Source organism: Rhodocyclus purpureus (assembly GCF_016653115.1).
In the GTDB taxonomy this organism is placed as follows: domain Bacteria; phylum Pseudomonadota; class Gammaproteobacteria; order Burkholderiales; family Rhodocyclaceae; genus Rhodocyclus; species Rhodocyclus purpureus.
Genome location: NZ_NHRX01000043.1, coordinates 1 through 162,818 on the forward strand (window position 1 = coordinate 1; position 162,818 = coordinate 162,818).

Sequence of the window (162,818 nt, forward strand, 5' to 3'; positions counted from 1 at the left end):
ATGGCGCTCGACGGGCAAATTGCGTCCTGAGCGCGGGAAATGGGGCGAAAAAGGGCTGAAAAGCACGGATTCAGGGGGAAAAATCGGAAAATTGACCGATAATTTGCTTAAAAAATAGGCAATCGCGAAATTTGCGAGGCTCACCGGCTCAGATTGGCGCTTTATTCAGCGTTTCCCTAGGGTTGCTGTCGTTCAGTGTTCATTGACCAGGCCCTTTCATTGACTACCCTCTGTTGGGGCTGGGCCTGGAATGACTTCGTATTTTTCGTGCATTTCGTGGCGAACTGCTTTTTCCACGTTCATTCCCGCGCCACGTTTCCCGGATAGCCGGGAAAATGATCGCCGCGGCACTGTCCGGCGCGAATCGCGGCGATGAAGCTGCTCATGTCGCTCACCGGCTGCGTGAACTCGGTCGCACAGCGGCCGACCGCGCCGAGCTTGTGGCAATCGCTGCCGCCGAGCGTCGGCAGGCCGAGATGCCCGGCCGCGCGCCAGGCGAGCGCGTTGTCGTTGTCGTTGTTGCCGCCGTTGTGCGTCTCGACGGCGGCGATTCCCTGCAGGTCGAGGATCCGCTCGCACAGGCTGGCGAGCCCCTGCTCGCGGAACGGATGCGCCGGGATGCAGATGCCGCCGAGCAGATTGATGCGCTCGATGACTTCCTGCAGCGGCAGGTAGTTGTCGCGCCCCCAGATGTTCCAGCCGTCGTCCTCGACGCCGAAGGCGAGCAGATGGCCACGGTGGGTGCTGATCTCGACGCCGCGCAGGACGAGGAAGCCCTCGTCACGCGCGATCGCCTCGACCGGTGCCGACGCCTCATAAGAGTAGTGCTCGGTGATGCAGACGCCGTCGAGCCCGAGCGCCCTGGCGCGCCGGATCAGGTCCAGCGGTTCGAGCCAGTTGTCGTACGAGTGCTTCGTATGACAGTGCGTGTCGATCCACATGGCCGCCGGCGCGCCTTCCTCGTTCAGGGCAGCGCGAGTTCGAGGTTCACGCTCTTCGACGGCGCGAACTTCTGCGCGGCGAAGAACTTCATCAGACCGAATTGCTCCCAGTTCACCAGCGTGTAGATCTTCTTGACGCCGGCCGCCTTCATGTTCATCACGAACTGCTCGACGATCTCGGCAGCGAGGCCGTGATGCCGGTATTCGGGCGCGACACCGATGCCGTCGATGGTCGCGGTCGGGTCGGAGATGCCGAATTCACCGAAGAACAGGTAACCCATGGCGAAGCCGACCACCTTGCCGTCGACTTCGGCGACCAGCGAGCAGTTGATGTCGGACCTGTTCCTGACGATGCTGGCGATCTTCCGCTCGAAGTACTCGCGGCGGTTCTTGCCGGTGGCGGTCTCGTCGATGGCGACGATGGCGTCGAGGTCTTCCTGCTTGAGGAGGCGCAGGCTGCGTTCTTGACTCGGCATGTTCTTTCTCCATTCAGGCGGCGCCGCGCTCGGGCGGACACCGGTGGGTGTGTGCTGTCTCTGGAAAGTGCGTCTAGAAAAGTTCGTCGTGTGCTGCGGGGCGGCCCGGGCGGACATAGACCGAGCCCCAGGCCTGGCTCTGCTGGCTGCGGTCGGCGGCGTCGAAGCAGGTGGTGCAGCCGCCGTCGGCTACGGGTTCGGCGAACAGCTCGACATGGACCTCGTAACCCATCGCGCGGTAGTTCTCGGCGACTTCCGACAGCCGCGGCTCGCCGATCGTCGTGCGCAGGATCCAGCCCTCGCCTTGCAGCCGGGAGACCGGATCGTCGTTCGCCGCAGCAGGCGCGCACGAACTGCACGAGCCCGAAGAGCACGACGACTGCGCGGCACGAGAACCACAGCCGCTGGCGGCGACGATGGGGATGCTCACTCTGCTCATGCGCTTCTCCTCACCACGAGTGCCTGATCGCACCCGGCGTGCAGGCGCTGGTACAGGGCAGGCTCGTGTAGCCGCCGGCCGGCTTGCACTCGGTGCAGTCGTAAGCCAGCGTGCGGCAGTTGGCACGCTTGACCCAGGTCACTTCGTCGTCGTAGTCGTCGGTGATCGTCTCGAACATCTCTTTCGGGCAGGCGGTCTGGCAGGCGCGGTCGGCGGCGCAATCGATGCACTTGTCGGTGTCGATGCTGATGTAGTAGTCGCCGGAGCCGTCCTTGTAACCGTAGTTGGCAATCATCTGCTCACTCCTCTTCTGTTGGGGCGCCGCCTGCCGGGGCGATCGCCCCGGCAGTGCGTGTCACTCAGGCGGCCTTCTTCGCGCCCTGCTTCTGCATCAGCGTGTGGCCGAACAGCGCGGCACCGAGCGCACCGGCGATCTGGCTGTCGATCTTGGTGTCGAGCGCCTTGATGCCGAGCAGCTTCTCGATGCGGCGGACGACGCCGGGGTTCTTGGCGATGCCGCCGGTGATGAAGAAGCCCTCCTCGACGCCGATGCGTTCGAGCAGCGAGACGACGCGCTCGGCCATCGCCTGGCAGTAGGCGGCGATTACCTTGTTCTTGGTGTAGCCGGCCTTGAGCAGTGCCAGCGCTTCCGACTTGGCGAAGACGACGCAGACCGAGGAGACGGCTTCCGGCTCTTCGTCGACCTCGAAGGAGCGCGGTCCGAGTTCGGCGATCGGGATCTGCATCAGGTCGGAGATGACTTCCATGCCGCGGCCGGTACCGGCGGCGCACTTGTCGTTCATCAGGAAGTTGGTGACCTTGCCCTTGTCGTCGCAGTGGATCGCCTTGCAGTCCTGGCCGCCCATGTCGAGGATGGTGCGCACCTGGTTGCCGCCCATGTAGTTGGCGCCGCGCGCGTGGCAGGCGATCTCGGTGATCGCCTTGTGCGCGAACGGGACATTGACGCGACCGTAGCCGGTGCCGACGACATAGTCGATGTCCTCGAGCTTCATGCCGATCTTGTCCATGATCCCCTGCAGCGCGTTCTTCGCCGAGTCGGGCGAGTTGTTGCCGGTGCGCATGCTGTTGTAGCCGTAGAGCTCGCCATCGACGACCAGCACCGCCTGCGACGACACCGAGCCAACGTCGATGCCGCAGGTGACGATGCTGCCATCACGCCAGTTCCTGCTCTCGTCGAACCAGGTGTTCTCCTGCCAGCGCCAGAATTCCTTCTTCTCGGGGGCGACTGCGGCCTTGACTTCTGCATTCATGTTGTTCGCTCCTTGGGATTCGTTCAGTGCAGGCGTTCGGCGGCGATCAGGGCGCAGCCGAGGGCGCTGATGTATTCGGGGTGTTCGGGCAGGGAGACCTGGTCGACGTCCATCGCCGTCTTCAGCGACTGGACGAAGCCTTCGTTGTGCACCATGCCGCCGATGAGGACGACTTCGCCTTCGATGCCGACGCGGCGGACCATCGCGCAGACACGGCTGGCGACGGCGTCGAGCACGGCCTTGGCGATGTCTTCCTTCGGCGTCGAGGAGTGGATCAGCGAGACGACTTCCGACTCGGCGAAGACCGTGCATTGCGCGTTCATCGGGATCGTGCGCTCGGACTTCAGGCTGGCAGCGCCGAAGTCCTTGAGCGAGAGCTGCAGCGCACGCGACATTGCCTCGGCGAACGAACCGGCGCCGGCGGCGCACTTCTCGTTGCCGGCGAAGTCGATCGCGCGGCCCTCGGCGTCGGTCTTGATGCCGCGGCCTTCCTCGGCGCCGACGTCGACCACGGTGCGTGCGTTCGGAAACATGAAGTTGGCGCCCTTGGCACCGGCGCTCATCTCGGTGATGCCTTCGCTGGCGAAGGCGACCTGCTTGCGGCCGGCGCCGGTGGCGAAGACCGCCTTGACGTCGCTGCGGCCGAGGCCGGCGGCGGCGAGCGCCTCGTCGAAGGCCTTCTCGGCGGCCTCATCGGCGTCGAGCTCACCGGGCAGCATCAGGTGGGCGTGCTTCAGCGCATAAGGCTTGTCGCCCTTGCTCTTCTCCAGCAGCACCACCTTGACGCTGCGCGAACCCATGTCGATACCAGCAGTGATCATTGTCCTCTCTCCTCTATCAAGCGGCCTTGCGACGCAGGCCGAGTTGTTCCATGAAGGCATCGACGCGCGCTTGCGTGCGCACTTCGTCGAACTCGCGTTCGTCGCCCATGTTCCCTTCGAAGGTCATCACCGGAACGCCGGCCTTGGCGATGCCGAGGCGGTTTTCCATGATCCCCAGCGACAGCCCCTCGCAACCGCGGTTGAGGTGCAGCATGACGCCATCGACCTGCCATTCCCTGACGATGCGCAGCATCATCTCGGTCTTCAGGCGCGGGTCGTAGAAGTGCTGCCACTGCGGCTTGGAGAGGTTCCAGTCGGCGTAGAGGCGCAGCGCCGTCTGCCGGTCGTTGATCTCGATGCCCTTGTGCCAGGGCAGCGTGCGCCCGCCCCAGGAGCCGTCTTCCTTGTCTTCCCAGATGCCTTCGAGGGCGAAGGTGTACAGCGAGCCGATCGAGACGGCGCCGTAGCTTTCGAGGTAGCGGAAGATCTTGAGGAAGGACCAGGGCGGCTGCGTGTCCGACATCATCCGGCAGCTCTCGTTGGGAACCGCAGCGATGCCGCGCGCGACGCGGTCCTTCACTTCCTCGTACAGCTCGTCGTAGAAGTCGGCGCACCACTGCGAGGACTTCGCCAGCGTCGCCAGCACGTAGAGCGAGTACATCGTCTTCTCGTCGAGCGGCGCCGGCTTCACCTTGTTCAGCGCGCAGATGTCGGCCCAGCGGCTGGTCGAACGCATCTCGTTCTTGACCGCCTTGATGAACAGCTCGTCGTCGAACTTGCGGCCGGTGGACTTCTCGAGGAACTCGATGCCCTCGTTCAGCTGGCCGACGACGTAGTCGAGGCGCGCATCGGTCATGTCCTTGTATGGGCCGACGCCGACATCGACGTAGAACTGCGGCACCTTCTCTTCCTTGGCGACGTGCTGGTACCACTTCGAGTGCGAGCAGCAGATCTGCGTCTGGAAGATGAAGTCGGGCTTCGGAAACTCGCCGCCGAATAGGTACTTGTTCAGATGCATGCCCCCCCAGTAGATGCGCATGTACGAACAGAGGTCACGCGCAAAGCCGTAGGCTTCGGCGGCGTCCATGCACTCCTTGGCGAACTTGCGGTCAGCCGAGACCGAAGCGGCGTAGGGTTCGCCGGTCAGCGAATGCACGTCCTCGCCGAGACCGGCAGGCAGCGCGTCGAGCGCCCAGGCCGATCCGGACCAGCGCAGGCCGCCCTTCTCCTTGGCCTTGGCGTAGTTCAGGTAGTACTGCTCGCGCAGTTCCTTGGCCTTCTTCCAGAGCTTGAGCGGCTCGGTCGGGTATTTCGCAGGTGCGTTCATGTCTTGTCTCTCTCCTTGTGCCGGTCAGAACAGTTCGTCTTCGGTCAGCGTCTCGAGGAAGGCCTCGACGCGGATGCGGAACGGGCCGATCGGGTTGGTGATGTCGAATTCGAGGAACAGCGTGGGGATGCCGTTTTCCTCCAAGTGGCGCTTGAGATCCGGGTAGTCGCCCTCGTGCGGGTCGCAGAACTTCTGTTGCAGGAAGATCGCCGCGCGCGCGTTGAACTCCTTCGCCAGGCCGAGCACGTGGTCGAAGCGCGTGTGGCTCGGGTAGTCTTTGGTCGGGCAGGCCGGGCGGTCGCAATAGCGGTCGGCGATTGCCTTGATCGGGTCGGCGTCCTTCTTCGACTCGTTCCAGAAGTAGCGCGTCCCCGAGCACTGGTCGTCGATGACGATCGTCGAACCGACCGACTCGACCATGCTCATGAAGGCGACGTCGTCGTTCTCCGAGCCGATGGTCATGAAGCGGATGCCTTCGGGACGGTTCAGCTTGCGTTTGGGCAGCGCCGCGAGGACCTTCTTCAGCGCCTCGTTGTGCTCGCGCTTGTCGACGAACTGCGCGGTCAGGCTGGCGTAGAGCGCCTCGACGCCGGTCACCTTGGGGTCGGTCTCCTTGCGGTACTCGAACAGCTCGCGCAGCAGGCGACGGTTCTCGTCGACCACCGCGATCGCCTCGTGCAGCTTCTCGTCGCTGAGCTTATTGCCGGTCAGGGTCTCGAGGAAGCTGCGGAAGCTCTGCACCTCGGCATAGTGCGCGGCGCGCGCATGGCTCGACTGCACCTCGTTCGGCATCGGCAGGTAGTAGTCCCACTGTACCGTCGGCACGTGCATGCGCCACGAATTGAACGCCTGGCGATACTGGATGCACGACTGCGTCAGCGTGACACCGTCGGCGTAGTCGAAGCGGCCGAGCAGGCCCTGCGCCAGCGAGTCGCGGCAGAACGGACAGAACATGCCGAAGATGTGCGGCTCGGTGACGTTCTGCGGCTCGTGCGCGCCGAGCACGCGCACCGGCAGCATGCCGGCGGCGATCAGCAGTTCCTCGGGCGTGTAGGTGCACATCGTCGCCACCACCTGCCCCCCTGTGCGCAGCTTCCATTCGCGTGCATACTCATGCCGCTTCTCGTACCAGTGCTTGAACTGATCAAACAAACCATCGCTCATCAGGAAATCTCCTCCTACACAGAGTCAGTCGGCGCCGGTGTTCCCCGGCGTGAAATGCAACATAGTTCTCTTGATGCATTAAAGTGCACTCTAGAGAGCATGAGGCGGCGTTTCCTTGATCCAGAGCAAGTCGCGAAAAATGATGGCGGAAAGGCGGGAGCGGGCCGGGTGCGGAGATACCTCCGTGCGACGCGCATGACGCCAGGGATACCTTGCCGTCCGGTTTCATGGTGCGCCGGGCGGACCGGGGACCGACACGCCGTCGATCGGCGCTATGGATGGAGGAGAAGCGGGTTCAGGGCAGGAGACTTTCCAAGCCGCTTCAACGAAGTCGCCCCGTCTGGGGCGAGTGCTGCATGATCCCCGCCTCGATCGCCGTGTCGATCATGGCGTTCCTTCAACGAAGTCGCCCCTTCCGAGGCGAGTGCTGCCCTGGAAGCCGAAGTCCTGCAGTTGATCCCTGCACCTTCAACGAAGTCGCCCCTTCCGGGGCGAGTGCTGCGTCGTCCGGCGCTGCCAGCAGTTCGCCGAGTTGCGCCCTTCAACGAAGTCGCCCCTTCCGGGGCGAGTGCTGCCACCGACTGGCCCCCTGAACCGATCCGGTATCCGGTCCCTTCAACGAAGTCGCCCCTTCCGAGGCGAGTGCTGCGCGACGCTCGAGGCCCGGCTCACGATGCTGGTGATCCTTCAACGAAGTCGCCCCTTCCGGGGCGAGTGCTGCGGGCGAGTACGGGCTGCGGCTGCGCGAACTGGAGCTCCTTCAACGAAGTCGCCCCTTCCGGGGCGAGTGCTGCAGCCCTCCTGCAACTCTCTCAGGTAGCTGGTTTTTTCAGACAGGATCCGCGAACCTCCGGTCGCTCGCGGCAGCACTCGGGCCTGGCACGGCGTTCGGCGTGCCAAGCCACTGATTGGCCGCGTATTTCGCATATCGCGAAACCCCCACTGCTTCGCCGTCACTTCAGGTCCGCGCACATCAGGCCGAGGCCGTAGTGCCGGCCGCGGCCGAGGACGATCGGCCCGTGCAGCGCGGTGCGGAAGCGAAGTCGCACATGGTAGAGGATGAGGTTCTTCGCTTTCCAGTCCTTGAGCCTGACTTCGCTCAACCGTGCGGCTTGGCGCAGGAACCCGGTCTTGGAAAACTCGACCTGCTCAAGCAGTCCGACATCGATTCCGGCCTCGCGGACTGCCTTGTGCAGCAGGCGGGTCATCAGACGGATGTTGCCTCCGCCATAATCGCCGGGAAGGATCAGCGGCGTGATGCTGACCCAGTCGCGGGCCGGACCTTCGAGATGGCCGAGCACCGGTTCTTCGCCAGGATCGACCGGCAGCGCGCGGGCGACGCATTCGCCGCTGGCGGCATCAATCAGACTCAAGCCGTCAGCCGGAATCGCTGCCGCCAGCTGGCCGAGCGCGTCCGCGTCGACAGCGCGAGCAACCCACAGCGCACGCCTGATCAGGCCATCGGCGTGCTGGTGGCCGACCGAGGGAACGGGAACCCAGGAGAGACGCCGCTCTGCGTCTTGTTGAGGCGCGTAGCCAGCGGCGAAATCCGACAGCGCCGGCGCTTCTCTGTCGGCGAGGCGCATAGCTGCGTGCCTCAGCATGCCGCCGACAACGACCGCGTCTTCGGGGTGAAAGCGCCGGCAGGCTGCATCATCGTCCGGTTGAAGGAGTTTGAAGGCGAGGTAGGCGCTGCGCGGCGACTGATCGCTCGGCCGGTAGGCGACGACGCGATGCAACGCCGGTGGGGTGACCGGTCTGGCGTAACCTTCTTCACCCGCGTTGAGGCGTCGCTGGAAGGCCTGAAAGCGGCGCTCCAGCGAGGCGAGCGAGCCGGCGACCGGGACGCGCAGCAGCACCTCGCCCGAGCGGCGAATGCCACCACTCGCCTGCGCTTGCCACAGCCGGTTGATCGCGTCGCTCTGCGGCGGAGTGCCGACGATCTCGCCGCGCAGTACGCACATGTCCTCGCCGACACCGAGCGTATGCACCTCTTCCGCGGCGGCGATCAGCATCAGCGCGGCGCTACGGTCGGCGGCGCAGATCGGGAAGATGTAGCGCACCGGCTGTTCGACGCGACGCAGATGGATACTGCGCATCGAAAATGCTGAATTCGGTTTGCGCGGATCGGCGTTGTTGGGGATCGAGCGGCGAAAGCGCACCACTGCCGGCTCATCACAGGCCAGGATCAGGGGTGGCAGTTGCCGTTCGAGCCAGTCGAGACCGGCCGCATCGATCCCCCGGCAGCCGGCGACGATCGCCTGTAGCAGGCGGAACGGCGATGGCGGCCATTCGATTCCGCCGTAGGTACCGGCGACGAAGCGCGCTTCGAGAACGAGGAAGTCGCTTTCTGCAGACATCACTTGCCTTTTGCCGGAGTATCTTTGGCCGGCTTGACTGGCTTTTCCTTGGCCGCTTTGGCGCTCGTCACCCGGCTGGTGTCAAACTCGGCTCGCTTTGGCTCAAGCAGATGTACGCCGAAGGCGGTCGCCGCTGCCTGCGCGATGACGAGCGCTTCGTCGTGGGTTAGCGCGAACGCTGTTTCGCTGCCGTCGCGAGCGATGAGCTTGAGTTCGACCGGCCCGGCGCCGACGAGGAGGCAGCCCTGGCGCAGGAAGCCATAGGGTGGCAGGGTGAGTGCGACGAGGCCGAGGCTGGCGATGTAACGTGCGGCGGCGCTCGCCGGCTCGCTGCCGACCTTGCAGTTCTGGCGCAGCGCGATCAGGTTGAGCGTTGCGGTACGTACGATCTCGCCATCGGCGATGACGCCGCCCAGTGCTTCGCCTGCCGGCACGGGATCGAGTCCTTCGGCAGAGTGCTTGCCTTCAAGGCCGAGATCGCGTGACCAGAACGAGCCGGTGAAGGTCGCCATCCGGCGCAGTTGGCGGACATCGCGTGCGCTGATGCTGGCGGAGAAGGCGCGCGGAATCTTCAACTGGCTGTCTTCACCGCGGCTTTCCCACAGGCCGAGCAGCAGGCTCATCGGCGATAGCTTGGCGATCTGGTCGGGGCCTTCCTTGAAGGAGCGCAGGGCGGCGCTGGCTTCGCCCGCCAGCGTCGAGAAGGCGACCGCGGCGTCGGCCAGCCGGTGCCCGAGTTCGAGCATGTCGAGCGTGCGCGATTCCTGGTTGGCGAGGCGGGCAGTGACACTCACCTCCCGCACCAGCGCGCGGTAGGGGGGCTGCAGGAAGACCTGTTCGACACGGTTGGCTTGCGACTGCACCGAGTCAACGACGCAGAGGTTGCGCTCGCCGCCGAGCGGACTGATGCAGTAGGTGGGGTTGTCGTTGCTGCCAAGATAGGTCGGCGGAAAGACTGGCGTACCCTCGCCTTCAACCGGACGCAGTTGCTGGCGGGAGACGAGCGCGACGGCATGCGGGTTGTGCAGCAGGTCGTACAGCGGATCGCTCACACGATTCGCAGATTGGCCGGACATGAGGGCTTCCTTTCGCTGAAGAGGGGTTGGGAGGTGAATACGTCTTTCATCTTGCCGCTGGCTTCGATCACGGGCCGGAACCCCTGAGCCGATTCGGGTAGCAGGCCTTTCGCCGCGACCAGTGCGAGCGTCGGCGGCAACAGTCCGCGCCAGGTGTAGTAGCCGGGAACGGCGTCGGCGGGCGGCACGAAGAAGCGTTGCAGACCGAGCGCGGCGAGGAGTTCGACCCAGGGTCGCGTGCTCTTGAAGGCGTCATCCTCGTTGAGCGAGAAGCCGGCGTCGCGCGCGGACCAGCTGGTGGCCGCGTCGAAACGGAACTTGCTGGCGTCGGCGGCGACGCGATCGCCGCCCACGGCGAAGAGCGAAGCGGGTTCGAAATCGGCCATGGCACGCAGTTTGGCGCAGGAGCGGACGACGCTTTCGAGCGTGGTGATGGCGCTGGTGCGGCCTGCGCCGAGCTTCCAACCGGAATAGTCCAGGAGGCGTTCGTCGAGCCAGTGATTGAGGGCGATGACGGAACCGTCGGCGAGGACGAGTTGCAGCGGCGGGTAACTGTCGTCTTGCGCTCGTCCGGTGGTGGCTTGCTCGTCGAGCTGGACGCGAGCACCTTGCAGCAATTGCAGGGCCTGGCCGACGCGCTCGCCATCGACACCGCCAATCACGAAATGGCCCTCCTCCCAGCCAAGTCTCGTCTCGTCGCCGCAGTGGTCGAGCAGCGACGCCAGACCGAGGGCAGCGAGGTACTCGCCGAAGTTGTGAACATCAACGGGGAGACGGAAGGCGACTTCTGTGCTGCGCGCCGGTGCGGGGAACGCATCGGCGGATGTCCGGGCTGGCGGGAGCACCAGCGGCGGCTCGCTGGCCAGCGCGGGGACAGCGCTGTGCAAGTCCTTGTCGGGGTCCGCCTCCGGGTCGTCGAGAACTTCGGCCAGGATGTCGGCAGTTTTCACCAGCGCTTCGAGGTAGCAGAGCGCCCACGGTCCGAGCTTCCGACCGAGCAAGGCGAAGCTTTCCGCGCTGGCCTTTGCCGCAGGTCGGCAGCCCGGCTTGTCGAGCGCGGCGTCGCGGAAACCGGGGCGGCTCCAGCCGTGATGCGCGGCGACGAGGTGACGTTCGAGAGGGCTCAACGAGGAGATCAGTTCGCCGCCTTCGGCAAGTGTGCCGAGTTCGTGCCGGTAGCCGTCATTGATGCGCTGATCGAAGGCAGAACGCGCTGATTTCCCGAGCAGACGGTCGGGGTCGGGATTGCCGATCGCTCTTTGCCAGCGTGGCACCGCCTTGCCGCGATCGTGCGTTGCTGCGGAGCGAATGGATGCGTTGGTGATTTCCCGCGGCAGCGCCAGTCGCTCGGCGAGACGGCGAGCGGCGCGTCCGGCGAGTTCGAGGTGTTCGTCGAGCAGCCGGTCGCGTCCGATCAGCGACGCTTGCTCGCCGCTGTCGGCGGAATGCAGGCCACGCCGCCCGAGCCAGACGCGGATCGTCCCCGACCATTGCAGGCCATCGATGCTACTCGGTGCGTCGTGGAAAACGATGTCGTGTCCGTCGGCAAGCTTTTCGAGCAGATCGTCGAGGCGGGGCGCGAGTTGGTCGCCGCAGCGCCATTGGCAGGCTTCGTCATCGCGCAGACAAGTCACGGCAAAGGACTGCACAGCTGCGCGCTCGATGCCTCCGGGGTCGGTGAATTCGGCAGAGACATCGGTGACGAGCGTGTCGGCGTAGGGCGAGGGAATGCCATGTGGGGTCGTCAGTCCGCCGGCGCTCGTCGGCAGCAGAACAGTGCTCTCCGGCCGCAGGCGGTAGAGCCAGCGGCTGATGTTCATGTCGGCGGTGAGGAAAGGGTTTTTCGCCTGGGGCAGTCCTTGTGCGTCGAGGGCGATGGCGAGAATGTCGTCACCGCTTTCGCGATAGGCCATCAGTCGCGTCAACAGGAGGCGCCGGGCTTCCTCAAGCGGCAATCTGGCCATTTCATCGGCGGCGATCGGCCAGGCATCGAGCCATGCAGCGAGGTCGCTGCCGGAGCGCGGCAGTTGCCGCCAGGCAAGGCGGATTTCGGCCCGGTCTTCGACGATGCCGTGGATGAATACCTCTGGCGCCGGGCAGCCGACTTCGTCCAGACGCAGGCTCGTCATCGCCAGCAGTTCGATGATCGCCGGCTCGAGCGCGCGCGTTGCGGGTGCCGCTTCGATCGCCTGCGGGTAGTCGGGCAAATCGCAAAGCCGGCTCAGTGCGAGCGGGCTGGCATCGATGGTGAGGGCTTTGCTAACAGTTGTCGTCGGGGTCTCGGTGAAGCCTGATGCCTTGCTGTCGACTGCGCTTGGGGTGGCTCCATCCTCATCGTCAGCCAATGGCGTTGCGGCTTGCGTCGCCAACCTGTGCAGGATTGCGAGCGCGGCCTGCGCGCGCTCACGGATGGCTGCCGGAAGGTCAGCACCGCCGGCGTGAACGACCCGGATGCTGGCTTCGTCGATGCCTCGGCGATTGATCCGTCCGGCTCGCTGGATCAGTCGGTCGAGGGTACTAAGGTCGAACAGCCCGAGATCGGCGTCGATATCCAGACCGATCTCCCCTGCTGCCGTGGCGATGAAGTAGGCGCTGCCGTCAGTGCTGCGCTCAGGTCCGGGAAGGAAGCGCCGAAATGCCTCGCTGTCGGCGAGGGCAGCCCGCTCGTAGCCACGCATCGTTCCCGTCAGCGTGACTACTCGCTCAGGGGGAATGCCCTTCTTGATCAGTCGACTGGCGATCCGCTCGGCAGAACCCGGGCTGCTGACGAAGATGGCGACGGCGCGGTTGGCATCGCGCTGTTCGAGCGCCAGCGTGCCGATCATTTCCTCGATCGCACGCAGGGGCTTGGCGGCCGGTTCCGCGGTCGCGCCGACGTCCACCAGTTCGAGGTGCTTGCACGCAGACATGCGCGCGGCGAGTGCGGCGTCGGCAGTGACATCGCAGACGAGCGGTCGCGAGCTGTTCCCGGGAGAAAGCGTCGCCGTCATCTCGATCACGCGCAGCGGCGGGCGGCCGATACGCCTTGCGTCATCCGCGGCAAGCGTTTCGACCTGGCGCAGGAGACGAGTGAAAGCCGGCGCCAAATGCGCCTCGTCATGAACGACGAGCGTGTCGCAGCCAAGCAGTCCGGCGTGAGTGGCGCTGCGCGAGCGACCGACGCCGTAGCCACGAAAGAGCAGACGGCTGCCGAGCATGTCGGGCGTCGCGAGGATGATGGCAGGCGTCGATGGATCGAGACTCCACTCGCCGCTATCGGCAAGACCACCGCGCAAGCGCGAGACGACGAGAGGCTTGCCTGTCGCAGACAGACTCGACAGCGCCTGACGGATCGGAGCGAGTTCCGGGACCGTCGTCAGCGCCAGACTGATGCGTTCGGCGAGGTTGCTGGCTTCGTCGACGAGCACACGTCGGTTGACGACATGCACCAGCCGTCGCGGCAGGGAAACAGCGGCGCCGCCCGAGCGTGCCTGTGTCGCCAGTGCCGCGACGAAAGCGGCGAGCAGCATCGTCTTGCCGGCGGCAGTCGGAACCTTGATTTGCGCCGGCACGTCACCAGCGCAGCAGCGCTCATAGGCGACCCGCTGCCAGTCGTAGGGGGCGGCCACGCCGACATTACGCAGCAGAAGCGAAAAGAAGTCCTCTTGTACGGTCATTTTCGGTTTCGGGTCTCGGCACTCGCCGAGGCGTCACGTCTGGCAGAGACAAGCACGGCAGCGAGTGGCTTTATGTAAAAGAAGTGACGTGATGCCCTTGTGTTGCGTCGTGATGGCGCTGACGATGTCGAAAGGCTATCGCCATGGTATCTAAATTCGCATGTGCTTGTCGCCTGATCGGATGAATCGGCATCACCTGTTCAACAGCTTCCATGGCTGCAGAGCGATAGCGGAATACTTCCGTGGCCACTTGATGACGATGGGCTGCATCGCTCAGCAATCAATGCAACAATGCGAGAACTGACGCCAAGTTTAGGGACGGCATAGAGAAATCCGACTCCCGCATCGAAGGAGGGACTGAGTGAGCTACCCCAAACCCTGGATGAGCTATGCGGATCAACTGAACCAGTTGATCGGGCGAGGCATGCTCGTCACTGACAGGGCTCGCGCCCTCGATTACCTGGAGCGCATCGGCTACTACCGCTTGAGTGGCTACTGGTTCGCGTTTCGCGAGCGAAGCGGACCACTCTGCCTGGTGGACGAGCATGGACGGAAGCCGAAGAAAGTGCGCGAGGAACGGGTCGCGCTGGACGCCTTCCGTGCAGGGACGACGTTTCAAAACGCCGTCGACCTCTACGTGTTCGACAAGCAGATGCGTCTGCTGGTGATGGATGCGCTGGAGCGCATCGAGGTGGCACTGCGGGTGGATGTGTCGCACACACTGGGCGAGTTCGACCGGTTCGCCTATCTCAAGCCCGAGTTGTTCCACCACGATTTCAGCACCAAGCTGGATAAGGACACTGGTGTCACCCGGCATCACGACTGGCTGGGCAAGCATGCTCAGTTGATTGGCCGATCCAAGGAGGATTTCGTGCGCCACAGCCGGACCAAGTACGGCTTTCCACTGGCGATTTGGGTAGCTTGCGAGGTGTGGGACTTTGGCACGCTATCGACGCTATTCAATGGCATGCGCGAGGCCGAGCAGGATACGATTGCAAACCAGTATGGCGTCAGCAACGGTCGCGTATTTGCGACCTGGCTGCGAAGCCTCAACTACCTGCGCAACGTCTGCGCGCATCACAGCCGCTTGTGGAACCGCAACATCGTCGATCAGCCCAAGCTGCCGTCGACCGCTGAGTTACCGTGGGTCGCTCCGTTTGAGTCGGACACGCACGCCCGAGCGCGCTGCTTTCTGCTGCTGAAGATCACCCGGCATCTGCTTAACGTGGTCAATCCTCGGTCGAGTTGGCCAGAGCGGATGAAGACGCATCTGCTGGCCTTCCCCGATCTGAGCCACCTTGGTCTGAACTTGGCGGGGATGGGCGCGCCGGCAGGTTGGGAGACCGCATGGTGAACGCAAGCAATAAAAAACCCCTCAGCAGCTTCCCCGCCGAAGCGGGGTCACCGGGAGGGGCCGTGTTATGCGAATTGTAGGCTTCGCAGCCTTGTCCGTCAATGTCCGTGGCGGTTCGTTGACGTACGACAAGGGCTGAAACGAGATGTAGTGCATACGGCCGGCGGCACGGTTGGCGTGGATGGCGATGCCGAAGGGCATGCTGCGGCCCTCGACGACGCTGCCGCCGAGCTTGCGCGAGAAGGTGACGGTGGGCTTGTCGGATTTTGGGGACAGGATATCGATCAGACTCTGCCAATCAACATCCTTTCCCTGAATTGAATGTGCTAGCGCGCTTGCATTTGCAGCCGACCGCGCGCATCCGCAGCCTTGATGGCTGCCAGAACCGCCTCGGGAGTTACGGTCACTGGTGCGTTGAAAATGGTCTCCCCGGGCGCGCAGGCCAATTCGGCAACCTGCATCAATTCCGCGTCGGTCGGATCGACCAGGCCAATCTCGGCGAGCGTGATCGGCAGGCCGACCGAAGCACAGAATGCGTAAACTGCGTCGATGGTTTCCTTTGGCCGCCTTGTCAAATGGAGCAATGCTTGCGCACCGATCGCCACCTTTTCCCCGTGCCAGAAGCGATGGGTAGGAGCGAGCGCGGTTAATCCGTTGTGAATTGCGTGCGCACCGGATAGGCCACCGCTCTCGAATCCCAGGCCGGAAAGCAGCGTGTTCGCCTCAATGATTTTCTCGACGGCGTCGTCGACATTTCCCGTGCTTGCCGTCGCTTTGGCAGCCGCGCCATAGGTCAGGAGCGTGTCATAACACAGGCGTGCCAGCGAGTGAACGGTGAGTGATCCGACACGACCGGTCATGTTGGTGGCACCTGATTTCAAACAGTCCTCTGCTTCGAAAACGGTGGAGAGCGCATCGCCCATTCCCGAGACGAGGAAGCGAACCGGAGCTTTGACGATTACGGCGCTGTCGACCAGCACAACATTCGGATTGTGCGGCAGCACGAGATAACGTTCGAATTGGCCCTCGGGCGTATAAATAACCGACAGGGCCGAGCATGGCGCATCGGTCGAAGCGAGCGTCGGAGCGATCACGACAGGCAAACCAAGTTCATAGGCGACTGCCTTGGTCGTGTCGAGTGCCTTGCCTCCGCCGATCCCGACAATCACGTTCGCAGCAGAGGCAGCGGCAGATTTCACCAGTCGTGAGATTTCTATGCCACTGCATTCACCACCAAATGGCTCCATCGTGATCTGGACATCGCTTGAACTGGTCAGTGCAGGTGCAATGAAGGAACTCACCGCCGGATCGACAACGGCAAGCGCCTTCGAGCCGAGGCGTGCAATTTCAGACGAGAGGGATGCGAAAGCTCCCGCACCTTGGACGTAGCGGCCAGGAAAGATGGAAGTTGTAATCATGATGCTCCTCCTTGCTTGGTTGCGGGATGACTGGTGCATCCAGGGCGCAGCGTGGCGCCCTTGTGGAAGCGCTGCTCTACAGCTTCTTCGCCTGCACTTCGCCCGCAGCGCCGCCGACACCGAGGCGGTAGCCGAGCGAGATGTAGTGCATGCGGCCGGCGGCACGGTTGGCGTGGATGGCGATGCCGAAGGGCACGCTGCGCCCCTCGACGACGCTGCCGCCGAGCTTGCGCGAGAAGGTGACGGTGGTCTTGTCGCCGTCCTTGCCGCTTTCGACCTTGACCCCGGCCGGCAGCGCCGCCTGAGTCTTGCCGCTCTTCCACTGCAGCAGTTCGAAGCTGCCGGCGCTGACGTACTTGCCCTTCTTCGCGTCGCCGCCGGGCATGCCGCGCATGTCCTTGTGGCAGCTCGTCCAGCAGCCCGCCAACGCGGCCTGCGGCACCTTGTCGTCGAGCAGCATGATCGCCGCCTTGAGCTCGTTGGCGGCATCGCTGCCGGCCCTGGCGTCGGCGGGCGGCGTGAAGGAAAGGCGCACGTTGAGCGTGCCCTTGTCGACGGCGGCCTGCACACTGACCGGGAAGCTCACCGTTTTCGGCATCGCCTGCGCGTCGGGTTCGTGCTTGGCCAGCCGCTTGGCCGTGTAGTCGAGCCCCTTCTTCGTTTCGTGGCAGACGATGCACGCCTGTCCGGCCTTGACGACGCTGGCGCCCGGGTGCTCGCTGCTGATCCACTCGAAGGGGGTCGCGCCGGCGTGAAAAACCGTGATGTTGCGCGCCGGGATCTTGCTCCAGTCGGGCGCGGCAAACGCGGCAGCGCTGGCGACGGCCAGCGGGAGGCTGATGGCGAGGCGGATCGTCGGTTTCATGGGGCTCCTTTCAGGTCGGGTGGACGGCAGCTGGGGCAGGCGCCGGGACGGCTTCACTCATCCTCGGGCATGTTCTCGGGCAGCTGGTGGGCGATGCCCTTGTGGCAGTCGATGCAGGTGCGCCCATCGTCGCCGATCATCCCGTGCATGGCGGCGGCGCGCGGCGTCTGCTGCTCGGCCGACATGCCGTCGACCTGGTGGCAGGCGCGGCATTCGCGCGAGTCGGTCGCCTTCATGCGCGCCCATTCGTGTTGTGCAAGCTCGAGCCGCCTGGCGGCAAACTTCTCCGGCGTGTCGATGCTGCCGGTGATCTTGCCCCACAGCTCCTTGGCCGAGACGATCTTCTTCTCCAGTTTCGGAACGAGCGGGGTCGGGATGTGACAGTCGGCGCACTCGGCACGTACGCCGGTGCGGTTGCTGTAGTGCGCCGTTTGCTTGTATTCGGCTGCCACCGTCTGCATCTCGTGGCAGGCGTTGGCGCAGAACTCGGGCGAACTGGTCACTTCGAACGCCCAGTGCGTGCCGCCGAGGAAGGCGAGGCCGGCGACGAAACCGACGACGAGCAGGGTCAGCAGCGAGTAGCGCGCGGACGGGCGCAGCAGGGTGCTCAGGAAACCGTTTTTCTCAGCGAACATGTGCGTTGCCCTCCAGGTGAAGCCCTTGCCGGCACGAGTTCGTCAGCGTCGCCGGGCCGGAAAACGGCGGACGCCGCTGGCGGGATCGCTGGCGAGGTTTGCGCCAGGGACATCATCGGCCAAAGTGGATTCGAGATAAAGTAGCTAAAAACGAAATGATTGATCCACTGACGGAGCAATGCAATTGGAACTTCTCAACGACATGGCCCTGTTCGTCGAAGTGGTAAAGGCACGCGGTTTCCGCCGCGCTGCCGAGGCCGTCGGCATCCCGAACTCGACGCTGTCGCGGCGCATCGGCGAACTGGAGAAGGCGATCGGGCTGCGCCTCCTGCGCCGGACGACACGCAAGATCGAACTGACCGAGGCCGGTCGGATCTACTTCGAGCGCTGCAAGCGCATTGTCGATGAAGCGAAGCTGGCGCACGAACAACTCGGCGAGATGCTGGAGCAGCCGAGTGGCGTGCTGCGCGCCTCCCTGCCCGTGGATTTCGCCAACACCTATCTGGCGCCACTGATCGCGGAATTCGCCTGCCGCCATCCCGGCATCAGCTTCGATCTCGACCTGACCCCGCGCCTCGTCGACCTCGTCTCCGAACCCTTCGACGTGGCCATCCGCATGGGCACCCCGCCGGACTCGACGCTGATCGCGCGCCAGCTGGCCACCCTGCCCTGCTACCTCTACGCCTCGCCGCGTTATCTCGAACGATCGGGCGAACCGGCGCACCCGCGCGACCTGGCGCGGCACGAATGCCTCGGCTACCGCCTGCCCAAGGCCCACCTGTGGACGCTGCACAATGCCGAAGAGTCGGTGGAAGTGGCCGTCGGCGGGCGCTTCCAGCTCAACAGCGTCGAATTGATCCGGCGACTGGCCTCGCTCGACCTCGGGATAGCCGTGCTGCCCGCGGAAATCGCCGCCGAGGACCTCGACCACGGGCGCCTGCGGCGAATCCTGCCTGGCTGGCAGGGGCCGCTGGTCCCTGTCTATGCAATGACCGAGACGCGCCTCTTGCCGGCGAAGACGCAACGCTTCATCGAGTTCCTGAGCGAGCGGCTCGGCGCCCCTGCGCGCGCATGAAGCTTCGTGGACAGGCCACCGATCCGACCTTGCTGCTGCCCTGTCCCCAGGATTGGCAGTCTCCGGCACGCTGCAAATGCTCACGTGCTATAACGGTAACGATGTCGAATGCATCGATTGCGATGTGCTTGACGACGCGTGAGGCTTGCTCCCGATGGCGGACGGCCAGACCTTGAGCAGGTAAGCCTGCCGCACACGCAGCCGTCCTGCCGGTTCGTCCATGTCGAACGCGCACTCGCCAAGATCGTCTTCCGTCTCGTAGAGACACCCGGAGGCCTCACCCGCTCCCGGCTCCGGGATCTACCTGGTCCGGGCCTCGTCGGTCCCGACCCGCCCCCTCTGCTGCCGCTACTTCACCGTCGCCGGACAGCACCGCTGTCGGCGGCAAAACCGGAGAAAACATCATGCAGACCAAAGCTTCGCGCTGGGAGCCCAAGGCTCTCGTCCTTGCATTGCTCGCGTTCGGGTTCGACCTCCCGGCCTCGGCCGCAGACCCGACTGCCATCCCGCCGCAACCCGACGCCCGCGCGGTTCCGGAGTTCATCGGGCGTGAGGCGACGCCGAATCCCGTCACGTCGCGGGCCATCCCGGCGAATCCGTACATGTCCACGGGCTCATGGAGTGCTCCCCACGACGACACCTACATGAGCGACACGTACTTCACGCCCGGGCCACTCGGCAAGCAACCGATGAAGGTGTTCTCGACCTTGCTTGCCGAGCAGGACGGTAACGACAGGATCATTGGCGTCGGCGGCGCCACGACCGTCGACAGCGCCGGGCGACTGGTCGTCAGCGTCATCAAGCAGAACATGACGACAGGCGTGGCGTGGTCGCGCCTCACGCTGCTGGATCCGGAAAACCTGGCGACGCTCGCCACGATGGATCTTCCAGCCAAGGTCATCCCCATCGGCGCACGCCCGACCGGCATCTACCTGTATCAGGATGCGCAGTACCGGACGGTGATCGGCACGCCTCTGCGCACCGTGTGGGTGGTGTCACACACCGCCAACAGCTTCAGCAAGGAGCGCGAGTATGACCTCAACCTGCAGACGGATACAGGCATGGGCATCCCCGCAGACGACGACATTCAAGCCCTCCAGCCCGACTTCGCCGGTCGCCTGTGGTTCACTTCGGACAAGGGCGTGGTCGGCACGCTCGATATGCAGACAGGCCAGATGCTCGGCAGCATGCAGTTGCCGGGTGAGCGCATCGTGAACGGAACTGCGGCCGACGAGGACGGCGGCGTGTACATCGCCTCGACGCGGGCCATGTACCGCTTCGACGCGGACGCGGACGGCAAGCCGGTCGTCACCTGGGCGGAGCCTTACGATGCGGGGACCCATGTGAAGGCAGGCCAGGTGGACATCGGGACGGGGACGACGCCGACCTTGATGGGCGGGGATTACGTCACCATCTCCGACAACGCCGAGCCGCAGATGAATGTCCTGGTCTACCGCCGGGCGAAAGAGGTCCAGGGGCCACGCCTGCTCTGCACGGTGCCGGTGTTCAAGCCGGGACCCAGTTCCAATGAAAACTCGCTGGTCGCCACCGACAGGTCGATCATCGTCGAGAACAACTACGGCTACAAGGACGACAAGTCGACATCAAGAGGCTCGACGACCAAGCCGGGGCTCGCGCGCATCGATGTGGATTCCACCGGCTGCCGTACCAAGTGGACCAACCGGGAAGTGAACATCCCGACCGTGGTCACCAAGATGTCGCTCGACACCGGGCTCATCTACACCTACAGCAAGCCGAAGGGGCCCGCCAATACGGACGCCTGGTACTTCACCGCGATCGACTTCGAGAGCGGCCAGATCGTCTACAAGCAGTTGGCGGGCACCGGCGGAGGCTTCAACAACGCCTATGCTGCGATCACCCTCGGCCCGGACGGGACGGCCTATGTCGGGGTGATGGGAGGCGTTGTCGCCATCCGGGACTTCCGATAGGCGCCAAGAACACAGGGGACGGGAGATCGAGCGGAAGGAAGATCTCCCGCCCAAGGAGACTTCAGCCGGCGACGAGTTTCAGCAGTTCGGCAAGGCTCTCCTCGACGCGGGCGCCCGAGGTGTTGACGCTGGCGTCGGCCTTGGCGTACATCGGCTCGCGACCGGCGAGGATGCGTTCGAGGTCCTTGATCGCCTCGCGGTTCTCCCCCATCGGCCGATGGTCGCCCTGGGCGACGACACGCGCCATGTGCTCGGTCGGCGTGGCCTTGATCCAGACCGTGTAACACGCGGTGAGCAGTTCGTCGAAGGTCGCCGGCTCGCTGACGATGCCGCCGCCGGTCGACAAGACGAAGCGCTCGTTGGCGGCGATCAGCGCCTGCAGCGTGCGCCGTTCGTAACGGCGGTAGACCGACTGGCCGTAGAGCGAGAAGATTTCCGAGAGTTTCATCCCGGCGGCGCGTTCGATCTCCTCGCCGATCTCGAAGTAAGGGACCTGAAGTTGCTGCGCGAGCAGCTTGCCGAGCGTGCTCTTGCCTGCGCCGCGCAAGCCGACCAGCGCGATGCGCTGGCGCCGCCCGCCCTTGTCGAAAGCCCCCTGCAGGATGTCGCGCGCCTCGGCCAACTGCAGCGGTGACAGGCGCGAGAGGTACTGGACGAGCAGCGTGAACTCGGGCGGATGCTCGGGCCCGACACGGACGATCTCTTCGAGCGGCAGCGCCAGCGCCTGCGCGACCTGGCGCAGGCGGATGATCGAGATGTTGCCGTCGCCGCCCTCGAGTTGCGCGAGGTAGCGCACCGACACCCCGGAATCGCTGGCGAGCATCGCCCGCGTCATTCCCCGGCGCAGGCGCAGGTCGCGTACGCGCTGTCCGAGCGCCTGCAGATAGTCGCCTTCGTCGCCCGCCGGGTCGGCAGTCGGCGCAGGCTGCGAAAGGTCCTTGTCCATGTCTTGCCCATCCTGGAAGCTGGGACGCACTATAGTGCAGCAGCGCAGGGCTGTCGACTAGTCGCCGGCACCCGACGTCTCGTGGAAGGCGCTCGCCTCGGCCAGCAGCCAGTCGCGAAACGCGCGAAAGGTCTGCGACTCGGCCTGGTGCTCCGGAAAGATCAGGTAGTAGGCCTTGTCGCTCAGGTACTGGTGCGGCATGGCGACGCAGAGCGCGCCGCTGGCGAGCTCGTCGGCGACCATCATCGGCGGCATCAGCGCAACGCCCATGTCGCACAGCGCCGCCTGCGCGAGCATGCTGAACAGGTCGAAGCGCGGCCCGGTCAGGTCGCGCGCGACCTGCATGCCGAGCGAGGCGAACCAGCTGCGCCAGGCGTAGGGTCGCGTCGACAACTGCAGCAGCGGCAGCGTCGCGATGTCCTCGGCGGTGAGCGGCGCCGGCCCGCGGCGCGCGCAGACGCGCTCGAGCAGGCGCGGGCTGCACACCGGCAGCAGCGCTTCGCGCATCAGGAAACACGCCTGCGTTCCCGGCCAGCCGCCCTTGCCGAACCAGATCGCCGCGTCGTAGTCGGTTTCGGTGAACAGGAAAGGCCGCGTCCGCGTCTCCATATTGACGAAGACATCGGGGTGCCCGGCAAGAAAGCGCGGCAGGCGCGGCAGCAACCACTTGGTCGCGAACGCGGGGACCACGGCGAGGTCGATGGTGCCGCCCTGCCCCTGCCTCGCCATCACCGACAGCGCGTCGCGTTCGACCTCGTCGAGGCGCGCGGTCACCTGCCGGCTGTAGGAAATCCCCGCCTCGGTCAGCTTGATGCCGCGCTTGCTGCGACGAAACAGCTTGACGCCGAGAAAATCCTCGAGCCCGGCGACCTGCCGGCAGATCGCGCTGTGCGTCTGCGCGAGTTCCTCGGCAGCACGCGTGAAACTCTCGTGGCGGGCCGCCGCCTCGAAGGCGATCAGCGCATTGGTCGTCGGAATCTTGCGTCGCATCTGGGTTCGCCTGAGCATGGAGCGGCTTCGGAAAGGCGGGGGCCGGACTCGGGCGTCTTCGTCCGCAAATCTTTGTTGTGCGATTTTCGCACATGCGCGTGAAAAATAGTCGTTTGTGCCGGCGCCCGCGCCCGACTACGATGGCGCCCATTGCCGGAGCGACGCCGACGGCAGCACCGGCCGCAGGCAGGAATCCGCAAGGGCCCTACCTGCATATTCCCTTCAACCACCCCCTCTCCAGCGAGAACAACGATGGCAGCGAACGAGAAGCTCTCCTTCAACTGGGAAGACCCCTACGGACTCGACGCACAACTGAGCGACGAGGAACGCATGGTGCGCGAAACCGCGCTCAACTACGCGCGCGACCGCCTGCAGCCGCGCGTGCAGCACGCCTTCCGCAATGAACACACCGACCGCGAGATCTTCAACGAGATGGGCGAACTCGGACTGCTCGGCCCGACCATCCCCGAGCAGTACGGCGGCGCCGGACTCAACTACGTTGCCTACGGCCTGATCGCGCGCGAAGTCGAGCGCGTCGACTCGGGCTACCGCTCGATGATGAGCGTGCAGTCGTCGCTGGTGATGGTGCCGATCAACGAGTTCGGCACCGAAGAACAGAAGAAGAAGTACCTGCCCAAGCTCGCCACCGGCGAATGGGTCGGCTGTTTCGGCCTGACCGAACCGAACCACGGCTCGGATCCCGGCTCGATGATCACGCGTGCGCGCAAGGTCGACGGCGGCTACCTGCTGTCGGGATCGAAGATGTGGATCACCAATTCGCCGATCGCCGACGTCTTCGTCGTCTGGGCCAAGGACGACGCCGGCGACATCCGCGGCTTCATCCTGGAAAAGGGAATGAAGGGGCTGTCGGCGCCGGCGATCCACGGCAAGGTCGGCCTGCGCGCATCGATCACCGGCGAGATCGTCATGGACGAGGTGTTCGTTCCCGACGAGCAACTGATGCCACACGTGCGCGGACTCAAGGGACCGTTCACCTGCCTCAACTCGGCACGCTACGGAATCGCCTGGGGGGCGCTCGGCGCCGCCGAGTCGTGCTTCCACACCGCGCGCCAGTACGTGCTCGACCGCAAGCAGTTCGGCCGCCCGCTCGCCGCCAACCAGCTGATCCAGAAGAAGCTCGCCGACATGCTCACCGAGATCACGCTCGGCCTGCAGGCCTGCCTGCGCCTCGGCCGGCTCAAGGACGAAGGGCGCGCGCCGGTCGAGCTGACCTCGATCGTCAAGCGCAACTCCTGCGGCAAGGCGCTGGAGATCGCGCGGATGGCACGCGACATGCTCGGCGGCAACGGCATCTCCGACGAGTTCGGCGTCATCCGCCACATGGTCAACCTGGAAGTGGTGAACACCTACGAGGGCACGCACGACGTGCACGCGCTGATCCTCGGCCGTGCGATCACCGGCATCCCGGCCTTCGCGAACTGAGGCAGCAGCAATTGCGCCGGCGACCGTCACGGTCGGCGGCGCATTTCTTCGGGTCACGGGCAAGCGCGCCGCAGGAGGACGCCGCTGCTGTCGGCAGGAGCCGACAGCCGTGCCCGCTCAGTAGGCGATGGCAGCCTTGCGGTTGGTCGCGTTGCCTTCGAGTTGCGGCGTCTGCGCGAAGCCCTTCTTCATCAGCGCGCGCACCTTGCTGATCACCTCCTTGCGCGACAGCTTGTTCTCTGTCTCGCGCATGACCTTGACGAAGTAGTAGGTGAAGGCGCCGTTGTAGCGGCCGTCGAAGTACGCATCGGCACTCGTCTGATTAGCCTTGCACCCGGTCCACAGGATGTGGTGCTGGCCGGCGACGGTTTCCCTGGCGGCCAGCTTCCCATCGTCGGCGACTTCGGGAAAGGCCGAACGGTCGAGCTTGAAACCGCGCATCGCGGCGTTTCTGTCGCCGAACTCGTGTTCCGGCGGCGCGACATAGCGCGGGCGCGGCGCATGCAGGCCGAACTCGGCGCCGCGCAGACCGCTGCCGCTGTGACAGGTGTCGAGGTAGACCTCGAGCAGCACGTTCTCGGGGAGTTGCACGAACAGGTCGTGGAACTCGTCGTCGCAGATGATGTGCGCGGGGTCCCAGGCGCCATTCCTTTCGGCGATGTCGTAGGGAACGAAGGCCTCGTCCTTCCCGTCGGGCTCGTCGCCGCTGGTGTCGTTCATCTGCGTCCCGTGCGAGGAGAGGCCGAAGACGATGTAAGAGAGGCGTCCCGCCCTGGCCTCGGCGACCATCGACTTGAGCTGGGCCATGATGTTGGCCTTGGTCGCCTGGGCGTCGGTGAGGGTGGCGATTTCGCTCGGATGGAAGCCCAGCACGTCCTCGTAGAGCGAGGCCATGTCATGGACGTCGTTGACGCAGCCGTTGAGCGTGAACTGCGGGTAGTTCGCAAACTGGTTGATGCCGACAAAAAGCGCTCGTTTCCCTGCCATTTTTCTTCTCCTTCGAAGCCGCCGCCTGAGGATCCGCGATGCTGCGGCACCCATCGCCCTGAGATTATCTTTCCATCATGGCTTCGGGGCAATGGGGATGGCATAGCGGCAAGAGATCGCCTGCCACCGGACGTGAAAAGACCCGCCTGGAGCGGGTCTTTTCACGAATCGGAACGGCAGGCCTGGTCAGGCCTGCCGGCGCCGCTCAGCGCGTGCCGAACGAGCGGCGGCCGCCGTCGCGCTGGGCCGACTGGTTATGCGACTCGCGCGAGACCGGACGCGAGTGTCCGTCGCGCGGCGCACCGCCCCAGCCGCTGCGCGGGGCGTCGCTGCGCTTGCCCCAGCCACGGCCTTCGCCGCCCTTCCAGCCGCCGGGCTTGCCGCCGGGCGCGCGCGGGCGCGGCGCCGGCTTGCGCGTCGGCTCGAAACCGGCGACGACGTCGACCGGGATCTGCTGCTGCGTGAAGCGCTCGATCTTGCGCACGGCAAACTGCTCGCCGTGATTGGCCAGAGAGACGGCCAGACCGGTGCGGCCGGCGCGGCCGGTACGGCCGATGCGGTGCACGTAGTCTTCGGCGAACTTCGGCAGGTCGTAGTTGAAGACGTGCGTGATCGTCGGAACGTCGATGCCGCGCGCGGCGACGTCGGTGGCGACCAGCACGCGCACCTGTCCGCGGCGCAGCGCGTTCAGCGTGCGGTTGCGCGCGCCCTGCTGCATGTCACCATGCAGCGCAGCGGCGGCAAAGCCGGCGATGGTCAGGCGGTCGGCGATGCTGTCGGCGTCGCGTTTGGTCGCGGTAAACACGATCGCCTGGTCAATCGAGACGTCGCGCAAGAGGTGGTCGAGCAGGCGGTTCTTGTGATCGAGGTCGTCGACGAAGTGCAGACGCTGCTCGATGTTGTCGTGGCGCGCGGCGACTGCGGTCGCCTGCACCAGCAGCGCGTCGCGCGTGATGCGGCGCGCCATCTGGCCGACGACGCCGTCGAGGGTCGCCGAAAAGAGCAGGGTCTGGCGCGAAGCCGGCGTCGCCGCGACGATGCGCTCGATGTCGTCGATGAAGCCCATGTCGAGCATGCGGTCGGCTTCGTCGAGGACCAGGGTTTCGAGCTGCGAGAAGTCGATCTTGCCCGATTCCATGTGGTCAATCAGGCGACCGGGGGTCGCGACCAGGATCTCGGGGTTGCGCGACAGGAGCTGCATCTGCTTCGGGTAGGGCATGCCGCCGAGGATGGCAACCGCGCGCACTTGGCGCTGGGTCGAGCCGTACTTTTCGGCGGCGGCAGTGACCTGCAGCGCGAGTTCGCGCGTCGGCGCCAGCACCAGCATCTTCGGCTGCGCGGCGGTGAAGCGCGGACGCTCGCCGCGGCTGCGCCGCGACTGGCGTTCCTGGTTCGGCGTGCGCTGCGGCGCGGTCGTCGTCGCCGGGGCGAGCGAGGCGAAGCGGTGCAACGCCGGCAGCAGGAAGGCGGCAGTCTTGCCCGAGCCCGTTTGCGACGAGACCATCAGGTCGCGCCCCTCGAGGGCGGCGGGGATGGCTTGCTCTTGAACGGGAGTGGGGTCGGTGTAGCCCGCGTCGGCGAGCGCCTTGAGGACGGCCGCGTGCAGGCCGAGATCGGCAAAGGTCATGTTTGCTTTCGATGGTGTGCTGAAGCTGCAAGGAGCCGACACGGACTCGGGAAGCAGCGGGTGATCAGCGAGGTGAAGGACGCCACTGCCGGAAGGTTCCGGAGCAGCGAGAAGTCGCAACGCCAACCAACGAAATGACCGAAAAGATCTCGGGGGGATTTCGGCACAAAGCTTTGTGCCGGAACGGCTGTCGGAAAGTCGACGCCAGGAGGCAGGAGGGCTGGGGGCCAGGTTCGCGATGCTTTTCCGGACGGCGTTTGACGCCGAACGAAGCCAGCTACTATACCAGCCGGCGGGCCCCGCTGTCGAACCTTATTTCTGCAAGGGCGCGAATACCTCGGTCACCAGCACGCGCTGGCCGGCAAAACTGAAGGTCGAGCGGCGCGCCCAGAAGCGCAGCTGCTCGCCTCCGAGCACTGCGGCGGCGGCAGCGAACAGCGGATGCCGATGATCGATGCAGCGGAAAGTCATCTCGCCGCGCGCGAAACCGGGATGGGAAAAGAGCAGCAAGCCGAGCGAACGGGCGCCGAGACGCGCGAGCCAGCGCTGCAGCGGCCCGCGCGGACGACAGGGCAGCACCGTGTGCGCGAAGACAAGCACGCGACCGTCGCAGCACAGCGCCACCTCGCGCACCTGCACGCGGCGGTGCGCGAGGATGCCGAGCAGTGCGGATTCGTCCCGCGTCGGTGCCGCCAGCGTCTGCCGCAGGAGGCGCAGCGAGAAGTCGCCGTGCTGCTGCAGCCGCCGGGTCAGCGAACCGCGATGCGAGAGGAAAGGCTGGCAGGCGAGCTGGTCCGGCCTGCGCACCAGCGTGGCGCGCCAGCGTCGCGCGAGCCGCTCACTCATCCTGGAGACTCAGCGCGGACTCGGCGAGCGCTCGACGCCGGCGATGCGCGCGCCGGGTGCGATGCCGCGCGCGGCGAACCAGCCGGAATTCATCTCCAGCGCAAAGCGCGCCGGCCCGGCGGCGCAGTGGCTGTTCTCGGTCTGCGGCGCCATCTCCTCGATGTTGAGGATGCGCCCCTCCTCGTCGAGGAAGGCGACCGAGAGCGGCAGCAGCGTGTTGCGCATCCACATGCAGTGGCGGGCGCGCTGCGGGAAGACGAACAGCATTCCCTGGTTGGTGGCGAGCGCGCGCCGCTGCATCAGTCCCTGCATGCGCGAGGGCTGGTCGGCGGCGACCTCGGCCTCGATGCGATGAAAGGAAGCCGAGAGTTCGAGCCGAGAAAACTCGACGGCGGTGGCCGGCAGGCTGGCGAGCGCGCCGACGGCGAGGAGGGGTGCGGCGACGGCGCGCAAGGTCTTGGTCAGCAGTGGGTTCATCGACGTTTTCCGGAGCAGGTGTTCGCAGGCGCGCTGCTTCCTGGCGCGCACCGGCATGTTCATCGTTTCTTCCCGACCGGCGGCGCCGTGCGGAAAGAGCGCCCGCGCGGGCGCACAGGCCCGGGCGCGGTGGGCGGCAGGCCCAGTTCGGCCAGGCTCACCTGCCGCCATTGACCGGGAGCAAGCCCGTCGGTCGTCGCCGCGCCGACAGCATGGCGAAACAGGCGTAGCGTCGGGAAGCCGACCGCAGCGGTCATCCGCCGCACCTGCCGGTTGCGCCCCTCGCGGATGCGCAGCTCGATCCAGGAGGTCGGTTTGTCCTTCCTGAAACGGATCGGCGGGTCGCGCGGCGGCAAGGGCGGTGCATTGATCCGCCGTGCCTCGGCCGGAAGCGTCGTCACGTCGGCGTAGCGGACGCCGGCGCGCAGCGCGGCGAGCGCAGCCTCGTCGGGGATGCCCTCGACCTCGACCCAGTAGGTCTTGGCCAGCTTGAAGCGCGGGTCGGCGATGCGCGCCTGCAGCGCGCCGTCGTCGGTGAGCAGCAGGAGTCCCTCGCTGTCAGCGTCGAGCCGACCTGCGGCATGAACACCGGGAACCGCAATGTAGCCGGCCAGCCCCTGCCAGCGACCTTCGGCAGTGAACTGGCTGAGGACGCCGTAAGGCTTGTTGAATAGGATGAGGGTCGACAAGGCAGGAAGCTTCTCTGGGCCGCAGGCGGCGTTCGCGCCGACGCGGGGACGGAATGAGTCAGGTACGGCGAGCTGCCATTGTAGCCGCAGCCTCACGAAAAACGCTGCCGTTTGCGTCGAGCGGCGTCCTTGCCCCCGACGCATACGCAAACAGGCAGGCGCGAAGGCGAGTATACTTTTGTTACATAGGTCAGCCGAAACGCGCCCCGTGCGTTACGTGGCGAAAGCAGTGCAACTGACGGCCATGTATCGGCACTTCCTGCCGCACCATTTCGTCCGCCTGGTGACGGTTTCCGGCAAGCCGTCGCAGCCCGAAGTTGCAAGCGCTTCATCCCAGGCCGGAGCCCGCCGGGTTCCGCCTCGTCAAAGCCATCTTGATGAAAACTGATCCGCATCCCCTGCCCGCCGAAGAAGACGCGCCGCACGGACATCCGCACGCGCCGATCGGCGAACCACCGCCGCTGCCCGACGCCGCGGTTCCGCTCGGCAATCAGGTCGACGGCCCTACCGTGAGTTCGGAAGAGAGCTTCTCCGATTCGCTCAAGCACCCGCTCATGGCGCCCCCCGGCGCGCAGACGCTGGCCGAACTGGCCGCCGCCGAACTGCCGGCCTCGCCGCCGGCGGCCTGGGCCGGAGCCATCGCCGAGCTGAAGGCCGGCCTTGCAGGCGGCGAGACGATCTTCGGCTGGCTGGAGACCGACCTCGACGAGCGGCTGCGCTTCGCTTCGGGAATCATCGTCCTCACCGACCGCCGCCTGCTCGCCCGGGGCGCCGACGACAGCGAGTGGCGACAGTGGCCGCTCGTCGCCGGGATGAAGCTCGTCCGCCGCGACCACGCCGGCGTCGGCAGCCTGTCGCTGTCCGACTCAGGCGGCCTGCTCATGCTCTGGCGCTACACGCTGGCCGAGGACGCCGCTGCCGGCCGCCTGATCGAGCAGTTCGGTCGCCGGCTGGCGGCGCGCCTGAGCGGGCTGCAACCGGAGCCGCCGGAGCGGGCAGTCTGTCCGCATTGCAAGAACCCGCTGCCGCCCGGAGAGGACGACTGTCCGCAGTGCAGCCGCGAGATCCACGAGGCGCCCTCCACCTGGACGCTGTTCCGCCTGTGGCGCTTCGCCAAACCGTACAAGGGCCAGTTGCTCGCCGGCTTCCTGCTGATGCTGGCCTCGACCGCGGCGACGCTGGTGCCGCCCTACCTGACCATGCCGCTGATGGACGAGGTGCTGATCCCGTTCCAGAACGGGGCGCCGATCGACACCGCCAAGGTCTACATGCTGCTCGGCGGCCTGCTCGTGGCGGCGCTGGTCGCCTGGTCGCTCGGCTGGGCGAAGACCTACATCCTGGCGCTGGTCAGCGAGCGCATCGGCGCCGACCTGCGCACGACCACCTACCAGCACCTGCAGACCCTGTCGCTCGAATACTTCGGTGGCAAGCGCACGGGCGACCTGATGTCGCGCATCGGCGCCGAGAGCGACCGCATCTGCGTCTTCCTCTCGCTCAACCTGCTCGACTTCGCCACCGACGTGCTGATGATCACGATGACCGCCGTGATCCTGTTCTCGATCAACCCGTGGCTGGCGCTGGTGACGCTGGCGCCGCTGCCGTTCATCGGCTGGCTGATCCACAACGTGCGCGACCGGCTTCGCTACGGCTTCGAGCAGGTCGACCGGGTCTGGGCCGAAGTGACCAGCGTGCTCGCCGACACCATTCCCGGCATCCGGGTGGTCAAGGCCTTCGCGCAGGAGAAGCGCGAGGTGGCGCGCTTCAAGGAAGCCAACGCGCGCAACCTGGCGGTGAACGACCGCGTGAATAAGGTCTGGTCGGTGTTCTCGCCGACGGTGACGCTGTCGACCGAGGTCGGCCTCCTGGTCGTCTGGGCCTTCGGCATCTGGCAGGTGTCGCAGAGCGCGATCACCGTCGGCGTGCTCTCGGCCTTCATCGCCTACATCGGCCGCTTCTACGCGCGGCTCGACTCGATGAGCCGCATCGTCTCGGTGACGCAGAAGGCCGCCGCCGGCGCCAAGCGCATCTTCGACATCCTCGACCATGTCTCCAGCGTCCCCGAGACGGCCAACCCGGTGCCGCTGCCGCAGCCCTTCGCCGGCAACATCGAGGTGCGTAAAGTCGGCTTCCGCTACGGCAACCGCACCGTGCTGCGCGACGTCGACCTCGACATCCGCGCCGGCGAGATGATCGGTCTCGTCGGCCACTCGGGTTCGGGCAAGAGCACGCTGGTGAACCTGATCTGCCGCTTCTACGACGCCTCCGAAGGCGCGATCCGGATCGACGGTGTCGACCTCAGGTCGCTGTCCTTCGCCGAATACCGGCGCCACATCGGCCTCGTGCTGCAGGAGCCCTTCCTCTTCTTCGGCACCATCGCCGAGAACATCGCCTACGGCAAGCCCGAGGCGACGCGCGAGGAGATCATCGCCGCCGCACGCGCAGCGCATGCGCACGAGTTCATCCTGCGCCTGCCGCATGGCTACGACTCGCTGGTCGGCGAACGCGGCCAGGCGCTCTCCGGCGGCGAGCGCCAGCGCATCTCGATCGCGCGCGCGCTGCTGATCAACCCGCGTATCCTGATCCTCGACGAGGCGACCTCGGCGGTCGACACCGAGACCGAGCTCGAGATCCAGGGCGCGCTCGACAACCTGATCCGCGGTCGCACCACGATCGCCATCGCGCACCGGCTGTCGACGCTGCGCCGCGCCGACCGCCTGGTCGTCCTCGACCGCGGCCGTGTCGTCGAGGAAGGTCCGCACGACGAGTTGATCGCACGCGAGGGTGCCTACTTCCGCCTCTACGAAGCGCAGACGAAGCAACTCGAGGAACAGGTCGCCGAAGCCGGCTGGGTGGTCACCGGCACCGACCGGCGTCGCCCCGCAGCGAAGCACGCCGCCGAATGAGCCGGCCCGCCATGGAGAATCCCAACTTGACTGCAACCGCTTTCGACCTGCACCGTGATTCCTTCGGCCAGCTGGTGTTCACCGCCGCCGACGGCGTCGAGCATGTCGGCGTCGTTCCGGTGCGCGCCTTCCCGATCAGTGCGCCGAACGGCAGCCTGTCGCTGCTCAGCGCCGAGGGCCACGAACTGGCGTGGATCGACGAACCGCAGGCGCTGCGTGAAGACCTGCGCACGCTGATCGAGGACGAACTCGCCAGCCGCGACTTCATGCCGGTGATCCTGCGCGTGAACAGCGTCTCCAGCTTCGCAACGCCGTCCACCTGGGAAATCGACACCGACCGTGGCCCGACCCGCCTGGTGCTGAAGAGCGAGGAAGAGATCCGCCGCCTGGCACCGCCGGCGCTCCTGATCGCCGACGCCCACGGCATCCACTTCCTGATCCGCGACCGCTACGCGCTCGACGCGCACAGCCGCAAGCTGCTCGACCGCTTCCTGTGAACGAGAATTTTCGTGCCGTGTCAGCCAAGGACGGGCTCCGGCGTTAATCTTGCAATCTGCGCGCAGCCCGAACCCTCCCCAGCCACTTTCACTCACCGCACCGGCCCCGCCGCCACCGACCGATACATGAAAGACATCAAGATTATCGACATCCGCCACATGCGCGGACCGAACATGTGGACCTACACGCCGGTGCTGGAAGCGCTGGTCGACATCGGCGAACTCGAAGACTGTCCGTCGAACCTGATCCCCGGCTTCTACGAGCGCCTGTCGGCAGCACTGCCTTCGCTGATCGAACACCGCTGCTCCTACGGCGAGCGTGGCGGCTTCCTGCGCCGCGTCCAGGAAGGGACCTGGCCCTGCCACATCCTCGAACACTGCACGCTCGAACTGCAGGCGCTGGCCGGGATGCCCGGCGGCTTCGGCAAGGCGCGCGAGATGTCGGACCGCGGCATCTACAAGGTGATCGTCACCTGCTGGCACGAGGTGGTCACGCGAGCGGCGCTGGCCAGCGCCCGCGAGCTGATCATGGCGATGATCGAGGATCGCCCCTTCGATACCGCCGCCGCCGTCGATAAGCTGAAGCGCCTCGCCGACCGCCACTGCCTCGGCCCGTCGACGGCAGCGATCGTCGGCGCCGCGGAAGCGCGCAAGATCCCGTCGATCCGCCTGCTGCCGGGCGGCAACCTGGTGCAGCTCGGCTACGGCGCGCGCAGCCGCCGCATCTGGACCGCCGAGACCGACCGCACCAGCGCCATCGCCGAGACGATCTCGCGCGACAAGGACCTCACCAAGACGCTGATCGCCTCCTGCGGTGTCCCGGTCCCCGAGGGCCGACTCGTGGACAGCCCCGAGGACGCCTGGGAGGCCGCGCAGGACATCGGCCTGCCGGTGGTGGTGAAACCCTACGACGGCAACCACGGTCGCGGTGTCTTCATCGAGCTGACCACGCAGGAGGAAATCGAGGCGGCGTACAAGGTCGCCCTGAGCGAAGGCAGCGGCGTCATCGTCGAGCGCTGCATCCAGGGCGCCGAACACCGCCTGCTCATCGTCGGCGGACGTCTGGTCGCCGCCAACCGCAGCGATACGGCGTCGGTGACGGGCGACGGCAAGCACACCATCGTCGAGCTGATCGCCAGCCAGATCAACTCGGACCCGCGGCGCGGAACGACCGAGGAACATCCGCTCAACCTGATCCGCATCGACTCGGCGGCGCGCATGGAGATTGCGCGCCAGGGCTTCACCCCCGAATCGGTACCGCCGGCAGGCCAGGAGGTGATGATCCAGCGCAACGGCAACCACGCCTTCGACGTCACCGACGAGGTCCATCCCGACGCCGCTGCCGCCGCATCGCTCGCCGCGCGCATCGTCGGCCTCGACATCGCCGGCATCGACCTCGTCTGCCGCGACATCTCGAAGCCGCTCGCCGAACAGGGCGGCGCCATCGTCGAAGTCAATGCCGGACCGAGCCTGCTGATGCACATCAAGCCGGCGGTCGGCAAGCCGCGCCCGGTCGGGCAGGCGATCGTCGAGGACCTCTTCCCCGCAGGTGACGACGGCCGCATCCCGGTGGTCGGCGTCACCGGCAGCCGCGGCACGACGCAGGTCGCGCGCATCGTCGCCAGCCTGCTCTCCCTGTCCGGCAAGTGGACCGCGCTCGCCTCGAGCGAGGGCATCTACCTCGACCGCCGCCTGGCCGAAGCCGGCGACCGTACCGGCTTCGAGGCGGCCAACCGCATGCTCACCAACCGCTCGGCCGAGGCCGCCGTGTTCGAGAACGGCTACGACGTGATGTTCGACCAGGGCCTCGCCTACGACCGCTGCCAGGTCGGCGTCGTCACCAACATCGACCCGCAGCAGCACATCGGCCGCTCGTACATCGAGGAACCCGAGCAGGTGTTCTCGATCCTGCGCACGCAGGTCGACGTCGTCCTGCCCACCGGGGTGGCGGTACTCAACGCCGCCGACGAACTGGTCGCCGACATGGCGCGGCTGTGCGACGGCGAGGTGATCTGGTTCGCCAGCGACGCGACGCTGCCGCGCATCGTCGAACACCGTGCGCAGGGCGGCCGTGCCGTCGTCCTCATCGACGGCGTGATCACCCTCGCCCACGGCGAGCAGACGACGCCCCTGCTCGCCGCCGCCGACGTGGCACTCCTCGCCGGCGACGCCGGGGAGACCGACAACGTGCTGGCGGCAGTCGCCGCCGGCTGGGCGCTCGACATCCCGGCCTACGTGCTGCGCACCGGCGTCGAGACCTTCGACCTGATCTAGAGAGACCCGGCGCCGCCGGCGGACGCATGGCGGCGCCCCATCGAGCCTGAGGAAGACCGTTCATGGAAGTATCCCGCATCCGCGCGCTGCGCGGCCCCAACCTGTGGAGCCGGCACACGGCGATCGAAGGCATCGTCTCGTGCAGCGACGGCGAGCTCGACATCGATCTCTTGCCGGGCTTCGAAACCCGCCTGCGCGAGCGTTTCCCCGAGATCGCACTGCTCCAGCCGACCGCCCACCAGCAGAAGGTGACGATGGCGCACGCGCTCGAATTCGCCGCACTCGGCCTGCAGGCGCAGGCCGGCTGCCCGGTCACCTTCAGCCGGACGACGGCGACGATCGAGCCGGGTATCTACCAGGTGGTCGTCGAGTACAGCGAGGAAGCGGTCGGCCGCCTCGCCTTCGACCTCGCGCTCGAACTGTGCCGCGCCGCGGCCGCCGACACGCCCTTCGACCTCGACGGCGCACTCGAACGCCTGCGCGAGCTCGACGAGGACATCCGCCTCGGGCCCTCGACCGGCTCGATCGTCTATGCGGCCGTCGCGCGCGGCATCCCCTACCGCCGCCTGACCGAAGGCAGCCTCGTCCAGTTCGGCTGGGGCAGCAAGCAGCGCCGCATCCAGGCGGCCGAGACCGACGCCAGCAGCGCCGTCGCCGAAGCGATCGCGCAGGACAAGGACCTGACCAAGATGCTGCTGCGCGCCGCCGGCGTGCCGGTGCCGCACGGTCGCCCGGTCGATGACGCCGCCGACGCCTGGGCCGCCGCGCAGGAAATCGGCGGCGCGGTCGTCGTCAAGCCGCAGGACGGCAACCAGGGCAAGGGCATATCGGTCAATCTGAAGACGCAGGAGCAGGTCGAGGCCGCGTATGCGGTCGCCGCCCGCTTCAGCGACGAGATCCTGGTCGAGCGCTACCTGCCCGGCCACGACTACCGCGCGCTGGTGGTCGGCGACAAGCTCGTCGCCGTCGCCCGCCGTGACCCGCCGCAGGTCGTCGGCGACGGCGTGCATTCGGTGCGCGAACTGGTCGAGCAGGTCAACCGCGATCCGCGCCGCAGCAGCGGCCACGCCACCTCGCTGACCAAGATCCGCTTCGACGAGATCGCGCTGGCGCGGCTCGCCGAACAGGGGCTCGACGCCGATTCGGTGCCGGCGCGCGGCGTGCGCGTGATCCTGCGCAACAACGCCAACCTGTCGACCGGCGGCAGCGCCACCGACGTCACCGACGACGTCCATCCCGAATTCGCCGCGCGCGCCGTCGCCGCCGCGCGTACCGTCGGCCTCGACATCGCCGGCATCGACATCGTCTGCGAGAACGTGCTGCAGCCGATGGAAGAACAGGGGGGCGGCATCGTCGAAGTGAACGCCGCACCGGGGCTGCGCATGCACCTGCAGCCCTCGTTCGGCAAGGGGCGCGCGGTCGGCGAGGCGATCGTCGACAGCATGTTCGCTCCCGGCGACGACGCGCGCATCCCGCTGGTCGCGGTCGCCGGCACCAACGGCAAGACCACCACCGTACGCCTGATCGCGCACCTGATGGCGCAACGCGGCTGGCGGGTCGGCCTGACCACCACCGACGGCGTCATCGTGAACGGCCGGCTGATGGATACGGGCGACTGCAGCGGGCCGAAGAGCGCGCGCAACGTGCTGCTGCACCCCGACGTCGATGCCGCGGTGTTCGAGACCGCGCGTGGCGGCGTGCTGCGCGAAGGGCTCGGCTTCGACCGCTGCGACGTCGCCGTCGTCACCAACATCGGCAAGGGCGACCACCTCGGCCTCTCGTACATCAGCACCGTCGAGGACCTGTCGGTGGTCAAGCGCGTCATCGTGCAGAACATGAAACCGGAAACCGGCGTCGCCGTGCTCAACGCCGCCGACCCGATGGTCGTGGCGATGGCCGACTCCTGCCCCGGGACGGTGACCTTCTTCGCCGCCGAGCGCACCTTGCCGGCGATGGCCAAGCATCGCGCGCAGGGCCGCCGCGTCGTCCATGTCGACGGCGACGCGATCGTCGTCGCCGAGGGGATGAGCGAGGAACGCTACCCGCTCGCGGGCATTCCGCTCACCGCCGGCGGCAGCATCCGCTTCCAGGTCGAGAACGCGATGGCGGCGATCGCCGCCGCGCGCGCGATCGGCATCGACCCCGAACTGATCCGCCAGGGTCTGGCGACTTTCGTCAGCGACGCCGCGACTGCGCCCGGACGCTTCAACGTCTTCAACTACCGCGGCGCGACGCTGATCGCCGACTACGGCCACAACCCCGACGCGATCGCGGCACTGGTCGCGGCGATCGAGACGATGCCGGCCCGGCGGCGCTCGGTGGTGATCAGCGGCGCCGGCGACCGCCGCGACGAGGACATCCGCCAGCAGACCGAGATCCTCGGCGACGCCTTCGACTCGGTCGTCCTCTACCAGGACCAGTGCCAGCGTGGGCGCGCCGATGGCGAAGTGCTGGCGCTCCTGCGCGAGGGCCTCGCCAACGCCAGGCGCACGCGCGAGGTGCAGGAGATCCGTGGCGAATTCGTCGCCATCGACACGGCGCTGGCCGCACTCGAGGCAGGCGACCTCTGCCTGATCCTGATCGACCAGGTCGAGGAAGCGCTCGCGCACATCGGCCGGCGCGTCGCCGCGGCCTGACCGCTCCGCTACGGCGATGAAGGCATCGACGCCGGGAACCGCGCTGCTTGCCGGCGCGCTCGTCGTCCTCGTCGCCGGCGGAGTCTGGCTGGCGCCGCGCCTGCACCCGGGTGCGGCGGCCGGCGACTGCGACCTCGGCGAGCGCGCCTGCGTGCAGGCGCTCGCCGACGGCGGCCAGCTCACGCTGTCGATCACGCCGCGTCCGATCCCGACGCTGGCGCCGCTGACGGTCCGCGTCGAGATCAGCGGCAGCACGCTCACCCCCACGGCCGTCGACTTCCAGGGCGTAGACATGGACATGGGCAGCAACCGCGCCCCACTCGTCGCCGACGCCACTCCCGCCACTCCCGCCACTCCCGCCACTCCCGCCAGGGGCGCCGACGGGCAGGCGGCGAGGTCCTTCAGCGGCAGCCTGCAGATCCCCGTGTGCAGCAGCGGCAGGATGCGCTGGCAGGCCAATGTCCGCTTCGCCGGTGAAGCATCGGCGCCGGCCTTCCATTTCTGGTCCGGGGCGAGCCGGCAGGGCCGGCCGAGCGCGCTGGCACAGGCGGAGGTCGCAGGCGGCGACTTCACGCTGCCGGGCGCCGACGGAGGGCGGGTGCGCCCGATCTCGCTGCACGAGTTCCGCGGCAAGGCGGTCCTCCTCTACTTCGGCTACACCTACTGCCCCGACATCTGCCCGACCTCGCTGACCCTGATCCGGGAAGCGCTCGCGCAGCTTTCATCCGAAGAGCGCCGCCGCGTGCAGGTGCTCTTCGTCAGCGTCGACCCCGCGCGCGACACGCCCGAGCACCTGCGCGACTACCTCGGCTTCTTCGCCCCCGAGATGATCGGGCTGGTCGGCGACAGGGAGGAGACCGCCCGCGTCGCGCGCGCCTGGGGTGCCTTCTACCAGGTGCAGCCGGCCGACGAAAAGGGGCGTTACAGCGTCGATCATTCGGCCTTCACCACCGTGATCGACGGCGAGGGGCGCTTCGTCGGCCGCCTGGCGCACGGCAGCCCCTCTGCCGAGATCGTCGCCGCGTTGCGCCCGCTGCTCGCCGGCACGCGCTAGAATCCCTCCAGCCCCCAACCAGCCCGTCAGGAGAATCCATGCGCTCGTACCGCAGCCTCGCCCTCTCGCTTCCCTTCGCCTTCACGCTCGCCTGCGCAGCGCCGGCACAGTCCGCCGAGCCGGTGGTCAACGTCAGCGAACCCTATGTCCGGCTGGTGCCGCCGTCGGCGCCGGCGACCGGCGCGTTCATGCTGCTTTCCAACTCGGGCAATGCCGCGCGCCAACTCGTCAGCGCCGACAGCCCTGTCGCGAAGACGGTCGAACTGCACACGCACCTGAACGAGAACGGCGTGATGAAGATGCGGCAGATCAAGGAGATCGGCATTCCGGCGCACGGCGAGACCCGGCTCAAGCCGGGCAGCTACCACGTCATGCTGATCGACCTGAAGGCGCCGCTACAGGAAGGAGACGGCGTCCCGCTGACGCTCAAGTTCGATGACGGCAGCGTGCAGAAGGTGGTCGCGCCGGTGCGCAGCATCGCCTCGACCTTGCCGGCCGCGCACGCGCCGGCGCAGATGAAGCACTGAGCGACGCCCCGCTGGCGCGGGGCAGCCTTCAGTCGCGCGGAACGCTCTCCGCGAAGCTCGGCCGCTGCATGAGCTTCTCGTAAAGCCGGCCGAGGTTCGGATGCTGGCCGCGCCAGTCGATCCCGGGAAAACGGAAGGCGAGGTAGCCGAGCGCACAGCCGACGGCCACGTCGGCGAGCGAGAAGATCGTTCCCGCGCAGAACGGCGCCTCGCCGAGTTCCTCGGACATGTATTCGAGCCCGCGCGTGAGCTTCTCCTCGTGGCGCGCGATCCACGACGGGTCCTGCAGCGCCGGCGGCCGCTTGCGCTCGAGGAAGATCGTCGCCGCGGCTTCGGCGATACCGTCGGCGAGCGCCTCCCAGCGCTTGACCTCGGTGCGCTCGCGGTGGCCTGCCGGCAGCAGGCGGTTGTTCGGCGTCAGCTGGTCGAGATGCTCGACGATCACGCGCGAGTCGAAGAGCACCGACTCGTCGTCCAAGACCAGCACCGGAATCTTGCCGAGCGGGTTGTGCTCGGCGACCCGGTTGCCCGGCACCCAGGGCGATTCGAGGACGAACTCGACCTCGATCTTCTTCTCGGCCAGGGCGACGCGCACCTTGCGCGCGAAAGGACTGGTCAGTGTTCCGATGAGCTTCATGGGCCTCCCCCTGGCTGTTCGCGGTGACGCCAATATAGCGCCAAACGGCGCGCCGTTAACGCCTGAGGCAAGGCCTTGCGCGCATGCGCAAGCGCCGCCAGGCCCCGCCCCCTGGGGTAAAATCGTGGATTAACCCGTGAAGGAAGTTTTCCATGTCCGAGAGTTCCCTGACCGCGCTGTCGCCGCTCGACGGCCGTTACGCCGCCAAGCTCGACGCCCTGCGTCCGCAGTTTTCCGAATACGGCCTGATCCGCCGCCGCCTGCAGGTCGAGATCGAATGGCTGAAGGCGCTCGCCGCCGAGCCGCACTTCGCCGAAATCCCGGCCTTCTCCGCCGCCACGCTGGCGACGCTCGACGCCCTCGTCGCCGACTTCAGCCCGGCCGACGCGGCCGAGGTGAAGGCGATCGAAGCCGTCACCAACCACGACGTCAAGGCGCTCGAATACTGGATCAAGCGCCGCCTCGCCGACAACGAGGAAGTGATGCGCGTCGGCGAGTTCATCCACTTCGCCTGCACCTCCGAAGACATAAACAACCTCTCGCACGGCCTGATGCTGAAGGCGGCGCGCGACGAGACGATGCTGCCGGCGCTCGCCCGCGTTCTCGCCAAGCTGAAGGCGCTCGCGCACGCCAACGCCGAAGTGCCGATGATGTCGCGCACGCACGGCCAGCCGGCGACGCCGACCACGCTCGGCAAGGAAATGGCCAACGTCGCCTGGCGCCTCGAACGCGCGACGGCGCGCATCGCTGCGGTCAGCCTCACCGGCAAGATCAACGGCGCCGTCGGCAACTACAACGCGCATCTGGCCGCCTACCCCGACTTCGACTGGGAGTCGTTCGCCAGGCGTTTCGTCGAGTCGCTCGGGCTCGAATTCAACCCATACACGATCCAGATCGAGCCGCACGACGCGATGGCCGAGCTGTTCGACGCCTGCGCGCGCGCCAACGCGATCCTGCTCGACCTCGACCGCGACGTCTGGGGCTACATCTCGCTCGGCTTCTTCAAGCAGCGCGTCAAGGCCGGCGAGATCGGCTCGTCGACGATGCCGCACAAGGTCAATCCGATCGACTTCGAGAACTCCGAAGGCAACCTGGGGCTGGCCAACGCCGTGCTGCGCCACCTCGCCGACAAGCTGCCGATCTCGCGCTGGCAGCGCGACCTGACCGACTCGACCGTGCTGCGCAACATGGGTGTCGCCTTCGGCTATGCGCTGCTCGGCTACGACTCGCTGGCGCGCGGGCTCGACAAGCTCGAGGTCGACGCGGAGCGCATGCACGCCGACCTCGACGCCAACTGGGAACTGCTCGCCGAGCCGATCCAGACCGTGATGCGCCGCTACGGCATCGCCAACCCCTACGAGAAGCTGAAGGAACTCACGCGCGGCCAGCGCGTCTCGCGCGAGGGCATGCAGGCCTTCGTGCGCACGCTGGAAATCCCCGAGGCCGCGCGCGCCGAACTGCTGCAGTTGACGCCGTGGGACTACACGGGCAAGGCGGCCGAACTGGCGCGGCGCATCTAACCGCGACCGCAACGCATCCACCGAAAAATCCGGCAGGGCGCAGCAGCGCCCCGCCGGGGCAAGCATCGAGCAATGAGCACTTTCCAGGCAAACCTCAAGAAGCTTCCGGGCATCTCGCACCTGGCGGCGATCGACCTCTTCGACGCGGAAGGCACGCGCGTCGCCCGCATCGAGAACAAGCCCGGCCAGGCCGGATCGCTGTCGATCTACAACCACCTGGCGCAGATCCACGGCGCGATCACGCCGGAAGCGGCCCGCCGCGGCCTCGAACTCTACGCCGAGTACGCCGACGACGCACGTACGCACCCGGGCAGCCACCCGAACATCGACCGCCTGTTCGCCGTGATCGGCGAAGGCAAATCGCTACGCATCAAACATGTTTTCGCGCCGGTCGTGTAGCATCCGTCCTTCGTTTCACCCTCAGCCAGAAGGAGAACTAATGAACAAGTTCCTGAAGACCCTGATCGCCGGAGCCACCCTCGCCGCCGTCGCCGGCACCGCCTCCGCGCAGCAGTTCAAGCCGGAAGATCAGATCCAGTGGCGCCAGTCGGCCTACCAGGTGATGGCCTGGAACATGCAGCGTATCAAGTTCAACGTCGAAGGCCAGTACAACAAGGACGAGGTGGTCAAGGCCGCCAACACCATCGCCGCGATCGCCAATTCCGGCATGGGCTCGCTCTACGGGCCGGGTACCGACAAGGGCAAGGGCTGGCACAACACTGCCGTCAAGCCGGCCTTCTTCACCAACGGCCAGAAGGTCGGTGAACTGGCGATGGCCTTCACCAAGGAAGCCAACGAGATGAGCAAGGTCGCTGCCGCCGGCGACGCCGCAGCGGCCAAGGCACAGTTCGGCAAGCTCGGCCAGACCTGCAAGGCCTGCCACGACGACTTCAAGGCGAAGGACTGAGCGAGCTTTCAGTCGCCCGCAAGACAGGAATGGCCGCGGAGCAATCCGCGGCCATTTTGCTGGAGGCTCGGGCCGTGCCCTGACGGCCCTAGGCGGGACAGGCCTTCTGCGCTGCTTCCCTGGCCTGGTAGCAGGCTTCGGGATTGTCCGGCCTGATCGAGAGTTTTTCGGCTCTGCGTTTCTCCCGCGCCGCACGGATTGCATCTCTCTCGGTAGCCCACGCAGCCTGCCGTTGCTCCAGCGTCTGCGCCTGCGCAGCTGGCTGCGCGACCGCTGGTGCGGCTGACGGTACAGCAGGCGTTGCCGCCGGCTTGGCGCTTGCCGTACCCGGCCACGGCGAACGACAGGCCTCATGCATTGTCTCCCTGGCTTGACGGCATTGCGGGCCTGGCGAAGTCGCAGCAAGCCTGTAGGCGCGCATTTTTTCCTTCGCTGCGCGTCCTGCCTCCCTCTCCTCGAACCATGCCGCACGCCGTTCCTCCGCCGTTGGCAGCGGGGCCTTGACGAACTTGTGCGCGACTGGCGCTGCCGGACTTGGCGGTGTGGGACCCTGGGCATGCGCACTGGCCGCAAAACCGGCGGCGACAGCGACGGCGATGAGTGACTCGATGACTTGCATTTGAAGCCTCCTTGATCTGTTCGGTTAGGCGCAGGCAACGATGATCGACACCCTTCCCCCAAGCTTCGCGAGAACGAGCGCGGCTCCAGTATAGTCAAAAAGCATATATCGCTGCTAGCGGCGGGATCAGGGCGTGCAGGCACAGGGCGGCATCCTCGATCGAGGAGAGTTTGCGCCAGGCAGTTCGCGCTGCCGGTGACGGCAGGGTTCCGGCAGCAGGGACTGCGCCGGACGGGCAGTCGAGGCGAAACGTTCCCGTACCCCCGGGAGCAGGCGGAAACGGTTTCAGCAGAGGGAGGGGATCAGGGCCGGCAGGCCTGCCCGGTGGCACGGAGCCTCCGGGCAACATGAGTCAGCCAGCGGTCGGAGGTGTCAGCGAGACGGGCGGCGACCGCGTCCGGGCAAGGGTCGCCGGACAGGATGGGCGAGGCGGCGCGCCCGTAGTCTTACCAGCTCGGTGCCGGCGCGCTGGGCGGCGGTGGCGGTGGTGCCGGCAGCCAGGCACCCGAGGCGCCATAGACCGCCGCAGCGGCGACGATCACGGCGACGATGAAGGCGACGATGCCGCCGCCCTTGGCCGACCCGGCCCTGGCCTCGGCGCTGCCTTCGGGAACCTCCTTGTAGCCGGTGATCATCGGCCGTACCAGGTTGTTCTTCTTCACGTGCTTGTAGAACATGATCACGCCGACGTGCAGGGCGACCGTCGCCAGCAACAACTGGAACAGGCCTTCGTGCAGTTCGCCGAGCGCGTCGCTGGCCTGCTTGCCGACCAGGTCGAAGAGCGGGCCCTGGAAGGCGATGTCGTCGTTGGCAAAGAGGCCGGTCGCCGCCTGGACGAGCACCAGCGCCAGCAGCGCGAACACTGCCAGCGCGCCGACCGGGTTGTGGCCGACGCCCTGCCAGGTCCCCTTGCGGTAGGCGGCGATCGAAGCCGCCGACGGGAAGAACTGGCCGAAGCGCGCATAGGTCGAGCCGATGAAGCCCCATACCAGCCGGAAGACGATGAGGCCGATGATCGCCAGCCCGATCTTGCCGTGCCATTCGATCGCGTTGCCGCCGACCTCGCCGGTGATGAACGCGGCGGCGACGAGCAGGAACAGCGACCAGTGGAAGACACGGGTGGGAAGGTCCCAGACCTTGATTCGAATGCTCATGATCACCTCAAACGACTGCGCCGTCGGCGTTGGCGCCTTCGATCTGGCGCTTGACCTTGACGAACTGCTCGCGCGAAACGCCGAGCCACATCACCAGCGGGCTGGCCACCAGCACCGACGAATAGATGCCGAAGCAGATGCCGATCGTCAGCGCCAGCGCGAAATTGTGCAGCGTCTCGCCGCCGAAGATCAGCATCGCCAGGACCATCATCTGCGTCGAGCCGTGCGTGATGATGGTGCGCGAGATCGTGCTCGTGATCGCGTGGTCGAGCACCTGCGGCGTCGTCAGGCCGCGCGCCTTCCTGAAGGTTTCGCGCACGCGGTCGAAGACGACCACCGACTCGTTCACCGAGTAGCCGAGCACCGCCAGCACCGCCGCCAGCACCGAGAGCGAGAACTCCCAGCCGAAGCAGGCAAAGCAGCCGAGGATGATGATCACGTCGTGCAGGTTGGCGATGATCGCCGACACCGCGAAGCGCCACTCGAAGCGGAAGGCGAGGTAGATGACGATGCCGATGACGACCAGCAGCAGCGCCATGGCGCCGTTCTCGGCGAGTTCCTTGCCGACCTGCGGACCGACGAATTCCACCCGGCGCAGGGTCGCTCCCGGCGCGCCCGCATCGAGCGCGGCCATCACCGCCTCGCCGGCCTTGGCGGTCGCCTGCTCGGCCTGCAGCGGCAGGCGGATCAGCACGTCGCGGCTCGAACCGAAGTTCTGAACCGCGACTTCGCCATAGCCTGCCTTGGCCATCGCGCCGCGCACCTTTTCGAGGTCGGCAGGCTGCGCGTAATTCACCTCGACCAGCGTGCCGCCGGTGAACTCGACCGAGAGGTTGAGCCCGTTCCAGAAGAGGAAGAAGACTGCGGCGACGAAGGTGACGAGCGAAACGATGTTGAACTTCAGCGCATGGCGCATGAAGGGAATGTCTTTACGGATGCGGAAGAATTCCATTTTTTTCGCGCTCCCTTATTTGGCCTTGTTGGCGCCGAGATTGGCCTTAAGCTGAGTGGGTCGCGCCCCCTTGGCGGCGAGGATTCCCTTCGCTGCGGGCGCCCCGGGCGCAGCGGCGCCGGCCGGCGCGGCTGCGGAGCCCGGCGCTGCTGCCTGCCAGGCCACCTGGCCGATGGCCAGCGAGTTGATCTTGCGCCGTCCGCCGTAGATCAGGTTCACCAGCGCCCGCGAGACGACCACCGCCGAGAACATCGAGGTCAGGATGCCGAGGCAATGCACCACGGCGAAGCCGCGCACCGGGCCCGAGCCGAAGATCAGCAGTGCGATGCCGGCGATCAGCGTGGTCACGTTCGAGTCGAGGATGGTCGCGAAGGCGCGCTCGTAACCGGCACTGATCGCTGCCGCCGGCGTCATCCCGTTGCGCAGTTCCTCGCGGATGCGCTCGTTGATCAGCACGTTGGCGTCGATCGCCATGCCCAGCGTCAGCGCGATGGCGGCAATGCCGGGCAGCGTCAGCGTGGCCTGCAGCATCGACAGCAGGGCGACGAGGAAGAGCAGGTTCACCGACAGCGCGACGACCGAGACGAAGCCGAACAGGGTGTAGTAGGCGATCATGAAGACAGCGATCGCGGCGAAGCCCCACAGCGTCGAGTCGAAGCCCTTCTTGATGTTGTCGGCACCGAGGCTCGGGCCGATGGTGCGTTCCTCGATGATCTCCATCGGCGCCGCCAGCGAACCGGCGCGCAGCAGCAGCGCCGTGTCGTTGGCTTCCGTCGTGCTCATGCGGCCCGAAATCTGCACGCGACCGCCGCCGATCTCGTCGCGGATCACCGGCGCGGTGACCACCTCGCCCTTACCCTTCTCGATCAGCAGGATCGCCATGCGCTTGCCGACGTTCTCGCGCGTCACTTCCTTGAAGATGCGTGCGCCGGCGGAATCGAGGGTGAGGTGCACTGCCGGTTCCTGCGTCTGGTTGTCGAAGCCGGGCTGCGCGTCGGTCAGCCGCTCGCCGGTGAGCACCACCTGCTTCTTCACCAGCAGCGGGTTGCCGCCGCGTTCGACGTAGAGTTCGCTGCCGAACGGGACCTCGCCGGCCTGCGCCGCTTCGAGCGCACCCGGCGTGTCGTCGACCATGCGGATTTCGAGGGTCGCGGTGCGGCCGAGGATGTCCTTGGCTTTCGCGGTGTCCTGCACCCCCGGCAACTGGACGACGATGCGATCGGCGCCCTGCTGCTGGATCACCGGCTCGGCGACGCCGAGCTCGTTGATCCGGTTGTGCAGCGTCGTCATGTTCTGCTTGAGCGCGTAGTCCTGCAGGCGCTTGATCGCCTCCGGACGCAGGTTGCCGACGAGTTTCAGGTCTTCACCCTGGCCCTGGTCGGCGAGCTGCAGGTCGGGCTGCGTATCGGCGAGCACCTTGCGCGCGCGCTCGCGCGTCTCGGCGTCGCGGAAGCGCAGTACGACACGCTCGCCCTCGCGCGCGATGCCGGCGTGGCGGATGTTCTTGTCGCGCATCAGCGTGCGCAGGTCGGCGCCGAGCGAGTCGAGCCGCTTGGTCTGGGCGCCCTTCATGTCCACCTGGAGCAGGAAGTGCACGCCACCGCGCAGGTCGAGGCCGAGGTACATCGGCAGCGCCCCCATGCCGGTGAGCCACTGCGGCGAGCTGGAGAGAAGGTTGAGCGCGACGACGTACTGCGCGTTCTCGGGATCGGGATTGAACTCCTTCTCAAGGAGATCCTTCGCCTTCAGCTGCGTGTCGGTGTCGTGGAAGCGCACCTTGACGCCGACCGGGTCGAGGAACAGCCCGTCGTTGCCGACGGCCGCGGCCTGCAAGGTCGATTCGACGCGGGCGAGCGTCTGCGTGTCGACCTTGAGCGTCGCCTTGGCGGAGGACACCTGGACGGCAGGAGACTCGCCGAAGAAATTCGGCAAGGTATAGAGAAGGCCGATCACCAGCGCGATGACGACTGTGGCGTATTTCCAGAGCGGATAACGGTTCATGGCCTGCGGCGGGATGGGTGGATGGAGTGATGCATTGTGAAGGGACGGGGGCGCCGAGGCCCCCGCGGGCAGAGCCGGCTTACAGGCTCTTCAGCGTGCCCTTCGGCAGCACGAGCTGCACGGCCGCCTTCTGGGCGACGACTTCGACACCCTCGGCGAGTTCGAGCGCGATGTAGGTGTCGCCGACCTTGGCGACGCGACCCGCGATGCCGCCCTGGGTCAGGACCTCGTCGCCCTTGGCCAGCGCGTCGACCATCGCCTTGTGCTCCTTGGCGCGCTTCATCTGCGGCCGGATCATCAGGAAGTAGAGGACGACGAACATCAGGACGAGCGGGATGAACTGCATCAGCCCACCGGTCGGATCGGCGGCGGCTGCGGTCTGTGCGTATGCGGAGCTGATCAGCATTTGGTCTTCCTAAGCTAAACCCATGAAAAGAAGGGCGCATTGTAGCACCCCGCCATGCGGGGGACGGCGCCCGTGGCGCGCCGCAAGGGCGCGCGAAGGCTGCGGCCGGCTGGCCTGAGGCCTACAGGCGCTGTTCGAGCCAGGCGGCGACCGAAGCCAGCGCCACCGGCAGGCGCGCCGGGTCGTTGCCGCCGGCCTGAGCCAGATCGGGACGTCCGCCGCCCTTGCCGCCGACCTGCTGGGCGACGTGGTTGACGAGATCGCCGGCACGGACACGCTTGACGAGGTCGGGGGTGACCGCGGCGATCAGCGTCACCTTGCCGTCGGAGACCGCGGCCAGCACCAGCGCCGCGCTCTTCAGTCGATCGCGCAGCTTGTCGGCGAGCTCGCGCAGGGTGACGACATCGGCGCCGTCGATCTCGGCGGCAAGCACCTGCACGCCCTTGACCGCCTGCGCCTGCGCCGCGAGCGCGTCGCCCTGGCTGGCGGCGAGCTTCGACTTCAGGCGCGCCACCTCCTTCTCCAGCGCGTGCGCGTGTTCGAGCGTCTGCGCGATCTTGGCCGACAGCTCGCCGAGCGGCGCCTTCAGCGTCGCCGCGGCGGCGTCGAGCAGCGCGCTCTGCTGCTGTGCCCAGGACAGCGCGCGCTCGCCGGTGATCGCCTCGACGCGGCGCACGCCGGCAGCGACGCCGCTCTCGCCGACGATCTTGAACAGGCCGATGTCGCCGGTGCGCGTCACGTGCGTGCCGCCGCACAGTTCCTTCGACGAACCGATGGTCAGCACGCGCACTTCGTCGCCGTACTTCTCCCCGAACAGCATCATGGCACCGGTCTGCTGCGCTGCCTCGATCGGCATCACGCGCGCCTCGGCGGCGGCGTTGATGAGGATTTCGGTGTTCACCAGGGCCTCGACGCGACGGATCTCGTCGTCCGAGAGCGGCGCATGGTGCGCGAAGTCGAAGCGGGTGCGCTCGGGATCGACCTGCGATCCCTTCTGCTGCACGTGGCTGCCGAGCACCTCGCGCAGGGCCTTGTGCATCAGGTGCGTTGCCGAGTGGTTGCGCACGGTCTGCGCGCGCGCGGCCGCGTCGACGCGGGCCGTGACGCCGTTGCCGACCGCCAGCGTCCCGGTGCGGACGATGCCGTGGTGGCCGAACACGGCGGCCTGGATCTTCTGCGTGTCCTCGACCGCGAAGATGCCATGCACCGAGCGCAGCTCGCCGCGGTCGCCGACCTGGCCGCCGGATTCGGCATAGAACGGCGTCTCGTCGAGGACGACGACGCCGAACTCGCCTTCGTGCAGTTCGTTGACCGCGACGCCGTCCTTGTACAGCGCCAGCACGTTGCCCTTGCAGTCGAGCCGCTCGTAGCCGTGGAAGGTCGTCTGCGGTCCCTCGTAGTCGAGCGCGGCGGCCATGCGGAACTTGCCGGCGGCACGCGCCTGCTCCTTCTGCCGCGACATCGCGGCGTCGAAAGCAGCCTCATCGACGGTCACGCCGCGCTCGCGGCAGATGTCGGCGGTGAGGTCGAGCGGGAAGCCGTAGGTGTCGTGCAGCTTGAAAGCTAGAGCACCCGGTAAAGTAAGCCCAGCCCAGTTACGCACTACGAACAAGGCCGAGTTTGCATCATCTTTAACTGCCAAATTCTTTACGACTGGTTCTGGCAATCCCGCATGAACATAAATGGAATGAACTAAACGCCCCCCCAGGTCGCCAGATATTTCATTTAGGTGGCAATGCGTGAGATCGTCGCGGATACGATTGAAACCAAACAAATTCCATTCGCGATGCGTCTCGGCTGCTTGTTGCGCATCCATCCCCGCATCGAGAATTTGCATTCCAGTCTCAAGCGTTTCAAAGAAGCGTTCTTCTTCCTGTTTCAGCACGTCGATGACGCGAGCCTCGCCCTTGACCAGTTCCGGGTACGCGGAACCCATCTCGGCGACGAGGTCGGGGACCATGCGGTGGAAGAAGGCCGCGCGCGCACCGAGCTTGTAGCCGTGGCGGATGGCGCGGCGGATGATGCGCCGGAGCACGTAGCCGCGGCCCTCGTTGCCGGGGATGACGCCGTCGGCGATCAGGAAGGAGCAGGCACGGATGTGGTCGGCGAGCACCTTCAGCGACGGGCTGTCCATGTCGGCAGTCTGCGTCTCGCGCGCGGCGGCCTTGATCAGCGCCTGGAAGAGGTCGATCTCGTAGTTGCTATGCACGTGCTGGAGCACGGCCGAAATGCGCTCGAGGCCCATACCGGTGTCGACCGACGGCTTCGGCAGCGGATGCATGACCCCGGCCTCGTCGCGGTTGAACTGCATGAAGACGTTGTTCCAGATCTCGATGTAGCGGTCGCCGTCCTCGTCGGGCGATCCGGGCAGCCCGCCGGGGATGTGCTCGCCGTGGTCGTAGAAGATCTCGGTGCACGGGCCGCAGGGGCCGGTGTCACCCATCATCCAGAAATTGTCGGAAGCGTAGCGCGCGCCCTTGTTGTCGCCGATGCGGATCACGCGCTCGGCCGGGACGCCCACCTCCTTGGTCCAGATATCGTAGGCCTCGTCGTCCTCCGAGTAGACCGTGATCCAAAGCCTGTCCGCGGGCAGCTTGTACACCTCGGTCAGCAACTCCCAGGCGTAGCGGATCGCGTCATGCTTGAAGTAGTCGCCGAACGAGAAGTTGCCGAGCATCTCGAAGAAGGTGTGATGCCGCGCCGTGTAGCCGACATTCTCGAGGTCGTTGTGCTTGCCGCCGGCGCGCACGCACTTCTGCGCCGTGGTCGCCCGGCTGTACGGACGCTTGTCGAAGCCGAGGAACACGTCCTTGAACTGGTTCATGCCGGCATTGGTGAACAAGAGCGTCGGGTCCGCGTGCGGCACCAGCGAACTGGAGGCGACGATCTGGTGCCCCTTGGAGGCGAAGAACTGGAGGAACTGCTCGCGGATTTCGGCGCTTTTCATCGTAGGGAGACCGGCAGGCCGGAACGGATGGGAAGCGCGCGATTCTAGCACGGGGGCGTTATAAAGCCATGAGGGGGGCAGTTACGGGGACGGTATAAAGCCACCGGGACGCCGTGCTTGATTCGTCGAACCAAGCAGGGCGTCCCCGCAAGCATAATCAGAACACGGGGCTTTCCTTCAGTGCGCGCGGCAGCACGGCGTTGCCGCGTTCGACCGCGTCGTCGAGTGCCTTCTTGGCGGGCTTGCGGTCGGCCCAGACGGCGTCGAGCTCGTCCTCGACGATGATGCGCAGCGGTTCGATCTGCGAGACGCGCAGCGAGCGCGCAGCGGTCCTGCCCTGCAACTGGCGCTGGGCGACCTTGACCGCGACCACACCTTCCCTGAGTGCGCTGCTCTTCACCGCTGCGTTCGCTGCCGGCGTCATCGGCAGGAAACCGCCCCGGGCCGTCAGCGCCACCTGCACCTCAGGCGTCAGCAGGAAGCTGACGAGCTGAGCGGCGCCCTTGTATTCGGCCGGCTTGCGTCCCGCGGCGACCCACAGCGAGGCGCCGTCGGCGAGCGTGTGCTGCGGCGCGCCGCGCACGTCGTCGTGATAGGGAAGCGTCGACACGCCGATCTCGATGCCGGGCTTGTCGTGGATGCGCGCGTAAAGCGCCGAGCTGCCGGTAAGCATGCCGCACTCGCCGTCGGCAAAGCGCTGCTCGGCCTCGTCGCGATGGCCGAAGGTGACGAAGAAACGACTCTTGTACCAGGAGCTGAGCATCGCGATGTGCTTGACCTGGACCATGCCGTTGAACACCAGACGCCCCTTGTCGTCGGCGATACCGCCGTCGTTCCAGACACTCAGGTTGTCGACATGCACCCAAGCCGGCCACGAGGTCGTGTACGGGCACTTGCTGCCGGCGTCGAACAGCTTGTCGGCGGCCTGCTGCACCTCGAACCAGGTGCGCGGCGGCGTTTCCGGGTCGAGGCCCGCGGCGCGGAACGACTCCTTGTTGATGTAAAGCACGGGGGTCGCCAGCGCCACCGGCAGCGCCACCAACCGGCCCTTGGCGTCGGCGATGCCGGCACGCAGTTCGGGCGACAGGCGCGCCGGATCGAGCGCCATCTTCTCGGCGCGCATCAGGTCGGAGACCGGCTTGAACTGGGCGCGCTGGGCGACGAAGCCCGACAGTTGCTCGCGTGTCACCAGGTTGAGGAGCTTCGGCGCCTCACCCTCGACGCGACGCAGCAGGCGCACCTGGTAATCCTTGTGCGAGGAATTGAAGCGATCGATCAGCGGCTGCAGGCGTTCGGCCTGCACCTCGTCGAGCTGATGCGCAAGTTCGACTTCAAGCGGAGCGGCAGGCGCCGCGGGCGGCTTCTGCGCAGCAGCACGCGCCGACTGCTGCGGGGCAGCCTGAACGAGGCCGGCGACGAGCAGCGCAGCGAGCAGGAAAGGGGTTCGCATCTCGACTCCTGAACGACGAAAGTCGATCATTATAGACCCGGAAAGCGGGCGCGCCCGAGCGACAGGGATGCCCGCGGTAAGCTGCGTCCATGCGTCCGGGCACCCGGACGCCGGCATCGCCTGACGATTGCACCGACGGCGAACGGCCGGGAGTGTATAATTGCTAGCTGATGTTACTGATAAAATACAAATTGGAAGGCATGGCCGATGCGGTTTGACGAACTCGGGCTGGCGCCCGAACTCCTGAAAGCCATCGCCGAGCAGGGCTACACCGAACCGACGCCGATCCAGGCGCAGGCGATCCCGCTGGTGCTCTCGGGCAAGGACCTGATGGGCGGCGCGCAGACCGGTACCGGCAAGACGGCGGCCTTCACGCTGCCCCTGCTCCAGCGCATCCTCCCCTTCGCAACCCCGAGCCCCTCGCCGGCGCGTCATCCCGTGCGCGTGCTGATCCTCGCACCGACGCGCGAACTGGCGATCCAGGTGCATGAATCGGTCGCCGCCTACTCGAAGTACGTTCCGCTGCGCAGCCTGTGCGCCTACGGCGGTGTCGACATCAAGCCGCAGATCGCCGAGATCCGCCTCGGCGTCGAGGTGCTGGTGGCCACGCCCGGCCGCCTGCTCGACCTCGTCGAACAGCGCGTGCTCAATTTCGGCAGCGTGCAGGCGCTCGTCCTCGACGAAGCCGACCGCATGCTAGACATGGGCTTCATCCCCGACATCAAGCGCATCCTCAACCTGCTGCCGCAGCAACGGCAGAGCCTGCTCTTCTCGGCGACCTTCTCCGAGGAGATCAAGAAGCTCGCCGACACCATGCTGAAGTCGCCGGTGCTGGTCGAGGTTGCCAAACGCAACACGGTCTCGGAAACGATCACGCACCGCGTGCATCCGGTCGCCGCGGTCTCCAAGCGCGCGCTGCTGATCCGCCTGCTGCGCTCTGACGAGTTCAAGCAGGTGCTGGTGTTCACGCGCACCAAGCTGGAGACGGCGCGGCTAGCGCGCGACCTGCAGAAGGCGGGAATTGCCGCCGACGCGATCCACGGCGACAAGAGCCAGCTCGAACGCCTGAAGGCGCTCGAGGCGTTCAAGAACGGCACGGCGACGGTGCTCGTCGCGACCGACGTCGCCGCACGCGGACTCGACATCGACGAACTGCCGCACGTGATCAACTACGAGTTGCCGCACACGCCCGAGGACTACGTGCACCGCATCGGCCGTACCGGCCGCGCCGGCAAGAAGGGCACCGCGGTCTCGCTGGTCGCCGCCGACGAGGTGCAGTACCTCGCCGACATCGAGAAGCTGATCAAGATCCAGGTCGAGCAGGTGCCGATCCCGGGATTCGAGCCGGAGAGCGACTGGGAATACCCGCCGAGCGGACGCAAGAAGACCGGGCTGCGCCGTCTGCCGGCGACGCCGCCAGCGGCCGCCCGCGAGGGACAGCGCCCGAGTTTCCAGCGCGAGCGCGGGCGCGCCCCGCAGCGCCAGCCGTCGACCGTCGCCGCCGACGGCTTCGACTTCAGCAAGCCCTACGAACCGCCACCGGCAAGCGAGAGCGAACAGCGCAGCCCGGCCAGCACCGGCGAAGCGCCGGCCCGCCCGCGCCGCGTTGTCGCCGCCCTGCTCGGCGGTCTCGGTCGAAAGTAAGCGCAGCGCCGGGAAGCAGCCTCAAGGAATCGTCGTGAAGTTCCTGCTCAAGCTGGCGAGTGCCATCGATGCACTGACCGAGCGCATCGGCAAGGCGGCGATCTGGCTGGTGCTGGTCGTCGTCCTCATCAGCGCCGGCAACGCGCTGATGCGCTACACGATCAACTACAGCTCGAACGCGCTGCTCGAAATCCAGTGGTATCTGTTCGGCGCGATCTTCTTTTCCTGCGCGGGCTACGCGCTGCTGCACAACGCGCACGTGCGCATCGACCTGATCGCGGGCCGCTTCTCCCGGCGCACGCAGACCTGGATCGACATCTTCGGCCTCGTCTTCTTCCTGCTGCCGATGGCCATCGTGGTCCTGGTGCTGTCGTGGCCGGTGTTCATGCAGGCGTACATGACGGGCGAAATGTCGAACAGCGCCGGCGGCCTGATCGTCTGGCCGGCACGGCTCCTGGTGCCGGCCGGCTTCTTCCTGCTCATCCTGCAGGCCATCTCCGAATTGATCAAGCGCGCAGGCTTCCTCAAGGGGCTGTGCCCCGACCCGATCGACCTCGACAAGCCGAGCGCCGAGGAGGAACTCGTCGCCGCGATCAAGGCACGCAAGGACGAGGCGCAGGAGGGAGGCGTGCGATGAGCGAGTTCATGATCGCGAACATGGCGCCGATCATGTTCATCTCGATGATCGCCTTCCTGCTGGTCGGCTTCCCGGTCGCCTTCGCGCTGGCGGCCAACGGCATCGTCTTCGGCCTCATCGGCATCGAGCTCGGCCTGCTCGGCCCGCAACTGTTCCAGGCGCTGCCGGACCGCATCTTCGGCGTCATGGCCAACGAGACGCTGCTGGCGGTCCCCTTCTTCACCTTCATGGGGCTGATCCTCGAGCGCTCGGGGATGGCCGAGGACCTGCTCGACACGATCGGGCAGCTGTTCGGGCCGATCCGCGGCGGCCTCGCCTACGCGGTGATCTTCGTCGGCGCGCTGCTCGCGGCGACCACCGGCGTCGTCGCAGCCTCGGTGATCTCGATGGGGCTCATCTCGCTGCCGATCATGCTGCGCTACGGCTACGACAAGCGGCTGGCCTCCGGCGTCATCGCCGCCTCGGGGACGCTCGCGCAGATCATCCCGCCCTCGCTGGTGCTGATCGTCATGGCCGACCAGCTCGGCAAGTCGGTCGGCGACATGTACGCCGGCGCACTGATTCCCTCGCTGCTGCTGACCGGTCTGTACGTGCTCTTCGTGCTCGGCGTCTCGATCTTCAAGCCGGCCTGGGTGCCGGCGCTGCCGCCCGAGGCGCGCCCCCTGCACGGCAGGAAGCTCGTGCTGCGCACGCTGACGACGCTGGTGCCGCCGCTGCTGCTGATCTTCCTCGTGCTCGGCACCATCTTCCTCGGCATCGCGACGCCGACCGAGGGCGGCGCCATGGGCGCTGCCGGCGCGCTGCTCCTCGCCGTCCTGCGAAGGCGGCTCGACTGGAAGCTGCTCAGGCAGGCGATGGAGAGCACGGCCAAGCTGACCACCTTCGTCGTCTTCATCCTGATCGGTGCGCGCGTATTCTCGCTCACCTTCTACGGGGTCGATGGCCACGTCTGGGTCGAGCACCTGCTCGGCGACCTGCCCGGCGGACAGATCGGCTTCCTGATCCTCGTCAACCTGATGATCTTCGTGCTGGCGTTCTTCCTCGATTACTTCGAGCTCGCCTTCATCGTCGTCCCGCTGCTGGCGCCGGTCGCCGACAAGTTGGGCATCGACCTGATCTGGTTCGGCGTGCTGCTGGCGATCAACATGCAGACCTCCTTCCTGCACCCGCCGTTCGGCTTCGCGCTCTTCTTCCTGCGCTCGGTGGCACCCCCGGCGGTGAAGAGCACCCACATCTACTGGGGAGCACTCCCCTTCGTCGGCATCCAGATCCTGATGGTCGCCATCGTCATCGCCTTCCCGCAACTGGTGACGGGCAACCTCGACAAGGCGCAGGAGGTCGACCTCGACACGATCAAGATCGAGGCACCGACCTACGAATTCGAGGCGCCACCGCCTCCGGGCGAGACCGGCGAGCCCGAAGCCCCTCCGGCGAACTGAGCCCGCCTCGAAAACACGACGGGGGCTGCGCCCCCGTCCGTGATCCTTAAGCCCTGATCAGGCTGCCGCCAGCTGCGGCCTACTTGCGGCTAAACATGATGTTCGCGTACGACCCGTCGGCGATTCGCGCCCAGGCGTTCTGGTCGTCCATGAACTTCTTGTAATCGGCATAGACCTTCTTGAACTGCGGGTTGGCGGCCGAGATGTCGGCGTACATCTGCGTCGCCGCCTTGTAGCACACCTCCATCACGTCCTTCGGGAAGGGCTTCAACTGCACGCCGGCGGCGACGAGCTGCTTCAGCGCGGCCGGGTTCTTCGCGTCGTAGCGCGCCAGCATCTCGGTGTGCGCGTCGGCCGCCGCGGCGCGGAACGCCGCCTGGTATTCCTTGGGCAACTCGGCCCATTTCTGCGCATTCACATAGGCCGAGATCTGCGGACCACCTTCCCACCAGCCCGGGTAGTAGTAGTACTTGGCGACCTTGTTGAAGCCGAGCTTGTAGTCGTCGTAAGGACCGACCCACTCGGCGGCATCGATCGTCCCCTTCTCCAACGAGGGGTAGATGTCGGCCCCCGAGATCTGCTGCGGGACGACGCCGACCTTGGCCAGGACCGCACCGGCCATGCCGGCGATGCGCATCTTCAGCCCGTTGAGGTCGGCCGCGGTCTTGATCTCCTTGCGGAACCAGCCGCCCATCTGCGCGCCGGTGTTGCCGCAGGGAAAGGCGACGATGTTCCACTTGGCGAAGAACTCGCCCATCAGCTTGGCGCCGTTGCCCTCGCGGTACCACGAATCGAGCTGGCGGTTGTTCATGCCGAACGGGATGGTCGTGTCGATGCAGAACGTGGGGTCCTTGCCGTAGTAGTAGTAGCCACAGGTATGGCCGAGCTCGACCGTGCCGTCCTTGACCGCGTCGAGCACGCCGGCGCCCGGGACGATCTCGCCGGCAGCGAAATGCTGGATCTGGAACTTGCCACCGGTGATCTCGGCGAGCCGCTTGATCAGGAACTCGCCGGTGCCGAACAGGGTGTCGAGGTTCTTCGGGAAACTGGAGGCCATGCGCCACTTGATCGTCGGCAGGTCGGCTGCGAACGCGGGAACGGCTGCACCGGCAGCGGCAAGGCCGACGCCGGCGTGCTTCAAGAAGGAACGTCTTTCCATGGATTTTCTTCTCCGGTAGGGGTGGGCAAACGACCGCCAACTAACGCAAGCAGATTACAACCAAGACGGGAGCGCGGGCAAGCTTCGCTCATGGACACGCCTTCGCTTGCCGCAGTTCCTTTCGCCGCCGGAATGGTGGACGGCGCCCGCGGGCACCTTCCCCATTTCTTAAGTCCGACTTAAGCTTCGGCCGCTACACTCCGCCGCATCATCCGAAAGGCCGCCATGAACAATTTCCTGCGAAGCTCGCTTGCCACCCTGCTCTGCCCCCTGTACCTGCTGGCCGCGCCTGCCGGCGCCGCCGACCAGGCAGCGCCGCTGCCGCTGAGCGCGCAGCAGGCGAAGGCGCTCGGCATCGAGAGCGAGACGCTCGCACGCGCCGGTGCCGGAATCGCCGCCGGGCTGCCCGCCGAGGTGCGCGTGCCGAACGAGCAACTGCGCATCGTCGCCGCCCCCCTGCCCGGAATGCTCACCGGCATCGAGGTCGCCGCCGGGCAGTCGGTGAAGAAGGGACAGGCGCTGGCCCGCATCGCCAGCCCATCGCTGCTCGGCGCCGAACGCGACTTCCTGCAGGCGGCGCAGGCGGCGCAACTGGCGGCGCAGGCGGCCCGACGCGACGAGCAGCTGTTCGCGGAAGGAATCATCGCCGAGGCGCGCGTGCAGGCGACGCGGACGAGCCACGAACAGGCCCAGGTCGCGCTCGCCGCGCGGCGCGAGGAACTGCGCCTGGCCGGCGTTTCCGATGCCGCGCTCCTGAGCCTGCAGCAGCAGCGGCGGCTGCCGAGCGAGGTGCTGATCACGGCGCCGATCGCCGGCGTCGTGCTCGAACAGTCGGTGCAGCCGGGCGAGCGGGTCGAAGCGGCAGCCGCGCTGTTCCGCATCGGCAGGCTCTCGCCCTTGTGGGTCGAGATCCAGGTGCCGGCAGCGCTCGCCGCCGAACTGCGCGAAGGGCTCGCCGTCAGCGTCCCGGTGAGCGGCGTTGCTGCGGCCAGCGGCAGCGTGATCAACGTCGGTCGCCAGATCGGCAGCGGCAGCCAGACCGTCACCGTTCGCGCGCGCCTCGACCGCGGCAGCGAGCGGCTTTCGCCGGGGCAGATGGTCGAGGCCTCGATCGACATCCCGGTCGGCGGCGGGGTCAACGCGAAGGAAGGAACCGGATTCCGCGTCCCGCAGGGGGCGCTGGCGCGCTTCGACGCCGGCGTCCATGTCTTCGTCGCCGAAGGCGAAGGCTTCCGCCCGCAGCCGGTGCAGGTGATCGGGCAGGCCGGCGATTACGTCCTCGTGCGCTCGCCCGCGCTCGACGCAAAGACGCGGATCGCGGTGAAGGGGCTGTCGTCGCTGAAGAGCGCGTGGACCGCGCAGCGCGACAAGGCAGCCGCCGAAGCCAGCGCGCGCGCGCCGGTCGCCGGCAGCGCAGGGAAGTAAGCGATGCTCGCCCGTCTGGTCCAGTTCTCGCTGTCGCAGCGCCTCTTGGCGCTGGTGCTCGCCGCGCTGCTCGTCGGCGCCGGCGTCCTCGCCTGGAACAAGCTGCCGATCGACGCCTTCCCCGACGTGTCGACGACGCAGGTGAAGATCATCATCAAGGCGCCGGGGATGACGCCGGAGGAGGTCGAGACGCGCATCACCGCGCCGATCGAGCAGGAAATGCTCGGCATCCCGAAACAGCGCATCCTGCGTGCGGTCGCCAAGTACGCGCTGACCGACGTCACCATCGACTTCGAGGACGGCACCGACATCTACTGGGCACGCCAGCAGGTCGCCGAACGCCTCGGCAACGTCTGGAAGGACCTGCCGGCGCAGGCTTCGGGGGGGCTGGCGCCGATCACGACGCCGCTCGGCGAGATGTACATGTTCACCGTCGAGGGGCCGATCTCGCTCGAAGAGAAACGCACCCTGCTCGACTGGACGATCCGCCCGCAACTGCGCACGCTGCGCGGCGTCGCCGACGTGAACAGCCTGGGCGGCCACGCGCGCGCCTTCGCGGTGAAACCCGACCCGGCGGCGCTGAACGCGCGCGGCCTGTCGCTCGACGACCTGAAGCGCGCCCTGGAGACCAACAACCGCAACGACGGTTCGGGGCGCATCGGCGAGGGCGAGGAAACGCTCCTGGTGCGCGTCGAAGGCGCGATCAGGACGCTCGACGACGTGCGCGCGATCGTCGTCAAGAGCGCGGCGTCGAGTGCCGGCGAGCGCGGCGTCGTCCGCGTCGGCGACGTCGCCACGGTCGGCATCGAGGCGATCACCCGCTACGGCGCGGTCACCCGCGACGGCCAGGGCGAAGCGGTCGAGGGGCTGGTGCTCGGCCTGCGCGGTGCCAACGCGCGTACCGTCGTCGATGCGGTGCGTACCAAGCTGGCCGAGATCGAGAAGACGCTGCCGCCTGGCGTCAGCCTGGAACCGCTCTACGACCGTGGCAACCTGGTCGAGCGCGCGGTCGGCACGGTGTCGAAGGCGCTGGTCGAGGCGATCGTCCTCGTCGTCGTCCTGCTGCTCGCCTTCCTCGGCAACCTGCGCGCTGCGCTGGTCGTCGCCGCGATCCTGCCGCTGTCGGCGCTCGGCACCTTCCTCCTGATGGACCTGTTCGGGCTGTCGGCCAACCTGATGAGTCTCGGCGGCCTGGCCATCGCCATCGGCATGCTGGTCGACGCGGCGGTGGTGATCGTCGAGAACATCGAATCGAGCCTGGCGCAGGGCGGCGCGACACGCAAGCTGCCGCTCCTGCACGTGATCTACCGCGCGGCGCGCGAGGTGGCAACGCCGGTCGCTTCGGGCATCCTGATCATCATCATCGTCTTCGTCCCGCTGCTGACGCTCGAAGGGCTCGAAGGCAAGCTGTTCATCCCGGTGGCACTGACCATCGTCTTCGCGCTCTCCTCCTCGCTCCTGCTCGCGCTGACGCTGATCCCGGTGCTCGCCTCATTCGTGATGCAACGCGGCGAACACCACGAGCCCTGGCTGATCCGCAAGCTGAACGCGCTCTACACGCCGGCACTCGACTGGTCGCTCGCGCACACGCGGCCGATGGTCGCCGGCGCGCTCGTGCTCGCGCTCGCCGCCGGCGGCGCCTACACCCTGCTCGGCAAGACCTTCCTGCCGACCATGGACGAGGGCGACATCGTCATGCAGCTGGAGAAGCTGCCTTCGGTCAACCTCGACCAGACCATCGAGATCGACAGCCGCATCCAGCGCGCGATCCTCGAGCGCGTCCCCGAGGTCAAACGCATCGTCGCCCGCTCCGGGGCCGACGAGCTCGGTCTCGACCCGATGGGGCTCAACCAGACCGACACCTTCCTCGTCCTGAAGCCGATCGCGGAGTGGCGCAATCCCGACAAGGAATGGCTCGGCGACCAGTTGCGCGAGGTGATGCAGGATTTCCCCGGCATCACGGTGAGCTTCACGCAGCCGATCGACATGCGCATCTCGGAGATGCTCACCGGCGTGCGCGGCGACGTCGCGGTCAAGGTGTTCGGTCCCGATCTGGCCGAGCTCTCGCACCTCGCCGGCGAGATCGAGGCCATCCTCAAGGCGACTCCGGGCAGCGAGGACGCCTTCACGCTCAGGAACGATGGCGTGCAGTACCTGCGCGTCGCCGTCGACCGCCTTGCCGCGGGCCGTCTCGGACTCGACGTCGACGCCCTGCAGTCCGCGCTGAAGAGCCTGGTCGAGGGGCAGCCGGTCGGGCTGATCGTCGAACCGAGACGGCGCACGCCGCTGATCGTCCGCGGCGACGGTGCCAACGGCGGCATCGAGGCCTTCAGCGCGCTGCGCGTCGCGACGCCGGCCGGCGGCACGGTGCCACTGGCGCAGGTGGCCAGGATCGAGCGCGTCGACGGGCCGGTGAAGATCGACCGCGAGAACGCACAGCGTTACGTCGTCATCCAGTCGAACGTGCGCGACCGCGATCTGGTCGGCTTCGTCGAGGAAGCGCAGCGCACGGTCGCCGAAAGACTGCCGCTGCCGGCCGGCTACCGCATCGTCTGGGGCGGCCAGTTCGAGAACCAGCAACGCGCCGCGGCCAGGCTGGCGATCGTCGTCCCGGTGGCGCTGGCGCTGATCTTCCTCCTGCTCTTCTCGACCTTCGGCTCGCTGCGCCAGGCCTCGCTGGTGCTCGCCAACATCCCGTTCGCGCTGGTCGGCGGCGTCTTCGCGCTGCTCGCCTCGGGCGAATACCTGTCGGTGCCGGCGTCGGTCGGTTTCATCGCGCTGCTCGGCATCGCGGTCCTGAACGGCGTGGTCATGCTCACCTACTTCAACCAGCTGCGCGCGCAGGGGATGGCGCTCGCCGAAGTGGTCGTCGTCGGCGCCAGACGCCGGCTGCGGCCGGTGCTGATGACCGCGTCGATCGCCGCCTTCGGCCTGGTGCCGCTGCTCTTCGCCAGCGGTCCCGGATCCGAGATCCAGCGACCGCTGGCGATCGTCGTCATCGGCGGCCTGGTCAGCTCGACCGCGCTGACCCTGCTGCTGCTGCCGCTCCTCTACCGCCGCTTCGGCGAGGCCCCCGCGACTCGATGAGTGAAACGATGAAACAACCCGACGTCTGCCTGACCCTGATCGCCTCCGTCGAAATCGAGGAAATGATCATCGACGTGCTGCTCGAACACGAGGACATCGTCCGTCGCTTTCTCACCCAGCGCATCGAAGCGCACGGCGCACGCATGGGCTACGCGAGCGTCGCCGAGCAGGTGCGCGGTCGCGCCGAGCGCGTCGAGTTCCAGGTCCTGCTCGCCAACGAGGACGTCGGCCGGATCCTGCACGCGCTGCGCGAGAACCTGCCGAGCGCCGAACTCAGCTACTGGCTGATGCCGCTGCTCGCCTACGGGAGAATCGAATGAAACGACCGAGCGCCCGACTGCGCGCCGCCACGCTGGCGATCGGCCTCGCTGCCGGCGGTGTAGTACTCGCCGCCGAACCCTGGGCTGCGGCCTCCGCCAGCCCGCTGACCACCAGCGCCGCTCCTCAGCCCGCGGCCAGCTACCCGGCCGAACTCCCTGACGCCGCGCAGGCGATCGCCGCCATCCGCCAGTCGCCGCAGGTGCAGGCGGCGCTGGCGCTGATCGACGCCGAAAGCGCGCGCCGCTCGGCCCTGGAAGCAGGCCCCCACGAATGGGCGGTCCGCCTGTCCGGCCAGCAGCGCCGCGTCGATGCGCTGGCGCCGGCCAGCTCGGCCGAACGCTACCGCGAGTGGAGCGCGTCGCTGGAGCGGGCGCTGCGCCTGCCGGGTAAGGCCGCGCTCGACGCCGAGATCGGTGCCCAGGGGGTGCGCCAGGCGCAGGTCGGCTACGCCGACGCGCTGCACGAGACGGCACGCAACCTCCTTGGCACCTGGTTCGTCTGGCTGCGCGAGGTGGAAAGCGCCCGCCAGTGGCAAAGCCAGGCCGAGCTTCTCGAACGTCAGCGCGCGGCGACGGCACGCCGGCTGGCGCTCGGCGACGGCTCGCGGCTCGAACTGATGCAGGCCGAAGCGGCAGCGGCGCAGGCACGCGCGGCGCTCGAACAGGCACAGCGGCGCAGCGCGGTCGCCGCTGCCGACCTGAAGAACCGTTTCCCGGCGCTCGTGCTGCCTGCCTCGCCCGCGGCCGGACAGCCGCAGCCGCTGGCTGGCGACCCCGCCGAGTGGCGCGCGCAGCTGCTCGAACACAACCACGAGCTGCGCCTCGCCCGTGCCGTGACGCAGCAGGCCAGGCTCCTGGCCAGGCGCAGCGACGCCGAGCGCCTTCCCGACCCGACCGTCGGCGTGCATGTCGGCTCCGACCGTGGTGGCGAGGAGCGCCTGAGCGGACTGACGCTCGGCATTCCGCTCCCCGGCGCCGCACGTTCGGCCAACGCGCGCCGCGACAGTGCGCTGTCCGCCTTCGCAGCCGAACGCGAGGCGACGACGCTGGCCAAGGTCAATGCCGAAATCGCCGCCGCCCTGGCCACTGCCGAGCGCGCCTTCGCCGGCTGGCAGAGCAGCGAAGACGCCGCGCGGCAACTGGAACAGGCAGCGGCACTGATCGCGCGCGCGCGCAGCCTCGGTGAGGCCGGACTCGGCGAGGTCCTGCTCGCGCAGCGCCAGGCCAACGAAGCACGTCTTGCCGCCAACGCCAGCCGCCTCGACGCGCTCGAAGCACGCGACCGGCTGCTCCTCGACACGCACCGCCTGTGGTCATACGCCGACGAAGACAGCGAGGATTGACCGGCCAGGCGCCGATGGCCGCATAATCGCGCCATGCGCATCCTCATTGTCGAAGACGACCCCCTGCTCGGCGACGGCCTGCAGGCCGGGCTGCGCCAGGCCGGCTTCAGCGTGGACTGGGTGCAGGACGGTCGCGCAGCCGAGCTGGCGCTCGCTGCCGAGGAGTTCTCGGCAATGGTGCTCGATCTCGGCCTGCCCGGTAAGCCCGAAGGAATGGCCCTGCTCCACGGACTGCGCGCGCGCGGCGCGACGCTGCCGACCCTGATCGTCACCGCCCGCGACACCGTCGCCGACAAGCTCGCCGGACTCGACGGCGGTGCCGACGACTACCTGGTCAAGCCCTTCGACCTCGACGAACTGGCAGCCCGCCTGCGCGCACTGATCCGGCGCAGCCACGGACGTCCGGCGGCACACCTCGAACACGGCGAGCTGAGCCTCGACCCGGCAGCGCGGCGGGTGACGCTGGCGGGAGAGGTCATCGAGCTGTCGACGCGCGAACTGGCGCTGCTCGAAGCCTTGCTCGAAAACCGCGGTCGCGTCCTGCCGCGCGCGCGCCTCGAAGGACTGATCTACGGCTGGAACGAGGAGCCGGAGAGCAACGCCGTCGAGGTGCATGTACACCACCTGCGGCGCAAGCTCGGCGTGACGCTGATCCGCACGGTACGCGGCGTCGGCTACACGATCGACCCGCTGCCATGAGCGCAACGGCTGGATCGGACCCTCCGGGCGGCTCGCGAGGAATCGGGATCGACATCGGCACGCCGGGCCGACCCGGCTACTCGCTGCGCCGCCGCCTGCTCTGGCTGCTCCTGTCGGCCATCGCTGCACTCTGGCTGCTGCTTGCCATGGCCGTCTTCCTGCGCGCGCACGACATGGCCGACGAGCTCTTCGACGAACAGATGACGCAGATGGCGAGCAGCCTGCTCGACGCCAGCGCGGCGCGTCCCGACCTGCCGGACGCCCTGCCGTCGGCACTCGCTGCCGCCAACCGGCAAGGCACGCCCGGCTTCGTCTTCCAGCTGTGGCGACGCGAGGACGGCCAGGCAGGAAGCGAGACGCTGCTGGTGCGCTCGGCGGCAGCGCCTACGACGCCGCTGGTCGACGGCGAGGGCTTCAGCGAACGCCTGTGGGGCGGCGAACTGTGGCGCTTCTTCAGCCTGCGCGACCCTGCCGGGCGCTACCAGGCGCAGGTCGGCCAGCGCCACGACCTGCGCTACGCGCTCGCCCGCGATGCCGCCGGTCGCGTGCTGATCCCGCTCATCGCCGGACTGCCGCTGCTGGCGGTGGCGATCTGGCTTGCCGTCGGCAATGCGCTCAGCCCGCTGTCGGCGGCGACCACCGCCGTCGCCGCGCGCCGACCGGAGTCGCTCGCCCCGCTCGAGCCCGGGTCGGCCCCGGCCGAGGTGCTGCCGCTGATCGACGCGCTCAACGCGCTTTTCGTGCGCATCGACCGCGCGCTCGACGGCGAACGCCAGTTCACCGCCAACGCCGCGCACGAGTTGCGCACGCCGCTGGCGGCGTTGAAAACACAGGCGCAGGTGGCCCTGCGCGCTGCCGACGACGGCCAGCGCCGGCACGCGCTAGAACGCGTCATCGCCGGCGTCGACCGGATGACGCAGCTGACCGAGCAGTTGCTGATGCTGGCGCGGCTCGACCCCGCGGCGACACCACTGCCGCAGCGAGCGCTCGACCTCGGGACGCTGACGATCGAGGTCTGCGCCCAGCTCGACGCGGCGGCGCACGCACGCGGCGTCGAACTGGCCTTCGCCGGCTCGCCGGCAGCGCCGCAACTCGTCGGCGTCGCCGAACTGCTCGCTGCGCTGGTGCGCAACCTCGTGGACAACGCGATCCGCCATGCGCAGACCAAGGTGAGCGTCGAACTGCAGCGGACGGCCGCTGGCGTCGAACTGATCATCGACGACGACGGACCAGGCATCGCCGAGGGACTGCGGCAGGACGCGCTGCGCCGCTTCGAGCGCCTCGGCGAGCGCGGCGGTGGCGGCAGCGGCCTCGGCCTGTCGATCGCCGCGCGCGTCGCCGAGTTGCACGGCGGCGAACTCACGCTCGGCGAGAGCGCGGCCGGAGGACTGCGCGCGCGCGTGGTCCTGCCGCCACGAAATGCCTGAGGCCTGAGGCGCCGGCAGATTCAGCGCACCGTCACAGCCAGGCGGACCGGAATCTGCCGCGAGCCGAAGGCACCCTTGTAGTGCTCGAAGCGGCCGGCGACGGCGGTCCCGCAATGGGGGCAGTGCCCATCGTCGGTGAGCGCGTAGTGCAGGATGTCGTACCAGTCGCGTTCGATCAACCTGGCCCGGCAACCGGGACAGAAGGTGGTGTCGCCTTCGCGGTCATGGACGTTGCCCGTATAGACGTAACGCAGGCCGGCGTCGATGCCGAGGCGGCGCGCGCGGACGAGCGTCGCGTGCGGCGTCGGCGGCACGTCGGTCATTTTCCAGTCCGGATGGAAGGCCGAGAAATGCAGCGGCACGTCGGGTCCGAGTTCCTTGGCGACCCAGGCGCAGAGTTGCTTGAGTTCGGCGTCGGAGTCGTTGTAACCGGGAATCAGCAGCGTCGTCAGTTCCAGCCAGCACGCGCTCTCGTGGCGGACCCAGAGCAAGGTGTCGAGCACGTCCTGCAGATGGCCGCCGCACAGCTTGACGTAGAAGTCGTCGGTGAAAGCCTTGAGGTCGATGTTGGCGGCATCCATCACGGCGTAGAACTCGCGACGCGCCTCGGCACGGATGTAGCCGTTGGTGACGGCGACGTTCCGGATCCCGCGCGCGCGGCAGGCGAGCGCGGTGTCGATCGCATACTCGGCGAAGATCACCGGATCGTTGTAGGTGTAGGCGACCGAGCGCGCATGGTAGCGCTTTGCGGCTGCGGCGATCTCCTCGGGGCTGGCGGCGTCCATCAGCCGGTCCATGTCGCGCGACTTGGAGATGTCCCAGTTCTGGCAGAACTTGCAGGCGAGGTTGCAGCCGGCGGTGCCGAAGGATAGCACCGAAGAACCGGGGTAGAAGTGGTTGAGCGGCTTCTTCTCGATCGGGTCGATGCAGAATCCCGAAGAGCGCCCCCAGGTGGTCAGCTGGATCGCGCCGCCGACGTTGCGGCGGACGAAGCAGGCGCCGCGCTGGCCTTCGTGCAGCTTGCAGTCGCGCGGACAGAGATCGCACTGGACGCGACCGTCTTCGAGCGTGTGCCACCAGCGACCGGGATGCGCCGACTCCGGAACCTGCGGAACGTGTTTCGCTTCCATGTCCGATCTCCTAGTGCTCGCGCCACTTGTCGACGGCGTAGCGCGCCAGCCGCAGCTCATCGCTCCACCAGCCGGCGGGTAGTCCGGCCTTGCGCTTGAGATGGGCGAGGAAGTCGGCTGCTGCGGGGAGTTGCTCCCAGACCTGTGGCAGGAAGGTCGCCCGCCGGCCGGCGCAGTCGAGGATGACGCCGTCGATCCCCGGACGCAGTTGCGCCAGCGCGTCGGCCTCGTCGCGAAACCGGATCGGCTCGCTCGGACCGAGCAGCGACACCTCGACCCGGGTCTGCGGCAGTTCGGCAGCCGTCAGCGGCGCAAAGCGCGGGTCGTGAAACGCCGCGGCGACCGCATTTTCACGGACGTCGTCGGCGAGCGGCCGCCAGGCCTGCAGGCTGCCGATGCAGCCGCGCAGCTCGCCGGCCTGGGTCAGCGTGACGAAGCTCGCACCGGGCTCGCGCAGGCGCTGCGCCAGCGCCGCAGCGATCTCGTCGTCGGCGCAGGTCGAGCGCACCAGATCGGCGATTGCCGGCTGCTGCTCCTCCGCACCGCGCAAGAGCCGCGCACTGATCGCCGCGCGCGCCAGCTGCAGGAGCATCGTTCCCAAAGCCTCATTGGCCATCGTGCGCTCCGGAAAAGGCGATGGCGGCGTAGCCGACGACGCGCAACTGGTCGCCGGCGGTATCGCCCGAGTTGCAGGCGTCGAGCAGATGCGCTGAAAGCCCGTGCCGCCGGGCAGCGATCAGGAAGCCATTCAGCGGAGTCGCGCCACAGGCCTGTTCGTGCCTGATGCCGCCGTCGAGGCTGACGATCCGCCGCAGCGTGGCCCCGTCGATGCGCCGTGCCTCGGCGTGGGGATGAAAGTGCGAGAGGTCGGAACTGACGACGATCAGCGTCTCGTCGCCCCCCCATAGCCGCTCGATCACCTCGGCCACTTCCTCGGCGCTGGCATCGCCGACCGCCAGCGGCACCAGCCGGAAACTGCCGAGGACCTGCTGCAGGAAGGGCAACTGCACCTCCAGCGAATGTTCCCAGGCGTGTGCAGAGTTGTTCGTCACCACTTGCGCGAGGTCGGCAATCGCGGTCAGCGCCTCGTCATCGACGGGAACCGTTCCGAGCGGGGTCGCGAAGGCTGTCGCCGTCGGCACCGCCAGGCCCCGTACCGGGATCCGGTGCGTCGGCCCGAGCAGGACGACGCGCTCGACGCGCGCAGCGACCGGCCGCAGTGACGCGTAGGCGCTGGCGGCCACGCCACCCGAATAGAGGTAACCGGCATGCGGGACGATCAGGGCCTTGGGCTGCAAGCCGGGCGGCGGCTGAGCGGCGGCGGCGAGCAGATCGCGTAGCTCCTGGTCGAGCATCACCGGGTCGGCCGTGTAGAAAGTGCCGGCGACCGCGGCCGGACGGACTGAGCGACTCATGGCAGGGCCTCGCGGAGAGATACGGCTGTATCCTCTCAATATAGGCCAGCAGCATTCGAGGTCAACGCAGCGAGGCTACGCTCATCCTTCCGGCACGGCAAGTGCCGCCAGCTGCTTCAGCGCTGAACCAGCAGCAGGATGACCGCAGCGAGCCAGCCGGAACACGCCAGCAGCAGGTGGCGGTCGCGCAACAGCGCCGCCGATGGATCGCCGCCGCCACCGCGGCGATGCGCGAGGAAGAGGTAGCGGAAGATGCCGTAGACGACGAAGGGAACCGTGTAGATAAGGTGGCTCGTCCCGTGCATCGCCACCGTCTCGGCGCTCACGGTGTACAGGCTGTAGCTGACGATGACGCTGGCCGCGCTGATCCCGATCATCTGGTCGAGCAGGGGCCGGTCGTAGTCGTCGAGCACCTTGCGGTGACTACCGCCGCGCCCCTCCATCGCGCCGATCTCGGCGCGCCGCTTGGCGAAGCCGAGGAAAAGCGTGAGCATCATCCCGCACAGCAGCAGCCAGTGCGAGGGGGCGATGCCGACGGCGAGCGTCCCGGCGAGGATGCGCAGCATGAAACCGGCCGAGATGATGAACACGTCGAGGATGACGACGTGCTTCCAGCCGAGCGAATAGCCGACGTTGAGCAGGGCGTAGGCGACGACGATGGCCAGCGCCAGCGGCGACACCGCCGCTGCCAGCGCCAGCGCCGAGACGATGCACGCGCCGCCGAGCAGCAGCGCCTGGGTGACGCTGACCGCGCCCGAAGCAAGCGGGCGGTGGCGCTTCTTCGGGTGCTCGCGGTCGCGCTCACGGTCGGCGAGGTCGTTGATCACATAGACCGCCGAGGCCGCCAGCGAGAACGCGGCCGCGGCGAAGAGGACGTCGCGCACCAGCGCCGGGTCGTTCCAGGCGTGGCCGAAGAGCAGCCCGACGAAGACGAAGCCGCTCTTCACCCACTGGTACGGGCGCAGGAGCTTGAGGTAGGGACCGAGGCCGCCTTGCGCTGGCTGGGTCACTGGCAAACCTCGCCGGCAAAGTGGCTCGCACAGAATTCGCACCCACGGCGCGGCAGCCAGGCCGGCGCCCGATAGAAACGATCGCGAACGCGCGCCAGGACGCCGTCGCGATAGGCGGCGTAGCTGAAACCCTCGCCGAGGACGAGGTAGTAGCGCGCGCCGTACAGCTCGAACTGGCGCAGTTCGACGCGGGCGAAATAAGGCGCATACTCGGCGAGCTGCGGCTCCTTCTTCTTCAGGATCAGCACCTTGCCGCCGTCGTGCGCACGCCAGTCGGTGAGGAAGTCATCCTGGCGCGCGTGGAAGGATCCCTCGCCGAAAACCGCGAAGGGGCGGTTCGCGTTGTAGGCCAGCGTCGCCGAGGTCGAATAGCTGTCGCTGGCGAAGAGGTGATCGTCGGCCCAGGGCTCGAGTTCGGCGAGCAGTTCGTCGGCGCGGACGGTGGGGACGATGCCGTCGTAGAGATGGGAAGAGCGCCAGGTCTCGAGCGGCAGCACGGCGATCACGGTGATCACCAGCACGTGCAGCAGCGCGAACCCGGCCGACCAGCGCGCAAGCTGCTCGAGCTTCGGCAAGGGCAGCGCGATCGCCGCGAGCACCGCCAGCAGCGGCGCGAACGACGCCAGCCAGTGCAGGCCGACCGACTTCAGCAGCGAGAGGACGCCGAGCAGCGCAAAGGGAACCAGCGTCAGCCACAGGAGCGCGCTGCCCTCGACGCTGCGTCGCGCCGCATCGCGCAGCGCCGCGCGCTGGTCCCAGAGCACGTAGAGCAGCCAGGGCGTCGCCAGGTAGGCGAGCGAGAGCAGGTATAGCGGCGGGTTCTGCCAGCCGAAACCGGCGTCCCCGTGACGGTTGAAGAAGTTGAAGAGGATGTTGACCCAGCAGTGTTCGCTGTTCCACCACAGGTTGTAGAGCGCTGCCGGCAGCGCGGCGACGACGAGCACGGCGAATCCCGTCCAGCGCAGCCGGTCGCGGCGCGCCAGCACGACGTGCGCGAGATAGGCGATGCCGAGCAGCGCCGCGAAGTACTTGCCGAGGAAGGCCGCGCCGAGCAGTAGACCGGCGAGCGCGTGCCAGGCGAGCGCACGCGCGCTCGTCGGCGCACGCAGCGCAGCGACGTAGGCGGCCACCGACAGCGCGGTGAACAGGATCACCGGCGTGTCGGTGGTGATCAGCACGTTCCACACCGACGCCGGTTGCAGCAGCACCAAGAGCGCCGCCAGCCGCGCGCGCTCGCGCCCGATCGGCTGCACGATGCGCAAGGCGGCCAGGGCAACGATCACCGGCAACAGCAGCGCCGGCAGGCGCAGCAGCCATTCCGAACGCCCCAGCGGCAGCAGCGCCGCCAGCCACCAGCCGACCATCGGCGGATGGTCGTAGTAGCCGCCGGCCGGATGTTCGCCCCAAAGGACGAAGTAGGCCTCGTCGCCGGTCATCGGCAGCAGCGCCGAGAAGGCGAGGCGGAAGGCGAACAGTCCGGCGAGCAGGGCGAGTCCGGCGAGGCCGCTGCCGAGCAAGGCGGACAGGCGGTTGCTCATCTGCGGGACGGAGCGCAGGCGCTCAGCGGCCGGCTTCGACCAGGCGGCGCTGGCGCACGCCTTCGGCGAGTATTTCCATCACGGCGAGCGAATCCTCCCAGCCGAGGCAGGCGTCGGTGATGCTCTTGCCGGCTTCCAGCGTACGGCCGGGGACGAGATCCTGGCGCCCCTCGACGATGTTCGACTCGACCATGACGCCGACGATGCGCTTGTCGCCCGCGGCGAGCTGACCGGCGACGTCCTCGGCGACGGTGACCTGCTTCCCGAACTGCTTGCTGCTGTTGGCGTGCGAGAAGTCGATCATCAGGCGTGCGGCGAGACCCGCCGCGGCGATCTCGCTGCACGCCGCCTCGACCGAGGCGGCGTCGTAGTTCGGATGCTTGCCGCCACGCAGGATGACGTGACAGTCCTCGTTGCCCGTGGTCGACACGATCGCCGAATGACCGCCCTTGGTCACCGACAGGAAATGGTGCGGCGACTGCGCGGCACGGATCGCGTCGATGGCGATGCGCACGTTGCCGTCGGTGCCGTTCTTGAAGCCGACCGGGCACGACAGTCCCGACGCCAGTTCGCGGTGCACCTGCGACTCGGTGGTGCGCGCACCGATCGCCCCCCAGGCGATCAGGTCGGCGGTGTATTGCGGCGTGATCGTGTCGAGGAACTCGGTCGCACAGGGCAGCCCCAGCTCGTTGATGTCGAGCAGCAGGCTGCGCGCCAGACGCACGCCCTCGTTGATGCGGAAGGAACCGTCGAGGCGCGGGTCGTTGATCAATCCCTTCCAGCCGATCGTCGTGCGCGGCTTCTCGAAATAGACGCGCATCACGACGTAAAGGTCGGCAGCGAAGCGCTCGGCCTCCTTGCGCAGGCGGCGCGCGTACTCGCGCGCGCTGTCGACGTCGTGGATGGAGCACGGGCCGATCACCGTCAGCAGCCGGTCGTCGGCGCCGTGCAGGATGCGGTGGATCGTCTGCCGCGCGTTGTAGGTCGTCTGCGCCGCACGCACGCCGACGGGAAATTCGCGAAAGACGTGCGCCGGCGGAACCAGTTCCTTGATTTCGCGGATGCGGACGTCGTCGGTATTGGGCTTGCTCTGCAGCATCATTGGATTCCTGGAGGCGCCGGTTGCGACCGGCCTTTAAAGGGCGGGATTTTACGCGAAAGCGCGGACCCGCGCCGCCGGCTGCGCAGTTGCAGCAGCGCGCGGCGCGGCGGTGATCAGGCGGTGCCGCCGACGGTCAGCCCGTCGATGCGCAGGGTCGGCTGGCCGACACCGACCGGAACGCTCTGCCCGTCCTTGCCGCAGGTGCCGACGCCGGGGTCGAGCGCGAGGTCGTTGCCGATCATCTTCACCTTGCGCATGGCCTCGGGTCCGGAACCGATCAGGGTCGCCCCCTTGACCGGCGCGGTGACCTTGCCGTCCTCGATCAGGTAGGCTTCCGACATCGAGAAGACGAACTTGCCGCTGGTGATGTCGACCTGGCCGCCGCCGAAGTTCACCGCGTAGATGCCCTTCTTCACCGAGCGGATGATCTCCTCGGGGCTCCTGTCGCCGGCGAGCATGTAGGTGTTGGTCATGCGCGGCAGCGGCAGGTTGGCAAACGACTCGCGGCGCGCGTTGCCGGTAGGTTGAACGCCCATCAGGCCGGCGTTGAGCCCGTCCTGCAGGTAGCCCTTGAGGATGCCGTCCTCGATCAGCACGGTGCGTTGCGTCGGCACGCCCTCGTCGTCGATGTTGAGCGAACCGCGGCGACCGGCGAGCGTCCCGTCGTCGACGACGGTGACCCCCTTGGCAGCGACGCGCTCGCCGACGCGACCGGAGAAGGCCGAACTGCCCTTGCGGTTGAAGTCGCCTTCGAGGCCGTGGCCGACCGCCTCGTGCAGCAGGATTCCAGGCCAGCCGGGGCCGAGCACGACCGGCATGACGCCGGCCGGCGCTGCTTGCGCATTGAGGTTGGTCACCGCCTGGTGCACGGCGGCGTGCGCGTAATGTTGCAGCAGGGTGTCGGTGAACATGCCGTAGTCGCTCCTGCCGCCGCCGCCCGCCGAGCCCTGCTCGCGGCGGCCGCCCTCCTCTACGATGACGTTGATCGAGACGCGTACCAACGGCCGCACGTCGGCGGCGAGCCGGCCGTCACTGCCGGCGACGAGGACCACCTCGTACTCGCCGGCGACCTGCGCCATCACCTGTACGACGCGCGGGTCGGCGGCGCGGGCGAAAGCCTCGATGCGTTCGAGCAGGCGTACCTTGCTCACCGCGTCGAGCGAGACGAGCGGATCGAGCGGCGCGTACAACTCGTGTCCGCCGCCCCGCTTCAGCGCCGGGACCCGGCGTTCCTCGCCGGCGGCAGCGATCGCGCGCACCGCGCGCGCGGCGTCGGCGAGCGCCGGCAGGCTGATCTCGTCCGAATAGGCGAAGGCGGTCTTCTCGCCGGACAGCGCGCGCACGCCGACGCCTTGGTCGATCGAGAAACTGCCGGCCTTGACAATCCCCTCGTCGAGACTCCAGGCCTCCGATCGGCTGTACTGGAAGTAGAGGTCGGCGTAATCGACGCGGCGGGTCATGATCTCGCCGAACAGGCGGGAGAGGTCCGTGGTGTCGATGCCGTGTGCCGAAAGCAAGGTTTCTTGCGCCTGGCGGAACAGCTTGTCGTGGTGTGCGGTCATGGTCGGAAGTCGTAAAAATCGTGGGCGCGGCGGTAGCCGCGGAGTGATTCGTCAGGCGGTGGCAGGCTACAGGACGCGATGGCTGAGCGCCGGCAAGCTCTGGCGCACGGCGTCGATGCGCGCCGGATCGACGCAGCCGAGCACGATTCCCGGGCCCTTCAGCTTGCGGTCGAGGATGCGGCCCCAGGGGTCGACCAACATGCTGTCGCCGTGCGTCTCGCGGCCGTTCTCGTGGCGTCCGCCCTGCGCGCTGGCGATCAGGTAGCACTGATTCTCGATCGCCCGCGCGCGCAGCAGGACTTCCCAGTGCGCGACGCCGGTCGTCTCGGTGAAGGCGGCCGGCAGCGCCAGCAGGTCTACGACACCGAGCGCGCGATAAAGCTCCGGAAAACGCAGATCGTAACAAATCGACAGCCCGACGCGGGCGAAGTCGGTGTCGAAGGCGACCGGGGTGGTGCCGGCCTCGATGCTCGCGCTTTCATCGTAGCGCTCGCTGCCCTGCGCGAAACCAAAGAGGTGTATCTTGTCGTAGCGGGCAACACGACGGCCGTCGGGCGCGTAGGCGACGCAGGCGTTGAGCACCTTGTCGGGAGCGCGCGCAGCGAGCGGGATCGAGCCGCCGACGAGCCAGATACCGTGGCGCGCCGCGGTCCCGGCGAGGAAGTCCTGGATCGGGCCGGCGCCGTCCGCCTCGCGCACGGAAAACTTGTCGCGATCCGAGAGGCCGATGATCGGGAAGTATTCGGGGAGGACGACGAGTTCGGCCCCTTGCGCAACAGCGTCGGCGACCAGGCGTCCGGCAGCGGCGAGGTTGTCGGCGACGCGCGCTGCCGAGACCATCTGCACGGCGGCGACCGTCGCCGCGCGCCGCCTCGACGGCTCAGTCGGCGACGGGGTCTGCAGGTTCGCCGGGAACTGGCTGGCGTCGGGATTCGGGTTCATGCGTGGCCTCTGGCTTGACTTCATGAGCGGGGGAAACGGGAACCTCGGCCGCCGGGGAAGTCGTCCCGGCAGGAGGGAAAGGCATTGACGGCGCCGCGCTGCGACCGAGCCGCTCGACCTTCGGATCATCCCAGGACCCGGTGACGAGATAGTCGAAACCGAACATCTGGTTGAGCGGATTCTGCAGAATCCTGTGCGCGAGCAGGGTGGCGACGCCGGCGACGGGGTTGACCAGCGCGACGCCGAGCGCGGCGGTGCCGCCGAGTTCGGGCTGGACGTTGACCCTCAGGTGCTGCGTCTCCTGCGCCAGGTCGACGTCGCCGCGCAGCACCACGTGCGCCGCCGGACCGTCGATGCGCAGCCGCTCGCTGTGCATCACCCCGGCCTGCATCGTCAGCTTGCCGGCGATGCTGTCGAAGGCAAAGCCCTCGCTGAATACGTCGCGAAAATCAAGAGTGACGCGCCGCGGCAAGGACTGCAGGCTGATCAGTCCGATCAGCTTGCCGGCGCCCGGGTCGAGCTTGAGGAACTGGCCGCGTGTAGCCTCGACGTTCATCTCGCCGGCGAGGGTCGCGTGATCGATGCTGCTCGGCGGACCTATCCAGCGTACCATGCCGTCGAGTTGCGCACTGCCGCCGCGTAGCGTCCCCGGAAAACCGAGCCGCTCGAGCAGGCGGCCGAGATCGCCGGCGGAGAGCTTGAACTCGAGCCGGGTGCGGTTGCCGCCGGCGAACTGCCACTGTCCGCTGCCGACGAGGCTGCCGGCAGGATTGGCGAGGCGAATGCGGTCGAGCCGCCAGACCCGCCCTTCGTTGCGCGCAGCCAGTTCTAGCCGGCCGAAGCGACGCGTGCCGACCGAGAAGTCTTCGGCGACGACGTCGAGCGCAGGCAGTTCCTCGACCGCCTCGGGCACGGACGCATCGGCACCCTCGGCGGGCGCCTCGAGCGCCAGCCGTTGCAGGCGCGCGCGCAAGCGGCCGCTGCCGGCACCGTCCCACTGCAGTTCGCCGCTCGCCTGCCGCGAGGCCAGCTGAATCTGCCACTGCGCACCGACCGCGTTGGCCGCAATCTCGGCATCGTTGAAGCGCTCGCCGAGGAGGCGCAGCTCCGGAGTACTCAGCGAGAAGACACTGAGCGCAGAAGCGCTGCCGGCCACCTGGCTGCGGGCGGCCCCTGTCCCTCCGCTCCCACCGTTGCCGGACTTGCCGGCAGCGAGCGCGCGACGCCAGAAATCGGCATCAAACTTGCGCATCGTCACATTCACCGCCAGCCCGCGTTCGGGCAACTGCAGGGGCCGGCCGACGGCGACGGCGCCGCGCTCGACCACGTATTCGCTGCCCTGCCGACGACGGAGGATCTGCGCGGCGAGCACGCCGGGCGCAGCACCCAGCGTGAGGCGTAACTGGTCGCGCGCCTCGCGCGCACCGCCCGGCGGCAGCGAGCTCTTCTCGAAACGCAGCGGCAGGGCGTCCCGGGCGCTCTTGTTGAACGGCTCGGGCAGGCTCGACGAGAGGCCCGCGAGGGTCGAGTCGACGACGATCTCGCTGCTGCGCTTCTTCACGCGTACCTCGCCGCGGTAGTTGATGGCGCCGGAAAGCTGGTCGAACAGCGGCAGATCGAAGCTCTTGCGCACTTGCGCCACCGCCAGCGAACCGCTGGCCGTGATCAGCACCTGTCCGTCCGCCTGGCTGCCGCCCTTGATCTGCACGGGGCCGCCGGACAGCACGCCGTCGATGGCGGGCACGGTGATCGATGCTTCGCTGAAGTCGAGGATGCCGTTGACCTGCCGCAATGGCGGCAGCGCGGCATCGACCAGCACCTCGTTGTCGATGAACTGGAACCTGCCCGTGACGCGCGCCTGATCCATCAGTGCCAGCTCGAGCGGCAGTTCGAGCGCGAGATCGAGTCTGCCGTCACCACTCGCGCGCATGTCCTCGGTGAAGCGGTCGATCTTCTCGGCGACCGGGCTCTGCTCGATGAACTTGAGAAACTCGGCAGTCGGACCGGAGACCTGGCCATTGACCTTGAGCATCGTCACCGGCGCATCGAAGTCGGGAATCACGGCACGCGTCGCCGACAGACTGGTACCGAGGATGGCCCCGCGTTCGGCCTCGACGGTCATTCCCGGCCCCGCGAAGCGCAGCTTGCCCTCGATCCCGGTGATCTTCGGCCAACCCGGCGCGTAATCGAGGGTGACGTCGTGCGCCCGCGCGGTGACGAGGAACTCGCCCTGTGCGGGATCGACGAAGGGAAAGTGCGCAAGATCACCCTTGAGCGTGAGCCGCGCGTCGCTGGCGCTGCCGGCAACGAGCGCGTCACGCAACCAGTGGCGGGCATTGGCATTGACGGCGTGCGGCATGAAGCGCCAGATGGCGCGCGCATCGGCACGGCTCAGCTCGGCGGCGAGATCGATCGTTCCCGGACCTTCGCCCGAGTAGCGATAAGTCCCGTGCGCACTGCCGGCAGCGTCGGCGCCGGCGAACTCGGCGCGCACCAGTTCGGCATCGAGGACACCGTCGCGGCGGGTCCACTTCGCCTGCGCCTCCAGCGTGTCGAGGGCGATCCCGGCTTCGGGAAAGACGCTCGGCAGGTCGAGCGTGGTCTTGCGCGCGTTCAGGCTGACGCGGCCGCCCTTCTCGTCGAGGTCGATGCTGCCCGACAGGCCCGAAAACCCCGGGAAGTAGCCCTGCGCCGAGAGTCCCAGCGCCGCGAATTGCGCGGTGACCGAGTAAGCCTGCATCGACTGCGCATCGCCGCGCCACGCCGCCTTCAGCTCGCTGACGACGCCCTGCGGCGCGTAGTCGACGAGCAGGATGCGGGAGCGCACATCGAGCGGCAGGTAGCCGGCCAGCGCCGCCAGCGCCGCGAGGTCGAGCCGGCTGGCGGTGGCGCTGCCGGACACCGCGTCGCCGTCGCCGGGCTGCCAGTCGAGCTTGAAGTCGGTCGCCGGAACGACGATGGCCGGGGCAGCCGTCGTCGCGCTCTCGCTACGCGTCGCCAGCGTGAGCTGTTTGCCGCTGAGCGAAAAACCGCGCTCGCCGAGGGCGAATCCGATCCTCCCCTGCAGGCGATCGAGGTCGAGTTCGGGCAGGTTCTTCGCCAGCCGCAGGCGCAGGTCGCGCACCGCCAGGTCGGCGGTAACACTCTGGAAGCGGCCGTCGGCGAAATCGGCCCAGGCCCGCAACGCGCCGCGCCCCTGCGGCAGCGCTACGGGATAGTCGATCCAGCGCTGCCAGACGGCGAGGTCGGCGTAGTCGATCGCGGCGTAAAGCTGCCCGCGCCACGCTTCGGCCCGTTCCAGATCGCGACCGCGGAAGTCGCCGCGGAGGTCCACCTTCGCGGCGAGCTCGGGCGGCGGCAGCGCGGTCAGCGCGAAGCGATGGCGACGACCGCTGTTGTCGAGGCCGAAATTGACGTCCTCGAGGAGCAGCGCCGGTGCGCCGCGCTGCGCGTCCTCCCAGACCAGGGTCGCGTCACGGATGCGGATGCGGCCCGGCTCGAGGATCCAGTCGGCGGCACCGGTGTCGGCCGACTGGTCGTTGAGCGGGATGCCGGCGACGAGGATGCGGCCATCCTCGTCGCGGCGCAGGTGCAAGGTCGGCTGGTCGATCGCCAGCAGGGCGAGTTGCAGGCGCGCCGTCGGCACCGTCCACCACGACAGCACCGTCTGCACGCGCGAGAAGGCGAGCGCCGGACGACCGCCGGCGTCGGCGACGCGGACGTCGAGCAGCGCGAGGTCCGGATTGACCCCGTCCCAGCTCGCCTCGATGCGCCCGATGCTGACCGAAAGCCCCAGTGCCGCGCTGACGCGGCGCTCGATGTCCGGGCGATAGTGCTCGATGTTGGGCAGGATGGCGTAGCGCAGCACCAGCACCGCGAGCACGAAGGCGAACCAGAGCAGGGTCGCCGCCGCCAGCGCGACGCGCGCGAACTTTCGCACCGCCGGCTGCTCGACCAAGGGCAGCAGGCGGTGGAAGCGGTAGTAGAGCGTCCGGCGCAGCGCTTCGGGAGCCATCAGCAGGCGCCGGAGCGGCAGGACTTTTGCCAAAGATTGCGGGGCGTCACTAGAATGGCGGAGCTTGCAGATGAGGAGCGAGGGAGGATTGTAAAGCATCGACCCGCGCTCGCTGCAGCATTGCCGCCCGGCATCGCGTCGGGCGGCGTCGCCGACCTCCGAGAATGCCATGAAAGATTCGCTTCAGCCCCCCGCCGGCGCCTGCCCCGACTGGCAGCCCGGACTCGCGCACAGCCGCTGGCTGCGCCAACTGCTGTCGGCACGTCCGGAGGTCGGTGACTGGCTGCGCGAGCACGCGCACCGGCCGGTCGACGGCGAAACCATGCGCAAGTTCCTCGCCGGTGCCGCCGGGGACGACGAGACGGCACAGCAGCGCGCGCTGCGGCAGCTGCGCCAGCGTGTGATGGCGGCGCTGGTGGTGCGCGACCTCGCCGGCGTCGCGCCGCTCGCCGAGGTCGTCGAGACGATGACGCTGCTCGCCGAAGTCACCGTCAATTTCGCGCTCGAACACGCGCACCGCGCGCTGGTGCAGCGCTTCGGCGAGCCGCTGGACAGCCAGGGCCGGCCGCAGCGCCTCCTGGTGATCGGCATGGGCAAGCTCGGCGGGCGCGAGCTGAACGTCTCGTCCGACGTCGATTTCATCTTCGTCTATCCCGAGGAAGGCAGCACCGCCGGCGGCGGCAAGGTGATCGACGCCTACGATTTCTTCAACCGCCTCGGCAAGCGCCTGATCGCCGCGCTCGGCGAGATTACCGCCGACGGACAGGTGTTCCGCGTCGACATGCGCCTGCGCCCGAACGGCGACTCCGGCCCGCTGGTCTGCTCGCTCGACGCGCTGGAGAACTACTTCGTCACGCAGGGCCGCGAGTGGGAGCGCTACGCCTGGATCAAGGCACGCATCCTCAACCAGGGCGACAACCTGCAGCCCGAGTGGGCGCAGGCGCTCGAACAGGTCGCGCGGCCGTTCATCTATCGCAAGTACCTCGACTTCGGCGCGATCAACGCGATGCGCGAGCTGCATGCGCAGATCCGCCGCGAGGTCGCGCGCAAGGACATGGCCGACCACATCAAGCTCGGCCCCGGCGGCATCCGCGAGATCGAGTTCATCGCGCAGGCCTTCCAGTTGATCCGTGGCGGTCGCGACGCCGGCCTGCGCATCCGGCCGACGCTGGCGGTGCTCGAAGCGCTCGCGCAACGCCGCCAGCTGCCGCCCGAGGGCGAACGCGAGCTGGCGACCGCCTACGAATTCCTGCGCCGGCTCGAACACCGGCTGCAGTACGTCGAGGACGCGCAGACGCACCGTCTGCCCGCAGGTGATGAGGACCGCGCGCAGCTCGCGCGCGCCATGGGCTTCGCCGACTGGCCGGCGCTCGCCGCGGAGCTCGACGCGCACCGCGCCCGCGTCGCGCAGCACTTCGAGCTGGTCTTCTCCGAACCGGAGGAAGCCGCGCACGCGCTGACCGGGCTGTGGCAGGGCAACGTCGACGAGGACTCCGCGCTCGAGGAATTCAGCGCGCTCGGCTTTCGCGACGCGAAGCGCGCCCTCGCCCGCCGCCAGCGGCTGCGCAGCAGCGTGCGCTACCAGCAGCTGCCGGCGAGCAATCGCGAACGACTCGACGCGCTCGGCCCGCGCCTGCTCGCCGCCGCCGCCGCGACGCACGCACCCGACGCGACCTGGGCGCGCGGCCTCGACCTGCTGGAGACGATCAGCGGTCGCGGTGCCTACCTGGCGCTGCTCCTGCAGTATCCGCAGGCGCTGCAGAAGGTCGCAGCCATGATCGGCAGCTCGTCGTGGGCCGCCGAGTACCTGACGCGCCACCCGATCCTGCTCGACGAACTGCTCGACCCGCGGCTCTACGACCTCGCCACCGACTGGAGCGTCTTCCGCAACGAACTGGCGCTGCGCCTCGCCGACTCGTCCGACGACCCCGAGCGCGAGATGGACGTCCTGCGCGAGATGCACCATGCCCAGGTGTTCCGCGTGCTGACGCAGGATCTCGCCGGTCTGCAGAGCATCCCGCGCATTTCCGACCACCTCTCTCAGCTCGCCGACATCGTGTTGCAGACGACGCTCGAGCTGTGCTGGAACAAGCTCGCCCGCCGCCACCGCGCGCAGCCTAAGTTCGCCGTGATCGGCTTCGGCAAGCTCGGCGGCAAGGAACTCGGTTACGGCTCCGACCTCGACCTCGTCTACCTCCACGACGACGACGAACCCGAAGCCGGCAAACTGTACGCGCGGCTGGCACAGCGCATGAACACCTGGCTGTCGAGCCGGACCGCCGCCGGCATCCTGTTCGAGACCGACACCCGCCTGCGCCCGAACGGCGAATCCGGACTTCCGGTCAGCCCGCTCGCCGCCTTCCGCGACTACGAACTGCACGACGCCTGGGTCTGGGAACACCAGGCGCTGACGCGCGCGCGCTTCTGCGCCGGCGACCCGGAACTCGGCGCGCGCTTCGAGGCGATCCGCGTCGAAATCCTGTGCCAGCCGCGCGAACTCGGGAGGCTCGGCAGCGAGGTTCTGGCGATGCGCAAGCGCATGCTCGACGCGCACGCCTCGCCCGACGCGGAGGTCTTCGATATCAAGCAGGATCGCGGCGGCATCATCGACGTCGAGTTCATCGTGCAGTACCTGGTCCTCGGTCACGCGCATGCCCACCCCGACCTCTGCCGCAACATCGGCAACATCGCGCTCTTGCGGCTGGCGGCCGAACTCGACCTGATCCCAGCCGGGCTGGCGCAGGCGGTACAGGACGCCTATCGTGAATACCGCCGGCTCCAGCACGCCATGCGCCTCGACGGCGCGCCCTCGTCGCGCATCGAACGCGATACGGTCGGCCGTCACATCGCGGCGGTGGAGGATCTGTGGCGCGTGGTGTTCACCGGCGAGCCCGGATGAGGCTGGTACGCCGGCGCGGCAAGGCGGCGGCGTCCGCCGCCGGCCGGCAAACGGGCTGAAAGGAAGACATCATGCTTGTCGGCGTCCCCAGGGAAATCAAGAACCACGAATACCGCGTCGGTCTGACGCCGGCCAGCGTGCGCGAACTGGTCGCGTACGGCCACCGGGTGCTGGTCGAGAAGGATGCCGGCGCCGCCATCGGGCTCTCGGACGCGCAGTATCTGGCCGCCGGCGCCGGGCTCGTCGACAGCGCCGAGGAAGTCTTCGCGCGCGCCGAGCTGATCGTCAAGGTCAAGGAGCCTCAGGCGCACGAATGCCGGCAGCTGCGCCCGGGACAGACGATCTTCACCTACCTGCACCTCGCCCCCGACCGCCCGCAGACGGAGCAGCTGCTCGCTGCCGGGGTCACCGCGATCGCCTACGAGACGGTCACCAACGCCGCCGGTGGCCTGCCGCTGCTGGCGCCGATGAGCGAAGTCGCGGGCCGCATGGCGATCCAGGTCGGCGCCGCCTGCCTCGAAAAATCGAAGGGCGGCGCCGGCATCCTGCTTGGCGGCGTTCCCGGTGTTGCCCCGGGCAAGGTGACGATCCTCGGCGGCGGTGTCGTCGGCTACAACGCGGCCCTTATCGCCACCGGCGTCGGCGCCGAAGTCTGCGTCGTCGACCGCTCGCTCGACCGCCTGCGCTGGCTCGACAACCGCTTCGGCGGTCGCATCAGCACCCTCCATGCGACCGGCGCAGCGATCGAGGCTGCGGTTCGTGCGGCCGACCTGATCGTCGGTGCCGTCCTCATCCCGGGCGCAGCGACGCCGACCCTGCTGCAGCGCGAGCAGCTGCAGCTACTGCGTCCCGGAACGGTGCTGGTCGACGTCGCCATCGACCAGGGCGGCTGCTTCGCGACCAGCCATCCGACGACCCACGCCGACCCGAGCTTCGTGGTCGATGGCATCGTTCACTACTGCGTCGCCAACATGCCGGGCGCGGTCGCGCGCACCTCGACCTTCGCGCTCAACAATGCCACCCTGCCCTTCGTCCTGGCACTGGCCGACCAGGGCGTGAAGGCTGCCTTGCGCGCCGATCCGCAGCTGCTCGCCGGGCTCAACATCCACGCCGGCAGGATCACCTGCGCCGCGGTCGGCGCGGCACTCGGACTGTCTGCGCTCGCCGCGCGGGAGGTGCTGGAGGCGCTGGAATGAGCCCCCGCAGCCGACCGCGCAGTAGGCGACGCTACTGACGCACCTCGCGCGTGTTGTCGGGCGGCGGGAACTCGCCGCTGCTGCGGAAGGGATTGATGTCGAGGCCGCCGCGCCGCGTGTAGCGTGCATGCACGGCCAGCGCGCGCGGGCTACAGCGGCGCTGGAGGTCGCAGTAGATGCGCTCGACGCACTGCTCGTGGAATTCGTTGTGGCCGCGGAAGGAGACGATGTAGCGCAGCAGCCCGGCGCGGTCGATCGGCCGGCCGCGGTAGCGGACGACGAGCATCGCCCAGTCCGGCTGGCCGGTCACCAGGCAGTTGGACTTGAGCAGGTGCGAGACGAGCGTCTCCTCGCGCTCCGGGCCGTCGCCGATCGTCAGCAGTTGCGGATCCGGCTGGTAGGTGGTGCAGGCGATGTCGAGATCGTCGATGAGCTCGCCCTGCGGGTAGCCGATCGCCACCTGCGGGTGGCTGCCGAGCGGCTCGACCGTCACGCGCACGGGCGCGCCGGCTGCCGCCGACAGGTCGCGCACGAGCGCCGTCTCGACCGCAGCCAGGTCGGCAAAGGGCGTCTGGTTGAACGAGTTGAGATAGAGCTTCAGCGACTTCGACTCGATCAGGTTCGGGCTGTCCGCAGGAACGCGAAAGCTGGCCAGCGCGACGATCGGCTTGCCCTTCGCGTTCAGCCAGGACAGCTCGTAGGCGTTCCAGAGATCCTCGCCGACGAAGGGCAGCGCGCCGGCGGCGATGCCGAGCTCGACACGCTTCAGCTGGCGCGGGATCGGATAGAGCAGTTCGGGCGCATAGTCGGCGCGGTACTCGGTCGGCTTGCCGAGCGGGGAGAGGATGCTGGGGTCGGTAGTCGTGCTCATCCGCGCATGTTACCGCCTCGCGCGCTGCAACGCAGCATGCGGGCGCTTGGCGGGGCCGGGCATGGCCAGCAACTCCCGCTGGCGGCGCGATCAGCCTATGATGAAGTCAACAGGGGCCGTCGCGGCCCCTGGCGTCCTGCCGGCGCGTGCAGCAGCCGATGCCTGGCGCAGGCCGCATCAACGATGAGGAAAAGATCATGTCCGCCGTTCCCGACTCGCACCGCTGGCGCTTCTTCCGCGCCGGCGGCTTCGACCAGGTCCGCCTCGACAGCGCCGACGACCTGCTCGCGCTCGAATCCCTCGACCAGAAGCTGTGGGTGGCGCTGGCCTGCCCGACGCACGGCCTCGAATTCGACCCGACGACCTTGCAACTGCTCGACGCGGACGGCGATGGCCGCATCCGCGCGCCCGACCTGATCGCCGCGCTGCACTGGTGCGGTGCGCGGCTCACCGATCCGGAACTCATCGCCCGCGGAACGCAGCCGCTGCCGCTCGCCGCGATCGCCACGCACGATGAAGAAGGCGCCCGCCTGCAGCAGGCCGCGCGCACGCTGATCGCGCGGCTCGGCAAGGACGCGGACGATGCCAGCCTCAGCGCCGAGGAGGCAGAGACCCTGGAGTCGCTGTTTGCCCGGGAAGCGTTCAACGGCGATGGCGTCATCACCGCCCTCGCCGCCGGTGACGACGAAGGCTTGAAGACGCTGATCGGCGAGATCGTCGCCGTCAGCGGCGGTCGCCGCGACCGCAGCGGCGAGCCGGGAATCGACCGGGAGCTGCTGCAGCAGTTCCACACTGCGGCGCGCGCGCTCGCCGAATGGCAGGCGCAACCCGCGGGCCAGCCGGCGATCCTGCCGCTCGGCGCGGCGACGGCCGACGCCGCCGCGACTGTCGACTGCGTCCGCGCCAAGATCGACGACTACTTCGCGCGCTGCCGTCTGTCCGCCTTCGACGCACGCGCGACGCCCTCGCTCAACGGCTCCGAGGCCGACTTCCAGGCACTCGGCGCACGCCTCCTGGCCGCCGCCGACGCGGCCGCCTTGCCGCTCGCACGCATCGCCGCCGGCCGGCCACTGCCGCTCACAGCCGGGGTCAATCCGGCGTGGGCGGCGGCCCTCGGCAAGTTCGCCAACGAGGTGGTGACGCCGCTGCTCGGTGCGCGTGACGAACTCAGCGAAACCGGGTGGCAGGCGATCGGCGAGCGCTTCGCGGCCTGGCACGCCTGGCAGGCGGCACGTCCCGCCGATGCGCTCGCCGAAAGGATCGCCGCCACGCTGTCCCCTGAGCGCATCGCCGCGATCACCGCCGGCGACGGCGAAGCGCGGCTGGCGGCGCTGATCGACGCCGACGCCGCGCGCGCCGAGGTCGCGGCCGAGCTGCTGGCCGTGCACCGGCTGGTGCTCTACGTGCGCGATCTCGCCAAGCTCGCCGAGAACTTCGTCTCCTTCCGCCGCTTCTACGCGCGGCAGGAGCCGGCGATCTTCCAGTGCGGGACGCTTTACCTCGACGAGCGCAGTTGTGAACTCTGCCTGCCGGTGCTCGACGCGGGCAAGCACGCGGCGATCGCCGCGCAGTCGGGGATCTACCTCGCCTACTGCGACTGCGTGCGCGGCGCCGAGAAGATGACGATCGCCGCGGCCTTCACCGCCGGCGACTCGGACAATCTCGCCGTCGGCCGCAACGGCGTCTTCTACGACCGCCAGGGACGCGACTGGGACGCGACGATCACGCGCATCGTCGACCAGCCGATCAGCCTGTCGCAGGCCTTCTGGTCACCTTACAAGAAACTGGCCAGGCTGCTCGCCGAACAGATGGAGAAATTCGCCGCCGCGCGTGCCAAGGCGATCGACGATTCGGCGGCGGCTGCGGCGGCCAAGGTACCCGCCGCGGCCGCCGCCCCGGAAGCCGCCAAGCCCGCGCCTTTCGACATCGGCCGCTTCGTCGGCATCTTTGCCGCGATCGGGCTGGCCATCGGCGCCATCGGCGGCGCGCTGGCCGCGCTCGTCACCGGCTTCCTCGGCCTCGCCTGGTGGCAGATGCCGCTGGCCATCGCCGGACTGCTGCTGATCGTCTCGCTGCCGGCGGTGGCGCTCGCCGCGTTCCGCCTGCGCAAGCGCAACCTCGGCCCGCTGCTCGACGCCAACGGCTGGGCGGTGAATGCGCGCGCACGCATCAACATCCCCTTCGGCGGCTCGCTGACGCAGGTGGCCAGGCTGCCGGCCGGCGCCGAGCGCTCGCTCGCCGACCCCTACGCAGAGAAAAAGCACCCCTGGTTCTTCTATCTGCTGCTCATCCTCGTGGCCGCGGCGCTGGCGGCGGTGACCGTACGCAGCCTCGGCGTCTAGCAGTGACGCAGGCGCTCGCCGGCAGCGGCGAGCGTCGCTTCCTGCTTGGCGAAGCAGAAACGCACGATGCGTTGCGCGCGTGCCGCCTCGACCTGCTCGCCGGCGTGGAAGGCCGACAGCGGGATCGCCGCGACGCCGACCTCACGCGTCAGCCAGCAGGCGAATTCGTCGTCAGGCAGATCGGCCTCGTAGCGCACGAGCTGGAAATAGCTGCCGCGGCAGGGCAGCAGTTCGAAGCGCGAGCCGACCAGTTGCGCGCGGAAGAAGTCGCGCTTCGCCTGATAGAAGGCCGCCAGCCCGAGATGGCGCGAGGGGTCGGCCATGTAGTCGGCGATCGCCAGCTGGCAAGGCGTATTGACCGTGAACACGTTGAACTGGTGCAGCTTGCGGAAGTCGCGCGTCAGTGCGGGTGGCGCCAGCACGTAGCCGATCTTCCAGCCGGTGATGTGGTAGGTCTTGCCGAAGGACGAGACGACCAGCGCACGCGCGGCGAGCTCGGGGTGGGCGACGACGCTTGCGTGCCGCGCACCGTCATAGACCATGTGCTCGTACACCTCGTCGGCGAGGACGAGGATGCCGCTGCCGCGCAGGAGCCCGGCGAGCGCGTCGAGGTCCTCGGTGCCGAGCAGCGCACCGGTCGGGTTGTGCGGCGAGTTGATGATGATCATCCGCGTGCGCGGCGTGATCAGCGAACGCACGGCATCCCAGTCCGGGCGGAAATCGGGCTGCTTGAGTTGCGCGTAGACGACCTTGCCGCCGACCGTCTCGATCGCCGGCGCGTAGCTGTCGTAGACCGGTGCGAAGACGATGACCTCGTCGCCGGGACCGACGAAGGCGGCGATCGCGGTGAAGATGGCCTGCGTGGCGCCGGCGGTGACGGTGATCTCCTCGTCGGCATCGAGGCTCACGCCGTAAAGCGCCGCCACCTTGTCGGCGATGCCGCGGCGCAGTTCGGGGGTGCCGCTCATCGGCGGGTACTGGTTGCGGCCGGCGAGCATCGCGCGGTGCGCCGCGTCGAACAGCGCGGGCTCGGCCTGAAAGTCGGGAAAGCCCTGCGACAGGTTGATCGCGCCGCATTCCGCAGCCAGCTTCGACATGACCGTGAAGATGGTCGTGCCGATCCTGTCGAGGTGCGGGCGGGAGCGGATCGGCGACGGGATGAAGGTGTTTTCTGGCATGGCGATGGCGCGCAGACGACGGGAACGATCGCGAGCTTGCCCGCGAACGCCATCGGCCGCAAGCGGAAAGCGGCACGCTGGTAGAATGCCGGCCCATGAACGTCAATAACATTCCCACCCGCACCATCCGCCCCGCCTCCGATCTCGCTGCAGATGCGCGGGCCGTCGACATCATCGACCAGACCGCGCTGCCGCACGCCTTCCGCTGGCTGCGCCTCTCATCGCTCGCCGAAGCCGCGCACGCGATCCGCAGCATGCAGGTGCGCGGCGCGCCGCTGATCGGCGTCACCGCCGCCTACGGGGTCGCGCTCTCGCTCGTCAGGCACGCCGACGACGCGACCCTGGCGCAGGCGATCGCCACCCTCGGCGCAACGCGACCGACCGCGGTCAATCTGCACTGGGCGCTCGCGCGCATGCAGGCGACGCTCTCGCCGCTGCCCGAAGCCGCGCGTGCCGCAGCCGCCTGGCAGGAAGCGGCGGCGATCGCCGAGGAAGACGTCGCGCAATGCCGCGCGATCGGCGCCCACGGCCTGGCACTGCTGCGCCCGCTCGCCGAAATGCGCGGCCGCCTGAACCTGATGACGCACTGCAACGCCGGCTGGCTGGCGACGGTCGACCACGGCACGGCGCTGTCGCCGATCTACGCCGCCTTCGACGCCGGCATCGACGTCCATGTGTGGGTGTCGGAGACGCGGCCGCGCAACCAGGGCCTGCTCACTGCCTGGGAACTCGCTCAGCACGGCGTTCCGCACACGGTGATCGCCGACAACGCCGCCGGGCTGCTGCTCGCGCGCGGCGAGGTCGACGCGGTGATCGTCGGCGCCGACCGCATCGCCGCCAACGGCGACGTCGCCAACAAGGTCGGCACCTACCTCAAGGCGCTCGCCGCGCAGGCGGCCGACGTGCCCTTCTACGTCGCCGCGCCGCGCTCGACGATCGACTTTGCCTGCGCCAGCGGCGCGGCGATCCCGATCGAGGAACGCGCAGGCGACGAGCTGCGCGTCGTCCATGGCTGCAACGAGGGTGGCCAGCCTGCCTCGGTGCGCCAGCTGCCGGCCAGCGAGGCGGTCGGCAACCCTGCCTTCGACGTGACCCCGGCGCGCTACGTCAGCGCGATCATCAGCGAGCGCGGCAGCGCCGCGGCGAGCAGCGAAGGACTGCTCGCGCTCTACCCGGAAGCGCGCCATGGCCGAGCAGACTGAGCTGCGCCGGCAGCTGATCGCCAGCGCGCAGGCGCTCTCCGCCGCCGGGCTGAACAAGGGCACCGCCGGCAACTTGAGCGTGCGCTGCGTCGAGGACGGCGTCGACGGCTACCTGATCACACCGACCGGGATGGACTATGCGACGCTCGAACCCGAGGACATCGTCTTCCTCGCGCTCGCAGACCGCGACGGCCAGGCCCCCAAGGGCCGGCGCAAGCCCTCTTCCGAATGGCGCTTCCACCGCGATGTCTATGCCGCACGGAGCGAGGCCGGCGCGATCGTGCATACGCACTCACCGTTCGCGGTGACGCTCTCCTGCCTGCGCCGCGACATCCCGCCCTTCCACTACATGATCGCGCGCTTCGGCGGCGATACGGTGCGCTGCAGCGCCTACGCCACCTTCGGCACGCAGGCGCTGTCCGACGCGGCGCTCGCCGCGCTCGTGGACCGTTCGGCCTGCCTGCTCGCCAACCACGGCATGCTGCTCTTCGGCAGCAAGCTCGAACGCGCCGTCGCCCTGGCGATCGAGCTCGAGGCACTGTGCGAGCAGTACTGGCGCGCCTGCCAGCTCGGCGCACCGGTGCTGCTCGACGCCGACGAAATGGCGGTGGTTCTCGACAAGTTTTCCACCTACGGGCAGCAATAGCGCGTTCGCGGCTGCCGCCGCTCCCACAGACCCCCCTTTCGCCGCTCCCCTTCTCTCAACCTCGCACTTCGCCGACCATTGCCATGCTGCGCATCACCGAACTCCGCCTGCCGCTCGACCACCCGCCCGAGGCCCTGCCGGCGGCGATCGCGACGCGACTGAAGCTCGCCGCCCACGAGGTCAAGGCTTTCAGCATCTTCCGCCAGAGCGTCGATGCGCGCCGCGTCGGTGCGCCGAGCTTCATCTACGCGGTCGATGTCGAAGTGAAGAACGAGGCAGCGGTGCTGCAGCGCTTCGCCGCCGACCATCGCATCGTGCCGACGCCCGACATGAGCTACCGCTTCGTCGCGCAGGCGCCGGCGGACCTCAAGGCGCAGCGACCGCTGATCGTCGGCTTCGGTCCCTGCGGCATCCTCGCCGCGCTGGTGCTGGCGCAGATGGGCTTCAAGCCGATCGTCCTCGAACGCGGCCGCGCGGTGCGCGAGCGCACGCGCGACACCTGGGGGCTGTGGCGGCAGCACAAGCTCGACCCGGAGTCGAACGTCCAGTTCGGCGAAGGTGGCGCCGGCACCTTCTCCGACGGCAAGCTCTACAGCCAGATCCGTGACCCGCAGCACCACGGGCGCAAGGTGCTCTCCGAATTCGTCAAGGCCGGCGCACCGGCGGAAATCCTCACCCTCGCCAAGCCGCACATCGGCACCTTCCGCCTGGTGTCGATGGTCGAGAACATGCGCCGCGAGATCATCGAGCTCGGCGGCGAAATCCGCTTCGAGCAGCGCGTCACCGGCCTGCTCTTCGCGGACGCCCCCGCAGACGACGGCGCCGGCCAGCGCCGCATCCGCGGCGTGCGCCTGGCGAGCGGCGAGGAGATCGAGAGCGCGCACGTTGTGCTCGCGCTCGGGCACAGCGCACGCGACACCTTTGCCATGCTGTACGAGAGCGGCGTCGCCATGCAGGCGAAGCCGTTCTCGGTCGGCTTCCGCATCGAGCACCCGCAGTCACTGATCAACGCCGCGCGCTACGGCCGCCACGCAGAGGATCCACGCCTCGGTGCCGCCGACTACAAGCTGGTCCACCACGCGAGCAACGGACGCACCGTGTACAGCTTCTGCATGTGCCCCGGCGGCCAGGTCGTCGCTGCCACCTCGGAGCCGAACTGCGTCGTCACCAACGGCATGAGCCAGTACTCGCGCGCCGAGCGCAACGCCAACGCCGGCATCGTCGTGAACGTGAATCCCGAGGACTTCGGCGGCTCGCCCGAGAATCCGCTCGCCGGCATTGCCTTCCAGCGCCAGCTCGAAGCGCACGCCTTCGAACTCGGCGGCGGCACCTACAACGCGCCGGCGCAGCGCGTCGGCGACTTCCTCGCCGGCCGTCCCTCGGCGCAACTGGGCGAGGTCGTCCCCTCGTACAAGCCCGGCGTGCGCCCGACCGACCTCGCGAGCGCGCTGCCCGACTGGGCGATCGCGGCGATCCGCGAGGCGATCCCGGCCTTCGAGAAGCAGATCAAGGGCTTCGCACTGCCCGACGCGGTGCTCACCGGCGTCGAGACGCGCACCTCGTCGCCGGTGCGCCTGCCGCGTGGCGACGACCTGCAGAGCATCAACGTGCGCGGACTCTATCCGGGCGGCGAAGGCGCCGGCTACGCGGGCGGGATCCTCTCGGCCGGCGTCGACGGCATCCGCATCGCCGAGGCGGTCGCGCTCGACCTGTTGCGCCGCGGCTGAAGCGGATACAGACGCCCGTCACCCGGGCGCCTGGTCCGCGCTCGCGCCCGCGAGCCACCGTTCAAATTCCGCCGCCGGCATCGCCCGGCCGTAGAAGTGGCCCTGTGCCTGCACGCAGCCCATCTTTTGCAGTTGCTCGACCTGCCGCGCGTCTTCGACCCCTTCGGCGATCGTCCTCAAGTTCAGACTGCGCGCCATGTGAATGATCGACTGGACGATCGCGCAGTCTTCCTCGTCTTCGAGCAGATTCATGACGAAGGAACGATCGATCTTGAGCTTGTCGAACTTGAATCGCTTCAGGTAGGAGAGACTCGAATAGCCGGTGCCGAAGTCGTCGAGCGACAACTGGATGCCGAGCGCTTTCCAGCCTGAGACGGTCTTCAGGATCGCGTCCCCGTCTTCCAGCAGGATCGACTCGGTCAGTTCCAGTTCCAGGCAGCCCGCGGCCAGCCCGCTTTCGCGCAGCGCCGCCAGCACGTCTTCTTCGACCGCTCCCTGGCGGAACTGAACCGCCGAGAGATTGACCGCCACCACCAGCGAGGTCCGGCCCGCGGCCTGCCAGGCCGCTGCCTGCCGACACGCTTCGCGCAGCACCCAGCGGCCGACGCCGACGATCAGCCCGCTTTCCTCCGCCGTGTCGATGAACGCGTCCGGCATGAGCAGTCCGGTGCCGGGCCGATTCCAGCGGACCAGGGCCTCGACACCGATCAACTCGCCGCTGCGCAGGTCGACCTGTGGCTGGTAGTGCAACTCGAACTCGTCGCGCTCCAGTGCCAGGCGCAAGGCATCGCGCGTCTGCACGAAGCTCATCAGTTCGGCGTTCATCCGCGCTTCGAAGAAACGACAACTGTTTTCCCCGGTCTTCTTGGCTTCGTGCAGTGCCAGGTGAGCGTTGCGCATCAGCGTCTCGCTGTCGGCGCCATCCTGCGGATAGACCGCGACCCCGATCGACGCCGAGGCGAACACCTGACGTCCGCCGAGCAGGAAGGGATAGGCGAGACTGGCCTGCAGGCGTTCGCAAGCCTTCGAAACCTGCATCACCAGATGACTCGATGTTTCCTCGCGCATCACGACCATGAACTCGTCGCCGGACAGGCGGCAGAGGAAGTCGTCGGCACGCAGTACCTGCGCCAGGCGCATGCCGACGTTCTTGAGCAGGAGGTCACCGACGGCATGGCCAAAGCTGTCGTTCACGAACTTGAACTTGTCGAGATCGAGATAAAGCACGGCCAGACTCGAACGGTAGCGCTCGACCGCGGCGACTTCGTGCTGCAGCCGATCCTGTGCCGCGTAGCGATTAGGCAGGCGGGTCAAGGCGTCGTGGAAGGCCAGGAAGGCGATCTGCTCGCGGTCCTTCTTCTGCGCGCTGATGTCGTTGAGCACGACATGCCTCAGATTGCGCGTGCCGACGCGGATCGCGGTGACGCTCAGCCAGCCGGGGAAACTCTCGCCGTCGGCGCGGCGATACTCCCACTCCTGCTCCAGCGCACCCCGTTCATCGATCAGCGAAAAAAGTTCGTCCATGCATTGCGCAGAATCGCGTCCGTCGGGCTGTTGCGCCGGCGAGAGCTCCGCCATGCTGCGGCCGAGCAATGCATCCAGGCTGTCGCAGCGGAACAGGGCGAGACAGGCGCGGTTGGCGGCGACGCACAAGCCCTGTTCGAAGAGCATCGTCGGCTGATTCGTTTCCTCGAAGACCTGGCGAAAACGCTCCTCGCTCTCGACCAGTCGCTCCTCGACATGGCGCAGATCGCTGATGTCGTTGATGACGGCCACCGAGTGCGTCATCTGGCCGCCCGCATCGCGAATTGCCGAGACGGCGACGTCCGCCAGGACCCAATGGCCGTCACGGTGCCGGTAGCGCTTCTCCAGCCGGTAGCCGGGGATTTCGGCCGCCTGCAGCCGCGAATACAGCGCGGCTTCGCGCTCGCGATCCGCTGCCAGGGAAAGTTTGGAAAAGTCCTCTCCGATCAAGCCCTCGGGATCTTCCTCGTAGCCGAGGATGGCGAGCAGCGCGGGATTGACCAGTTCGAGACGGCCATAGCCGTCGCGCACCGCGATTCCTGCCGGCGAGGTCGCGAAAACCGCGCGCAGGTACTCCGAGTCGGTGCGTTCCTGGGTGCGATCCTGGAGGGTCAGCAGATAGCCCTCGCGCTCGCCGCTCTCGTCGAGAATCGCCGAAGCGGCGAGCCGCAGCCAGCGCCGCCCGACTGCCGCAGTGCAGCAAAACTCGAGGTTCAGGCGTTGTGCGCCGACGAGTTCGGCCAGCCTTTCGCCGATGGCTTCGTCACCCAGGCCGGCGGCAGCAAGCAGTTGCGACAAGGACAGCGAGCGCACCGGCAGGTGCGTCAGTCCGAGCGCCCTGAGTGCCGCGTCGTTCACGAAATGAATCACCTCTTGGGGATCGGCGGCGATCACCCCGAGGTCCTCCGAGTGCTGCAGCAGCGAGTGCAGGATGTTTCGCTCGCTCAACTGCCGCCGCGCGACACGCAGCGCGCGGCCCTGCTCGGCGACCGTGCGCCGCAGGAGGCGCAGATAGACATCCTTGATGTCGCGCAACAGGTCTCGCCGGGTCAGTATCCCGATCAGGTAACCAGCCTCGTCCTCGACCACCAGGCGCCTCACCCCGTGCGCGCGCATCAGCGGCGTCACCTCGTGGGCCAAGCGGTCGGGACCGATGGTGTGGAGCGGGTGCGACATGAACGCTGAAACCGGTGTCGCGTGCAGGTCAAGGTCGAGCGCGGCGAGGCGGATGACGTCGCGTTCGCTCAGGATGCCGAGCGCCCATTTGCCTTCGGCGATGATCACCGAACTGATCCTGCGCTTGTCCATCAGCGCCAGCGCTTCGGCGATCGATACCTGCGGCAGCACCGTTGCCGGATCGCGGGTCATCAGGTCGCGCACGCTGCGTGGTCCCTGCAGTTCCTCGGCGCCGAGCGCATTGGCGAAGTCGGTCTCGGACACGACACCGTACAGGCAGCCCTGCGCATCGATCAGCACCAGATGACGCAGACCGTGCCCGGCCATCCGTGCGTAACCTTCGGCGAAAGTCATCTCTGCCGGCGCACAGATCACCTCGGCGGACATCACTTCGCGCAGCGGGGTCGCCGGCGAATAGGCGCCGCTCGCGACCAGCGTCAACGCATCGCGTTCCGTGAAGATGCCGAGCGGGCGCTCGTCGACGGCGATCGCCACCGCACTCGCGCACGCTTGCCCCATGAGCGAAACTGCCGCCGAGACCGGATCGTCCGGGGCGAGGGTCAGTCGCTTGCCGGACTCGCACAGTTCGGCAAGCGTCAGGGTGTCGAGCATTTTTGACTCCGCTGTACGAAGGGCACGACCTTCGCTAACCGCGCTATCTTACCGAGTCGACGCCGACAACGCCATGTGGATTGAATCGGGCACCATGCCCAGGCCGGCTCGCTTCACGGCGCGGCCGCCGGCCGATCGACGGGAGGCACTGCTGCGCGATTCAGGCTGCGCTCGATCCGGTCGGCGCGCACGACGCCGCTGCGCATGAAGGGATGGCGCCCGTAACCGGCGACCTCGACCTCGCCGACCAGGCGAAAATCGATGGCGCTCCTGCCCTCACGGCGCGCTTCGCGCACGACCCGCAGCACGCTGGCGAGATCGCTCACGACATCGACGACGAGCAGCGCATCGTCCCCGGCCGGGATCGTCACCGGCTCGGCCGAACGCCCGCTGGCGAAACGGCGGCCGGCGAGTTCGAGTTCGAGCGTGAGCGCGCTCACCGGCAATTCCTGCGCGTTCGGGTTGTCGACACGCAGCGCCAGCGCGAAATGCTGCTCGGCGAGATTACCCTGGCGCCATTCGATGCCGCCGAAGGAGACTGTCGGCGGCTTGAGTGAGACTGCGGCGCAGGCGGCGAGCAGGAAGGCCGCCCCCAGGGCGAGGCCGATGCGCAGAAGCTGCCTCACGACGCTGAGTCCTTCTCCTCCGGCAAACCTCCCGCAGCGGGCGGAGCCCCGGCACCGGACAGGCCTTCGAGCAGCTTCAGGACAGCGATCGAGTCTTCCTCACCGAGGCCACAGCCGACCAGCGCGTTGAAGTACTGCGCGGTCGCCGCCGACAGCGGCGCGCAGACGCCCTGCTGGTGCGCGCACTGCAGCACGATGTTGAGGTCCTTCTGGTGCATCCAGGCCTTGAAGCCGGGCTTGAAGTTGCGATCGAGCATGCGCTGGCCGTGATTTTCGAGGATGCGCGAGCCGGCCGAACCGCCGAGCAGGGCCTCACGCACGCGCGCCGTATCGACGCCGTTGCGCGCAGCGAAGTTGAGCGCCTCGGCGACGGCGAGGACGCCGACGCCGGTGACGATCTGGTTGGCCGCCTTGGCCACCTGCCCGGCGCCGGAGTCGCCGACATGGACGATGTTGCGCCCCATGCACGCGAACGCCGGCTGTGCGAACGCGAAGGCATCGGCGTCGCCGCCGACCATGATCGACAGCGATCCGGCGATGGCGCCGACCTCGCCGCCGGACACCGGCGCGTCGAGGAAGGCGATGCCGCGCTCGCCCAAGCGCGCGCCGATGTCGCGCGCGGCCGCGGGCGCGATCGTGCTCATGTCCACGGCGACCAGGGGCGCCGCGAGCGGGTCGCGCAGCGCCAGCGCATCGGCGACGCCGCCCGCACCGAGCATCACCTGCTCGACGTCGGGCGCATCGGCGACGATCGAGATGACGAGGTCGGCGCCTGCGGCGGCGCTAGCCGCGCTCGCCGCGCAGTGCGCACCGGCCTCGGCCAGCGGCGCCATCGACTCGGCGCGACGCGCCCAGACCGTGAGTTCGTGCCCGCCGCGCAGCAGGTTCAAGGCCATCGGCCGTCCCATGATGCCGAGCCCGATAAAAGCAATCTTCATGCGTGCTATCCCCCTCTCCTCTCAGCCGCGACACTCCCTCGCGTGCGGCCCGTCATTGCACCACATCGCCGGGGAACCGGAAAGAGCGAACGATGATGGGGGCAACAGGCGCCTTACTCACAGAATCCGGGCGCAAGTCTGTGGATAAGCGCTGGACAACTGGCGTATCTGCCTGTGCGCAAAGGAAAAAACGGAACTGCCCGTTTTTTGTGCAGACGGCCAGCGGCGTCTCTGGAAATTGCCGGGGGCCTGCACATTCGGGCCTGCCGGTCCTCCCACAAAAAGCGCGCGCGGCATCGGCCTCTCGTGGGAGGGCCGGAAGACCCGAACAAAGGACCTCACCGCCTCTCTCAGGCCGCAGGGTGGGGCCAGGAGCAGGACGCCAGAAGCAGCAAGGCCAACCCGAGGGTTGGCCTTGCCGTCAGTCAGCGAATAGTTCCGTCCGGTTACGGCGCCAGGAATTTCCTCTGCTGCCGCGCGGCGATGGCGGCGACGCGCTCGACCAGCTTCGTGTCGCCGACGCAGGCGATCGCGTCGATCCCGCTGGCCGCGCACAGGCCATCGACAGAGGCCTCGTCGCCATGCACGATGTTGAAGACGCCGCCGGGGAAGCCGGCTTCGGCCAACACCTCGGCCAGCGCGAAGAGCGCCGACGGCGCGTGCGGGCTCGGTTTCACCACCACCGTTGCACCGGCCGCCAGCGCGGCGAGCGCGCGCGCGAGCGGTGCGGCCAGCGGCGAATCGCGTCCGGCGACGAGCGCGAGCACCGCCGGCGCCTCGCCCGACCGGCAGTCGCTCGCGGCGGCGCGCAAGGCGGCGACGGCAGCCGCGACCTCGGCCGCGGCGGCGTCGGCAGCGAAGCCGGTCTCCTCGCCGATCAGTCCGGCGAAGTGCGCGGCATAGCCGTCGAGCGCGTCGGCGGCCGCAGCCAGCAGTTTCGACCTGGCCTCGGCCGCGAGTGGTTGCCACGCCGCCAGGGCGCGCCTTGCGGCGTCGGCGGCGGCCTGCGCTTCGCCGGCGCCGGTAAGCGGCGTGCGGCGCAGCAACTTGCCGCTCGCATCGCGAACGTCGCAGAATTCCTGCACCATGGTCAGGAAGGGGTGGCCGTCGATCCACAGCGGGAGAACCAGGGCGTCGTGACGCACGTACATTTTGTTCCTTTCTCGATGCGTGGCGTGCACGCTCAGGCGCTGGTCGTCGTCCGCCGGTTGGCCATCGTGCTTTCGATCCAGCGCTTGATGCGGTTGGCGTCGCCGATGCGCGTCAGGCTGCCCACCGAATCGAGGAGGACGATCACGACCGGCTTGTCGGCGACGCGCGCCTGCATCACCAGGCACTTGCCCGCCTCGTGGATGTAACCGGTCTTAGACAGGTGGATTTCCCAGTCGTCGCTCTTCACCAGGCGGTTGGTGTTCGTGTACCCGATCGAGCGCCGGCCGACGTCGACGTTCGATCCGGCAGTCGTCGAGAACTCGCGGATGAGCGGATAGCGCGCCGCCGCCTCGACCATCTTCGCCAGGTCGCGCGCCGTCGACACGTTCTCGCTCCTCAAGCCGGTCGGGTCGAAAAACTGGGTGTGCGTCATGCCGAGCGCCGCCGCCTTCCGGTTCATCGCCGCGACGAAGGCGTCGAGACCGCCCGGATAATGGCGCGCCAGCGCGTGCGCGGCACGGTTTTCCGAAGACATCAGCGCCAGCAGCAGGGCGTTCTCGCGCGACAGGCTAGCTCCCACCGGCAGCCGCGAGCGGCTGTTGCGCAGGGTATCGACGTCGTCCCGGGTGATCTCGATCGTCTCGCTCATGTCGGGCCGGCTGTCGAGGACGACCATCGCCGTCATCAGCTTGGTGATCGAAGCGATCGGCGCAACCACGTCGGCGTTCTTCTGATAGACCGGCTGACCGCCGCTCTGGTCGATGACCAGCGCCGCGTTGGAACGGAGGGCAAGCTGTTGCGGCGATGGCTGGCCGGCCAGCGACGACGAGGACGCCACCATCCCGGTAACGGCAGCCGCTCCGACAGCCGCCCCGACGAGGCGCGGCTGCAGGGCGGAGGCCGGCGCCGGAGCGAGACGGGCGGACGCCGTCGGCGTCGCCAGCACTTTCGTGAGCCGCTGCGTTTCCCTCTTCGGGGCCGCATACCTCAACCGCTGCGTTGCCTTCCTGGCCTGGACGCCGCGCTTGACAGCCGCCTTCACGGGTTTCTGCGCCTTCTTGCCCTGCACCTTGACCTGCGCCGCCTTCTGCTGCGTTGCCGCCTGCGCCGGAGCGATCGCGACGAGATTCACGCCAAGCAGCGACGCAGCGAGAAAGGCTGCAGCAAACTTGGACCTCATCAGCCCCTCCCGAAACAAATGCTCAAAAACAAAGTTTAGCACCCGCGGCGAGAACAAGACAATCGGAAGCAAAAGACAAGCCCGAAGAATCATATGCTTGCAGGCGCGACTTGAGACGCTGAATGAAGACCACTCGCATCGTGTCAGGCGGACGCCGCGCCGGCGACGGTGAGGGCGGTCATGTTCACGATGCGCCGTACCGTCGCCGTCGGCGTCAGGATCGCCACCGGCTTGGCGGCGCCGAGCAGGATCGGTCCGACGGTGACGTTGCCGCCGGCCGTGGTCTTGAGCAGGTTGAACGCGATGTTGGCGGCGTCGAGCGTCGGCATGACCAGCAGGTTGGCCTGGCCGCGCAGGCGCGAGTTCGGAAACGCCTGCGCGCGGATGCCCTCGTCGAGCGCGGCGTCGCCGTGCATCTCGCCCTCGACCTCGAGCTCCGGCGCGCGCTCGCCCAGCAGGCGCAGGGTCTCGCGCATCTTCAGCGAGCTCGGCGTGTCCTCGCTGCCGAAGGTCGAGTGCGACAGCAGCGCGACTTTCGGCGTCATCCCGAAACGGCGGATCTCCTCGGCGGCGAGCAGGGTCATGTCGGCGAGTTGTGCGGCGTCCGGGTCGTAATTGACGTAGGTGTCGGCGATGAACACGGTGCGCTCGGGCAGCAGCAGGAGGTTCATCGCGTAGTAGTTGTCCACCCCATCGCGCAGGCCGATGACGTTGCGCACGTACTCGCGGTGGATGTGATGGCGGCCGAAGGTGCCGCAGACCAGTCCGTCGGCGTGGCCGAGGCGGACCATCAGCGAGCCGTACAGCGTCGCCCGCCTGCGGATCTCGCGCTTGGCGTAATCGACCGAAACGCCCTTGCGTTCCATCAGCCGGTGGTACTCGCGCCAGTATTCCTCGAAATGCTGTGTGTAGAAGTCGCAGTCGTCGCCGTGGACCACCTTGAAGTCGACGCCCGGGCGCAGGCGCAGGCCGGCGGCGTCGATCTTGCGCTGCATCTCGTCGGCGCGGCCGATCAGCATCGGCTGCGCGATGCCTTCCTCGAGCAGCACCTGCACCGCGCGCAGCACGCGCTCGTCCTCGCCCTCGGCGAAGACGATCCGCTTGGGCGCCAGCCGCCCCTGCGCGAACACCGGCTTCATGATCAGGCCGGAGTGGTAGACGAAGGCGTTGAGGCTCTGCCGGTAGGCGTCGAAGTCCTTGATCGGCCGCGTCGCCACCCCCGAGGCCATCGCCGCCTCGGCGACCGCCGGCGCGATCTTGACGATCAGGCGCGGGTCGAACGGACGCGGGATCAGGTACTCGGGGCCGAACGCGGAGGTCTTCTCGCCGTAGGCCGAGGCGACGATGTCCGACTGCTCGGCGCGCGCCAGTTCGGCGATCGCCTTCACCGCGGCGAGCTTCATCTCCTCGGTGATCGTCGTCGCGCCGACGTCGAGCGCGCCACGGAAGATGAACGGGAAGCAGAGGACGTTGTTGACCTGGTTCGGGTAGTCGGAACGACCGGTGGCGATGATCGCGTCGTCGCGCACCGCGCGCACTTCGGCTGGCAGGATTTCCGGGGTCGGGTTGGCCAGCGCGAGGATCAGCGGGCGCTCGGCCATCTTCGCGACCATCTCCTTCTTCAGCACGCCGCCGGCGGACAGCCCGAGGAAGACGTCGGCGCCCTCGATCACCTCGGCCAGCGTGCGCGCGTCGGTCTTCTTGGCGTAGCGCGCCTTGATCGGTTCCATTTCCTCGACGCGCCCCTCATAGACGAGGCCATGGATGTCGGTGACCCAGATGTTCTCGACCGGGATGCCGAGCATGACCAGGAGGTCGAGGCAGGCGAGCGCGGCGGCACCGGCGCCCGAGGTGACCAGCTTGATCTGTTTCAGATCCTTGCCGAGGTAGGAGAGGCCGTTCAGGATCGCCGCGCCGACAACGATCGCGGTGCCGTGCTGGTCGTCGTGGAAGACCGGGATCTTCATCCGCTCGCGCAGCTTCCGCTCGACGTAGAAGCACTCGGGCGCCTTGATGTCCTCGAGGTTGATGCCGCCGAAGGTGGGTTCGAGCGAGGCAATGATGTCAACCAGACGATCCGGGTCCTTCTCCTCGATCTCGAGGTCGAAGACGTCGATCCCGGCGAACTTCTTGAACAGCACGCCCTTGCCTTCCATCACCGGCTTGGCGGCGAGCGGGCCGATGTTGCCGAGTCCGAGCACCGCGGTGCCGTTGGTGATGACGCCGACCAGGTTGGCGCGTGCCGTCAGCGTGCTCGCCTCGGCCGGCTGCGCGACAATCTCCTCGCAGGCGAAGGCAACTCCCGGCGAATAGGCCAGCGACAGGTCGTACTGGTTGGTGAGCTGCTTGGTCGCCTCGAGGGCGATCTTGCCCGGACGCTTCTGGCGGTGGTAGGCGAGCGCGGCGGCGCGGAGCTGTTCCTTTTCCATGGCTTGGCTTTCCTTCACGGGGAGTGGCGAGGATGCTGCGGGACCGGCGATGCACGCGTCAGCATCCGAAAAGAGGCGCGACTATAGCATCACCGCCACGCCGGCAGCGCGGCCACTGCCGGCAAACCTTCCCCGGCAGCGATTTATGGGATAATTACGCCACAGTGACAGCATACGAAATATGCATAACGACTGTCGCAGCAGCGAGGCCTCCGCCACCGACAACAGCCGTACATCCGCCCGCCGCGTCCGACGCCTTTCTCGACCGGATATCGCCGGAATTCTCCGACGCCCCGGCCGCGCGCGCCGCGCCGCCCGCGACGACTCCCGCTTTCCGTTCCGTCATGAAAGTGCATCGCCATGAGTGAAACCCTTGCCATCAACGTTCCCGAATACGTCAAGCATCAAGGCCTGATCAAGTGGGTCAGCGACATCGCTGCGCTGACGCGGCCCGAGCGCGTCGTCTGGGCCGACGGCTCGCAGGAAGAGTACGACCGCCTCTGTAACGAGATGGTCGAAGCGGGTACCTTCATCCGCCTCAACCCGGAGAAGCGTCCGAACTCCTTCCTCGCCTTCTCCGACCCTTCCGACGTCGCGCGCGTCGAGGACCGCACCTACATCTGCTCGGAGAAGAAGGAAGACGCCGGCCCGACCAACAACTGGGAAGACCCGGCCACGATGCGCGCCACCCTGAACGGCCTGTTCGACGGCTGCATGCAGGGCCGCACCATGTACGTGATCCCGTTCTCGATGGGCCCGCTCGGCTCGCCGATCGCGCACATCGGCTTCGAGATCACCGACAGCCCCTACGTCGTCGTCAGCATGCGCACGATGACGCGCATGGGCCGCGCGGTCTATGACGTGCTCGGCACCGACGGCGAGTTCGTCCCCTGCGTGCACACCGTCGGCGCACCGCTGCAACCCGGCGAGAAAGACTCGCGCTGGCCGTGCAACCCGACCGTCAAGTACATCGTGCACTACCCCGAGACGCGCGAGATCTGGTCCTACGGTTCGGGCTACGGCGGCAACGCGCTGCTCGGCAAGAAGTGCTTCGCGCTGCGCATCGCCTCGAACATGGCGCGCGATCAGGGCTGGCTCGCCGAACACATGCTGATCCTCGGCGTCGAATCGCCGCAGGGTGAGAAGACCTACGTCGCCGCTGCGTTCCCGTCGGCCTGTGGCAAGACCAACTTCGCGATGCTGATCCCGCCGAAGACGATGGACGGCTGGAAGATCACCACCATCGGCGACGACATCGCCTGGATCAAGCCGCGCGTCGATGCCGACGGCGTCACCCGCTTCTACGCGATCAACCCGGAAGCCGGCTTCTTCGGCGTCGCCCCCGGCACCTCGGAGAAGACCAACTTCAACGCGCTGGCGACCCTCAAGGAAAACATCATCTTCACCAACGTCGCGCTGACCGACGACGGCGACGTGTGGTGGGAAGGCCTGACCAAGGAAGCGCCCGCGCACCTGATCGACTGGCAGGGCAAGGACTGGACGCCGGAAGACGGCAAGAACGGGCGCAAGGCCGCGCACGCCAACTCGCGCTTCACCGCCCCGGCCAGCCAGTGCCCGTCGATCGACCCGGCCTGGCAGGACCCCGCCGGCGTACCGATCTCGGCGTTCATCTTCGGCGGTCGTCGTGCCACCACCGTGCCGCTGGTCTACCAGGCGTTCAACTGGAACTACGGCGTGTACATGGCCGCGACGCTCGGCTCGGAAACGACCGCCGCCGCCTTCGGCGCGCAGGGCGTCGTCCGCCGCGACCCGTTCGCGATGCTGCCCTTCTGCGGCTACCACATGGGCGACTACTTCAACCACTGGCTGAAGATGGGCAAGACGGTCGACGCGACGCCGAAGATCTTCTGCGTGAACTGGTTCCGCCTCGACGAGAACGGCAACTTCATGTGGCCGGGCTTCGGCGACAACATGCGCGTCCTGAAGTGGATCGTCGAACGCTGCAAGGGCAGCGTCGGCGCCAAGGAAACGGTGCTCGGCTGGATGCCGAAGTTCGAGGACATCGACTGGGCCGGCACCGACGTGAACAAGCCCGAATTCGACGCGCTGACCACCGTCGACGTCGAGGCCTGGAAGTCCGAACTCGCCGGCCACAAGGAATGGTTCGAGAAGATGGGCGAAAAGCTGCCGCGCGAATTCACCCTGAAGCGCGAACTGTTCGAACTGGCGCTGTTCAAGAACGCCGACTGAGCGAGGCCCTGATCCTCACCTGAGTTGTACGACGGCCACCGCGAGGTGGCCGTTTTCATTGGGAGCGATCACCTTGCAATATCTCGCGAAAAAGAACAGACTAGTCTTATGACTAGTTATAGGAGTGAAACCATGCACACTTGGCCTGTTCAGGACGCAAAAGCTCGTTTCAGTGAGTTCCTTGCCGCGTGCATCGAGGAAGGGCCTCAGATGGTGACCAAGCGCGGCGCCGAAGCTGCTGTACTCGTTCCGGTCGAGGTGTGGCGCAGATTGCAGACCTCGGCCAAGCCCTCGTTGAAAGAGCTGCTTTTGTCGGACGTCGGGCGCACGGACCTGGTTTTGCCGGCGCGCGGACAAGCGCGACGTCGGCATGTGCAAGCAATGGACTGAGCCATGTATCTGCTCGACACGAACGTCATCTCCGAACTGCGCAGGCCAAAACCGCATGCTGCTGTGCTCGCCTGGATCGAGGCTGCAGACGACAAGGATCTCTACCTATCGGCGGTGACGATCGGCGAAATTCAAGCAGGGATCGAGCTCACGCGCGAGCAGGATGTCGAAAAAGCGCGGCAGATCGAGCAATGGCTGGATCTTGTCGCCGGGACTTATAACGTCCTGCCGATGGACGCTGCCGTTTTTCGGGCTTGGGCGAAGCTCATGCACAAGACCTCAGAAACACTGTATGAAGATGCAATGATAGCCGCCACCGCCAAAGCTCATGGATTGACGGTAGTGACGCGCAACGTCGCCGACTTTCGCAACTTTGGCGTGAAGCTGCTGAACCCTTTCGCCAGCACTTCGCAATCAAGTATACCGTCACCGGAATAGCATCATGCTCAAAGCCGCCCCCCGCGTCGCCGATATCGCCCCCTTCCACGTCATGGAACTGCTGGCCAAGGCGCAAGCCCTCGAAGCCGAGGGCCGCGACATCGTCCACCTCGAAGTCGGCGAACCCGATTTCCCGACGCCGGAGACTATCGTCGCCGCCGCTCAGGCGTTTCTCGCCGGCGGGCGCGTCCCCTACACCTCGGCGCTCGGCCTGCCCGAACTGCGACAGGCGATCTCAGACTTCTACCGCAGTCGCCACGGCATCGCGGTGCCTGCCTCGCGCATCGTCGTCACTGCCGGCGCCTCCGGCGCGCTCCTGCTGGCGCTCGCCTGCCTCGCCCGCCCCGGCGGCGAGTGGCTGCTCACCGACCCCGGTTATCCGTGCAACCGCCACTTCGTGCGCGCCTTCGAGGGCGTTCCGGTCAGCATCCCGGTCTCGGCAGCGAAGCACTTCCAGCTCGGCGCCGCCGACCTCGCCGCGCATTGGAACGAGAGAAGCGTCGGCACCCTGCTCGCGTCGCCGGCCAATCCGACCGGAACGCTGATCCCGCCGGCAGAACTCGCCGCCATCGCCGACTTCGTCCGCTCGCGCGACGGCGCGCTGATCGTCGATGAGATCTACCAGGGCCTGTGCTTCGATACCGACGCGCAGACCGCGCTGGCCCTGGGCGACGCGTGCAGCGAGAATCTCTTCGTCGTGAACAGCTTCTCGAAGTATTTCGGGATGACCGGCTGGCGGCTCGGCTGGCTGGTCGTCCCCGAGGCCTTCGTGCGCGACCTGGAGAAACTCGCGCAAAACCTGTTCATCGCGCCATCGACGATCGCGCAGCACGCGGCGCTCGCCGCCTTCGCGCCGGAGACGATCGCCATCTGCGAAGAACGCCGCGCCGAATTCTGCCGCCGCCGCGACTTTCTGCTGCCCAAGCTCGAAGAACTCGGCTTCGTCATCCCGGCGCGACCCGACGGCGCCTTCTACCTCTACGCCGACTGCAGCCGTTTCACCGACGACAGCCAGCGCTTCGCGCACGCGCTGCTCGAAAAGGTCGGCGTCGCGGTCACCCCGGGGATCGACTTCGGCAGCCATCAGGCGGAAAGGCACCTGCGCGTGTCGACGACGAGCCCGATCGAGCGGCTCGGCGAAGCGGTGGAACGGATTCGTTACTTTTTAGGGACAGTATGAATCAAACTGTCCCGAGAATCAGGCCGGCGCGGAGCAGGAGGCAGCAGACGAACTGCAGCTGCACGGTCCTGGCGAGCAGCTCGTTGAACGCAGGCCCCGGCTCCTAGCGCCGGAAGCGGCCGACCGCGGCGAGGCCGAACGCCTGAACGCAGGCAGCCGGGTCCGGGTCGATGGCGTGACAGCCGACAACCCGTCCAGGCGCGTCATTGACGAAGAGGTCGATCAGGGGCTGGGCTAGACGCTGATGCCCCAAGGCTCCTGCCGCCGGAGCGGATGGTTCAAGGGGACTCGTATCCGGTGCTCTGACCCTCCCCTCACGGTGGAGAGTCGTTACCTCCTATGTGTCACTGTGCAGTCCGAAGCTTCCGCTTATCGGGGCTTCAAGCAGCCCCTCGCCGGGGCGAGGGGTGTCTGCGGGGGAGATCAGGGTAACGGGTAGGCACTCAGAACGCCGTTGGTGTTATGAATATCGAAGTCGTTCAGACTCACACTCTGCAGCACGATCGCAGCCTGCTGGACACCGGCTACGGTGCTATCGGCATCGTAGGTCAGCAGGGTATCAGTGCCGTCACCAACCGTGAAAACTCCACTGGAATAAGCACCCAAAACCAGCAGGTACTCGTTATCTGCGAGAACACCATCAACGTCAGCCGTGAGTCCTGCGTTGCCGGTCACCAGGAAGTCACCGATGCTGAAGTCGCTGATCACTTCAGTCCCGGTATAGGTATCGCCAGCGCCGGGTGCCGCCGCAGTCGTGCCATCTGACGCAAAGTCAGAGAAACCGATCGTCGAAGCATCGTCAATCGAGTAGTTGAAGGTGTCGTTGCCAGCACCACCCGACAGCACGTCGGCGCCCGCGCCACCGGTGATGGTGTCGTTACCCGCACCACCCGTGATGCTGTCCACACCTGCCGAACCCGTCAGCGTCAATCCAATGGTTGCATCCGTTTGAGCCGCCACATTGATGATGTTGGTGCCACTCGTATCGGTATCCGCAGCCAGGGTCACGGTACGGATGCCCGCCGTAAAAGCGTCAGCATTCAGTGTGATGGAGATGGGATAGTCCGCCGCGACGCCCGCAGCCAGGATTTCCACGCTCGCAGCACGCGCGAAGGAATCCGTCGCAGCGATGGTGAAAATATTTGTGCTAATGCGGATGGTGTCGTTGCCGTCCCCGCCAGTGATGCTGTCCACCAGCGCATGACTGCTGAAGAGCTGACTCATGTCGCCGTAGAAAAACACGTCATCGCCCGCTTCACCGCTCAACACGTCAGCACCATCCCCACCGTTGATGGTGTCCGCCCCCGCCGAACCAACGATGTAGTCCCTCAGCGCAGAACCCACGACCACCTCAAAACCGCTCACGGTGTCGCGCACCATCGTCGTGGTGCTCTTGTCCGCAGAGGTCGCAAGGTAGCCCACCGTGCCAGCCAACAGGTCGGTACCAGCAGCGCCATCTCCGCCACCAAGCACAATCCCGCCACCCATGGCCGTGGCAATCGTCTCTGCGCTGATCGTATTGGCCGACAGGTTGATCGCCATACCCGCAAGCGCAGAGGGGTCCAGACCGTCCATGGCAGCAGAGAGCGCATAGCCGTAATACAAAGTGTCGTTCCCATCGCCGCCAACCAGAGTGTCGGCACCAGCACCACCCAAGATGGTGTCGTCACCGTCGCCACCGTCGACAGAGTCGTCACCAGTGCCGAGCATCCAGATGATGTCGTCACCGTCGCCGCCGTCGATGACATTCGCGCCACTGCCTAGGGTCGCGATGTAATCGTCACCAGCGCCGCCAAAAATGACGTTGGCACCATCGAAATCGAAAAGAATGTCGTCACCGCTGCCACCGTAAATGGAGTCAGCACCGGCGCCACCGGCGATCATGTTCTGACCTGCAGCAACACCTTTGAGGGTCATGGAGGTAGTGACGTTGATTTTGTTGCCGTTGTTGACGTCTACGAGGAAGATGACCCCGCTTGAACCAGCGTTCGTGTCGCCAGAAAGGTCAATCGTGCGAATACTGCCCAGCATGGCATCCGAGCCCGGCATGATGATGTGCGACCGTGCTGTGGCGGATTGGGCTTCAGCGAACAATTGCTCGACTCCCACAACGCGGGCCAAGTCATCAGTAGCCGTTATGGAAATGACGTCATTCACTTGGATCGTGTCCGTGCCATCACCGCCCAAGACGGAGTCAACGACTGCACTGCCCGTCACAAAGTCTGCCATCGAGGCATAGATAAAGGTGTCGTCGCCCAGCCCGCCGTCGAGCGTGTCGGCACCATCACCGCCGTCGATCGTGTCGGCACCATCGCCGCCCGTGATCGAGTCGTCACCAGCGAACCCATACATGAAGTCCGCATCGGCCGTTCCACCAAGTGACGAATCGTCGCCGGTTGTGCCCAGCACCACGCTTTGGGTTGCCGTCGCAAAGTTGCCAGCCGCGTCGGAAACCTTGAGGGTGGCGCTGGTGACCTTCGTTTGGGCTTCGACGATGAGGGTTGAAGCCGTATCGGCGGTCATCGCAGCACTGAGCGTGCCGCCACCGGTTTTGCCGAGCAAGGAGACCCCGTTGTACAGCCCGAGCGTGCCGGCCTCATTCGACGTGGCGCCTACCGTGGTGGCCGTGGCAGTGAAGGCAGAGGCTGTCGGGGCCGTGTTGTCGATGGTCACCGCATCGGCAAGCGCCGCGCTAAGGTTGCCTGCCCCGTCAACGGTGTAGAGCCGGTAGCTGCCATCTTCCAGGCCGGTGGTGGCAAGGGCGGTATCGATGTTGGCCGTAGTGATGGCCACCTCGTTCCACTTCGCGTCGTCCGCGCCGGTGATGTCGGTCAGCACATTCACCACCACGGTGGACTTGACCAGGTAGGCCGTGCCCGCTTCGCTGGAGCGCACATTGACCGTGTCGTCGCTGTTCACAAACTTCTGCACGAAGATGCTCATGTTGCTCGTACTGTCCAGGCCTAACCAGGTCACGACAAATTCGCCGCTGCTGCCCACGGCGGTGATCTGGGGGGAGAAGTCAAACCCAGTGGTATTGTCGATGGCCTCCAGCTGTACCGGGCTCTGGTTGGTGACCGTGCCATCGGCGTTGAACTTCTGCACGAAGATGCTCATGTCGCCCGCACTGTCCTGGCCGCACCAGGTCACGACGAATTCGCCGCTGCTGCCCACGGCGGTGATCTGGGGGTCGTAGTCGTCTCCATCGGTCACGCCGATGGCCTCCAGCTGCACCGGGCTCTGGTTGGTGACCGTGCCATCGGCGTTGAACTTCTGCACGAAGATGCTCATGTAGCCCGCACTGTCCTGGCCAAACCAGGTCACGACGAATTCGCCGCTGCTGCCCAAGGCGGTGATCTGAGGGGAGAAGTCAAACCCAGTGGTATTGCCGATGGGCTCCAGCTGCACCGGGCTCTGGTTGGTGACCGTGCCATCGGCGTTGAACTTCTGCACGAAGATGCTGTAGTCGCCCTCACTGTCCTGACCGTACCAGGTCACGACGAATTCGCCGCTGCTGCCCACGGCGGCGATCTGGGGGTCGTAGTCGTATCCATCGGTCACGCCGATGGCCTCCAGCTGCACCGGGGATCCCGTGGTGCTGCCAGAGGCGTTGAACTTCTGCACGAAGATGCTCCAGTCGCCCGCACTGTCCTGGCCGCACCAGGTCACGACGAATTCACCGCTGCTGCCCAAGGCGGCGATTTGGGGGGCGTGGTCGTATCCATAGGTCACGCCGATCGGCTCCAGCTGCACCGGGCTCTGGTTGGTGACCGTGCCATCGGCGTTGAACTTCTGCACGAAGATGCTGTAGCCGCGATTACTGTCCTGGCCGTACCAGGTCACGACGAATTCGCCGCTGCTGCCCACGGCGGTGATCTGGGGGGCCTGGTCGTATCCATTGGTCACGCCGATGGCCTCCAGCTGCACCGGGCTCTGGTTGGTGACCGTGCCATCGGCGTTGAACTTCTGTACGAAGATGCTCAAGTCACCCTCACTGTCCCGGCTGGAACAGGTCACGACAAATTCGCCGCTGCTGCCCACGGCGGTGATCTGGGGCGACTCGTACCCGTCATAGTCGATGGCCAGCTGCACCGGGGTCTGGTTGGTGACCGTGCCATCGGCGTTGAACTTCTGCACGAAGATGAATCTGTAGCCCGCACTGTCCTGGCCGTACCAGGTCACGACGAATTCGCCGCTGCTGCCCACGGCGGTGATCTGGGGCAACTGGGAAGACCCATAGTCGTTGGCCGCCAGCTGCACCATAGGTGCTAACGCCGCTGCAAGCGATGTGGTGGCGGTTGGTGCCACGGTGTCCACCAGGTAGCTGACGTTGTCCGCGACGGCTGCATGGGCGAGGACGGCATCGTTGCCCGCCGCGTCCTTGAGCGTGCCGCCGTTCAGACCCAGGCTGTTGGCCGCGATGCTGATGCCATCGGCGTCATTCTGGCTGGCCTGGATGATGTAGGTGAAGACCAGCGCATTCGTGCCGCTGCCGCTGGCGTAGCTGGCCTGCACGGTGGTGCCACCGATGTTCAGCGCCAGTTGCGGGGTGCCATCGGTGGTGGTGACGATGACGGCTTCGCTCAGGGTGACGGTGACGCTGACCACATCGCCCACGTTGAGGGTGCTGTTCTGCGCGCCCGTGGCCGAGGTGATGGCCAAGCTGGAAACAGTCGGCGCCGTGGTGTCCGCCGCCAGCGTCAGCGTAGCCGCTGCTGCATCGGCGGTCAGCGTCGGTGCTATGGTTCCGTAGTCTTTCAGTACCACGCTGTGGACGCTGGTGCCGTCGGCCCACTGGACGATGTAGTCGTCGTTGCTGCCGCCGATACCCGCAGTGAAATTGCCGCTGCCATCCAGCGCGCCCTGCACGATGGCCACCTTGTTGGTGGTTGCGTCGCTCAGGTAAGTGCTTGCCACCGTCGTTCCGTTGGCGAGGACACCAGCCCAGAGCTTGAGTTGGTCGCCGATGGCGGCTTGGGTGATGACGTCCATGCTGCTGGTGGAACCGCCAGCAAAGAAAACCGTCGAGCGGTTGTCGGTTTGACCTGTAGCGGTGAATACCACCGTATCGACTGCACCATCGGAGGCTCCCAGAGCGACGGTGTCGGCACCCACGCCGCCGGTGATGCTGTCAGCACCCGCGCCGCCAGTGAGGGTGTCGTCGCCGTCGCCCCCGTAAATGGTGTCGTTATTGACCCCGGTGGTGATCACGTCGTTACCACCATAGCCATAGGCCAGGTAAGCACGCCCGCCGTCCGTCAGGTTGGGCAGGGTATCAGCGACTTCCTTACCCCACACCACCGTGAGCGCCTTGCCATCCACCTGCACGATGCTCTGAACCTGGCCATCAGTGACAGTGATGACAGAAGAACCGCTTCCCGAATCCCCCGCCGCAACCGTTATGCCATTGCTGCCGTTGTTGAGCGTGCCTGGGGTTCCATTTGTCCAGTTGAACAGACTCAGGTTGTCTATGGTGTCCGGATCGCTTGCCAACAACGTAAAGCCCGACTCACTGGAACTGACGAACGTTGCCGAAGGCGCGTCGTTCGTGCCCGTGAGTGTTACAGAAACCCGCTGAGTAACAGCCCCGCCCTGACCATCTTCAATGGTAATGTCGTAAAGCTCGGTAACCGTTTGACCCTTCGCAAGATTCTGAGCTGCCTGATTGTCAAGCACATAGCTCCAGGTGAACGAGCCGTTTGCCGAACCGAAGGCCTTGTTGATACCGCTCACGAAAACGCTACCGTAGGCAGTCACGTTGGAAGCAACCGGACTGACACTCAGGTAATGCCTATCCGAAAGATCCGAGTCGGCAAACTTGATGGTGCCTGCCGAGATTTGCCTGAGGCCATCTTCGATAAAGTTGCTGTCGATCTGCGACGATCCCGTATCGATGGTCGGAACAGAATTCAGAACCAACGAGAAATTAATGGCGCTTGCCGAACCCTGGGTATTCCCAGCTGCATCAGTCTGGGTGGCCGTTACACTCACCTGACCCCCGCCCAGGATAGCTACGTCAGCAGCGGTCAACAGGACGGCAATCGGTGTGTCCCCCAGGCCGGTGAAGTTTTTGGTGACGGTGGCGGGGACACCTTTGCTGACTTCGTTCGTGCCGGTGAAGGTCACGCTGATGGTGCTGCCCAACTCGCCCTGCAGGGTAACCACACCGCCCGCCGAGGTCGCCTTGGCGAGCGTCGTGGCATCGTTGACGCCATCACACAGCGTTAACGCGACAGCGCTCGGAGCAATGGTGTCGATCTGAATCGTTGTCGAAGCGCTGTCGCTGACATAAGCTTTTGGCGTGGTCTGTACCACGGTAACGGTCTCGGCTCCCTGGCCGAGGCGTGCCGCTTCTGCTGCCGAGACGGTGAAAGACCAGTAGCCGTTCCCGTCAACCTCGATGACGTTAACGTCATTGGCTTTCGAAGAAGTCAGCACCACGCCAGAGGTGAAGGACAGATACACCAGATTTCCCGGCATACCTTTACCGCTGATGGTGAACCCATCCACAGCCTCGGCCGCATTGATGATGTCATTACCCTCGATCACGTTGATCGACGGGGCCAGAGCGTTGAAGTTGTCGATGAGGTTGTCCAGGTTCGTCTGTACCGCATCAATGTTCGCCTGCAGCGTATCGTGCGCGTCCGTGTTGGCCGCCTTGAGCACATCGAGTGCCGCCACCAAGCCGGCGATCGACGCCGTCGTCGGCTCGCCCGTCGTGTTGCCGACAGCATCCGTGTCATCGATCAACAGCGCGATGTCGCCATCGTTGGACGTGATCTGGCTCTGCAAATCCGCAATGTCCTGCTCCAGATCCTTCACCGCCGCCGCAATCAGGTTTTCAACCTGGATGAACAGGCCCGTGGCCGGCGACGACTGGTCGCCTTGCTGCAGCGGATCGTCCGCCACCGACGGCGCTCCGATCAGGTTGCGCACCGAGCCGCTCACACCGGCTGTGTCGTTCAGCACTTCCAGCGCGTCGCTGATCGCCTTGAGCGTGGCGTAGCTCTCGCCCGTGAGGTCGCCGCCGGTGATCGCCTCACTCAGATCGCCGATCTGCCCTTCCAGATCCTTCACCGCCGCCGCAATCAGGTTTTCAACCTGGATGAACAGGCCCGTGGCCGCCACATAGCCTGTCTGGCCGAAGGTGCCCGTCGCGGGCGCACCAATGGCCGTGCCGATCTGCGTCGACACCGCCGTCGTGCCCACCAGCGCCACCACCGCATCGCTCAGCGCAACGAGGGTCTGGTAATCGGCCAGACCCAGGTCCTCGCCAGCCAGCGCATCGAGCTGGCCTTGCAGGTCTGCCACCGCCGCCGCAAGCGCCGTCTCAAAGACCAAGTACAGGCCCGTGGCAGGCACCGCTGCCACGTTGCCCACCGCAGCCTCTGATGGCGCGCCAATGGCTTCTTTCAGCCCAGCAAGAGCCTGGGAACCCGCCGCATCCAGCGCGTCCAGCGCCGCCTTCAAGCCCGCCAGCGACGCCGTCGTCGGCTTGCCCGTCGTGTTGCCAACAGCATTCGTGTCATCGATCAACCGCGCAATGTCGCCATCGTTCGACGTGATCTGGCTCTGCAAATCCGCAATCAGAATCTGCAACCCATTGATCAAATTCGCCGTGGCATCTGACAGGGTCACGCCGGCCTTGACGCTGCCTTCGACCAGCACTTTGATGGCCTCCGGGGACAAAACATTACCGGTCAGGTTTTCGCTGAAGGTGCTCAGCACGGCTTCGGTGCTGCTGCCGGTTTCTGCACCTGAGAGGCCGGCCAGAATCTTGCCGTAGGTATTGGCGTTGACGTTGGTGGTTCCGTCCTGGTTGATCACGGCCACCGGCAGCGCACCTTGCACCAGTTCCTGGCCAGCTAGTCCGAAGGCTTCGGCCACATTGGTGTTGGCGGTGTTGATGGCTGCGGCCAGTTGTGATGCATCGCTGCTGACGGTGTTGAGTGCAACAGCCGATGTACCTGTCGTACCGCCAGACAGACCCATCTCGCGCACCGCCAGTTCGGTGAGCATGTTAACGGCGAGGGTATATTCACCGGGAGCGGAAATATTGGTGGCGGCGCGCAGGTCAACGCTAAGATCTTTGGGCTGGCGGGTGGTTTCGTCGATGTAGTCCGGGATGGTGTCGTCGATGTCGCTCACGCGCACCAGCACCGCGCCGGTGTACCCCTCGATGACGATGGTGAAGGTGCCATCGGGGTTGACCGAGCCGCTTGACAGAAGACTGCCATCGGCTTTGTAGACGGTGACTACAAGGTCGTTGTCTGAGACGACCGGGCCCATCATGACCAAGCCGCGCAGCACCGATGGCAAAACCTCGGGGACGACAACAGCTCCACCGCCACCGCCGGCAGCCGCGGCAAGGCCCAGCCCGCCGCCGGCCAGTCCCAGTAGCGAGGTCCCACCCATGAATTGGCTTGTGGCGGGGACGTAGGCCACCGTTCCCTCGCCCAGTGCGCCCAGCGCCGAGGAGATAGTGCTGTCGGCAGTGGCCATGGCCATCAGGCTGCTCTGCTCGCCGTAGGCATAGACCATTTGGCTACCGTCTGACGCGGCTGCACCGACTGCGCTGTCGCCGTTGATGACATGGCCACCCGCATCCTTGCCCGCCACGGTCACGCTGCAGGCGTTGCCGGCGCACTCCTGGTAGAAGTTTTCAAACTGGAGTTCGGTGCCATCGGCAAATTTGAGCTTCAGGTCCTGGCCGGCCTTGACGGCAAGCACGTTGGCAGCGTCTTTCGCGCCACCTTCCACCAGGTCCTGCACCCGCAGGTGCTGCCCTCTGCTGATTCTGACCAGCTGTTGCTGGCCCGCCTTGAGCGGCACGGCTGCGGATTGCGGATTGGCAAGTTGCTTGGACATGGTGAAGCTCCTCAAGGACCGGATGATCAGCGTTGCATGAGCGCGCCGCTGAAAGCGCGCGTGATGGGTTTGGCCAGGTAATGCAGGATGCTGCGCTGACCGGTGATGACGTCGGCCGTGGCGGTCATGCCCGGCTTGATGTCTTGCGGACGAATGCGCTGGAAGGCGTCGCCGGCACTCCAGTCCAGTACGACCTGCGCGCGGTAATAGGTCTGGGTCTGGCCGTTGCTCCCCTGTTCGCTCAGGGTGTCGGGGCTGATGTAGCGCAGCGTGCCGGGCAGCTTGCCGTAGATGCTCGAATCGAAGGCGTCCAGACGCAACGACACCGGCAGCCCCGTGCGCAGCTGGCCCACGTCGGCGGGGTTGACCTTGATCTCGATCAGCAGCTCGTCGTCAACCGGGCTGATCTGCATCAGCTCGTCTCCCGGCTTGAGCACGCCCCCCACGGTGGTGATGCGCACCACCTTGACCACGCCGTCCATGGGCGAGACCATGTCCGTGTGCTGCAGCACGTTCTGGCGTTCGTCGAACTTGCTGCGGCTGGCGGTGAGCTCGTCTTCGAGCTTGGCGACTTCGACACGGGTTTCCTGGAAGTATTTGTTGCGTGCCGCGTTGATGCGCGACTGCACGTCGAGCACCTGGCGCTCGGCGCGCATGACTTCGCTGCGGCTGATGTCGCCGCCTTCGAACAGGCGTCGGTTCATTTGCAACTCTTCACCCGCCAGTTGCAACGAGTCCTGCAGCACGGTCACTTCTTCCTCTAGGCTGCGTTTGCGCTGCCGGTAGATGCCCAGCTGGGCCTCCACGTAACTGGGCCAAAGTTGGCTCTCTTTTTCGTAAACGGGTACCTGACCGGCCAGTTCTGCACGGGCACGGATGAGGGCAATGGTCTTGCTGGCCACTTCGGATTGGCTCTGATCAAAGCCGGCCCGGGCGCGGTCGGGTTCGAGTTCGGCCAGCTTCTGGCCGGCCTTGACGGTATCGCCCTCGCGCACATGCAGAGCCACCAGCATGCCGCCGTCGACGGCCTGTACCACCTGGGTGCGCGAGCCCGGGATCACCTGCCCTTGGGCACGCACGCCGGAGTCGATCTCGAACACGGCAGCGAAGGCGACGAGCAGCGCAACGGCGCCGACCAGCAGCCAGAGCAAGGAGAAGCGCGGCATGCGGAGAGCGCTCATGCGGCATCCTTCACGACTTTGATCGGGGCATTCGTCGCGCCTGCCGCCGCCCCCGCCTTCAGGCGCGTCAGCACTTCATCGCGCGCGCCGTCAAGAAGAACCTGCTGCTTGGCAACGACGATGAGCCGGTCGACCAAATGCAGCAGCTCGGGTTTGTGCGTGACCAGCACCAGCGTGTCTTCGGGACGCAGCGTGCTCCTGAAGGCGCGCACCATCTGCTGCTCCAGGTTGCGGTCGAGCGCAGCGGTGGGTTCGTCCAGCAGCCAGATGCGTGGCTGACGCAGGAAGACGCGGGTGAGGTTGACCAGCTGGCGTTGGCCGCCGGACAGTCCGCTGCCGCCCTCGTTGATCTCCAGTTGCAGGCCCTGGGGGTGGGTGGCAATGACCGCATCGTACAGGCCGGTGCGGCGAGCGGCCTCAAGGATGGCTTCGTCGCCCGGGTCCATCAACCCGAGGATGAGGTTGTCGCGCAGGGTCCCGGCCAGCAGCCGGCCGTCCTGCGGCAGGTAGCCGACATGTTCGGCCAGCTTGGGCTTGGATAGCTGGACCAGATCGATATCGTCGAGCCAGATGCGGCCTTCGCTGGGCTTGTACATGCCCGACAGCAGGCGCAGCAGAGTGGTCTTGCCGGCGCCGATCGGGCCCAGGATGCCGATCTTCTCGCCGGGCAGGATCTTGAGCTGCGGAATCCGCAGTGCCGGCTGCCCACGCAGGGTCATCGTCACCTGATCGAAGCGGTAGCCGCCCTTGAGATTTTCAACATGCACGGGCTGCAACTGGCCGTGGTGATCGTCCTCGAGCTTCCACAGCGCGTCGAGCCCCTGCAGGGCGGCCTTGGTGTGTGCCCAGGAAGTGAGCTGGTTGCTCAGCTGGGTGGCAGGGTTGAGCACGCGACCACTGAGGATGGAGCAGGCGATCAGTGCGCCCATGGTGATTTCACCGCGACTGGCCATCCATGCACCGCAGGCGATCAGCGCCACGTAGGCGACCTGCTGCAGGGCCATGGCACGGTACTGACCTGCCTCGTTGAGCCGGCGTGTCTCGAGGTCGATCTCGCGCGCTTCGTCGGTACTGGCAAGCCAGCGACCGAGCATGCGCCATCCGCCCTGCCCCGACTTGATGATTTCTGCGGCCTCGACGCTCTCGACCAGCAGCCCCGTCTTGCGGTTGGCCGCCTGCTGACTGCGCTGCGCCAGCTGCCGGATGCGCCCGGCATGCCAGGCGCCAAGCCCCAGCGCCACCACGAAGAAGGCGAGCGGAACGAAGGCCAGCGGCCCGGCAATGGCGGCGATGACGAGGGCAAACACCAGGGCAAAAGGCGCATCCACCGCCAGCTGGGTAGTGAGCGTGAGCAGGAAGCCGCGGACGGTCTCGTAACCGCGCAACTGACTGGCCAGAGTGCCCACGCTGGGCGGAAGCTGGTCCAGCCGGATCGACAGGAAGCGCAGATAGACGGTACGCGCCAGGCGCTGATCAACCAGGTCGACCAGTTGTTCGTACACATGCGAACGCAGTCGCTTGGCGGCGTATTCGATGGCGATGGCGATCAGGATGCCAAGCGTCAGCACCAGCAGGGTCTGCATGGCGCCCGTCGGGATTACCCGGTCGTAGACCTGCATCGAGTAGAAGGAGACCAGAATGCCGAGGAAGGCGAGCAGGAAGCCACCGGCAGCGCCCTCGAAGAGCTTGCTTTTGTGCGCCTTCAGCTCGTCCATCACCAGACTGAGCACCGGACTGTTGGTGGCGCGGTAGGGCTGCGCCAGGCGCAGGGTGGCGATACCGTGGTCGGGCAAGGCGTCATGCCTTTGCTCCTGCCAGCGCTGGGCCGAGGGGTCGAACCAGTCACTGACCCATTGCCCGTCGGCGTTGCGCGATCGCAAGATTCCCCAGTTGCCGTCGGGCGCGGCGATGAGTGCAGGCAGATCCGCGGCGTCGGGGCCATTGCGCCAGCGTGCCGCCGGCAACTGAAGATGCCGGACGACAGCTGCCAGCCGCTGCTGCGCTTCGTCGTCAGGCACGGACGCAGCCACCGCCTCCTGCAGGGCCAGCCGGTCGACGGCTTCGCGTTGCAACGAGGCCAGGCGCCCAAGCGCGAGCAGCAGGGGGTCGGATGGACGCCCAGGATCGATTCCGTTGCTCATGGTTTCCCCTTGAAGTCCTGGTCTTGCCCGGCTTCAGCGATGAGCGCATCGACGCCCCGGCTGAGCAGCGCCAATCGCCAGTTTGCAAGCTGCAGAGCGCCGAGGGCGTCGGCCAGTTGCACGTCGCTCTGGGCTTGTTCGCGTACGGAGTTCATCAGATCGAGCCACTGCTTGCGGCCCGCCAGAAATTGCCGCTCGTAGGAGTCCCGGACATCGGCGGCTGCCTGCAGGGCGCTCTCCAGTCCAAGGCGGCGGCTTTGCGCTGCCAGCGCCAGCGTATGGTCAGCCTGAACCTGCTCGTCCAGGGCAAGTTGCTGCGTCTGCAGATCTTCCAGCGCAGCCCGGTGCTGGGCGATCGCGGAATCGATGCCGCTGAGGCTCGACAACCCTCCGCCGAACGAGGTGCTCAGGCCGACGAAGGCCCGGTCTTGCGGCGTCATTCCAGCCTGGAGGAAGCTGCCGTACTGGCGCTCCAGGCGCAGGTAAAGCTCGGGGGAAAGCGCTGCGCGTGCCACCTCGATCTCGGCCTCGGCAGCCTCGGCTTGCGCGCGCGTCTTGGCGAGCAGCGGGCTTTGTGCCCGCGCCGCGTCGAGCAAAGCGCTCAGCGCCCGCTCCCGCGCCGGGAGTGGCAGTTCCCTGGCTTTCTCGGTCAGTCCTGAGCCGAGGTCGCGCCCCGTGAGCAGGCGCAGCCGCTCACGTGCCGTGTCACGCTGTGCAGCCACCGCCTCCAGCTCGGCTTGCAGTGTGTCGAGCCGGCTGCTGGCCAGCGCCACGTCGGCCTGCGCAGAAGCGCCTTCGCTGAAACGACGCTGCACCAGGCCCAGCAGCCGCTGGTGCATGGCGCGACTGCTCTCGTAGGCTGCGAGCTTGTGCTCGGCAACGAGTGCTTCGCTCCAGGCCTGAACGACTCTCAGGGCGAGCTGCTGCCTCGTCTCGAGCAGTTCAGCCTCAGCAACGGCTGCGCGCGCCTCGGCGCGCGAGAGGCTGCCCGTGAGCCGTCCCCCGGTCCACAGCGGCTGCTGGACCCTGAGGTAACTGACCGAACTGTCACCGCGATATGAGGGATCGTCCTGCGCGCCTTTGGCGCTCTCGACCGAAACAGACGGAGTCGGCCAGAATTGCCAGCGGGCCGCGTCCACACCTGCGCCGGCTGCGTCTTTGCGGCCTTGTTGGCTGCGTAGTGACGGGTGATAGCTGAGCGCCGAGCGCATCAGCTCCGGGACAACACTCTCCCCAGCCCGCACCGCTGCCGTAGCAAACAAGGACAAGGCGACAAGGACAAGTGTCGTGCTGGCCATCAGAAAAAGGCGACGGCTTGACCTGCCAGGACGGAACTGGGCGATGGTCGTTTGCGGCAGAGCGTCGAGCATGTGCGGGCAGTCCTTGTCGGATACCGCACGAATAGTGCCGACCCTACTTGCGCAAACCTTGCAGGTGCTTGCAGCCTCCGGGGCTGCGCGTGGCGTCAGGAGACGATGCGCACCGGCACACAGAGCCGATAACCTTCTTTCCAGAGCGACTTGATCGCCGGCTCAGGGCAGCCCACCGTGTGGAGCTTTTTCTTCAGTCGGGACACGCGGACTTCCAGGGAGGCCTTGCTCTTTTCGTCCGCTTCAAGCTGCAGCAGCTCCTGCAGGCGCCAGTAAGGGAGTTGGCGCTCGGGTGCCTCGGCCAGGCTCTTGAGCAACAGCATTTCGGGAGGTGTCAGGGTGAGGCTGCCGGCTGGCCCGGCGAGCGCAAGGCTCACGGGCGTGACGGTGACTTGGATGGCCTGCTCGCGCCCGTTACGGACCCGGCGCATGATGTTGTTGACCACGACGGCCAACTCAGGCGGAGTGATGGGTTTGGTCAGGTAGATGTCGGCCCCGCTGACGTAGCCCCGAATACGGTCTTCCACGGCGGAACGGGCGGTCAGCATGAGAATGTGCAGGCCGGGGTGCGCAGCGCGCATGCGGCTCGCGATACTGTAGCCGTCCTCACCCGGCAGGTTGAGGTCGAGTACGATGAGATCTGGCGTTTTGCAGGCCAGGTAATCGTCGAGGTCGTCGGCAAGGGCAAAACCGCTGACGACATGGCCCATGTCGGATAGGAAATCGACAAACAGATCACGCAGATCGGCATGATCTTCGACGATGGCGATGGTAAGCCCGACCTGTTCAATTTCAGTTCGCATGCTGCTCATTCGATCACCTGCCACGCGCCAAAACTTGCAACTGCCTACAGGCGCGCTTCAAAGCAGACCCGCCCTGGGGCGGGCAGGTAGCGCAGGGTGCCATCCAGCATTTGGGCAAGTGCCGCGGCAATGTGCAAGCCCAGGCCCGAGCCGGTGATACGGTGGGCTTTCGGGGCGCGATAGTATTTTTCGAAGACCCGATCCGGGTCGGGTGCTCCGGCGCTACCAATCTCGTTGCTGACCCGCAGGCACAACCGCCCCCCCTCGGTGATGAGGGCGACGTCGACGGGGGCACCGCTCTTGCCGTATTTGAGGGCGTTGTCGATCAGATTGACGATGATGATGCGCAACAGACGGCCATCGGTTTCGCACAGCACCCCGTGGCTCAGATCGGCATTGACACGGTCGGGCTCGCGACTGTCGGCGATGACGGCCTGCACCAGAGCGCTCACGTCACAGGGCAAACGCTCCAGCCCCACCTTGCCGTCGGCAAGTTTGTCAGCCTGGATGGACTGCTCGATCACCTCACCCATGCTGCTCATCGCACGTTCGGCCTTGGCGAGGGACTTGGAGCTCATCGGCTGAATGCCGACGGCCATGCGCAGCACCGACAAAGAGGTGCGGAGTTCGTGCGTGAGCATGGCAAGGAACTGCTGCTGGCGGATGCGCTCTTCACGTTCCCAGCGGGCTTGTAGTTCGGCCTGCTGGCGGGCTTGGCCCAGGTTGCGGTAATGCGCCCCCAAACTCACGTGCAGCGCCAGCATGCAGCCCAAGGACGTGAGTTGCAGGCTTTGCCAGGCGAGGACACCGCCCGAGAGCAAACCCAGAATTTGAGCCAGGGAAGCCAGAATGCCCGCAAAGCTCAAGAAATTGGCCACCAGCAAGGCGCCTGTGCCGGTGGCACGTCGCCGCCACATGGCGACGGAGACGATGCAGCCGACGGTGGTGGTAAAGATGGTGAGGTACAGGAAAACAGGAAGAATATCGGTGTGCCAGCCCAGCAAGGCCACGGGTATGGCAGCCATGGGTAGCCAGCAACTGAGCTCGTAGAACCAGAACAGGAAAGGGCGTTGCCGATCGATGCCAAAAAGCCGGCGATACATGCCGTTACCGGTCCCGATCAGCAGGAGCGACAAGATGGAGATTGCGCGAGAATGCAATTCGGTCGAATCAGGAAACAGATATTGCTGCGGAAAACCGCTGACCCAAAAAAAACCACCTGCAAATGACAAAAGCTGGGCCATGACCCAGGGCGACAAGCGGTCGCGCAACCAGAGCCAGTTGTTGAGATTGAGCAGCACCACGATCAGCACGCTCGCCACGACGGCCGACAGCAAGCTGGATTCGAGGGTGGCGGTCCTGATGAAGTCGTGAGGAGACAGCAGGCGCGGTGTCAGCATCGAGACGCTGCTGGTCTGCAGGCGCAGATAGTAGGTGCGCGGTGTGTCATCGCTGTGCTGCAGCTTGAAAACGAAGCCACGGAAAGGCACCTCCCGCGCCGAAAAGGGCAGCGTGTCACCCGCGCGGCGTTCGATCCAGGCACCCGCGCCCGCGGGGTCGGGCTCGAACAAGCGTATGTCGTCGAGCACCGCCGGCAGGATGTCGAGCCACCATTCGCCGGGAGGAGCCTCGACGGTCAGGCGCAGCCAATGGGTACTGCGGGTGAACCCTGCCGAGAAGTTGCCCCGGGGCAGGGTTTTGAAGCGTGCCGGGTCTGTGCTGGCGATGTCGTCGATGCTCAGCGTGCCGGCGGTGTCCCGAAGCACAGCCAACTGGTATGTGGGCAGCCGTGCCGCGCCGGCATCCAGACTCAGAAGTGAAACGAACAGAAAAATCAGTAGGCGTGCAAACATTTGGCGGCATACGGCAGCCTGCCGGGCTGCTCGCGCAGGACGGGTTCGCCCTCGAGCAGAAGAATACGAGACATGACGATTCTAGAGAATCAGGCCGGCGCTGAGCAGGAGGCAGAAGACGAGCTGCAGCTTGGCGGTCCTGGCGAGCAGCTCGTTGAAGCCCGGTCCCGCCGGCTCTCGCCGGAAGCGGCCGACCTGCGCGACGATCGCCGGCAGGATCAATAGCGGCAGCGCCAGCGACCAGCCCCTGTCGGCCACCAGGGCGAGCAGCGGCAGCAGCGCGAAGGGGGCGAACAGCTCGAGCGCATAGACCGCCTCGATGCGCCGGCGCCCGAGCACAACGGCCAGGGTGCGCTTGCCGACGCGCTCGTCGGTGCCGATGTCGCGCGTGTTGTTCACGGTAATGATGCCGGCGCCGAAGAGTCCCATCATCGACGCCGCGACGAAGGCGGCGGCGTCGAAGCTGAAGGTCTGCAGGTAGTAGCTGCCGCCGACCGCCGCCAGCCCGAAGAAGAGCCAGACGAAGAACTCGCCGGTCGGCGAATAGGCGATGGGCCGCGGCCCGCCCGTATAGGCCCAGCCGGCGATCAGCGAGGCGATGCCGATGCCGACGATCGGCCAGCCACCGTGCCAGACGAGGTAGATGCCGCAGAGGAAGGCGAGCCCGAAGCAGAGGAAAGCACCGCGGCGAACCTGGCTGCCGCTGAGCCAGCCCATCTGGGTCGCGCGCGGCGGCCCCAGACGGTCGGGCGTGTCGGCGCCGCGCTCGAAGTCGGCGACGTCGTTGTGCAGGTTGGTCGCGACCTGGATCAGGATGGCGCCGAGCAGCGCGAACAAGGCCGGCAGGACGAGCAGGGTCTGCGTCTGCGACCACGCCAGCGCCGTGCCGACGATGACCGGGGCAACCGAGGCCCAGATCGTGCGCGGGCGCATCGCCAGCCACCAGACGAGCACCGGCGAAGGACGCACGACCGGCGTTTCAGGAACGGCAGGAAGGGGGATGGAAGCGGCCGGCGAACGGCGAGCTGCGGGAGGCGTGGTAGAATCCAAATCTTTTCAAGACGCAGCCGATCTGACGCCGACGCTCCGAGTGTTGTTCAGAGGCCATCACCGTGATTGACCGTCCGGAAAGGTGGTGCCGAGAGAGGGACTCGAACCCTCACGTATTTCTACGGCGGATTTTGAATCCGCTGCGTCTACCGATTCCGCCATCTCGGCCGCGGAGCGCGTTGAGCGATCCGGGATGGCGAATTATCCTCGATTCGTCCGCCAGCGACAAGCCGCCCGGCGCGACTCGTCCCCCGACCCGTGCGCAGTTTTCCGATAAATGACCTTGCTCACCGTTGATGATTTCGATTTTGCGCTGCCGCCCGAACTGATCGCGCAGCATCCCGCCAGCGAACGCCGTGCCAGCCGGCTGCTGCACGTGAGCGGTCCCGGCCAGCGCCGCGAGCGCAGCTTCGCCGAACTGCCGCAGCTCGTCGACGCCGGCGACCTCCTCGTCTTCAACGACACGCGTGTCATCCGCGCGCGCCTGTTCGGGGTCAAGGAGTCGGGCGGGCGCGTCGAGGTGATGGTCGAGCGCGTCGTCGATGGCAGGCGCGCGCTGGCGCAGGTGCGCGCGTCGAAGTCGCCGAAAGCGGGCAGCCGCCTGCGCCTGGAGGACGCCATCACCCTCGAGGTCGTCGGCCGTGCCGGCGCCAACGACGAGTTCTTCGAGCTGCTGCTGGTGGACGCCGGCGAAGACCTGTGGACCTTGCTCGAACGCCACGGCCGCCTGCCGCTGCCGCCGTACATCACGCACGTGGCGGCCGACGAGGACGAGTCGCGCTACCAGACGGTGTTCGCGCGCGAACCGGGCGCGGTCGCCGCGCCGACCGCCGGGCTGCATTTCGACGACGCCCTGATCGAAGAGATCCGTGCGCGCGGCGCCGGGATCGCCTTCCTGACCCTGCACGTCGGCGCCGGCACCTTCCAGCCGGTGCGCGTGCGCGAGATCGCCGAGCACCGCATGCACCGCGAGCGTTTCTCGATCCCGGCGGAAACCGTCGCCGCGATCGCAGCGACCCGCGCCCGCGGCGGCCGCGTCATCGCCGTCGGTACCACCAGCCTGCGCGCACTCGAAGCGGCGGCGCGCGACGGGTTGCTGGATAGCAACGCCACCGAAGCTCGCACCGACGCCGCGATCGGCGGCGAGACCGACATCTTCATCACCCCCGGCTACGCGTTCCGCGTCGTCGACCGGCTGCTCACCAACTTCCACCTGCCGAAATCGACGCTGCTGATGCTGGTCTCGGCCTTCGCCGGGGTCGACACCATCCGCGCCGCTTACCGCCATGCGATCGAAGAACGCTTCCGCTTCTTCAGCTACGGCGACGCAATGCTGCTCGAACGCGAGCAGGCCGGCCACTGACCCGAACCCGACCCCCTGATCGTCAGCGCCGGTGCCTCCTGCCCGCGCTACCCTGCACCGAACATCCAACGGAAACCTCATGCACTTCGATCTGATCACCGAAGACGGCGCCGCCCGCCGCGGCCGACTCACCCTTGCCCACGGCGTCGTCGACACGCCCGCCTTCATGCCGGTCGGCACCTACGGGACGGTCAAGGCGATGACCCCGCGCGAGCTCGGTGCCACCGGCGCGCAGATCTGCCTCGGCAACACCTTCCACCTTTGGCTGCGCCCGGGGCTCGACGTGATCGGCGCGCACGGCGGGCTGCACCGCTTCATGGGCTGGGAGGGACCGATCCTCACCGACTCGGGCGGCTTCCAAGTCTTCTCGCTCGGCGCGCTGCGCAAGATCAGCGAGGAAGGCGTGCGCTTCTCGTCGCCGATCAACGGCGACAAGCTGTTCCTGACGCCCGAGGAGTCGATGCGCATCCAGCACGTGCTCAACTCCGACGTGGTGATGATCTTCGACGAATGCACGCCCTACCCGTCGAGCCACGACGAGGCGGCGAAGTCGATGCGCCTCTCGCTGCGCTGGGCGAAGCGCTCGCGCGACGCGCACGACGCGCTCGGCAACGGCAACGCGCTGTTCGGCATCGTCCAGGGCGGCATGTACGAGGACCTGCGCGACGAGTCGCTGGCCGCGCTCGCCGAGATCGGCTTCGACGGCTTCGCCATCGGCGGGCTGTCGGTCGGCGAGCCGAAGGAGGACATGCGGCGCATCCTCGCGCACACCGCACCAAAACTGCCGCGCGAGAAACCGCGCTACCTGATGGGCGTCGGCACCCCCGAGGATCTCGTCGCCAGCGTGCTCGCCGGCATCGACATGTTCGACTGCGTGATGCCGACGCGCAACGCGCGCAACGGCCACCTGTTCACGCGCTTCGGCGACGTGCGCCTGAAGAACGCGCGGCACAAGAACGACCTCTCGCCGCTCGACGCCTCCTGCGACTGCTACACCTGCCAGAACTTCACGCGCGCCTACCTGCACCACCTGAACCGCTGCGGCGAAATCCTCGGCGCGCAGCTGTGCACCATCCACAACCTGCACTACTACCAGACGCTGATGCGCGAACTGCGCGCGGCGATCGCGGAAGGAAGGCTCGCCGAGCACGTCGCCAACTTCCATCGCGACCGGGCGATGGAAGCAAATGGCCTCAATCCTTAGGCGTCGGCCCTGATTCGGGCCTTACGGCCCTCCCACGACCGGGGCCGGCGAATCGTCGGCTTAACGTGAAACAGCAAAGGGATGAGGCCAAGGCGCAGCCCCTGAGCAGCAGCCCGTCATCGCGAGCCCGCAGGGCGTGGCGATCCAGTGCGTGGGGCTGATCTCGGGTCGCCCGTGGATAGCGGGTAAGGGCGAGGAGACAGAAGAACGAACTGGATTGCCACGGCGCTGCGCGCCTCGCAATGACGGAATGTCAGCAAATGGGGGCGTTTCATGGCCTGGGGTGGCGGACCTGGCCATGATAGTTGGCGTAGCGTAACCCGACATCGGCCCGCCGTCGACCAACCGGGGGACTCCGTCGGCGACTCAAGTTCCTGGATCAGGTCAGCACAGGCGGCAGTCCGTGATCGACGGTCCATTTTGGTCCATTACGGGCTACAATGGATCCATTCAACGGAGATTCCCCATGGCCATCAACGTCAAGTTGCCGGAAGCACTGGTCGAAAGCGCCAAGCGCTACGGCGCGGTCGAGCATCGCTCAGTGCCCAAGCAAATCGAATACTGGTCGCAGATCGGCAAGATCGCTGCCGAAAATCCCGACCTGCCATTCAGCGTCATCCGCGACATCCTGATCGCCGATCAGGAAGAGCCCGTGGGTGAGTACCAGTTCGGCTGATGCGCATCCTCGTCACCCCCACCTTCGCGCGTGCCGTCAAAAAGCTGCATCAACAGCAAAAGGCCGCACTCGACGAGGCCGTGCGTGCAATCGCGAATCAGCCCGAAATCGGAGAAACCAAGGTAGGCGACCTGGCAGGCGTGCAGGTCTACAAATTCCGCATCGGCAATCTGTTGTACCTGCTGGCCTACCGGGTTCTCGACGAGACCAGCCTCAAACTTCTGATGGTCGGACCGCACGAAAATTTTTACCGCGATCTCAAACTGACGCAGCACTGACTCAAACCATCCAGACGCGACAAGCGTGTTGTCGGCTCACCAGAGCATTCCCGTAGGAAGTTTGCGTCCCTAGCTGAACGGCTGCTCGTAGAGGCCCCGGTCGGGTTAACGTGAAACGTGGAACAATTTCGTGAAACATCGGCCGACCGGATCTGCCGAAACCGTCGCGATCAGCAACCCGTCATCGCGAGCCCGCAGGGCGTAGCGATCCAGTGCGTGGGGCTGATCTCGGGTCGCCCGTGGATAGCGGGTAAGGGCGAGGAGACAGAAGAACGAACTGGATTGCCACGGCGCGACGCGCCTCGCAATGACGGAATATCAGCACATGGGGCGTTTCATCGCCTGGGGTGGCGGACCTGGCCATGAAGTTGGCGTGGCGTAACCCGACGCCGATCGATCAGAACGGCAGTTCCAGCCCCGGCCTTGCCATGAGGATGACGCGGCGGAAGTCGTCCTGGATGCGGGCGAGCGCAGCCGCATCGTCGGCCTCGAAGCGCAGGACGACGACCGGTGTCGTGTTCGACGGACGGGCGAGGCCGAAGCCGTCGGCGTACTCGACGCGCAGGCCGTCGATGGTGATGATCTCCTGCGCGCCGGTGAAGCTCGCTTCGCGCTTCAACTGGTCGATCAGCGCGAACGGTTCGCCCTCGGCCATCTTCAGGTTGAGTTCGGGCGTCGACGACGAGTTCGGCAGCGCCTTGAGCACGGCCGAGGGATCCTCGACGCGCGAAAGGATTTCGAGCAGGCGGGCGCCGGCGTAGAGGCCGTCGTCGAAGCCGTACCAGCGCTCCTTGAAGAAGACGTGGCCGCTCATCTCGCCGGCAAGCGGGGCGCCGGTCTCCCGGAGCTTGGCCTTAACCAGCGCGTGGCCGGTGTTCCACATCAGCGGCTCGCCGCCGTGCGAACGGATCCACGGCGCCAGGAGGCGCGTGCATTTGACGTCGTAGATGATCTGTCCGCCGGGGCAGCGCGAAAGCACGTCGGCGGCGAAGAGCATCAGCTGGCGATCCGGGTAGATGATCTCGCCGTCCCTGGTGACGACGCCGAGGCGGTCGCCGTCGCCGTCGAAGGCAAGCCCGATCTCGGCGTCGCCGGCGGCGAGCGCGGCGATCAGGTCCTGCAGGTTCTCGGGCTTCGAGGGGTCGGGGTGATGGTTCGGGAAGTGGCCATCGACCGTGCAGAACAGTTCGCTCACCTCGCAGCCGAGGCGGCGGAAGAGTTCGGGCGCGATGGCGCCGGCGACACCGTTACCGCAGTCGATCGCCACCTTCAGCGGCCGCGCCAGCTTCACGTCGCCGACGATGCGCTCGACGTAGGCGGCGGCGACGTCGGCGTGGCGCAAGGTCCCCTGCCCGCTCAGCAAGCGGCCCTCGTCGCTACGCCGGCGCAGGTCCTGGATCGCCTCGTTGGCCAGCGTGACGCCGCCGACGACCATCTTCAGTCCGTTGTAGTCGGGCGGATTGTGGCTGCCGGTGACCGAGACGCAACTGTTGCAGCCGAGTTCGTATGCGGCGAAATAGCTCACCGGGGTCGGCACGCAACCGATGTCGATCACATCGACGCCGGCGGCGCAGATGCCCTCGGCCAGTGCAGCGGCGAGTTCGGGACCGGACAGGCGGCCATCGCGACCGACGGCGATCGTCGTCTGCCCCTCTTCGCGTGCGAACGAGCCGAGCGCCTGGCCGATGCGGCGGACGACCGGGACGGTCAGCGTCCTGCCGACGATGCCGCGGATGTCGTAGGCCTTGAAGATCTCGGGCGGAAGCGGCAGGGTCGCAGCAGCGCTGACGGAGGCGCTGGCAGAAGGGGTCGTCGCGGCGTTCGCTTGGCTCATCTCAAACCTCGTGACAAAAGAAATAAAGGATTCGTTGCGGCAGCCAGTCGAGGTTCCCCGGCAGCGAACCGCTGACGAAACCGACGTGGCCACCGGCACGCGGGAAATCGCGCTTGGTCGCCGCAGCGACCTCGGCGGCGCCCGGCAGCACGCCCGCCGGCATGAACGGGTCATTGTGCGCGTTGATCAGCAGCGCCGGCAAGCGGATCAAAGGCAGCCAGGGTTTCGCCGACGCGCGTCGCCAGTAGTCCTCGACGCCGGCGAAACCATGCACGGGCGCGGTGAACAGGTCGTCGAACTCGTACAGCGTGCGTGCCGCAGCAAGCCGGCCAAGGTCGAGACGGCCGGCGAAGTGGCCGGGAAAGCGGACGAGCTTTGCGGCGGCGGCAGCCTTCAGCGTCTTCAGGAAGTTGTGCGTGTAGATGCGGTTGAAGCCGCGCGCGAGGTGGTGGCCGCAGGCGACGAGATCGAGCGGCGCGCTGACCGCGACGATCGCCTCGACCCGCCCAGCTGCCGCTTCGCCGCGCTCGCCCGCCCACTTCAGCAGCGCGTTGCCGCCGAGCGAGACGCCGACCGCGAGCCGGCGGCGATCGGGAAAGCGCTGCGCGATGCGCGCGAGGATCCAGTCGATCTCGTCCGAGTCGCCGGAATGGTAGGCGCGCGGCAGGCGATTCGCTTCGCCCGAACAGCCGCGGAAGTGCGGAACGACCCCGCCCCAGCCCTTCGCCAGCACGGCGCGCATCAGTGCCCGCGCATACGGGCTGTCGGAACTGCCTTCGAGGCCGTGGAAGAGGACGACCAGCGGCGGTAGCGGCGGGGCCTTGGCGCCAGGCGCCGCGTCGCCCGCAGGATCGAACCAGTCGAGGTCGATGAAGTCGCCGTCGGGAGTGTCCCAGCGCTCGCGCCGGCCCTGTGGCACAGGGCCCGGCGCGATCAAGAGCGGATAGATCGTCTGCGCGTGCGCGCCCGGCAGCCAGCCCGGCGCGCGGTAAGGCGGCGGACATAGCGGCGTCGCCGTCAGATCGGAGGATGCGCCGGACGACGCGGGCCGGGGCGATCCGGCCAGACCGGCGGCAGCGCCGGCGGGCTGCGTCAATGCAGCACCCGCCTGCTCACGCGGGGCGCGCCATCATCGTCGCCGTCGGGCAATTCGGCAGCGGCCGACGCATGGTGCGCGAGCAGGCGCCAGCCGTCGGCGCCGCGCTGGAAGACCTTGGTCGCGAGCACGTGGCTCTTCGCCTCCGGGTCGTCGGGGGAATGGAAAGTCTCGACCACGTGGTGCACCGCGAGCAGGCCACTGTTCCAGCGCACCGGCAGCGACACGCGCACGACGATGCGCGGGTTGGCAGCGAAGAGCGCGCGCCAGCGCTCGCGGATCGCCGTGGCGCCGGCCAGACGGCGGCCGTCGGGAAGCACGCAGACGATCTCCTCGTCCTCGGCCCACAGCGCCATCAGCCCCTCGAGGTCGCCGCGAGCGATCGCCTCGTAGAAGGCGGCCTCGACGTCCTCCGGGCTGGCGAGGATCAGACGCGCGGGCGGTGCCTTCATGCCGGATTCTTCCCCGCATCACCGCTCGGGGCGGCATCCGCAGTTGCTGCGGCAGCAGCGAGGCAGGCGGCGAGGACGCGCTCGACGTCGAGTCCATTGAGGCAGTCGAAGTGTCCGAGCGGACATTCGCGCTTGAAGCAGGGGCTGCAGTCGAGCCCGAGGCTCAACACGGTCGCGCGCGCCGACAGGGGCGGCGTGAATCCCGGCGATGACGAGCCGTAGAGCGCGACCAGCGGCCGGCCGAGCGCTGCGGCGACGTGCATCAGCCCCGAATCGTTGCAGACGACGACGTCGGCCAGCGCGATCAGGTCGATCGCCTGCGCGAGCGTCGTGCTGCCGCACAGGTTGCGCGGCGCCGGCCCGCTGCAGGCAGCGATCACTTCCTCGCCGATGGCGCGGTCCTTGTTCGAGCCGAACAGCCAGACGGCGAAACCCTGCGCAGCGAGCGCGTCGGCCAGTCCTGCGAAATGCCGTGCCGGCCAGCGCTTGGCCGGACCGTATTCGGCCCCCGGGCAGAAGATCGCCAGCTTCTGCGGCCGTTGCAGGCCGAGCGCGGAAAGCGCCGCCGCCTGCTGCGCGGCCGAGGACTCGAGGCGCGGCGATGGCAGCGGACGCGGCAGCAGCGCTCCCGGTGCTTCGGCGAGCTGCGCGAAGCGCTCGACCATCAGCGGCAGCGCCGTCTTGTCGAGCGTGTGCCGGCGGTTGAGCAGGATCAGGCGCGACTCGCCGGTGAAGCCGATGCGCAGCGGGATGCGCGCGAAGAACGGCACCAGCGCCGACTTCAGGGAATTGGGCAGGACGTAGGCGCGCTCGTAGCGACCGGTGGCGATCTCGCGACCGAGCCGGCGGCGCGCGCCGAGCTGCAGTTCGCCGTGGGCGAAGGGGTTGTCGATGACGCGCCCGATCTGCGGCATGCGTTCGAGCACGGGCGCCACCCAGCGCGGCGCCAGCGCGTCGAGGACGAGCTCGGGATGATGCGCCTTCAGGCGCATGAACAGGGGCTGCGCCAGGACCGTATCGCCGATCCACGCCGGCGCGACGATCAGCGCCCGCCGCCGTGGCGTGTCGACCATGCCCCCCGCCGCTGCGTTCACAGAGGTCTCCCGAACCGGCGTGGCAGCGTCAGTGCTTCGGCGCTTCGCCGTCGAACAGGTAGCGCGCGCTGCAGTACGGACAGACTGCCTCGCCGCTGCTGGTCACGTCGAGGTAGACGCGCGGGTGGCACGACCACAGCGGCGCGTCGGGACGCGGGCAGAAGAGCGGCAGGTCGTGCGCGTCGAGGTGAACGACGCGCACGGAGTCTGGCGCAGCGGGCGCCGCGCGCGTCGGATCGTCCGGGCGAACCGATTCGCTGGAACTCATCTCTCGCGTCCCCGGGGGATCAGACGTAGGCGAGCCAGTCTTCGTGTCCGGGCACGCGGCCGTGCGCGACGTCGAAGAACAGCGTCTGCAGGCGTTCGGTGATCGGACCGCGGCAACCGGCACCGATCTGGCGGTTGTCGAGTTCACGGATCGGCGTGACTTCGGCGGCGGTGCCGGTGAAGAAGGCTTCGTCGGCGCAGTAAACCTCGTCGCGCGTGATGCGCTTCTGGATCACCTCGATGCCGAGGTCGGCCGCCAGCGTCAGGATCGAGTCGCGGGTGATGCCTTCGAGACACGAGGTGAGATCGGGCGTGTACAGCTTGCCCTTCTTGACGATGAAGATGTTCTCACCGGCACCTTCGGCGACGTAGCCGTCGACGTCGAGCAGCAGCGCCTCGTCGTAGCCATCGGCGGCGACTTCCTGGTGCGCGAGGATCGAGTTCGGGTAGCTGCCGACCGACTTGGCGCGGCACATGTTCACATTGACATGGTGGCGCGTGTAGGACGAGGTCTTGACGCGGATGCCGCGCTGCATGCCTTCGGCGCCGAGGTAGGCGCCCCACGGCCAGGCCGAGATCGAGACACGCACCGAGAGCGAGGTCGCGGCGATGCCGAGCGCCTCGGAACCGAAGAAGACGAGCGGACGGATGTAGCAGGATTCGAGCTTGTTGGCACGGACGACTTCCTTCTGCGCTTCGATGAGCGTCTCGCGATCGAACGGCACCTTCATCTGGAAGATCTTGGCCGAGTTGAGCAGACGGTCGGTGTGCTCGTTGAGGCGGAAGATCGCGGTGCCCTTTTCGGCCTTGTACGCGCGAACGCCTTCAAAGACCCCCATGCCGTAGTGCAGCGTATGGGTATGGACGTGGGTGGTCGCCTCACGCCACGGCCGCAATGCGCCGTCGTACCAGATGAACCCGTCGCGATCCGACATCGACATCGTTTTTTCTCCGTTCGCAGCTAAATCAAAACGGAAATTCTAGCCGATTTCCCGGGCCGGTTGGCGGTAAAATGTGGCGCCACCCCGCAAGGAAAACCGCTCCGCATGATCTGGAAACCCAACGTCACCGTCGCCGCAGTGATCGAACGCGACGGCAAGTTCCTGCTCGTCGAGGAAGAGACCGACGACGGGATCCGCTTCAACCAGCCTGCCGGCCACCTCGAATGTGGCGAGTCGCTGCTCGACGCGGTGGTGCGCGAGACGCGCGAGGAAACCCGCTACGACTTCGTGCCGCAGGCACTGGTCGGCATCTACAACTGGCGCCACCCGGTGAAGGACCTCACCTACCTGCGCTTCGCCTTCGCCGGCGAAATCACCGGCTGCGATCCCGAGCGCGAACTCGACGAGGGCATCATCGCCGCGCGCTGGCTCTCGCTCGACGAGATCCGCGCCTCGAGCGAGCGTCACCGCAGCCCGCTGATCCTGCGCTGCGTCGAGGACTGGCTGGCCGGGCGGCGTTACCCGCTCGACCTGCTCGTGCACTACGCACAGGCCTAGATGCGCCTGCTGCAAACTGCCCCGAAGCGGCACGTGCGGCCGCGGCGCTTGGCCTTGCCGCTGTTGGCCCTGCCGATGTTCGCCGTGGCTGCGCCGCAGGACCGCGAGGCGCTGGCCCACGCAGGGAGCGGCAGCGCGAGCGCCGCGCTCGAGATCTGCTACAACTACGGCTGCCTGAGCCGGAGCGAAGTCGTCTTCAGCAACGGCGAAATGGCGCGCGTGCGCGAATTGCTCGACAGCGCCACCAACGCCGTGCAGGAGCGCGCGCTGCTCGGGCGCGTTGTCGGCCTGATGCTCGGCTGGGCGGGAGAGCGCTCGCCGATCGCCGCCGACCGCGGCGGCAACCTTGCCGATGACGCCGTCCATGGGAAAATGGACTGCATCGACCACTCGACGACGACGACCGGCCTGCTGCGGCTGCTCGCGGAGCAAGGCTGGCTGCGCTTCCACCGCGTCCTCGATCCGGTCAAGCGCACGCGCGGTCTCATCTTCGACCACTTTTCGGCGCAGATCGAGGAGATTGCGCCGGGTGAAACCACCGGCTTCGCGGCGCAAGCCGAAGCGACGACGGACAGGCTGTCGCGACGCTGGGTCGTCGACAGCTGGTTCGTCGATAACGGCCAGCCGGCGCCCGTGCTGGCACTGATCAACTGGCAGTCAGGAGAGGATCCCGATGACGATCGCAGGGAATATTGAGGAAGGTCGGGGCCGGACGGTTGTCGTCGGCCTGTCCGGAGGCGTCGATTCTTCGGTTGCCGCACTGCTCCTGAAGCAGCGCGGCTGGCACGTGGTCGGCGTCTTCATGAAGAACTGGGAAGACGACGACGACGAGGAGTACTGCTCGACGCGGCAGGACCTGATCGACGTGATGAGCATCGCCGACCGCATCGGCATCGACGTCGAGGTGGTCAATTTCGCTGCCGAGTACAAGGAACGCGTCTTCGCCGAATTCCTGCGCGAGTACGCGGCCGGGCGCACGCCGAACCCCGACGTCCTCTGCAACTCGGAGATCAAGTTCCGCGCCTTCCTCGAACACGCCCTGAAGCTCGGCGCCGAGAAGATCGCCACCGGCCACTACGCCGGCGTGCGTCCCGACCCGACCCACCCCGGTCGCTACCAGTTGCTTAAGGCCGAGGACGGCACCAAGGACCAGAGCTACTTCCTGCATCGCTTGAACCAGCAGCAGCTGGCGAAGACGCTCTTCCCGCTCGCCGACCTCTACAAGCGCGAGGTGCGCAGGATCGCCGCCGAAGCCGGGCTGCACGTCGCGGTGAAGAAGGACTCGACCGGGATCTGCTTCATCGGCGAGCGGCCGTTCAAGGAATTCCTGATGCGCTACCTGCCGCCGCAGCCGGGAGAGATCCGCGCGCTCGACGACGAGCGCGTCCTCGGCCACCACGACGGGCTCACCTACCACACCATCGGCCAGCGCAAGGGCCTGCACATCGGCGGCCGCCGCGACGGCAAGGGCGCGGCCTCAGGCGAACACGAGGCCTGGTTCGTCGCCGGCAAGGACCTCGCCAGGAACATCCTCTACGTTGTCCAGGGGCACGACCATCCGGCGCTGCAGAAGCAGGAGATCGCCGTCGAGCAGCTGTCCTGGGTCGCCGGCGAGCCGCCGCACCCGGCCTGGGTCTATGCGGCGAAGACGCGCTACCGCCAGCCCGACGCACCCTGCACCATCGAGCAGGTCGACGCCACGCGCTGCACGCTCGGCTTTGCCGAGCCGCAGTGGGCGGTGACGCCGGGCCAGTCGGCGGTCATCTACGAGAGCCGCGTCTGTCTCGGCGGCGGGGTCATCGTTTGAATGATCGCTCCTTGAGCGCAGGGCGCCAGACCGCCGCTGCGGGGGACGGCGAAGCCGGCCGCAGGCGCCTGCCGTTGCGCGCGGTGCTCGCCAGCGTCGCCGTCGCCGCGCTCGGTTACCTCGCGCTCTCGCTTTGGGCCGGCTGGCGCGACGTCGTCGCCGGCGTCGCGGCGGTCGGCCCGGCGGTGCTCGCCGGACTGCTGCTGCTCTCGCTCGCCAACTACCTCCTGCGCTTCGTGCGCTGGAGCCGTTACCTCGACCTGCTCGACGCGCCGGTACCCTGGCGGATCAACCTGTCGGCCTACTTCGCCGGTTTTGCGCTGACGACGACACCGGGCAAGCTCGGCGAGACGCTGCGCTCGGCCTTGCTGAAGCCACACGGCGTGCCGGCAGCGGCGAGCCTCGCCGCCTTCTTCGCCGAACGTGCCAGCGACCTCCTGGCGATCGTCGTCCTCGCCTCGATCGGGCTGTGGTCCTACCCGCCGGCGCGGCCCGCGGTCGGCGCCGGACTGGCGCTGGTCGTCGTCGCCCTGCTCGTCGTGCAGTCGACCCGGCTGATCGCGGCGATCGACCGCCGTGCCGCGGCGAGCCCGCACCGCTTGGCGAGCCTGGTCGTCCGCCTGTGCGAGATCGTGCTGCACTTCCGCCGCTGCTTCAGCCTGCCGGCGATGGCGATGGGCCTCGGGCTCGGCGTCGTCGCCTGGCTCGCCGAGGGGATCGGCTTCTGGTGGCTGCTCGACGCGCTCGGCGCACCGCTGCCGCTCGCCGAGGCCGTCTTCATCTACGCCTTCGCCATGCTCATCGGCGGCCTTTCCTTCCTGCCGGGCGGTCTCGGCGGCAGTGAGGCGGTGATGATCGGCCTGCTCTCGCTGCACGGCCTGCCCGAAGCGAGCGCGGTCACGGCGACGCTGATCTGCCGGCTGGCGACCTTGTGGTTCGCGGTCGCCCTGGGCGCGCTCTTCCTCGCCCGGCAGCGCTGACCCGCATGAATCTGGAAAAGACAGTTGGCCACGAAATGCACGAAAAATGATTCATGTGCTTCAACAGCGAGCGCAAACGAGCTTGGGTTATCCACCGAACGACGACAACCCGATGCCTTGTTTCGTGTTTTTCGTGGCAGGGAAGAGGTTTCAAGTATGAATGCACTCGCGGCAGTCCCCAGCACAAGCCCGGCCGCGGCGCCCATTCCGGAGGGAGCGGCGGCAGCCGTAAACGGGAGCCACCCATGGCACTGAACTCCTGGGGACTGCGTCCGAACGCGCCGGCGGCGCAGGAGATCGTCCGCCGCGACCGCCAGGCCGAACTGCCGCAGGTCGAGGGCACGCTCCTGCCCTTCGGCAACGGCCGCAGCTACGGCGACTCCTGCCTCAACAGCGGCGGCACTCTGCTGCTGACGCGCGGCTGCGACCGCTTCATCGACTTCGCGCCGATCGACGAGACGCGCGCGCGGCTCGTCTGCGACGCTGGCGTGCTGCTCGCCGAGATCATCGAGCTCTTCTTGCCGCGCGGCTGGTTCCTGCCGGTGACGCCGGGAACCCGCTTCGTCACCGTCGGCGGCGCCATCGCCAACGACGTGCATGGCAAGAACCATCACCGCGCCGGCAGCTTCGGCAACCACGTCCGCCGCTTCGAGTTGCTGCGCTCGGACGGCAGCCGGCGCATCTGCTCGGCCACCGAGAACGCCAACTGGTTCGCCGCCACCGTCGGCGGACTCGGGCTCACCGGCCTGATCACCTGGGCCGAGATCGAACTCCGCCGCGTCGGCAGCGACGCCCTCGACGTCAGCAACACGCGCTTCGAGGGCCTCGACGAGTTCTGGGCGATCAACGCGGCCGCCGAGGCGCAGCACGAATACGCGGTGGCCTGGATCGACTGTCTGGCCAGACGCCCGCGCGGCATCTTCATGGCCGGCGACCACGTCGGCGGCGACGGAACCGCCGAGCCTGCTGCCAGCCAGGCGCGGCGAGCGCTCAAGGCGCCGTTCACGCCGCCGTTCTCGCCCTTGAACGCGCTGACGCTGCGCGCCTTCAACACCGCCTACTACCACCGGCCGCTGCCGGCCAGGGCGCGCTCGCCGCTCTTGCCCTACTTCTACCCGCTCGACGGCATCCTCGAGTGGAACCGGCTCTACGGCCGGCGCGGCTTCTACCAGTACCAGTGCGTCGTGCCGAAGGGCGCCGAAGCGGCGATCGACGAGATGCTGGCGGCGATCTCGACCTCCGGCCAGGGCTCGCTGCTCGCGGTGCTGAAGACCTTCGGCGCGCCCGAGGCGCACACCCCGCCCGGCCTGCTCTCGTTCCCGCTGGCCGGGGCGACGCTGGCACTCGACTTCCCCGATCGCGACGAAGAAACCGAAGCGCTGTTCGCCCGCCTCGACGCGATCGTCGCCGCCGCCGGCGGCCGCCTCTATCCGGCCAAGGACGCGCGCATGCCGCGCTCGCTGTTCAGGGCCGGCTACGCGAAGGTCGAGGAATTCGCGCGCTTCGTCGACCCGAAGTTCTCGTCGAACTTCTGGCGGCGCGTCATCGACTAGACTTCCGCCGCGCCGGCAAGCCCCACCCGGCAACGGCTACCACTCGGAGACGATTCATGCAGAAGATCCTCGTCATTGGCGCCACCTCGGCAATTGCCGAAGCCACCTGCCGGCGCTGGGCTGCGCGCGGCGACGCGCTCTTCCTCGTTGCGCGTGACGCGGCGCGCCTCGAGGCGATCGCCGCCGACCTCTCAGTGCGCGGCGCGGCAGCCGTCGGTAGTTTCGCGATGGACGCGACCGACTTCGCCGCCCATGCCGCGATGTTCGCCGCCGCGCAGGCGGCGCTCGGCCGGATCGACGTCGCGCTGATCGCGCACGGGACGCTGCCCGAGCAGAAGGCCTGCGAAGCCTCGGTCGAGGAAACGCTGGCGGCGATCGAGGTGAACGGCACTTCGGTGATCGCGCTGGCGACGCGCATCGGCGCGCAGCTCGAGGCACAGAACTCCGGCGTGCTCGCGGTGATCGGCTCGGTCGCCGGCGACCGCGGCCGCGCCAGTAACTACGTCTATGGCGCGGCCAAGGGGATGGTCGACATCTTCATGCAGGGGATGCGCCACCGGCTGGCGAAGAGCGGTGCGCAGGCGCTGATCATCAAGCCCGGCTTCGTCGACACGCCGATGACCGCCAGTTTCAGCAAGGGCGCGCTGTGGGCCAAGCCCGACGACATCGCGCGCGGCATCGTCAAGGCCGTCGACCAGCGCCGCGACCAGGTCTACCTGCCGGGATTCTGGCGCTTCATCATGCTCGTGATCCGCCACATCCCCCAGGCCATCTTCAAGAAGACTTCGCTGTAAGGGCCGCTTGAAGCTTGCTTGCGCAAGCAGACGGAAGATTCCTGCGGAGAAAGTGATTGCTCAGCCACTGACCCAGCAAGCGACAGTGTCCAGCAGACGACGAAGAGCGTGTTCTGTCGCCGTTACTGTAATCAGGCTTATCCTTGATCGCACCAGTGCTGGTTTATACGGCACATGTTCCGTTTGAAATCGGCACGGCGTTTCTCTTCTGCCCTCAGCCTTTCGTTTTTCACTTTGGCGGCATCCGACAAGGAGGTCTGCTCTCCGGGGCAGGAGGAACTCTGTTCCGCGCTCTCGATGAACAAATTGACGTCGTCATCGGGCACGTAATAGATGTCGCTGCGGCGGAAGACGTACCGGTTGTTCTCTGCAATGCTGGTCGTGATGAGGATTTCCGTCTTGGTCGGCGAGGCCGCAGTACCGGCAATGACATCCGCGAGCGCCAAGCCCCCCATCAGGGCAATGTTTTCCTGGCCCCGGCTGAGCTCAGATAAAGCTGCATTGCGCAGCACGGCCACCCCCGCGCCCAGCGCAGTCAGTTCTCCCGGACGGTAGTGCCTCATGCTTGCATGATGCTGGATGACCCGGGCCTCGTATTGAACCTGGAGGTCGGCGTCTCCCTGCCCACCTGATTGCCAGTCTCCGCCCGTGTTGCAGACGCTGACCGGCAGGTTGCGGTTTACCAGATGGGTGATCATCAGGTCGCGCATGGCTGCATCGAATGAACTCGCATCGGGCTTGCGCGGCAGGTGGATGGTCCGGTTCTGCAGGCCTGGCGTGGCGTTGATCTTTTCCGTCGTCTGGGCAACGACGTCCCCGGCAACCACATCCCAGTGATGCGCGGTTCTTGCGACCTTCTGATAGGAAACCGGGAAGTTTTCCGCAACCGGTACGGGGGAAGCGCATCCGAATAGCGCGGACGAGATGCCGGCGATCAGAACGGCGGAAGTTTTCTTCATCACGAGGCCTTTCGCATGGAGATGAGCGCAATACGCGCACATGATAAACAAAACTCACAAGCAGAAACAGCATTCCATTCGAGTTCGCGCTTGGCAAGAAGGGAAGCGATCGCCATATGCCGACATGGCTCAGCCTCGGCAAAAGGCCCGAGCCATTTCCTCTGCGCATTGGCTCAAAGGACTCGGGTACCGTTGAGCGCCAACTTGTGCCAGTCGAAATGCGGGCCGGGGTCGGTCTTGCGCCCGGGCGCGATGTCGGAATGCGCGGCCAGCCCCTCGATCGGGTAGCGTGTGCGCAGCCCCGCGATCAGCCGGCGCAGCACGCGGTACTGGGCCGCGGTGAAGGAGTGGAAGTCGTCGCCTTCGAGTTCGATCCCGAGCGAGAAGTCGTTGCAGCGCTCGCGCCCGCGCCAGCAGGAGACACCGGCGTGCCAGGCGCGGCGGTCGCCGGAGACGAACTGGACCAGTTGCCCGTCGCGGCGGATCAGGAAATGGGCTGAAACGCGCAGGCCGGCGATGCAGGCGAAGAAGGGGTGCGCCGAGGGGTCGAGCGTGTTGGTGAACAGGCGGAAGACATCGTCACCGCCGAACTGCCCCGGCGGCAGGCTGATCGCGTGGATGACGACGAGGCGGATCGCTTCTCCGGGCGGCCGCTCGTCGCAGTTCGGTGATTCGATCCGGCGCGCGCCGATCACCCAGCCCTGATCGTCGAGCGCCAGTGCTGCGCCGCGGCCACGCCGTATCCCGGAGCACGGATTCGCGGCTGCCGCCGCTCCCACGAGTAGCGAGCCCCGCTCGCTCACGGCGGCGCGCTCGTCTGCCACGACCGACGTGCCGGCAGCGTCGCCGCTCAGCACCGGCCACCCCGCAAAAACTTCCCACACCCAATCAAATAAAAGCCCATAGAACCGACTTCAATCCCACTTTCAGGCATAAAAAAGGGCCCAGAAGGGCCTAATCCCCGCTTTTATTCTCTGCGGCGTTCCGGTGTTCGGCGCAGCAGTAATTGCGCTCGCCGCTGCGCAGGGCGTCCCCCTCGGGGACGTTCACGCCACACCAGGCACAGGCCACCATGCGCTCGGGCAGGCGCTCCTGCGGCGCGCGCGCAGGCGTACGCGGTGCGCTCAGGCGGCGCCAGAAATACCACCCGCCCACGGCCAGGAGGATAAGCAAAATGAATTTGAGCATGGTCTTCCATCGCGCCTGCCGGGACCGTTCGGAAGCGGCATCGGCAGTCCATTTAGTAAAACTAATTTACTGAAGATCAACAACTTGGAGCACTTTTCATACCCGATTTTCATCATGTGAAATTTTGGCTGGCAAGCCGGCGCGGGCGGGTCTTAAAATACCAGCCCTTCGGCGCGCCGCCGCTCCGACAACGCTACTTCGCCACTCTTTTGCAAGGAAATCAAGCAATGTCTTCCGCATCCCGAGTCCTCAACCCAGCGCTGCGCAGCAAGATCATGTCCGCCGACGAAGCGGCTGCGCTGATCCCCTCCGGCGTCAATGTCGGCATGAGCGGCTTCACCGGCTCGGGCTATCCGAAGCTGGTCCCGGCCGCGCTCGCGCGCCACATCAACGAGCGTAACGCCGCCGGTGAAAAGTTCAGGATCGGCGTGTGGACCGGCGCTTCGACCGCGCCCGAACTCGACGGCGCGCTGGCGTCGGTCGACGGCGTCGAAATGCGCCTGCCCTACCAGTCCGACCCGACCTGCCGCAAGCGCATCAACGCCGGCGAGATGGAATACATCGACATCCACCTGTCGCACGTCGCGCAGTTCGTCTGGTTCGGCCACCTCGGCAAGCTCGACATCGCGGTCGTCGAAGTCGCCGGCATCCGCGAGGACGGCAGCCTGATCCCGTGCTCGTCGATCGGCAACAACAAGACCTGGCTCGACCAGGCCGACAAGATCATCCTCGAGGTCAATTCCTGGCAGAACCTGCAGCTCGAGGGCATGCACGACATCTACTACGGCACGCAGCTGCCGCCGAACCGCCTGCCGATCCCGATCGTCGGCCCCGGCGACCGCATCGGCGAAGCCTACTACCGCTGCGACCCGAGCAAGGTCATCGCCGTCGTCGAGACCAACGCGCCCGACCGCAACACGCCGTTCACGCCGCCCGACGCCGACTCCAAGCGAATCGCCGGCCACATCATCGAGTTCCTCGAACACGAGGTGAAGAAGGGCCGCCTGCCGGCAAACCTGCTGCCGCTGCAGTCGGGCGTCGGCAACATCGCCAACGCGGTGATGGCCGGCCTCGCCGACAGCCCGTTCGAGCACCTCACCGCCTATACGGAAGTGCTGCAGGACGGCATGCTCGAACTGATCAAGTCGGGCAAGATGGACTTCGCCTCGGCGACCGCCTTCTCGCTCTCGCCGACCGCGCTCGCCGACCTCAACGCGCACCTCGCCGACTTCCGCCAGAAGATCCTGCTGCGCCCGCAGGAAATCAGCAACCACCCCGAAGTCATCCGCCGCCTCGGCATCATCGCCATGAACGGGATGATCGAGGCCGACATCTACGGCAACGTGAATTCGACGCACGTCATGGGCAGCGCGATCATGAACGGCATCGGCGGCTCGGGCGACTTCGCACGCAACGCCTACCTGTCGATGTTCATGACCCCGTCGGTGGCCAAGGGCGGTGCCATCTCCTGCATCGTGCCGATGGTTTCTCACGTCGACCACACCGAGCACGACGTGCAGGTGATCGTCACCGAGCAGGGGCTGGCCGACCTGCGCGGCCTGTCGCCGAAGCAGCGCGCCCGCGAGGTGATCGAGAAGTGCTCGCACCCCGACTTCAAGCCGATGCTCCAGGACTACTACGAGCGCGCCCTGCGCGAAGCCTCCGGCCGCCAGACGCCGCACATCCTCGACGAGGCGCTGTCCTGGCACAGCCGCTACCTGAAGACGGGCAGCATGCGCTGATCGTCACGGGAGAGCACGCTCTCCCGTGCAGCGGATGGGGAATGCCACTCTAACGAGCGGCATTCCATTTTTTTGGTGCGGAAACCCCAGATCGGCTCGCAGTAGCCCCGTGCCTGCCTTCCCTGCGTGAGCAGGGTGACCGAAAGCGCCCTCGCCGGATTCGGCCAGCAGCGTGATCTCAGTAGGTATCCGTCGGACCAGGCAGGTCATCAGCAGCCTTGTCCAGAATAGCCATGGCATCTGCAGTGGTGGTCGACGCAGCAAGCTGGCGTAGTTTGGTCATGTAAAGCATCTGCTCACGGATCAACAATCCATCGTGTATCAGTTCAGCATAAAGACGGTTCTCGGAGACCCCCAGCTCTTCGGCCAGACGCCTGCCGCGATCACGCTCATCACTCTGAATTCTAAGGGGAAAAGAGCTTTTGCTCACGATTGTCTCCTAGTGGGGCAGCGAGTGCATCAACTGACCGGGCGTAACTGCGGCAACCTGCGGAAAACGAAGTTCCGCACGCGCGAAATCTTTAATCTTGTGGGTGACGATAGTACAGGGCCACGCGGCTATCGCGATCTCAAGGACAAAGTTGTCACCTTCATCCGGCAGGTTCGGTCGCCACAGGTAGCGGACATCGATCTCGGTCGCTTTTATCAGCAACTGCGCAAGGACGATCTCGATCTCATGGAAGGAAAGATTCGTGTCAGCGAGTATTTCAGGCCGGCTCAGGACATCACGGTACTCGTAGACGAGCTTCTGATGAGTCACCAAAGGCAGGACGCCGAGCAAACCCAAGCGGACAATCGCGTTGCTCGCTCCAGTTCTGGATCGAAAGGCCGCTACAAGAATGTTGGTGTCGAGCAGGTATCGCATACGCTCAATGATATCAATAACGATATCTCTTCGCGAATGACCGAGCTCAAATGATGAGCAGAATGCTCGATGAAGCAAGCAAGGTCGGGTTGGCGCAGCGTAGCAGCGTAACCCGACACTTCGCTCAGACGGCCCCGCAAGCCTCCAGCCTTGCCACCTCATCCGCGGAAAACCCCCACGCGCCGAGCACATCCTGCGCCGGCCCCGCCGCCCGCGGCGATGTCGGCCGCTCCGGAACACTGCGCGAAAAGCGCGGCGCCGGCGCTGGCTGGATGACGCCGTCGATGTCGATGAAGGTGCCTCGCGCGACGTTGTGCGGGTGGCGCGCTGCCTCGTCCATGTCGAGCACCGGTGCGACGCAGGCGTCGCTGCCCTCCATCAACGCACACCACTCGTCGCGCGTCTTGCCGAGGATGATCGCGGCGAGCTTTTCCTTGAGGATCGGCCACTGGCGGCGGTCCCACTGCGTCCTGAAGTCGGGGTCTTCGATCCCCGCCTTCTCCAGGAACAGCGCGTAGAACTGCGACTCGATCGGGCCGATCGAGATGTATTTGCCGTCGGCGCAGCGGTAGGTGTCGTAGAAATGCGCGCCGCCGTCGAGCAGGTTGCTGCCGCGCTGCTGCGTCCATTCGCCCATCGCCTTCAGCGTGTACATCATGGTCATCAGCGTCGCGCAGCCGTCGGTCATCGCGGCGTCGACGACCTGTCCCTTTCCCGACCCCTTCGCTTCGAGCAGCGCCGCAAGCACGCCGAAGGCGAGGAACAGCGCGCCGCCGCCGCAGTCGGCGACGAGGTTGAGCGGGACCACCGGCTTGCCGCCCTTCTCGCCGATCGCGTGCAAGGCGCCCGAGAGCGAGAGGTAGTTGATGTCGTGGCCGGCGGCATGGGTGAGCGTCCCGCTCTGGCCCCAGCCGGTCATCCGGCCATAGACGAGACGCGGGTTGCGCTCAAGGCAGGGCTCCGGCCCGAGCCCGAGGCGCTCCATCACGCCAGGCCGGAAGCCCTCGATCAGCGCGTCGGCGGAAGCGATCAGTTGCAGCGCGGCGGCGATTCCCTCGGGTTTTTTGAGGTCGAGCGCGATCACCCGGCGAGAGCGGTTGAGGATGTCGATCTTCGGGTCGAACAGATCGGCGCTCGGCCTGCCGCCGGCCGAGGGCTTGCGCTCGATGCGCAGCACCTCGGCGCCGAGGTCGGCGAGCAGCATCGCCGCCATCGGTGCCGGACCGAGCGCGGCGAATTCGACGACCTTGATCCCGTGCAGGGGTCCCATCTCGTCTCCCGACAGGACAGTTTGCAACAAACTGTCCCTATATTTTTAAGTCGCCAGCGTACGGCCGATGACCAGGCGCTGGATGTCGTTGGCGCCTTCGTAGATCTGGCAGACGCGGACGTCGCGATAGATGCGCTCGACCGGGAAGTCGGAGACGTAGCCGTAGCCGCCGTGGATCTGGATCGCGTCGGAGCAGACCTTCTCGGCGATCTCGGACGAGAACATCTTGGCCATCGACGCTTCGACCAGGCAGGGCCTGCCGGCGTCGCGCAGGGAGGCGGCGTGCAGGACCAGCTGGCGCGCGGCCTCGACCTGCGTCGCCATGTCGGCGAGACGGAAGTTCACCGCCTGGTGCTCGATGATCGGCTTGCCGAAGGTCTCGCGTTCCCTGGCGTACTTCACCGCGGCGTCGAGCGCCGCACGCGCCATTCCCACCGCCTGCGCGGCGATGCCGATGCGGCCGGCTTCGAGGTTGGCGAGCGCGATGCGGTAGCCGTCGCCCGGCTTGCCGAGCAGCGCCGACGCGGGAACGCGACAGTTCTCGAAGATGATCGTCGCCGTGTCCGAGCAGTGCTGGCCCATCTTGTCCTCGACGCGCGCGACGATGTAGCCGGGCGTGCTGGTCGGCACCAGGAAGCAGGAGATCCCCTTCTTGCCGGCCGCCTTGTCGGTGACCGCGAAGACGATGGCGACGTCGGCGTGCTTGCCGGTGGTGATGAACTGCTTGACGCCATTGAGCACGTAGCCCTCGCCCGCCTCGTCCTGCACCCGGTCGGCGCGCGTGGTGATCGCCGACGCGTCGGAACCCGTGTGCGGCTCGGTCAGGCAGAAGCAGCCCAACTTCTCGCCGCGCGCGAGTCCCGGCAGCCAGGTTGCCTTCTGCTCCTGCGTGCCGTACTTGTGCACGATCCCGCAGGGCAGCGAGTTCTGCACGCTGACGATGGTCGAGATGGCGCCGTCGCCGGCGGCGATCTCTTCGAGCGCCAGCGCCAGCGACACGTAGTCGAGGCCGGCGCCGCCCCATTCCTCGGGGACGACCATGCCGAGCGCGCCGAGCTGGCCGAGTTCGCGCAGGAGCGCGAGCGGGAATTCGTGCGTGCGGTCGCGCTCGCCGGCGCTCGGCGCCAGGCGCTCCTGCGCGAAGGCGCGCAGCGAGTCGCGGATCATTTCCTGTTCCTGGGTGAGGATCATGTCAGAGCATCTCCACGCCGACGGCAACTGCCTCGCCGCCGCCGATGCACAGCGAGGCGACGCCCTTCTTCTTGCCGTACTGCCGGAGCGCGCCGAGCAGCGTCACCAGGATGCGCGCGCCGGAAGCGCCGATCGGGTGGCCGAGCGCGCAGGCGCCGCCATGGACGTTGACCTTGTCGACATCGAGCTTGAGGTCGTGGATCGCGGCCATGGTGACGACGGCGAAGGCCTCGTTGATTTCCCAGAAATCGACGTCGGCGACGCTCCAGCCGGTCTTCTTGAGAAGCTTCTCCATCGCGAACACCGGCGCGGTGGTGAACAGGTTCGGCTCCTGCGCATGCGTCGTGTGGCCGACGATCTTCGCGAGCGGCTTGAGGCCGAGCGCGTTGGCCTTCGAGGCCTTCATCAGGACGACGGCAGCCGCGCCGTCGGAGATCGACGACGAGTTGGCCGGGGTGACGGTGCCGTCCTTCCTGAACGCAGGCTTCAGTCCCGGGATCTTGTCGATCTGCGCCTTCAGCGGCTGCTCGTCGCGCTCGACGAGCACGTCGCCCTTGCGCCCGGAGACCGTCACCGGAGCGATTTCCCAGGCGAACAGGCCCTCGTTGATCGCCTTTTGCGCGCGCGTCGTCGAGCGGATCGCGAACTCGTCCTGCGCCTGGCGCGTGAAGCCGTAGGACTCGGCGCATTCCTCGGCGAAGGTGCCCATCAGGCGGCCCTTCTGGTAGGCATCCTCGAGCCCGTCGAGGAACATGTGGTCGAAAACCTGGCCGTGGCCGAGACGGTAGCCGCCGCGCGCCTTCGGCAGCAGGTAGGGCGCGCCGCTCATCGACTCCTGACCGCCGGCGACGCCGACCTCGAAAGCGCCGGCGACGATGCCGTCGTGCACCTGCATCACGGCCTTCAGTGCCGAGCCGCACATCTTGTTGATCGTCGTACAGCCGGCCGACAGCGGCAGGCCGGCGCCGAGTGCCGCCTGACGTCCGGGTGCCTGGCCGATTCCGGCCTGCAGCACGTTGCCGAAGACGACTTCCTCGACCAGTTCCGGCGCGATCCCAGCGCGCTCGACGGCGGCGCGGATCGCGACCGCGCCGAGTTGCGGCGCGGAAAGGCTGTTGAAATCACCCTGGAAGCCGCCCATCGGCGTGCGGGCAGCGGAAACGATGACGATCGGGTCTGCGTGCGACATGAAAGACTCCTTGTCCGATAACGAAGTTGGCGAATACGGGAGATGCTGGAAGATGCGGCAATCGACTACTTGGCCGCCATGCGGATGGCACCGTCGAAGCGGATCACCTCACCGTTGAGGTACTGATTGCTGAAGATGTGCTCGACCAGCACCGCGAATTCGGCCGGCTTGCCCATGCGCGAGGGGAAGGGAACCATCTTGCCGAGCGACTCCTGCACGTCCGCTGGCATCGCCGTCAGCATCGGCGTCTCCATGATGCCGGGGGCGATGGTCATGACGCGGATCCCGGAGCGCGCCAGTTCGCGCGCGATCGGCAGCGTCATCGCGACGATGCCGCCCTTCGACGCGGCGTAGGCGGCCTGCCCGAGCTGGCCGTCGAAGGCGGCAACCGATGCGGTATTGACGATGACGCCGCGCTCGCCCTTCTCGTCCGGCTCCGACTTGCTCATGATCTCGGCAGCCAGGCGGATCATGTTGAAGCTGCCGACGAGGTTGATGTTGATCACGCGCGCGAAGCTGTCGAGGCGGTGCGCGCCTTCCCGGCCGACCACCTTCTCCGCCGGCGCGATGCCGGCACAGTTCACCAGCCCGCGCAAGGTACCCAGTTCCTGTGCCGCGGCGAAGGCGCCCCTGGCGCTCTCCTCGTTGGCCACGTCGGTGGCGACGAAACGCGCGTTCTCGCCGAGTTCGGCCGCCAGCGCCGAACCTGCGGCGGCGTTGACGTCGGCGAGCACGACCTTGCCGCCGGCAGCGACGATCATGCGCGCGGTGGCAGCCCCCAGCCCCGAACCACCGCCCGTCACGACGAATACGTTGCCCTTGATCTGCATGAAGTTTCGCTCCTCTCGAGTGATCCGCGTGGTCGAAGCGCGTCTCCCGGCGGGGCACCCTGCCCCGCCCACGGCGCTCGAATCAGCCGGCTAGCTTAGGCAGACGCGGACGCCGGCTCCATGCCGGAAGCGCTCAAACTGAGTGGTAGAATTTGTCATTGACTTTTTCACGATCGTTCAACTCATTCGCTCTGTGCACATCGACGGCAACTACCGCGGAACGATCTCGATCTGTTTCGTCAGCGAAGCCCTGCACTGCATCCGCGAGCGCGGGCTCGACGGCGACGAACTGCTGCGCGCATCGGGAATCTCGCCGGAACTCCTCAACGCGCCGCAGGCGCGCGTCTCCTCGACCCAGTTCGGCAAACTCTGGCACCTGATCGCGCGCACGCTCGACGACGAGTTCTTCGGCATGGACAGCCACCGCATGAAGGTCGGCAGCTACACCCTGCTCTGCCACTCGCTGATCAAGAGCGACACGCTCGAACGCGCGCTGCTGCGCGGCCTGCGCTTCTTCCGCGTGGTCCTCGACGACATGGAGGGGCGCCTGGTGCGCGAAGGCGGGCTGGCACGCATCGTCATCGACGACCTGCCGCGCCCCGACGAAAGGGCGGCGGGCAAGCCCCCGGCGCCGCGGCGCGCATTCGCCTACGGCACGCTGCTGCTGATGCTGCACGGGCTCGCCTGCTGGCTGGTCGGGCGCCGGATCCCGCTCCTGGCTGCCGATTTCCGCTGTCCCGAGCCCCGGTTCAGCGACGAGTGGCGCGGTCTCTTCTCGTCGAACCTGAATTTCGACCAGCCCAAGTCGGGCATCGCCTTCGCCGCCGAGTACCTCGACCTGCCGAACATCCAGAACGAGCGCAGCATGAAGGAATTCCTGCGCTCGGCGCCGGCCAATTTCCTCGTCAAGTACAAGAACAGCGCCAGCCTGACCGCCCGCGTGCGCCGCCACCTGCGCGCCAGCACACCCGCCGCCTGGCCCGACTTCGAGACGCTGGCGCGACAGCTCAACCACTCGCCCTCGACCCTGCGCCGGCGGCTCGAGGACGAAGGCAGTTCCTACCGCGGCATCCTCGACGACCTGCGCCGCGACCTCGCCATCTCGCTGCTCAGCGACTCCGAGAAGAGCATCATGGACATCGCCGCCGAGCTCGGCTTCGCCGAAGCGAGCGCCTTCCACCGCGCCTTCAGGAAATGGACGGGTTCACGTCCGGGCGAATACCGGCGCCTGCCGGCTGGGCCGGCTCAAGCTGCAGTTCATTAGCGTGAAACTGCGAAGGGATCGAGCAAGGGCGCAGCCCCGGATCAGCAGCCCGTCATCCTATGCGTGATCCGCCTCCCCGGAATAGACGTCTTCCAGAAGTGCATGGAGAGGTGCTGAGACCGTAACCGTCATCGCGAGCCCGCAGGGCGTGGCGATCCAGTGCGTAGGGCTGGCTTCTGTAATGGAAGAACGAACTGGATTGCCACGGCGCTGCGCGCCTCGCAATGACGGCAGCGACGCGTTTCATGCTTCGGGGTGGCGCAACTCGCCACGACGGTCAGCTTGAAACTGCACCGTGCAATATCTTCGCTTCGGGCCTGCCGGCCCTTCCACGAAAGGTCGGTGCAGCGCGAGCGTTCCTGATCAGAAGGTGATCACCTTGTCGGCGGCGAGCGTCGCCTGCGCCAGGTCGACCAGCGTGGCGATGCTCGTCCCCGGGATCAGCGGCAGGTCGACGAGGCCGCGGTTCAGCGCGCAGGTGCGGCAGATGCGGATCGGCACGCCATTGCGCACCAGTTCCTCGACCATCGCCTGCAGGCCCTTGCCGCCGCTGCCGTCGGACTGATTGGGCAGCGCCAGCACGGTCGCGTCCGACATCAGGAAGACCTGCACTTCCGGAGTTTCGCCGTCGGCGGCAAGCAGCGCGGTCGCCAGACGCAATGCCGACAGACAGCGCTCGCTGCCGTAGGGCGGCGCGTGGATGATGATGAGAATCTTCTGCATGGTTTTGCTTCCTGAGCGAGAGGAAAAGAGTGCTGGACGGGAACGTCGGCAGGCACCCGGGTCAGCTGCTGGCTGCCCGATCACCTTACCGTGAAACAGCAGCCGGGGCTATCCTCGATTCGGGCCTGCCGGCCGTCCCACGAGCGGCCGGTGCTGCGTCAGCCCGTCATCGCGAGCCCGAAGGGCGTGGCGATCCATTACAAGGGCTGCTGTCGGGTCGCCAGAGTTGGTGAGGCCGCGAAAGAACGAACTGGATGGCCACGGCGCTACGCGCCTCGCAATGAACGTGATTCAAGCGAATGGCTGCGTTTCATGCCCAAGGGTGGCCACGACTCGCCACGATCGTTAGCGCACGATCACGCCGCAGGCAACGCGCGGCCCGGAATTGCCGGCCGGCTGGCTCGTGTAATCGTCGGCACCGGCATGCACGACCAGCGAGCGGCCGACGATGTTGTGCCCGGTATCGTCGAGACTGAGCCCCCGCAACTTGACGCTGAGCGTCGCGTTGCCGCTGGCGTCGGCCTCGAGCATCGGCAGGTCGCCAGCGTGGTGCTCGCCCGCCTGCGGATTGCCGTGTTTCGTTGCCGCGGGGTTATAGTGACCGCCCGCGCTGCTGGCGTCGGGCGCACTGCAGTCGCCCTTCTCGTGGATATGGAATCCGTGCAGACCCTGGGTCAGGCCCGACACGCGCGCCGTGACCAGCAATGCGTCGTCCTGCTGGACGAAGCTGACGCTGCCTCCGGCGCGGCTGCCCTGGGTCGGCGCGAGCAAGGCCTGGGCCGACGGCTGCTTGCCGGAACCCGGGCCCGGACCTGCGCTCGAAGCGCAGCCGGCGGCGATCAGGGTGAGGGCGAGGATCGTGGCAGGGGTCATGGACTTGTGCATGGCATTTCCTCCGGGTTGTTACGCCCATGATAAACAATTTTTCCGGACATCATGAAACACATCGTCGTCAATGATCTGCGTCTCGAATACGTGGACCTGCCGGCCGCCGTTGCCGGTCGCCCGACCCTGTTGCTGCTGCACGAGGGCCTCGGCTGCGTCGCCATGTGGCGGGCTTTCCCGCAGAAACTCGCCGCAGCGACCGGATGCCGCGTCGTCCTCTGGTCGCGTGAAGGCTACGGCGGATCGCAGGCCTCGGCGGAACGCTGGACGCCAGGCTACCTGCAGCGCGAGGGCGAAGAAGCCCTGCCCGCGCTCCTCGCAGCCCTCGGCATCGAACGTCCCGTCCTCATCGGCCACAGCGACGGCGCCAGCATCGCGCTGATCTTCGCCGGCGCCTTCCCTGAAGTACCGCTCGGCGTCGCGGTACTGGCTCCGCACCTCTTCGTCGAAGAGGAAACCCTCGCCGGAATCCGTGCCGCGTGCAGGACCTGGGAGACGACCGATTTCCCGCGCAGGCTGGCGCGCTACCACGGCGCGCGCACCGAGCAGGTCTTCAGGCGCTGGAGCGACATCTGGCTGTCGCCCGAATTCCGCGACTGGAACATCGAGGACACCCTGCCGAAAATCCGCTGCCCGCTGCTGGCGATTCAGGGCGAGGGCGACGAATACGCGACGATGCGGCAGATCGACGCGATCGCCGCCCGCGTGCCGGGAACGCAATTGCTGAAACTGAAGAACTGTGGGCACACGCCGCAGCGCGATCAGGAAGCGGCGGTGCTGCGAGCAATGCGGGAGTTCGTCGCGGGGATCTGATCGCGGCGGTGGTCGTTGGCGAGCGCAAGCGGTCTGGCACGAGGAAAGAATCCAAAATGGGACGTGTAGACAGCTGGTCGGACGTTTTCTCTACACTTACAGAAAAGCATGTTTGCATGAATCCGATCTCTTGGCTTAAGCTCTTCGCGAGAAGTCTCTGCGCAGGTTCGCGTCACCCTCGCTGAGGAATCTGCGCGGTTCTTACGAAAAGACTTGCGGCGGATAGCTTACGACGTCGTTGCCGAGAATCTTTTTACCCAAGAAAGACGCGCCTTTACCGGAGAACTGCCGTGACCCACGCCGAACTGGTTTACCAGCACTTGAGACAACTGCCGGAATCGGTTGCTGCCGAAGTCTTCGACTTCCTTCAGTTCCTGGAGTCCAAACGGTCCGTAACTGAGTCGAAGCCACCGCGCCAGCCCGGCAGTGCCAAAGGATCGATCTGGATAGCGGATGATTTCGATGCGCCTCTGGATGACTTCAAGACTTACCAATGAATTAGCTGCTTGATACCCACGTGTTCCTGTGGTGGACCAATGGCGAATTGATTCCGTCACGCGCCAATGAAGCCATTCGCGACCCGGGGAATTCCGTCTGGATCAGTGCTGCCAGCGCATGGGAAATCTCGATCAAGACCAGCCTTGGCAAGCTTCGATTGCCGGAGCGAGCCGCGCGTTTCGTGGAGCAACAACGCCAGCAAAATGCCTTTAGCTGGCTGCCAATTGACATTGATGCGCTCGACATCCTTGAAGACTTGCCTTTTCACCATCGAGATCCTTTTGATCGGCTGCTCATCGCACAAGCCATCGCAAAGGGTTATACCTTGGTCAGTGCCGACAGTGCTTTTGAGAGTTACCCCGTGAAGAAGCTTTGGTCGTAAGCACATTCGGACGCCACAAACAGCGTTCCCGACCGGATGTGCATCCTGGTAGTGTGTGGAAAAAGCGGCAAGGATCGCTACACGCTGCAGAGGTCCTGCCTGCTCAAGCTCGAACACTGCGGGCACACGCCGCAGCGCGATCGGGAAGCGGAGGTGCTGCAGGCGCTGACGGCGTTCATCGACCGGGCATGAGCCGATCGCGCAAAAAATGCCGATGTGATCAACTGTAACAATATCTTGTTATGATCGGGACGAGGCGGTTCGGCGCGTCCGAACTTGCCGACACTGCGCAGCCCGACCAGACGAACAGGAAGATCGCATGACGAAAAATCCCACCGAAGCCGAACTGCAGCGCATCCGCGAAGCGCGTCACCACGACCCGTTTGCAGTCCTCGGCCGACACGAGGAGGCTGGCCAAGTGGTCGTTCGCGCGCACATCCCCTTCGCTGCCGAAGTCAGGATCGCCGAGGGCGGACAGCCGCTGGCGCGTCATCCCGGAACGGACCTCTTCGAGTGGCGCGGCGACGGCAAGGGGCTGCCGCTGCATTACAGCCTGATCTGGCGGGACGACGCCCATCGCGAACACATCGCGCGCGACCCCTATACCTTCCTGCCGCAGTTGGGCGACCTCGACCTGCACCTCTTCGCCGAAGGACGCCACCGCCACGCGCATCGCTTCCTCGGCGCGCACGAGCACGAGGTCGACGGCATCGGCGGCGTGCTGTTCGCCGTGTGGGCGCCGAATGCGGAACGGGTCAGCGTCGTCGGCGACTTCAATCGCTGGGACGGCAGGCGCCACCCGATGCGCGTCCGCGGCGGCAGCGGCGTCTGGGAGCTGTTCATCCCCGACTTGGAGCCCGGGCATGTCTACAAGTACGAAATCCGCAACCTGCACAGCGGCGCCATCGCGCTCAAGGCCGACCCCTACGGACAGCGCTTCGAACTGCGTCCGCGCACGGGCTCGCTCGTCGCCGGGCGCAGCAGCTACGCCTGGGGTGACGACGCCTGGATGCAGGAACGCCGCGCACACGACTGGCAGCAGCGGCCGATGTCGGTCTACGAAGTGCATCCGGGATCGTGGCAGCGCGGTGCCGAGGGCGAATTCCTCGGTTACCGCGAACTGGCAGAGCGCCTCATCGACTACGTCGTCGACATGGGTTTCACGCATGTCGAGCTGCTGCCGATCACCGAGCATCCGTTCGACCCGTCCTGGGGTTACCAGGTCACCGGCTACTTCGCGCCGACCAGCCGCTTCGGTGATCCCGACGACTTCCGCCATTTCGTCGACCTCTGCCACCGCCGGGGCATCGGCGTCCTGCTCGACTGGGTGCCCGCGCACTTCCCGAAGGACGCGCATGGTCTCGCCCGCTTCGACGGCACCGAGCTCTACGAGCACGCCGACCCGCGCCTCGGCGAGCACAAGGACTGGTCGACGCTGATCTTCAACTACGGGCGCAACGAGGTGAAGAGCTTCCTGCTCTCGAGCGCGATCTTCTGGCTCGAGGACATGCACGTCGACGGGCTGCGCGTCGACGCGGTCGCCTCGATGCTCTACCTCGACTATTCGCGCCGGGAAGGCGAGTGGATACCCAACCGCTTCGGCGGACGCGAGAACCTGTTCGCGATCGACTTCCTCAGGGAACTCAACGTCGCGACCCATGACCAGTGCCCCGGCATCCTGATGATCGCCGAGGAATCGACCTCGTGGCCGCAGGTCAGCCGGCCGACCTGGCTCGGCGGCCTCGGCTTCGACCTCAAGTGGAACATGGGCTGGATGAACGACACCCTGCGCTACATGGCGCAGGACCCGATTCACCGCAAGTACCACCACAACCTGCTGACCTTCAGCATGCTCTACGCGTTCAGCGAGAACTTCATGCTGCCCTTCTCCCATGACGAAGTCGTTCATGGCAAGGGATCGATGTTGAACAAGATGCCGGGCGACGAGTGGCAGCGCCATGCCAACCTGCGTAGCCTCTACGTCTATCAGTTCGCCCACCCGGGCAAGAAGCTGCTCTTCATGGGCACCGAGTTCGCCCAGGGTATCGAGTGGAACAGCGCCGGCGTGCTCGACTGGTACGTGCTCGACTACCCGCTGCACCGCGGCATGCAGCGCCTGGTCAGGGACCTCAACCATCTGTACCGCTCGTCGCCGGCGCTCCATCGCAACGAGTTCGACTGGCAGGGCTTCGAGTGGATCGACTGCAACGATTCGGAACAGTCGGTCATCAGCTTCCTGCGCAAGGGCGAGGACGACGAGGTGGCGCTGGTCGTGGTGAATTTCACGCCGGTCCCGCGCGACAATTACCGCATCGGCGTCCCGCGCCAGGGCGCCTACCAGGAGGTGCTCAACAGCGACTCGGCCTTCTACGGCGGCAGCAACGTCGGCAACGGCACGGCGCCCCTGCTGGCGGCGGAAATCGGCTGGATGAACCGCCCCTGGTCGCTGTCGCTGACGCTGCCGCCGCTCGGCGCCATCGTTCTGCGCTACCTTGGGGAAGCGCACTGAGGATCTTGGGCTCGGCGCTGTTCATGGCCCCCTGAACATTCCGCGGCGCCGGGGTTCGCCCCCGGCCCCTCCCCTGGCGTCTATCACCGGCGGGGCGGAAAGGGCAAAATGCAGCGATCGTGTCGTCCCATGCGCGGGTCGAGCTTGCTCGCCGAGCGATGGCGGCGCGTTGTGGCCGCCCATGGCCGGCAGCGTGCAGGATCGGGCGGCGATCGATGCAACAATTCGAGACCTGACCCCCAATGTTTGACGTTTGGCCGACTCTTCGCGAAAAGCCAGTGCCTCATGAAGCTTAGCCGTCTCGCCTGCACCCTCTGCGCGCTGTTCGTCGTTTCCGCCGGCGCCAATGCCGACGAACTGCCGATTGCCGTCGCTGCCAACTTCACCGCGCCGCTCAAGCAGATCGCCGCCGACTTCGAGAAGGAGACCGGGCACAAGCTCGTTCCCGCGTTCGGTTCGACCGGCAAGTTCTACGCGCAGATCAAGGCCGGCGCCCCCTTCGCAGTCCTCCTCGCCGCCGACGACGAGACGCCGGCCAGACTGGAAAAGGAAGGCGACGGCGTCGCCGGCAGCCGTTTCACCTACGCGATCGGCAAACTCGTGCTGTGGAGCAAGAAGGAAGGCTACGTCGACGACAAGGGCGAAGTCCTGAAGAAGAACGAGTTCCAGCACCTGTCGCTGGCCAATCCCAAGCTCGCGCCCTACGGCGCGGCCGGCGTCGACACCTTGCGCGCACTCGGCGTGCTTGACGCCGTGCAGCCGAAGTTCGTCACTGCCGAGAACATCGCGCAAGCCTGGCAGTTCGTCGCCACCGGCAACGCCGAACTCGGCTTCGTCGCGCTGTCGCAAGTAATCAGGGACGGCAAGATCGGCGAAGGCTCGGGGTGGATCGTTCCCGCCAGCCTTTATCAGGCGATCCGCCAGGACGCGATCCTGCTCGCCAGGGGCAAGGACAAGCCCGCGGCAGAAGCGCTGCTGAAGTACCTGCGCGGTGAGAAGGCGCGCGCGGTGATGAAGACCTACGGTTACGAATTCTGAGCTTGCGCGCAGGAGAACCCATCTTCCGCGGACGTCGGCGCGTTACAGTGCACCGATGTGAGACCTTCCATGAGCATTGACGCATGCTGAGTGCCGCCGATGTCGACGCCGTCTGGCTGACGCTGCGGCTGGCCGGACTGACCACGCTGATCCTGCTGCTGATCGGAACGCCGATCGCCTGGTGGCTGGCGCGCACCCGGCACTGGCTGAAGGGGCCGATCGCCGCGCTGGTGACGCTGCCGCTGGTGCTGCCGCCGGCGGTGCTCGGCTTCTACCTCCTGGTGCTGCTCGGGCAGGAAGGCCCGCTCGGCAAGCTGACGCAGGCGCTGGGACTCGGTCTGCTGCCCTTCACCTTCGCCGGCCTGGTCGTCGCATCGGTGATCTACTCGCTGCCCTTCGTCGTCCAGCCGCTGCAGCAGGCTTTCGCGGCGATCGGCGAGCGGCCGCTGGAAGCCGCGGCGACCCTGCGCGCGTCGCCGCTCGACGCCTTCTTCAGCGTCGCGCTGCCGCTGGCGCGGCCCGGCTTCCTCACCGCGGCGATCCTCGGCTTCGCGCATACGATCGGCGAATTCGGCGTCGTGCTGATGATCGGTGGCAACATCCCGGGACAGACGCAGGTGCTGTCGATGGCGATCTACAACCACGTCGAGGCGCTCGAATACGGCGAGGCGCACTGGCTCGCCGGCGGCATGCTCGTCTTCTCCTTCATCGTCCTGCTCGCGGTGAACGGGCGCAACTGGAGGCGCTCGCCATGAGCATCGACGCCCGCTTCCGGATCACCTACCCCGGTTTCGCGCTCGCCGCCGACCTCGAACTGCCGGGGCGCGGCGTCAGCGCGCTGTTCGGGCCCTCGGGCTCGGGCAAGACGACGCTGCTGCGCGCGATCGCCGGTCTCGAACGCTGGCCGGATGCGCGCCTGATCGTGAACGGCGAGACCTGGCAGGACGGCAAGGCGTTCGTGCCGACCCACCGACGCCCGCTCGGCTACGTCTTCCAGCAGGCCAACCTGTTCGCGCACCTGACGGTGCGCGGCAACCTCGATTACGGGGCCAGGCGCGCCGGTGCCGCCGCCGCTCGCGTCGACCGCGAACGCATCGTCGAACTGCTCGGCATCAGCGCCTTGCTCGAACGCAAGCCAGAGCGCCTCTCCGGCGGCGAAGGCCAGCGCGTCGCCATCGCCCGCGCGCTGCTCAGCGGTCCGCAGCTGCTGCTGATGGACGAGCCCCTGGCGGCGCTCGACCTCGCGCGCCGCAACGAGATCCTGCCCTACCTGGAAAACCTGCGCGACACGCTCGACATCCCGGTGCTCTACGTCAGCCACGCCGCCGACGAGGTGGCGCGGCTGGCCGACCACCTCGTCGTCCTCGACGCCGGCCGCATCCTTGCCCAGGGGCCGCTGGCCGAGACGCTCGCGCGCGTCGACCTGCCGATCCGCCTGGGTGAAGACGCCGGCGTGGTGCTCGACGCCGTCGTCGTCGAACGCGACCGGCAATGGAGTCTGGCGCGCGTCGACTTTCCCGGCGGCGAACTGTGGGTACGCGACAGTGGCCACACCATCGGCAGTCGCGTGCGCGTGCGCATCCTCGCACGCGACGTCAGCATCACGCTGGAGCGGCACGAGGGCAGCAGCATCATGAACACGCTGCCGGCCAGGGTGGCGGAAATCGGCGACGAAGCCGACCCCGCGCTGGCGCTGATCAGGCTGCATGCCGGCGCAGCAACGCCCGAGAACGCCCCCGAACCGGCCGGAGCAGGAAGCTCGGCCATTCTCGCCCGCCTCACGCGGCGTTCCGTCGCCTGGCTGGGCCTCGCGCCGGGAATGCCGGTCTGGGCACAGATCAAGGCGGTCGCGCTGATCGGCTGAGCCGCGCCGAGCCGGCCCCCCCGGCCTTCGCCGGCCGCGAGCGTCCGGGTCTTCAGCCCGCGGCGATGCGGCCCCGGGCGCCCTGCGGGGAGATCGTTCCGCCCGGCAGCCATTTCTCGAGCACCGCGGCCAGCTTGTCGATGGCGAGTGGCTTGGTGAGAAAATCGTCCATCCCCGCGGCCAGGCAATCCTGGCGATCCTTCTCGAAGGCATCGGCAGTCAGGGCGACGATCGGCAGGCGCCGACGACCATGCTCCGCCTCCCACAGACGGATGGCGCGGGTCGCGGCATAACCGTCCATCACCGGCATCTGCACGTCCATCAGCACGAGGTCCGGCATCTCGCCGCGCAGGAGACAATCGAAGCCCTGCCGGCCGTCCTCGGCCATGCAAACGCTCAGCCCGAAACGGGTCAGCATGGCCTCGACCACCCGGCGATTGACCGCGTTATCCTCGACCACCAGCACGCGCGCCGACGAGGCTGCGCGGGGGACGAACGCTTCGCCCGGCCCGGCCGGGCTGGCCGGCGTGCTCTTCGCGTCGACGTCCGGCAGCGCCACGCGAACGCGGAACCAGAAACGCGATCCCTGCCCGAAGCGGCTGTCCACGCCGACCTCACCGCCCATCAGCAGCGCCAGCCGGTGCACGATCGACAGGCCGAGGCCGCTGCCGCCGTATTGCCGCGTCGTCGAGCTGTCCACCTGAGTGAACGGCTGAAACATCAGCGACTGCTTGTCGGCGGGGATGCCGATCCCGGTGTCGACAACCTCGAATTCGAGCAGCGCACCGTGCTCGTCGCGTGACAGTTCGCGCGCCGCGATGCGTACTGCGCCGCGCTCGGTGAACTTGATCGCATTGTTCACCAGGTTGGCGAGCATCTGGCGCAGGCGCTGGGCGTCGCCGACATAAGGCTGCCCGCCCGGACCGTTCCAGGCCGCATCGATGGACAGCTTCTTGCGCGCTGCGGGCTCGCCGTACAGCCGCCTGATCTCGTCGAGCAGCGCGGCCGGATCGAAAACGGTGGGCTCCAGTTCGATCCTGTTCGCCTCGGCCTTCGACAGGTCGAGGATGTCGTTGAGCAGACCGAGCAGCGTCTGCCCCGAATCGAGGATCGTGCGCGCGCAGTTGGCACGCTCGGCCTCGCTCACGCCGGGCATCAGCAACACCTGCGCCATGCCGAGGATGCCGTTCATCGGCGTGCGCAGTTCGTGGCTGATGGTGGCGAGAAAGCGGCTCTTGGCGACGCTGGCGGCCTCGGCGGCCTCCTTGGCGCGCCTGAGCTGCAACTGCTGCTCGTTTCTTTCGGTGATGTCGCGGGTGATGTTGACCAGGCCGACCAGGCGGCCGGCGCTGTCGCGCATCGCCGAGAGGGCGACGTCCGCATAGAAGCGGCTGCCGTCCTTGCGCACGCGCCAGCCCGCGTCCTCGCAACGGCCGTCGCGCACGGCGGCCGCGATGATCTGCCCGGGCCTGCCGGCCGCGACGTCTTCCGGCGTATGGAAGCGCGCCATCGGCGCGCCGAGGATCTCGTCGGCGTCGTAGCCCTTGAGTCGCCGCGCCCCTTCGTTCCATGAGACGACCCGTCCGCTGCCATCGATCATGATGATCGCGTAATCCTTGACGCTGTCGGTCATCAGCCGCAGTTGCGTGCCGTTTTCGAGGACCAGTTGCTGCTGCCGGGTCATCCGCGCCAGGAGAAAGACGAGGCCGAGGCTGAAGACCCAGAGCAGGCTGGTACCGATCAGTGCGCTGCGCCGATCCTGCGCGATGACCGCTTCGACCGGTCTGAGCACGCTCTGTTCGCTGAGTCCGAGGACGATCGTGACCGGGTAGTCGCGCAAGCGCTGCCAGCGATAGATCCGGTGCACCTGGTCGTAATTCGCCGGCGCCCGGAACGATCCGGTGGCAGGGACCGTCTCTCCGACGAACGGGCGGTCGGGTCCGAAGGATTTGCCGAGCAGGGCTTCATGATCCCGGTTACGCGCCAGATACTCGCCGCTGGCACGAAAGATGGAGATCGAGTCGTCGGAGGCCAGCGTCAGCGAGACGAGCGCCTGCTGCAGATAGGACGGCGCCACCGACAGCACGACCACGCCGAGGAACTTGCCGTTACGCCTTATCGGGCGGGTGAACTGGATGCTCCATTCGCGGGACACCCGGCCGAGCACCGGCTTGCTGATGAACAACTGGTCCCCGGTGCTGCCGAGATGGACCTTGAAGTGCTCGCGATCGCCGAGGAAGACGCGCTCCTTCATGCCGAGGCTCGAATAGGATAGGTAGCCGTCGGGGTCGATCACGGCCACCTGGAGCAGCGCACGTTCGGGGAGTCTTTCCTCGACCTCGCGCACCTCGGCGGCAAAATCCTGCACGCGGCCCGGTACGTAGCGCGCGGACAACTCCCTCGCCGCAAAGTCGACGTTGTGGAACAACATCGCGATCTCGTCGGCCACGGCGCCGTTGAGCTGACTGGCGCGAAATTCGGCCTGGGCAATGGTCTCGGCGCGCAGGCGATCGGCCGAACTCGTCAGTTGCCACCAGTAAAGCGCGCTGGCCAGCAGCGACAGCAGGACGACCAGCGTGGCGATCGGGTTGAAATAACTTCGGGTCAGGAACTTTCCCGACCATGGCCTTGCCGGAATGTTAGCGTGGACTGCGGCCTCGGTCATCAGGCAAAGCCTCGGTGTGGCTGATGGAGATTCGGGTGGCGGTCGGAATCGCCCCGATTCGCGACGGAATCGTCACGAGAATACGCAGGGCAGTCTCCGCCGGTCGCGATCTTGCCACCGTTTCGTCGACGAAGTCGAGTGGCAAGCGCAGCGTGCGCCCGGGACAGCATTCCTGCGGATAGCCCACGCGCTGCGCTGCAGCAAGGACAGGCAATAAAAAACCGCCCCGAGAGGCGGTTTTTTGAATTGTTGGTCGGGGTGAGAGGATTCGAACCTCCGACTCCTGCGTCCCGAACGCAGTACTCTACCAGGCTGAGCTACACCCCGACTTGCTGTCGCTAGAATTTTCTTGCAGCAGCGAAAGATGGCAATTCTACCAGCGAATCTTTGTAAAGGGAAGGGGGTAAGACGTCGAGTGCGCGAACGGCGAGTTCGGCTTCGGCGCGCGCCGCCTTCTGTGCGTACTCGAGCGCGCCGGTGGCGCGGATCGCGGCGAGCACGCCCGGGAAGGATTCACGGCCGCCCGTCTCGATCGCCGCGCGCACACACGCCGCCTGCTCGGCGTTGCCATGCTGCATGACGTAGATCAGGGGCAGGGTCGGCTTGCCTTCGGCGAGGTCATCACCCAGGTGCTTGCCGGTCTCGTCCTCGTTGCCCGAGTAGTCGAGGATGTCGTCGGCGAGTTGGAAGGCAGTGCCGAGGTGCATGCCGAAGGTGGCGAGCGCCTGCTCGACCTCGGGCGAAGCGCCGCCGACGATGCCGCCGATCTGCGCGGCGGCGGCGAACAGCTTGGCCGTCTTCGAGCGGATCACCTGCAGGTAGCGCCCCTCATCGACGTCGCTGTCGTGACAGTTCATCAGCTGCATCACCTCGCCTTCGGAGATGACGACGGTGGCTTCCGACATCACGCGCATCACGCGCAGGTCGCCGATCTCGGTCATCATCTCGAACGCACGCGAGTAGAGAAAGTCGCCGACGAGCACGCTGGCGGCGTTGCCGAAGGCGGAGTTGGCCGTCTCGCGACCGCGGCGCAGTTCGGATTCGTCGACCACGTCGTCGTGCAGCAGCGTCGCGGTATGGATGAACTCGACGACGGCGGCGAGCTTGTGCTGCAGGTCGCCCTGGTAGCCGAGCGCCCCGGCGCCGAGCAGGACGAGTGCCGGCCGCATGCGCTTGCCGCCGCCCTGAATGATGTACTCGGCGACCTGACGCACGAGGACGACGTCCGAATACAGTCGGGCACGGATGACCGCATCGACGGCCTGCATGTCCGCTTTGATCAGACTGTAGAACTGTTCTTCCAGCTTCACCGGGAAACGCCTTGGCAAAAAAACCGACAGATGTTAGGCGCCGCAGGGGGTAGCGTCAAGTTGAACCGAGCGCAGCGCGCCCGGCCTGCCTGTGCGCCCGCAGCAGACGCGGCCGGGCCGGGAGCGAGGTCGCCGCGCGCAAGGCAGCGAAACCTTTGACGCAGCTGGACGAATGCGTATAATGCACGGTTCGTTTCACTTCGTTCCATTCATTGGAGTCCAACATGTACGCGGTCATAAAAACCGGTGGCAAGCAGTATCGCGTTGCCGCTGGCGAAAAATTGAAAATAGAACAGATACCGGCAGAAGTTGGCGCAGAAATCACGATCGACCAGATCCTCATGGTAGGTGAAGGTGAGTCGGTGAAGATCGGCGCCCCGCTCGTCGCTGGCGCCTCGGTCAAGGCAACCGTCCTCGCTCAGGGCCGCCACGACAAGGTCAAGATCTTCAAGATGCGTCGTCGCAAGCACTACCGGAAGAATCAGGGCCATCGCCAGAACTACACCGAGATCCGCATCGACGGCATCGCGGCGTAATCGCTGCTGATAGAGAGGAATCTGAAAAATGGCACACAAAAAAGCAGGCGGTAGTTCGCGTAACGGCCGCGACTCAGAATCGAAACGCCTTGGCGTGAAGCGCTACGGTGGCCAGCTGGTCGCTGCCGGCAACATCATCGTTCGCCAGCGCGGCACCGAGTTCCACCCGGGCGAAAACGTCGGCATCGGCAAGGACCACACGCTGTTCGCGCTGGTCGAAGGCCGCGTCGCGTTCGCGATCAAGGGCGAGAAGCGTCGCCGCACCGTGAGCATCGTCCCGGCCGCCTGATCAAGGCTCGCGCGGACGCTCACAGGCGTCGTTGCACCCTTGCAGCACCTCCGCTGAAAAGCCCTATCCTCGCGATAGGGCTTTTTAGTTTCTACTTGAACCAGACACCGGGGACTCACCCATGAAATTCATCGACGAAGCGAAGATATTCGTTGCCGCGGGCGACGGAGGCAACGGCATCGCCTCGTTCCGGCGCGAGAAATACGTGCCGATGGGCGGCCCCGACGGCGGCGACGGCGGTCGCGGCGGCAGCGTCTACGCGGTCGCCGACCGCAACATCAACACGCTGGTCGAGTACCGCTACACGCGCAAGTTCATCGCGCAGCGTGGCGAGAACGGTGGCTCGGCCGACTGCTACGGCAAGGGCGGCGACGACATCGTGCTGCGCCTCCCGGTCGGCTCGGTGATCGCCGACATGACCAGCGGCGAGATCATCGCCGACCTCGACCAGGACGGCAAGCGCGTACTCATCGCCAAGGGCGGCAAGGGCGGGCTCGGCAACATCCACTTCAAGTCGAGCGTGAACCGCGCACCGCGCCAATGCACCAAGGGCGAACCCGGCGAGGAACGCGACCTGAAGATCGAGTTGCGCGTGCTCGCCGACGTCGGCCTGCTCGGGCTGCCCAACGCCGGCAAGAGTACCTTCATCCGCGCCGTGTCGGCGGCCAAGCCGAAGGTCGCCGACTACCCGTTCACGACGCTGCACCCGAACCTCGGCGTCGTCCGCGTCGCCGAGAACAAGAGCTTCGTCATCGCCGACATCCCCGGGCTGATCGAGGGCGCCGCCGACGGCGCCGGCCTCGGCGTGCGCTTCCTGAAGCACCTGGAACGCACGCGCGTGCTGTTGCACATCGTCGACCTGGCACCGCCCGACCCGGAAGCCGACCCCGTGCATGACGCCAAGGCGATCGTCGCCGAACTCGAAAAGTACGACCCGCAGCTGGCCCAGCGTCCGCGCTGGCTGGTGCTGAACAAGATCGACCTGATCCCCGAGGAAGAGCGCGAGAAGCGGATCGGCGCCTTCCGCGAAGCCTACGGCGATCCCGACACGCCCTGCTTCTGCATCAGCGCGATCAGTGGCGACGGCTGCAAGCCGCTGATCTACGCGCTCTACGAAGCGCTGCAGAAGCTGGCGCCGCCGGCCCCGGCCGTCGCCACCCCGGCGCCGATCTTCGCCGACGAGGCCGACGTGGAAACCCCGGCCGAAGAAGACGCGGCCGGAGGCGAAGGAGAGGGCAAGGCATGAGCACGCGACTCGTCGAAGCACACCGGCTGGTGGTCAAGGTCGGCTCGGCACTGGTCACCAACAACGGCCAGGGGCTCGACCTCGCCGCCATCGGCGAATGGGCGCGGCAGATCGCCGACCTGCGCGCCGCCGGCCGCGAAGTCGTCCTCGTCTCCTCGGGCGCGATCGCCTGCGGCATGCAGCGGCTCGGCTGGAGCAAGAGGCCGAGTGCCGTGCACGAACTGCAGGCGGCCGCCGCCGTCGGCCAGATGGGCCTGGCGCAGGTCTATGAAAGCGCCTTCGCCGCGCACGGCGTGCAGACGGCGCAGGTGCTGCTGACGCACGAGGACCTCGCCGACCGCAAGCGCTACCTGAATGCGCGCTCGACGCTGACCACCCTGCTCGGCCTCGGCGTCGTCCCGATCATCAACGAGAACGACACGGTCGTCACCGACGAGATCAAGTTCGGCGACAACGACACGCTCGGCGCGCTGGTCGCCAATCTGGTCGTCGCCGAGGCGCTGATCATCCTCACTGACCAGCAGGGCCTGTACACGGCCGACCCGCGCAAGGACCCGGCGGCGACGCTGATCGCCGAGGCGCGGGCCGGTGACGCGGCGCTGGAAACGATGGCCGGCGGCGCCGGAACGCAATACGGCAAGGGCGGCATGATCACCAAGGTGCTCGCCGCCAAGCGCGCCGCGCGCAGCGGTGCGCACACGGTGATCGCCAGCGGTCGCGAGGCCGAGGTGCTGCCGCGCCTGGCGCAGGGCGAGTCGGTCGGCACCCTGCTCGTCGCCGAGACGCAGCCTCTGACCGCGCGCAAGCAATGGCTGGCCGATCACCTGCAACTCGCGGGAACGCTGCACCTCGACGCCGGCGCCGTCGCGGCACTGAAGGGCGGCAGCAGCCTGTTGCCGATCGGCGTGGTCACGGTCGAGGGCGACTTCGAGCGTGGTGCCGCGGTCGCCTGCCTGAGCCCGGAAGGCCGTGAAGTCGCGCGCGGGCTGTGCAACTACGGCAGCGGCGACGCGCGCCGCATCGCGCGCCACCCGAGCCACGAACTGGAAGCGATCCTCGGCTACGTGGACGAGCCGGAGTTCATCCACCGCGACAACCTGGTGCTGATCGACCGCTGAGGGACGCGCAGGCAAGATTCCGCACCCACCGTCATTGCGCAGCGCGCCAGCGCCGTGGCAACAATGAAGTCATTGCGAGGCGCGTAGCGCCGTGGCAATCCAGTGCGTTCTTCTATTTCTACGTCCCTGCCGGCTCGGGCGATCGGATAACAGTCCTACGCACTGGATCGCCACGCCCTGCGGGCTCGCGATGACGGTTACGGTCTCAGCACCTCTTCATGCACTCCTGGCACTGCCGTCATTGCGCAGCGCGCCAGCGCCGTGGCAACAATGAAGTCATTGCGAGGCGCGCAGCGCCGTGGCAATCCAGTGCGTTCTTCTATTTCCGCGTCCCTGCCAGATCGGACGATCGGATAACAGTCCTACGCACTGGATCGCCACGCCCTGCGGGCTCGCGATGACGGTTACGGTCTCAGCACCTCTTCATGCACTCCTGGCACTACCGTCATTGCGAGGCGCGTCAGCGCCGTGGCAACAATGAAGTCATTGCGAGGCGCGCAGCGCCGTGGCAATCCAGTGCGTTCTTCTATTTCCGCGTCCCTGCCAGCTCGGACGATCGGATAACAGTATCTACGCACTGGATCGCCACGCCCTGCGGGCTCGCGATGACGGTTACGGTCTCAGCACCTCTTCATGCACTCCTGGCACTGCCGTCATTGCGCGGCGCGCCAGCGCCGTGGCAACAATGAAGTCATTGCGAGGCGCGTAGCGCCGTGGCAATCCAGTTCGTTCTTCTATTTCCGCGTCCCTGCCAGCTCGGACGATCGGATAACAGTCCTACGCACTGGATCGCCACGCCCTGCGGGCTCGCGATGACGGTTACGGTCTCAGCACCTCTTCATGCACTCCTGGCACTGCCGTCATTGCGCAGCGCGCCAGCGCCGTGGCAACAATGAACCTAAAAACCTCAGTTGCTGAAGTGCAGAGCGGCCGAAGGGCTGGCAAGCTATGGGTTTTGCGTTGATCGAGGGAGTCACCCGATGGGTGAATCGAAATTGAAGCGTCTGCGGGATCAAGAAATGCTTTGGTCGTGTGCCGGGGTGCAGACGGCAGGAGGTCGTGTTCGGGTTCGCTGGGAAGCGGAGAGTGCGGCCACGCCGATGGGGCAACTGGCGTACTTCATCGAGTTTCTGACGCTGACGGGTCTGTGGTCG

129 protein-coding genes and 2 tRNA genes are annotated in these 162,818 nt (G+C 66.9%); 57 read left to right on the plus strand and 74 right to left on the minus strand.

The features are described from left to right. Positions 1–299: 299 nt before the first annotated feature. The 11 genes from CCR84_RS08555 to cas3g form a co-directional block, all read right to left on the minus strand. A complete protein-coding gene (locus CCR84_RS08555; RefSeq protein ID WP_201211373.1) occupies positions 300–941 on the minus strand; it encodes a CehA/McbA family metallohydrolase in 642 nt (213 codons plus the stop codon). 23 nt (positions 942–964) lie between these two features. Further along, entirely contained in the window at positions 965–1,417 is a 453-nt protein-coding gene (locus tag CCR84_RS08560) for a GNAT family N-acetyltransferase (RefSeq protein ID WP_201211375.1), read from the minus strand. 73 nt (positions 1,418–1,490) lie between these two features. Further along, complete coding sequence (locus tag CCR84_RS08565; RefSeq protein ID WP_201211377.1) at positions 1,491–1,856, minus strand: hypothetical protein; 366 nt, start codon at positions 1,854–1,856, stop codon at positions 1,491–1,493. 10 nt (positions 1,857–1,866) lie between these two features. Further along, the gene (locus CCR84_RS08570; protein ID WP_201211378.1) at positions 1,867–2,151 is read right to left on the minus strand and encodes a ferredoxin; all 285 of its coding nucleotides are present in this window, start codon (positions 2,149–2,151) and stop codon (positions 1,867–1,869) included. A 64-nt stretch (positions 2,152–2,215) separates the two neighbouring features. Then, positions 2,216–3,127, minus strand: coding sequence for a benzoyl-CoA reductase, bzd-type, subunit Q (gene bzdQ, locus CCR84_RS08575; RefSeq protein WP_201211380.1), 912 nt, complete (start codon positions 3,125–3,127; stop codon positions 2,216–2,218). A 23-nt stretch (positions 3,128–3,150) separates the two neighbouring features. Then, positions 3,151–3,948, minus strand: coding sequence for an acyl-CoA dehydratase activase (locus tag CCR84_RS08580; RefSeq protein WP_201211381.1), 798 nt, complete (start codon positions 3,946–3,948; stop codon positions 3,151–3,153). Between the two features lie 16 nt (positions 3,949–3,964). Then, positions 3,965–5,275 (minus strand): benzoyl-CoA reductase, bzd-type, subunit O, encoded by a 1,311-nt coding sequence (gene bzdO / locus CCR84_RS08585; protein ID WP_201211382.1) that lies wholly within the window; start codon positions 5,273–5,275, stop codon positions 3,965–3,967. Positions 5,276–5,299: 24 nt separating this feature from the next. Continuing rightward, the gene (bzdN, locus tag CCR84_RS08590; RefSeq protein ID WP_201211383.1) at positions 5,300–6,439 is read right to left on the minus strand and encodes a benzoyl-CoA reductase, bzd-type, subunit N; all 1,140 of its coding nucleotides are present in this window, start codon (positions 6,437–6,439) and stop codon (positions 5,300–5,302) included. A 953-nt stretch (positions 6,440–7,392) separates the two neighbouring features. After that, positions 7,393–8,799: a type I-G CRISPR-associated protein Csb2 gene (csb2, locus tag CCR84_RS08595; protein ID WP_201211384.1), complete on the minus strand. Its 1,407-nt coding sequence runs from the start codon at positions 8,797–8,799 to the stop codon at positions 7,393–7,395. Next, entirely contained in the window at positions 8,799–9,875 is a 1,077-nt protein-coding gene (gene cas7g, locus CCR84_RS08600) for a type I-G CRISPR-associated RAMP protein Csb1/Cas7g (protein WP_201211385.1), read from the minus strand. Before cas7g ends, csb2 begins: the two co-directional genes overlap by 1 nt. Further along, on the minus strand, positions 9,848–13,531 hold the full coding sequence (cas3g, locus tag CCR84_RS08605) for a type I-G CRISPR-associated helicase/endonuclease Cas3g (RefSeq protein WP_201211386.1): 3,684 nt from the start codon (positions 13,529–13,531) through the stop codon (positions 9,848–9,850). The genes cas7g and cas3g overlap by 28 nt, the downstream gene beginning before the upstream one ends. 361 nt (positions 13,532–13,892) lie before the next feature. Here cas3g and CCR84_RS08610 point away from each other — a divergent pair, with 361 nt between their 5' ends. After that, the gene (locus CCR84_RS08610) at positions 13,893–14,885 is read left to right on the plus strand and encodes an Abi family protein (protein WP_201211388.1); all 993 of its coding nucleotides are present in this window, start codon (positions 13,893–13,895) and stop codon (positions 14,883–14,885) included. Between the two features lie 150 nt (positions 14,886–15,035). Then, positions 15,036–15,206: a hypothetical protein gene (locus CCR84_RS08615; protein ID WP_201211390.1), complete on the plus strand. Its 171-nt coding sequence runs from the start codon at positions 15,036–15,038 to the stop codon at positions 15,204–15,206. 5 nt (positions 15,207–15,211) lie between these two features. Here CCR84_RS08615 and CCR84_RS08620 read toward each other — a convergent pair whose 3' ends face one another. From CCR84_RS08620 to CCR84_RS08630, 3 genes are all read right to left on the minus strand, one after another. Continuing rightward, on the minus strand, positions 15,212–16,303 hold the full coding sequence (locus tag CCR84_RS08620; RefSeq protein ID WP_201211392.1) for a glycerol dehydrogenase: 1,092 nt from the start codon (positions 16,301–16,303) through the stop codon (positions 15,212–15,214). A gap of 76 nt (positions 16,304–16,379) precedes the next feature. After that, positions 16,380–17,168: a DOMON domain-containing protein gene (locus CCR84_RS08625; protein ID WP_201211394.1), complete on the minus strand. Its 789-nt coding sequence runs from the start codon at positions 17,166–17,168 to the stop codon at positions 16,380–16,382. 53 nt (positions 17,169–17,221) lie between these two features. Beyond that, positions 17,222–17,803: a NapC/NirT family cytochrome c gene (locus CCR84_RS08630; protein ID WP_201211396.1), complete on the minus strand. Its 582-nt coding sequence runs from the start codon at positions 17,801–17,803 to the stop codon at positions 17,222–17,224. Between the two features lie 178 nt (positions 17,804–17,981). Between CCR84_RS08630 and CCR84_RS08635 the strand changes: the two genes are divergently transcribed. Together CCR84_RS08635 and CCR84_RS08640 are read left to right on the plus strand one after the other, a co-directional pair. Next, positions 17,982–18,878, plus strand: coding sequence for a LysR family transcriptional regulator (locus tag CCR84_RS08635; RefSeq protein WP_201211397.1), 897 nt, complete (start codon positions 17,982–17,984; stop codon positions 18,876–18,878). 404 nt (positions 18,879–19,282) lie between these two features. After that, positions 19,283–20,827 carry a PQQ-like beta-propeller repeat protein gene (locus CCR84_RS08640; RefSeq protein WP_201211398.1) on the plus strand — a complete coding sequence of 515 codons (1,545 nt, stop codon included), beginning with the start codon at positions 19,283–19,285 and terminating at the stop codon, positions 20,825–20,827. A 61-nt stretch (positions 20,828–20,888) separates the two neighbouring features. On the opposite strand, the gene CCR84_RS08645 is transcribed toward CCR84_RS08640, so the two are convergent. Both CCR84_RS08645 and CCR84_RS08650 read right to left on the minus strand, forming a co-directional pair. Beyond that, complete coding sequence (locus tag CCR84_RS08645; protein WP_201211399.1) at positions 20,889–21,773, minus strand: helix-turn-helix transcriptional regulator; 885 nt, start codon at positions 21,771–21,773, stop codon at positions 20,889–20,891. A gap of 57 nt (positions 21,774–21,830) precedes the next feature. Beyond that, positions 21,831–22,763: a LysR family transcriptional regulator gene (locus CCR84_RS08650; protein WP_201211400.1), complete on the minus strand. Its 933-nt coding sequence runs from the start codon at positions 22,761–22,763 to the stop codon at positions 21,831–21,833. 252 nt (positions 22,764–23,015) lie between these two features. On the opposite strand from CCR84_RS08650, the gene CCR84_RS08655 reads away from it, so the two are divergent. Continuing rightward, positions 23,016–24,206, plus strand: a complete 1,191-nt coding sequence (locus CCR84_RS08655) for an acyl-CoA dehydrogenase (RefSeq protein ID WP_201211401.1) — start codon at positions 23,016–23,018, stop codon at positions 24,204–24,206. Positions 24,207–24,323: 117 nt separating this feature from the next. Here the strand turns inward: CCR84_RS08655 and CCR84_RS08660 are convergent, their stop codons facing one another. From CCR84_RS08660 to CCR84_RS08680, 5 genes are all read right to left on the minus strand, one after another. After that, positions 24,324–25,193: a caspase family protein gene (locus CCR84_RS08660; protein WP_201211402.1), complete on the minus strand. Its 870-nt coding sequence runs from the start codon at positions 25,191–25,193 to the stop codon at positions 24,324–24,326. A 205-nt stretch (positions 25,194–25,398) separates the two neighbouring features. Then, on the minus strand, positions 25,399–26,820 hold the full coding sequence (locus tag CCR84_RS08665; RefSeq protein ID WP_201211403.1) for a DEAD/DEAH box helicase: 1,422 nt from the start codon (positions 26,818–26,820) through the stop codon (positions 25,399–25,401). Positions 26,821–27,132: 312 nt separating this feature from the next. Next, positions 27,133–27,666: a chorismate--pyruvate lyase family protein gene (locus CCR84_RS08670; protein ID WP_201211405.1), complete on the minus strand. Its 534-nt coding sequence runs from the start codon at positions 27,664–27,666 to the stop codon at positions 27,133–27,135. Positions 27,667–27,675: 9 nt separating this feature from the next. Further along, a complete protein-coding gene (locus CCR84_RS08675) occupies positions 27,676–28,143 on the minus strand; it encodes a DUF192 domain-containing protein (protein WP_201211566.1) in 468 nt (155 codons plus the stop codon). Positions 28,144–28,202: 59 nt separating this feature from the next. Beyond that, positions 28,203–28,832, minus strand: coding sequence for a pseudouridine synthase (locus tag CCR84_RS08680; protein WP_201211407.1), 630 nt, complete (start codon positions 28,830–28,832; stop codon positions 28,203–28,205). 377 nt (positions 28,833–29,209) lie between these two features. Between CCR84_RS08680 and CCR84_RS08685 the strand changes: the two genes are divergently transcribed. The 6 genes from CCR84_RS08685 (at position 29,210) to CCR84_RS08710 (ending at position 38,723) form a co-directional block, all read left to right on the plus strand. Beyond that, the gene (locus tag CCR84_RS08685; protein ID WP_242508627.1) at positions 29,210–31,735 is read left to right on the plus strand and encodes a cyanophycin metabolism-associated ABC transporter; all 2,526 of its coding nucleotides are present in this window, start codon (positions 29,210–29,212) and stop codon (positions 31,733–31,735) included. Between the two features lie 26 nt (positions 31,736–31,761). Beyond that, positions 31,762–32,232: a cyanophycin metabolism-associated DUF1854 family protein gene (locus CCR84_RS08690; protein WP_242508628.1), complete on the plus strand. Its 471-nt coding sequence runs from the start codon at positions 31,762–31,764 to the stop codon at positions 32,230–32,232. Positions 32,233–32,358: 126 nt separating this feature from the next. Next, the gene (locus CCR84_RS08695) at positions 32,359–34,506 is read left to right on the plus strand and encodes a cyanophycin synthetase (protein ID WP_201211411.1); all 2,148 of its coding nucleotides are present in this window, start codon (positions 32,359–32,361) and stop codon (positions 34,504–34,506) included. Positions 34,507–34,568: 62 nt separating this feature from the next. Then, positions 34,569–37,142 carry a cyanophycin synthetase gene (gene cphA, locus CCR84_RS08700; protein WP_201211413.1) on the plus strand — a complete coding sequence of 858 codons (2,574 nt, stop codon included), beginning with the start codon at positions 34,569–34,571 and terminating at the stop codon, positions 37,140–37,142. 16 nt (positions 37,143–37,158) lie between these two features. Further along, positions 37,159–38,196, plus strand: a complete 1,038-nt coding sequence (locus CCR84_RS08705) for an SCO family protein (protein ID WP_201211414.1) — start codon at positions 37,159–37,161, stop codon at positions 38,194–38,196. Positions 38,197–38,234: 38 nt separating this feature from the next. Beyond that, a complete protein-coding gene (locus CCR84_RS08710) occupies positions 38,235–38,723 on the plus strand; it encodes a copper chaperone PCu(A)C (protein WP_201211415.1) in 489 nt (162 codons plus the stop codon). Between the two features lie 28 nt (positions 38,724–38,751). Here CCR84_RS08710 and CCR84_RS08715 read toward each other — a convergent pair whose 3' ends face one another. Continuing rightward, entirely contained in the window at positions 38,752–39,360 is a 609-nt protein-coding gene (locus CCR84_RS08715) for a glutathione S-transferase (RefSeq protein ID WP_201211416.1), read from the minus strand. 152 nt (positions 39,361–39,512) lie between these two features. Here CCR84_RS08715 and purB point away from each other — a divergent pair, with 152 nt between their 5' ends. From purB to CCR84_RS08730, 3 genes are all read left to right on the plus strand, one after another. Then, positions 39,513–40,880: an adenylosuccinate lyase gene (purB, locus tag CCR84_RS08720; RefSeq protein ID WP_201211417.1), complete on the plus strand. Its 1,368-nt coding sequence runs from the start codon at positions 39,513–39,515 to the stop codon at positions 40,878–40,880. A 72-nt stretch (positions 40,881–40,952) separates the two neighbouring features. Continuing rightward, the gene (locus tag CCR84_RS08725; protein ID WP_201211418.1) at positions 40,953–41,279 is read left to right on the plus strand and encodes a DUF2322 family protein; all 327 of its coding nucleotides are present in this window, start codon (positions 40,953–40,955) and stop codon (positions 41,277–41,279) included. A gap of 40 nt (positions 41,280–41,319) precedes the next feature. Then, positions 41,320–41,787, plus strand: a complete 468-nt coding sequence (locus CCR84_RS08730) for a c-type cytochrome (protein ID WP_201211419.1) — start codon at positions 41,320–41,322, stop codon at positions 41,785–41,787. 1,065 nt (positions 41,788–42,852) lie between these two features. On the opposite strand, the gene CCR84_RS08735 is transcribed toward CCR84_RS08730, so the two are convergent. The 6 genes from CCR84_RS08735 to CCR84_RS08760 all read right to left on the minus strand — a co-directional run bounded on the left by CCR84_RS08735 (position 42,853) and on the right by CCR84_RS08760 (position 51,316). Beyond that, on the minus strand, positions 42,853–43,560 hold the full coding sequence (locus CCR84_RS08735; protein WP_201211420.1) for a cytochrome b/b6 domain-containing protein: 708 nt from the start codon (positions 43,558–43,560) through the stop codon (positions 42,853–42,855). Positions 43,561–43,567: 7 nt separating this feature from the next. Beyond that, complete coding sequence (gene secF, locus CCR84_RS08740) at positions 43,568–44,512, minus strand: protein translocase subunit SecF (protein ID WP_201211422.1); 945 nt, start codon at positions 44,510–44,512, stop codon at positions 43,568–43,570. A 15-nt stretch (positions 44,513–44,527) separates the two neighbouring features. Further along, positions 44,528–46,513: a protein translocase subunit SecD gene (gene secD, locus CCR84_RS08745; RefSeq protein WP_201211425.1), complete on the minus strand. Its 1,986-nt coding sequence runs from the start codon at positions 46,511–46,513 to the stop codon at positions 44,528–44,530. Positions 46,514–46,592: 79 nt separating this feature from the next. Continuing rightward, the gene (yajC, locus tag CCR84_RS08750; protein ID WP_201211427.1) at positions 46,593–46,919 is read right to left on the minus strand and encodes a preprotein translocase subunit YajC; all 327 of its coding nucleotides are present in this window, start codon (positions 46,917–46,919) and stop codon (positions 46,593–46,595) included. 121 nt (positions 46,920–47,040) lie between these two features. Beyond that, positions 47,041–49,866, minus strand: coding sequence for an alanine--tRNA ligase (gene alaS, locus CCR84_RS16965; protein WP_242508629.1), 2,826 nt, complete (start codon positions 49,864–49,866; stop codon positions 47,041–47,043). A 157-nt stretch (positions 49,867–50,023) separates the two neighbouring features. Next, positions 50,024–51,316, minus strand: coding sequence for an extracellular solute-binding protein (locus CCR84_RS08760; protein ID WP_201211429.1), 1,293 nt, complete (start codon positions 51,314–51,316; stop codon positions 50,024–50,026). Positions 51,317–51,523: 207 nt separating this feature from the next. Here CCR84_RS08760 and CCR84_RS08765 point away from each other — a divergent pair, with 207 nt between their 5' ends. From CCR84_RS08765 to CCR84_RS08775, 3 genes are read left to right on the plus strand one after another with little or no spacing between them, the layout of a single operon-like run. Then, positions 51,524–52,960, plus strand: a complete 1,437-nt coding sequence (locus CCR84_RS08765; RefSeq protein ID WP_201211431.1) for a DEAD/DEAH box helicase — start codon at positions 51,524–51,526, stop codon at positions 52,958–52,960. Between the two features lie 34 nt (positions 52,961–52,994). Continuing rightward, entirely contained in the window at positions 52,995–53,597 is a 603-nt protein-coding gene (locus CCR84_RS08770; protein ID WP_201211433.1) for a TRAP transporter small permease subunit, read from the plus strand. After that, a complete protein-coding gene (locus tag CCR84_RS08775; RefSeq protein WP_201211435.1) occupies positions 53,594–55,036 on the plus strand; it encodes a TRAP transporter large permease in 1,443 nt (480 codons plus the stop codon). Before CCR84_RS08770 ends, CCR84_RS08775 begins: the two co-directional genes overlap by 4 nt. A gap of 79 nt (positions 55,037–55,115) precedes the next feature. Here the strand turns inward: CCR84_RS08775 and CCR84_RS08780 are convergent, their stop codons facing one another. Then, a complete protein-coding gene (locus tag CCR84_RS08780) occupies positions 55,116–56,195 on the minus strand; it encodes a TRAP transporter substrate-binding protein (protein ID WP_201211437.1) in 1,080 nt (359 codons plus the stop codon). 225 nt (positions 56,196–56,420) lie between these two features. Between CCR84_RS08780 and CCR84_RS08785 the strand changes: the two genes are divergently transcribed. The 6 genes from CCR84_RS08785 to CCR84_RS08810 are packed head-to-tail and all read left to right on the plus strand — an operon-like array spanning position 56,421 to position 64,496. Further along, positions 56,421–57,620 carry an efflux RND transporter periplasmic adaptor subunit gene (locus CCR84_RS08785; protein WP_201211439.1) on the plus strand — a complete coding sequence of 400 codons (1,200 nt, stop codon included), beginning with the start codon at positions 56,421–56,423 and terminating at the stop codon, positions 57,618–57,620. Between the two features lie 3 nt (positions 57,621–57,623). Then, the gene (locus CCR84_RS08790) at positions 57,624–60,707 is read left to right on the plus strand and encodes an efflux RND transporter permease subunit (RefSeq protein ID WP_201211441.1); all 3,084 of its coding nucleotides are present in this window, start codon (positions 57,624–57,626) and stop codon (positions 60,705–60,707) included. A gap of 8 nt (positions 60,708–60,715) precedes the next feature. Then, positions 60,716–61,027: a DUF3240 family protein gene (locus CCR84_RS08795; RefSeq protein ID WP_201211443.1), complete on the plus strand. Its 312-nt coding sequence runs from the start codon at positions 60,716–60,718 to the stop codon at positions 61,025–61,027. Beyond that, complete coding sequence (locus tag CCR84_RS08800) at positions 61,024–62,370, plus strand: TolC family protein (RefSeq protein WP_201211445.1); 1,347 nt, start codon at positions 61,024–61,026, stop codon at positions 62,368–62,370. Before CCR84_RS08795 ends, CCR84_RS08800 begins: the two co-directional genes overlap by 4 nt. A 33-nt stretch (positions 62,371–62,403) precedes the next feature. Next, positions 62,404–63,069: a response regulator gene (locus CCR84_RS08805; protein WP_201211447.1), complete on the plus strand. Its 666-nt coding sequence runs from the start codon at positions 62,404–62,406 to the stop codon at positions 63,067–63,069. Continuing rightward, the gene (locus CCR84_RS08810) at positions 63,066–64,496 is read left to right on the plus strand and encodes an ATP-binding protein (protein ID WP_201211449.1); all 1,431 of its coding nucleotides are present in this window, start codon (positions 63,066–63,068) and stop codon (positions 64,494–64,496) included. Before CCR84_RS08805 ends, CCR84_RS08810 begins: the two co-directional genes overlap by 4 nt. A gap of 20 nt (positions 64,497–64,516) precedes the next feature. On the opposite strand, the gene amrS is transcribed toward CCR84_RS08810, so the two are convergent. From amrS to CCR84_RS08855, 9 genes are all read right to left on the minus strand, one after another. Further along, positions 64,517–65,626: an AmmeMemoRadiSam system radical SAM enzyme gene (amrS, locus tag CCR84_RS08815; protein ID WP_201211451.1), complete on the minus strand. Its 1,110-nt coding sequence runs from the start codon at positions 65,624–65,626 to the stop codon at positions 64,517–64,519. Between the two features lie 10 nt (positions 65,627–65,636). Then, positions 65,637–66,242 carry an AmmeMemoRadiSam system protein A gene (gene amrA, locus CCR84_RS08820; protein WP_201211453.1) on the minus strand — a complete coding sequence of 202 codons (606 nt, stop codon included), beginning with the start codon at positions 66,240–66,242 and terminating at the stop codon, positions 65,637–65,639. Then, the gene (amrB, locus tag CCR84_RS08825; protein WP_201211455.1) at positions 66,232–67,041 is read right to left on the minus strand and encodes an AmmeMemoRadiSam system protein B; all 810 of its coding nucleotides are present in this window, start codon (positions 67,039–67,041) and stop codon (positions 66,232–66,234) included. Before amrB ends, amrA begins: the two co-directional genes overlap by 11 nt. A gap of 116 nt (positions 67,042–67,157) precedes the next feature. Beyond that, on the minus strand, positions 67,158–68,051 hold the full coding sequence (locus CCR84_RS08830) for a decaprenyl-phosphate phosphoribosyltransferase (protein ID WP_338052589.1): 894 nt from the start codon (positions 68,049–68,051) through the stop codon (positions 67,158–67,160). Further along, positions 68,048–69,589 (minus strand): glycosyltransferase family 39 protein, encoded by a 1,542-nt coding sequence (locus tag CCR84_RS08835; protein WP_201211459.1) that lies wholly within the window; start codon positions 69,587–69,589, stop codon positions 68,048–68,050. Before CCR84_RS08835 ends, CCR84_RS08830 begins: the two co-directional genes overlap by 4 nt. Positions 69,590–69,611: 22 nt before the next feature. Next, the gene (gene aroG, locus CCR84_RS08840) at positions 69,612–70,691 is read right to left on the minus strand and encodes a 3-deoxy-7-phosphoheptulonate synthase AroG (protein WP_201211460.1); all 1,080 of its coding nucleotides are present in this window, start codon (positions 70,689–70,691) and stop codon (positions 69,612–69,614) included. 113 nt (positions 70,692–70,804) lie between these two features. Continuing rightward, positions 70,805–72,253: a metalloprotease TldD gene (tldD, locus tag CCR84_RS08845; RefSeq protein WP_201211461.1), complete on the minus strand. Its 1,449-nt coding sequence runs from the start codon at positions 72,251–72,253 to the stop codon at positions 70,805–70,807. Between the two features lie 66 nt (positions 72,254–72,319). Next, positions 72,320–73,195, minus strand: coding sequence for a carbon-nitrogen hydrolase family protein (locus tag CCR84_RS08850; RefSeq protein WP_201211462.1), 876 nt, complete (start codon positions 73,193–73,195; stop codon positions 72,320–72,322). Continuing rightward, on the minus strand, positions 73,134–77,210 hold the full coding sequence (locus CCR84_RS08855) for a YhdP family protein (protein WP_201211463.1): 4,077 nt from the start codon (positions 77,208–77,210) through the stop codon (positions 73,134–73,136). Before CCR84_RS08855 ends, CCR84_RS08850 begins: the two co-directional genes overlap by 62 nt. Positions 77,211–77,379: 169 nt before the next feature. Here CCR84_RS08855 and glnE point away from each other — a divergent pair, with 169 nt between their 5' ends. After that, positions 77,380–80,109: a bifunctional [glutamate--ammonia ligase]-adenylyl-L-tyrosine phosphorylase/[glutamate--ammonia-ligase] adenylyltransferase gene (gene glnE, locus CCR84_RS08860; RefSeq protein WP_201211464.1), complete on the plus strand. Its 2,730-nt coding sequence runs from the start codon at positions 77,380–77,382 to the stop codon at positions 80,107–80,109. A 71-nt stretch (positions 80,110–80,180) separates the two neighbouring features. Beyond that, entirely contained in the window at positions 80,181–81,305 is a 1,125-nt protein-coding gene (gene ald, locus CCR84_RS08865) for an alanine dehydrogenase (protein ID WP_201211465.1), read from the plus strand. Positions 81,306–81,336: 31 nt separating this feature from the next. Here ald and queF read toward each other — a convergent pair whose 3' ends face one another. Beyond that, entirely contained in the window at positions 81,337–82,176 is an 840-nt protein-coding gene (gene queF, locus CCR84_RS08870) for an NADPH-dependent 7-cyano-7-deazaguanine reductase QueF (protein ID WP_201211467.1), read from the minus strand. A 197-nt stretch (positions 82,177–82,373) separates the two neighbouring features. Here queF and CCR84_RS08875 point away from each other — a divergent pair, with 197 nt between their 5' ends. Further along, complete coding sequence (locus CCR84_RS08875; protein ID WP_201211468.1) at positions 82,374–84,518, plus strand: hypothetical protein; 2,145 nt, start codon at positions 82,374–82,376, stop codon at positions 84,516–84,518. Here the strand turns inward: CCR84_RS08875 and CCR84_RS08880 are convergent. Next, entirely contained in the window at positions 84,515–85,696 is a 1,182-nt protein-coding gene (locus CCR84_RS08880) for a pyridoxal phosphate-dependent aminotransferase (protein WP_201211469.1), read from the minus strand. The two genes, CCR84_RS08875 and CCR84_RS08880, sit on opposite strands and share 4 nt — an antisense overlap. A gap of 95 nt (positions 85,697–85,791) precedes the next feature. On the opposite strand from CCR84_RS08880, the gene mtnA reads away from it, so the two are divergent. From mtnA to CCR84_RS08895, 3 genes are all read left to right on the plus strand, one after another. Next, a complete protein-coding gene (gene mtnA / locus CCR84_RS08885; RefSeq protein WP_201211470.1) occupies positions 85,792–86,898 on the plus strand; it encodes an S-methyl-5-thioribose-1-phosphate isomerase in 1,107 nt (368 codons plus the stop codon). Continuing rightward, the gene (locus tag CCR84_RS08890; RefSeq protein WP_201211471.1) at positions 86,882–87,544 is read left to right on the plus strand and encodes a class II aldolase/adducin family protein; all 663 of its coding nucleotides are present in this window, start codon (positions 86,882–86,884) and stop codon (positions 87,542–87,544) included. The genes mtnA and CCR84_RS08890 overlap by 17 nt, the downstream gene beginning before the upstream one ends. 83 nt (positions 87,545–87,627) lie before the next feature. Beyond that, on the plus strand, positions 87,628–89,271 hold the full coding sequence (locus CCR84_RS08895; RefSeq protein WP_201211472.1) for an NAD(P)/FAD-dependent oxidoreductase: 1,644 nt from the start codon (positions 87,628–87,630) through the stop codon (positions 89,269–89,271). Positions 89,272–89,289: 18 nt separating this feature from the next. On the opposite strand, the gene CCR84_RS08900 is transcribed toward CCR84_RS08895, so the two are convergent. From CCR84_RS08900 to CCR84_RS08925, 6 genes are all read right to left on the minus strand, one after another. Continuing rightward, on the minus strand, positions 89,290–92,583 hold the full coding sequence (locus CCR84_RS08900; RefSeq protein ID WP_201211473.1) for an EAL domain-containing protein: 3,294 nt from the start codon (positions 92,581–92,583) through the stop codon (positions 89,290–89,292). Positions 92,584–92,696: 113 nt separating this feature from the next. Beyond that, a complete protein-coding gene (locus CCR84_RS16470; RefSeq protein WP_201211475.1) occupies positions 92,697–93,209 on the minus strand; it encodes an LEA type 2 family protein in 513 nt (170 codons plus the stop codon). After that, positions 93,206–94,147 carry an NAD(P)-dependent oxidoreductase gene (locus CCR84_RS08910; RefSeq protein ID WP_201211477.1) on the minus strand — a complete coding sequence of 314 codons (942 nt, stop codon included), beginning with the start codon at positions 94,145–94,147 and terminating at the stop codon, positions 93,206–93,208. The genes CCR84_RS16470 and CCR84_RS08910 overlap by 4 nt, the downstream gene beginning before the upstream one ends. Before the next feature lie 446 nt (positions 94,148–94,593). Then, positions 94,594–95,298, minus strand: coding sequence for an aldehyde dehydrogenase family protein (locus CCR84_RS08915; RefSeq protein ID WP_201211479.1), 705 nt, complete (start codon positions 95,296–95,298; stop codon positions 94,594–94,596). Between the two features lie 32 nt (positions 95,299–95,330). Then, positions 95,331–96,479 carry a D-alanyl-D-alanine endopeptidase gene (gene pbpG, locus CCR84_RS08920; RefSeq protein ID WP_201211481.1) on the minus strand — a complete coding sequence of 383 codons (1,149 nt, stop codon included), beginning with the start codon at positions 96,477–96,479 and terminating at the stop codon, positions 95,331–95,333. 143 nt (positions 96,480–96,622) lie between these two features. Continuing rightward, the gene (locus CCR84_RS08925; RefSeq protein WP_201211482.1) at positions 96,623–98,908 is read right to left on the minus strand and encodes an NADP-dependent malic enzyme; all 2,286 of its coding nucleotides are present in this window, start codon (positions 98,906–98,908) and stop codon (positions 96,623–96,625) included. 360 nt (positions 98,909–99,268) lie between these two features. On the opposite strand from CCR84_RS08925, the gene CCR84_RS08930 reads away from it, so the two are divergent. From CCR84_RS08930 to CCR84_RS08945, 4 genes are all read left to right on the plus strand, one after another. After that, complete coding sequence (locus CCR84_RS08930) at positions 99,269–101,119, plus strand: phosphoenolpyruvate carboxykinase (GTP) (RefSeq protein ID WP_201211484.1); 1,851 nt, start codon at positions 99,269–99,271, stop codon at positions 101,117–101,119. A gap of 132 nt (positions 101,120–101,251) precedes the next feature. Continuing rightward, positions 101,252–101,509 carry a type II toxin-antitoxin system Phd/YefM family antitoxin gene (locus CCR84_RS08935; RefSeq protein WP_201211486.1) on the plus strand — a complete coding sequence of 86 codons (258 nt, stop codon included), beginning with the start codon at positions 101,252–101,254 and terminating at the stop codon, positions 101,507–101,509. 3 nt (positions 101,510–101,512) lie between these two features. After that, on the plus strand, positions 101,513–101,947 hold the full coding sequence (locus tag CCR84_RS08940) for a type II toxin-antitoxin system VapC family toxin (RefSeq protein WP_201211487.1): 435 nt from the start codon (positions 101,513–101,515) through the stop codon (positions 101,945–101,947). Between the two features lie 4 nt (positions 101,948–101,951). Continuing rightward, positions 101,952–103,127, plus strand: a complete 1,176-nt coding sequence (locus CCR84_RS08945) for a pyridoxal phosphate-dependent aminotransferase (RefSeq protein ID WP_201211488.1) — start codon at positions 101,952–101,954, stop codon at positions 103,125–103,127. A gap of 423 nt (positions 103,128–103,550) precedes the next feature. Here CCR84_RS08945 and CCR84_RS08950 read toward each other — a convergent pair whose 3' ends face one another. From CCR84_RS08950 to CCR84_RS08985, 8 genes are all read right to left on the minus strand, one after another. Next, complete coding sequence (locus CCR84_RS08950; protein ID WP_201211489.1) at positions 103,551–111,995, minus strand: beta strand repeat-containing protein; 8,445 nt, start codon at positions 111,993–111,995, stop codon at positions 103,551–103,553. Positions 111,996–112,021: 26 nt separating this feature from the next. Beyond that, positions 112,022–113,176 (minus strand): beta-barrel domain-containing protein, encoded by a 1,155-nt coding sequence (locus CCR84_RS08955; protein ID WP_201211490.1) that lies wholly within the window; start codon positions 113,174–113,176, stop codon positions 112,022–112,024. Next, positions 113,173–115,317 (minus strand): ATP-binding cassette domain-containing protein, encoded by a 2,145-nt coding sequence (locus tag CCR84_RS08960; RefSeq protein WP_201211491.1) that lies wholly within the window; start codon positions 115,315–115,317, stop codon positions 113,173–113,175. Before CCR84_RS08960 ends, CCR84_RS08955 begins: the two co-directional genes overlap by 4 nt. After that, entirely contained in the window at positions 115,314–116,687 is a 1,374-nt protein-coding gene (locus CCR84_RS08965; protein ID WP_201211492.1) for a TolC family protein, read from the minus strand. The genes CCR84_RS08960 and CCR84_RS08965 overlap by 4 nt, the downstream gene beginning before the upstream one ends. Before the next feature lie 95 nt (positions 116,688–116,782). Continuing rightward, a complete protein-coding gene (locus tag CCR84_RS08970; RefSeq protein WP_201211494.1) occupies positions 116,783–117,499 on the minus strand; it encodes a response regulator transcription factor in 717 nt (238 codons plus the stop codon). Between the two features lie 35 nt (positions 117,500–117,534). After that, positions 117,535–119,343, minus strand: a complete 1,809-nt coding sequence (locus tag CCR84_RS08975) for a sensor histidine kinase (RefSeq protein ID WP_201211496.1) — start codon at positions 119,341–119,343, stop codon at positions 117,535–117,537. Between the two features lie 81 nt (positions 119,344–119,424). Next, the gene (locus tag CCR84_RS08980) at positions 119,425–120,312 is read right to left on the minus strand and encodes a 1,4-dihydroxy-2-naphthoate polyprenyltransferase (RefSeq protein ID WP_338052590.1); all 888 of its coding nucleotides are present in this window, start codon (positions 120,310–120,312) and stop codon (positions 119,425–119,427) included. A gap of 164 nt (positions 120,313–120,476) precedes the next feature. After that, positions 120,477–120,561, minus strand: a tRNA-Leu gene (locus CCR84_RS08985). 109 nt (positions 120,562–120,670) lie between these two features. On the opposite strand from CCR84_RS08985, the gene queA reads away from it, so the two are divergent. The 4 genes from queA (at position 120,671) to CCR84_RS09005 (ending at position 123,914) form a co-directional block, all read left to right on the plus strand. After that, the gene (gene queA / locus CCR84_RS08990; protein WP_201211498.1) at positions 120,671–121,756 is read left to right on the plus strand and encodes a tRNA preQ1(34) S-adenosylmethionine ribosyltransferase-isomerase QueA; all 1,086 of its coding nucleotides are present in this window, start codon (positions 120,671–120,673) and stop codon (positions 121,754–121,756) included. Between the two features lie 79 nt (positions 121,757–121,835). Continuing rightward, positions 121,836–122,960, plus strand: a complete 1,125-nt coding sequence (gene tgt / locus CCR84_RS08995) for a tRNA guanosine(34) transglycosylase Tgt (protein WP_201211500.1) — start codon at positions 121,836–121,838, stop codon at positions 122,958–122,960. A 466-nt stretch (positions 122,961–123,426) separates the two neighbouring features. Beyond that, positions 123,427–123,636 carry a TA system antitoxin ParD family protein gene (locus CCR84_RS09000; protein ID WP_201211502.1) on the plus strand — a complete coding sequence of 70 codons (210 nt, stop codon included), beginning with the start codon at positions 123,427–123,429 and terminating at the stop codon, positions 123,634–123,636. Beyond that, complete coding sequence (locus tag CCR84_RS09005) at positions 123,636–123,914, plus strand: type II toxin-antitoxin system RelE/ParE family toxin (protein ID WP_201211503.1); 279 nt, start codon at positions 123,636–123,638, stop codon at positions 123,912–123,914. Before CCR84_RS09000 ends, CCR84_RS09005 begins: the two co-directional genes overlap by 1 nt. Positions 123,915–124,311: 397 nt before the next feature. Here the strand turns inward: CCR84_RS09005 and CCR84_RS09010 are convergent, their stop codons facing one another. Genes CCR84_RS09010 through CCR84_RS09035 form a run of 6 tightly spaced genes read right to left on the minus strand, consistent with a single transcriptional unit; the run spans position 124,312 to position 129,598 of the window. Then, entirely contained in the window at positions 124,312–125,748 is a 1,437-nt protein-coding gene (locus CCR84_RS09010) for a phosphomannomutase/phosphoglucomutase (protein WP_201211504.1), read from the minus strand. Position 125,749: 1 nt separating this feature from the next. Then, positions 125,750–126,844 carry a hydrolase gene (locus tag CCR84_RS09015; RefSeq protein ID WP_242508630.1) on the minus strand — a complete coding sequence of 365 codons (1,095 nt, stop codon included), beginning with the start codon at positions 126,842–126,844 and terminating at the stop codon, positions 125,750–125,752. Continuing rightward, a complete protein-coding gene (locus CCR84_RS09020) occupies positions 126,841–127,296 on the minus strand; it encodes a YybH family protein (protein WP_201211505.1) in 456 nt (151 codons plus the stop codon). Before CCR84_RS09020 ends, CCR84_RS09015 begins: the two co-directional genes overlap by 4 nt. Beyond that, the gene (gene waaF, locus CCR84_RS09025) at positions 127,293–128,390 is read right to left on the minus strand and encodes a lipopolysaccharide heptosyltransferase II (protein WP_338052591.1); all 1,098 of its coding nucleotides are present in this window, start codon (positions 128,388–128,390) and stop codon (positions 127,293–127,295) included. Before waaF ends, CCR84_RS09020 begins: the two co-directional genes overlap by 4 nt. 28 nt (positions 128,391–128,418) lie before the next feature. Then, positions 128,419–128,658 carry a zinc-finger domain-containing protein gene (locus CCR84_RS16475; RefSeq protein WP_201211506.1) on the minus strand — a complete coding sequence of 80 codons (240 nt, stop codon included), beginning with the start codon at positions 128,656–128,658 and terminating at the stop codon, positions 128,419–128,421. 19 nt (positions 128,659–128,677) lie between these two features. Next, positions 128,678–129,598: a branched-chain amino acid transaminase gene (locus CCR84_RS09035; protein WP_201211507.1), complete on the minus strand. Its 921-nt coding sequence runs from the start codon at positions 129,596–129,598 to the stop codon at positions 128,678–128,680. 105 nt (positions 129,599–129,703) lie between these two features. Here CCR84_RS09035 and CCR84_RS09040 point away from each other — a divergent pair, with 105 nt between their 5' ends. From CCR84_RS09040 to CCR84_RS09065, 6 genes are all read left to right on the plus strand, one after another. Then, entirely contained in the window at positions 129,704–130,156 is a 453-nt protein-coding gene (locus CCR84_RS09040) for an NUDIX hydrolase (RefSeq protein WP_201211508.1), read from the plus strand. 54 nt (positions 130,157–130,210) lie between these two features. Then, complete coding sequence (locus CCR84_RS09045) at positions 130,211–130,852, plus strand: hypothetical protein (protein WP_242508631.1); 642 nt, start codon at positions 130,211–130,213, stop codon at positions 130,850–130,852. Next, complete coding sequence (mnmA, locus tag CCR84_RS09050) at positions 130,830–131,963, plus strand: tRNA 2-thiouridine(34) synthase MnmA (protein ID WP_201211510.1); 1,134 nt, start codon at positions 130,830–130,832, stop codon at positions 131,961–131,963. Before CCR84_RS09045 ends, mnmA begins: the two co-directional genes overlap by 23 nt. Positions 131,964–131,974: 11 nt before the next feature. Continuing rightward, positions 131,975–132,943: a lysylphosphatidylglycerol synthase transmembrane domain-containing protein gene (locus CCR84_RS09055; RefSeq protein ID WP_201211511.1), complete on the plus strand. Its 969-nt coding sequence runs from the start codon at positions 131,975–131,977 to the stop codon at positions 132,941–132,943. 245 nt (positions 132,944–133,188) lie between these two features. Continuing rightward, complete coding sequence (locus tag CCR84_RS09060; RefSeq protein ID WP_201211513.1) at positions 133,189–134,496, plus strand: FAD-binding oxidoreductase; 1,308 nt, start codon at positions 133,189–133,191, stop codon at positions 134,494–134,496. Positions 134,497–134,552: 56 nt separating this feature from the next. Next, positions 134,553–135,290, plus strand: coding sequence for an SDR family oxidoreductase (locus CCR84_RS09065; RefSeq protein ID WP_201211515.1), 738 nt, complete (start codon positions 134,553–134,555; stop codon positions 135,288–135,290). Between the two features lie 137 nt (positions 135,291–135,427). On the opposite strand, the gene CCR84_RS09070 is transcribed toward CCR84_RS09065, so the two are convergent. The 3 genes from CCR84_RS09070 to CCR84_RS09080 form a co-directional block, all read right to left on the minus strand. After that, positions 135,428–136,249, minus strand: a complete 822-nt coding sequence (locus CCR84_RS09070) for a hypothetical protein (protein WP_201211517.1) — start codon at positions 136,247–136,249, stop codon at positions 135,428–135,430. Between the two features lie 173 nt (positions 136,250–136,422). Next, positions 136,423–136,968 carry a 1,6-anhydro-N-acetylmuramyl-L-alanine amidase AmpD gene (gene ampD, locus CCR84_RS09075; RefSeq protein ID WP_201211578.1) on the minus strand — a complete coding sequence of 182 codons (546 nt, stop codon included), beginning with the start codon at positions 136,966–136,968 and terminating at the stop codon, positions 136,423–136,425. 235 nt (positions 136,969–137,203) lie between these two features. Beyond that, entirely contained in the window at positions 137,204–137,437 is a 234-nt protein-coding gene (locus tag CCR84_RS09080) for a PP0621 family protein (RefSeq protein ID WP_201211519.1), read from the minus strand. Positions 137,438–137,664: 227 nt separating this feature from the next. Between CCR84_RS09080 and CCR84_RS09085 the strand changes: the two genes are divergently transcribed. Beyond that, the gene (locus tag CCR84_RS09085; protein WP_201211521.1) at positions 137,665–139,179 is read left to right on the plus strand and encodes an acetyl-CoA hydrolase/transferase family protein; all 1,515 of its coding nucleotides are present in this window, start codon (positions 137,665–137,667) and stop codon (positions 139,177–139,179) included. Between the two features lie 178 nt (positions 139,180–139,357). Here CCR84_RS09085 and CCR84_RS09090 read toward each other — a convergent pair whose 3' ends face one another. From CCR84_RS09090 to CCR84_RS09115, 6 genes are all read right to left on the minus strand, one after another. Continuing rightward, positions 139,358–139,609 carry a hypothetical protein gene (locus CCR84_RS09090; RefSeq protein WP_201211523.1) on the minus strand — a complete coding sequence of 84 codons (252 nt, stop codon included), beginning with the start codon at positions 139,607–139,609 and terminating at the stop codon, positions 139,358–139,360. A 9-nt stretch (positions 139,610–139,618) separates the two neighbouring features. Beyond that, complete coding sequence (locus CCR84_RS16905) at positions 139,619–140,236, minus strand: PIN domain-containing protein (protein WP_420825389.1); 618 nt, start codon at positions 140,234–140,236, stop codon at positions 139,619–139,621. Further along, a complete protein-coding gene (locus CCR84_RS09100) occupies positions 140,169–141,314 on the minus strand; it encodes a CaiB/BaiF CoA transferase family protein (protein WP_201211527.1) in 1,146 nt (381 codons plus the stop codon). The genes CCR84_RS16905 and CCR84_RS09100 overlap by 68 nt, the downstream gene beginning before the upstream one ends. A gap of 45 nt (positions 141,315–141,359) precedes the next feature. Next, positions 141,360–142,505: an acyl-CoA dehydrogenase family protein gene (locus CCR84_RS09105; protein WP_201211529.1), complete on the minus strand. Its 1,146-nt coding sequence runs from the start codon at positions 142,503–142,505 to the stop codon at positions 141,360–141,362. A 1-nt stretch (position 142,506) separates the two neighbouring features. Then, positions 142,507–143,694, minus strand: coding sequence for an acetyl-CoA C-acetyltransferase (locus CCR84_RS09110; RefSeq protein ID WP_201211531.1), 1,188 nt, complete (start codon positions 143,692–143,694; stop codon positions 142,507–142,509). A 65-nt stretch (positions 143,695–143,759) separates the two neighbouring features. Continuing rightward, positions 143,760–144,524 carry a 3-hydroxyacyl-CoA dehydrogenase gene (locus CCR84_RS09115; RefSeq protein ID WP_201211533.1) on the minus strand — a complete coding sequence of 255 codons (765 nt, stop codon included), beginning with the start codon at positions 144,522–144,524 and terminating at the stop codon, positions 143,760–143,762. 193 nt (positions 144,525–144,717) lie between these two features. On the opposite strand from CCR84_RS09115, the gene CCR84_RS09120 reads away from it, so the two are divergent. After that, positions 144,718–145,788: an AraC family transcriptional regulator ligand-binding domain-containing protein gene (locus tag CCR84_RS09120; RefSeq protein WP_201211535.1), complete on the plus strand. Its 1,071-nt coding sequence runs from the start codon at positions 144,718–144,720 to the stop codon at positions 145,786–145,788. A gap of 363 nt (positions 145,789–146,151) precedes the next feature. Here CCR84_RS09120 and CCR84_RS09125 read toward each other — a convergent pair whose 3' ends face one another. Together CCR84_RS09125 and CCR84_RS09130 are read right to left on the minus strand one after the other, a co-directional pair. Next, positions 146,152–146,511: a DsrE/DsrF/TusD sulfur relay family protein gene (locus CCR84_RS09125; protein ID WP_201211538.1), complete on the minus strand. Its 360-nt coding sequence runs from the start codon at positions 146,509–146,511 to the stop codon at positions 146,152–146,154. 345 nt (positions 146,512–146,856) lie between these two features. After that, a complete protein-coding gene (locus tag CCR84_RS09130; RefSeq protein ID WP_201211540.1) occupies positions 146,857–147,396 on the minus strand; it encodes a superoxide dismutase family protein in 540 nt (179 codons plus the stop codon). 51 nt (positions 147,397–147,447) lie between these two features. Between CCR84_RS09130 and CCR84_RS09135 the strand changes: the two genes are divergently transcribed. The 8 genes from CCR84_RS09135 to modC all read left to right on the plus strand — a co-directional run bounded on the left by CCR84_RS09135 (position 147,448) and on the right by modC (position 154,500). Continuing rightward, the gene (locus CCR84_RS09135; protein ID WP_201211542.1) at positions 147,448–148,209 is read left to right on the plus strand and encodes an alpha/beta fold hydrolase; all 762 of its coding nucleotides are present in this window, start codon (positions 147,448–147,450) and stop codon (positions 148,207–148,209) included. Positions 148,210–148,499: 290 nt separating this feature from the next. Then, positions 148,500–148,706, plus strand: a complete 207-nt coding sequence (vapB, locus tag CCR84_RS09140) for a type II toxin-antitoxin system VapB family antitoxin (RefSeq protein ID WP_201211544.1) — start codon at positions 148,500–148,502, stop codon at positions 148,704–148,706. Between the two features lie 5 nt (positions 148,707–148,711). Beyond that, positions 148,712–149,089, plus strand: a complete 378-nt coding sequence (locus CCR84_RS09145) for a type II toxin-antitoxin system VapC family toxin (RefSeq protein ID WP_274610797.1) — start codon at positions 148,712–148,714, stop codon at positions 149,087–149,089. 51 nt (positions 149,090–149,140) lie between these two features. Continuing rightward, positions 149,141–149,281 (plus strand): hypothetical protein, encoded by a 141-nt coding sequence (locus tag CCR84_RS09150; protein ID WP_201211548.1) that lies wholly within the window; start codon positions 149,141–149,143, stop codon positions 149,279–149,281. A 127-nt stretch (positions 149,282–149,408) separates the two neighbouring features. Continuing rightward, positions 149,409–151,598: a 1,4-alpha-glucan branching protein GlgB gene (glgB, locus tag CCR84_RS09155; RefSeq protein ID WP_201211550.1), complete on the plus strand. Its 2,190-nt coding sequence runs from the start codon at positions 149,409–149,411 to the stop codon at positions 151,596–151,598. 285 nt (positions 151,599–151,883) lie between these two features. Then, positions 151,884–152,636 carry a molybdate ABC transporter substrate-binding protein gene (gene modA / locus CCR84_RS09160; RefSeq protein ID WP_201211552.1) on the plus strand — a complete coding sequence of 251 codons (753 nt, stop codon included), beginning with the start codon at positions 151,884–151,886 and terminating at the stop codon, positions 152,634–152,636. Between the two features lie 83 nt (positions 152,637–152,719). Further along, positions 152,720–153,391, plus strand: a complete 672-nt coding sequence (gene modB / locus CCR84_RS09165; RefSeq protein ID WP_201211554.1) for a molybdate ABC transporter permease subunit — start codon at positions 152,720–152,722, stop codon at positions 153,389–153,391. Then, positions 153,388–154,500, plus strand: a complete 1,113-nt coding sequence (gene modC, locus CCR84_RS09170) for a molybdenum ABC transporter ATP-binding protein (protein ID WP_201211557.1) — start codon at positions 153,388–153,390, stop codon at positions 154,498–154,500. The genes modB and modC overlap by 4 nt, the downstream gene beginning before the upstream one ends. 52 nt (positions 154,501–154,552) lie before the next feature. Here modC and CCR84_RS09175 read toward each other — a convergent pair whose 3' ends face one another. The 3 genes from CCR84_RS09175 to CCR84_RS09185 all read right to left on the minus strand — a co-directional run bounded on the left by CCR84_RS09175 (position 154,553) and on the right by CCR84_RS09185 (position 158,433). Further along, the gene (locus CCR84_RS09175; protein ID WP_201211559.1) at positions 154,553–157,165 is read right to left on the minus strand and encodes an ATP-binding protein; all 2,613 of its coding nucleotides are present in this window, start codon (positions 157,163–157,165) and stop codon (positions 154,553–154,555) included. A 250-nt stretch (positions 157,166–157,415) separates the two neighbouring features. Then, a tRNA-Pro gene (locus CCR84_RS09180) sits at positions 157,416–157,492 on the minus strand. An 11-nt stretch (positions 157,493–157,503) separates the two neighbouring features. Continuing rightward, positions 157,504–158,433, minus strand: coding sequence for a polyprenyl synthetase family protein (locus CCR84_RS09185; RefSeq protein ID WP_201211580.1), 930 nt, complete (start codon positions 158,431–158,433; stop codon positions 157,504–157,506). Positions 158,434–158,699: 266 nt separating this feature from the next. Here CCR84_RS09185 and rplU point away from each other — a divergent pair, with 266 nt between their 5' ends. The 4 genes from rplU to proB all read left to right on the plus strand — a co-directional run bounded on the left by rplU (position 158,700) and on the right by proB (position 161,664). After that, the gene (gene rplU / locus CCR84_RS09190) at positions 158,700–159,011 is read left to right on the plus strand and encodes a 50S ribosomal protein L21 (RefSeq protein WP_201211561.1); all 312 of its coding nucleotides are present in this window, start codon (positions 158,700–158,702) and stop codon (positions 159,009–159,011) included. A gap of 28 nt (positions 159,012–159,039) precedes the next feature. After that, positions 159,040–159,300: a 50S ribosomal protein L27 gene (gene rpmA / locus CCR84_RS09195; protein ID WP_201211563.1), complete on the plus strand. Its 261-nt coding sequence runs from the start codon at positions 159,040–159,042 to the stop codon at positions 159,298–159,300. 121 nt (positions 159,301–159,421) lie between these two features. Continuing rightward, the gene (gene cgtA / locus CCR84_RS09200; protein ID WP_201211564.1) at positions 159,422–160,546 is read left to right on the plus strand and encodes an Obg family GTPase CgtA; all 1,125 of its coding nucleotides are present in this window, start codon (positions 159,422–159,424) and stop codon (positions 160,544–160,546) included. Continuing rightward, complete coding sequence (proB, locus tag CCR84_RS09205; protein WP_201211565.1) at positions 160,543–161,664, plus strand: glutamate 5-kinase; 1,122 nt, start codon at positions 160,543–160,545, stop codon at positions 161,662–161,664. The genes cgtA and proB overlap by 4 nt, the downstream gene beginning before the upstream one ends. The last annotated feature ends 1,154 nt before the right edge of the window (positions 161,665–162,818 follow it).

Coding starts and splice junctions, on each gene's coding strand:
- CCR84_RS08555 (WP_201211373.1), bottom strand. CDS start 941: ATGTGGATCGACACGCACTGTCATACGAAGCACTCGTACGACAACTGG.
- CCR84_RS08560 (WP_201211375.1), bottom strand. CDS start 1,417: ATGCCGAGTCAAGAACGCAGCCTGCGCCTCCTCAAGCAGGAAGACCTC.
- CCR84_RS08565 (WP_201211377.1), bottom strand. CDS start 1,856: ATGAGCAGAGTGAGCATCCCCATCGTCGCCGCCAGCGGCTGTGGTTCT.
- CCR84_RS08570 (WP_201211378.1), bottom strand. CDS start 2,151: ATGATTGCCAACTACGGTTACAAGGACGGCTCCGGCGACTACTACATC.
- bzdQ (WP_201211380.1), bottom strand. CDS start 3,127: ATGAATGCAGAAGTCAAGGCCGCAGTCGCCCCCGAGAAGAAGGAATTC.
- CCR84_RS08580 (WP_201211381.1), bottom strand. CDS start 3,948: ATGATCACTGCTGGTATCGACATGGGTTCGCGCAGCGTCAAGGTGGTG.
- bzdO (WP_201211382.1), bottom strand. CDS start 5,275: ATGAACGCACCTGCGAAATACCCGACCGAGCCGCTCAAGCTCTGGAAG.
- bzdN (WP_201211383.1), bottom strand. CDS start 6,439: ATGAGCGATGGTTTGTTTGATCAGTTCAAGCACTGGTACGAGAAGCGG.
- csb2 (WP_201211384.1), bottom strand. CDS start 8,799: ATGTCTGCAGAAAGCGACTTCCTCGTTCTCGAAGCGCGCTTCGTCGCC.
- cas7g (WP_201211385.1), bottom strand. CDS start 9,875: ATGTCCGGCCAATCTGCGAATCGTGTGAGCGATCCGCTGTACGACCTG.
- cas3g (WP_201211386.1), bottom strand. CDS start 13,531: ATGACCGTACAAGAGGACTTCTTTTCGCTTCTGCTGCGTAATGTCGGC.
- CCR84_RS08620 (WP_201211392.1), bottom strand. CDS start 16,303: ATGATTACAACTTCCATCTTTCCTGGCCGCTACGTCCAAGGTGCGGGA.
- CCR84_RS08625 (WP_201211394.1), bottom strand. CDS start 17,168: ATGAAACCGACGATCCGCCTCGCCATCAGCCTCCCGCTGGCCGTCGCC.
- CCR84_RS08630 (WP_201211396.1), bottom strand. CDS start 17,803: ATGTTCGCTGAGAAAAACGGTTTCCTGAGCACCCTGCTGCGCCCGTCC.
- CCR84_RS08635 (WP_201211397.1), top strand. CDS start 17,982: ATGCAATTGGAACTTCTCAACGACATGGCCCTGTTCGTCGAAGTGGTA.
- CCR84_RS08640 (WP_201211398.1), top strand. CDS start 19,283: ATGCAGACCAAAGCTTCGCGCTGGGAGCCCAAGGCTCTCGTCCTTGCA.
- CCR84_RS08645 (WP_201211399.1), bottom strand. CDS start 21,773: ATGGACAAGGACCTTTCGCAGCCTGCGCCGACTGCCGACCCGGCGGGC.
- CCR84_RS08650 (WP_201211400.1), bottom strand. CDS start 22,763: ATGCGACGCAAGATTCCGACGACCAATGCGCTGATCGCCTTCGAGGCG.
- CCR84_RS08655 (WP_201211401.1), top strand. CDS start 23,016: ATGGCAGCGAACGAGAAGCTCTCCTTCAACTGGGAAGACCCCTACGGA.
- CCR84_RS08660 (WP_201211402.1), bottom strand. CDS start 25,193: ATGGCAGGGAAACGAGCGCTTTTTGTCGGCATCAACCAGTTTGCGAAC.
- CCR84_RS08665 (WP_201211403.1), bottom strand. CDS start 26,820: ATGACCTTTGCCGATCTCGGCCTGCACGCGGCCGTCCTCAAGGCGCTC.
- CCR84_RS08670 (WP_201211405.1), bottom strand. CDS start 27,666: ATGAGTGAGCGGCTCGCGCGACGCTGGCGCGCCACGCTGGTGCGCAGG.
- CCR84_RS08675 (WP_201211566.1), bottom strand. CDS start 28,143: ATGAACCCACTGCTGACCAAGACCTTGCGCGCCGTCGCCGCACCCCTC.
- CCR84_RS08685 (WP_242508627.1), top strand. CDS start 29,210: ATGAAAACTGATCCGCATCCCCTGCCCGCCGAAGAAGACGCGCCGCAC.
- CCR84_RS08695 (WP_201211411.1), top strand. CDS start 32,359: ATGAAAGACATCAAGATTATCGACATCCGCCACATGCGCGGACCGAAC.
- cphA (WP_201211413.1), top strand. CDS start 34,569: ATGGAAGTATCCCGCATCCGCGCGCTGCGCGGCCCCAACCTGTGGAGC.
- CCR84_RS08705 (WP_201211414.1), top strand. CDS start 37,159: ATGAAGGCATCGACGCCGGGAACCGCGCTGCTTGCCGGCGCGCTCGTC.
- CCR84_RS08710 (WP_201211415.1), top strand. CDS start 38,235: ATGCGCTCGTACCGCAGCCTCGCCCTCTCGCTTCCCTTCGCCTTCACG.
- CCR84_RS08715 (WP_201211416.1), bottom strand. CDS start 39,360: ATGAAGCTCATCGGAACACTGACCAGTCCTTTCGCGCGCAAGGTGCGC.
- purB (WP_201211417.1), top strand. CDS start 39,513: ATGTCCGAGAGTTCCCTGACCGCGCTGTCGCCGCTCGACGGCCGTTAC.
- CCR84_RS08725 (WP_201211418.1), top strand. CDS start 40,953: ATGAGCACTTTCCAGGCAAACCTCAAGAAGCTTCCGGGCATCTCGCAC.
- CCR84_RS08730 (WP_201211419.1), top strand. CDS start 41,320: ATGAACAAGTTCCTGAAGACCCTGATCGCCGGAGCCACCCTCGCCGCC.
- CCR84_RS08735 (WP_201211420.1), bottom strand. CDS start 43,560: ATGAGCATTCGAATCAAGGTCTGGGACCTTCCCACCCGTGTCTTCCAC.
- secF (WP_201211422.1), bottom strand. CDS start 44,512: ATGGAATTCTTCCGCATCCGTAAAGACATTCCCTTCATGCGCCATGCG.
- secD (WP_201211425.1), bottom strand. CDS start 46,513: ATGAACCGTTATCCGCTCTGGAAATACGCCACAGTCGTCATCGCGCTG.
- yajC (WP_201211427.1), bottom strand. CDS start 46,919: ATGCTGATCAGCTCCGCATACGCACAGACCGCAGCCGCCGCCGATCCG.
- alaS (WP_242508629.1), bottom strand. CDS start 49,866: ATGAAAAGCGCCGAAATCCGCGAGCAGTTCCTCCAGTTCTTCGCCTCC.
- CCR84_RS08760 (WP_201211429.1), bottom strand. CDS start 51,316: ATGCGAACCCCTTTCCTGCTCGCTGCGCTGCTCGTCGCCGGCCTCGTT.
- CCR84_RS08765 (WP_201211431.1), top strand. CDS start 51,524: ATGCGGTTTGACGAACTCGGGCTGGCGCCCGAACTCCTGAAAGCCATC.
- CCR84_RS08775 (WP_201211435.1), top strand. CDS start 53,594: ATGAGCGAGTTCATGATCGCGAACATGGCGCCGATCATGTTCATCTCG.
- CCR84_RS08780 (WP_201211437.1), bottom strand. CDS start 56,195: ATGGAAAGACGTTCCTTCTTGAAGCACGCCGGCGTCGGCCTTGCCGCT.
- CCR84_RS08785 (WP_201211439.1), top strand. CDS start 56,421: ATGAACAATTTCCTGCGAAGCTCGCTTGCCACCCTGCTCTGCCCCCTG.
- CCR84_RS08790 (WP_201211441.1), top strand. CDS start 57,624: ATGCTCGCCCGTCTGGTCCAGTTCTCGCTGTCGCAGCGCCTCTTGGCG.
- CCR84_RS08795 (WP_201211443.1), top strand. CDS start 60,716: ATGAAACAACCCGACGTCTGCCTGACCCTGATCGCCTCCGTCGAAATC.
- CCR84_RS08800 (WP_201211445.1), top strand. CDS start 61,024: ATGAAACGACCGAGCGCCCGACTGCGCGCCGCCACGCTGGCGATCGGC.
- CCR84_RS08805 (WP_201211447.1), top strand. CDS start 62,404: ATGCGCATCCTCATTGTCGAAGACGACCCCCTGCTCGGCGACGGCCTG.
- CCR84_RS08810 (WP_201211449.1), top strand. CDS start 63,066: ATGAGCGCAACGGCTGGATCGGACCCTCCGGGCGGCTCGCGAGGAATC.
- amrS (WP_201211451.1), bottom strand. CDS start 65,626: ATGGAAGCGAAACACGTTCCGCAGGTTCCGGAGTCGGCGCATCCCGGT.
- amrA (WP_201211453.1), bottom strand. CDS start 66,242: ATGGCCAATGAGGCTTTGGGAACGATGCTCCTGCAGCTGGCGCGCGCG.
- amrB (WP_201211455.1), bottom strand. CDS start 67,041: ATGAGTCGCTCAGTCCGTCCGGCCGCGGTCGCCGGCACTTTCTACACG.
- CCR84_RS08835 (WP_201211459.1), bottom strand. CDS start 69,589: ATGAGCAACCGCCTGTCCGCCTTGCTCGGCAGCGGCCTCGCCGGACTC.
- aroG (WP_201211460.1), bottom strand. CDS start 70,691: ATGATGCTGCAGAGCAAGCCCAATACCGACGACGTCCGCATCCGCGAA.
- tldD (WP_201211461.1), bottom strand. CDS start 72,253: ATGACCGCACACCACGACAAGCTGTTCCGCCAGGCGCAAGAAACCTTG.
- CCR84_RS08850 (WP_201211462.1), bottom strand. CDS start 73,195: ATGAACCCGAATCCCGACGCCAGCCAGTTCCCGGCGAACCTGCAGACC.
- CCR84_RS08855 (WP_201211463.1), bottom strand. CDS start 77,210: ATGGCTCCCGAAGCGCTGCGCCGGACGCTCTACTACCGCTTCCACCGC.
- glnE (WP_201211464.1), top strand. CDS start 77,380: ATGAAAGATTCGCTTCAGCCCCCCGCCGGCGCCTGCCCCGACTGGCAG.
- ald (WP_201211465.1), top strand. CDS start 80,181: ATGCTTGTCGGCGTCCCCAGGGAAATCAAGAACCACGAATACCGCGTC.
- queF (WP_201211467.1), bottom strand. CDS start 82,176: ATGAGCACGACTACCGACCCCAGCATCCTCTCCCCGCTCGGCAAGCCG.
- CCR84_RS08875 (WP_201211468.1), top strand. CDS start 82,374: ATGTCCGCCGTTCCCGACTCGCACCGCTGGCGCTTCTTCCGCGCCGGC.
- CCR84_RS08880 (WP_201211469.1), bottom strand. CDS start 85,696: ATGCCAGAAAACACCTTCATCCCGTCGCCGATCCGCTCCCGCCCGCAC.
- mtnA (WP_201211470.1), top strand. CDS start 85,792: ATGAACGTCAATAACATTCCCACCCGCACCATCCGCCCCGCCTCCGAT.
- CCR84_RS08890 (WP_201211471.1), top strand. CDS start 86,882: ATGGCCGAGCAGACTGAGCTGCGCCGGCAGCTGATCGCCAGCGCGCAG.
- CCR84_RS08895 (WP_201211472.1), top strand. CDS start 87,628: ATGCTGCGCATCACCGAACTCCGCCTGCCGCTCGACCACCCGCCCGAG.
- CCR84_RS08900 (WP_201211473.1), bottom strand. CDS start 92,583: ATGCTCGACACCCTGACGCTTGCCGAACTGTGCGAGTCCGGCAAGCGA.
- CCR84_RS08910 (WP_201211477.1), bottom strand. CDS start 94,147: ATGAAGATTGCTTTTATCGGGCTCGGCATCATGGGACGGCCGATGGCC.
- CCR84_RS08915 (WP_201211479.1), bottom strand. CDS start 95,298: ATGTACGTGCGTCACGACGCCCTGGTTCTCCCGCTGTGGATCGACGGC.
- pbpG (WP_201211481.1), bottom strand. CDS start 96,479: ATGAGGTCCAAGTTTGCTGCAGCCTTTCTCGCTGCGTCGCTGCTTGGC.
- CCR84_RS08925 (WP_201211482.1), bottom strand. CDS start 98,908: ATGGAAAAGGAACAGCTCCGCGCCGCCGCGCTCGCCTACCACCGCCAG.
- CCR84_RS08930 (WP_201211484.1), top strand. CDS start 99,269: ATGAGTGAAACCCTTGCCATCAACGTTCCCGAATACGTCAAGCATCAA.
- CCR84_RS08935 (WP_201211486.1), top strand. CDS start 101,252: ATGCACACTTGGCCTGTTCAGGACGCAAAAGCTCGTTTCAGTGAGTTC.
- CCR84_RS08940 (WP_201211487.1), top strand. CDS start 101,513: ATGTATCTGCTCGACACGAACGTCATCTCCGAACTGCGCAGGCCAAAA.
- CCR84_RS08945 (WP_201211488.1), top strand. CDS start 101,952: ATGCTCAAAGCCGCCCCCCGCGTCGCCGATATCGCCCCCTTCCACGTC.
- CCR84_RS08950 (WP_201211489.1), bottom strand. CDS start 111,995: ATGTCCAAGCAACTTGCCAATCCGCAATCCGCAGCCGTGCCGCTCAAG.
- CCR84_RS08955 (WP_201211490.1), bottom strand. CDS start 113,176: ATGAGCGCTCTCCGCATGCCGCGCTTCTCCTTGCTCTGGCTGCTGGTC.
- CCR84_RS08960 (WP_201211491.1), bottom strand. CDS start 115,317: ATGAGCAACGGAATCGATCCTGGGCGTCCATCCGACCCCCTGCTGCTC.
- CCR84_RS08965 (WP_201211492.1), bottom strand. CDS start 116,687: ATGCTCGACGCTCTGCCGCAAACGACCATCGCCCAGTTCCGTCCTGGC.
- CCR84_RS08970 (WP_201211494.1), bottom strand. CDS start 117,499: ATGAGCAGCATGCGAACTGAAATTGAACAGGTCGGGCTTACCATCGCC.
- CCR84_RS08975 (WP_201211496.1), bottom strand. CDS start 119,343: ATGTTTGCACGCCTACTGATTTTTCTGTTCGTTTCACTTCTGAGTCTG.
- queA (WP_201211498.1), top strand. CDS start 120,671: ATGACCTTGCTCACCGTTGATGATTTCGATTTTGCGCTGCCGCCCGAA.
- tgt (WP_201211500.1), top strand. CDS start 121,836: ATGCACTTCGATCTGATCACCGAAGACGGCGCCGCCCGCCGCGGCCGA.
- CCR84_RS09000 (WP_201211502.1), top strand. CDS start 123,427: ATGGCCATCAACGTCAAGTTGCCGGAAGCACTGGTCGAAAGCGCCAAG.
- CCR84_RS09005 (WP_201211503.1), top strand. CDS start 123,636: ATGCGCATCCTCGTCACCCCCACCTTCGCGCGTGCCGTCAAAAAGCTG.
- CCR84_RS09010 (WP_201211504.1), bottom strand. CDS start 125,748: ATGAGCCAAGCGAACGCCGCGACGACCCCTTCTGCCAGCGCCTCCGTC.
- CCR84_RS09020 (WP_201211505.1), bottom strand. CDS start 127,296: ATGAAGGCACCGCCCGCGCGTCTGATCCTCGCCAGCCCGGAGGACGTC.
- CCR84_RS16475 (WP_201211506.1), bottom strand. CDS start 128,658: ATGAGTTCCAGCGAATCGGTTCGCCCGGACGATCCGACGCGCGCGGCG.
- CCR84_RS09035 (WP_201211507.1), bottom strand. CDS start 129,598: ATGTCGATGTCGGATCGCGACGGGTTCATCTGGTACGACGGCGCATTG.
- CCR84_RS09040 (WP_201211508.1), top strand. CDS start 129,704: ATGATCTGGAAACCCAACGTCACCGTCGCCGCAGTGATCGAACGCGAC.
- mnmA (WP_201211510.1), top strand. CDS start 130,830: ATGACGATCGCAGGGAATATTGAGGAAGGTCGGGGCCGGACGGTTGTC.
- CCR84_RS09060 (WP_201211513.1), top strand. CDS start 133,189: ATGGCACTGAACTCCTGGGGACTGCGTCCGAACGCGCCGGCGGCGCAG.
- CCR84_RS09065 (WP_201211515.1), top strand. CDS start 134,553: ATGCAGAAGATCCTCGTCATTGGCGCCACCTCGGCAATTGCCGAAGCC.
- CCR84_RS09070 (WP_201211517.1), bottom strand. CDS start 136,249: ATGAAGAAAACTTCCGCCGTTCTGATCGCCGGCATCTCGTCCGCGCTA.
- CCR84_RS09080 (WP_201211519.1), bottom strand. CDS start 137,437: ATGCTCAAATTCATTTTGCTTATCCTCCTGGCCGTGGGCGGGTGGTAT.
- CCR84_RS09085 (WP_201211521.1), top strand. CDS start 137,665: ATGTCTTCCGCATCCCGAGTCCTCAACCCAGCGCTGCGCAGCAAGATC.
- CCR84_RS16905 (WP_420825389.1), bottom strand. CDS start 140,236: ATGTGCTCGGCGCGTGGGGGTTTTCCGCGGATGAGGTGGCAAGGCTGG.
- CCR84_RS09100 (WP_201211527.1), bottom strand. CDS start 141,314: ATGGGACCCCTGCACGGGATCAAGGTCGTCGAATTCGCCGCGCTCGGT.
- CCR84_RS09105 (WP_201211529.1), bottom strand. CDS start 142,505: ATGATCCTCACCCAGGAACAGGAAATGATCCGCGACTCGCTGCGCGCC.
- CCR84_RS09110 (WP_201211531.1), bottom strand. CDS start 143,694: ATGTCGCACGCAGACCCGATCGTCATCGTTTCCGCTGCCCGCACGCCG.
- CCR84_RS09115 (WP_201211533.1), bottom strand. CDS start 144,524: ATGCAGATCAAGGGCAACGTATTCGTCGTGACGGGCGGTGGTTCGGGG.
- CCR84_RS09125 (WP_201211538.1), bottom strand. CDS start 146,511: ATGCAGAAGATTCTCATCATCATCCACGCGCCGCCCTACGGCAGCGAG.
- CCR84_RS09130 (WP_201211540.1), bottom strand. CDS start 147,396: ATGCACAAGTCCATGACCCCTGCCACGATCCTCGCCCTCACCCTGATC.
- CCR84_RS09135 (WP_201211542.1), top strand. CDS start 147,448: ATGAAACACATCGTCGTCAATGATCTGCGTCTCGAATACGTGGACCTG.
- glgB (WP_201211550.1), top strand. CDS start 149,409: ATGACGAAAAATCCCACCGAAGCCGAACTGCAGCGCATCCGCGAAGCG.
- modA (WP_201211552.1), top strand. CDS start 151,884: ATGAAGCTTAGCCGTCTCGCCTGCACCCTCTGCGCGCTGTTCGTCGTT.
- modB (WP_201211554.1), top strand. CDS start 152,720: ATGCTGAGTGCCGCCGATGTCGACGCCGTCTGGCTGACGCTGCGGCTG.
- modC (WP_201211557.1), top strand. CDS start 153,388: ATGAGCATCGACGCCCGCTTCCGGATCACCTACCCCGGTTTCGCGCTC.
- CCR84_RS09175 (WP_201211559.1), bottom strand. CDS start 157,165: ATGACCGAGGCCGCAGTCCACGCTAACATTCCGGCAAGGCCATGGTCG.
- CCR84_RS09185 (WP_201211580.1), bottom strand. CDS start 158,433: ATGCAGGCCGTCGATGCGGTCATCCGTGCCCGACTGTATTCGGACGTC.
- rplU (WP_201211561.1), top strand. CDS start 158,700: ATGTACGCGGTCATAAAAACCGGTGGCAAGCAGTATCGCGTTGCCGCT.
- rpmA (WP_201211563.1), top strand. CDS start 159,040: ATGGCACACAAAAAAGCAGGCGGTAGTTCGCGTAACGGCCGCGACTCA.
- cgtA (WP_201211564.1), top strand. CDS start 159,422: ATGAAATTCATCGACGAAGCGAAGATATTCGTTGCCGCGGGCGACGGA.
- proB (WP_201211565.1), top strand. CDS start 160,543: ATGAGCACGCGACTCGTCGAAGCACACCGGCTGGTGGTCAAGGTCGGC.